Source organism: Acinetobacter sp. BD54, from assembly GCF_044778325.1.
In the GTDB taxonomy this organism is placed as follows: domain Bacteria; phylum Pseudomonadota; class Gammaproteobacteria; order Pseudomonadales; family Moraxellaceae; genus Acinetobacter; species Acinetobacter baumannii.
In genome coordinates, this window is the sequence record NZ_JANJEP010000005.1 from 57,672 (window position 1) to 288,357 (window position 230,686).

213 protein-coding genes, 3 tRNA genes and 1 pseudogene (2 of these 217 only partly in view) are annotated in these 230,686 nt (G+C 38.7%); 116 read left to right on the forward strand and 101 right to left on the reverse strand.

Translation table 11 applies throughout. The features are described 5' to 3' along the window. Nucleotides 1-10, forward strand: partial view of a multidrug efflux RND transporter permease subunit gene (locus NQ782_RS09570; RefSeq protein WP_057094215.1) — the end only. 3,086 nt of this gene lie to the left of the window's left edge; the window shows 10 of its 3,096 coding nt (coding positions 3,087-3,096); its start codon lies beyond the left edge, outside the window; its stop codon occupies nt 8-10. A gap of 72 nt (nt 11-82) precedes the next feature. Then, entirely contained in the window at nt 83-658 is a 576-nt protein-coding gene (locus tag NQ782_RS09575; RefSeq protein WP_001135450.1) for a DUF4112 domain-containing protein, read from the forward strand. A gap of 50 nt (nt 659-708) precedes the next feature. Here the strand turns inward: NQ782_RS09575 and htpX are convergent, their stop codons facing one another. Both htpX and NQ782_RS09585 read right to left on the reverse strand, forming a co-directional pair. Continuing rightward, the gene (htpX, locus tag NQ782_RS09580; RefSeq protein WP_000984535.1) at nt 709-1,614 is read right to left on the reverse strand and encodes a protease HtpX; all 906 of its coding nucleotides are present in this window, start codon (nt 1,612-1,614) and stop codon (nt 709-711) included. A 257-nt stretch (nt 1,615-1,871) separates the two neighbouring features. Further along, nucleotides 1,872-2,735: a lytic transglycosylase domain-containing protein gene (locus tag NQ782_RS09585; RefSeq protein WP_000798650.1), complete on the reverse strand. Its 864-nt coding sequence runs from the start codon at nt 2,733-2,735 to the stop codon at nt 1,872-1,874. 503 nt (nt 2,736-3,238) lie between these two features. On the opposite strand from NQ782_RS09585, the gene ttcA reads away from it, so the two are divergent. Both ttcA and NQ782_RS09595 read left to right on the forward strand, forming a co-directional pair. Then, a complete protein-coding gene (gene ttcA, locus NQ782_RS09590; protein ID WP_000271251.1) occupies nt 3,239-4,144 on the forward strand; it encodes a tRNA 2-thiocytidine(32) synthetase TtcA in 906 nt (301 codons plus the stop codon). A gap of 206 nt (nt 4,145-4,350) precedes the next feature. Further along, nucleotides 4,351-4,734, forward strand: a complete 384-nt coding sequence (locus NQ782_RS09595) for an SCP2 sterol-binding domain-containing protein (RefSeq protein WP_001110719.1) — start codon at nt 4,351-4,353, stop codon at nt 4,732-4,734. Nucleotides 4,735-4,825: 91 nt separating this feature from the next. Here NQ782_RS09595 and NQ782_RS09600 read toward each other — a convergent pair whose 3' ends face one another. Then, the gene (locus tag NQ782_RS09600; RefSeq protein ID WP_001984613.1) at nt 4,826-5,938 is read right to left on the reverse strand and encodes a transglycosylase SLT domain-containing protein; all 1,113 of its coding nucleotides are present in this window, start codon (nt 5,936-5,938) and stop codon (nt 4,826-4,828) included. Between the two features lie 372 nt (nt 5,939-6,310). Between NQ782_RS09600 and greB the strand changes: the two genes are divergently transcribed. Together greB and NQ782_RS09610 are read left to right on the forward strand one after the other, a co-directional pair. Continuing rightward, on the forward strand, nt 6,311-6,805 hold the full coding sequence (gene greB, locus NQ782_RS09605; protein ID WP_000841361.1) for a transcription elongation factor GreB: 495 nt from the start codon (nt 6,311-6,313) through the stop codon (nt 6,803-6,805). An 89-nt stretch (nt 6,806-6,894) separates the two neighbouring features. After that, nucleotides 6,895-6,984, forward strand: a tRNA-Ser gene (locus NQ782_RS09610). Nucleotides 6,985-7,064: 80 nt separating this feature from the next. On the opposite strand, the gene NQ782_RS09615 is transcribed toward NQ782_RS09610, so the two are convergent. Then, entirely contained in the window at nt 7,065-7,595 is a 531-nt protein-coding gene (locus tag NQ782_RS09615; RefSeq protein WP_057093049.1) for an SgcJ/EcaC family oxidoreductase, read from the reverse strand. Nucleotides 7,596-8,202: 607 nt separating this feature from the next. Here NQ782_RS09615 and posA point away from each other — a divergent pair. Beyond that, complete coding sequence (gene posA / locus NQ782_RS09620; protein ID WP_057092853.1) at nt 8,203-12,201, forward strand: delta-poly-L-ornithine synthetase PosA; 3,999 nt, start codon at nt 8,203-8,205, stop codon at nt 12,199-12,201. A 64-nt stretch (nt 12,202-12,265) separates the two neighbouring features. Here the strand turns inward: posA and NQ782_RS09625 are convergent, their stop codons facing one another. Further along, on the reverse strand, nt 12,266-12,772 hold the full coding sequence (locus NQ782_RS09625; protein WP_001027820.1) for a GNAT family N-acetyltransferase: 507 nt from the start codon (nt 12,770-12,772) through the stop codon (nt 12,266-12,268). Nucleotides 12,773-12,805: 33 nt separating this feature from the next. Further along, nucleotides 12,806-13,063: a YjhX family toxin gene (locus NQ782_RS09630; RefSeq protein ID WP_001054060.1), complete on the reverse strand. Its 258-nt coding sequence runs from the start codon at nt 13,061-13,063 to the stop codon at nt 12,806-12,808. Nucleotides 13,064-13,341: 278 nt separating this feature from the next. On the opposite strand from NQ782_RS09630, the gene NQ782_RS09635 reads away from it, so the two are divergent. Beyond that, nucleotides 13,342-13,761 carry a hypothetical protein gene (locus NQ782_RS09635; RefSeq protein WP_000750918.1) on the forward strand — a complete coding sequence of 140 codons (420 nt, stop codon included), beginning with the start codon at nt 13,342-13,344 and terminating at the stop codon, nt 13,759-13,761. Between the two features lie 136 nt (nt 13,762-13,897). Next, nucleotides 13,898-14,644, forward strand: a complete 747-nt coding sequence (locus NQ782_RS09640) for a hypothetical protein (protein ID WP_086231140.1) — start codon at nt 13,898-13,900, stop codon at nt 14,642-14,644. A 46-nt stretch (nt 14,645-14,690) separates the two neighbouring features. Here the strand turns inward: NQ782_RS09640 and NQ782_RS09645 are convergent, their stop codons facing one another. Further along, nucleotides 14,691-15,326: a Shedu anti-phage system protein SduA domain-containing protein gene (locus NQ782_RS09645; RefSeq protein WP_000230746.1), complete on the reverse strand. Its 636-nt coding sequence runs from the start codon at nt 15,324-15,326 to the stop codon at nt 14,691-14,693. A 794-nt stretch (nt 15,327-16,120) separates the two neighbouring features. Between NQ782_RS09645 and NQ782_RS09650 the strand changes: the two genes are divergently transcribed. Continuing rightward, a complete protein-coding gene (locus tag NQ782_RS09650) occupies nt 16,121-16,699 on the forward strand; it encodes a TetR/AcrR family transcriptional regulator (RefSeq protein ID WP_024439320.1) in 579 nt (192 codons plus the stop codon). Between the two features lie 79 nt (nt 16,700-16,778). Here the strand turns inward: NQ782_RS09650 and NQ782_RS09655 are convergent, their stop codons facing one another. Further along, the gene (locus tag NQ782_RS09655) at nt 16,779-17,642 is read right to left on the reverse strand and encodes a metal-dependent hydrolase (protein WP_057093793.1); all 864 of its coding nucleotides are present in this window, start codon (nt 17,640-17,642) and stop codon (nt 16,779-16,781) included. A gap of 108 nt (nt 17,643-17,750) precedes the next feature. Here NQ782_RS09655 and NQ782_RS09660 point away from each other — a divergent pair, with 108 nt between their 5' ends. Then, entirely contained in the window at nt 17,751-18,368 is a 618-nt protein-coding gene (locus tag NQ782_RS09660) for a TetR/AcrR family transcriptional regulator (RefSeq protein WP_057093986.1), read from the forward strand. Nucleotides 18,369-18,482: 114 nt separating this feature from the next. On the opposite strand, the gene NQ782_RS09665 is transcribed toward NQ782_RS09660, so the two are convergent. Together NQ782_RS09665 and NQ782_RS09670 are read right to left on the reverse strand one after the other, a co-directional pair. Next, complete coding sequence (locus NQ782_RS09665; protein ID WP_001100693.1) at nt 18,483-19,088, reverse strand: nitroreductase family protein; 606 nt, start codon at nt 19,086-19,088, stop codon at nt 18,483-18,485. 37 nt (nt 19,089-19,125) lie between these two features. Beyond that, nucleotides 19,126-19,908 carry an SDR family oxidoreductase gene (locus NQ782_RS09670; RefSeq protein ID WP_057093988.1) on the reverse strand — a complete coding sequence of 261 codons (783 nt, stop codon included), beginning with the start codon at nt 19,906-19,908 and terminating at the stop codon, nt 19,126-19,128. Nucleotides 19,909-20,030: 122 nt separating this feature from the next. On the opposite strand from NQ782_RS09670, the gene NQ782_RS09675 reads away from it, so the two are divergent. Then, a complete protein-coding gene (locus tag NQ782_RS09675) occupies nt 20,031-20,597 on the forward strand; it encodes a TetR/AcrR family transcriptional regulator (protein ID WP_000868731.1) in 567 nt (188 codons plus the stop codon). On the opposite strand, the gene NQ782_RS09680 is transcribed toward NQ782_RS09675, so the two are convergent. Then, complete coding sequence (locus NQ782_RS09680) at nt 20,594-21,751, reverse strand: glycerate kinase (RefSeq protein WP_057093990.1); 1,158 nt, start codon at nt 21,749-21,751, stop codon at nt 20,594-20,596. The two genes, NQ782_RS09675 and NQ782_RS09680, sit on opposite strands and share 4 nt — an antisense overlap. Before the next feature lie 394 nt (nt 21,752-22,145). Between NQ782_RS09680 and NQ782_RS09685 the strand changes: the two genes are divergently transcribed. The 5 genes from NQ782_RS09685 to epmA all read left to right on the forward strand — a co-directional run bounded on the left by NQ782_RS09685 (nt 22,146) and on the right by epmA (nt 28,079). Beyond that, on the forward strand, nt 22,146-24,554 hold the full coding sequence (locus NQ782_RS09685) for an FdhF/YdeP family oxidoreductase (protein ID WP_057093993.1): 2,409 nt from the start codon (nt 22,146-22,148) through the stop codon (nt 24,552-24,554). Between the two features lie 78 nt (nt 24,555-24,632). Then, entirely contained in the window at nt 24,633-25,424 is a 792-nt protein-coding gene (gene fdhD / locus NQ782_RS09690; protein ID WP_057093995.1) for a formate dehydrogenase accessory sulfurtransferase FdhD, read from the forward strand. Nucleotides 25,425-25,543: 119 nt separating this feature from the next. Continuing rightward, nucleotides 25,544-25,936: a YkvA family protein gene (locus NQ782_RS09695; protein ID WP_000119198.1), complete on the forward strand. Its 393-nt coding sequence runs from the start codon at nt 25,544-25,546 to the stop codon at nt 25,934-25,936. 104 nt (nt 25,937-26,040) lie between these two features. Further along, on the forward strand, nt 26,041-27,108 hold the full coding sequence (locus NQ782_RS09700) for a 4-phosphoerythronate dehydrogenase (protein WP_057093997.1): 1,068 nt from the start codon (nt 26,041-26,043) through the stop codon (nt 27,106-27,108). Continuing rightward, nucleotides 27,105-28,079, forward strand: a complete 975-nt coding sequence (epmA, locus tag NQ782_RS09705) for an EF-P lysine aminoacylase EpmA (RefSeq protein WP_000059543.1) — start codon at nt 27,105-27,107, stop codon at nt 28,077-28,079. Before NQ782_RS09700 ends, epmA begins: the two co-directional genes overlap by 4 nt. Nucleotides 28,080-28,137: 58 nt before the next feature. Here epmA and NQ782_RS09710 read toward each other — a convergent pair whose 3' ends face one another. Continuing rightward, on the reverse strand, nt 28,138-29,115 hold the full coding sequence (locus NQ782_RS09710) for a Tim44 domain-containing protein (RefSeq protein ID WP_000451848.1): 978 nt from the start codon (nt 29,113-29,115) through the stop codon (nt 28,138-28,140). 82 nt (nt 29,116-29,197) lie between these two features. Next, complete coding sequence (gene radA / locus NQ782_RS09715) at nt 29,198-30,586, reverse strand: DNA repair protein RadA (RefSeq protein WP_000048860.1); 1,389 nt, start codon at nt 30,584-30,586, stop codon at nt 29,198-29,200. A gap of 489 nt (nt 30,587-31,075) precedes the next feature. Between radA and NQ782_RS09720 the strand changes: the two genes are divergently transcribed. From NQ782_RS09720 to NQ782_RS09740, 5 genes are all read left to right on the forward strand, one after another. Further along, complete coding sequence (locus tag NQ782_RS09720; RefSeq protein WP_000070815.1) at nt 31,076-32,482, forward strand: amino acid permease; 1,407 nt, start codon at nt 31,076-31,078, stop codon at nt 32,480-32,482. 140 nt (nt 32,483-32,622) lie between these two features. Further along, entirely contained in the window at nt 32,623-32,847 is a 225-nt protein-coding gene (locus NQ782_RS09725) for a lipoprotein (protein WP_057066230.1), read from the forward strand. 22 nt (nt 32,848-32,869) lie between these two features. Beyond that, nucleotides 32,870-34,120: a diaminopimelate decarboxylase gene (lysA, locus tag NQ782_RS09730; protein ID WP_000011148.1), complete on the forward strand. Its 1,251-nt coding sequence runs from the start codon at nt 32,870-32,872 to the stop codon at nt 34,118-34,120. Between the two features lie 5 nt (nt 34,121-34,125). Next, the gene (dapF, locus tag NQ782_RS09735; protein WP_000923484.1) at nt 34,126-34,971 is read left to right on the forward strand and encodes a diaminopimelate epimerase; all 846 of its coding nucleotides are present in this window, start codon (nt 34,126-34,128) and stop codon (nt 34,969-34,971) included. 102 nt (nt 34,972-35,073) lie between these two features. Continuing rightward, nucleotides 35,074-35,679 carry an alpha/beta fold hydrolase gene (locus NQ782_RS09740; RefSeq protein WP_168110881.1) on the forward strand — a complete coding sequence of 202 codons (606 nt, stop codon included), beginning with the start codon at nt 35,074-35,076 and terminating at the stop codon, nt 35,677-35,679. Between the two features lie 50 nt (nt 35,680-35,729). Here the strand turns inward: NQ782_RS09740 and NQ782_RS09745 are convergent, their stop codons facing one another. Then, nucleotides 35,730-36,353, reverse strand: a complete 624-nt coding sequence (locus tag NQ782_RS09745; protein ID WP_049081405.1) for a LysE family translocator — start codon at nt 36,351-36,353, stop codon at nt 35,730-35,732. Nucleotides 36,354-36,515: 162 nt separating this feature from the next. Here NQ782_RS09745 and xerA point away from each other — a divergent pair, with 162 nt between their 5' ends. The 4 genes from xerA to gyrA all read left to right on the forward strand — a co-directional run bounded on the left by xerA (nt 36,516) and on the right by gyrA (nt 42,620). Further along, a complete protein-coding gene (xerA, locus tag NQ782_RS09750; protein ID WP_161325552.1) occupies nt 36,516-37,403 on the forward strand; it encodes a site-specific tyrosine recombinase/integron integrase in 888 nt (295 codons plus the stop codon). Nucleotides 37,404-37,839: 436 nt separating this feature from the next. Beyond that, nucleotides 37,840-38,589, forward strand: coding sequence for an electron transfer flavoprotein subunit beta/FixA family protein (locus NQ782_RS09755; RefSeq protein WP_000646179.1), 750 nt, complete (start codon nt 37,840-37,842; stop codon nt 38,587-38,589). A 17-nt stretch (nt 38,590-38,606) separates the two neighbouring features. Next, nucleotides 38,607-39,539: an electron transfer flavoprotein subunit alpha/FixB family protein gene (locus NQ782_RS09760; protein WP_000025985.1), complete on the forward strand. Its 933-nt coding sequence runs from the start codon at nt 38,607-38,609 to the stop codon at nt 39,537-39,539. Between the two features lie 366 nt (nt 39,540-39,905). Beyond that, entirely contained in the window at nt 39,906-42,620 is a 2,715-nt protein-coding gene (gyrA, locus tag NQ782_RS09765; RefSeq protein WP_031978107.1) for a DNA gyrase subunit A, read from the forward strand. 51 nt (nt 42,621-42,671) lie between these two features. Here gyrA and NQ782_RS09770 read toward each other — a convergent pair whose 3' ends face one another. From NQ782_RS09770 to NQ782_RS09805, 8 genes are all read right to left on the reverse strand, one after another. Next, on the reverse strand, nt 42,672-44,318 hold the full coding sequence (locus tag NQ782_RS09770) for a glycosyltransferase family 39 protein (RefSeq protein WP_057093287.1): 1,647 nt from the start codon (nt 44,316-44,318) through the stop codon (nt 42,672-42,674). A 9-nt stretch (nt 44,319-44,327) separates the two neighbouring features. Then, on the reverse strand, nt 44,328-44,708 hold the full coding sequence (locus NQ782_RS09775) for a GtrA family protein (protein WP_057093285.1): 381 nt from the start codon (nt 44,706-44,708) through the stop codon (nt 44,328-44,330). After that, nucleotides 44,708-45,688, reverse strand: a complete 981-nt coding sequence (locus tag NQ782_RS09780; RefSeq protein WP_001022407.1) for a glycosyltransferase family 2 protein — start codon at nt 45,686-45,688, stop codon at nt 44,708-44,710. The genes NQ782_RS09775 and NQ782_RS09780 overlap by 1 nt, the downstream gene beginning before the upstream one ends. Continuing rightward, entirely contained in the window at nt 45,685-46,479 is a 795-nt protein-coding gene (locus NQ782_RS09785) for a ChbG/HpnK family deacetylase (RefSeq protein WP_057093284.1), read from the reverse strand. Before NQ782_RS09785 ends, NQ782_RS09780 begins: the two co-directional genes overlap by 4 nt. 264 nt (nt 46,480-46,743) lie before the next feature. Next, entirely contained in the window at nt 46,744-47,835 is a 1,092-nt protein-coding gene (locus NQ782_RS09790) for an ABC transporter permease (RefSeq protein ID WP_057093789.1), read from the reverse strand. Next, on the reverse strand, nt 47,832-48,962 hold the full coding sequence (locus tag NQ782_RS09795; protein ID WP_002015192.1) for an ABC transporter permease: 1,131 nt from the start codon (nt 48,960-48,962) through the stop codon (nt 47,832-47,834). Before NQ782_RS09795 ends, NQ782_RS09790 begins: the two co-directional genes overlap by 4 nt. 3 nt (nt 48,963-48,965) lie before the next feature. Further along, nucleotides 48,966-50,087 (reverse strand): HlyD family secretion protein, encoded by a 1,122-nt coding sequence (locus NQ782_RS09800; RefSeq protein ID WP_001070874.1) that lies wholly within the window; start codon nt 50,085-50,087, stop codon nt 48,966-48,968. A gap of 12 nt (nt 50,088-50,099) precedes the next feature. After that, a complete protein-coding gene (locus tag NQ782_RS09805; RefSeq protein WP_057093787.1) occupies nt 50,100-51,587 on the reverse strand; it encodes a TolC family protein in 1,488 nt (495 codons plus the stop codon). Between the two features lie 379 nt (nt 51,588-51,966). On the opposite strand from NQ782_RS09805, the gene serC reads away from it, so the two are divergent. Beyond that, nucleotides 51,967-53,046, forward strand: coding sequence for a 3-phosphoserine/phosphohydroxythreonine transaminase (gene serC / locus NQ782_RS09810; protein WP_057093785.1), 1,080 nt, complete (start codon nt 51,967-51,969; stop codon nt 53,044-53,046). 57 nt (nt 53,047-53,103) lie between these two features. Here the strand turns inward: serC and NQ782_RS09815 are convergent, their stop codons facing one another. Both NQ782_RS09815 and NQ782_RS09820 read right to left on the reverse strand, forming a co-directional pair. Continuing rightward, entirely contained in the window at nt 53,104-53,250 is a 147-nt protein-coding gene (locus NQ782_RS09815) for a hypothetical protein (RefSeq protein WP_000691794.1), read from the reverse strand. Between the two features lie 33 nt (nt 53,251-53,283). Next, the gene (locus tag NQ782_RS09820; protein WP_000795874.1) at nt 53,284-54,225 is read right to left on the reverse strand and encodes a hypothetical protein; all 942 of its coding nucleotides are present in this window, start codon (nt 54,223-54,225) and stop codon (nt 53,284-53,286) included. Nucleotides 54,226-54,481: 256 nt separating this feature from the next. On the opposite strand from NQ782_RS09820, the gene NQ782_RS09825 reads away from it, so the two are divergent. Then, complete coding sequence (locus tag NQ782_RS09825) at nt 54,482-54,967, forward strand: YaiI/YqxD family protein (protein ID WP_001985538.1); 486 nt, start codon at nt 54,482-54,484, stop codon at nt 54,965-54,967. A gap of 10 nt (nt 54,968-54,977) precedes the next feature. Further along, nucleotides 54,978-55,886 carry a DMT family transporter gene (locus tag NQ782_RS09830; RefSeq protein ID WP_001140078.1) on the forward strand — a complete coding sequence of 303 codons (909 nt, stop codon included), beginning with the start codon at nt 54,978-54,980 and terminating at the stop codon, nt 55,884-55,886. A 29-nt stretch (nt 55,887-55,915) separates the two neighbouring features. On the opposite strand, the pseudogene NQ782_RS09835 reads toward NQ782_RS09830, so the two are convergent. Next, nucleotides 55,916-55,996 (reverse strand): annotated as a pseudogene (locus NQ782_RS09835) (PilZ domain-containing protein); the annotation flags it as partial. A 137-nt stretch (nt 55,997-56,133) separates the two neighbouring features. Between NQ782_RS09835 and NQ782_RS09840 the strand changes: the two are divergent. From NQ782_RS09840 to NQ782_RS09850, 3 genes are all read left to right on the forward strand, one after another. Next, nucleotides 56,134-57,369, forward strand: coding sequence for a lipoprotein-releasing ABC transporter permease subunit (locus tag NQ782_RS09840; RefSeq protein WP_001984636.1), 1,236 nt, complete (start codon nt 56,134-56,136; stop codon nt 57,367-57,369). Continuing rightward, nucleotides 57,362-58,048, forward strand: a complete 687-nt coding sequence (lolD, locus tag NQ782_RS09845) for a lipoprotein-releasing ABC transporter ATP-binding protein LolD (protein WP_000049406.1) — start codon at nt 57,362-57,364, stop codon at nt 58,046-58,048. The genes NQ782_RS09840 and lolD overlap by 8 nt, the downstream gene beginning before the upstream one ends. Before the next feature lie 84 nt (nt 58,049-58,132). Beyond that, nucleotides 58,133-60,565: a DNA internalization-related competence protein ComEC/Rec2 gene (locus tag NQ782_RS09850; protein ID WP_086230947.1), complete on the forward strand. Its 2,433-nt coding sequence runs from the start codon at nt 58,133-58,135 to the stop codon at nt 60,563-60,565. Here the strand turns inward: NQ782_RS09850 and NQ782_RS09855 are convergent. Further along, nucleotides 60,518-61,501: a lysophospholipid acyltransferase family protein gene (locus NQ782_RS09855; protein WP_001984639.1), complete on the reverse strand. Its 984-nt coding sequence runs from the start codon at nt 61,499-61,501 to the stop codon at nt 60,518-60,520. The genes NQ782_RS09850 and NQ782_RS09855 overlap by 48 nt on opposite strands. 136 nt (nt 61,502-61,637) lie before the next feature. On the opposite strand from NQ782_RS09855, the gene sppA reads away from it, so the two are divergent. Both sppA and NQ782_RS09865 read left to right on the forward strand, forming a co-directional pair. Beyond that, nucleotides 61,638-62,654 carry a signal peptide peptidase SppA gene (gene sppA, locus NQ782_RS09860; RefSeq protein ID WP_001286615.1) on the forward strand — a complete coding sequence of 339 codons (1,017 nt, stop codon included), beginning with the start codon at nt 61,638-61,640 and terminating at the stop codon, nt 62,652-62,654. Between the two features lie 18 nt (nt 62,655-62,672). Next, nucleotides 62,673-63,482: an alpha/beta fold hydrolase gene (locus NQ782_RS09865; RefSeq protein WP_000114071.1), complete on the forward strand. Its 810-nt coding sequence runs from the start codon at nt 62,673-62,675 to the stop codon at nt 63,480-63,482. Nucleotides 63,483-63,546: 64 nt separating this feature from the next. Here NQ782_RS09865 and purN read toward each other — a convergent pair whose 3' ends face one another. Beyond that, the gene (gene purN / locus NQ782_RS09870) at nt 63,547-64,176 is read right to left on the reverse strand and encodes a phosphoribosylglycinamide formyltransferase (RefSeq protein WP_000975534.1); all 630 of its coding nucleotides are present in this window, start codon (nt 64,174-64,176) and stop codon (nt 63,547-63,549) included. Then, nucleotides 64,173-65,243 carry a phosphoribosylformylglycinamidine cyclo-ligase gene (purM, locus tag NQ782_RS09875; RefSeq protein ID WP_000071984.1) on the reverse strand — a complete coding sequence of 357 codons (1,071 nt, stop codon included), beginning with the start codon at nt 65,241-65,243 and terminating at the stop codon, nt 64,173-64,175. Before purM ends, purN begins: the two co-directional genes overlap by 4 nt. Nucleotides 65,244-65,378: 135 nt before the next feature. Between purM and cxpE the strand changes: the two genes are divergently transcribed. The 4 genes from cxpE (at nt 65,379) to NQ782_RS09895 (ending at nt 71,918) form a co-directional block, all read left to right on the forward strand. Further along, a complete protein-coding gene (gene cxpE, locus NQ782_RS09880) occupies nt 65,379-66,572 on the forward strand; it encodes a chloramphenicol efflux transporter CxpE (protein ID WP_001153980.1) in 1,194 nt (397 codons plus the stop codon). Nucleotides 66,573-66,592: 20 nt separating this feature from the next. Beyond that, nucleotides 66,593-67,291 carry a DnaA regulatory inactivator Hda gene (hda, locus tag NQ782_RS09885; RefSeq protein ID WP_001249536.1) on the forward strand — a complete coding sequence of 233 codons (699 nt, stop codon included), beginning with the start codon at nt 66,593-66,595 and terminating at the stop codon, nt 67,289-67,291. A 316-nt stretch (nt 67,292-67,607) separates the two neighbouring features. Beyond that, entirely contained in the window at nt 67,608-69,461 is a 1,854-nt protein-coding gene (gene rbtA, locus NQ782_RS09890; RefSeq protein ID WP_057094517.1) for a rhombotarget A, read from the forward strand. Nucleotides 69,462-69,476: 15 nt separating this feature from the next. Beyond that, a complete protein-coding gene (locus NQ782_RS09895; protein ID WP_057094515.1) occupies nt 69,477-71,918 on the forward strand; it encodes a CSLREA domain-containing protein in 2,442 nt (813 codons plus the stop codon). Between the two features lie 86 nt (nt 71,919-72,004). On the opposite strand, the gene NQ782_RS09900 is transcribed toward NQ782_RS09895, so the two are convergent. From NQ782_RS09900 to NQ782_RS09920, 5 genes are all read right to left on the reverse strand, one after another. Further along, nucleotides 72,005-72,394, reverse strand: coding sequence for a DUF3106 domain-containing protein (locus NQ782_RS09900; RefSeq protein ID WP_000225917.1), 390 nt, complete (start codon nt 72,392-72,394; stop codon nt 72,005-72,007). Further along, the gene (locus tag NQ782_RS09905; RefSeq protein WP_001015075.1) at nt 72,384-72,704 is read right to left on the reverse strand and encodes a hypothetical protein; all 321 of its coding nucleotides are present in this window, start codon (nt 72,702-72,704) and stop codon (nt 72,384-72,386) included. Before NQ782_RS09905 ends, NQ782_RS09900 begins: the two co-directional genes overlap by 11 nt. Continuing rightward, entirely contained in the window at nt 72,694-73,308 is a 615-nt protein-coding gene (locus tag NQ782_RS09910) for an RNA polymerase sigma factor (protein WP_000362312.1), read from the reverse strand. Before NQ782_RS09910 ends, NQ782_RS09905 begins: the two co-directional genes overlap by 11 nt. A gap of 159 nt (nt 73,309-73,467) precedes the next feature. Beyond that, nucleotides 73,468-74,244: an RNA methyltransferase gene (locus NQ782_RS09915; RefSeq protein WP_000268346.1), complete on the reverse strand. Its 777-nt coding sequence runs from the start codon at nt 74,242-74,244 to the stop codon at nt 73,468-73,470. Between the two features lie 56 nt (nt 74,245-74,300). Continuing rightward, on the reverse strand, nt 74,301-75,272 hold the full coding sequence (locus tag NQ782_RS09920) for a class 1 fructose-bisphosphatase (RefSeq protein ID WP_000067971.1): 972 nt from the start codon (nt 75,270-75,272) through the stop codon (nt 74,301-74,303). Between the two features lie 182 nt (nt 75,273-75,454). Here NQ782_RS09920 and NQ782_RS09925 point away from each other — a divergent pair, with 182 nt between their 5' ends. Continuing rightward, entirely contained in the window at nt 75,455-75,643 is a 189-nt protein-coding gene (locus NQ782_RS09925) for an NF038105 family protein (protein ID WP_000208542.1), read from the forward strand. A gap of 54 nt (nt 75,644-75,697) precedes the next feature. Here the strand turns inward: NQ782_RS09925 and pal are convergent, their stop codons facing one another. The 10 genes from pal to NQ782_RS09975 all read right to left on the reverse strand — a co-directional run bounded on the left by pal (nt 75,698) and on the right by NQ782_RS09975 (nt 85,389). Beyond that, entirely contained in the window at nt 75,698-76,261 is a 564-nt protein-coding gene (gene pal, locus NQ782_RS09930) for a peptidoglycan-associated lipoprotein Pal (RefSeq protein ID WP_000836015.1), read from the reverse strand. 27 nt (nt 76,262-76,288) lie between these two features. Next, nucleotides 76,289-77,569: a Tol-Pal system beta propeller repeat protein TolB gene (gene tolB / locus NQ782_RS09935; protein WP_000858386.1), complete on the reverse strand. Its 1,281-nt coding sequence runs from the start codon at nt 77,567-77,569 to the stop codon at nt 76,289-76,291. A 94-nt stretch (nt 77,570-77,663) separates the two neighbouring features. Beyond that, complete coding sequence (gene tolA / locus NQ782_RS09940) at nt 77,664-79,010, reverse strand: cell envelope integrity protein TolA (RefSeq protein ID WP_001039145.1); 1,347 nt, start codon at nt 79,008-79,010, stop codon at nt 77,664-77,666. Between the two features lie 3 nt (nt 79,011-79,013). After that, entirely contained in the window at nt 79,014-79,466 is a 453-nt protein-coding gene (gene tolR / locus NQ782_RS09945) for a protein TolR (protein WP_001007562.1), read from the reverse strand. Next, entirely contained in the window at nt 79,466-80,164 is a 699-nt protein-coding gene (tolQ, locus tag NQ782_RS09950) for a protein TolQ (RefSeq protein WP_000224630.1), read from the reverse strand. The genes tolR and tolQ overlap by 1 nt, the downstream gene beginning before the upstream one ends. A gap of 23 nt (nt 80,165-80,187) precedes the next feature. After that, a complete protein-coding gene (ybgC, locus tag NQ782_RS09955; protein WP_001273591.1) occupies nt 80,188-80,595 on the reverse strand; it encodes a tol-pal system-associated acyl-CoA thioesterase in 408 nt (135 codons plus the stop codon). A gap of 210 nt (nt 80,596-80,805) precedes the next feature. Continuing rightward, nucleotides 80,806-82,140: a M20 family metallopeptidase gene (locus NQ782_RS09960; protein ID WP_057094513.1), complete on the reverse strand. Its 1,335-nt coding sequence runs from the start codon at nt 82,138-82,140 to the stop codon at nt 80,806-80,808. 204 nt (nt 82,141-82,344) lie between these two features. Then, complete coding sequence (gene ruvB, locus NQ782_RS09965) at nt 82,345-83,349, reverse strand: Holliday junction branch migration DNA helicase RuvB (protein ID WP_001154002.1); 1,005 nt, start codon at nt 83,347-83,349, stop codon at nt 82,345-82,347. A gap of 8 nt (nt 83,350-83,357) precedes the next feature. Next, nucleotides 83,358-83,957 (reverse strand): Holliday junction branch migration protein RuvA, encoded by a 600-nt coding sequence (gene ruvA, locus NQ782_RS09970; protein WP_000578663.1) that lies wholly within the window; start codon nt 83,955-83,957, stop codon nt 83,358-83,360. A gap of 91 nt (nt 83,958-84,048) precedes the next feature. Next, the gene (locus NQ782_RS09975; RefSeq protein ID WP_000437078.1) at nt 84,049-85,389 is read right to left on the reverse strand and encodes a deoxyguanosinetriphosphate triphosphohydrolase; all 1,341 of its coding nucleotides are present in this window, start codon (nt 85,387-85,389) and stop codon (nt 84,049-84,051) included. Nucleotides 85,390-85,698: 309 nt separating this feature from the next. Here NQ782_RS09975 and purL point away from each other — a divergent pair, with 309 nt between their 5' ends. The 4 genes from purL to NQ782_RS09995 all read left to right on the forward strand — a co-directional run bounded on the left by purL (nt 85,699) and on the right by NQ782_RS09995 (nt 91,531). Then, nucleotides 85,699-89,532, forward strand: a complete 3,834-nt coding sequence (gene purL / locus NQ782_RS09980; RefSeq protein WP_057094114.1) for a phosphoribosylformylglycinamidine synthase — start codon at nt 85,699-85,701, stop codon at nt 89,530-89,532. A gap of 82 nt (nt 89,533-89,614) precedes the next feature. Further along, complete coding sequence (locus NQ782_RS09985; protein ID WP_000836948.1) at nt 89,615-90,820, forward strand: multidrug effflux MFS transporter; 1,206 nt, start codon at nt 89,615-89,617, stop codon at nt 90,818-90,820. A 200-nt stretch (nt 90,821-91,020) separates the two neighbouring features. Then, complete coding sequence (locus tag NQ782_RS09990) at nt 91,021-91,146, forward strand: KGW motif small protein (RefSeq protein ID WP_000977276.1); 126 nt, start codon at nt 91,021-91,023, stop codon at nt 91,144-91,146. A 67-nt stretch (nt 91,147-91,213) separates the two neighbouring features. After that, a complete protein-coding gene (locus NQ782_RS09995; RefSeq protein WP_000916029.1) occupies nt 91,214-91,531 on the forward strand; it encodes an NIF3 1 in 318 nt (105 codons plus the stop codon). Here the strand turns inward: NQ782_RS09995 and NQ782_RS10000 are convergent. Further along, nucleotides 91,528-92,328 (reverse strand): enoyl-CoA hydratase-related protein, encoded by an 801-nt coding sequence (locus NQ782_RS10000; protein WP_000175549.1) that lies wholly within the window; start codon nt 92,326-92,328, stop codon nt 91,528-91,530. The genes NQ782_RS09995 and NQ782_RS10000 overlap by 4 nt on opposite strands. A 109-nt stretch (nt 92,329-92,437) precedes the next feature. Here NQ782_RS10000 and NQ782_RS10005 point away from each other — a divergent pair, with 109 nt between their 5' ends. Next, nucleotides 92,438-93,028, forward strand: coding sequence for a nicotinate-nicotinamide nucleotide adenylyltransferase (locus tag NQ782_RS10005; protein ID WP_171251930.1), 591 nt, complete (start codon nt 92,438-92,440; stop codon nt 93,026-93,028). 68 nt (nt 93,029-93,096) lie between these two features. Here NQ782_RS10005 and NQ782_RS10010 read toward each other — a convergent pair whose 3' ends face one another. From NQ782_RS10010 to dapD, 7 genes are all read right to left on the reverse strand, one after another. After that, on the reverse strand, nt 93,097-93,666 hold the full coding sequence (locus NQ782_RS10010) for a CAP domain-containing protein (protein WP_001050705.1): 570 nt from the start codon (nt 93,664-93,666) through the stop codon (nt 93,097-93,099). A 121-nt stretch (nt 93,667-93,787) separates the two neighbouring features. Next, on the reverse strand, nt 93,788-94,249 hold the full coding sequence (locus tag NQ782_RS10015; RefSeq protein WP_001293529.1) for a peroxiredoxin: 462 nt from the start codon (nt 94,247-94,249) through the stop codon (nt 93,788-93,790). Between the two features lie 17 nt (nt 94,250-94,266). Beyond that, nucleotides 94,267-94,953 carry a diphthine--ammonia ligase gene (locus NQ782_RS10020; protein WP_001153968.1) on the reverse strand — a complete coding sequence of 229 codons (687 nt, stop codon included), beginning with the start codon at nt 94,951-94,953 and terminating at the stop codon, nt 94,267-94,269. Between the two features lie 90 nt (nt 94,954-95,043). Further along, the gene (locus NQ782_RS10025; protein ID WP_000771345.1) at nt 95,044-95,460 is read right to left on the reverse strand and encodes a hypothetical protein; all 417 of its coding nucleotides are present in this window, start codon (nt 95,458-95,460) and stop codon (nt 95,044-95,046) included. 13 nt (nt 95,461-95,473) lie between these two features. Further along, the gene (gene queC / locus NQ782_RS10030; protein WP_001247780.1) at nt 95,474-96,145 is read right to left on the reverse strand and encodes a 7-cyano-7-deazaguanine synthase QueC; all 672 of its coding nucleotides are present in this window, start codon (nt 96,143-96,145) and stop codon (nt 95,474-95,476) included. Between the two features lie 40 nt (nt 96,146-96,185). After that, nucleotides 96,186-96,896, reverse strand: coding sequence for a 7-carboxy-7-deazaguanine synthase QueE (queE, locus tag NQ782_RS10035; protein ID WP_057094111.1), 711 nt, complete (start codon nt 96,894-96,896; stop codon nt 96,186-96,188). Between the two features lie 78 nt (nt 96,897-96,974). Continuing rightward, entirely contained in the window at nt 96,975-97,796 is an 822-nt protein-coding gene (gene dapD, locus NQ782_RS10040) for a 2,3,4,5-tetrahydropyridine-2,6-dicarboxylate N-succinyltransferase (protein ID WP_000080867.1), read from the reverse strand. A 294-nt stretch (nt 97,797-98,090) separates the two neighbouring features. Between dapD and carO the strand changes: the two genes are divergently transcribed. Continuing rightward, on the forward strand, nt 98,091-98,840 hold the full coding sequence (gene carO, locus NQ782_RS10045; RefSeq protein ID WP_000866529.1) for an ornithine uptake porin CarO type 1: 750 nt from the start codon (nt 98,091-98,093) through the stop codon (nt 98,838-98,840). 90 nt (nt 98,841-98,930) lie between these two features. Here the strand turns inward: carO and NQ782_RS10050 are convergent, their stop codons facing one another. From NQ782_RS10050 to NQ782_RS10075, 6 genes are all read right to left on the reverse strand, one after another. Beyond that, the gene (locus NQ782_RS10050) at nt 98,931-99,854 is read right to left on the reverse strand and encodes a CysB family HTH-type transcriptional regulator (protein ID WP_001011052.1); all 924 of its coding nucleotides are present in this window, start codon (nt 99,852-99,854) and stop codon (nt 98,931-98,933) included. A 71-nt stretch (nt 99,855-99,925) separates the two neighbouring features. Then, nucleotides 99,926-100,987, reverse strand: coding sequence for a sulfate/molybdate ABC transporter ATP-binding protein (locus NQ782_RS10055; RefSeq protein WP_000027499.1), 1,062 nt, complete (start codon nt 100,985-100,987; stop codon nt 99,926-99,928). 11 nt (nt 100,988-100,998) lie between these two features. Continuing rightward, complete coding sequence (gene cysW, locus NQ782_RS10060) at nt 100,999-101,883, reverse strand: sulfate ABC transporter permease subunit CysW (RefSeq protein WP_001048807.1); 885 nt, start codon at nt 101,881-101,883, stop codon at nt 100,999-101,001. Next, entirely contained in the window at nt 101,880-102,713 is an 834-nt protein-coding gene (gene cysT / locus NQ782_RS10065) for a sulfate ABC transporter permease subunit CysT (protein ID WP_000083115.1), read from the reverse strand. The genes cysW and cysT overlap by 4 nt, the downstream gene beginning before the upstream one ends. Nucleotides 102,714-102,793: 80 nt before the next feature. Beyond that, nucleotides 102,794-103,402 carry an alpha/beta hydrolase gene (locus NQ782_RS10070; protein ID WP_057093706.1) on the reverse strand — a complete coding sequence of 203 codons (609 nt, stop codon included), beginning with the start codon at nt 103,400-103,402 and terminating at the stop codon, nt 102,794-102,796. Nucleotides 103,403-103,432: 30 nt separating this feature from the next. Beyond that, nucleotides 103,433-104,440: a sulfate ABC transporter substrate-binding protein gene (locus tag NQ782_RS10075; protein ID WP_001212600.1), complete on the reverse strand. Its 1,008-nt coding sequence runs from the start codon at nt 104,438-104,440 to the stop codon at nt 103,433-103,435. A 262-nt stretch (nt 104,441-104,702) separates the two neighbouring features. Between NQ782_RS10075 and pabC the strand changes: the two genes are divergently transcribed. The 4 genes from pabC (at nt 104,703) to NQ782_RS10095 (ending at nt 107,750) form a co-directional block, all read left to right on the forward strand. Continuing rightward, entirely contained in the window at nt 104,703-105,515 is an 813-nt protein-coding gene (gene pabC, locus NQ782_RS10080; protein ID WP_000263427.1) for an aminodeoxychorismate lyase, read from the forward strand. Between the two features lies 1 nt (nt 105,516). Next, nucleotides 105,517-106,587 carry an endolytic transglycosylase MltG gene (gene mltG / locus NQ782_RS10085; RefSeq protein WP_057093708.1) on the forward strand — a complete coding sequence of 357 codons (1,071 nt, stop codon included), beginning with the start codon at nt 105,517-105,519 and terminating at the stop codon, nt 106,585-106,587. A 9-nt stretch (nt 106,588-106,596) separates the two neighbouring features. Then, nucleotides 106,597-107,196 carry a dTMP kinase gene (tmk, locus tag NQ782_RS10090; RefSeq protein ID WP_000470763.1) on the forward strand — a complete coding sequence of 200 codons (600 nt, stop codon included), beginning with the start codon at nt 106,597-106,599 and terminating at the stop codon, nt 107,194-107,196. 137 nt (nt 107,197-107,333) lie between these two features. Next, nucleotides 107,334-107,750, forward strand: a complete 417-nt coding sequence (locus tag NQ782_RS10095) for a PaaI family thioesterase (RefSeq protein WP_000842540.1) — start codon at nt 107,334-107,336, stop codon at nt 107,748-107,750. 55 nt (nt 107,751-107,805) lie between these two features. On the opposite strand, the gene nadB is transcribed toward NQ782_RS10095, so the two are convergent. Continuing rightward, nucleotides 107,806-109,449, reverse strand: coding sequence for an L-aspartate oxidase (nadB, locus tag NQ782_RS10100; protein WP_000367531.1), 1,644 nt, complete (start codon nt 109,447-109,449; stop codon nt 107,806-107,808). 230 nt (nt 109,450-109,679) lie between these two features. Between nadB and NQ782_RS10105 the strand changes: the two genes are divergently transcribed. From NQ782_RS10105 to NQ782_RS10160, 12 genes are all read left to right on the forward strand, one after another. After that, on the forward strand, nt 109,680-111,056 hold the full coding sequence (locus NQ782_RS10105; protein WP_004840389.1) for a Do family serine endopeptidase: 1,377 nt from the start codon (nt 109,680-109,682) through the stop codon (nt 111,054-111,056). A 120-nt stretch (nt 111,057-111,176) separates the two neighbouring features. Beyond that, on the forward strand, nt 111,177-111,626 hold the full coding sequence (locus NQ782_RS10110) for a thioesterase family protein (RefSeq protein ID WP_000094833.1): 450 nt from the start codon (nt 111,177-111,179) through the stop codon (nt 111,624-111,626). A 177-nt stretch (nt 111,627-111,803) separates the two neighbouring features. After that, complete coding sequence (lepA, locus tag NQ782_RS10115; protein ID WP_000035781.1) at nt 111,804-113,621, forward strand: translation elongation factor 4; 1,818 nt, start codon at nt 111,804-111,806, stop codon at nt 113,619-113,621. A gap of 70 nt (nt 113,622-113,691) precedes the next feature. Next, a complete protein-coding gene (lepB, locus tag NQ782_RS10120) occupies nt 113,692-114,519 on the forward strand; it encodes a signal peptidase I (RefSeq protein WP_000344903.1) in 828 nt (275 codons plus the stop codon). Between the two features lie 23 nt (nt 114,520-114,542). Then, nucleotides 114,543-114,917: a DUF4845 domain-containing protein gene (locus NQ782_RS10125; protein ID WP_001224039.1), complete on the forward strand. Its 375-nt coding sequence runs from the start codon at nt 114,543-114,545 to the stop codon at nt 114,915-114,917. Then, nucleotides 114,889-115,581, forward strand: coding sequence for a ribonuclease III (rnc, locus tag NQ782_RS10130; protein WP_000160699.1), 693 nt, complete (start codon nt 114,889-114,891; stop codon nt 115,579-115,581). The genes NQ782_RS10125 and rnc overlap by 29 nt, the downstream gene beginning before the upstream one ends. 11 nt (nt 115,582-115,592) lie before the next feature. Continuing rightward, nucleotides 115,593-116,615: a GTPase Era gene (era, locus tag NQ782_RS10135; RefSeq protein ID WP_086223930.1), complete on the forward strand. Its 1,023-nt coding sequence runs from the start codon at nt 115,593-115,595 to the stop codon at nt 116,613-116,615. 18 nt (nt 116,616-116,633) lie between these two features. After that, entirely contained in the window at nt 116,634-116,834 is a 201-nt protein-coding gene (locus NQ782_RS10140) for an NF038104 family lipoprotein (protein ID WP_000644486.1), read from the forward strand. Nucleotides 116,835-116,843: 9 nt separating this feature from the next. Beyond that, nucleotides 116,844-117,557, forward strand: a complete 714-nt coding sequence (gene recO / locus NQ782_RS10145; protein ID WP_000985103.1) for a DNA repair protein RecO — start codon at nt 116,844-116,846, stop codon at nt 117,555-117,557. Nucleotides 117,558-117,570: 13 nt separating this feature from the next. Further along, complete coding sequence (gene pdxJ, locus NQ782_RS10150; RefSeq protein WP_000729409.1) at nt 117,571-118,296, forward strand: pyridoxine 5'-phosphate synthase; 726 nt, start codon at nt 117,571-117,573, stop codon at nt 118,294-118,296. A gap of 6 nt (nt 118,297-118,302) precedes the next feature. After that, nucleotides 118,303-118,947, forward strand: coding sequence for a tRNA-(ms[2]io[6]A)-hydroxylase (locus NQ782_RS10155; RefSeq protein ID WP_000095056.1), 645 nt, complete (start codon nt 118,303-118,305; stop codon nt 118,945-118,947). A 292-nt stretch (nt 118,948-119,239) separates the two neighbouring features. Further along, nucleotides 119,240-119,998 carry an SDR family oxidoreductase gene (locus tag NQ782_RS10160; protein WP_000880596.1) on the forward strand — a complete coding sequence of 253 codons (759 nt, stop codon included), beginning with the start codon at nt 119,240-119,242 and terminating at the stop codon, nt 119,996-119,998. Between the two features lie 183 nt (nt 119,999-120,181). On the opposite strand, the gene NQ782_RS10165 is transcribed toward NQ782_RS10160, so the two are convergent. After that, nucleotides 120,182-120,257 (reverse strand) — tRNA-Asn (locus tag NQ782_RS10165). 58 nt (nt 120,258-120,315) lie between these two features. Between NQ782_RS10165 and NQ782_RS10170 the strand changes: the two genes are divergently transcribed. Continuing rightward, on the forward strand, nt 120,316-120,450 hold the full coding sequence (locus NQ782_RS10170; RefSeq protein ID WP_085941198.1) for a hypothetical protein: 135 nt from the start codon (nt 120,316-120,318) through the stop codon (nt 120,448-120,450). Between the two features lie 41 nt (nt 120,451-120,491). Next, nucleotides 120,492-120,920, forward strand: coding sequence for a hypothetical protein (locus NQ782_RS10175; RefSeq protein WP_000855168.1), 429 nt, complete (start codon nt 120,492-120,494; stop codon nt 120,918-120,920). 14 nt (nt 120,921-120,934) lie between these two features. On the opposite strand, the gene NQ782_RS10180 is transcribed toward NQ782_RS10175, so the two are convergent. After that, nucleotides 120,935-121,372, reverse strand: a complete 438-nt coding sequence (locus NQ782_RS10180; RefSeq protein WP_000795395.1) for a PaaI family thioesterase — start codon at nt 121,370-121,372, stop codon at nt 120,935-120,937. A 185-nt stretch (nt 121,373-121,557) separates the two neighbouring features. Here NQ782_RS10180 and NQ782_RS10185 point away from each other — a divergent pair, with 185 nt between their 5' ends. Continuing rightward, nucleotides 121,558-121,968, forward strand: coding sequence for a GFA family protein (locus NQ782_RS10185; RefSeq protein ID WP_001014258.1), 411 nt, complete (start codon nt 121,558-121,560; stop codon nt 121,966-121,968). Between the two features lie 50 nt (nt 121,969-122,018). On the opposite strand, the gene NQ782_RS10190 is transcribed toward NQ782_RS10185, so the two are convergent. After that, nucleotides 122,019-123,254, reverse strand: coding sequence for a pyridoxal phosphate-dependent aminotransferase (locus tag NQ782_RS10190; RefSeq protein WP_002069248.1), 1,236 nt, complete (start codon nt 123,252-123,254; stop codon nt 122,019-122,021). Nucleotides 123,255-123,461: 207 nt separating this feature from the next. Between NQ782_RS10190 and NQ782_RS10195 the strand changes: the two genes are divergently transcribed. Then, nucleotides 123,462-123,641, forward strand: coding sequence for a hypothetical protein (locus NQ782_RS10195; RefSeq protein ID WP_000139632.1), 180 nt, complete (start codon nt 123,462-123,464; stop codon nt 123,639-123,641). A gap of 34 nt (nt 123,642-123,675) precedes the next feature. On the opposite strand, the gene NQ782_RS10200 is transcribed toward NQ782_RS10195, so the two are convergent. Together NQ782_RS10200 and NQ782_RS10205 are read right to left on the reverse strand one after the other, a co-directional pair. Continuing rightward, on the reverse strand, nt 123,676-125,112 hold the full coding sequence (locus tag NQ782_RS10200) for a diguanylate cyclase domain-containing protein (protein WP_000448849.1): 1,437 nt from the start codon (nt 125,110-125,112) through the stop codon (nt 123,676-123,678). A 174-nt stretch (nt 125,113-125,286) separates the two neighbouring features. Beyond that, a complete protein-coding gene (locus NQ782_RS10205; RefSeq protein WP_000222200.1) occupies nt 125,287-126,078 on the reverse strand; it encodes a hypothetical protein in 792 nt (263 codons plus the stop codon). Between the two features lie 179 nt (nt 126,079-126,257). On the opposite strand from NQ782_RS10205, the gene uvrB reads away from it, so the two are divergent. The 8 genes from uvrB (at nt 126,258) to proB (ending at nt 135,794) form a co-directional block, all read left to right on the forward strand. After that, nucleotides 126,258-128,279 carry an excinuclease ABC subunit UvrB gene (uvrB, locus tag NQ782_RS10210; protein ID WP_001004983.1) on the forward strand — a complete coding sequence of 674 codons (2,022 nt, stop codon included), beginning with the start codon at nt 126,258-126,260 and terminating at the stop codon, nt 128,277-128,279. Between the two features lie 93 nt (nt 128,280-128,372). Continuing rightward, entirely contained in the window at nt 128,373-128,960 is a 588-nt protein-coding gene (locus NQ782_RS10215; protein WP_000885644.1) for a lipocalin family protein, read from the forward strand. Between the two features lie 108 nt (nt 128,961-129,068). Continuing rightward, the gene (rarD, locus tag NQ782_RS10220; protein ID WP_171251939.1) at nt 129,069-130,016 is read left to right on the forward strand and encodes an EamA family transporter RarD; all 948 of its coding nucleotides are present in this window, start codon (nt 129,069-129,071) and stop codon (nt 130,014-130,016) included. A 216-nt stretch (nt 130,017-130,232) separates the two neighbouring features. After that, nucleotides 130,233-131,690 carry a glyceraldehyde-3-phosphate dehydrogenase gene (locus tag NQ782_RS10225; RefSeq protein ID WP_000031228.1) on the forward strand — a complete coding sequence of 486 codons (1,458 nt, stop codon included), beginning with the start codon at nt 130,233-130,235 and terminating at the stop codon, nt 131,688-131,690. A gap of 149 nt (nt 131,691-131,839) precedes the next feature. Continuing rightward, on the forward strand, nt 131,840-132,574 hold the full coding sequence (locus NQ782_RS10230) for a hypothetical protein (RefSeq protein ID WP_001183838.1): 735 nt from the start codon (nt 131,840-131,842) through the stop codon (nt 132,572-132,574). A gap of 11 nt (nt 132,575-132,585) precedes the next feature. Continuing rightward, nucleotides 132,586-133,260, forward strand: a complete 675-nt coding sequence (locus NQ782_RS10235) for a hypothetical protein (RefSeq protein ID WP_000468065.1) — start codon at nt 132,586-132,588, stop codon at nt 133,258-133,260. A 164-nt stretch (nt 133,261-133,424) separates the two neighbouring features. After that, nucleotides 133,425-134,645, forward strand: a complete 1,221-nt coding sequence (gene cgtA, locus NQ782_RS10240) for an Obg family GTPase CgtA (protein ID WP_001212949.1) — start codon at nt 133,425-133,427, stop codon at nt 134,643-134,645. A 15-nt stretch (nt 134,646-134,660) separates the two neighbouring features. Next, nucleotides 134,661-135,794: a glutamate 5-kinase gene (proB, locus tag NQ782_RS10245; RefSeq protein ID WP_000573844.1), complete on the forward strand. Its 1,134-nt coding sequence runs from the start codon at nt 134,661-134,663 to the stop codon at nt 135,792-135,794. A 26-nt stretch (nt 135,795-135,820) separates the two neighbouring features. Here proB and NQ782_RS10250 read toward each other — a convergent pair whose 3' ends face one another. Next, on the reverse strand, nt 135,821-136,477 hold the full coding sequence (locus tag NQ782_RS10250; protein ID WP_057094432.1) for an HAD-IB family hydrolase: 657 nt from the start codon (nt 136,475-136,477) through the stop codon (nt 135,821-135,823). After that, entirely contained in the window at nt 136,444-137,652 is a 1,209-nt protein-coding gene (locus NQ782_RS10255; RefSeq protein WP_001039857.1) for a DUF1615 domain-containing protein, read from the reverse strand. The genes NQ782_RS10250 and NQ782_RS10255 overlap by 34 nt, the downstream gene beginning before the upstream one ends. An 83-nt stretch (nt 137,653-137,735) precedes the next feature. Between NQ782_RS10255 and dusB the strand changes: the two genes are divergently transcribed. Further along, nucleotides 137,736-138,761 carry a tRNA dihydrouridine synthase DusB gene (gene dusB / locus NQ782_RS10260; protein ID WP_057094434.1) on the forward strand — a complete coding sequence of 342 codons (1,026 nt, stop codon included), beginning with the start codon at nt 137,736-137,738 and terminating at the stop codon, nt 138,759-138,761. A gap of 43 nt (nt 138,762-138,804) precedes the next feature. Here the strand turns inward: dusB and NQ782_RS10265 are convergent, their stop codons facing one another. Then, nucleotides 138,805-139,851: a nitronate monooxygenase family protein gene (locus NQ782_RS10265; RefSeq protein ID WP_000055192.1), complete on the reverse strand. Its 1,047-nt coding sequence runs from the start codon at nt 139,849-139,851 to the stop codon at nt 138,805-138,807. A gap of 110 nt (nt 139,852-139,961) precedes the next feature. Next, nucleotides 139,962-140,663 carry a VIT family protein gene (locus NQ782_RS10270; RefSeq protein WP_000885360.1) on the reverse strand — a complete coding sequence of 234 codons (702 nt, stop codon included), beginning with the start codon at nt 140,661-140,663 and terminating at the stop codon, nt 139,962-139,964. A 252-nt stretch (nt 140,664-140,915) separates the two neighbouring features. On the opposite strand from NQ782_RS10270, the gene NQ782_RS10275 reads away from it, so the two are divergent. Then, nucleotides 140,916-142,136 carry a M48 family metallopeptidase gene (locus tag NQ782_RS10275; protein ID WP_031946807.1) on the forward strand — a complete coding sequence of 407 codons (1,221 nt, stop codon included), beginning with the start codon at nt 140,916-140,918 and terminating at the stop codon, nt 142,134-142,136. 2 nt (nt 142,137-142,138) lie between these two features. Continuing rightward, complete coding sequence (gene wecB, locus NQ782_RS10280; RefSeq protein WP_000718046.1) at nt 142,139-143,275, forward strand: non-hydrolyzing UDP-N-acetylglucosamine 2-epimerase; 1,137 nt, start codon at nt 142,139-142,141, stop codon at nt 143,273-143,275. Between the two features lie 7 nt (nt 143,276-143,282). Here the strand turns inward: wecB and NQ782_RS10285 are convergent, their stop codons facing one another. The 9 genes from NQ782_RS10285 to NQ782_RS10325 all read right to left on the reverse strand — a co-directional run bounded on the left by NQ782_RS10285 (nt 143,283) and on the right by NQ782_RS10325 (nt 153,948). Further along, on the reverse strand, nt 143,283-144,188 hold the full coding sequence (locus NQ782_RS10285) for a hypothetical protein (RefSeq protein ID WP_000744231.1): 906 nt from the start codon (nt 144,186-144,188) through the stop codon (nt 143,283-143,285). Beyond that, nucleotides 144,166-146,010 (reverse strand): hypothetical protein, encoded by a 1,845-nt coding sequence (locus NQ782_RS10290; protein ID WP_057093871.1) that lies wholly within the window; start codon nt 146,008-146,010, stop codon nt 144,166-144,168. Before NQ782_RS10290 ends, NQ782_RS10285 begins: the two co-directional genes overlap by 23 nt. After that, on the reverse strand, nt 146,011-147,261 hold the full coding sequence (locus NQ782_RS10295; RefSeq protein ID WP_000035257.1) for a glycosyltransferase: 1,251 nt from the start codon (nt 147,259-147,261) through the stop codon (nt 146,011-146,013). Further along, nucleotides 147,248-148,144 carry a hypothetical protein gene (locus NQ782_RS10300; protein WP_057093870.1) on the reverse strand — a complete coding sequence of 299 codons (897 nt, stop codon included), beginning with the start codon at nt 148,142-148,144 and terminating at the stop codon, nt 147,248-147,250. Before NQ782_RS10300 ends, NQ782_RS10295 begins: the two co-directional genes overlap by 14 nt. Then, nucleotides 148,144-148,884, reverse strand: a complete 741-nt coding sequence (locus NQ782_RS10305) for a hypothetical protein (protein WP_001186261.1) — start codon at nt 148,882-148,884, stop codon at nt 148,144-148,146. The genes NQ782_RS10300 and NQ782_RS10305 overlap by 1 nt, the downstream gene beginning before the upstream one ends. Nucleotides 148,885-149,078: 194 nt before the next feature. Continuing rightward, entirely contained in the window at nt 149,079-150,521 is a 1,443-nt protein-coding gene (locus NQ782_RS10310) for a deoxyribodipyrimidine photo-lyase (protein WP_057093867.1), read from the reverse strand. A 103-nt stretch (nt 150,522-150,624) separates the two neighbouring features. After that, nucleotides 150,625-151,107, reverse strand: a complete 483-nt coding sequence (locus NQ782_RS10315) for a peptidylprolyl isomerase (protein ID WP_000123995.1) — start codon at nt 151,105-151,107, stop codon at nt 150,625-150,627. A 135-nt stretch (nt 151,108-151,242) separates the two neighbouring features. Continuing rightward, on the reverse strand, nt 151,243-152,529 hold the full coding sequence (locus tag NQ782_RS10320; protein WP_057093865.1) for an NAD(P)/FAD-dependent oxidoreductase: 1,287 nt from the start codon (nt 152,527-152,529) through the stop codon (nt 151,243-151,245). A 99-nt stretch (nt 152,530-152,628) separates the two neighbouring features. Further along, complete coding sequence (locus NQ782_RS10325; protein ID WP_057093863.1) at nt 152,629-153,948, reverse strand: D-alanyl-D-alanine carboxypeptidase PBP6B; 1,320 nt, start codon at nt 153,946-153,948, stop codon at nt 152,629-152,631. 172 nt (nt 153,949-154,120) lie between these two features. Between NQ782_RS10325 and NQ782_RS10330 the strand changes: the two genes are divergently transcribed. Both NQ782_RS10330 and NQ782_RS10335 read left to right on the forward strand, forming a co-directional pair. Beyond that, nucleotides 154,121-155,824: a M61 family metallopeptidase gene (locus tag NQ782_RS10330; protein ID WP_000903512.1), complete on the forward strand. Its 1,704-nt coding sequence runs from the start codon at nt 154,121-154,123 to the stop codon at nt 155,822-155,824. Nucleotides 155,825-156,224: 400 nt separating this feature from the next. Then, nucleotides 156,225-158,462, forward strand: a complete 2,238-nt coding sequence (locus tag NQ782_RS10335) for an NADP-dependent isocitrate dehydrogenase (protein WP_000896678.1) — start codon at nt 156,225-156,227, stop codon at nt 158,460-158,462. Nucleotides 158,463-158,579: 117 nt separating this feature from the next. On the opposite strand, the gene NQ782_RS10340 is transcribed toward NQ782_RS10335, so the two are convergent. Beyond that, complete coding sequence (locus tag NQ782_RS10340; protein ID WP_000706554.1) at nt 158,580-159,368, reverse strand: rRNA large subunit pseudouridine synthase E; 789 nt, start codon at nt 159,366-159,368, stop codon at nt 158,580-158,582. A gap of 200 nt (nt 159,369-159,568) precedes the next feature. Between NQ782_RS10340 and icd the strand changes: the two genes are divergently transcribed. Further along, nucleotides 159,569-160,825 carry an NADP-dependent isocitrate dehydrogenase gene (gene icd / locus NQ782_RS10345; protein ID WP_057093482.1) on the forward strand — a complete coding sequence of 419 codons (1,257 nt, stop codon included), beginning with the start codon at nt 159,569-159,571 and terminating at the stop codon, nt 160,823-160,825. A 100-nt stretch (nt 160,826-160,925) separates the two neighbouring features. On the opposite strand, the gene NQ782_RS10350 is transcribed toward icd, so the two are convergent. From NQ782_RS10350 to NQ782_RS10365, 4 genes are all read right to left on the reverse strand, one after another. Next, nucleotides 160,926-161,417 (reverse strand): hypothetical protein, encoded by a 492-nt coding sequence (locus NQ782_RS10350; RefSeq protein ID WP_001218091.1) that lies wholly within the window; start codon nt 161,415-161,417, stop codon nt 160,926-160,928. Further along, entirely contained in the window at nt 161,418-161,828 is a 411-nt protein-coding gene (locus NQ782_RS10355; protein ID WP_004746442.1) for a hypothetical protein, read from the reverse strand. A 225-nt stretch (nt 161,829-162,053) separates the two neighbouring features. Next, nucleotides 162,054-162,179: a hypothetical protein gene (locus tag NQ782_RS10360; RefSeq protein WP_002041688.1), complete on the reverse strand. Its 126-nt coding sequence runs from the start codon at nt 162,177-162,179 to the stop codon at nt 162,054-162,056. After that, nucleotides 162,176-163,354 carry a YbfB/YjiJ family MFS transporter gene (locus NQ782_RS10365; protein WP_057093578.1) on the reverse strand — a complete coding sequence of 393 codons (1,179 nt, stop codon included), beginning with the start codon at nt 163,352-163,354 and terminating at the stop codon, nt 162,176-162,178. The genes NQ782_RS10360 and NQ782_RS10365 overlap by 4 nt, the downstream gene beginning before the upstream one ends. Nucleotides 163,355-163,450: 96 nt before the next feature. Here NQ782_RS10365 and NQ782_RS10370 point away from each other — a divergent pair, with 96 nt between their 5' ends. From NQ782_RS10370 to NQ782_RS10385, 4 genes are all read left to right on the forward strand, one after another. Further along, nucleotides 163,451-164,332, forward strand: a complete 882-nt coding sequence (locus NQ782_RS10370) for a LysR family transcriptional regulator (RefSeq protein ID WP_000925116.1) — start codon at nt 163,451-163,453, stop codon at nt 164,330-164,332. A gap of 197 nt (nt 164,333-164,529) precedes the next feature. Then, nucleotides 164,530-165,924, forward strand: a complete 1,395-nt coding sequence (locus tag NQ782_RS10375; RefSeq protein WP_001025081.1) for an L-cystine transporter — start codon at nt 164,530-164,532, stop codon at nt 165,922-165,924. 148 nt (nt 165,925-166,072) lie between these two features. Next, on the forward strand, nt 166,073-166,888 hold the full coding sequence (locus NQ782_RS10380) for a PhzF family phenazine biosynthesis protein (protein ID WP_057093580.1): 816 nt from the start codon (nt 166,073-166,075) through the stop codon (nt 166,886-166,888). A gap of 122 nt (nt 166,889-167,010) precedes the next feature. Beyond that, complete coding sequence (locus NQ782_RS10385; protein ID WP_000480983.1) at nt 167,011-169,773, forward strand: pitrilysin family protein; 2,763 nt, start codon at nt 167,011-167,013, stop codon at nt 169,771-169,773. A gap of 57 nt (nt 169,774-169,830) precedes the next feature. On the opposite strand, the gene NQ782_RS10390 is transcribed toward NQ782_RS10385, so the two are convergent. Further along, nucleotides 169,831-170,214: a DUF3144 domain-containing protein gene (locus NQ782_RS10390; protein ID WP_000078676.1), complete on the reverse strand. Its 384-nt coding sequence runs from the start codon at nt 170,212-170,214 to the stop codon at nt 169,831-169,833. A 103-nt stretch (nt 170,215-170,317) separates the two neighbouring features. Between NQ782_RS10390 and NQ782_RS10395 the strand changes: the two genes are divergently transcribed. After that, on the forward strand, nt 170,318-170,950 hold the full coding sequence (locus NQ782_RS10395; protein WP_001150007.1) for a hypothetical protein: 633 nt from the start codon (nt 170,318-170,320) through the stop codon (nt 170,948-170,950). A gap of 35 nt (nt 170,951-170,985) precedes the next feature. On the opposite strand, the gene NQ782_RS10400 is transcribed toward NQ782_RS10395, so the two are convergent. Further along, nucleotides 170,986-172,449, reverse strand: a complete 1,464-nt coding sequence (locus NQ782_RS10400; RefSeq protein ID WP_057093582.1) for a CYTH and CHAD domain-containing protein — start codon at nt 172,447-172,449, stop codon at nt 170,986-170,988. A gap of 165 nt (nt 172,450-172,614) precedes the next feature. On the opposite strand from NQ782_RS10400, the gene NQ782_RS10405 reads away from it, so the two are divergent. The 6 genes from NQ782_RS10405 to rapA all read left to right on the forward strand — a co-directional run bounded on the left by NQ782_RS10405 (nt 172,615) and on the right by rapA (nt 179,586). Continuing rightward, nucleotides 172,615-172,998, forward strand: a complete 384-nt coding sequence (locus tag NQ782_RS10405) for a DUF962 domain-containing protein (protein ID WP_086230949.1) — start codon at nt 172,615-172,617, stop codon at nt 172,996-172,998. A gap of 116 nt (nt 172,999-173,114) precedes the next feature. Then, on the forward strand, nt 173,115-173,726 hold the full coding sequence (gene thiE / locus NQ782_RS10410) for a thiamine phosphate synthase (RefSeq protein WP_001214807.1): 612 nt from the start codon (nt 173,115-173,117) through the stop codon (nt 173,724-173,726). 42 nt (nt 173,727-173,768) lie between these two features. Continuing rightward, nucleotides 173,769-175,067, forward strand: a complete 1,299-nt coding sequence (gene hemL / locus NQ782_RS10415) for a glutamate-1-semialdehyde 2,1-aminomutase (RefSeq protein ID WP_000059232.1) — start codon at nt 173,769-173,771, stop codon at nt 175,065-175,067. 61 nt (nt 175,068-175,128) lie between these two features. Then, entirely contained in the window at nt 175,129-175,833 is a 705-nt protein-coding gene (locus NQ782_RS10420; protein WP_004840446.1) for a hypothetical protein, read from the forward strand. A gap of 132 nt (nt 175,834-175,965) precedes the next feature. After that, the gene (locus tag NQ782_RS10425; protein WP_001279315.1) at nt 175,966-176,604 is read left to right on the forward strand and encodes an RluA family pseudouridine synthase; all 639 of its coding nucleotides are present in this window, start codon (nt 175,966-175,968) and stop codon (nt 176,602-176,604) included. 144 nt (nt 176,605-176,748) lie between these two features. Continuing rightward, nucleotides 176,749-179,586, forward strand: a complete 2,838-nt coding sequence (rapA, locus tag NQ782_RS10430; RefSeq protein ID WP_000413591.1) for an RNA polymerase-associated protein RapA — start codon at nt 176,749-176,751, stop codon at nt 179,584-179,586. A 56-nt stretch (nt 179,587-179,642) separates the two neighbouring features. On the opposite strand, the gene NQ782_RS10435 is transcribed toward rapA, so the two are convergent. Together NQ782_RS10435 and fabR are read right to left on the reverse strand one after the other, a co-directional pair. Then, nucleotides 179,643-180,659 (reverse strand): AI-2E family transporter, encoded by a 1,017-nt coding sequence (locus NQ782_RS10435; RefSeq protein WP_001191208.1) that lies wholly within the window; start codon nt 180,657-180,659, stop codon nt 179,643-179,645. Between the two features lie 166 nt (nt 180,660-180,825). Then, complete coding sequence (fabR, locus tag NQ782_RS10440) at nt 180,826-181,521, reverse strand: HTH-type transcriptional repressor FabR (RefSeq protein ID WP_000195202.1); 696 nt, start codon at nt 181,519-181,521, stop codon at nt 180,826-180,828. A gap of 140 nt (nt 181,522-181,661) precedes the next feature. Between fabR and NQ782_RS10445 the strand changes: the two genes are divergently transcribed. Beyond that, nucleotides 181,662-182,732, forward strand: a complete 1,071-nt coding sequence (locus tag NQ782_RS10445; RefSeq protein ID WP_001147894.1) for a ferredoxin reductase — start codon at nt 181,662-181,664, stop codon at nt 182,730-182,732. Nucleotides 182,733-182,744: 12 nt separating this feature from the next. After that, nucleotides 182,745-183,839 carry an acyl-CoA desaturase gene (locus NQ782_RS10450; RefSeq protein WP_001057073.1) on the forward strand — a complete coding sequence of 365 codons (1,095 nt, stop codon included), beginning with the start codon at nt 182,745-182,747 and terminating at the stop codon, nt 183,837-183,839. A gap of 32 nt (nt 183,840-183,871) precedes the next feature. Here NQ782_RS10450 and NQ782_RS10455 read toward each other — a convergent pair whose 3' ends face one another. Continuing rightward, nucleotides 183,872-184,336 (reverse strand): hotdog fold domain-containing protein, encoded by a 465-nt coding sequence (locus tag NQ782_RS10455; protein ID WP_000246244.1) that lies wholly within the window; start codon nt 184,334-184,336, stop codon nt 183,872-183,874. Between the two features lie 120 nt (nt 184,337-184,456). Between NQ782_RS10455 and NQ782_RS10460 the strand changes: the two genes are divergently transcribed. Next, nucleotides 184,457-185,089 (forward strand): TetR/AcrR family transcriptional regulator, encoded by a 633-nt coding sequence (locus NQ782_RS10460; RefSeq protein WP_267581191.1) that lies wholly within the window; start codon nt 184,457-184,459, stop codon nt 185,087-185,089. Nucleotides 185,090-185,144: 55 nt separating this feature from the next. Here NQ782_RS10460 and NQ782_RS10465 read toward each other — a convergent pair whose 3' ends face one another. Further along, nucleotides 185,145-185,846, reverse strand: a complete 702-nt coding sequence (locus tag NQ782_RS10465; protein ID WP_001259428.1) for an SIMPL domain-containing protein — start codon at nt 185,844-185,846, stop codon at nt 185,145-185,147. 467 nt (nt 185,847-186,313) lie between these two features. Between NQ782_RS10465 and NQ782_RS10470 the strand changes: the two genes are divergently transcribed. From NQ782_RS10470 to NQ782_RS10480, 3 genes are all read left to right on the forward strand, one after another. Next, nucleotides 186,314-187,687 carry a diaminobutyrate--2-oxoglutarate transaminase gene (locus NQ782_RS10470; protein WP_000117540.1) on the forward strand — a complete coding sequence of 458 codons (1,374 nt, stop codon included), beginning with the start codon at nt 186,314-186,316 and terminating at the stop codon, nt 187,685-187,687. Between the two features lie 2 nt (nt 187,688-187,689). After that, nucleotides 187,690-189,222, forward strand: a complete 1,533-nt coding sequence (locus NQ782_RS10475; RefSeq protein ID WP_000227392.1) for an aspartate aminotransferase family protein — start codon at nt 187,690-187,692, stop codon at nt 189,220-189,222. Nucleotides 189,223-189,498: 276 nt separating this feature from the next. Then, on the forward strand, nt 189,499-190,929 hold the full coding sequence (locus tag NQ782_RS10480) for an aldehyde dehydrogenase family protein (RefSeq protein WP_057093822.1): 1,431 nt from the start codon (nt 189,499-189,501) through the stop codon (nt 190,927-190,929). A gap of 72 nt (nt 190,930-191,001) precedes the next feature. On the opposite strand, the gene NQ782_RS10485 is transcribed toward NQ782_RS10480, so the two are convergent. Then, entirely contained in the window at nt 191,002-191,487 is a 486-nt protein-coding gene (locus tag NQ782_RS10485; RefSeq protein ID WP_000357090.1) for an Lrp/AsnC family transcriptional regulator, read from the reverse strand. Between the two features lie 134 nt (nt 191,488-191,621). Between NQ782_RS10485 and NQ782_RS10490 the strand changes: the two genes are divergently transcribed. From NQ782_RS10490 to blp2, 8 genes are all read left to right on the forward strand, one after another. Then, on the forward strand, nt 191,622-193,343 hold the full coding sequence (locus NQ782_RS10490; protein ID WP_000469459.1) for an alpha-keto acid decarboxylase family protein: 1,722 nt from the start codon (nt 191,622-191,624) through the stop codon (nt 193,341-193,343). 140 nt (nt 193,344-193,483) lie between these two features. Next, on the forward strand, nt 193,484-194,863 hold the full coding sequence (locus NQ782_RS10495) for an amino acid permease (protein WP_000383014.1): 1,380 nt from the start codon (nt 193,484-193,486) through the stop codon (nt 194,861-194,863). A 455-nt stretch (nt 194,864-195,318) separates the two neighbouring features. Continuing rightward, nucleotides 195,319-196,350, forward strand: a complete 1,032-nt coding sequence (locus tag NQ782_RS10500; protein ID WP_001238906.1) for a substrate-binding domain-containing protein — start codon at nt 195,319-195,321, stop codon at nt 196,348-196,350. A gap of 100 nt (nt 196,351-196,450) precedes the next feature. Further along, nucleotides 196,451-197,830, forward strand: coding sequence for a phosphate ABC transporter permease subunit PstC (gene pstC, locus NQ782_RS10505; protein ID WP_001050723.1), 1,380 nt, complete (start codon nt 196,451-196,453; stop codon nt 197,828-197,830). Continuing rightward, complete coding sequence (pstA, locus tag NQ782_RS10510; protein WP_000107954.1) at nt 197,827-199,224, forward strand: phosphate ABC transporter permease PstA; 1,398 nt, start codon at nt 197,827-197,829, stop codon at nt 199,222-199,224. Before pstC ends, pstA begins: the two co-directional genes overlap by 4 nt. Before the next feature lie 13 nt (nt 199,225-199,237). Next, on the forward strand, nt 199,238-200,140 hold the full coding sequence (pstB, locus tag NQ782_RS10515) for a phosphate ABC transporter ATP-binding protein PstB (protein WP_001091975.1): 903 nt from the start codon (nt 199,238-199,240) through the stop codon (nt 200,138-200,140). Between the two features lie 146 nt (nt 200,141-200,286). Then, nucleotides 200,287-201,249: a protease SohB gene (gene sohB, locus NQ782_RS10520; RefSeq protein WP_000897185.1), complete on the forward strand. Its 963-nt coding sequence runs from the start codon at nt 200,287-200,289 to the stop codon at nt 201,247-201,249. A gap of 275 nt (nt 201,250-201,524) precedes the next feature. Further along, nucleotides 201,525-203,711, forward strand: coding sequence for an Ig-like repeat protein Blp2 (gene blp2 / locus NQ782_RS10525; RefSeq protein ID WP_057094201.1), 2,187 nt, complete (start codon nt 201,525-201,527; stop codon nt 203,709-203,711). A gap of 43 nt (nt 203,712-203,754) precedes the next feature. Here the strand turns inward: blp2 and NQ782_RS10530 are convergent, their stop codons facing one another. The 9 genes from NQ782_RS10530 to NQ782_RS10570 all read right to left on the reverse strand — a co-directional run bounded on the left by NQ782_RS10530 (nt 203,755) and on the right by NQ782_RS10570 (nt 211,277). Beyond that, on the reverse strand, nt 203,755-204,396 hold the full coding sequence (locus tag NQ782_RS10530; RefSeq protein WP_000570324.1) for a DUF2238 domain-containing protein: 642 nt from the start codon (nt 204,394-204,396) through the stop codon (nt 203,755-203,757). Nucleotides 204,397-204,478: 82 nt separating this feature from the next. After that, the gene (purB, locus tag NQ782_RS10535) at nt 204,479-205,867 is read right to left on the reverse strand and encodes an adenylosuccinate lyase (RefSeq protein ID WP_000993080.1); all 1,389 of its coding nucleotides are present in this window, start codon (nt 205,865-205,867) and stop codon (nt 204,479-204,481) included. 54 nt (nt 205,868-205,921) lie between these two features. After that, on the reverse strand, nt 205,922-206,656 hold the full coding sequence (gene hflD, locus NQ782_RS10540; protein WP_000229971.1) for a high frequency lysogenization protein HflD: 735 nt from the start codon (nt 206,654-206,656) through the stop codon (nt 205,922-205,924). A gap of 13 nt (nt 206,657-206,669) precedes the next feature. Next, a complete protein-coding gene (mnmA, locus tag NQ782_RS10545) occupies nt 206,670-207,803 on the reverse strand; it encodes a tRNA 2-thiouridine(34) synthase MnmA (RefSeq protein WP_001187604.1) in 1,134 nt (377 codons plus the stop codon). A gap of 4 nt (nt 207,804-207,807) precedes the next feature. Beyond that, entirely contained in the window at nt 207,808-208,296 is a 489-nt protein-coding gene (locus tag NQ782_RS10550; protein ID WP_057094203.1) for an NUDIX hydrolase, read from the reverse strand. Between the two features lie 119 nt (nt 208,297-208,415). Next, complete coding sequence (locus NQ782_RS10555; RefSeq protein WP_001107199.1) at nt 208,416-208,961, reverse strand: gamma carbonic anhydrase family protein; 546 nt, start codon at nt 208,959-208,961, stop codon at nt 208,416-208,418. A 99-nt stretch (nt 208,962-209,060) separates the two neighbouring features. Continuing rightward, nucleotides 209,061-210,209 carry a D-alanyl-D-alanine carboxypeptidase PBP5/6 gene (gene dacC, locus NQ782_RS10560; RefSeq protein WP_057094205.1) on the reverse strand — a complete coding sequence of 383 codons (1,149 nt, stop codon included), beginning with the start codon at nt 210,207-210,209 and terminating at the stop codon, nt 209,061-209,063. Between the two features lie 126 nt (nt 210,210-210,335). Continuing rightward, the gene (locus NQ782_RS10565; RefSeq protein WP_000480885.1) at nt 210,336-210,758 is read right to left on the reverse strand and encodes an MCR_0457 family protein; all 423 of its coding nucleotides are present in this window, start codon (nt 210,756-210,758) and stop codon (nt 210,336-210,338) included. Nucleotides 210,759-210,905: 147 nt separating this feature from the next. Further along, nucleotides 210,906-211,277 (reverse strand): MCR_0457 family protein, encoded by a 372-nt coding sequence (locus tag NQ782_RS10570; protein WP_004739539.1) that lies wholly within the window; start codon nt 211,275-211,277, stop codon nt 210,906-210,908. Between the two features lie 102 nt (nt 211,278-211,379). Here NQ782_RS10570 and surE point away from each other — a divergent pair, with 102 nt between their 5' ends. The 3 genes from surE to NQ782_RS10585 all read left to right on the forward strand — a co-directional run bounded on the left by surE (nt 211,380) and on the right by NQ782_RS10585 (nt 214,123). Then, complete coding sequence (gene surE, locus NQ782_RS10575; RefSeq protein WP_001023216.1) at nt 211,380-212,147, forward strand: 5'/3'-nucleotidase SurE; 768 nt, start codon at nt 211,380-211,382, stop codon at nt 212,145-212,147. Between the two features lie 114 nt (nt 212,148-212,261). After that, complete coding sequence (locus NQ782_RS10580; protein ID WP_000550750.1) at nt 212,262-213,092, forward strand: peptidoglycan DD-metalloendopeptidase family protein; 831 nt, start codon at nt 212,262-212,264, stop codon at nt 213,090-213,092. 101 nt (nt 213,093-213,193) lie between these two features. Continuing rightward, nucleotides 213,194-214,123: a LysR family transcriptional regulator gene (locus NQ782_RS10585; RefSeq protein ID WP_000886770.1), complete on the forward strand. Its 930-nt coding sequence runs from the start codon at nt 213,194-213,196 to the stop codon at nt 214,121-214,123. Between the two features lie 57 nt (nt 214,124-214,180). On the opposite strand, the gene NQ782_RS10590 is transcribed toward NQ782_RS10585, so the two are convergent. Further along, complete coding sequence (locus NQ782_RS10590; protein WP_000192279.1) at nt 214,181-216,799, reverse strand: Lon protease family protein; 2,619 nt, start codon at nt 216,797-216,799, stop codon at nt 214,181-214,183. A gap of 166 nt (nt 216,800-216,965) precedes the next feature. On the opposite strand from NQ782_RS10590, the gene NQ782_RS10595 reads away from it, so the two are divergent. The 4 genes from NQ782_RS10595 (at nt 216,966) to rpmE (ending at nt 221,082) form a co-directional block, all read left to right on the forward strand. Further along, complete coding sequence (locus NQ782_RS10595; RefSeq protein ID WP_057094207.1) at nt 216,966-219,155, forward strand: AmpG family muropeptide MFS transporter; 2,190 nt, start codon at nt 216,966-216,968, stop codon at nt 219,153-219,155. Nucleotides 219,156-219,157: 2 nt separating this feature from the next. After that, entirely contained in the window at nt 219,158-219,559 is a 402-nt protein-coding gene (gene gloA, locus NQ782_RS10600; RefSeq protein WP_001242511.1) for a lactoylglutathione lyase, read from the forward strand. A 133-nt stretch (nt 219,560-219,692) separates the two neighbouring features. Next, nucleotides 219,693-220,664, forward strand: a complete 972-nt coding sequence (locus NQ782_RS10605; RefSeq protein ID WP_169518026.1) for a bile acid:sodium symporter family protein — start codon at nt 219,693-219,695, stop codon at nt 220,662-220,664. 193 nt (nt 220,665-220,857) lie between these two features. After that, a complete protein-coding gene (rpmE, locus tag NQ782_RS10610; protein ID WP_001200845.1) occupies nt 220,858-221,082 on the forward strand; it encodes a 50S ribosomal protein L31 in 225 nt (74 codons plus the stop codon). 62 nt (nt 221,083-221,144) lie between these two features. On the opposite strand, the gene NQ782_RS10615 is transcribed toward rpmE, so the two are convergent. Genes NQ782_RS10615 through epmB form a run of 3 tightly spaced genes read right to left on the reverse strand, consistent with a single transcriptional unit; the run spans nt 221,145 to nt 226,027 of the window. Next, complete coding sequence (locus tag NQ782_RS10615; RefSeq protein WP_086230953.1) at nt 221,145-223,253, reverse strand: EAL domain-containing protein; 2,109 nt, start codon at nt 223,251-223,253, stop codon at nt 221,145-221,147. Then, on the reverse strand, nt 223,250-224,995 hold the full coding sequence (locus NQ782_RS10620; RefSeq protein WP_000981543.1) for a hypothetical protein: 1,746 nt from the start codon (nt 224,993-224,995) through the stop codon (nt 223,250-223,252). Before NQ782_RS10620 ends, NQ782_RS10615 begins: the two co-directional genes overlap by 4 nt. Before the next feature lie 15 nt (nt 224,996-225,010). Continuing rightward, nucleotides 225,011-226,027, reverse strand: a complete 1,017-nt coding sequence (gene epmB, locus NQ782_RS10625; protein WP_031985659.1) for an EF-P beta-lysylation protein EpmB — start codon at nt 226,025-226,027, stop codon at nt 225,011-225,013. A gap of 73 nt (nt 226,028-226,100) precedes the next feature. On the opposite strand from epmB, the gene efp reads away from it, so the two are divergent. The 5 genes from efp to NQ782_RS10650 form a co-directional block, all read left to right on the forward strand. Next, entirely contained in the window at nt 226,101-226,670 is a 570-nt protein-coding gene (gene efp, locus NQ782_RS10630; protein WP_000035083.1) for an elongation factor P, read from the forward strand. Nucleotides 226,671-226,836: 166 nt separating this feature from the next. After that, nucleotides 226,837-228,933 (forward strand): carbon starvation CstA family protein, encoded by a 2,097-nt coding sequence (locus tag NQ782_RS10635; protein WP_000380470.1) that lies wholly within the window; start codon nt 226,837-226,839, stop codon nt 228,931-228,933. Between the two features lie 2 nt (nt 228,934-228,935). Then, entirely contained in the window at nt 228,936-229,238 is a 303-nt protein-coding gene (locus tag NQ782_RS10640) for a YbdD/YjiX family protein (protein WP_001009533.1), read from the forward strand. A gap of 168 nt (nt 229,239-229,406) precedes the next feature. Next, nucleotides 229,407-229,483, forward strand: a tRNA-Val gene (locus NQ782_RS10645). A gap of 262 nt (nt 229,484-229,745) precedes the next feature. Next, nucleotides 229,746-230,686 carry the 5' end (the start) of a M10 family metallopeptidase C-terminal domain-containing protein gene (locus NQ782_RS10650; protein ID WP_086230951.1) on the forward strand. The gene runs 2,356 nt beyond the window's last position, so the window shows 941 of its 3,297 coding nt (coding positions 1-941); the start codon lies at nt 229,746-229,748; its stop codon lies off the right edge, out of view.

A 230,686-nucleotide genomic window follows, 5' to 3' on the forward strand; every position in this document is an offset into this window, starting at 1 on the left:
TTCAACCTAAAAGTAAACAATTTAAAAACGGGCATCAAATCAAGTATATTAAGATTAACTTTTCTTCTTATATTTGATTTTGATGCCTCAAGAAAAAAAATTAACACAGCAGCAGGTTATCGCCCTAGAACGGGATCTTGCCAAGTTTGCAACCATGATGGACAGTGCAGTTCGCATTCCTTTTACAAAGCAAGGTATTGGTGCTGATGCTGCCTTAAGTACTATTCCAATTGCAGGTGATGTCGCTGGTTTCGCATTGACCTGTTATGCCATTTATAAGGCTAAACAAATAGGAGTGCCTCAGCATAAGCTCAATCCAGTGATTAAACTTGCTGTAGTCGATGCCGTAGTCGGTTTTGTTCCAGTTGCAGGGACTATTTTCGATATTTTTATACGTCCCAGTCGAAAAGCATTAGATGTGGTGCATACGCATATACGTGAAGAATACGCGATCCAAAGTGATATTCATGTCGTTCATCCGTATTTACATGAAAAGCTCGAAAAGAAGCAACAACAGTCGGCATTCTGGCGTAATCCTGTTGTGAGTTGGTTATGGTTGCACATACCCGATTTATTAGGTGCGTTTGTACTGCTTTTAATTGGCTTAGCTGTGTGGTGGGGTGCAAGTTACCTTTGGGGACTTTATCAAACCGTGTAATCAAAAAAATAAAGCCTCCATTTGGAGGCTTTATTTTTACATTAAACGTTTTATGGGCAATCTAATTGGTGTAGAGCTGCCACACGTTGTTCAATTGTAGGGTGAGTTTGGAACAATGCAGCTAAACTAAAGCCTTGTTCTTTACCTTCCGCAATTGCGAACGCTTTCATTTCTTTTGGCATTTGGTCAGGTAACTCTGTTTCAGCTTGCAAACGTAATAAAGCAGAAATCATCGCTTGTTTACCAGCTAAACGCGCACCGGCTTCATCTGCACGGTATTCACGGTAACGAGAGAACCACATCACAATGGCAGAGGCAAGAATACCGAACACGATATCTAGAACCATTGTAATGATGAAATAACCCATACCTGGGGCTTCATTGTCTTGACGACCAAAGACATTACGGTCAATAAAGTCACCTACTACACGAGCAAAGAACATAACGAAGGCGTTTACAACACCTTGGATGAGCGCCAATGTGACCATGTCACCATTTGCAACGTGGCCGATCTCGTGCGCGAGCACAGCACGTAGCTCATCTTTGTTCATACGCTCAAGTAGACCGCTTGAAACGGCAACTAAGGCATCATTTTTATTCCAGCCTGTTGCAAAGGCATTAGACTGATATGAAGGGAAGATACCAACTTCTGGCATATTAATACCAGCACGTTGAGAAAGTTCAGCGACTGTTTGCAATAACCAGCTTTCAGCTTGGTTACGAGGAGCATTTGGGTCAATCAGTTCTGTACCAGTAGTTTTCTTAGCCATCCATTTGGACATGAATAGAGAGACTAAAGAGCCCACCATACCGAACACAAAACAGATGACTAAAAGGTTGCCTAGATTTAAGCCACCCGCGCCATGGTAACTACCGACACCGAAGAGTGACAAAATAATGCCAGCTACAACCAGTACCGCGAGGTTGGTAAGCAAAAACAAACCAATCCGCATCATTGAGAAAATCCTCTTATAAATAAAATATTATCTGATTTATAAATTATAAATCACTCAGCTAATATGCGGCGCTTAGGGGAAAAATTCAAGAAAAAAATAAGGAATCAATACATTCTTTGCGATCGAAGAATGTATTTAAATTAAACAAGTTATTAGAAGGCCCCTCTGAACACGACAGTGCGGGTAATAGATCATTACAATTTTTTGACAATAGAACCCGCTAAATAAGTAACCGTAAGGTATGAGGCTTTTTAAGCTTACTCAATCCGGATATGTGCAATAGCAGTTGCATTATTGGTGACATAAGTTCCCGTAGGTGCATCTGTATATGTACCATCTGGCAATGTCACGATTTGGCGCGAGGAAGAATACTTAATAGGCTGAGCAGAGACTTGCGTAGAGGTACTGTGCGGTATGGCTGGCTGGTTTATCGCTTGGGCAGAAATACTTGAATTGCTAAAAGAAGAAAGGCCTACACCAGAAGAATATAAGTTTTGGTAGCGGCTTGTGACTCGGCGAACATAATCTTGGGTTTCACGGAATGGGGGAATACCGCCATATTTATCGACGTTTCCTTCTCCTGCATTATAAGCGGCAAGCGCCATTTGCGTATTACCGTTAAAACGTTTGAGCAACCAACTTAAATATTTAGCACCAGCGAAGATATTTTGCTGAGGATCATAAGCGTTAGATACGTTAAAACGACGAGCAGTAGCCGGCATAAGCTGCATTAAACCTTGGGCGCCAACCGGAGAACGGGCATTTACGTTAAAGCCAGACTCGGTATGCATGACGGCTTTGATTAATCCTTCCGAAACGCCGTGCTGTTGTGCCGCCTGCTTAATAATATGGTCAAAAGCATTTTTGTTTTTGCTATAGCTTGGTAGAACCGAAGCCTCTGAAGTCCCCCAGTTGCTATAACTATGAATATTACTATCCGGGTAGTAGGTGACTTTTACTTTTTTGAGTGAATGGTCATAACTTTTACGGTTAGTCAGTAAAGTACTGCCGTTTTTGTCTTGGTAAATGTACATCTGACCTGCTGAAGTCGGCGTTATACCTACCGAAAAAGTGGTCATCCCCAGTAAACAAGAAAAAAGATATTGAACCGAATTTTTCATTTTATGTTATTCACAATTTTAGGGTCTCAAAACTTGTCAAAGAGTTTATCAAAAAATATTACTTAAAGAAGTTTTGTGTAATTTTTTTTATTTTGACTCTTTGAAAAAATCAAGCAGTTTTGCTCGAATGATCATCAAAAAAAATTAAAAAAATTTTTTAAAATGATTCTATTGACTTGAATAACTATTTGAAAAATAAGGGTAAAAATCATTGGTTAAAAAATGATCAATTTAAATAAAACCCTTAACAGAAGGTCAAAACAGTTTGTCAAGTATTAAGAAATCCACAATTTTATCCACAGGTTTTGTGGAAAACTGTGGAAAAGTCCAAAAAGTAAGCATTTTGCGCAAAAAATGAACTCATCGGTCAAAATAGCGCACTGCTTTTGCATCATGCCTGAGCATTATGACGACTTCAAGAATTGAAACTATTCTTTTGATGCGATTCTCATCCGAATCATATAAAATTGCGCGGTATTTTTATTTATGGGTATATCTCGTCTATGTACGCGCCAGTTGAGTCCAACGAAGGATTTAATTTTAAGCCTGAACTTCCAACAAGCTCGGCCTATTATCGTTTGCTTAAGAAGCTTCGCCGTCAAGTTGGACATGCCATCCGTGACTTCAATATGATTGAAGATGGTGACAAGGTCATGGTGTGTGTGTCTGGTGGTAAAGACAGTTATACCTTGCTCGACATTTTGTTGCAGTTCAAACGTATTGCACCAATCAACTTTGATATTGTTGCGGTTAACCTTGACCAAAAGCAGCCAGGTTTCCCTGAGGATGTCTTACCACGTTATATGGAAGAGAATAACATTCCGTATTACATTTTGGAAAAAGACACTTACAGCATTACCAAACGTTTAACTCCTGAAGGTAAAACGTACTGTGCTGTGTGCTCACGGTTACGCCGTGGTTCGCTTTATGGCTTTGCTCAAGAAATTGGTGCAACCAAAGTTGCGCTAGGGCATCACCGTGATGACATTATTGCTACTTTCTTCTTGAACTTATTCCATGGCGGTAGCTTAAAGGCAATGCCACCTAAGCTTTTATCATCGGATAAGAAAAATATTTTGATTCGTCCTTTGGCTTATGTTGAAGAAAAGGACATTATCAAATATGCAGAGTTACGTAAGTTCCCGATTATTCCGTGTAACCTTTGTGGTTCACAAGAGAACTTACAACGTGCCATGATCAATGAAATGCTTCGTGAATGGGACAGACAGTATCCAAAACGTTTACACAGCATTTTTGGTGCGTTACAGAACGTTTCACCTTCACAACTTGCTGACCGTGATTTGTTCGACTTCGAAGTTCTTGACTCGCAGCGCGAATTAGACTTTAAAGATCCAGAAGAACTGAAAAAACGTTTAGATGTAGTGAACTTAAGCTTTGCTGCTGAATAAAACGAATTAATAAGTCAATTGAAGGCACTTTATAAACAAGTGCCTTTAATGTATCAAAATACTAAAAAATGAATGTTCCGTACAAAAAGTCATAGCTCAACCTTAAAATTACATGCTATAACAACGCTCAAGCAGAAGTGCTTCACACGATGTTGTCTGGATAGGCAACACTAGAGAAATTGAACAAATAAATTTGAGGAAGAATCATGCCTGCATTTTTAACTGATGATTGGTTTGCGACTGTCGAAAAATTAACTGCTGAAGCAGGTGATCTTAATTTGCCACCAGCTCTTGCGAATTTGGCAATTAATTTAGTAGTTACAGATGCTTCTGGAAATACCGAATTAGCGTTAGATGGGGGTAAAATCCAAAAAGGTTTGTCTTCAAATGCCAAAACTACATTAAACATGGATGCTGAAACTTTACGTAAAGTATTCCTTGAGTTTGATATGGCAGCTGCTATGCAGGCATTCATGACTGGTAAAATAAAAGTTCAAGGCGATATGTCTCAGTTAATGGCTTTACAAACAGCTAAACCAAGCCAAGAACAAAAAGATTTGTTCAAAAAAGTATTAGAGCAAACCGCTTAAACTGAAAAAGTATTCATATAAAAAGCTTACCCGAGAGGTAAGCTTTTTATTTATACAAACAATGAATTTATCAACTTTTAGATGATAAAAACTAGATATTAATTCGCGTTTGTGCCGTTTTAATGTGCTCAAGATAAGCACGTATACGAGTCACATACTGAACCGCTTGTTTGTATCGACCATTGCGAGTTTTGTTACTCTGCAAATAATTATAGAGATTAACCCATTGGTTAGGGTCTTTCCCTTGGGCTTGCAAGCGCTTTTGAATCTGGTTCACCGCACCCGGTCCCATATTGTAAGCTACAAGTGCATACCAGTTGCGATCTGGGAAAGGAATATCATCATACTCACTTAACATGAGATCATAATATTTCGCACCGCCCTGAATACTCTGTGCTGGATCATTACGGTTACTCACACCCATTGCCCGAGCTGTACTATTGGTTAACATCATTAACCCACGTACACCTGTTGGTGAAACAGACTCTGGCTTTAGGTACGATTCTTGATAACCAATCGCTGCAAGCAAATGCCAGTCTAAATCGTACTGAGCAGCACTTTGTTTAAAGCTTGCTTTGTAAATCGGTATACGTGCACTTAAGTCACGTTGAATCGTAGACCAAGCTTCTGGTTTTACAACATTACGGTTATAAAAAGAAGCAAGTTGCTGAGTTAGGCCATTTTGTTTGCTTTGACAAACAAAACCGCTTGCTGTTTGTGTAAGCGGGTCATCTGCTTGTTTAAACACCCAGCTTAGATTCGGATTTAATCCATTTTTTTGCAAATTTACGATATCACCACAACTTGCAGAAAAAGACATTAAACCTTTGTTCTCGATTGAACTTAAGCTTGCGGTTGTCATGGCAAGATTTGCTTTACCTTGCTGAACCCACTTAAGCGCCGTGGCATTGTCTGTCACGATTTTGAAGTCCAACTTTACATTTAAGCTTTGTGCATAGTTACGCGCTAAGTCATAACCGAAGCCGTGTAAAAACTGGTCTTCTTTAAAAACAGTCGTTGGGCTTTCTACAGCAACCACTGTTAATGTGTTTGTGTTAACTACAGTATTGTACTGTAGGGTTTTTCCTGCATTGATACTATGAAAGGGAAAAAACATAGTGCTGAGCGCAAGAACTTTCAATGGGAGAGAAGAAAATAAAGAGCTAAGGCCAAGCCTCGACCCAGAACTTGAATTACTGTGCATGTTGTCTCCGCTACAGGTAATTTATGCCCTAAAAGTCAGACAAAAAGCTGCCATAACTTCTAAAAGTTGATAAATTCAATAAGGGGTGGGCAGTCATGACGTCATTCAAAATGACATGAAATGAAAAAAGCAAACTGTGTAGAAAATCTACATAGTTTTTGAGTGGGTTAAAAAATACTCAACATTTAAGATGCGCGCATCATAATATTGAAAAAAAGTATTGTCAAATTTTGTACAATTAAATATCCGATATATCATCATAACAACATGAATTTATTAAGGAAGAAAATTTATACACTTCTGATGTGAGAAAATAGGGTATAAAATGCTACATCTTGTAACCCTTATGTTGTTAATCAGTGGTTTTTAATCATGAAATCTAACTTAATCACTCGGTCAGGCCATGACAAATTAGTTGCTGAATTAAAACAACTTTGGCATGAAGAAAGACCAGAAATTACGAAAAAAGTAAATTGGGCTGCAAGCCTCGGTGACCGTAGTGAGAATGCAGATTATCAATATAACAAGCAGCTCCTTAGAAAAATTGATCGACGAGTACGCTACTTAGGAAAGCGTTTAGAAGAGTTAAAAATTGTTGATTACTCACCTGAGCAAGAAGGCAAAGTTTACTTTGGTGCGTGGGTCGACATTGAAAATGAAGAAGGGGAGCAAAAAACTTTACGAATTGTCGGGGTAGATGAAATTTATGATCACCATCCTCAGCATATTTCAATTGAGTCACCTATGGCACGTGCACTCTTGAGTAAAGAAGTCGATGATGAAGTAGAAGTACACACGCCTTTGGGCAAAAAGCTGTGGTATATCAATGCAATTCGCTATGAAAAACCTAAAAATGATGAAATTTAGATAGATTTGTTTTTATTTTGAGCGGTTGAATTAAAAATTAAATAAAAGATTTGCCAACTTGCATTTTTGTTTATATTATAGCGCTCGTTGGAAGCGTGGCAGAGCGGTTTAATGCACCGGTCTTGAAAACCGACGAGGGTGTGAGTCCTCCGTGAGTTCGAATCTCACCGCTTCCGCCAAAATTCTTAAAAAGCCCTTGTTAATGACAAGGGCTTTTTTTTTATGCATATAAATTACTAAAAAATGATCGTGTTCCCTTCTATATATTTCTAAGTATGGTCTCTCCCGTACGAGGGTTCGTCAAAGTGACATTTTCTAGCGCCTGAATGTACCAAGAATGATTCTTCTTGGTGAGCACAGTAAGAATGAGAGTATCAATCTGATGAGGCCCTTGAGGATGAGCTAGGCCTGCAGTGAGGCGGCTCCAAAAATGTGAAATACATATATCCTCACTCATAGGTATGAGGTCTATCAGCTCATTCTCTAGTGTTGAATCACGATAAATAGTTTCATGAATAGGTTGATGCATTGTAATAATTTCATCAACTCCTTTAACGTAGTGACCGAAACGGTTAACGAAAGTCGCCTCTTTATCAAAAAGAGCAGCAAAGGCCTGCATATCATGCTTATTCCAAGCGGTTTGAAATGCTAAAGGTATTTCTTTTGGGTTTATTATGTGTTGACTCATACCAGCACCACTGTTTAATTCTTTAAGTCCATTTTCAAATATTATAAATAAAGATACTTCGTCATGCTTAAATGAAACAGGTGATCTTAGCTCGCCTTCCAAGAGTATCTTCGTTTTAACCCATACAACTCACCACACCAAATAGGGTAGGTTGAGTTATGAGGAAAGTAGATAAACATCTGCTCGCTCAATCCGCTTAATGGAGTTAAGTTTTTATAAAATCCAGATAAAGATATAAGTTAAAAAGAATTGATGCATACAATTTTAATATAATGTTAATAATCAACCATCATGCATAAATTTAAATATACTCTTTTATTTTTTAAGAACTCTTTTAATAATTCAGAGCTAAACAATTAAGTTTAAAATATGGAGAATTTGTATACAGGATAGCTTTTATTAGTTTAATTAAAATGAGAACTATATAAATCTTGTGAACTCTAGCTTTTTACTTCATTAGTTTTGTACGTTTTTATCTTAAAGATAATCATAAAATTAGAATAATAATATTAACTATTTGATTTTTATTTATAAATTAAAATTATTGACTAAGGTTCTTACTGTGTTGAATAAACATCAAAACTAAAAAATTTAATCTTGCTTTAAGTTCTCTTAATTAATTTATGGCGTATCTAGATTTCGTTAATGGGTCAGAAAAATAAATTATGACTTCATTTAAGCCAAATCAGAAAATTAAGAGAGTATAAAAATGAACCAGTTTGTAACGAACACGAAAAATGTAATTCGTGGAAAGTATCATCCGGAATTTTTGCAGAATGAAGTCTTATCCGATATTTTTGCTCATACTGCACAAACTCTTCCTGATAAAACGGCTTTAATTGAAGCAGACAAAACGCTGAGTTATGGTGAGCTGTATCAGCAAGCCTTAATTATGGCTCAACATCTGGCTTTAAAAGGGGTAAAGCCAGGTCATATTGTAGGGCTATGGCTGCCGCGTGGTATTGAGCTTTTAAAAGCTCAACTGGCCATTTGTTTAAGCGGTGCAGCTTGGCTTCCTTTTGATATGGATACGCCCGCGGACCGTATTGCGGTATGTCTTGAAGATGCTGAAGCGGTAGGAATGATTACTACAGATGAATGGTATGAACATTTAGCTGAAGTGCCGCAAACAAAATGGACCAACACCGAGCTGCAAAAACCACTAAGCGAAAGTGTAAGTTTAGCAAAAACCACTCCAGATCAACCCGCCTATATTATTTATACCTCGGGTTCGACAGGTAAACCCAAAGGAATTGTGATTACTCAAAAAAATATTTGTCACTTTTTACGTAGTGAAAATAGTATTTTGGGTATTCAAGAGCAAGACAAAGTCTATCAAGGCTTTTCAGTCGCTTTTGATATGTCGTTTGAAGAGATTTGGCTTTCTTATTTGGTAGGTGCAACGTTGTGGATTGCACCGAAGTCACTTGTCAGTGACCCTGAGCGGTTATGCCAAACCTTAAAGCATGAACAAATTACAGTACTGCATGCTGTTCCAACGTTACTTGCCTTATTTCCTGAAGACGTACCTAATTTAAGAATTATTAATTTAGGTGGGGAAATGTGTCCAGACTCACTGGTTGACCGCTGGGCATTACCTCATCATCAAATGTTTAACACCTATGGACCAACCGAGACCACGGTTTCTGCAAGTCTTGAGTTATTAGAACGCGGCAAACCTGTCACCATTGGCAAGCCCTTACCAAACTACGGTATGTTGGTTATTAACTCTGAAAGAGAGTTGCTCGAGCAAGGTGAAACAGGGGAGTTATGTATTTTTGGACCAAGTGTGGCACAAGGCTATTTAGGACGTCCTGATTTAACCGCAGATAAGTTTATTGAAAACCCTTGGGCAATGAGTGTAGAGGAAGAATTACTCTACCGTACTGGGGATTTGGCTAAAATTGATGAGTTTGGTCAAGTACACTGTTTAGGTCGTGCCGATGACCAAGTTAAAATCCGTGGTTTCCGTGTAGAGCTTGGCGAGATCGAAGCTGCGCTTTGCGATATTGACGGAATTGGTACGGCAGCCGTTATTCTTCGTCCTGAAGACGGCATTGATCAACTTATTGCGTTTATTGCGCCAGAAATTGATGCAAAGCAAGCTATAGAAATTAAAGAACTACGGCATAACTTGAGTCAGCGATTACCGCCTTATATGGTGCCAAATCGTTTTGAGATTATTGAAGAAGTTCCACGTCTATTATCTGGGAAAATTGACCGTAAAGCTTTAAAAGCAAGACCGCTCACAAGTGTGGTAGATCGCAGTGAATCTGACCAGCCACAGAACCCAGCCGAAGAAATCTTGTTTGAAATTTTGAATCGCTTGTTCCCGAACATGCCGATTAAACTCGATTCCGATTTCTTTGATGATTTAGGCGGGCATTCACTACTCGCCGCTGTTTTAATTTCAAATCTGCGTGAGCATGCGGAATATAGCCATCTGACCATTCAAAACTTATATCAAGCGAGAAGAGTAGGCGCGATTGCTGCACTCATGTTAGAGCAGCCTGAACCTACTTTATTTGATAGCCAAATTGGACAAGATAACCCTCGTAATCAGACCTATAAATGGTTATGTGGTATTGCACAGCTCGTAACTATTCCGGTTTTAATCTCGATTAATATTTTGCAGTGGTTAGCGCCATTCTTTACCTATCACTACTTTACCGGTGGAACTCGCGACAGTATTCCGTATGCGATTGCGTTGTCTTTATTGGTGTATGTCAGTGTCATTATGAGCAGTTTTGTACTGTCGATTACGATAAAACGACTATTAATGTTAGGAATTGGCGCAGGGCGTTATCCATTATGGGGATTAACCTATTTCCGTTGGTGGCTAGCAGACCGTATTAGTAATATTTCACCTGTTTATCTTTTATCTGGTTCGACTTTACTTAACTTATATTTGAAAGCACTTGGCGCAAAAATCGGCCACGACGTTACCATTAGTTCCGTACATATTCGTATGCCATCTTTACTGACTATTGAAGATGGCGTGAGTATCGGTTCTCAGGTGAATTTAGAAAATGCCAAAGTTGAACATGGCCATTTGGTATTAGGTTCAATTCACCTTAAACAAGACAGTTATGTAGGTTCGTATGCTGTATTAGAAGAAAATACAGTGTTAGAAAAACAGGCCCATGTAAATGCCTTAACTTCAATTGAATATGACACGGTTGTACCTGAGGGCGAAATTTGGGACGGAACACCTGCTCAGAAAATAGGGCATATAGATGAGCAAGCTAAATTGCCAGGGCGTCCTAAACTATCGTTTATACGTAAAATTGCTGAATATGGATACTATGGCGTTAGCGCATTAATTATTGCCTGTCTTTTCTTTATTCCAATTTTTCCAAGCTTCCTTTTGGTCGACTGGTTAGATGTAAATGTATTTAATATTAACCCGAACAACCATTTGCAAATCGCGCTTTACTATTTCATTTTAGCGATTCCGGCTAGTGCAATGATGATGATGATTACTGCGGTGATTTCTTCAGGTCTGCGTAAAATTGCATTGCCGCGTCTTGAAACCGGAACCTATGCGGTTCATGGCAGCACGTATTATCGTAAATGGTTTGCGGCCCAAATTTTAGAAACCAGCTTACAAACCTTACATGGCTTGTTTGCCACCATTTATGCGCCTACATGGTTCCGTATGCTGGGAGCAAAAGTGGGTAAAAATACCGAAATTTCTACCGCAACCGGCGTCATTCCAGAAATGCTGACTTTGGGTGAAGAAAGCTTTATTGCCGATGCGGTAATGCTGGGTGATGAAGAGATTAAAGGCGGTTGGATGTCTTTAAAAGCAACCAAAATCGGTAACCGTAGTTTTGTGGGAAATAGTGCTTATATTGCTGATGGGACAGTGTTACCAGACAATGTTTTAATTGGCGTGCAGTCAAAAACACCAGATAACCGTGAAATGTATGACGGACAAACTTGGTTTGGTTCTCCGGCATTGCTGTTACCTGCACGTGAAGCTGCTGAAAAATATCCTGACCATTTAACCTTTAAACCAAGTATTAAGCGCCGTTTAATGCGCGGTTTTATTGAAGGGCTTCGTATTGTATTGCCGGCCGCACTTGCGATTGGGGTGGGTTATATGATCGTACTAGACGTTATTGATGTGATTAATAACTACAATATTGAGACAGGACTGGTTGCATTAACGCTCGCAGGGCTGCTTTATGGTGTTGGCTGTTTCCTTATTGTTGCGCTATTAAAGTGGATTTTGATTGGTCGCTATCAACCGCGTTCGGCACCTATGTGGACCATGTTCGTATGGTTAAGTGAAGGGATTACCAGCTTATATGAATCAGTTGCGATTCCTAACTTCTTAAACTACTTAAGAGGAACGCCAATGTTGCCATTCTTCTTGCGTATTTTAGGGGTTCGTATTGGTAAAGATGTTTATATGGATACGGCTGATATTACCGAGTTTGACTGTGTCAGCATTGGTGACCGTGCCGAGTTTAATAGCTTTTCAGGCCCGCAAACTCACTTGTTTGAAGACCGTATTATGAAAATCGGGCAAGTAAATGTTGGCAATGATGTAGTGGTCAATGCGCGCAGTATTATTTTATATAACGCCAACGTGAGTAACCATGCTGTGTTAGGGCCATTAACACTGGTCATGAAAGGTGAAAATATTCCGGCTAAATCTGCGTGGATTGGTTCACCAGCCGTGCCTTGGGTTCATAAATAATTAAGTGATGAAAAAAAGCCTCTATAAATAGAGGCTTTTTACTATGTGTGGTAAGCGAACTTATTTATTCAGTTGCCGTAAAAGCATCATGGTAAGTAACTTCACCTGAGGGAATATGGTTAATGAAGCTTAGAGCTTGAAAGTATTCATTAGGTACATCAGGTAAATTTAAATCAGGGTAAGATTTAAAACCAAATCGACTGTAATAATTTGGATCACCTAATAGAACGCAACCTTTTCCGCCTAATTCTTTTAACTTTTGAAGAGCTGCATTCATTAAAAGAGAACCAACGCCAATTCCTTGTTTCTTTGGACATACCGAAATAGGGCCTAGACCATACCAACCAGTGTCACCTGACGTGATTGTAACTGGTGAAATAGCCACATGACCTATAATTAAGTCATCTTCTGTAGCAACCAAAGAAATCGTAAGTTGCTTATGTTTACGAAGGCTATTCACAATAAATTGTTCAGTGTGGCTAGAATGCTCTTCATTTAAGAATGCGGCTTTCGTCAACGCTTCGATATTTTTAATATCTTCGGGTTGTTCATCTCGAATTGTAATATTCATATTTTTCTTTCTCTTAATAAATAGCAACTTATATCAACGATTGTCTAGTTGAGGGCGAACAGTCTGAAGCCCTAACAATGTAATTTGATAAGGTTGGCTATTTTTAGACTTGATTAAACGTTTTGCTTTTAGCTTTTTAAATACATCTAAAGAACAATCAGATAGCACGAAACCTTCTCGTGTGTAGCATTCAACGAAATAGACTGTGCCTGATGCGTCACGTTGGTATTTAATATGTCCGCCTTTAGCAAGGACATGGAGAGTTCGTTGTTCGAACTTTGAAAGATTCATGTTGGAGCCTTGATAATAATCAAACGTGCAAATAGAGGTGATCAGAAATATGACCACAGAAAAATTGCGACATTGATAATCAACTCAATAATAGAAATTGAGAGTGATTATCAGATGATTACTATCTCCAACATATAAACCTCTTTGAGAAGGGGGATACTTTTATTCAAAGGATATATTAACTGTATATATCACTTAATAACAAATGTTTTTTATATTCATAGACCTTTCATTTATATAAAATCAGGCAACAAAAAATTATGTATGAGTTTTAGTAAATGAAAAAAACAATTTTTAGCCTAATTTTCGCTACCTGTGCAGCTTTTTCAAATAGTATTCAAGCAGAAGAAGTTTATTATCAACAAGAAGATATCGCTTATGCTTTTGAACTAGATTCAATCGAATTTTATTTACCAAGTAAAAGTAAATTTAAAATTACTGCTACCAGAAAACTAGTTGGCGTACCTGAAACAAAATTTTATACAGGTGATTTTGATAAAGATAATATCGCACAATTCCATATGGCTTTTGACTGTTCACATAAGACGATACAGATTTTAGACTTTATGATTGGTGATAAAAATAATGGTGAACTTAAGTACAAGAGCGATAAAAAGAGTGAAGTAATGAAAGCCACGGGTGATAATGATTTAGCTATGCTTAATTTAGTGTGTGAAAATGCTAAGGCTATAAAATAGTGTCTGTGCATCATAAGGCTTGTTTTTAATACTCTTATATACAATTTTCTTGGCGACCCACCTTTGAAAAAATGAAATTAAAGATTTAACAATTATGATACCTGTACAGACATTCTCGGTTTTTGCAATTTTTTTGTTGTTTATTGCTCCATTGATTGGTGTTGTACTAACGCTAGGTTTATTAGTGAAAGCACTATTCTTTTGGCGAAATAAGGCTCAAAAGCCTGTGAGGTTTTTCTCTCAAAAAACATTATTCATTACGCTAGTGGCATTAATATGTGACCTGTGGGCAGGTTATTTATTTTATATGGCTGCATCGGTAGAGTATGAGTTCGCACTTAAACAGCATTACAAGGAACGTCGCAGTCATTTCGTTTTATCTCAAGATGCACAATATGGCGAACTGTTGATTCCCAAAGGGAGTTTAATTAGTCGTTACGATGCTTTTGACAACGGTGAGCCACAAGTACCTTTTAGTTTACGGGGATTACAGGCGGTACGTTTCCCTCATCCTATACAGGTTGCAGGAATGTGGGTAACTGCGATGGAGCCTCCTCGAATGGAATTGGCATGGGATCAGCATGTAGGTCCAGTTATGCGCTTTGATCCTAAGGAAGAAAATGGCTATGGTAAATGGGTTTACGATACGAAACGTCCTACCATCGCTTGTTCTCGTGGAGACATCGTGCTACTTGAAATTCCACTCATTGATTATGATATTCAAAAAGAATTTGGTAAACCTGAGCCTGATGGAGCTAATGCACGTTTTCGCCCGAGTGAGTGGGGCGTTCAACAATGCGAAAAAGGTCAGGGACCAATTAAGGTTAGTCCTGCATATACTGGGACTGCACCAAAGAAACCTTGGTTTCAACTATTAGACTGACAATATCCCATGTTAAAAAAAGCTTTATTTAGCTTAATAATGTCAGCTATAGCATTGTTTTCCATCTCATTATATACGGATATTTTTCCCAATAGTTTTGAAGTTCTGTAGAGTTTAATACACACGAATTTTCTTCAAAACTCCAGTAATGATTGGGATTTTTTTCATAATTTTCGATAGCTCTATCAAAAATGTCCATAGATCGAATTTCGATACTTTTCTGATTTTCAAAAGTTCTCCATAAGCTAGCCTCTTTCTGTTCCCAATCATTTTTTTCACCAATTACTAAGATATATCTAAATTTGCTCACCGCTCCAAAGATCCTGCTTTTCTCAGCAGGGTAAAAATTAAAATATCTTTGCCAACTTTTTACTTGTTCAATTCCATGATTTAACTCAGCACTAGGTTCATTTTTTTTGTTAAAGAGTCTTACATTAGGTTTTTCAATTTCGACTAAAACCCACTCAGGACCATCTGAATTATCATTTAACCAACAAAAATCACATCTAAAATTATTACCAAAACTAACTTCTGAAAAAATTGGTTGTATTCCCCAATGTCTTGAAAATAACTCAGAGAAAAGAAAACTATTTTCTTTTAGTAATTGTAGAAGTTCTCTTTCAGAAGATTTAACTCTTGCATTTTTTAGCTGCTCTTTTACTTTTACTAAATCAAAAACCATTATTCATCCGATTAATTATGAAGATCTAAAATATGTTACACCTACTAGCTTATTTAACCCGAATTTTGTTTAAGTGTTCAATTATGCATGTAAAACTCATTCATTATTTTAATAATTAAAAAACTGATTTTAAGTTTTCCTAAAAATTAACATACTACATCTTGTATGCAATCTTCCAAGCCAATTATCTTCCCCTTTATAAACCCCCATTTAACAATAACTCACCCATTATTTATCCTTACTTTTTAATGATCTAAATTAAAACAAATGTCATTTTGTGTGCTTGACTGCAATAAATCTGAAGCTTATCCTTTGCCTGCTGGCCACATTGCCAGCCGGTTTTAGCAGACCGTGTATTATCTCCCGCATCAGAGCTTTTCCTTCTGAGGAATAGTCTTGTGTGGTGAACTACTCGTCCCTTTCCCGTAGCGGTAGGACGGGAGAGGGACACCTTCGGGTGTGCTAGTTTGAGATAATACTAGTCTGCTAACCCTTTCTCGTTCTGCCACCATAATTCTATAAATGTCTGGCAGAACTCCCAATAAAAAGGAGTTGGCTTTGCACATCCATTATTTCTTGGCTCTCAATGCCAAAAGCTATAACGACACCACATAAACTTTAAAGCAGTTTGAGGGCCATTAGCGCTTTCAGGCTTTAAATCGTCACAACCAAAAACTTAGCAACAATAAAACTTGAGATGTGCCAAGCACAGTCTTTATAGGCTTTGCTGTGCCTTTTTTTCTCCCAAAAAAGTATCTCATTTACAAACAACAAGAATTTATAACGGTAAAACTATGCCAAATTTAGTTCTCCCAACACGTGCCTTATATGTTGTAAATAAAGCGATTGATCTGTTTCACCACCGTGGATTTCACCTTATTGGCGTCGACAGAATAGTGAGAGAATCAGAGATTACAAAAGCGACTTTTTATAATTATTTTCACTCTAAAGAACGACTCATTGAAATCTGCCTGATGGTGCAAAAAGAAAAGCTCCAAGAACAAGTAGTCGCAATGATCGAATATGACTTAGGCACTCCTGCCATCGATAAACTCAAAAAGCTTTACTTTCTACATACCGATATAGAAGGGCCGTATTACTTATTATTTAAAGCCGTTTTTGAGATTAAAAATAGCTATCCCAACGCTTATCAAACCGCAGTGCGCTATAGAACATGGCTAAAAAATGAAATTTATAGCCAGCTTAGAACACTAAAACCTGATGCCTCTTTTACCGATGCCAAACTATTTTTATATATGGTGGAAGGCACAATCATTCAGCTTTTAAGCTCAGGTGGGGTAGATGAAAGGGAGAGATTGCTAAATTATTTTCTTGGTCTAAGTGATTTAAGCCGATTCAAAATAGAAAGCTAAGGTCAATCAAAATGCATAAAAATTAAAAGAGTTATTTCTATAAAAGCCCGCTGATGAGGGCTTTTATATATTGGTTTTTCTAGCTGAGGTAGTCTCTAAGAAAGCCTGCTTGGCCAAATAGTTTTTCTCGGAATTCGGCTTCTAATTGTTCTGTTTGCATGTTTAACGGGTCAAAATTTTCTGCTCTAACATCTAACATATCTACAAATGCTTTAGACAAAATTCCGACCCGATTGATTCCACCAAAACCTAAATAAATACCATCCTTCAACTGTTTCAAAGTGAAGTTAATATCTTTTCTTTTTAAGATTTTTATCCAATATTTAAAAATAATAGGCGTGATGAGCTTTGCAACTCTAGCTAAAGCTGCTTTTCTGTTTTTGCTAGAATTTCCTCCTATCGCATTTAATACATCAAATGCGACCGATTTATGCTCAAGCTCTTCGAGGGCATGCCACTCCCACAGATTTCTGCTCTCTTGCGTGGTTTTTGCTTTAATTAACGAGTCTGTGAGTAATAGACGGGCAAGTGTGGCGGTATAGTGTTCCATCACGACTGTAGCAGCGACTTGTTCGACTGCTGAAAGTTGACGTAATTTATCCAAGCGTGCTTTGGTTTTGGCCTCAATTTCGACAACTTCAGGATAGTTCGAATGGATGAGGTGATTGTTCAGCGTTTTATGTTCACGGCTATGGAAAGCTTCTTGAGCAATAAAGGCTTTTATATCTTCTAAAAGGTTTTCATCCTTAATTTGATTTCGAACATTTCTGATGCTTTCTATAAAAAACATTTCACCAGCGGGAAACATCGCTGAAAGTACAACGAACAAGGAAGTAACAACAGGATTTTCCTCATAATAAAAAGAGTAACTTTTATGATGATCGTAAGTCAGTTCAACATTACGACGAAAAATTTTTTGATCCGATTTTAGAGCTGTATTCATTTTTTTAAACTCATCTTTATAAAATAATTGATCAAATTTTGATTTATACTAGAATTTATCAATGAATTTATACAGAAAAAAGACGGATTATTAGAAGGATAAAAAATTATGGTAACTATAAGAAAACCAAAACAAAATAGAGCAATAAATACCTTTGATTCTATAGTTAGTGCCGGATTTATATCTGTTATGAAAAATGGCTTGGACCATACAACAGTACTTAAAGTGTGTGAGATAGCAGGCGTAGGATCGGGGAGTTTTTATGAGTACTTTAAAAATAAAGAAGCCCTTTTTGTTGAGATGCAGCAGCACTTTATTGCGGAAATCTCAAAAGTTATTTATGGCGTGATTCCTGAAATTTTAGATTTAGAGATTCCTGAAGCAATCAGAACAATTTTTTTAAAAATTGGTGAGTTTTTGGCAAAAGATAATAATAAATATTTTTATTGGCTCAGTGTTTCTTCTAAATATAGTACTGAGGCAAGTCATGTAAAAGCCGTAAAAGCGATTAATGTCTTGGCCATTGAATATGCCATGAAGCATCCTGAAGTATTAAAAATCAAAAATTTAAAAATGATGGTTTATATTTTAATTCATTCAAGTATTGCTTTAACAATGAACTATTTTACTTCTGAAAATATGGGTTTTACTTTTGAAGAGTTAGTGGACTGCTTAATTAATATTACGATGTCATACATAGAAGATGATAGAAATAAGGTCGCTTAATTTCCATTCGCCAATTTATGATTTTTAGCGTCTAAATACATGCCAAATTAAAGGCTTCCATCTATTTATCATAAAACTAAAAATAGAATGAAAGCCTAAAATTTGAATTACAACTTAGAATGTATTTTTGATAATGACATCGTCGTAAGGCAGTTTGCCTACGCGCGGGTAAGGTTCAGAAGCTGATTTACCAACTGCAATCATTAAACACACCACGTGATCTTCAGGTAAGTTAATGAGCTTTGCCATTGCATCAAAGTCAAAACCATCCATTGGACAGCTATCTAAACCATGCTCTTGAGCAAGTAACATAAGGGTTTGAGCAAAGATACCCGCACTACGCATCACTTCGTCACGTTGGGTTTGTGGGCGGTCACGGTAATACTGGTCGATTGCACCAACCATAATATCTTGAACTTCTGGAGAAGCTCCATCCCATACACGTTTAGCATCAACTTCCCATGTATTTACTTTGGCACATAACACAATCAGTAATGATGACTCTGTTACTTGTGGTTGGTCCCAAGCAATCGCGCGAATTTTTTGTCTTAACTCTGCATCTTCAACAATGACTGGACGCCAATGCTGCAAGTTAAAAGCGCTTGGTGCATTTGCTAAAACTTCTTGTAATAACTGCTTCTTGTCATCTTCAGAGAGTTGAAAAGCAGGGTCGAAGCGTTTAACTGCACGGCGTTTGCGGAGAGCATCAATAACATTCATAAGATTTTCCTACTTGAGAGTTGGGTAGCCGTAGTCGTTAGTTTTTATAACGTTGGGCTACTTCAGCCGAAGAGAAGTTTGGTAATAATGTCATACGCGATTTTTCAAAATTATTCCATTGATTTTCATCTTTCAGCACAGGAATTGTAATTGTTTCTTTACGATCAAAACCAATCAGGGCTGCATCGACCAAATCATTGACATCCATTAATGGCGGAACTTGGCTTACATCTATACCTGAACGTTCCCAAATTTCGGTTTTAGTGGCAGAAGGCAATACCGCTTGAACGTGTACCCCATGATCTTTTAGCTCTAAATGTAAACCTTGGCTAAAAAATTGAATAAAGGATTTACTTGCGCCATAAATGGTAGAACCAAATTCAGGCGCTAAGCCAAGTACAGAGCCTAAATTAATAATGGCGCCTTTACCTTTACGTATAAGGGATTGCGACATTGCATGAGACAATCGCACCACCGCAGTCATATTTAAAGTCAGAAGTTTTTCAATCTCATTACGATCTTGAGTTAAAAAGTTTCCGTTCAGTGCAATCCCAGCATTATTTACCAAAATTTCAATATCAGCATCGTTTTTAAGTACATCTTCAATTTTGCGTATATCTTGATCGTTTGATAAATCGGCTTGAATGAACTCCACCTGTACGCTGTATTTTTCTTGAAGGTCTTTTGAAATTTTATCTAAACGGTTGGTGTCTCGTGCCACCAAGATTAAGTGATAGCCACGTTGAGCAAATCGATCTGCATAAACAGAACCAATTCCTGACGAAGCCCCTGTAATAAGTACTTTTGATTGAACTGACATGTGATGTCTCCACGCTTTAATTTTTAGATGATGATCATAATCTAAAATATGCAGGTTTTGATGTCAATCATAATCAATGTATAATAATGACGAACAGGGTGAATAAAAGCGAGCGCACCAACATGAAAGTCAGTAAAACTCAGGTAAAAGAAAACCGAGATAAAATTGTTGAAAAGGCGACTCAACTGTTCCGTAGTAAAGGCTACGACGGGGTGGGCATTGCCGAATTAATGTCTAGCGCAGGCTTTACTCATGGTGGGTTTTATAAACATTTCAGCTCGAAAACAGACCTTGTTACTATTACTGCCAAATATGGTCTTGAGCAGGTTTTAAAAAGAATAGAAGGTTTAAACTTAACCCAATTTATTCAAATGTATGTGTCTCGTACACATCGGGACAACCGTGATCAGGGCTGTACCTTAACAGCGCTATCTTGTGATGCCGCAAGACAGCCCGACGAAGTAAAAGTCGAGTTTGAAGAGGGCATTGAGCAGCTTATTGAGTTCATTATGAATGAACGCGCAAAACAAGTTTCTTTAGAAACAGAAGAGCTGAGAAAACAAGCTATTAATATTCTTGCTCAGTCAGTAGGGGCAATTGCATTGTCTCGTGCATGTCCAGACCAATCAAACCTTAGCGATGAAATCTTGGAGAGCTGTAGAGAGAGTCTTTTAAAATTAGCCGATTAGGCTTTTTTATCATTTAAGCTGGTTTGGCTAAACTGAATTAATCTCGCTATATCGACTGTTCGCTCATAAATGAGTTCTGCTGCATGTTCGCAGGCGTGTTCTAGGGTGATGGGACCATTGGCTAGTGAGAAAGCAGTGCTTACACCGTGCTCATAAAGTGCTTGGTAGCCTTCACCTAAAGTCCCAGCAATCACAATGACCGGAACATTGTGGGCTTTGGCAATTTGGCTTACCCCAAAAACAGTTTTACCACTTAAGGTTTGTTGGTCAAATTTACCTTCACCCGTAATCACCCAATCTGCATTAGAAATTTTATGCTCAAGCTGATTCAGTTCAGCCACAACTTTAACTCCAGCTTTAAAGTCTGCATTTAAATAACTTTTGGCGGCAAAGCCCAAACCACCAGCAGCCCCAGAACCCGCTTCATCTCGTTTATCGAAATCTAAAAGTTGTGCCGTGACATCGGCAAAATGGGCAAGGGCTGCATCGAGTAACTGGACTTGAGCAACGGAAGCGCCTTTTTGTGGGCCAAAAATATGTGATGCGCCGTTTGGGCCACAAAGTGGATTGGTCACATCGGCAGCCAGTAAAAACCGTGTGTGCTGAATACGTGAGTCGAAATGTGTTAAATCAATTTTGGATAGGTGGCTAAGGGCAAGGCCGCCCGCGGGTAAAACCTTTTGGTTAGCATCGAGTAAAACTGCACCTAAAGCACTAAGTAAGCCTGTGCCGCCATCATTGGTCGCACTACCGCCTACAGTTAAAATAATGACTTTTGCGCCTGCGTCTAAAGCCTCCAAAATGAGCTGACCTGTGCCAAACGTTGTGCTGTGGCAGGCATCACGCTCAGACGGTGGAACTAACTGTATGCCGCTCGCTTGAGCCATTTCAATCATGGCAATTTTTTGTTTTTCTAACCAACCCCATTTGGCCTGAACAGGCTGACCTAATGGTCCAACCACTGTTTTTACACGCCATTGTCCATCGCAGACTTCTAAAACTGCTTCAATGGTTCCTTCACCACCATCTGCCATTGGGCACAAAATCGTTTCTGCATGAGGAAATACTGCTTGCCATCCTTGGGCAATGGCTTGAGCTACCTTTAAAGCCGATAAGCTATCTTTAAATGAATCAGGGGCGATCACAACCTTCATAAATGCTCTAATGCAGATAAGTTTTTAATTGTTTTATACTGCTTAATGCGAAAAAAACATAGATAAAGTCGTGTAAGTATCAATTTTAAAAAGCTTTCAGTCGGTTAAAAATGAAACCCAATAATGTTTTTATCTGTAAAAGATAGAATTAATATCTATTTAAATCATTGTTTTGTATGTTTTTATGTAAATAACGTGGTTGGCTTGAATTATTGTAATTGTAAAGAATATGGCACATATTATAAGAACGGTTGAGCCGGCTTTTAGCATAGTGGCAATAATATAAAAAGTGGACTCTACTCATCGGTAAACAGCGGGTAGCTTTGATAAAACCATAATTAAATTGTGATTTCACTGAGCCTGTTGAGTGTAAAAAAGATAAGAGGATGAAAAAGTGGATAATTCAGAAGAACAAAAGCACATACAGGAAAATAACGGTTTTGCGCGAATTGAGCCATATACTCATCCTGCTGGCGGGTGGGGCGCACTGCTCAGTGTTGCTCGAAACTTAAAGCGACAAGATATTTTAGGTAAAGGTTCAATTACCTTACTCAACATTAACCAGCCTACAGGTTTTGACTGTCCCGGCTGTGCATGGCCAGAAAAGAAAGATGCTCATGCCTTTAACTTCTGTGAAAATGGTGCAAAAGCGGTTGCTTTTGAAGCAACCAGTAAAACCGTCACTCCTGAATATTTTGCAGGTCATACCGTCAGTTGGTTATCAGAACAAAGTGACTTTTTCCTAGAAGACTTAGGCCGCTTAACAGACCCAGTTCGTTATGATGCTGCAACCGATAAATATGTGCCTATTTCATGGGACGATGCCTTTAAACTCATCGCTCAACATTTACATGCGCTAGATCATCCAGACCAAGCTGCATTTTATACCTCGGGCCGTGCCAGTAACGAAGCAGCATTTTTATATCAATTGTTTGTGCGAAGCTTTGGTACAAATAACTTCCCAGATTGTTCGAACATGTGCCATGAAACCACAAGTGTTGGTTTGCTCGACTCGATTGGTTTAGGAAAGGGCACAGTCACTCTAGAAGATTTTGATTTAGCCGACGCCATTTTTAGTTTTGGGCACAACCCGGGAACCAACCATCCACGTATGTTAGGTACTTTGCGTGAAGTGTCTAAACGCGGCGGCAACATTATTGCGATTAACCCAATTAAAGAGCGAGGCCTCGAACGTTTCCAAGACCCGCAAGCACCGCTTGAAATGATGACCAATGGCAGTACGCCAATTAGTCGCTATTATTTCCAGCCTAAAATTGGCGGCGACTATGCACTGATGTTGGGTATTTTAAAGCACTTACATGAGTGGGATAAAAAGGCGCTTGCCTCAGGTAAACCAAGCGTTTTTGACCGAAACTTTATTGCAGTCAATACCGTTGGTTTCGACGAAATGATTGCTGAGTTAGAAAGAACGGAGTGGGCAGATCTTTATAAGCACTCAGGTCTGTCATCTGAACATTTAGAAAAACTGGCTAAACTCTTTTTAGAGTCAGAGCGTTCAATTTTCTGTTGGGGTATGGGGATTACCCAGCATCGTCACGGAACTGCTAACGTACATATGCTGGCAAATTTATTGTTGGCACGTGGTCAAATTGGCAGACCGGGTGCAGGGCTTTGTCCGGTTCGTGGGCACAGTAACGTGCAAGGCGACCGCACTATGGGCATTAATGAACTCCCAAGCCCGAAACTTCTCGATAATATTGACCGTGTGTTCGGTATTAAATCACCAAGAAAAAATGGATATGGTGTGGTTGAAACCATTAAAGCCATGGCCGAAGGTGATATCAAAGTCTTTATTGGTTTGGGCGGAAACTTTGCCGTTGCAACACCTGACACCGCTTATACACAAGAAGCGCTTAGAAAATGTAATTTAACCGTACATGTGGCAACCAAGTTAAATCGTAGCCATTTGGTGTGTGGTAAAGATGCGCTTATTTTGCCATGTTTAGGCCGCACCGAAATTGATGAGCAGCTTCATGGCCCACAAGCTATTACAGTTGAAGACTCAATGAGTAATGTCCACTTGTCGGCAGGGCGTAATACGCCAATTTCTAAAAATATTTTGTCTGAACCCGATATTGTGGCAAGAATGGCTGAGGCCGTGCTGCCAGAGAGTCAGATTAAATGGAAATGGTACATTGAAAGCTATGACCGCATTCGTGACTCAATTGCCGATGTGTTTGATGAATTCCATGACTTTAATTTGCGCGTTTATAAACCAGGCGGTTTCCACCTCGAACATCCAGCTAATCAGCACATCTGGAATACAAAGAGTGGTAAAGCGCAATTTCTGATTACGCCACTTGAAGAAGTCTATGCGGATAAAGAAAATCAGTACGCTGCCGCATATACCGAAAGTAAGGTTTATACCTTAATGACCACCCGATCTCACGACCAATACAACACCACTTTATATGGTCTGGATGACCGTTACCGTGGGGTGTTTGGTCAGCGCCGTGTGTTGTTTATGAATCAAGCGGATATTGATGAAGCAGGCTTTGAAGCAAATCAGTGGGTTGATATTGAAAGTGTTTTCTCGGATGGTGTGAAGCGTATTGTGCATAGTTTCCGTATTGTGCCGTACAACATTCCACGCGGCAGCTTAGCGGCTTACTATCCGGAAACCAATCCTTTGGTGGCCTTAAGCAGTCATGATAAATATGCCAAGATTCCGGCTTCTAAAAGTGTTCCGGTGATTTTACATCCCGGAAATGCACCAGAGCATTTTAACTTGGCAACAGCTGTTGACCCTGAAGATGCCAATAAGAAAGTCAGCAGTCTTTAAGTGGATCTGATTTTTTTAAATGAAACTTAAGCAAATGGCGCTCTAAACAAGCGCCATTTTGAAATAAAGGAAATAATTTTGACACCACATGCTTATGGGGTTGAAACATTGCCAGTACAGCGGTTTAACAAAACCGAATCTGAAAATGTCTTAGATCATATTGTGCAAGAGTACCCAATTGCCTTGGTATATAACGGTATTTCGCATGCGGTGATGATGGCGACACCGACCGATGTCGATTTATTTGCTAAAGGTTTTAGTCTCTCGGAAGGAATTTTAACCAGCTTAAAAGAGCTATATACCCTTGATGTGCATCAAAATGAACTAGGCATTACGGTGGAAATGACCATTTCATCGAGAGCATTTGCCGCCCTAAAGGAACATCGCCGTATGATGGTAGGCCGTACAGGCTGCGGTTTATGTGGAATTGAAAGCTTAGAGCAGTTTCAGTTAGACGTGCCAAAAATTACAACGCATGCATCAAAAATATGGCTTGAGCAAATTCCGAGTGCTATTTCCCATTTAAAAACTCAACAAGAAATTACTGCTTTAACGGGTGGGGCGCATGCCGCAGCATGGGTAGTTGACGGTCAAATCGTGGCTTTATTTGAAGATGTGGGCCGCCATAATGCCTTAGACAAATTGCTCGGTTATTTAGCGCAAGAAAATTACGACACCAATTTAGGTTTTGTGGTGATGACCAGTCGGGCAAGTTATGAACTGATACGAAAATGTGCCCAGCTCAATATTAGCTTGCTTGCTTCAATTTCAGCGCCTACCAGTATGGCCATTCAGTTAGCCAAGCAATCTGGCCTGACTTTGGCAAGCTTTTGTAGGGGCGATGGATTTGTTTTATATACGGAAATATAAAATATATCTTTTAATGTGAAGGAATTAGGGCTGGGTTCATTCGATATTCCTTTCACTTTTAAGCTAAGGTTAGTTTTTATAGATTATTATAAAATTCTAAAGGTTCAGAGTCTGTCCAAATGTCTTGGGTACAATCAATAAAAGAATGGGCAAAACGTCTAAAAAAACAAATTATTATGCTTTGGTTTGCCTCAAGGCATCCTCAAATGCCGTGGTTACCCAAAATTATTGCTGTGGTAGCAGTGGCTTATGCGTTTAGTCCAATCGACTTAATTCCAGACTTTATTCCTATTTTAGGCTTCATTGATGACGCGGTTATTTTACCCATACTCATTTGGTTAGCAGTTCGTTTTACGCCTCAGCAAGTCATTTTTGATGCTGAACAACAAGCTAAAGAATGGCTAGATGAACATGAAAAGCGGCCAAAAAACTATTTGGTTGCCGTACTTATTATTTTAATTTGGCTCACACTTGCCGTGATGGCTTACTTTTATTTTGGCGGTGGTTTGTAAGTGAACTGAGTCTTGAAACCCTGTACTAATTTAATACCCTTAACATTGTACTTTGCCACAACTCAAAGGATAATAACGTTTTTATAAGCTATGGGTTGCAGACCATGAAAATCGTCGCAGATGAAAATTTGGCGTTTACCGATTACTTTTTTTCAGAGTTTGGCGATATTCAACATAAAGCAGGGCGCACCTTAACGCATACAGACGTACAAGATGCTGAAGCTTTATTGGTCCGTTCAGTCACCGCAGTAAATGAAAGTTTAATTCAAAATACCGCCCTAAAATATGTGGGTAGTGCCACAATCGGGACCGATCATTTAGATATTCAAGCTTTAGAAAAGCATGGCATTACATGGGCCAATGCCGCAGGTTGTAATGCACAGGCGGTTGCTGAATATGTCATTACAGCTTTACTGCATTTGGATGCTAGCCTTTTAGAACAACAAGAAAAATTTACGCTAGGTATTGTGGGTCTTGGCAATGTTGGTAAGCGCTTGGCCTATATGGCTCAGTTGCTTGGTTGGAAAGTGATTGGCTTTGACCCCTTTGTACAGTTAGATTCAATTGAAAATGTAAGCTTTCAAGCCTTGTTGCAACAAGCTAATGCAGTTTCAATTCATGTGCCACTCACCAAAAAAGGCGAACATGCGACGTATCATCTGTTTGACGAAAAAGCTTTTGCAGCGTTTCAACCGAACACGATTTTAATTAATAGTGCACGCGGTCCGGTCGTAAAAGAAGCCGCTTTAATCGAAGACATTCAACGTACCCAGCGTAAAGTTGTACTTGATGTATTTGAGCATGAGCCAGTGATATCTGAAGAGCTTTTAAATATGTTGGCTTTGGCGACACCGCATATTGCAGGTTATAGCTTGGAAGGAAAAGCGCGTGGTACGCAAATGATTTATGAAGCGTTTTGTCAAAAATTTGGATATGACATTAATAAGCGTTTCGAAACCCAGTTACCTGCATGTGAAGACTATTTTTCAGGACATGATTTAAAAGCAGTGTTAAAGCAAAAAATATCTCAAATTTATGATATTGCTCAAGATGATGCCAACATCCGTGCCTGTGTTAAAGAGGGCAAGGTAGAGCAAAAAGCATTTGATTTATTACGTAAGAATTATCCGCTGCGCCGTGAATGGGCAGCTCACGGGGGACCACAGGCATGAGTTTAAGTTATCAACCTACTTGTTCAATTGATGCTTTAAAGGCTCGTGCCAAGCTCTATACCCAAATCCGTCAGTTTTTTGCAGAACGTGGGGTCATGGAAGTTGAAACACCCGTGGTTTCACAAGCAGGTGTGACTGACGTACATTTAGCCTCGGTTCAGGCTTTACGTCATATCAATGGCAAATTGCAGACTCAGTATTTACAGACTTCGCCTGAATTTGCCATGAAACGTTTACTGGCAAGTGGCAGCGGACCGATTTATCAAATCTGTAAGGTTTTCCGAGACGATGAGCACGGGCGCAAACACAATAGTGAATTTACCATGCTTGAATGGTACCGTCCGGGTCTGGACTTAAAAGCGTTAATGCACGAAACAGCCGATTTATTACAAACCTGTTTGCAGCATCGTTTTGGCGAAGTTCGTCCATTTATTTTAAGTTATAAGCATGCTTTTCAGGACCGTTTAGATATTAACCCGTTGCAAGCGACTTTGAAGCAACTTAAAGACACAGCAAATCGTGTTGGGTTAAATCTCGACTTGGGCGATGACCGTTTAGCTTATATGGATTTGTTGTTTTCTCATTTTGTTGAACCAAGTTTAGGGTTTGATGCACCTGTCTTTTTAACTGACTTTCCACCAGAAATGGCATCTTTAGCGAAAGTGAAATTAGATGAAGATGGGGAAGAGGTTGCAGCGCGTTTTGAGGTTTATATCGAAGGCTTAGAGCTAGCCAATGCTTACGATGAATTGCTCGATTCAGACGTGTTGCGTGCTCGCTTTGAAGCAGATAATGCAGAGCGAGCTAAACAAGGACTTCATATCATGCCATTAGATGAGCACTTGTTAGCAGCATTGCCTCATATGCCTGAATGTTCAGGGATCGCTTTGGGAATTGACCGATTACTCATGGTTGCAACCGATCAACTTAAAATTGAAAAAGTCATTGCTTTTCCAGCCGAAATTGCCTGAAAACAACGAAATAAAAAAGCCACAATAATGTGGCTTTTTTATTTAGAACTTATTTAAGTTAGGCTTGTTGAATACCTGCAACAACCCAATCTTGCTGTGAACCAACAGGTTTTACAAAGTGCCAGATTTCAGTAAATGGCTGTGGCAAGCTGTTTAAATCTTCACTTACTGTACCTGTGAAACGTACGCTCACAATGTATTGACCATTTTCAGTCGCACTGTCTACAACCATTGCATTTAAGTTACTAAACTCAGCAACGTCCTGATCTTGGTTCTCCATGATGTCGTTATACATAGAGTTATAAAGTTCAGGGGTTAAGTAACGACGAATTTCTTCAATGTTACTTGCACTATTGATTGACTGAATGTGGTTAAAACGCTGACGGGCAACGCGTAAGAAAGAAGCAGGCTCACTACCATCTGGTAATTGGTTACCGCTATTCGTCGTTGCGCTACCAAAAGGAGCTTGTGTTGCTGCACCGCCACCTACAGATTGACCAAAGATATTGGTATTGTCACCTGTATTGGTTGGAGCTGCCGAGCGGCCAAATGGGTTTTGACCGCCATTATTTGGTGCATAAGGGTTATTAGCTGCTAATTTTTTTTTTGATCCCAATTTACGGAATACAAAGAAAGCTACAGCGGCTGCAAGTAAGACCCAAAGCCAGCCAGGAATACCACCTTTTTTCTCTTCTTGGGCTTGAACAGCTTGTTCATTACCAGGTTGAGTTACTTGGTGTTCAGCTGATGTTGATTTGTCATCTGCTAAAGCATTTGCTGCAACAGCACCTACGGCAGCACCAGCCACACCAGCGGCAACCATTGAACCAACACCCGGACCAGATCTCTGAGGTGCTGTAGCAGGTTGTTGAACTGGAGTCACTTGACGAGGTTGTTGATAAGACTGGCTTGAAGTAGTAGAACGTGCCATACCGTGGCTTTTACCACCACCTGCACGTTTAGCTTCAGCAAGCGGAGAAATTGCTAAAGCAGCCATTAAAATACCGGTAATCAAGCCACGCTGGTGTACTTCCATAGGAAATTCCTGTTTAAAGTTAATTTGTAATAGTATTTATGCAGGTATTTACTCTAAATTTCAACCTTAAAAGTATGTTTTTTTATGTCAATTCATCACTGAGTTGCATCGCCTCAGTCAAGGCTTCATGCAGGCGGGCAACAGCAATCACTTGTACGCCCGGAATTGCTTTTTGCGGGGCATTACCTCTTGGTAAGATGACGTATTTAAAGCCATGTTTTGCTGCTTCTTTTAAACGTTCCTGACCATTAGGTACAGGGCGGATTTCACCTGAAAGCCCAACTTCACCAAAAACTGCAAGCTGCTGAGGTAAGGCTTTTGTTCGCAAACTCGAAGCACATGCAAGTAAAACAGCCAAGTCCGAACCTGTTTCGGTAATTTTTAAACCACCTACAATATTGACATACACATCTTGTCCGGTGGTTTGTACACCCCCATGACGATGCATAACAGCAAGCAACATGTTTAAACGGTTTTGTTCAAGACCAAGTGCAACACGTCTTGGTTGTCCTTGAGCATCATCGACTAAAGCTTGAACTTCAACTAAAAGCGGGCGGGTTCCTTCACGGCTAATCATGACAATTGAACCGGGAATGGCTTCGTCATAACGACTTAAAAATATAGCAGAAGGGTTAGCCACTTCACGTAAGCCTTTATCGGTCATGCCAAATACACCAAGCTCATTGACTGCACCAAAACGGTTTTTCACTGCACGAATCATTCGATAACGTGAGTCTGATTGGCCTTCAAAGTAAAGTACGCAGTCCACCATGTGTTCTAAAACACGAGGACCTGCCAATGCACCTTCTTTGGTCACGTGACCAACAATAAATAGCGCCGTGCCACTATTTTTTGCATAACGGGTTAATAACGCAGCAGATTCACGAATTTGTGAAACCCCACCCGGCGCAGATTGAAGCGTTTCTGTGTAAAGCGTTTGGATAGAGTCCAAAATTGCGACAACAGGACGTTCTTGTTCTAAAACTTCACAAATGCGTTCGACACAAGTTTCAGCCATGACTTTTAACTGGTCTGTTGGTAGGTCAAGGCGTTGGGCACGTAAGGCAACCTGTGACAGCGATTCCTCACCCGTAATATAAAGCGCAGAACTTTTTGCACTTGCCATGTGAGTTGCTGTTTGTAAAAGAATGGTCGATTTACCAATACCTGGGTCACCACCAATGAGTACTACAGAACCTGTTACCAAACCACCGCCAAGCACTCGGTCAAATTCACTAATGCCTGTTGGTAAACGGGTTTCATGAGAAACAGAGACTTTATTAAGCGTTGTAATATTGGCGACTTGACCCGCATAACCCCCAACTTTAGGACGTGCACGATGAGCAGTGGTGGGTTCTAGTTTGACTTCATTAAGACAATTCCATTCACCACACTCTGAACATTGACCTGCCCATTTTAGATGATCGGCACCACATTGCTCGCAACGGTAAACGGTTTTGACTTTGCTCATATTCGACTTCAGTGAGATAACTTCATAATCATTAAAAGCAGAGTATAGCAAAAAGCCCAATAGAGAACTTAATCGATATGGAATACATTTTGCTTAAGCTTCGGTGAGCAAAATTAAAGAGTAAATGTCATGTTTTAAAAATAGAGAGATAACGTAGTAGTCAGTCAAATTTCGAGAAAGTATTAGAAGCTCGAGAGGGAATTGGTAGTTAAAAAGTTGATCAATTGATATGGCTTTTTAATTTAAAAATCAAAGTAGTTCAAGTCTTAATTTTAGACTGAAAAGTGCGTTGTATTGCTAGGTTCTTGTGCGTATTATCGGATTTAATTGTATGTATCTTGAAATTATCAGCAATACAGACAAAAATTGGTTAGCTGAAAAGTTGTCAAAAAATATACATTTAAAAGATACCTGCAAATGGTGCGATATCGTCTTTTTGATTTGATTTTAGCTAACGGACTAAAAAAATTACTGGAGTGTATTCATAAAATGTCGAATCAAAATCTGAGCGACCCTCATGAACAAGGTGAGCTCCATCGTAGTCTCTCTAATCGGCATTTACAGCTGATCGCGATTGGTGGTGCCATCGGTACCGGATTATTTATGGGTTCAGGTAAAACAATTAGTCTTGCCGGACCTTCTATCTTATTTATTTATATGATTATTGGTTTGATGGTGTTTTTTGTCATGCGTGCGCTTGGCGAACTTCTTCTGTCAAATTTAACCTATAAATCATTTATTGATTTTTCTACCGATTTAATTGGCCCATGGGCTGGTTACTTCGTGGGTTGGACCTACTGGTTGTGTTGGATCACGATTGGTATCGCCGATCTGTCTGCAATTATTTATTACTTACAGTTCTTCAATAATGGCTTACCTTTCTCGCCTGTTGAAGGCGCAATGATTAGTGTTGCCGCGATTGTGTTCATTATGGGATTGAACTTATTAACAGTTCGATTGTTTGGTGAATTAGAGTTCTGGTTTGCACTTATTAAAATCCTTGCGATTATTATTTTAATTGCAGTGGGTCTGTGGATGATCTTTACAGGCTTTACGTCTACTACAGGTGAAGTCGCTTCATTTACTCATCTTTGGGCAAATGGCGGTTTCTTCCCAACAGGTGTGCATGGCTTCTTGGCTGGTTTCCAGATTGCAATTTTTGCTTTCGTGGGTGTTGAACTTGTGGGAACAACAGCCGCGGAAACTAAAGACCCTGAGCGTAATTTGCCTAAAGCGATTAACTCAATTCCAATCCGTATCATTATTTTCTATGTATTGGCGCTACTCATTGTAATGTCAGTAACACCATGGAACAGAATTGATCCAGCGATCAGTCCATTTGTAAACCTGTTTAGTCAAGCAGGGGTAGCGGCAGCCGCGATTTTGATGAACTTGGTGGTATTGTCATCAGTCATGTCATCCATGAACAGTGGTGTATTCTCAACAAGTCGTATGTTGTTTGGTTTATCTCGTGAAGATCAGGGGCCAAAAGCTTTTGGTAAGCTTAACAGACGTGCAGTACCGGCAAATGCATTGTATTTCTCTGCTGCGTGTTTATTGTTAGGTGCAGCATTACAGTATTTTGTACCAAATACAGTTGAAGCATTTACGCTTGCAACAACACTTTCAACGATTCTCTTCATCTGCGTATGGTTGCTTATTATCTGGAGTTACATCCGTTATTACACCACGCGTCCTGAACTGCATGCCAAATCAACATTTAAATTGCCAGGTGGCTTATTTACATGTTGGATCACGATTATTTTCTTTATTGGTATGATTTACGTATTGTCTTTAGAGCCAGACACCTTTAAAGCGCTTAAAGTCAGCCCAATTTGGTTTGTTATTTTGATCATTGGTTATTTCTTCTTCTATAAACCACGTCATAAAAAATAATTAAATTTATTTGGTTATGATCAAACGCTGGCTGAAAAGCTGGCGTTTTTTATGCATATTGTTTTTCTATTCAAGTTTACTCTTTAGCCGCTTGCCTGATCACGGTATACTGCATCGAATTGTTTAAATCAGGTGCTCAGATGCGTCGTGTCATTTGCCTCATCAGTTTATTGAGCAGCAGTATTTTGCTTAGCGCTTGCGGTCAGTCAGGAGCATTGCAGCTACCTTCTGATCCAAATTATGACAAACGTGCAAAATACTTGCTCTATCGTAATAAAGAACAGAAACAAGTTGCGCAACAAGATGAACAGGCTGAACAGTCAGTCGAATCATCAGCCGCTCAACCACAAACTACATCACCTTAAGCTTTGAAATAAGGACACCTTCATGAGTTTCACCCGCATTAATGGAGTATTACATGCAGAGCAATGTTCTCTAGAGCAGCTTGCGCAGCAATTTGGCACACCGTTATATGTTTATTCAAAAGCAGCTTTTGAAAAACATTATTTAGATATGGATCGTGCCTTTGACTTTATTGATCATCAAATCTGTTTTGCGGTGAAGTCGAACTCAAATATAGCTGTTCTTAATGTCTTGGCAAAACTTGGTGCGGGTTTTGACATTGTGTCTGGTGGTGAGCTAGCACGTGTTTTAAAAGCAGGTGGCGATGCTTCTAAAATTGTTTTTTCAGGTTTAGGTAAAACTGAAGCTGATATTGAAACGTCATTAAATGTAGGTATTGCCTGTTTTAATGTCGAGTCTTATGCAGAGTTGGACCGTATTCAAAAAGTAGCAGCTCGCCTAGGCAAAAAAGCGCCTATTTCTTTACGTGTAAATCCTGATGTCGATGCAAAAACGCATCCTTATATTTCAACAGGATTAAAAGAAAATAAATTTGGTATTCCAAGTGATGCAGTTTATGAAACTTATCAATATGCTGCATCTTTACCTAACCTTGAAATCGTAGGTATTGATTGCCACATTGGTTCACAGCTCACTGAAACTAAACCATTTGTTGATGCTTTAGACCGTGTCATTGTGATGATTGATGAGTTGAAAAAACTAGGCATTAATCTGAAACATATCGATATCGGTGGTGGTTTAGGGGTTTGTTATAAAGATGAAACACCACCAAGTGTTGAAGAATATGCAAACTCTATGAAGCCGGCTTTAGAAAAATTAGGCTTGAAAGTTTATATGGAGCCGGGTCGTAGCATCAGTGCAAATGCAGGTGTACTTTTAACCAAAGTTGATTTGCTTAAACCAACGACGCATCGTAACTTCGCGATTATTGATGCAGCAATGAATGATTTAATTCGTCCTGCTTTATATGAAGCTTGGATGGATATTCAACCTGTTGTATCACGTACAGATACCGAAGAAAAAACTTGGGATTTGGTTGGTGCAATTTGTGAGACAGGTGATTTCATTGGTAAAGACCGCTCACTTGCATTACAAGAAAATGACTTGTTGACTGTACTTGGTGCCGGGGCTTATGGTTTTGTCATGAGCTCAAATTACAACACGCGTGGCCGTGCAGCAGAAGTCATGGTATCAGGTGAAAAAAGCTATTTAATTCGTGAACGTGAAACGGTTGAGTCGCTTTGGGAAAAAGAACGTTTATTGCCTGAGGAGTAAATGAGATGTTATTAGAATTTACCAAAATGCATGGTTTAGGCAATGATTTCATGGTGGTTGATCTAATTAGCCAAAGAGCTTATTTAGATACTGCAACAATTCAACGTTTGGCAGACCGACACTTTGGTGTGGGGTTTGATCAGCTTTTAATTGTTGAACCACCAGATGTACCCGAAGCTGATTTTAAATACCGTATTTTCAATGCAGATGGTTCTGAGGTTGAGCAATGTGGTAATGGTGTGCGTTGTTTTGCCCGTTTTGTCCACGAACGTCATTTAACTAATAAAACCAACATTACCGTACAAACCAAAGCGGGTATTGTAAAGCCAGAGCTTGGGCAAAATGGTTGGGTGCGCGTAAATATGGGCTACCCAAAGTTTCTGCCAAATGAAATTCCATTTGTTGCCGAAGAGCCAGAAGCTTTATATACCCTTGAGTTGGCAAATGACCAAAACATTAGTATTGATGTTGTGAACATGGGTAACCCACACGCGGTCACTATTGTTCCAGATGTGCTTACTGCTGATGTAGCAGGTATTGGCCCGCAAGTTGAATCACATAAACGTTTCCCTGAACGCGTTAATGCTGGTTTCATGCAAGTGATTGATGACAAACATGTTCGCTTACGTGTATTTGAACGTGGTGTGGGTGAAACACTTGCGTGTGGTACAGGAGCATGTGCTGCTGCGGTAAGTGGCATGCGCCGTGGTCTACTTGCGAACTCTGTAGAAGTTGAACTTGCTGGCGGTAAGCTACAAATTGAATGGCAAGAAGGCGATGTGGTCTGGATGACTGGTCCAACAACTCATGTATATGATGGACGTTTGGATTTACGTTATTTCCAAGGTTAATCGCATGGCCTAAATAGAAGCCTCTTTTCATCAGTTAAAGTGATAAAAGAGGCTTTCTTTTATATGTACAATAATTTTTTAATTTCATTATTTTATAAAAATATGAATAATTTAATTTTCTTACCTGGTGCATCAGGAAGTATTAGTTTTTGGTATCCCTTAATTAAAAAATTACCTCAGCACTACCGGACAAAAATTATTGGTTACCCCGGTTTCGGCGATACAGCAGAATCTCTTGATGTGAAGAGCTTTAAAGACTTAACAAACTATGTTCTTAATCAAATTAATGAAGAATCTATAATTGTCGCGCAATCTATGGGGGGAATTTTTGCAGTTACCGCAGCGTTGCAAAAACCTCAATTAGTAAAAGGGCTGGTCTTGATTGCAACTTCTGGTGGAATCAACCTGGAACCATTTAATGTGCAAGACTGGCGTGAAGCATACCGCCAAGCATTTTTAAAATATCCAGATTGGTTTGTTACCACCAATGCCAATTATGAAGAATTTTTGTCAGATATAAATATTGAGACTTTATTAATCTGGGGTGATAACGATCCAGTGAGTCCAGTTCAGGTAGGTCAATATTTAAATCAAAAGTTTGAAAATTCGAGTTTATATGTTGTGAAAGGTGGTGACCATCAATTAGCAGAAAAATATGCCGATGAAGTTGCAGTTCAAATAGAAAATTACTTAAAAGGCCTAATGTAAGTTTTTTAATCGTTATTTAGCGTGCTATGTGTTAGCACGCTTTTAAAAACTTACCTTTTACTCAACGCCAATTTCAAAGCGAATAGAACAAAAATACTGCCCGTAATTCGGTCCATATATTTTACAAACTTGGGTTGCTTTAGATAGCGCGAAAGTGGCTGCATAGCCAGAATTAATAGACTTGACCATAACACGCCAATCACCACATGAATCATTACTAGTCCCATTACCCAAGTAACAGCCAATGCTTGCGCTGGAATGAACTGGGGAAGAAATGAAATATAAAAAATACCAACTTTTGGATTGAGTAAGTTGCCAAAGAAACCTTTAATAAACCAATTCTCTGAAGTAGAGCGATTTGAATTACTTTCTTGTATATCTGCGAGCTGACTACGAGGTTTTAAAATCATATTTAAACCCAGCCATGCTAAATAAGCGGCGCCTATCCATTTCAATATATTAAATGCTAAGTCGGATGCCATCAGTAGGGCACCTAGACCGCATGCCACGACAATTCCCCAAGCAATGCAGCCAAGGCTAATTCCTAGAGCTGCTTGAAACGCTTTAGATTTTCCTTCAAGTGTTGCAGTACGAATAATTAAAGTTGTATCTAAACCAGGGGTAAGGGTAAGTAAAGTAATGGCAATTAAATAAGGAATGAGTATGGCGGTCATGGTGTAAGGTCCAACGGATACTTAGTATAAATTGTAATATATAAGTTAGATTCATTATGCTGTGCGATATCAAATTTTCCTGATTAAATAGTTTTTGGTACACTCAAAAAAATGGGCAAATAAATGGAGAGCAATTTGGATTTTGCATTACAACTGCTCTCAATGTGGTTAAAAGAAAGAAAAATTCAAAACCAGTCTGAGCATACAATTACCGCTTATGAGCGAGATGTTAAAAGCTTCCTTGAGTTTTGTGAGCTTAAAAAAGTTGATTTAAGAAATGTTGAAGCTTCAGATTTACGTGAATATTTGGCTCAACGTGTTGAGCAAGATCAGTTAAGTTCAAGTAGCATGCAACGTCATCTTACTTCTATTCGTCAGTTTATGAAGTGGGCTGAACAGGGCAAATACCTAGAAATTAATCCTACTGACGATTTTAAATTGAAACGTCAGCCTAGACCTTTACCGGGCATGATTGACATAGAAACGGTTAATCAAATTTTAGATCAACCCATGCCTGAAAAACCAATTGATCAGCAGCTTTGGTTAAGAGATAAAGCCATGTTAGAACTACTGTACTCAAGTGGTTTACGGCTCGCTGAACTGCAAGGCTTAACGATTAAAGATATTGATTTTAATCGTCAACTCGTTCGTATTACAGGTAAAGGAAATAAAACCCGTATTGTACCGTTTGGGAAAAAGGCAAAAGAAAGCTTATTGAATTGGCTAAAAATTTATAATATCTGGAAAGGCCATTTTGACCAAAATGCTTCCGTTTTCATTTCACAGCGAGGCGGTGCATTAACCCCTAGGCAAATTGAAAAGCGTGTAAAACTTCAGGCACAAAGAGCGGGTGTAAATGTCGACTTACACCCACATTTACTTCGACATTGTTTTGCTAGTCATATGTTATCAAGTAGTGGTGATTTACGCTCAGTTCAAGAAATGTTAGGTCATAGCAATTTATCGACTACTCAAATTTATACACATATTGATTTTGATCATTTGGCCCAAGTGTACGATCAGGCCCATCCACGAGCCACTAAGCATTAAGCCGCTTTAGCTGGGTTAAGAAAGCAGAATGTAGAGATCATTTGTATTTTTTTACAAATTTGTTTAAAGGAAATCGATGAAATTACCCAATTGACCATTTTGTTCTTTGCACATTTTGTCGGCATATATAGTCTAAAAACTATAAATTTTGATTCATTTTTGAGAGTCTTATCCTTCTGACTAATAAGGTAAATAAGATAAAAAGATAATAAAAATCAATGTATAAAATAGACTTTAAAAAGAATAAAATAGGAGTTAGATATGTATAAAAATTTTTTTATGAACTGATGATTTCATTTTTTTTGCCCCGTTCCAGAAAATTGTGACTTGACCGAAATGCCAAACACATTGCAAGATAGGGTACCTAAAAAATTTTAATCGAAGAGTTAATATACTTTTCTCAACATTTACTTTTGCTAGAACAGCCGAGGATTACATGAAGGCTCTTGTTGCTGTAAAACGTGTGGTTGATGCCAACGTTAAAGTTCGTGTTAAGCCGGACAATAGTGGGGTTGACCTTACCAACGTTAAAATGTCAATTAACCCATTTTGTGAAATCGCAGTGGAAGAAGCGGTTCGCTTAAAAGAAAAAGGAACAGTATCAGAAATCGTTGTTGTTTCTATTGGTCCTAAAGAAGCTCAAGAACAAATCCGTTCTGCAATGGCTTTGGGTGCAGACCGCGGTATTTTAGTTGAAACTACTGACGAAATTGGCGCTCTAGAAGTTGCTAAAATCTTAAAAGGTGTTGTTGACGCTGAAAAACCAGAACTTATCCTTCTTGGCAAACAAGCAATTGATGATGACTCTAACCAAGTAGGTCAAATGCTTGGTGCATTATTAGGCGCTGGTCAAGGTACGTTTGCTTCTGAAGTGAAAGTGGATGGCGGTAAAGTACAAGTGACTCGTGAAATCGACGGTGGTTTACAAACTGTTGAACTTGCACTTCCTGCAATCATTACAACTGACTTGCGTTTAAACGAGCCACGTTATGCTGCATTGCCTAACATCATGAAAGCTCGTAAAAAACCGCTTGATACTAAATCTCCTGCTGATTACGGTGTTACAGCTGGTACTAAGCTTAAAACGATTAAAGTTGAAGCGCCTGCAGAACGTAAAGCTGGTGTACAAGTGAAATCTGTAGATGAGCTTGTTGAAAAATTGAAAAATGAAGCGAAAGTGATCTAATACGGAAGGATAAAATCATGAGTATTTTAGTTATCGCTGATCACAACAACCAGACACTTAACGGTGCTACTTTAAACGTTGTTGCTGCAGCTCAAAAAATCGGTGGTGATATTACTGTATTAGTTGCTGGTTCAGGCGCTCAAGCAGTTGCTGACGCTGCTGCTAAAGTTGCTGGTGTGAGCAAAGTATTACTTGCTGACAACGCTGCTTATGCAAACCAATTAGCTGAAAACGTAGCTGGCTTAGTTGCTGACTTGGCTAAAGGTTACAAATACGTTTTAGCTGCTTCTACTACAACTGGTAAGAACATTCTTCCACGTGTTGCTGCGCTTCTTGATGTAAGCATGATTACAGACATTATTTCTGTTGAATCGGCTAACACATTCAAGCGTCCAATTTACGCTGGTAACGCAATTGCAACTGTTCAATCTGACGAAGCAATCATTGTTGGTACTGTTCGTGGTACAGCATTTGATCCAGTTGCTGCGGAAGGTGGTTCAGCTGCTGTTGAAACAGTTGGCGAAGTAAAAGATGCTGGTGTTTCTAAGTTTGTATCTGAAGAAATCGTTAAACTTGATCGTCCAGAATTAACAGCTGCTCGTATTGTTGTATCTGGTGGTCGTGGTGTAGGTTCTGGTGAGAACTACCACAAAGTACTTGACCCATTAGCTGACAAGCTTGGTGCAGCACAAGGTGCTTCACGTGCAGCAGTTGATGCAGGCTTTGTACCTAACGACTTCCAAGTTGGTCAAACTGGTAAAATCGTTGCACCTGAGCTTTACATTGCTGTAGGTATTTCTGGTGCGATCCAGCACTTGGCTGGTATGAAAGATTCTAAAGTTATTGTTGCTATCAACAAAGACGAAGAAGCGCCAATCAACAGCGTTGCTGACTACTGGTTAGTTGGTGATTTGAACGCTGTAGTACCAGAGTTGGTATCTAAGCTTTAATCTTTATTGATTAAAGTTAAAAACCCCTAGTTTTGAACTAGGGGTTTTTTGTTTTACAGTCTGAAGTTAGAAGTAAAAATTAGAAAATTTATGCTTTGGATGTTTGATTTTTATAAAATAAAATTCACATAGTTTTGATTAGGCATGAAGATAATGATTGCAGCTAAAAGAGTAGAATAATATGCAATTAAATTATACAAATATCACCAGATTGGCAGTGTAGATTCCGCACATTACAAAGCGCTTTTATGCTATAGTATACAGCTATATTTTTTTTCGATTTTAGTTCACTTTCCGGAACTAAATTTTTTGCAAGATCAAGACATATAAACGGATAGAAATATCTATCTGTAAGAAGGAGTATGCATGAGCGTATCGGAAATCCGACCGATTGCCATTGAGGACGAACTCAAGCATTCATATTTAGATTACGCGATGAGTGTAATTGTATCTCGTGCATTGCCGGATGTGAGAGACGGTCTTAAACCTGTTCACCGTCGTGTGCTTTATGCCATGCACGAATTGGGCAATGACTATAACAAAGCCTACAAGAAATCTGCTCGTGTCGTTGGGGACGTAATCGGTAAATATCACCCGCATGGTGACTCAGCTGTTTATGAAACCATTGTTCGTATGGCTCAAGACTTTAGCTTACGTTATTTATTGGTTGATGGTCAGGGTAACTTCGGTTCGATCGATGGTGATAGCGCTGCGGCAATGCGTTATACCGAAGTCCGTATGACTAAGCTGGCACATGAGCTTCTTGCAGATTTAGAAAAAGACACAGTTGACTGGGAAGATAACTACGACGGTTCGGAACGTATCCCTGAAGTACTTCCGACACGTGTTCCAAACTTGTTAATTAACGGTGCTGCTGGTATTGCTGTAGGTATGGCAACTAACATGGCACCACACAACATGACAGAAGTTGTGAATGCATGTTTGGCTTATGCTGACAATCCGAATATCTCGATTGAAGGATTGATGGAATACATTACTGGTCCTGACTTCCCTACAGGCGGTATTATTTACGGTAAATCAGGTATTGTTGATGCCTACCGTACCGGTAAAGGTCGTTTACACATTCGTGGTAAATACCATTTCGAAGAAGATGAAAAGACAGGTCGTACAACCATCGTCTTTACTGAAATTCCATATCAAGTAAACAAAGCAAGAGTTATTGAACGTATTGCCGAGTTAGTAAAAGAGAAAAAGCTTGAAGGTATTTCAGAACTTCGTGATGAGTCTGATAAAGAAGGTATGCGTATTGCAATTGACTTGAAACGCGGTGAAAACGCAGAAGTCGTTGTAAATAACTTATTCTTAAATACCCAGCTTGAAAACTCATTCAGCATCAACATGGTTTGTCTAGACAATGGACAACCAAAATTGATGAATCTAAAAGATATTATTGCGGCATTCATTCGTCACCGCCAAGAAGTTGTGACACGCCGTACCATGTTCGAATTACGTAAAGCACGTGAACGTGGGCATATCTTGGAAGGCTTGACAGTTGCCTTAGCCAATATTGATGAAATTATTGAAACCATCAAAACTTCTGCAAACCCTGCTGAAGCGCGTGAGCGTTTACTTGCGGGTGAGTGGGCAGGTGGTGGCGTTGTTGCACTACTTGAAAAAGCTGGTGCAATTTCTGTTCGCCCAGATGAAATTGAAGGTGAAGATCCAAATCGTCCATTTGGTTTAAGTGATTCAATTTACCGTCTGTCACCAACACAAGTAGGCGCAATTTTAGAATTACGTTTACACCGTTTAACTGGTCTTGAACAAGACAAGTTACATGCGGAATATACTGAAATTTTAGGTCAAATTGCTGAACTTACTGCGATTTTAAATGACTTCAACTTGTTAATGGGTGTTATTCGCGAAGAGTTGGCACAAGTTTTACAACAATATGGCGATGCACGTCGTACCGAAATTGTTGAATCTCGTGTGGATTTCTGCCGTGAAGATTTGATTCCTGAAGAGCAAGTGGTATTAACTGTTTCACAAACAGGTTATGCAAAAACTCAACCACTTTCAGACTATCAGGCACAGCGCCGTGGTGGACGTGGTAAGTCTGCAACCTCAATGAAAGATGATGACTTTATTCAACATCTGATTGTGGCATCGAATCATGCGACCGTACTTTGCTTTACCAATGTGGGTAAAGTGTACCGTCTGAAAGTATTTGAAGTTCCTCAAGCATCACGTGGGGCAAAAGGTCGTCCAATCGTGAACTTGTTACCTCTAGATGCAACAGAAACCGTAACCGCAATCTTGCCGTTAACCGAGTTCCCGGAAAACCACTATGTGTTTATGGCGACAGCTTCTGGTACGGTTAAGCGTGTTGAGTTAGAACAATTTGCAAACATTCGTTCAAATGGTCTACGTGCTATTGAACTTAATGAAGAAGATACCTTAATTGGTGTTGCGATTACTGATGGTAATCAGCAAATCATGTTGTTCTCTAACGAAGGTAAAGCAATTCGTTTTGCTGAAACTGACGTACGTGCAATGGGTCGTACAGCGAAAGGTGTACGCGGTATGCGTGTAAGCTTTGCAAGCAGCACCTTAAGTGAAGAAGATGCAGATGTTGAAAATGATGATTCAGATGATAATGATGATTCAGCAGATTCAAGTCTAGTAAGTCGCATCGTATCGCTTGTTGTTGTGCCTGAGACAGGTGAAGTACTGTGTGCGAGTGCGAACGGTTATGGTAAACGTACTCCAGTAAATGACTTCCCGACCAAGAAACGTGGTGGTAAGGGTGTTATTGCGATCAAGACAAGTGAACGTAACGGTGAGCTAGTTGGTGCAGTTTCTATTGATGAAACCAAAGAGTTATTATTAATTTCTGATGGTGGTACGCTTGTTCGTACGCGTGCTGCAGAAGTTGCAATGACAGGCCGTAATGCTCAAGGTGTTCGTCTGATCCGTTTAAGCGAAGAAGAAACGCTTGTTGGCGTAGTTTCAATTGAAGCTGTAGAAGACGAAGAAGAACTTCTTGAAGGTGAAGTAGATACGACTGAAACTGAGAGCGAAGAAGCTGTATCTAATAATGAAGATACTTCTGAAGAGTAAAACGTTTTAAAATAAAAAAAGGAAGCTTCGGCTTCCTTTTTTATTTCTGGTTTATTTCGAGGGATGGAAAATAAATACATCATAGTTTCTGTAATGCAAAGTTTTTACTGACGGGTCTTTAGTTGCAAAATTATGAGGTTGACTTACCACGATCAGATCTTGTTTTTGCATTAGAGCATCTTGAAGCTGCTGTTCGCTCCACAAGTACTTTTTGAGTTGCGGTTCAAATAACAAACCATCTTTAATTTCTAAAGAGGCACTATCTGAATGCACAGTATCCCATTGATTTACCATATAAATGGGCTGCTTAAGTTTTAAAAGGAATGGAACATCATAGAAATAATAATTGTAGAAAACGATTTTTGTAGATGGGGCAATGTACTCAGCAAAATCTGTTTGGCCTACATTGTTTTTGGTATCTAAAATACGAACAGCAAATGGGACTGCACTACATAGAACAATTAAACTTATAAAAATATAGGTCAAATAGTTCAATTTCTGTTTTTTATATAGCCCCACTAACACAAGTGGAAGCACAATTAATAAGGCACCAATGAGATAAATAAATATGGCTTGGTTTTGAAAAAAGGGCTGATGTGCACGAATAAAATATGGTGTTGCACTAACGCCAATTCCAACAAGTACAGTAAATACAGGAATACCCCAAGTCTGCAATCTGGTTTTATTACTGCTTTCAAGAACCCTATTCATCACAAGCGCGAAGAAAATGGCAAGAGGTGGAACAGCAGGTAAAATATAGCCTGCTAGCTTAGAAGGCGGAATAGTGAAGAAAACCGTAACAGAGACAAACCACCATACAAGCAGGGCAAGTAAAGAGCATGATTTGTAATCTTTAAAAATGGTTTTTATAGACGTAAATCTACTCGCAAAAAGCCATGGTAAAAAACTGACAAATAAAATCATCAGATAAAAGCACCATGGCTGTTTGTTATTAAACTCTTTTGAACTAAAACGATTAAATTGTTGATCAATAAAAAAATAGTGTAAAAATTGAGGATATTTACTTTGTACTAAGTAGAGCCACGGACTAACGATGAGTAAAAATAACAAGATAGCCAATGGATTAAGAAGAGAAGGTATTTTCTTCCATTGCTTGGTGTAAATTAACCACGGTAAAAGAATCATCCCGGGAATTAAAATCCCAATTAAACCTTTGCTTAAGAAGGCTGCTGCACCAGCGATATAACCTAAAAATAAAATAGATTTCCGTGCAGAAATGGTGAAGTCAACAAAACATAAAACACTAATGGTGATCCAAGAGGCGAGCAGTAAATCATGGTTAATATATTGGCTACTACCAAAAAAAAGCAGGTTAGTGGCTAAAATAATAACGGTAAGTTGTGCAACGTTTTCTGAAATATGTTTTTTTACAAATAAAAATAGTCCCACTAACATGAGGGTACCAGCCAAAACAGGTACTAAACGTAACACCCATACATGCACACCAAAAAGCTCCATAAACATAGAACTTAACCAATGTAGTAAAGGAGGCTTATGCATGAAAGGTAAGCCATCGATTCGTGGAGTTAACCAGTCTCCAGATTCGAACATAGTACGGCTAATATCTCCATAGCGACCTTCGTCTGGTACAGATAAGGGCCTAATCCAAGATAAAACAAATAGCCAAATCGGTAAGAATATTAATAAAAATTTGGAACTACGAAGCCATTGCTGCATACATAATCCTTAATGTTGGAATGCAAAAAAACGGTTAAGTAAAAAAGTCACCATAGAAGTCAGAACAATTGCAGTACACACTAAGGTTGAAACAGGTACGTTAAAATAGAGGTTTGAAAGTAAAAGAAAACTTTCATTAAATAAAAACCCTAAGCCGGCAACCAATGTGAATTTTGGGAGAGTCTGCCGATGCGTAAGATGTTGTGCTTTAAACGTAAAAACGCGGTGCCCAAAATAGCTCACCCAATAGGCGAGTAGAAAAGCGCATAAATTGGCATATTGCAGTGCAACATGTTTCTTAAATAGAAGCATGGCTACACTATAATGAGTAAGTGCTGCTGCGGTCCCTGTAGTAGTAAACCGCGCAAACTGAAGAATATGAGCAAACATTAGAAACTAGAGAACGTATTTTCTTGGTGGGCGATTGAATGTTCCTGCTTAGTACGAGAATGTTCGGTAGAAATAATATATTTTGGGCGGTTTTTAACTTCAGCATAAATGCGGCCAATGTATTCACCTAAAATTCCTATGAATAACAATTGTATGCCACCTAATAGCGTCATACCTGCCGCAAGTGTTGCCCAGCCTGGAATAGAAATTCCCTCAATCAAAGTTTTAATGATAATCCACACTCCGTAGCTCATCGCACCTAAGGCCAGAATTGCACCTAAGTAAATACATACGCGTAAAGGTAAATCAGAAAAACCCGTTAAACCTGACATGGCCAAGTTAAAAAGAGATTTTAAGTTGAAGCTAGAACGGCCATGTTGACGTTCTTGCTCAGAAAAATTAATGCCTATACTTTTAAAGCCAACCCAAGCATATAGACCTTTCATATAACGATTTTTTTCTGGTAACTGTTTGATGGCTTCAACAACTTTTGCATCAAGAAGTCGGAAATCTCCAGCACTTTCTGGAATATCAATAGGTGAACTTAAGTTTAAAATACGGTAATAAGCTTGGGTTAGAACACGTTTAAGCCATGATTCGGTTGTACGATTACGAATACCATAGACCATGTCATAACCATTTTTCCAAAGATTAATCATGGTTGGAATTGCTTCAAATGGATGTTGAAAATCAGCATCAATCAGTAGAGCGACTTCACCAGTCACATGGTCTAAACCGGCACTTAAAGCTGCTTCTTTGCCAAAGTTCCGTGAAAGCTCCAGCACAACTAAAGGATAATCCTCAATCATTGTCTGTAAAATTGGAATGGTATCGTCTTTACTTCCATCATCTACCACAATAATTTCATAGCTAAGATTTTGCTGTTTTAGACTATTTGCCAAAGCAGGAATAAATGTTTTTAAATTTTCTGCTTCGTTGTAGGCTGGAACAACGCAGGATAAAAAGGGTTTTATATTCATTGCATTGCCCCTAGTCTGGTGAGCTGGATACCGTATTGTTGACAATCAAGTTGGAACTGATCCGAACTGAAGTATTGATATTCTTGAATTCGGGCGTGTTGAATTGGATCTTGATCCTTTGATTGTGCAAGTGCTGGATGGCACATAATCAGTAAATGGTCTTTTGCATTCGCAAGCCAATATTGATTGAGTTCGCCATAATTGGTCAGTTTGAAATCATAGATGCCAGCAAATTGGCCATTTTGATTAAAGTGATATGTCTGGCAAGCTTTTGCCAAAGAGTTAGAACCTAATGCTGAGAGCATACGAGTTTTAAAACGGTAATGAGGGGTATTGATCGGTTGTTGTAAATTTCGAATCCAACCCGTAAATTTTTTCTCTTTTAGTAATTGCAGCAAAATATCACGTATAAATGGAAATTGATGAATATGTTGATGACCATCTATAAAGTCAGGTTGTTTTCCTAATACTGAAACAAATAAGTTCCATTGCTCCTCAATACATTGAGTGATTAATTCGCGATTAAGACTTGCAGACCATGCTCGGACTATAAGCATAGGTAAGGGAAGAACCAGATTACCCGAAGCGAAAGCATGGGTAAGATTTAAATGTAAACCGATATCAACTCGATCACTAAACGGTTTTAATTTGGTAGCAGCAGTTTCCCATAAATCAGATTGGGTCATACATGAGGTGGCTTGAAGCGCACCTTGTTCAATAAGTTGAATAATTGCGTCAGATATTTCTGCATTCATTGCAAAGTCATCTGCGCAATAGCACACCTTTGCCATATCTAAATTCCACCATAGGGCAGGGTTACAGAATTATTCTGCTTAGCTGCTGAAAAACTATACGTTTTTAATATGGAGAAATTTCCTTAATTCCAACTTAAAGTTTTCTTAAGGTTTTATGACAATTGATGTAAATTAATTTATTGAATTTATTTGATTTTTTATAAAATTTAAGTCAATTTTTTTAAGAAATAAGCTTTAACTATAAGATTTTATAGTAAATAAAAATATAATCTGTACACTTTGATTAGCCTATAAATAAGTTTATTTAGATACTTTTAAACGTGAATAGGCAGTAATTAAAAATATAGCCCCAATAGTCGCAAGAAAAATTAATTTCGGGACCGCGACATTTAAAGGAACGCCCATTTGATTAAGTTGTACAAACATCTGTACGCCGTGTGTAGAGGGTAAACACCAAGCAAACCATTGCAACCATTCAGGCATGGCTTGATGAGGCCAGGCGGCGCCAGTTAATAAGAAAAGAGGAACTGAGCTAAATACAATAATATGTCCGGCACGTTCCGGCATATCTAAAAGTGAGCCAATCAGCATACCTAATCCAATTACACAGCTAATGAAAATAGGAACAGCGACTAGCAAACCGACAAAGTTTCCACCGTGTGGATAGTCATTGAACCACAAGGTAAAACCAAAAAGATAAAAACTTCCTAAACAACCAATTGTAAAGATACTGGCAAAAATTCCTGCAAAACGAATAGGGGTAATTTTTTCATGTTGTTCGCGGTAACTTGCAACCAGCATAGCCAAACCTAACACAATTGTTTGGTGAATAATAAGTGATGCAACTGCAGGGAAAATATAACTACCGTAGCCTGAAAGCGTATTAAATAAAGGCATTTGGTGAATAGAAAGAGCAGGCTGGAAGTGTGTACGTTGTCCAAACCTTTCAATATATTCCTTTAAAGTTGCTTCAATAGAGGTGGCAAGACCTAACCCAATTTCTTTAGTTTTTAAAAAGTTGGTTGTGCTTAAGTATAAGCCGATTCCGCCAGTTTCTCCGCGGCGTAAACTCTGCGTTAAATTGCTTGGTAAAAGTAAAATACCATCGGCTTTTTGTTCGCGAACCATTTGTTCAGCTTCAAGAAAATTAGCAGTGACATCAACAATTTTAACGTGAGGGCTATTGGCTGTTTGACCAATGACTTGAGAAGTTAAAAGACTTTGTTCTTCATCAACAATGACAATTGGAATTGATTCTGCGCGCTCAGCTTTATAGGCTGTCGGATAAAAAAAGCTATAAAGAATGACGGATAAAATAAGTGTTGTGAAAACTGAACTGTTACTAACAATATCTTTAAGTGTTTGAACGTAAGCCTTTAAAAATTCCTTCATGATGTTGCTCCTTGAACCAGTTTTTTAAGCAGCAAACAACTTAAAAAGAAATAAATAAGGCAGTAGCCAATAAGTATTAAGAAGGGAGACATCGAAATGAAAAGTGGACTTCCAATCACCCATTGTTCGGTCTGGAGCTTTGCATAAGGGGTGTACGGAATAATTAGTGACCAAAATTTAGTGAAAATCGGTGCATTATTTAAAGGTAGAGTAACGCCTGCAAAACTTAAAGAAGATCCGCCATATACTGCAATAAAACCAAAAGTTTTACTTAAATTTTTGGTCGCGAGAATGACGGTGCTACTAATTAAAGCATAAGAAAAATAAAGTAAGAACTGAGCAGCTAATAAGAAACTTAGTGAACCTGCTACAAACCAGCCTCGAATTTCAACCAGCCAAAACATCCATAACCAAGTCCAGAAACAGAAAATAAAGCTATACAGCAAATTTTTAGCCAATAAGCCTTGAATAAAACTCTCTCGGTTCACCCACTGTGTTAGTGTGCCGCGTTTAATTTCTTGTCCAATGGCAAATGCCACACAGCAACATAGTAATAAATGTAATACGGCTGGAACCATGAAGGGTTCTAAATAGAACTCATAGCTCATGCTTGGGTTATAAAGCGTTGAAATTTTGACGTGTGCTGTAGGTACATCTAAATAGGGAATATTATTTGCAAGATAATTCTGGCCAGCATAGTCTGCTAAAGCATTGAGAGTGCTGACTAACATCGCCGAGGAAATCGTGTTCCCGACACTAAAAAAAGATTGGTTAAAAGCAATACTGATTTGCGCATCTTGAGCTTTCACAAAACGTTTTTCGGCACCATCCGGAATAAAAATATAACCCCATATTTTGGTTTCATTGAGTAATCTCTCGGCTTCACTTGAGCTTGTAGTAATTGTTTTTACATCGACTGTATGATTTAGCGAAAGATACTTTCCAATATTACGGCTTAGTTCACTCTGGTCTTGATCAATAATGGCAATGGGTAAATGTTCAGCTTTACCTGCATAAAACATGCTGCTAAACAAAAAAATGATAAAAGCAGGGATGAGTGTCACCATACACAAATCCCATTTATTGCTTCTTAAATAGTTTAGTTCACGTAATATGCTGGCAAACATGTTTTATTTTTCTTCTTTAATTTTAAATAGAACACTCATGCCAACTTTTAAGTCTTTGACAGGACGCTCAGGCACCAAATGTAATTTAAAACTACGAATGTCATAACCACCGGTCTGACGTGTGGTTTTAATGGTGGCAAATTCGCCTTCGGCATCAATATTTTTCACTTTAAACATCACACTTTGATTCAGCGCAGGAATGAAACCTTCCAGCGTTTTGTTTTTATAAACAGAAGCGTATTGGTTTTCACCGACATTTAAACTAACCCACAAATCATCATCTTCTAAAATGCTGACAACAGGTACACCCATAGCAACGAGTTCAGAAGGTTTGCCATAAGTTTTTGAAACTGTACCTGAAATAGGAGCGAGTAAACGAGTTTCTGCCTCAAGTGCTTGAGCTTCACTTACCGCGGCTTTTGCAATCTCAACTTGTGCATCCGCTGTAGATTTCTGCTGACTGGTACTTCCGCGCTTTGCTCGAGCATATTGTTGATAAGCTGCTTCACTTAACTCTTGAGCAGAAGTCTGTGCGGCTAACATCTCATCTCGTCTTTGACGAGAAATAACACCTTGTCTATATAAATTTTCTCCACGTTGATAAGTGGTTTTAGCAAGGTTTGCCTGTGCTTTCATACTCTGCCAATTGGCATAAAGAGTATCAATATTTTCCTGTTGAGAGCCGCGGTCTACCGTAGATTGAAATGCCAAAGCTGATTGTAGGGTGGCTAAAGCTTGTTGTTTTTTAGCTTCTATTTCAGGGCTGACTAAACGAACAAGGGGCTGACCTTTGGAAATTTTCTGGCCCTCTTGCACATAAATTTCTTCAATACGGCTCGGAACCTTAGTGCTGACATGAACTGTTTCAGCCTCAACCCGGCCTTGTAATTCAATAGGCTTAGGTTGATAGCTTTTCCACAAACCGAAAATGATTAATCCTAAGAGAGCAATAACCACGACCGCAATAATTAGTTTAATTTTCGAATTTTTAGGAGGTTGAGAATCACTTTTACTCGTTTTTACTTCTTGAGTATTGTCGGTTTGAGTATTTTGCTGATTTTGGTTAGTTTCTGCCGTATCCGCAACAGGAGAATTTTGTTCTGAATGAGCTGAGTCTTGATTCATGTTATGCCCCCATTAGCGAATATAGTCAGTGTGTGGTTGAGTCACATAAGCTTTAAACTGGTCCATAGAACCATGGCTTTGCAACAGAGTTGCGAGCGACATGACATATTTATAAGCATTTAAAGCCATTTCTGTTTTTAAAGCACTTAATGCATTTTGTGCATCGATCACTTGAGTCGCTGTACCCATGCCTTCTCGGAAAGAAAGTTCCTGAATACGTAGGTTTTCTTGAGCTGCGCTGATATTCCTTTGTAATAGCGTATGACTTTGCTGTGCTGAATTGAGCTCGTTATAAGACTTATTCAATAATGCTTCAATCTCTTGTTTAGTTCGTTCAGTCATGAGTTCTGAAGCATAACGTTTTAACTCGGCAGCATGAATATTCTTATTTTTATCTACGCCAGAAAACAGATTGTATTTTGCCATAACACCTACAATCCAGTTTTCATTTTCATCGAGTGAATACTCACCAAAAGCGAAAAGGCTCGGTTTTTTTGCTGCTTGTTGAGCTTGAATATTTGCATTTGCCAATTGAGTGTCTAACTGCATTTTTTGCACAAGGCTAGATTTTTGAGAGTAACTGCTTAAAAGAGATTCTAACGATTGGCTACGAACAGTATTTACAAAAAGAGGAGTACTTAAATCAGCATTATTTTGCTGGTGCAAAAGATTGTTTAAATTAAATTGGCTAGCATTCAGATTTGCCTGCGCATTTTGTAGAGTTCGTTCGGCATTGTTACGAGCAACTTCAAACTGCATACGTTGCCCTTTACTAATAAAACCTTGCTGTTCGAGCTTTAACGCATTGCTATAATGTTTTTGCATTGCATTAAAGTTAAATAGACTACTTGCGACCAGTTGTTGTTGTAATTGCACATTAAAATAACTTTGTACGACTTCGAAGCGCTGGATATCTTGTTGTTGTTGGCTTGAAAGCTCGGAGCGTTGAGCCTGAATGTTAGCTATTTTTTTTGCACTAGTTGTTAACCCACCTGTGTAGAGCGGCATCACCACTGAAATAGATGGTCGGACTACTTGGTCTTCTACAGTCAAATTAGCGTAGTCAGGAAAACGATTTATACCGTCATGTATGATTTGGTTTGAGCCTTCCTGAACTTGACCTAAAACATCTGATGGAATGACATTGTTCCACTGGGATAATTTATCATTGAGTCCTTGGCTTAAATCATTTTCAAGTTTTTGTTTAAAAGAGCTTAAGGGGACATCTGTTTCACTATGAAAAGCATATGCTCTCACGTTTAAATCAACTCTGGGGAGTCCTAAACCTTTTACCGCTTCGGCTTCTAACCGAGAGGCTTGTTGTAATGCTTGGTTGGCTTGAGTGCTGTATGAGCTTTTTAAAGCCTGTTGTTCTGCTTCAGCATAACTTAAACTTTGCGCATAAATAGGCGTTGCAATTAATACTCCCAATACCAACGCAAGGTAATTGGGTTTAAACAAAAAAGGACGTTTAGACTGTCGATATTGATGTGTTGGCATTTTATATAACAATTTTTGATCATCCGTTATAGTTTAAATTTCTTGTTATTAAATTCAATTATCATATTGTTTATTATACAATTGTATAAAAGCACAAAATGATTTTGAGTTTATTTTTGCTTGATGGAAAATCATACAGCAAGTTTTTATATGTTCATCACAGTATGGGAAACTATATTCACAAGTCAAGTTGAACTTTATTTAATAAAACTTATAAAAAAATAAGTGAAAGCAAGGAAATAAATAAAATAGTTATTGAAAAAATAGGCCTAAATACGCCCTAGCATTGAAATATTTACTAGAGAAGCTGCTGCAACCTTAAGCAATCTGTGGTTAAATGCCTTTTTTTATTGTGTTTCACTTTTACAAGGGAAAAATCATGCGCGCGTACAATTTCTGTGCTGGTCCTGCTGCATTACCTACTGCCGTTTTAGAAAAAGCTCAACAAGAATTGTTGGATTGGCAAGGTAAGGGTCTATCCATCATGGAAATGAGTCACCGTAGTGCTGACTATGTTGCTGTTGCGGAAAAAGCTGAAGCAGATTTGCGTAAGCTCATGAATATTCCTGAAAACTATAAAGTGCTATTTTTACAAGGTGGCGCGTCATTACAATTTTCAGCAATTCCTTTAAATCTGCTTGGAAAAAATAACAAAGCAGATTATATCCATACTGGAATTTGGTCTGAAAAAGCTTTAAAAGAAGCAAAACGTTATGGCGATATTAATGTTGTAGAAGCTGGTATTAAAGTAGACGGTAAGTTCGCAATTTCTGAGCAAATCGAATGGAACTTGTCTGACGATGCAGCTTATGTCCATTATGCTGATAACGAAACAATTGGCGGTTTACAGTTTGCTGGCGTTCCTGATGTTAAAGCACCACTGGTATGTGACTTCTCATCAAGCATTTTATCTGCTCCACTTGATGTTTCGAAATTTGGTCTCATCTATGCAGGTGCGCAAAAAAATATTGGTCCTGCTGGTTTAACAATTGTTATTATCCGTGATGACTTACTGGATCAAGCTAAAGCAGAAATTCCAAGCATTTTAAAATATGCTGATCAAGCCAAGAATGGCTCTATGGTAAATACACCATCGACTTATGCTTGGTACTTGTCTGGTTTAGTATTTGAATGGTTACTAGAGCAGGGTGGGGTAGATGCTATCCATAAAGTTAACCTTGAAAAAGCTCAGTTACTCTATAGCTATATCGATTCAAGCGACTTTTATAATAACCCGATTGCCATTCCAAATCGTTCAATTATGAATGTACCATTTACTTTGGCAGATGAAGCTTTAGAAAAGCAATTCTTGAAAGAAGCTGAAGCAAATCACTTATTGAACTTAGCAGGTCACCGCTCAGTAGGTGGTATGCGTGCAAGTATTTATAACGCTGTACCATTAGAAGGCGTTCAGGCACTTATCCGCTTTATGGATGATTTTGCTAAACGTAATGGTTAAGTCATAAAATGAATAAAGCCCTCAAAAAGAGGGCTTTATTTTTATATAAATAATCAATTAAAAAGGCATAAAACCAAATTGATGTATCATAATTGCGGCTAAGAACATACCTAAAACGAAAAAGCAAAACGCACCAGTATCGACCCTTATACGTGGGTTACTAGTTTGAATGAGGCTGGTGGTTTGTTCAGGTATAATCTTCATTCAATAGCCTAATTTTTAAAATATTAGTGAAATTCAATTAGTTTCACTATTTTTAGCATAAATATTCGCCTGAATCCAGATATTGCCACGAATATATTCGCCAATATTAAAGTTTTTGTACAAATCATTTTTTGTAGCAATGCGCACTAATATGGCAGGAAGGTTGTCTTCTAAAACTAAAGTGACATCATAAAGGGTATATTCTGCACCCATAAATGACATTGAAGTTTTACCGACAATATTACCTTGGAACCAAGCTTCATCTTCTTGACCAAGATTTTCTCCATATAAATATGCAACCATTTTAGAAAAATCAACCGTTACAGGTTCTTGATCTTCTTTAGTTTTTGGTTGCCATTCATTAATCAGTTCTTGTAGGTTTTCGGGTGCAATTCCATTATGTTCAGTTAAAATCGCATTTAATGCACGGTGATGTTTAATTGACGCTGGATCATCTACGACAATTGTTTCTCCCGCAGGCACTGATTCTAATTCATAGGCCCATGCATTAAATTGGACTTGATAAGTTTGGGTTTTGTCATATTGGCAACGATTAACGCTAAATAAATTATCAAATGCATAAATCGTTGTACTTTTATTTAATTTTAAACTTAATACTGCTTGAGTAGCAGAGTCACAAGTAATGATGCGCTCAATTTGGGCATTATATTGATAAGGACTATCAAAACTCGGGAAGGCAGTTTTTAAAGCACGAGGTTTTTGATTTTCAACTGCAATAATTTGATTAATGGTGACCTTCTGACCTTGTGGACCTTGAATGAGCCAAAAAGATTGATCCATTTCGTCTTCATTTTGGCATAAACCCATTGGCATTACAGGAGCATCAAGCGCTAGTCCAAGCCATTTTGGTACATCTGTTTCTGGATGGGAAGTCAGTAGATTCCAATGCTCTCCATGACTACCAAAATTTTGGTCGTTTACCGTAATAACTTCTGGACTGTTTTGATTTTTCATAGGTACGATTGATGTTGGGTTTATCTCACTTGATATATTAAATCGAGGGTAATTGCTATTTTTCAAGTCAACATATGTAAATTCTCTTGTAAAAGCACGTATTTAGTTATTAAAAAGTTCTCTACCTAGTAAAACATGTGCTGTTAAGAGTGCATATAAATCATCATTAACGTATTGTTCAAATTAAATTTAGAAAACAAGTTTTATTTTTAGCGCTATTCTCTAATGAAATGCATCTGTTAGACTTATATTTTTAGTGGAAATAGAGAATAACGTGCTGCCATTCAAGTTGTGGGTAGACGCAGATGCATTACCTAAAATTTTGCGTGAAGTTATTTTAAGAGCTTCGGATCGTTATCAATTAGAAGTGATTTTTGTAGCCAATCAAAATGTCGGTATTACTCCTTCAGTACGTATTAAATCTCTGCAAGTTTTAAGTGGGGCCGATCAAGCCGATCAGGAAATTGTGAATCGTATGTCTGAAAATGACATTGTCATTACGCAAGATATTCCACTCGCAGCTCAAGTTATTGAGAAAGGTGGTATTGCGATTCACCCACGTGGTGAGGTGTATACCACAGCGAACGTAAAAGCACGTTTGCACTTACGTGATTTTATGGATACGCTGCGCGGCGCAGGAGTACAGACGGGTGGTCCACCACCTATTTCAGAACGTGATAAGCGCGAATTTTCTAGTGCACTCGACCAAACGATTTTAAAGCAAAAACGTAAAACTGCTTAGTGAGCCTCTTATGCCATCCCAAACCAACTTGGCTTCAACTTATGTCTTGCTTGTATTTATCTGGGCAACGACACCTTTAGCCATTGTATGGAGCGTATCTGACTTACATGTCATGTGGGCTTTACTGTTACGGTTTTATATAGCTTTGCCTCTGTCGGTTATTGTTTTACTTGTTCTAAAAACTTCTTTTCCAACTCATAAGCAAGCTTTACATAGTTATTTTGCAGGGTCTTTTAGTTTAATCGGCTCGCAAATTTTTACCTATGCTGCGACCCAATATTTAAGTTCTGGCATGATTGCCTTGATGTTTGGTCTAGCACCCATTATGGCTGGGTTGATTGGTCGTTTTGCTTTTGGTCAGCATCTTTTTAAATTGCAGTGGCTAGGTATGGCTGTTGCTGTTTGTGGACTAGCGATCATTTGTTTAAATGGTTCAAATCAACATGTGCATCCATTTGGCATTGTCTTAATGTTGGTCAGCGTTTTTGTTTATTCATTTTCTATATTTTGGGTAAAGAAAGTGAATGCCAAAATTCAGCCAATGGCTCAGGCGACTGGTTCGATCTTGGTTTCTTCAATTTTGGCAAGCTGCCTTATTCCATTTATTTGGCAATATGCACCGACTCATTTACCACAAGCTAAATCTTTATTTGCATTAATTTATACGGTTCTGATGGCTTCACTTGTGGCTATGTTCTGTTATTTCAAACTTGTTCAGAATATAAAACCGACCACTTTATCGTTAACGACAGTCATTACACCAATGCTAGCAATGATCATTGGAGCTGTTTTAAACCATGAACAATTGTCGATTATGGTTTTTGTGGGAGCTTTCATTATCTTATTTGGTCTATTTCTATATTTTTATAAAGACATTCAAGCAAATCGTAATTTTGCTCAACATATTAAGTCTAAGTAGGAGAAGATAAGGGTAATTTGTTGAGCTTATTCATTAAATTGTTCTAATTCGTAGCTAAATGCATGATCAAATTGATCTCATATCTTAAGTAGTAGAAAATAGCGCAGCAATATAATATTAGGATTGTTAAGGATAGATCAGAACTTACTGATTTTTAAGCCTTAATACAGCATCTAACGATATGGCTAAATAAGAAGTGTGAATGAACACTTCTCTTTTTCCATCAATGACCTTGGATTTAGAAGGTATGTTTAAACCAATCTCACTGTATATAGGGTTGAGATATACTCGCGCTCGACGCAGTAATCATTTTATTTCTTTTATTGCATTGGTTTCGATGGTCGGTTTGACACTTGGTGTCGCTGTACTAATTACGGTACTTTCTGTAATGAACGGTTTCGACCGCGAATTAAAAAATCGTGTTTTGGGAATGGTACCGCAAGCGACAGTTTCATCGACGCAAATCCTTACGGATTGGCCTGAACTGGTTAAACGAGTTGAAAATCATCCCCACGTGACAGGAGTTGCACCTTTTACCCAATTGCAAGGTATGTTAACTGCTCAAGGGCAAGTGGCAGGTATTATGGTGACGGGTATTGATCCTAAATATGAAAAGAATGTCTCTATCATTCAAAACCATATTGTTGCCGGTAGTCTCGACTCACTTAAAAAAGGTGAATTCGGTATCGTACTTGGTAAAGACATGGCCGATTCGCTTGGCTTACGTTTAAACGATAGCGTGACATTGGTTTTACCTGAAGCGACTCCATCTCCAGCTGGTGTTGTACCTCGTTTTAAACGCTTTAAAGTGGTGGGTATTTTCAGTGTAGGTGCTGAAGTTGACTCGATGGTTGGATACATTGCTTTATATGATGCTTCAACCCTATTGCGTTTACCTGATGGCGCTCAAGGCGTTCGTCTAAAATTAGATGACATTTTTGCCGCTCCTCAAGTTGCCGATGACATTGTGAAAAATTTGCCAAGCAATTTCTACGCAACCAACTGGACTTATACACATGGCAACTTATTTAATGCCATCCAAATGGAAAAAACATTAGTTGGTTTATTGCTTGTACTAATTATTGTAGTTGCTGCATTTAACATTGTTTCGTCTTTGGTTATGGTCGTGACTGACAAAAAATCAGACATTGCAATTTTACGTACTTTAGGTGCATCGCCATCTATGATTACTAAAATCTTTATGGTGCAAGGTACGGTTATTGGTGTGATTGGTACGGTTGCGGGTACGGTTTTAGGGGTAATTCTGGCACTTACGATCAGCGATATTATTTCTTGGTTTAATAATGTTCTCGGACTTAATCTGTTCGATGCCTATTTTGTACATTACTTACCTTCTTACTTAAGATGGCAAGACGTGACAATTATTGTGATTGTTTCTTTACTCTTAAGTTTCTTGGCAACTATTTATCCGGCGCTTCGTGCAGCCAAAGTTCAACCTGCCGAGGCATTGCGTTATGAGTAAAGTCGTTTTAGAAGCAAAAGATATTTATAAACATTTTGATGACGGTAAATCTAAGGTTGAAGTCATTAAAGGTCTCTCTTTACAAGTGGAAGCAGGGCAGTTTGTATCTATTGTCGGGGCAAGTGGTTCAGGTAAAAGTACTTTGTTGCATGTACTTGGTGGTTTAGATCAGCCGACTAAAGGACAGGTATTTTTGAATGGTCAGCGCTTTGATAATTTAGGTGAAGCGGAACGTGGCTTTCAACGTAACCAATACTTAGGTTTTGTTTACCAGTTCCACCATTTATTACCTGAATTTACTGCTCTTGAAAATGTAGCGATGCCTTTAATGCTTCGAGCAGACAGTCAATATAAGTCGGTAAAGGCACAGGCTGAATATTTGCTAGATCGAGTTGGGCTATCTCATCGTATGGACCATAAACCAGGTGAACTTTCAGGTGGTGAGCGTCAACGTGTTGCACTTGCTCGTGCATTAGTGACTAAGCCTGCGGTAGTACTAGCTGATGAGCCTACGGGTAACCTAGATCGTAAAACAGCAGTAGGTATTTTCGAGTTGCTCACCGATCTTAAGAAAGAACTAAACATGGCAATGTTAATTGTGACCCATGATGAGCAATTAGCTCAGGCAGCAGATTCAATCTTGCATATGGAAGATGGGCTGTGGGTAAACGGTTCTTAAAAAATTGTCATTAAATCACATTGTTAAAGCCCACTGAGTTGGGCTTTAATTTTGCCCCTAATATGATAATGACTAGATTTTTAAATGTTTAAGATTATTCTATTGGGGTGGATTGGCGGTATTGCATTGATGGGAATAGATTTCCCTTTAATCATGCAATATGAAAAAGTGGGCGAGGCTCTACTGTTACTTGCCTTTATTTTTTATCTTTATAAACGCCCTATGTTCGTTGATCGACCATTTTTAAAGGCAGTGTTTTGCTTATTATGTACAATAAGTCTTTTTATGGTTGGTTACTACTATGCTGAAAAAGCACTGATTGAACGATTAGAACAAAGAGAAACGGATACCCGAAATCTCGACATTATTGTCTATATAAACCGTTTAAGTGAAGAAAAAGATAATAAGGTTCAACAAACTGCACAAGTTCTAAATCTTTCTAAAGAACCGGTGAATTGGTTGCTATATTTAAAAAGTAATAATCAAAATTTATTAAAGAATAATCAGAATCTTGAATTAGGTCACTATTATCGAATATCTGGAAAAACAAGACCTGCGCATAGTTATGCCACCTCAGGAGCTTTTGATCAGGAAAAGTGGTTTATTCAGCGAAATATTATGTCTGGTTTTAACGTGAGATATATTGAGCCTTTAAGCCTTGATGAAATCTATCGATTAGGCTATCAGCAACATTTAAAAGAACAACAGTCTTTTTCCAATAGTTTTCGTTTAAATATAGAAAAACTTCGCTTAACTTTTAGGCAAATATTAAACAGCTCATCTCTACAGCAAAAGGGTTTAATTTTAGCTTTGCTGACAGGTGATGAAAGCCTTTTATCAGATGAAACTCAACTACAGTTCAAACAATTAGGAATTAGTCATTTATTGGCGATCTCAGGCCCACATGTGCTCATTTTTGCCATTATGTTATCTTGGGCATGTCATCAATTTATCAGTCGTTATTATCCTCAAATTTACTTATGGAAACCGAAACAGGTTTTGATGGCTGTACCATGCTGCCTTGGTGTTTTAATTTATACTGCATTTGTAGGTTTCGAAATTCCTGCACTACGAACATTATTATCAACCCTTATATTTATTGGATTTCTATTATTAAAACAACCTATTAAACCTTTTACATTACTCGTATATAGCGCAAGTCTACTGTTGCTAATTGACCCGTTTAGTGTGCTTTCTGCAGGTTTTTGGCTGTCTTATGGGGCATGCTTTATTTTATTAAGAATTTACCAAACTATAGCGCAGCTACCTGAGCAACATTTTTTAAGTCTGAGCTCAAAAATGATTTTTATGAGTAAGGTGTTAATTGAGTCTCAAGGCAAAATATTTATTGCATTGAGTCCCTTAACCTTACTTTTCTTTCAACAAATTTCTTGGGTTGCTCCATTAACCAATATTATTGCCGTGCCTATTGTTGGTGGTGTTATTGTCCCTTTAAACATCATAGCTGCTTGCGCATGGTTTATAGTAAAACCATTTGGAAATATGCTTTTTCATTTCAATGATATGTTGCTCAGCATATTGCTGAGTTGTTTGGGCTTATTAGAAAAACTTTCTTTACCATTACAAGGTATAAGCTTGACGCCACTGTCTTTATTGGCGATTAGCTGTGCCATTATTATTTTATTTTTACCTAAAGGAATTCTGCCCAAAACTTGGGGGATATTATGTTGTTTACCCTTAGTTATTATGAACAAAATGAGTCAGCAAATTCAGCTTAATATTTTAGATGTTGGGCAGGGGCAGGCCATTTTTTTACAACATTCCGAACAAAAATGGTTAATTGACACAGGCGGTTCTTACGATGAAAAAATATTTAGTATTGGACAAAATGTTGTAGTGCCTTTTCTACGTCAGCAAGGCGTAAGACAATTAGATCATGTTGTGCTATCCCATCTTGATCAAGACCATAGTGGCGCGTTTCCTCTTATTCAACAAGAGATTCCTGTAAAGCAGCTTATTTCGAATGAACAATTACCAAATGATTTAAAGCAACCATTCCAATATTGCCATCAAGGGCAACAATGGCATTATCCTGAGTTAGATATTCAAATTTTATGGCCTAAAGAAAAAGATCTGGCTTTTGTTGCTTCTAACCAGAATCAATATTCTTGTGTTGTATATCTTCAATTTAAAAAAGTTGCTGGTTACCAAAATTTTCTTATTATGGGCGATGCAGGATGGGAAGCTGAATACGAGTTATTAAAAGATTATCCTAACTTGAAGATAGATGTGTTAGTGCTAGGGCATCATGGAAGTAAGCACAGTTCGGCTTATGATTTCTTGGCGACCTTAAAACCTAAACTGGCCATTGCATCGGCAGGGTTTGATAACCGTTATGACCATCCTAGCCAACAAGTTATAGCACGTTTAAAAGCTCTACATATTCCGCTAAAAAGCACTGTGGAACAAGGGACCTTAAGTTTTGTGTTGGAAAACCACAAAATAGTTTTACATGACCGACGTTTGGATAGGCTCTGGTTGAGTAGAGGTTTTTAAAGCTTCTGCTTTGAGCCTATCTACAATTTTAAGTGCTTCTGTCGGATCGATATTATAGATATTGTCTAAAGCAGGGTTCGCTTTAAAACGTTTATAGCTCCAGTGATAGTGTTCTGGATATTGATAAATGAGTTGCTCAATCGCTTGATGGATGACATACGTTCCATCGTCCGCAGTACCCTCATAGATTTTCTCATCCATTGGCTCGATATGCATGGTAAAGCCATCGTTTTCGTTACGGATCGCATAAAGAAACAGAGCTTTTGCTTTAGTTTTCTGGATGAGTTTTGCGCTTAAATTACTTGAAGCAAGTGGAACACCAAAATAGTTCACCATATCTCCACCCACATTAGGGGTATGATCCGGCAAAATTACTGTCGTTTCACCTTGTTTTAATGCTTTAAAAATTTGTCTTACACCGCTTTCATCGGTAGGGACGAGATTCGCTTGTTCACGGCTACGGGCTTCTCGCACAAAACGGTCTGCATCAGCATTTTTAACGGGTTTATATAAAATGGTCATTGATGTGAATTGAGCACACCATGCATTCATGACTTCCCACGTACCAAAATGTGGAACAATAAGAACTACACCTTTTTTTGCAGCCAATGCTTCATGAAAAAAATGTTCACCTTCAATACGGTGAATGCGTGAGATATTTTTACTATTTGATGAGCCCCAAATACTTAAAAACTCAAAATATGAAGTTAATTCGTTTCTTACAGCTTTTTCTGTAATCGCTATACGCTGCTGAGGTGTTAAATACGGAAGCGCAATTCTTAAGTTAAGCTCAATACTTTTTGATGTTCTAGTAATTTTTAGAGTATTTACAAGTCCTGCTAACAGACGAGCAAGAAAACGCCCAAATTGAATGGGTTGGCGGCTAAATGTTTTGAGTAATTGATAGTTCATGCTTTTTGAATCTGGTCTAGTCATCTATAGCAGTAAGTAAGGAAGAAACAACAAGTAAAAAAAGACAAAAATATTATAAATGAAATCATATTATTTAGACAGTTTTTATCAAATCAACGTATATAATGACATCATTTCGATTGATTTGGATTGGAATTTTATGTCCGATTGGCCACCAAAACCACAAAATGAACCTATAACCCCTAAACAGAACGGACCGGAATGGCAAATCCTTGAGAAAGCTGTACTGGCTTCTGTAGAAGAACAACGCCGTAGTCGTCGCTGGGGTATATTCTTTAAAACACTTACTTTTATTTATCTATTGTTCATTATCGTCTTAATGGGCAAAGGCTGTTCGACCACTAAAGATGGCTCTACAGCAAGTAGTAGCAGTGCTCACCTTGCAGTGGTTGATATTATTGGAACTATTGATGCTTCAAGCAATCAGGCTGTGAATAGTGAAGATACAAACAAAGCGCTTAAACGTGCTTTTGAGGCATCGAATAGTAAAGCAATTGCCCTTAATATTAATTCTCCTGGTGGTTCACCTGTTCAGTCAGATGAAATCTGGCAGGAAATTCGCTATTTGAAAAAAGAGCATCCTGACAAGAAAGTCTATGCGGTAATTGGCGATATGGGTGCTTCGGGTGCTTATTATATTGCTTCTGCTGCCGATGAAATTATTGTGAATCCATCAAGTTTGGTAGGTTCAATTGGTGTCATTATGCCAAACTATGGCATTACTGGTTTAGCTCAAAAACTAGGAATTGAAGACCGAACTCTTACAGCGGGGACGAATAAAGACATTTTAAGTATGACAAAACCGATTAATCCTGTACAAAGACAACATATCCAATCTGTACTCGATAATGTTCATACTCACTTTATTAACGCAGTTAAAGAAGGACGTGGGAAACGCTTAAAAACTAATGATCCTGCTATTTTCTCTGGTCTTTTCTGGACTGGCGAGCAAGCAATTCAGTTAGGCGTAGCTGACCGTTCAGGTAACATTACAAGCTTGATGCGTGAACTGAAGCTTGATAATAAAGTTGACTACACGATTGAACGTAACCCATTACAATCCATTCTAGGGCGAATGGGATCAGAAATGGGGAAAGGTTTAAGTGAGTCGGTTGCTGAACGCTTACAAACAAGTCAGGACGCAAAACTACAATAATTTAAGCAGGATAACGGTATGTCAGTAAAACCGGTTATACACTTTGCGCATGCCAACGGCGTGCCATCTATGGTGTATCAAAAATTGTTTGATCAATTAAAAGATGAGTATGACGTAATTTATGTTCCACTCATTGGACCTGACAAACGTTATCCGATTACCAATCATTGGCCTTTTTTGGTTGATCAGGTAATTGATAGTATTGTACGTCAAGCGAAGGGGCGAAAAGTGATTGGACTGGGCCATTCGCTCGGTTCAGTTTTAACTTTAATGGCTTCTTTTAGACGGCCTGAGCTGTTCTCACAAGTGATCATGTTAGATCCGCCTCTTATTTTGGGTAGATATTCTTTTGCTTTTCATATGGCAAAATTATTTAAACCCAAAATAGTTGATGATATGACACCAGCGGGTTTATCTGCACGTCGTCGCGAGCATTGGGAATCACGTGAGCAAGCAGCTGCATTGTTACGTCCAAAAGGTTTTTATAAAGACTTTGATGAAGATTGCTTTCAAGCCTACATTGACTATGCTTTGAAAGAAGACTCGGTACGTGGTGGTGTAACGTTAACTATTTCCCGTGAAGATGAAGTTGCGATTTTCCGTAAAAACCCTTCTTGGTGGTGGTTACCCATGCCAAAACCGAAAATGCCAGTACATTTAGTTGTAGGAAAAGAGAGTGCCTTCTTAAAAAGAGGTTTTCCTCAAATGGCAAAACGTAAAATGGGGATTCCATTTAGTGTAGTTGAAGGAGGGCATATGTTCCCTCTAGAGCATCCGATTGATACAGTGAATTATATTAAGGAACTTATTCACCGTAATTCACGCTAATAAAGCTTTCGCAAAAAAAAGGACATGCATGCATGTCCTTTTTTAATTGACGTTAAGCAAACTTTTACCAAGATGCAAAACGGATAGGGTGTTCAAGAATTTGATTGCGGAAATAGGCTTGTCCATTTTTCCATGTGAGCTGGCCATTACATAACCACTCTGCAACTTGAGGATAAATAAAATGCTCAAGTTTATGTACACGTTCGGCCAAGGATGCAACATTGTCATGTTCTTTTACTTCAATGGCAGATTGAGCAATTGCTTGACCAGCATCAAGTTCAGAAGTCACAAAGTGAACGGTACAGCCATGTAATCGATCCCCCGTATTTAATACACGTTGATGTGTATTAACGCCTTTATAGGCAGGTAATAATGAAGGATGGATATTAAGCATTTTACCTTGCCATTTGTCGACAAAGTTAGCAGTTAAAATACGCATAAAGCCAGCTAAAATAACCACATCAGCTTGCCATGCGATAAGTTGCTGATGCATAGCTTCATCAAAATCTTCACGACTAGGAAAGTCTTTGTGAGAAATTACGGCTGTCGCGATATTGGCATTTTGAGCACGCTCTAGGGCATAAGCATCGGCTTTATTAGACAGTACACCTACAATTTGCCCTGATAGATTTGCATCTATCAAGGCTTGTAAGTTGCTGCCGTTCCCAGAGACTAGAACAGCAATTTTCATCATTCAAAGATCACACGAATTTTTTCGTCTGCACCTTCCACTGATTCAGCATTTTCTTGGATATGTCCGATTTTCCAAGCTTTTTCACCTTGAGCATTAAGCACTTCAATTGCTTTTTCTGCATCATTTGCATCAACAGCAATGACCATACCTACACCACAGTTAAAGGTACGGTACATTTCAAAACGTTCTACATTGCCTTCGCGTTGTAAAAGTTTGAATAATTCTGGCCATTCCCAAGAAGCTTCATTAATTACAGCTTGGGCACCATTTGGTAATACACGTGGTAAGTTGCCTGGTAAGCCGCCACCAGTGATGTGTGCCATCGCGTGTACATCAACTTGTTTGCAAAGCTCTAGAACTGGTTTTACATAAATACGTGTTGGCTCCATTGCTACATCTGCAAGAGGGCGACCATCAATTACTTGAGTTAAGTCTACATTCTTAACATCTAAGATTTTACGTAGTAATGAATAACCATTTGAGTGAGCACCGCTTGATGCAACACCAATAAGTACATCACCAGATTTTACTTTAGAGCCATCAATAATTTTGCTTTGCTCAACTACACCTACGGCAAAACCAGCAAGATCGTAATCTTCGCCTTCATACATGCCAGGCATTTCAGCTGTTTCACCACCTACAAGTGCGCAACCTGCAAGTTCACAACCTTTACCGATACCAGTAACTACGTTTGCAGCTACATCGACATTTAAGTGACCAGTAGCATAATAGTCGAGGAAGAATAGTGGTTCTGCACCACAAACCAAAAGATCATTTACACACATAGCGACAAGATCTTGGCCGATTGTGTCATGACGATTAAGGTTAAGTGCTAAACGTAATTTAGTACCTACACCGTCAGTTCCAGAAACCAAAACAGGTTCTTCGTAACCTTTAGGAATTTTGCATAGTGCACCAAAGCCACCAAGTCCGCCCATTACTTCTGGACGAGTTGTACGTTTAGCGACTGACTTGATACGATCGACCAGTGCGTCGCCCGCTTCAATGTCAACACCCGCATCTTTGTAGCTTAAACCGGTATTTGGGGTAGAAGTTGAGTTGCTCATAAATGAAGTCTCCGCATTGGCGGCAGATTATAACCTGAATATACGAAACTCTTATGTTATTTATGCTCGAAAATGCTATCTTTAATAAAAATATTTTTCCATTTATAACGATTAAATCAAAAAAGGCTAGATTTTATGCAAGATCGTATACTGCGCCGTATTTTCTTACTCGCAGGTATTGTATTGCTGGTATGGGTATTATACTTGCTCAAGCCTGTGGTCATCCCATTTATTGGTGCTTTTTTCCTGGCTTATTTATTTAGTCCACTAGTCGAAGTTCTAGTAAAAATTAAGATACCTCGCTGGCTGGCAATTAGTATTGTTTTTATTGGTATAGGTGTAACTTTAACCGTTGCATTATGGTACCTGGTTCCACTGATCTGGAAACAACTTGTTTACGCTCGAGACAGTATTCCAGCGGGGATCCATTGGATTAATGCAGAGCTATTACCGTGGATTTCTTCGACATTCCATGTCCAGCAAATGGAAATTGATACCGATCAAATGTCCAAAGCTGTGATGGATTATGTTCAGACCAATTACAGTGCCGATAGTATTCAAGCAGTTTTATTAAAGCTTGCACAATCAGGACTTAATTTTATTCAAATTGGTGGAACAGTTGTTTTAATCCCAATTATTGCTTTTTACTTCTTATTAGACTGGGACCGTATGTTACAAAACTTACGTCGTCTCATTCCACGGCCATATGAGGCTACGACCTTACAAATCGTCCGTGAATGCCATAGCGTGTTAGGAGCATTTGTTAAAGGTCAGTTCCTTGTTATGCTTTTGCTCGGTGTAGTTTATGCAGTAGGCTTACAATTAATTGGACTAGAGGTCGGCCTAATTATTGGTATGGTGGCAGGTCTTGCCAGTATTATTCCTTATCTAGGATTTGCAGTCGGGATTATTGCAGCGGTTATTGCAAGTTTGTTCCAATTTGGAATGGACTGGACACACTTATTACTTGTTGGCGTAGTCTTTATGATTGGGCAGGCAGTAGAGGGCTATATTCTGCAGCCATTCCTACTCGGTGATAAAATTGGTCTTTCACCTGTTGCAGTTGTATTTGCTGTTTTAGCAGGGGCTCAATTGGCTGGATTTTTAGGAATGTTAATTGCATTACCTGTAGCGGCTGTCATTGTAGTGCTTTTAAAACACCTCAGAGAAAATTACGAACGGAGTTCATTCTATGCTCCATCTTCTACATTATTAATCCAAGAGGGTAATATTGAGCAACTTCATGTAGAAACTGAAAATACTAAACTTGATCTTGAAGTTAAAAAACAGCAAGATACAGATACCCCGAATCTTTCAGATCAGAAATAATTTCAAGGCCAATTCATTATATGCGTCAACTCCAACTGGATATAGAACCTCAACTTGATGCCCGAATCAGTGATTTTTCGGGACCAGGTTGGGGGCATGTAGTGGATGCAGTGCGACAACTACATGCGGGTCTAGTAAATAGATTTTATATCTATGGTGGCGCAGGAACAGGCAAGAGCCATTTGCTTTCAGCGATTTGTGATTCTTATTTAGAGGTCGGTAAATCTGCAATTAAAGTTTCTTTGCTTGAACTTCTCGATGCTCCAATTGAGGCAATTACTTGCTTAGAGCACTATGATCTGGTGGCTTTAGATGATATTGAGTCAATTAGTGGGGTGCCTCACTGGCAAAAAGCTGTTTTTCATTTAATGAATAACCATGAAGGACAACTTGTATTTTCTTCACGTGTTGCACCGATTGAATTAAAGTTGGAGTTACCAGATTTACAATCGCGACTTACACAAGCAGTGAGTGTAAAAGTGCCGAGCGGAAGTTTATATGCTGACCGCTATGCTTTAGTCACTTCTGTAATGGCTAGACGTGGGATCCATTTTGATCAGCAGATTGTAGACTATTTACTTTTACATGGGCCTCATCAAGCTTCTGTTCTATTGCAAACCGTAGCACAATTAGAAAAACTCCTTAAAGGTGAGAAGACTAAACTTTCAAATGCAACGTTAAGACAAATCTATGCTTTAATTGATGAATATCAACAATAATAATTTTCTAGCTTCTGGACTTTTAATTTATTAGCCTAAGTAGACTTTCCCTACTATAAAAATCATGAGCTACTTATTCTTTTAACCTTGAAAAATACTTTTAAATTTTTATAAGTAAAATTTTCATATATCAATAGATCTTTAATTGTACAAATATTTAGAAAGTTCCCTATCGAAAATGACGCTATAGACCGATCAAAACATCTTGAGAAATTCTGATTCCTGTGACAAAGTACGCACAAAGGATGCGGTTGCAAAAGTGGAAACTTTGCAATATTGACAAAGAAAAATGAAAAAAATAGGTAAGGAGAAGGGTATGCTCAAACGGAGCATTGCTTTTGCATTATTGGCTGCTGCTGGGCACGCTTATTCTGCTGATATTGAAGTCACAACTACAATTGATGAAGATGTTGATAATACAGTATGCTCATTACGTGAGGCTGTAGAACTAATAAATAAGCGTAATTCAAGTGATTCTACCGTGGTTGCCTCAGTAAAAGATGGGTATCATGGCTGTGGAAATAAAGATAGTTCATCAAATATTATTTTACAGCGCGATAAAGAATATACGTTAAATAGCAGAATAACGATTACAGCACCCCTTACAATTAGTACAGCAAAAAACGATTCTACATTAGTTGATACTGATCAGCCCGGTTCTCATAATGCAACCATTAAAATGGCAGGTATAGATCAGCTATTTAAAATTGATGATGAGAGTGTTGAAAAAGCATCATTTTCGGTTTTGTTGAGTGATCTTAACTTACAAGGGGCAGGTGCAAATTCTAAAGAGTTAACAGGTGGTTTAATTTTAAACCATGAAAAATTGACTATTCAAAACTCTCGTTTAACAGGTGGATATGCGAATCAAGGTGGAGTGATTTACAATCAAGGGTTTGCCTCAAAAAGTGATAGAACCTTTGGTTTTGTTTATATTGTAAATAGCCTTATCCAGAATAATAAAGCAACCCAAGGTGGGGTAATCTATAGTGAGCAACCATTATTTCTAATTACTCAATCGGTAATTCGTGATAATGAAGTTAGTAATACAAGTGGTTCACTCTTCTTCAGTCAAGATTCATTTGATGATGAAAGTACTGGAGAATATGTAGTTCAACGTGCTATAGGATTAAGCAATAGTACGGTCTTTCATAATAAAGGTGGTTTTATTACGAATGTTCGAGATGGGATGTTTGTTAATAATATTACGATGATTAAAAATGACAAAGGATTATTCCTTGAAGCTCCACAAGGCAATGCTTCAATTTCAAATAGTATATTAGTTGGAAATACAATTAATTGTCAGGCTAATTCAACTGATAAAGCAATTATCCAAAGTAATTTAGTGACTACAGAATGTAATCGTAACGCTTCAGTAAAAGTTCCAAATATTCTTTATCCTGCCAATCAGAAATTAATTGCTGGTAGTACAGATGAGGGAGTTTGTGATGTAGCTTCAAAGGATGGGTTGTTATGTCCTTTTAATACGCCAAAGGATAGTTTCTTGGGCTTTTTTAAGCCACGGTTACTTGAAAGTTATAATACTTTAGCTGATTCACTTATTATTAATAAAGGCCGTTTGTACAGTGATGGTACTTCTGTAGGCTTGGCAAGTTGTGAAACTTTAGATCAGCGTGGAAAAAGACGTACTGGTTATGATGAGTTATGTGATTTAGGCGCAATTGAATATATCCTAAATAGTGATATCTCTTCAGTTGGTCAGGATATTAGATATGGGCAGGTTGCAAAGTTTAGTATTTTAGGCTCATTAAGTGAAGCAGACTTGGTTACACCTGCCACGTGTAAGCGTTTATTCGGTGAACGTCCTGATGGTAAAGAATGGCAACCTGGCTGTTTGAAAATAAAACAAAGTACTGATACACCTGTTTCGAAAGGTACTGTAACTATAGATCAGAATGGAAATGTAATTTATACACCAAATGGTAATTGGCATGGTGCAGATATTTTTAGTATTCAGGTAGTTACAAGTATTTCAAGATTTAATGAAGGAGTCGAGTTCCAATACATTACTATTCCTACAAGAATTGTACAGGAACCTTTGTCTGGAATTGAAGATAAATCTGTCAGCTCTGGTGGGGGGGGAAGTATAGGGGCTGGTTTTATTTTAAGTTTACTGGGGTTGGTTGCGTTACGTCGCTTTAAGTCATAATCAAGGATGAAGACTATGAAAAATTATAAAAAAGCATTATTGGCGTTATCTATACTTGCGACCATGCCATTGTTTGCTGATAGCACAAATAAACGGATTGAGGTTACAACTTTTGCTGACGAAGATGGTGAAAATCCAAATGCGTGTTCATTACGTGAAGCAATTAAAGTTGCAGCTACACGTAAATCAGACTATGGATGTACTATTTTTAGCTTAGATGATAATCAAGCTATTCAGTTAAAAGCAGGGACTTATACTTTAAATAAAGAATTAGTACCAAATGCAAATATTTCTATCTATGGTTATGGAGAGCGCGGAGAGGATAAAAATTGGACAGAAAAAAACCCTCTAACAAATGATTATCCTGCTCTACCAGAACTTAAAACACGTATTAATGCTGCGGGTAAGTCACGCATATTTAATACTGCAGAGAATAAAAAGGCTTTAACTTTACAAAATATTATTTTAGAAAATGGTATAGCTTCAACCCAAGGCGGGGCTATTTATGCAGGTGGTAATGTCACCTTGTTAGATTCCCAAATTTTAAATTCTCAAGCTCCAAAAGGTGGTGCCATTTTTCTGGGCGGGAGTGGGGTAAACTTATCAATAAGCCATTCATTACTACAGGGTAATCAAGCTGTTACCGGTAGTGTTTTAGCGATGAGTTGTAAAGAAGAACCAGCTTATGCTAAACGTGATATCACTATAACGTCTTCAAGTATTTTCAAAAATGGTTCGCTTAACTCTAAGAGTACATTTGAATTTTGTGGTGAACCAAACGCCATATTGACAATTAATACGATTGCAAAAAATATCGCTGATAAGATAAATGGTAGTATTCTAAAATTTACTGGAGATGCCGTTCCTGGAAGTACAACTAATCCCTCAACTATACTGAGCGGAAGTAGTAGTTTAAATTTACAGAATAATACGATTGTTGAGAACACTGCACATACTACCTTCTTATATGATAGTTTGGGTATAAAAGAATTAAGGTTTAATTTAATAGGGTACAATCTAGGTAGTTACGCTTGTCGTTATTTAGTGGGGCCTGCTGCGGACCTAAAAAATTCTGGTTTTACACTATCATTTAATGCATTAAATTTAACGAATAACGTTGAAAAATGTGATTTACCAACAGAAGCACTTACCTCATCTAATAAAACTATTGATATTGCGAATATTCCTTTTAGTTCGTTATTAGAACCGCAAAGTTCTGCTTCGCCAGAAACAGGCTTTTTACCTGTTTATTACCCATTAAATAACACCTCATCTCCACAAAATGATTTGATAGATGTAGATCCTGATGGTAAAGATACTTGTATAACTCTAGACCAACGGGGGCTTATTAGATCTGTAACTAATAAGTTATATTATCAGTCAGGTATCAAGAATAGTTGTGATATTGGTTCGATTGAGCTAATGAAACTGACTGCTGGAGATATAAAAGATTTAGGCAATGATTCTTTTACTGATCGAATTTCTACATATCAAACTCGATATGATAATGTACAAGAAAATCTTAAGAACCAAGCTTTTTCATATTTATGGCCAGTATTAAAAATAAGATCGGTAGAATATAAAAATCTTCTTGATCAAACTAAAGCAAATGCAAAGTATCGTGCTATTTATATAGATTTGAAAGCTAAAGGATTGCCTTTACCTAATGAGGGTGCTAATCACACATTAAAATTCTTTAATACAACTGATTATAATATTAATGTTGAAACTATTGGAACAGGTTTAATAGACGATAAAGTTTATAATATTAAGGATAAAGAAGAGAATATACTTAAATGTGAATGGAACTCTGCTTTACAGCAAATTATATTTTATCGTTTAGATGACAGAATTACCCAAGCAGGTGATTACAACTATTGTAAATATACAGTAAGTACTAAAGATGGTTCTATTCAATCGACAGGTTTATTAGAGGCTCGTTTTGATAACATTGCTCCTGTAGCTACTGATGAAACAGTTTCATTTAAATATTTGGCTAATGAAATTATCCCTATAAATTTACTTAAATATGCAAATGATGATGGGGACGGACCAGCGAATACTCTTCAAACAAAACCTAATAAGCCTCAATTTTGGGTCAATGATAAAGGTGTTGAGCTACCAATTTATCTTCCAAGTAAAAGTTCAAAAGATGGTATTTTTAAAGTAGTAAAAGCGGATCGAGAAGGTCCATGTCCTAATAATGATAAAGATAATACTTGTTATGGTGGTAATATCTATATTCAAGCTAGTAATGTATTTAATACCTTCAACGATACCTTAACTTATTATGTATATGATGCTGATGGTAAAATCTCAAATGAGGGTACTATTAAGTTGGTAAGTACAGCAACCACAACTGATGATTCACGTGGTGGTGGGGGTGGTGGAAGTATTGGAATTCTTTCTATCGTATCACTACTAAGTTTAATTGCTTATAGACGTTATCGTAAGTGATGAAAAAAATAAAAAGCCTCTACTAGGAGGCTTTTTATTTGTTAGTAACTTTTTATTTTTAAAAAAGATAAATGTTAAATACGGGTTTAGTGTTCTAAATATTTATTTATATATTCTTCACGTATAGCAGTTCTTTCATCAGCACTTGCTTTGAGCATGCGTTGACGTAAATCATTACGTTCTTGTGTACTCATTTTTTGCCAGGCTTCACGCATTTTTTGCTTTTCTGCATCTGGAAGCTGGTTAAACCAATCCATACGTTGTTGCAAGTTAGCACTTTGGTTGGATGGTAATTCCTTTAAGCTTTGATAACGTTTAATTACAGCTCGTTGCTCTTCTTCAGATAGAGCATTCCAAGTATCATCTACTTGCGTATTGGCATCTTTCGAAAAAATCCAGAAACGTTCGAAACCTGCAAAACTTGTTTGCAAGAAACTTAATGAACAAAGGATAAGTGCTAACTTTTTAGCTACCATGTTGAACTTTATCCTCACCCAACACCATGAGCATTTCTAAATCTTCTACCATTTGTGGCGATAATTTAGGATTTACAACGACTTGATTTTGTGGCTTATCAAGCATATCTACTGAATTTGGTAAAATAACAAAACCAGTAATCGCTGCTGCAAGTGCAAAACCAGTCATTTTCCAGACACTATAATAAGAGGCTGGTTTTTGTTGGATATGGTCAAGCACATGATTCATCACCACTGTTTTATTTTTATGGTGATGGGCCAAACTATCGAGTTTGGATGTCACCTTTTTAGTGAAATCATCATGATTCATTGGAACCTCCCATGGGATTTAAATGCGCTAAATACTCTCTAAGTCCCTGAATTGCTCGATGATAATGGGTTTTTACACTACCTTCGGTACAGTTCATAATTTGCGCTGTAGTATGGGTATCAAAACCTTCCCACGCACGTAACATAAAAGCTTGTTGTTGACGAACAGGTAGTTTTGCAATCGCTTCCTGGATCTCTTCTATGGTCACTGCTTGATCTAGAAAATCTGCTGGATTGATTGCTTTTTCATCGACAATATCAATGATTTCTTCATCATCATTGTCTAGACTAACTTTTTTGAAGAATGAAAATGGGTTTGCCCGACGTGCTTCTTTGCGGCGCCAATCCTGAAGTTTATTATTTAGAATAGTATAAAATAGGGGATACCATTCTTCAGTACTTCGATCGGCGTAAGACTTGTGTAAAGCAATAAATGCTTCTTGAACCAAGTCCATAGCAATGCCTTGTTGTCCTTGGGTAGCACTTTCCATCATCACTAAAGCACGACCAGTAACATCTTGCATGAAAACCTTTAGGCGTTGCTCAGCCGTGCTGGCATGAGCACTAGATGCTTCCGATCGAGACTTTTTCGGTGCTAAATCCATGGAGATGGAAAATCCTGTCATTGGACGTACCCACCTTATCTTCAATATATCTCTTATATAACGTTGAAAAGAGGTGGGAGGTTGACAACAATCGGCTATTTTTTAGTAGTGTAAATGATTTTTTTCACAAATATGAGCGATGTAAAATAAATTAACGTTTTATTGGCGTTGGCGAACCATTTCAAAAAAACAAATTGATCCTGCAATGGCTACATTTAATGACTCTTGACCACCGGGCTGCGGTATAGTCACTGATTGTGCATGTTCTAAAGCATAATCACTTGCACCTTGTCCTTCATTGCCTAAAATCCAAACACATGGTTTTGAAAGGTCTTTTGAATAAAGACTAGTCGAGCGATGAGAGCTTGTAACGAAAACAGGAATATCAAATTTAGGAAGAATATCGGTCAATTGAAAGTTTTCAAAACAAGACAGGCTAAAATGTGCCCCCATACCTGCTCTTAAAACTCGTGGAGACCAAAGTGAGGCAGAGCCTTGTGTGCAAATAATCTGTTTTATATTTGCTGCTGCCGCTGAACGTAACAATGTACCTACGTTACCCGGATCTTGTACATTTTCTAGAATTAACGTATCTACGCTATAGTCAATGGTTGACGCAGTTTTCGGTAAATCGATAATAGCCAAGCAAGGAAGAGTATTACCTAAAGTACTTAAATCTTTATATAAAACTTCGCTAATAATAAAGACATGACCTTGGTGAAGTTCAATGATTTTCTTTAAATCGGGATGTTCTAAGGCTTGTTCAGTCGTAAACAACGAAAAGAGTTTTTTCTGTTGTTGTAACCAAGCTAGACAAAGATGGGTACCTTCAAGAACTGTTTGTTGATGCTTTTTTCGGGCGCTATTGAGTTCAATTAAACCACGCAAATGTTTAATTTTTGCATTGTCTTTTGATTCTAAAAAAATAACCGCCATAAGGAAATATCCAAAAGGGCGTCATCATACTATGACGCCCTGTGTAATTTAAATTATTAATGATAGCTTGTTACGCGTTCAACTTCATTCTTAGAACCGATAATCACAGGAACACGTTGATGAAGTTCTGTAGGTTCAATCTCTAGAATGCGTACACGGCCAGTAGTTGATGCGCCGCCTGCTTGTTCAATGAGCATACTCATTGGGTTAGCTTCATACATTAAACGTAAACGACCAGCTTTTTTCGGGTCTTTCAAGTCATATGGATAAAGGAAAATACCGCCACGGCATAAAATACGGTGAACATCACCCACCATACATGCGACCCAACGCATATTGAAGTCTTTTTCACGTACAGATGTTTTACCTGCAAGTAACTCTTCAATATATTGTTTTACTGGTTGTTCCCAATGGCGTTGGTTAGATGCATTAATAGCAAATTCTTGAGTATCTGCTGATACTTGAACATTCTCTGTGGTAAGTAAGAATGTTTGAGTTTCTGGATCTAACGTAAAGAAAGCTACACCGTTTCCAACTGTTAAAGCCATCATAGTTGATGGGCCATATAACACATAGCCAGCAGCAACTTGTTGAGTGCCTGCCTGCATGAAATCTTGTGCTTGTGTAACCGCATTTTTAGCAGGAAGAATCGAGAAGATTGTTCCGACACACATGTTGATATCAATGTTGCTTGAACCATCTAATGGATCAAATAGAACCAAGTATTCGCCGTTTTCTTGTGCTGGTGTAAAATCATCAAGTTCTTCAGATGCAAGACCACCGACGTGAGGATGGACTTTTAAAGCATCGATTAAATAGTCATTAGAAATCACATCAAGTTTTTTCTGTGTTTCACCTTGAACATTTTCGTTACCTGCGCTACCCAAAATTCCAGCCAAGGCACCTTTTTGTAAGGCTTGATCAATGGTTTTACAAGTCGCAGCAATTGTGTCGATGACTTGAGCCAACTCAGGTGTAAGATTCCCTTTTTCTTGTTGTAAAAATTGGGACAATGTGAGGTTGGACATAAAAAAACGCTCCTGTGCGCAAGCATCAAAATGAGTCAGATAAATACGTGGCATATTCTAGATGAGAATGCCGAAAAATAAAAATTATCTTACTTTATTTGTGTTGCATTTATGCTTACAAGCCCTATTTTACGTGGTATGTTGTTTGCATAACAAAGGAATGTAGATTTAGGAGAATCGAAATGACAACTAAGAAGTTTGATGCGACCCCAACAGCAGGTGAACCAATCAATTTAGAAGAAATTTCGAAAGAAAGTGTTCAGGAAGCTTGGAAAGATTATGAGGCAAAACCTGAATATAAAGCTTTTAATAAGCATGATTTGATTGAGTCAATGCAACATTCAGAAGAAGAGCAAAACAAATCTTCTTAAAGTAAGAATGTAAAAATAAACGCCCATATGTGGGCGTTTATTTTTTGGGATGTTTTATTTTAATAGAGGAGGAACCGCTTCATAGTTAATTTCAACGCGGCGGTTTTCTTTCCAAGCTGATTCATCATGGCCAGGATTAACAGGCGCTTCTTTACCATAACTTACAGCTTCAAGTTGTTGAGGGTTTACACCACTGGTAATGAGGTAATTCTGAACTGCTTTTGCACGGCGCTCACCCAAGGCCATGTTGTATTCGCGTGTACCGCGCTCGTCTGTATGACCAGTTAATGCAACTTTTGAGTTTGCATTTGCCATGAGGAACTGAGCATGAGCCTGAAGTGTTTGGTAATCTTCAGTAGATAAATCACTACTGTCATAATCGAAGTGAACGACGCGTTTCGCTAGGGCAGCCTTGTTTGCCTCAGTTACACCTTTTGAAGAAGCACCTGCTAGATTTTGAGCATTTAATGCAGCATCTTCACTTAAGCCTGTCGTATTTACTGTGCTTGGGTTAGTTGTACCTGTAGTTGCCGTTGTTGCTGGCTTACGACTTGCACAACCTGTCATGACAAGTGCTGCACTAAGTAGAGGAAAGGCCAAATATTTAATTGATTTCATCATCATCTCCATCAATGGAATAAAAAGTTATTTAGGTGCCCAGGCTGGTTCACGTACTTCACCTTGCTCACTCGGTAAATTCATACGGAAACGACCATCAGTGGACATGATAGACAGTAAACCACGGTTCCCTTCACGAGTTGCATAAACTACCATTTGCCCATTTGGTGAGAAACTTGGTGATTCATCTAAACTGGTTGGGGTAAGAATATTGACAATGCCTGTATTAATATCTTGGATCGCAACTTTATAGTTACTACCACTTGGTCGATGCACGAGTGCAATTTTTTTACCATCTGCACTTAAAGTGCCACGGGCATTAAATGACCCTTTAAATGTTAAGCGTTTTACTGAGCCATTTCCAAAATCATAGCGATAAATTTGAGGAGAGCCACCACGGTCAGATGTAAAAATAAAAGCTTTTCCATCTGGTGTGTAACGCGCTTCAGTATCAATTCCCGAGTCATTTGTCATGCGTTTGACTTGGCGAGTTGATAAATCCATTTGATAAATTTCAGGGTTACCATTCATCGATGCTGTAAATAGCATTGATTTGCCATCTGGTGAAAAGCTTGGTGCACCATTTAAGCCTTTAAAACTCGTAAGTACTTCACGTGTTCCAGTAGAGAGATCTTGTAAATAAATGGCTGGACGTTTAGTTTCAAAAGAAACATAAGCAATTTTTTTAGCGTCAGGAGTCCATGCCGGAGACAAAATCGGGTCACGTGAAGAGAGAACAGTTTTCGGTTGTTCACCATCTGTATCGGCGATTTGTAAGGTATAACGTTCAGCAGGAGTGGCAGGATTACGTAATACATAAGCGATACGGCCACTAAAATCGCCTGGAATTCCGGTTAAGGCCTGATAAATAGCGTCACTTACCATATGTCCTGCTTGACGTATGCGTGAAGCAGGAACATTTAACAACTCATTCAGAAGATATTGCTGTTTTTGTACATCATAAAGTTGGTAATGGACTTCAAACCCGTCAGCTGTTTGCTTAATTTGTCCAGTAACAACATAAGGAATACCCGCAGCTTGCCAATCAGATGCTTGAATCTGGTTAATAGCGGCATTCGCAGGTAAATTTTTTGATGAACTTGTGAAACGTCCTGAGCGGTTCAAGTCAGTTTCAACAATAGGATAAAGTCCATTGTCGTTATTAAAAGGCACAATAGCGATTTTAGGTGCCTGATCAGGTGCTTTTGCAATCTCTAAATGTAATTGAGCAAAGGCAGCTGTTGGTGCAAGAGGACTTAATGCTGTAAGTAGCGTTAAGGCTAGAAGGTGTTTGCGGCTCGTTTTCATAGGTTTAAAGTCATTGAAGGTATTTTTTGTGACTGGTGATTTTGTAGCATAGTTACATGCTTCAAACTATTTAAAGCATGTAACTCTTACAAAATTATTGTGCTCTGAAAGTAGAGGTAACGCTTCGCGCTTCTCGTCTTGCATCAGGATCCGATGGCATTGGGTAGGGAGCAGACGCCTGAATTGCAGCTTTGATACTTGCATCCAATGCATCATCTCCACTTGACCGTGTAATAACAATCGAGCTAACACTACCTGAGTCAGACAGGGTAAATCTAACGCTAACAGTTTTACCACTGCTTCCTGTAGGAACATCCCAAGCACGACGAATTTTCTGCTCAAAATCACGTTTAGCCGAAGATGCAATTTTTTTAGCTTCACCTTTTTTCTGGGCAGCTTCTTCTTGAGCTTTTTTAGCAGATGCAGCTTTTTCTTCGGCCTCAATTTCGGCTTTACGTCTAGCATCTTCTGCTGCTTTTTGTTGTTTGGCTTTTGCATCAGCCTCAGCTTTGCGTTTCGCGTCTTCTGCTGCTTTTTGCTGTTTAGCTTTCGCATCGGCCTCAGCTTTGCGTTTAGCATCTTCAGCTGCTTTTTGCTGTTTAGCTTTCGCATCGGCCTCAGCTTTGCGCTTAGCATCTTCAGCTGCTTTTTGCTGTTTAGCTTTCGCATCGGCCTCGGCTTTACGTTTCGCGTTATCAGCTGCTTGTTGCTTAGCCTTAGCATCTGATTCAGCTTTACGTTTGGCGTCTTCGGCAGCTTTTTGCTGTTTGGCTTTCGCATCTGCTTCGGCTTTTCGTTTAGCTTCTTGTTGTGCTTGAAGTTTAGCGTTTTCAGCCTTTTGAGCTTCACGTTTTAGTCTTGCTTCAGTCTCCGCTTTACGTTTAGCTTCCTCAGTTGCTTTTTGTCTAGCTTTCGCATCGGCCTCAGCTTTTGCATTTTGTTCGGCTTTTCGTTTTTGTTCAGCTTCAGCTCTCGCTTTAGCCTCCGCTTGACGCTTAGCTTCGGCCTGTTGCTTCTGTGCTTCCTCTAAACGTTGTTGCTCTGCAGCTTGCTTTGCTTTAGCAGCTTCTTCAGCTTTACGCTTTTCCTCAGCTAATTTTGCTTGTTGTGCCTGCTCAGCTTTTTGCTTTTGAGCAGCAAGTTGTTGTGCTGTTGGAGGAGGAGGGGCAGCTGGAAGATTTTGAGGAAGAGTTTCATCCACAATCGGGCTTAGAACTTCTTCAGCCTGATTTTCTGCTACGGTTGGTTGCTCAACTTCTTTTGCTAAAGGTGGTGGTAAATCTTCTGGTTTAACTAAAACAGTGGTCAGCTTTTTTGGTTGTTCAGGTGGTTTACTCAAGCCTAAAAAAAGCAAGCCAACAATGGCAATTGCATGAACTCCAAGGGTGAAGCTCAATGCTATTGCATTTTGTTTAAAAGGAGGCTTTTGATTTTTATTCATAGCTTATTTTAAAGGCTCTGTCAGAAGGCCAACTTGAGTTAAACCTGCTTCTTGTAAACTTGCCATCAATGATACGACTTCTCCATAAGGGCGAGTCTTATCACCATTCACTAAAACTGTAAGTTGTTTGTTTTCCTGCTCAGCTTGTTTTTGTGCTTCACTTAAAACAGACTCAAGTTTTTCAAGAGAAAGTGGCTCATTATCTTTGTAATCTTCATATTGAAGATAAATATTGCCATCTTTACCAATCGTGACCATGGCTGGCATATCTTTTGATTCAATTGGATGATTATTTGCCTGAGGTAAATCGACTTTAATACCACTGGTAATCATGGGAGCAGTCACCATGAAAATCACTAAAAGTACCAGCATTACATCGATATAAGGCACGACGTTCATGTCACTTTTTAATGGTTTTTTTATGCGCTCAAAGCGCCCTGAACGTTGAATGGCCATTATGCATCTTCCTGTGACGAACCCACAGATTGACGTTGCAATAAAGCAATCATCTCTTCGGCAAATAATGCACGATCAGAGTAGACACTTTCGCTTTTAGCCGTAAAGTGGTTAAAAGCCAATACCGCAGGAATTGCAGCAAATAGACCAATTGCAGTTGCAATAAGGGCCTCGGCAATACCTGGCGCAACTGTTGCTAACGTCACTTGGTCAACAGCAGCCAAACCAATAAAAGCATTCATGATTCCCCAAACAGTACCGAATAAACCGATATATGGGGCAACCGAACCGATACTTGCTAAAGTACCTAAACCATATTCCAGACTACCCTGATCACGACTTAAACCGACACGTAAAATACGTTCCGTTCCTTCGATCATTTGTGAGGTAGGAGCTTGGCGTTTTTTGAGTTTAAAAAACTCACTTAATCCTTGATAAAAGATATCTTCAAGGCCTGAACGTTTTGAATTGAGTTGTGCGTTGTTGTAAAGCGTATTGAGTTCAGCACCAGACCAGAACATTTTTTGGAAATGTTCATCATCTTGGCGTGCTTTTTTATAACTCATATGTAACTTGGCAATCAGGTACCAACTAAAAATTGATGCTAACAATAAAATCAGCATGACCAACTGGACGACTGGACTTGCTTGTAAAATAAGGTCAGAAATATGCAGGGTTGATTCAATGTTTGTTGCCATAGTTACATATGCCGGTTGTTTTTTTAGTCTTGTTCCAATTCTTTACGAATAAGATCACGTATTTCTTCCGGAAGACGACGTGGCATTAGATCTTTACTTAAACATGCCAACTCAACCTCACCAGAAGCAAGCAAGATTTCACCACGATAAATATTTTGTTGCAACACAAATGACGCAGCTTTACATGAAACTACACGTGCTGTAACAGTAATTAAGTCATCCATTAAAATAGGACGCATATATTTTACGTCAATTTTATATACTACAAAGTTGTAGTCTTTTTGATGCCAGTAATGGTCAACGCCAGCAGCGCGGAGCCATTCTGTACGGGTACGTTCCATATAGCGAATGTGGTTGGCATGGTAAACAATACCACCTGCGTCCGTATCTTCAATATAAACACGAATGTTGAATTCAAAATGATTCGCCATGAGAGTATTCCGTTTTAGTTCACTATAGAGCTTTATATTTAAAATATGACTGTTGAATAAAATATCAGTTCTATCCAAAGCCATACATCTGCTTTTAAATACGGGGCAGTTTAGCAGATTGCATACTAAGTCCTATGGCACAACCTTTCAATCGCGACTGCTGTCTTTCTTCTTTAAAACGGAACACTCTATGGTGAGCATATTGTTAAGTTAAGACTGTTTCCATGCAGCCTGAACTTGTTTAGCGATATTCGGATAGTCTAAAACGAATCTTATATGTAGCTCGGTTCCTGTCTTTAAGGCCTTATCATCTACTATAAAAGAAGGGTTGTGATTTGGTGCAGCTTGGCTTAAGTCCTGATTTTCAGGTGTTGCTCCTAAGAAAACGAAGAAAGAGGGTATTAATTTCCCATAATAGGCAAAATCTTCACTTGCACTTGCATTATGGTCCAAAACATGAAGATTCGAATCTCCAACAGTTTTGGCTAATGTTGGCTGGATAAGTTGAGTAAGAGCTTTATTATTCATGGTTACTGGAGCATAAGGCGCAATTTCAACTTTTGCTGTTACATCATTAGCTTGAGCGTTATTTTCCACCAGAGTTGGTAAGCTCTTTAGGATATTTTCTCGGATCTGTTCGTTATTGGATCGAATAGTACCGATCATATTGACCTGTTCAGGAATCACATTTCCAGCTGTACCGCCTTGAATATTGCCAATACTAATAACGCCCATACCTTGGGTTAAGTCGGTTCTTCGGCTAATAAGACTTTGTAAATTATTAATCATTTGAGCTGATGCATAAATTGGATCTCTGCCTAACCAAGGGGTAGAGCCATGAACCTGTTTGCCGTTAACTTGAATACGTAAGTGATCGGCACTGTTTAAAATAGCACCATCTTTATAATATAGATGTCCGCTTTTCATGCCGGACATGACATGCATGCCAAAAATAGCTTCTGGTTTGTAGTCTTTAAATGCACCATCCGCAATCATTTTTCTTGAGCCGATTTGATCACCATGCGTGAAGTTATCTATATCTGCTCCACCTTCTTCAGCTGGCTGAAATACAAAAACTACAGTGCCTGATATTTTATCTTTATTGGCCGCCAATATCTTTGCTGCACCTAATAACATTGCAGTGTGCGCATCGTGTCCACAAGAATGTATCACATAAGTTTCTTTACCTTGATAAATTGCCTTTTGTTTACTAGCAAATGGCACACCACTTTTTTCTTCCATAGGTAGCGCATCCATATCTGCTCTAAGCGCAATAATAGGGCCGGGGTTATTCCCTTTTAAAATGCCGATTACCCCTGTTTTTGCATAACCTGTTTTGACTTGAATGCCATAAGACTTTAATTCTTTTTGAACCAATGCAGATGTTTTAAATTCCATATTGCCTAGTTCAGGGTACTCATGGATGTGTTGTCTTAATTGAATGACCTGATTTTCATTTTGTTGTGTAGCATCTTTTACCCAATCCGCTAGGCTCAATTGACTTATTAGGGCAAGTGGAAAAATTAAAGCGGCTTTTTTGTACATATCCTTATCCTAAAAATATTATTGTTCAGAAGATTTAATATCTAGATTTCTTATAATTCAGTTTTTAAAAATATTAAAAAATCAATAAGGTATAACGAAAGACTTAAAAGGTATAGAGTGGCTAATTTATTGATAAGACAATTTTTATTTGAGTTAAAAAGAATAGTTAAATAAAAAAAGGAAGAGAAAATTCTCTTCCTTTGATTAGTTTTTAGGCTCAGGTGGCGTCATGCCAAACTGCAAATAAGATTGGTTGGTTGCAATGCGACCTCGTGCAGTACGCATAACATAACCTTGCTGAATTAAATAAGGTTCAATAACATCTTCAAGTGTTCCGCTATCTTCAGCCATAGCAGCTGCAAGGGCTTCAACACCAGCAGGTCCACCATCAAAACGTTCTAACAACATACTTAAATAACGTCGGTCTAAGGTATCTAAACCAGCTTTATCGACATTAAGCATATCAAGCGCACGTTGTGCCATTTCATGGTTAACTTCGCCCGTACCTTTTACTTGTGCATAGTCACGTACACGGCGTAATAAACGATTGGCAATACGCGGTGTTCCGCGTGAACGGCGTGCAACTTCTTCTGCACCCTCAACTGTAATGGGTACATCCATGAGGTTTGCAGATCGTGACACGATGTGAGTTAAGTCTTCTACAGAATAGAATTCAAGACGTTGCACAATACCGAAACGGTCACGTAGAGGCGAGGTGAGTAAGCCGGCACGTGTGGTCGCAGCAACGAGCGTAAAAGGTGGTAAATCGAGTTTAATTGAACGAGCAGCAGGGCCTTCACCAATCATGATATCGAGTTGGTAATCTTCCATTGCCGGATACAGAATTTCTTCAATCACTGGTGAAAGACGGTGAATTTCATCAATAAATAAAACATCGCCTTCTTCAAGGTTAGTCAGCATTGCAGCCAAATCACCCGCACGCTCTAAAACAGGCCCTGAAGTGGATTTGAGATTGCCACCCATTTCACGCGCAATAATATTGGCAAGCGTGGTTTTTCCTAAGCCCGGTGGACCGAAAATCAGTGTGTGATCGAGTGCCTCACCACGACCACGAGCCGCACCGATGAAAATTTCCATTTGCTCGCGTACGACTGGTTGCCCGATATAATCGGCAAGTGAAGTCGGTCGAATAGCCCGATCAAAATGATCTTCAGGTTTTTCTGTTCCACTGATTAGACGGTCTTGCATAGGTGTGTTTACTTCATCATTGATTTAAGTGCAGCACGAATAATATCGGCTGATTCAGTGTAATCGGCTTTAACCGCCGCAACAGCTTTTTGTGCCTCAAGAGGTTTATAACCTAGTGACTGTAAGGCTGCTTCTGCTTCTGCAACAGGTGAGTTCGAAACAAATTGAATCTGAGGCAGGGCCGCAGCGCTAGAAGTTCCTTGTGCCAAAGTTTTAAAACGGTCACGAAGTTCAATCATTAAACGTTCAGCTGTTTTTTTGCCTACACCCGGAACTTTAACCAAAGTATTCACATCGTCATGTTCAATTGTGTGTACCAGCAATTCAACACTTAACGTAGAAAGAATACCTAATGCCATTTTCGGGCCCACACCATTTACTTTTAGTAAGGTGCGGAAAATAGTTTTCTCTTGAGCATCACTAAAACCATAAAGCTGCTGAGCATCTTCACGGACGACCAAATGCGTCCATAGCGTAACTTTCTGGCCTTTTTGTAATTGGCAAAATGTTGAAAGTGGTGTATCAATTTCATAGCCCACACCATTTACATTCAGTAAGACAGTTGGGGCTTCTAGGGCAAACACTTCGCCAATTAAACATCCGATCATAGCGTAATTTCACTTATTCATAACTGTAAATCTGGTCGTTCTAAATGTATTAAAACGACACTAGCTGTATTTCTTTCTATATTAAGGCAGCTTAAAACAAGCCGATTTTATTACCTTGTAGCTCTTGAGCCAAGCTATAAGCCTGATGATCTGAAAACTTACTGATAATATCGAGTACCTGCATGATATTGCTGTAGTGGTTATTACTAAAGCGAGCACCGTACAAATTAAGAATAGACATCAAGCGCTGTTCTTTAAAGCTTAAAGATTTATGCGGCATCGTTAAGGGAACAAATGCATCAAGAATAGTTTGCAAACTTTGGTGAGCAATAATTTCTAAACCAGACTTTTGTGGGTGTTCAAAGATTTTTTCACGTGCCAGATTTTTGGCTGTTTCAATACCTGCCGCAATATCAGGCGAACAGTACTGTAAAAGACTACCTTTGAGCTGACCAGTAATAATTTCATAATGATGTTTGGCAAAAGCTGTAGTGACTTCATCAACCAGACGCTTCATAACACGACCACGCAATGCCGAAATTTTTTGTTGCCATGTACTGCTTGGAAGTGATAGCTCTTCAGGTTGACCATAATCTGCAATCAAGTTGAGAAAAATCGGTTCAACCTCTTGGTAATTCAGCATATTTAGAATAATGCCATCTTCTAAATCGATGAGAGCATAGCAAATATCATCGGCAGCTTCTAACAAATAGGTAAGTGGATGACGGCAGTAGTGATATTCACCTAATTGAATAAGTCCGAGCTGCTCAGCAATTTGTTTTAAAATTTCTTTTTCAGACTGATAACAACCAAATTTCGCTCGTTGGTGGGATGGACGATCACCTTGAGACGCGATTGTTTTTGAAAGCCAAGGATATTTTAAATAAGCGCCTAAGGTTGCGTAAGTTAAACGCATGCCTCCATCATCAGGATGATAGTCAATACGGGTTAATAAGCGTAATCCTTGGGCGTTGCCTTCAAACTGACGGACATCGGCTTCTTCTTCGGGAGTTAATTTTTTTAAAAAATCATTATGTGAGGCATCGTCAAACCATTCACGAATTGCATATTCACCTGCATGCCCGAAGGGTGGGTTGCCAATGTCATGAGCAAGGCAGGCCGCTTGAATAATTGCGCCGACATCGGCAGGAGAAATCCAGACAGGCAATTCATCTTTAATTTTTTCGGCTGCCAGCATGCCCATGGAACGGCCAATACAGGAAACTTCAAGCGAGTGAGTTAAACGGGTATGAATGCCATCATGCTGTGCTAAAGGATGAACTTGAGTCTTGCGGTTTAACTGACGAAAACTTTGTGAAAATATAATGCGGTCATAATCTTTATGAAATGGGCTTCGAGCCAGCTCTGTGCTGCTTTTTTTACTACCTAAACGAACTGCAGACAGCAGTTCTAACCAACGCATTTGTTCCATTTATCATTATTCAAAACTATAAAGCCTGATCATGCCAAAAAAATGCTAAAAGCACTAGCTTGGTGCGACATAGTTTGTCTTAGTTCAGGTTTTATTATGTTATTGAATAAACATGAAACAATTTATTTTGAGCGAGAATGATTAAAAAAATGATTTTGAACAAAAAACACATCACTTCTTGCAGAATTAGGTTACAGAATACTGATTCTACATCTAGCTGATTTTAGCAAGACACAGTAGAATATGCGCTCTCTCTAAAGTCACATTGCGGTAAGGTTCACAAGACCTGCCCGTGGAGCCAAAATCAACATGTTTATCGTGGCCGGTGCAGCAGCACATTCTTCTTTTAAGAAAGCTCAACTATTAACACGTTTATCGTCAATTAGTTCTGTTCAATCTTTTGACAGCCAATGGGTCTATTTGTTTGATCAAGCGCTCAACGAGCAGCAACATCAATCTGCTTTGCAATTATTAAATGACGGTGAGTCTTTTGAACTTCGTCAACCTGCAAGTGATGAGATTCAGATTTTAGTAACACCACGCGTGGGTACGATTTCACCTTGGTCATCTAAAGCGACTGACATTTTCAAAAACTGTAATACTCCAGTTCACCGTTTAGAACGTGGTCTTTTATTCACTTTAAAAGGTGTTTCTGAAATTTCTAATGAAGTAAAACAAGTACTTCATGACCGTATGACTGAAACTGTTTTTGCACAAATTGAAGATGCAAAAGCACTATTTTCAGAAACAGCACCAAAACCTTTAAATTCAATTGATATTTTAGGTCAAGGTAAAGAAGCATTAGTAAAAGCCAACAACGAATTTGGTTTTGCGTTATCTGAACAAGAAATTGATTATTTAACTGAAGCATTTACTCGACTTGGTCGTAACCCAAATGACATCGAGTTGATGATGTTTGCACAAGCAAACTCTGAACACTGTCGTCATAAAATCTTCGGTTCTGAATGGACAATTGATGGTGAAAAACAACCATTATCATTGTTCCAAATGATTAAAAACACTTATAAAGAATCTCCAACTGACGTGTTATCAGCATATAAAGATAACGCATCTGTAATTGTTGGTTATGACACGATGCGTTTTTATCCGAAAGCAGATGAAAACGGTCATTTTGTTTACAAATATAAGAGCCAAGCTGCTCACATTTTAATGAAGGTTGAAACTCACAACCACCCAACAGCAATTTCTCCATTTGCTGGCGCAGCAACAGGTTCAGGCGGTGAAATCCGTGATGAAGGTGCAACTGGTCGTGGTGGTAAACCGAAAGCAGGTTTAACAGGCTTTACAGTTTCTAACTTAAATATTCCTGGTTTTGAACAACCTTGGGAAGAAAACTACGGTAAACCTTCACGTATGGCATCGCCATTACAAATTATGATTGAAGGTCCATTAGGTGGCGCGGCATTTAACAATGAATTTGGTCGCCCTGCATTAAATGGTTATTTCCGTACTTTCGAACAAAACGTAAATGGTGAAGTGAAGGGCTTCCATAAGCCAATCATGATCGCGGGTGGTTACGGTAACATTCGTCCTGACCATGTAGAAAAAGATGCGATTCAACCGGGTGACTTGCTCATTGTATTGGGTGGCCCTGCGATGTTAATCGGTCTTGGTGGTGGCGCAGCCTCTTCTGTAGACAGCGGCACAATGGGTGAAAGCCTTGATTTCGCATCTGTACAACGTGAAAACCCAGAAATGGAACGCCGTTGTCAGGAAGTGATTGATACTTGCTGGCGTTTAGAAGACTTCAACCCAATCGTGTCTATTCATGACGTAGGTGCTGGTGGTTTATCAAATGCAATGCCTGAGCTTGTAAACGATCATGAGTTAGGTGCAGTTCTTAACCTTCGTAAGATTCCTTCATTAGAGCCGGGCATGAGCCCAATGGAAATCTGGTCAAATGAAGCACAAGAGCGTTATGTTCTTGCAATTCGTCCAGAGTCTTTAGAACAGTTCGAATCAATCTGTGCTCGTGAACGTTGTCCATTTGCCGTGTTAGGTGAAGCAACTGAAGCTCGTCACTTAACTGTTGAAGATCCATTGTTCCAAAACAATGCAGTTGATATCCCAATGCAAGTGATGCTTGGTGGTACACCGCGTATGCAACGTTCTTATGAAACAATTGAACGTAAAGGCAACGAATTTGACGCTTCAAAAGTTGATTTGAAAGATGCGATTTTCCGTGTATTGAAAAATCCTACAGTTGCGTCTAAATCATTCTTGATCACCATTGGTGACCGTTCAATTACAGGTATGGTTGCACGTGACCAAATGGTTGGTCGTTGGCAGATTCCTGTTGCAGATGCAGCAGTAACGACTACAAGCCTACAAGGCTTCACTGGTGAAGCAATGGCAATGGGTGAACGTCCACCAGTTGCATTGTTAAATCCAGCAGCGTCTGCTCGCTTGGCAGTTGCTGAAGCAATTACCAATATTGCATGTGCAAACATTGAACAAATTAGCGATATCAAACTTTCTGCAAACTGGATGGCTGCTGCTGGTCAAAAAGGTGAAGACCAAGCATTGTTTGAAGGTGTAAAAGCGATTGGTATGGAAATGTGTCCTGCTTTAGGAATTGCGATTCCTGTAGGTAAAGACTCACTTTCAATGCGTACGACTTGGAATGATAACGGTGAAGATAAAGCTGTAACATCTCCAATGACTGGTGTAATTACTGCATTTGCTCCAGTAGCTGATGTTCGTAAGACTTTAACACCTGAACTTAAGAATTTAGAAGACTCAGTACTTGTCCGTATTGATTTATCTAAAGGACAATTCCGTTTAGGTGGTTCGATTCTTGCGCAAGTATATAAAGCAATTGGTTCAGTCACTCCAGATGTTGATAGTTTTGATGATTTCAAAGCGTTCTTTGCTTTAATTCAAGACTGGAATAACCGTGGCTTGATTCAGGCTTACCATGACATCGGTGATGGTGGTTTACTCGCAACTGTAGCTGAAATGATGTTCGCTTCGCGTTTAGGTGTAGCATTAGAAGATCAGACTACTGCTGGTTTATTTGCAGAAGAAATTGGTGCAGTAGTTCAAATCAAAGCAGCTGATTGGGAAGCTTTACAAGCAGAAGTAGCTGCTTCTAGCTTAAAAGATGCAATTGCTGTAGTTGGTCGCGTAAATAATACTGATCAATTATCTGTAAATGGCTTAACTTTAGAGCGTGCAGAGTTACAACAAGCTTGGTCTGAAGTATCTCATCAGATCCAACGTTTACGTGATAACGTTGAAACTGCTGACCAAGAATTTGCTTTAATTACTGATAAATCACATCAAGGTTTGATTGCTAAACCTACATTTGATTTAAATGAACCTATCGAAGCACCGTTTATTAATAGCCGTCGTCCGAATATGGCAATCTTGCGTGAGCAGGGTGTAAATGGTCATATTGAAATGGCAGCAGCTTTCGATAAAGTTGGCTTTAACACAATTGACGTACACATGAGCGACTTACTTGCTGGTCGTGTGAGTCTAAGTGATTTCGAAGGTTTAGTGACTTGTGGCGGTTTCTCTTACGGTGACGTAATGGGTGCAGGCGGTGGCTGGGCAAAATCAGTTCTGTTCAATGCAAAACTACGTGATCAGTTTGAGCAATTCTTCCATCGTGAAGGTACATTTAGCTTAGGTATCTGTAATGGTTGCCAAATGTTGTCACAATTAGCGCCACTTATTCCGGGTGCTGAACACTGGCCACGTTTCCACCGCAATATGTCAGAAGTTTTTGAAGCACGTAGCGTAAACGTTCGTGTTGAAAAAACAGTTTCTGTATTACTTGATGGTATGGAAGGTTCAATTTTACCGATTGCTGTAGCACATGGTGAAGGCCGTGCGGTTGCTAGCGAAGCTGATATTGCAAGCTTAAATGCAGCGAATCAAGTTGCATTGCGCTATGTTGATAGCCACGGTAACCCGACTCAACATTATCCATTGAACCCAAATGGTTCACCGGAAGCGATTACGGGCGTAACGTCTAAAGATGGTCGTGCAACGATCATGATGCCGCACCCTGAGCGTACTTTCCGTGCAATTCAACACTCTTGGAGTCCAGAAGAGTGGACTGAAGACGGTGCTTGGTTACGTATGTTCCGTAACGCACGTAAGTTTATTGGTTAATATAAAAATTGAAATAAGCCACCGTAAGGTGGCTTATTTGTATGTAGTACAATGTAAGTAGAATAAATAGTAGAGAAGAAAAATGAAGTCAAAAATCCATTTCCGTGAGTTTGCACTGTTGATGGCATTACTCATGTCTATCGTGTCTTTTTCGATAGATGCAGTGTTGCCTGCTTTAGGTGAGGTTGGACGAGTTTTTGAATTAAAGAATAATAATCAGACCCAGTGGGTCATTATTGGTATTTTCTCCGGCATGACAATAGGGCAGTTGATTGCAGGTCCACTTTCCGATGCGATTGGACGAAAACGTATTTTATTTACCGGTATTATCATCTACTTTTTGGGAAGTTTATTGTGCTTTACCACACAAAGTTTTGAATGGTTTTTAGTAGGTCGCTTTATTCAAGGTATTGGGGTTTCAGGTCCTTATGTCGCCTCAATTTCCATTGTGCGAGATAAATACAGCGGCGCTCAGATGGCCCGTATTATGTCCTTAATCATGATGGTATTTATGGTCGCTCCCGCGATTGCACCAAGTCTGGGACAACTCATTATTCACTTCTTTGGTTGGCGTGATATTTTTGTCTTATACATGATCTATGCCACAGTCGTTGGAGCGTGGGTCGCTTTACGTTTAGAAGAAACGTTACTTCCTGAAAATCGTTTACCTATGCGTTTACAAGCATTTCAAGAGGGTTTCAAAGAAGTTGTAAGTAATAAAACCACCATGAGCTATTTGTTATGTGCAGGCTTTTGCTTTGGGGGATTTATTGGTTACTTAGGTACTTCTCAGCAAATTTTTATGCAGCAGTTTGGTAAAACTGGGCAAGAGTTTAGTGCTTATTTTGCTGTGCTTGCTGGTGTAATGGGCATTGCTTCATTTACCAATTCTAAAATTGTCATGAAGTTTGGTATGCGTCCAATCTGTATTTATGGCTTTCTCAGTCTGTGCTTAATTTCATTAATTTTCTTAGGGATTCAACTTATAGGTGTGACTGTAGCATTTTGGATGTTTATGCTTTATGCCTGTATTTTATTTTTATTATTTGGAACTTTATTTGGTAATTTAAACGCGATTGCAATGGAACCTATGGGACATGTAGCTGGTATGGCATCAGCTATTATTGGTGCAGCTTCGTCCGTATTGTCACTTATTCTTGCCTCTATTATTGGGCAATTATATAACGGCACACTAATTCCAATGACTTGCGGTTTTGTTATTTTATGTGGTTTAGCATTTATGATGACAGTATATGAGAACAGATATTTAAAGAAATCGAATGTTTAAAATGATCCAGAATAATGATAGCTCACTGAATTAGAAAAATTTTCTTTAAACTTAAAGTAAAGGTAAGAAAATACGTTTTTTAAGGACTTTAAGAAAATTTATAAGAGTATAGACATAAGTATATTTAACCCCTTATGCTTGGATTGCTGTTGGTTCAATTTTTGCTTTCTCTGTAACAACGATAAAAATCGGAGATCAAAATGATGAAAAACAAAAATCACATAAGAACGATGTACACAAGAGATAAAGGTTGGCGCTTATTTGGCTTGGCACTTGCCATACAAATACTTTTTATTGGAGCAAATTATTTAGCAATGATGAGCTGACTTTGATTCGGAGTCTTCTTAAAGGGTATGATTTAAAGCAAATTACTAGTTTTGAGTCATTCTATTCATGTTAAAGCTGATTTATTACGTACCAGAGTCACATCTTGAGTCGACTAAACAGTCTATATTTGCGGCCGGAGCAGGTGGGATAGGGAACTATGAACAATGTGCTTGGCAAGTTAAAGGAATAGGGCAATTCAAGCCAGTTAAAGGAGCTGACCCTTATATAGGAGAGCTAGGTGAACTTGAGCAAGTTGACGAATGGCGTGTTGAAACGATTGTGCTTGAAGAAAAGGCAAGTGCAGTGGCAAAAGCATTAAAGGCAAGCCATCCTTACGAAGAGCCTGCCTTTGAGTTTATTCAAATCATAGAAGTTGATTTTTAATTAAACTGTGAAAAGTCCGGTTTACGTTTTTGCATAAATGCCTGCACAGCTTCTAGCATTTCTGGTGATTGAACGCGTTGCATAAAGATTTCTGCTTCATGGTCAATACATTCAATAATCTGATCTAAATCATGTTTCATTAATGCTTTGGTTTGTTTTAATGAAGCAAGCGGTAAAGCTGTTAAGTGTTGGGCAGTTGCCTGAGCAGTGGCATAAGCATCTTCAACGATTTCATTAACTAAACCAGCTTGTACAGCAGTTTCTGCATTGAACTTTTTGGCAGTAAACAGAAGTTCAGCTGCTTTGTGATAACCAGCTTGTTTAACCAATAATTGACTTGCACCACCTTCAGGAGAAAGCCCAAGGCTAACAAAAGGAATTTGAAAGAGGGCCGTATTGTCGGCAAAAACGAGGTCTGCCTGTAATAAAATCGTAACACCAATACCAATTGCCACGCCTTTTACTGCAATAATAAGCGGCTTCGATAATCTGGCAGCAGATTTAAGGAGTACAAATGGAGGAACTTGACCTGCTGGACCAGCATTCGGATTTTGTACAAAACCCATAAAATCTTTCATGTCATTACCAGCGGTAAAGTCATGTTCGGCACCACGTAGAACGACTACTCGTACATCTTTATTTTGGTCGGCTTCATCAAGTGCTTTGGCAATCCATAAGTAAAGTTCGCCATATAATGCATTTTTTGCTTCTGGGCGATTTATGGCTAAGGTGAGTACGCCACCTTCTAAATTTGCTTGTAAATGTTGATGAGGTTGTTGAATACAGCTAAGTGTCATCGTACTATCCTTGCTTTAAACCACGTTGTTGATTTTTAGGTTCTCATTATGGCGCATATTTTTTGTAATGAGCGTAACTGGTGAGTTCATAAAAAGTGAAAAACTAATTATGTATACATTTGACTATCTCGTTTTTATAGGTCGTTTTCAGCCATTTCATTTGGCACATATGCAAACGATTGAAATTGCACTGCAACAAAGTCGCTATGTGATTTTGGCTTTAGGTTCTGCCCAAATGGAACGTAATATAAAAAATCCGTTTCTTGCAATTGAACGAGAACAAATGATTTTATCTAATTTTTCATTAGATGAGCAAAAGCGCATTCGTTTTGTACATGTGGTTGATGTTTATAATGATGAGAAGTGGGTAAAACTGGTTAAATCATTAGTAAATGGTGTAATAGAACCGAACTCAAAAGTTGGTTTGATTGGCCACTTCAAAGATGAGTCATCTTATTATTTACGACTATTTCCAGAATGGGTGATGGTCGAACTTGATAGCTTAAAAGATTCGATTTCTGCCACTCCAATGCGTGAAGCCTACTATCAGGGCAAAATTAAAACGGATGCATTTCCCAAAGGCACCATTCAATTTTTGGAAGAATTCCAAAATACACCGTTATATTTACAGCTACAGCAAAAGTTTTTACAGGCAGACCATTCAAATATTGAGGAAACCGTGTCATCTCATAAAGAATGAGTCGATCTAACTAAAGAATCTCTGTTTTTTAAAGTAGATTGAATTGTTTGATGCTTTTTGAGTCTACTTTAAAAACCTGCAAATTGTTGTGTCCAATAGCTTCTTTGTTTAGCAGACTGGTCAGAAGCACATGCAATGGCATATTCGGTATATCTAGGGTTCATGATATTACTGCAATGCAGAGGACTGGCGATCCATTTAGCCATGACCTCATTTAAAGTTTTTTGTCCACTCGCGACATTCTCACCATTGGCTTTACTCAGCATATGATATTTTTTTAATCTCGCTCTTAAATCTAAACCTGTTGAGCCAACATGTCCAAGAAAGTTGTTATTTGCCATATCTTTAGAGTGAGCACTTGCACCTTGATATAAATTATTATTCCAGCTTAAAGGTTTAGCTGCAGAAAAATACTGCTGACCACATTGACGAGAATATTGTCGAATTTCATTAATTGCATTAAGCACAGCTTGTCGGTAAGCAGGATTTTGTAAATCTTGGCAGCTTATTTCTATCGATGATTTTTGAACTTGTGGTGTAGAAGAGCTCAGTGTAGGAGGAGTGCTTGATGAATTAACGGAGCAGGCAGCAATAACAAGGCTACAAGGCAATAAAGTACAAACTTTTAGTAGATTCATAGCAATGCCTGAGTTCGAGTTATTTTAATATTTTTATCATACGCCAAATTAAAATAGCTGAGCAATTTATGTGCGTGTAAAAAAGCGAGTATTCAACTCGCTTTTTTGTTACTCAAGCTTATTAAGCTGTTTGTAATGCTTTTAAATCTTCTAAAACCTGTTCAGCATGGCCGGCCGCTTTTACCTTACGGTAACTTTTAACTAAGGTTTTATTATGGAAAATAAAAGTAGAGCGTTCGATCCCCATTACTTTTTTCCCATACATATTCTTTTCTTTAATCACATCAAAGTGTTTGCAAAGTACTTCTTCTTTGTCACTAATTAAATCGATTGTCAGTGCCTGCTTTTCTGTAAAGTTTTGGTGGGCTTTTACCGAGTCGCGTGATACTCCAAAAATGCGAGCACCTAAAGCATCAAATTGATCTTTTAAACAAGAAAAGCCGACAGCTTGTGTTGTACAGCCTGGCGTTGAGTCTTTAGGGTAGAAGTAAATAATCAGCCATTCATTATCGACTTCAGCCAAATTAACTTCGCCGTGTGTGGTTGGGAAAACCTGATTTGGCAGTTGAATATTCTCAGACATTTCTTATCCTTTAAAAGTTAAATTTGATCTAATTCAAGTGGTAAAAAAGCATATTCTTCATGATAAACAATATCGAGCTTTCTTACAGGAATAGCTTTGTTAAAAATTGGACCATCAATCACAGTGGTATGAAATTCACCACCTTCTCCACATGGATCAATTCCACGGTTTTCAAGTTCCTGTATATATTCTAACGATAACACTTGACCTAAATCTTCCACCTTCATTCCGAGTTTAAGGTTTACAGTCACAACTACACTCTGAAATCCAAGTTGAATAAATTCTTCAACAACTTCACGATGGGGCCGTAGCCAGAGCGGCATTCCTAATTTAAGGCCCACTGTTTGAGTAACACGATCATGCCAACAACCATGTTCCGGCATATCTAAATCACCTGTAACCAGTACCTCAGCACCTTTTTGTTTGGCTTCATTTAGTAAGTTGATGAATTTATTTTCATAGTCATTCCAGCTAGATGATGCCATAAATACAGGTAAGCCAATTGCTTGTGCTTGCGCCCGAATAATATCAAGTGGCATTGCATGTGAACGGGAGCGTTGTCCTTGCTCTTCTAGCATAACGATTAAACCAATTACGTTACCGGTTTGCATGGCATGATAAAGTGCAAGAGAGCTGTCTTTACCTCCACTAAAGGAGACAATTGACGGTCTGTTATGTGCGTTAGTTTTCCATTGGTCTTGCATGACTTATTTCGAATGAAGAGATCGGTGTCATTTTAACAGAGCTATAAAAAAGCCTGCATAAATGCAGGCTTAATTTGGAGCAACAAAAGCTTATTTTTTAGGAGCTTGTTGTTGAGCTGCTTTCATTGCTTCTTCAGTTAATTTCTCAAGCTTAGTTGTTAACTGAGGACCGAAACATGCTTTAAGGTCACGGTTTTGCTGTTGTACAAAAGCTAAAGAGCTTGGGCTTTTCTTCGCATTGATTGCGCTTTGAATTTCCCATTTTTGTGCTTCAGTCACTTTACCTTGCGCTTCAACTTGACAGCTACAGAATTTGCTAACTTCAGCTGAACTTAATTTACCGCCTTTTGCAGTTTGGTCTTTACAAACGTTGATTAATGCACCTTTAACGTTAGTGCTTTTATATGCTGCTTGAACTGGGTTTTCAGCTGCTTGAGCCGAACCAGCCATAAGTGCAGCTGCTGAGAATAAAGATGAAAGAATAAGATTTGATTTTAACAACTTCATAAATTTTACCTACTTATTGCGGTATATAGCGTGTTGGATCGGTAACACCAGCATCGATAAAGCCTTCTTTACGCAAACGGCAACTGTCACATTTACCACACGCACGTCCTTGAGCATCTGCTTGGTAGCAAGATACCGTTTGACTATAGTCTACGCCATGTTCAATCCCTAAACGTATAATATTCGCTTTGGATAAATGTAACAGGGGTGTTTCAAATTTAAGAGGTTTTCCTTCCACGCCAGCTTTAGTTGCTAAACGAGCCATATTGGCAAAAGCATCAATAAATTCTGGGCGACAGTCAGGATATCCTGAATAATCAACAGCATTGATGCCAATAACAATCGCTTCAGCATTGAAAACTTCTGCAGCTGCTAAGGCATAAGAGAGGAAAATTGTGTTACGTGCTGGTACATAAGTTACAGGAATACCTTCTTGTAATTGTTCTGGTACAGCAATGTTATGATCTGTAAGTGCAGACCCGCCTAAATTGGCTAAATCGATATTAATTACACGATGTTCAACACCTGCACGCTGAGCTAATGCTTTTGCAGCATCCAGTTCAGTGGTTGAGCGTTGACCATACATAAAACTAATAGCAATACATTCATAGCGCGCTTGTGCCCAAGCTAGGCAAGTGGTTGAGTCTAAGCCGCCTGAAAGTAAAACAATGGCACGAGGGCGCATATTTTTCTCCATATTCGGAATGATTTATTTTATTGAACGATTAGCGACCTGTTTCATCGTTCCAGAGCAGTTTATGTAACTGAAGCTGGAAACGTACAGGCAGTTTGTCGTCCAGTATCCACTGTGCCAGATCACGTGCTAAACGTGGCAGGCCAACAGCACCTTTTTCAACTGCAAAAGCAGGGGAGAACCAGATAGTACTGACTTTGGTTTGCAGTTGATATTGTTCAACTTGTTGTTTTGACCATTCATAGTCTTCACGATTACAAATCACAAATTTGATTTGGTCACGCGGTGTTAAATGGTCAAGATTACTGATGAGATTACGGTGTTCTTCACCAGAAGTTGGGGTCTTTAAGTCGAGGACTTTTGAAACACGCGGATCCACTCTTGATACATCAAGAGCGCCACTGGTTTCTAGGGAAACGTCAAAACCGGCGTCACATAAACGTTGTAATAAAATTAAGCAATTGGGTTGTGCTAGGGGTTCACCGCCTGTTACACAAATATAAGGCGTTTGATATTTTTCAGCCGTTTCAATAATGTGCTCAAGTGATAGGCGTTCGCCACCTTCAAAAGAATAGGTGGTGTCGCAATAACTACAACGTAAAGGGCAACCTGTGAGACGAATAAATACAGTCGGTAGGCCAGAGGCATTTGCTTCACCCTGCAAGGAGTAAAAAATCTCGGTAATGCGTAGACCGGACGCAGGGTCAGAGACAGGAATTGCAGAGGAACGTAAGGAAGCCATTCTAGAAATACCACACTATATAAAAAATAAAATCTCTACGATCAGTGTTGATCGTAGAGATGTTTGATCAAACTGAAATTAGTCAGCGCGTAACAAATCGTTCAAACTTGTTTTTGCACGTGTTTGTGCATCAACTTTTTTCACGATAATTGCAGCATATAAGCTGTATTTACCATCAGCTGACGGTAAGTTACCTGGTACAACAACTGAGCCAGCAGGAACACGGCCATAATGGATTTCACCAGTCTCACGATCATAAATACGTGTAGATTGACCGATATAAACACCCATAGAAATAACAGAGCCTTCTTCGACAATAACACCTTCAACGATTTCAGAACGTGCGCCGATAAAACAGTTGTCTTCAATAATGGTTGGGTTAGCTTGTAATGGTTCTAAAACACCACCGATACCAACACCACCTGATAAGTGAACGTTTTTACCGATTTGAGCACATGAACCTACAGTTGCCCATGTATCAACCATTGTGCCTTCATCTACGTAAGCACCAATGTTGACATAAGATGGCATTAACACCACATTTTTAGCTTGGAAACTACCACGACGAGCAACAGCAGGAGGAACAACACGAACACCCGCAGCTTTAAATTGCTCTTCAGTCCAACCAGAGAATTTAGTTTCAACTTTGTCGTAGAAACGAAGATCACATGACTCGATTGGTTTATTGTCATTAAGTTTAAATGATAATAAAACAGCTTTTTTTAACCATTGATGAACAACCCATTCACCATTGATTTTTTCTGCAACTCGAAGTGTACCGTTATCTAAACCAGCAATTGCTTCTTCAACAGCTTGGCGAATTTCGCTTGGGCAATCTGCTGCAGTGAAATTTGCGCGGTCTTCAAATGCTTGCTCAATGATCGTAGAAAGCTGAGACATGATCTTCCTTCCATAAAAAATTTTAAAGATTTTACACTAATTTGTGACAAGAATCTTTGAAAAAACGTGTTACGTTTAATTGAGGTATAAATGAGTTAAACCAAAATAAGCTTATTAGATAATCAAGTGTTTTTTACACAAAAATGATTTGAAAATAAAAATTTAACTCAATTTGTATCAAAAAATAACAGAAATCTAGCAGTTTTTGTATAAAAAAGAATCTATGCTCTTGAATATAATTTTTGTCACAAGCTGAATAAATTAAAAACAGAGCCTTTTCTTAAGGAGAAAACGATGAAAGTATTACGTGTTTTAGTGACAACTACAGCTTTACTTGCTGCTGGTGCTGCAATGGCGGATGAAGCTGTTGTTCATGACAGCTATGCATTCGATAAAAACCAATTAATTCCAGTAGGCGCTCGTGCTGAAGTAGGTACTACAGGTTACGGTGGTGCTTTGTTATGGCAAGCAAACCCATATGTAGGTTTAGCATTGGGTTATAACGGCGGTGACATTTCTTGGACAGATGATGTTTCAGTAAATGGCACTAAGTATGATTTAGACATGGATAATAACAATGTCTATCTAAATGCTGAAATTCGTCCTTGGGGTGCCAGCACAAATCCATGGGCTCAAGGCCTATATATAGCTGCAGGTGCGGCTTACTTAGATAATGATTATGACCTTGCTAAACGTATTGGTAATGGTGATACCTTATCAATTGATGGTAAAAACTATCAACAAGCAGTTCCTGGTCAAGAGGGCGGTGTAAGAGGTAAAATGTCTTACAAAAATGACATCGCTCCATATTTAGGTTTTGGTTTTGCTCCAAAGATTAGCAAAAACTGGGGTGTATTTGGTGAAGTAGGTGCTTACTATACTGGTAATCCAAAAGTTGAGTTAACTCAGTATAATCTTGCTCCTGTAACTGGTAACCCAACATCTGCTCAGGATGCGGTTGATAAAGAAGCAAATGAAATTCGTAACGATAATAAATACGAATGGATGCCAGTTGGTAAAGTTGGTGTAAACTTCTACTGGTAATAAATAGTAAAAAAACGAGCTTCGGCTCGTTTTTTTATATCTAAAAATAAAAGAGCTACATAAGTAGCTCTTTTATTTTGTTCTTAAACTTTATTCATCTGGATAGGCAATTTTTTTCAATGCTTTAATGTCAGCATCAGGTGAGCATAAAGAAATAAACTCATAACCATAACCACGTAATAAATGGCCTTTGCGAACAGCAATCCATGTGGTGTTGACACCAAAGATATCAGTTTTAATTTGTTTTAAACGATAGTCACGTTCTGCATCGTAAGCGACATCATTGACAATTCCAACGCCCATGCCGAGTTCAACGTAAGTTTTGATAACATCGGCATCAAGAGCAGACATTACAATATCGGCATCAATTTGTGCATCTTCAAATGCTTTATCGATCTTTGAACGACCTGTAAAACCGCCGTGATAAGTAATTAGTGGGTATTCAGATAAAGCATCAAGATCAATTTTATCGAGCTGTGTAAGTGGGTGATCTTGAGGAGTAATAATGCTGTGCTGCCATTGATAGTATGGAATGCTTGCTAAATTTTCTTCAGTTGTTAAAGACTCTGTCGCGATGCCAATATCAGCTTCACCTTGTAAAAGCATTTCTGCAATTTCGACAGGGCTTGCTTGTTGCAAAATCAAATGAACTTTTGGAAATAGTTTCTTAAATTGATTGACGATTGGTGGTAATACATAACGTGCTTGAGTATGAGTTGTTGCAATCGTTAAAGTACCTTCGTCCACTTTATTAAAATCATCGGCAAGACGTTTAATATTTTCAGCATCTACAAGCATGCGTTCTACAATGCTAAGGAGTGATTGACCGGGTTCAGTTAAACCAAGCAGACGTTTACCTTTACGGACGAAAAGTTGTACGCCTAATTCATCTTCTAAATCTTTAATATGTTTACTTACACCTGATTGAGAGGTGTATAACGCGGCAGATGCTTCCGTTAAATTAAAGTTTTGGCGTACTGTTTCTCGGATAATTCTTAATTGTTGAAAGTTCATTTACACTTTTCCTCAAAAGAGGTGAGGAACGGCTTTAAATACCGCGAGATGGCTCCTCACCAAATAATTCCTTAAGCAACTTGATCTGCAAATAGGTGAAGTTGAGATGCACTTACCCAAACAGTTTGATTTGGTTTAAATGCATGTTGTTTTGCAGCTTCACTGCTCAGAGCAATCTCAATTAAACGTCCATTACGATCTTGTAATTCCGCCACTACTTTTCCAGCAATCCAGACTTCACGTACAAAAGTTGCTTCAATTGTATTTGCCTGTGGTTGCGCATGAATATGTAACTCATCCGGACGGGCAAAAGCAATTACTTTTCCTTGCGGTGCCTGAACTGTGGTCGGTAATTCGATACGATCATTGCCAATACGGATAATACCGCTTGCATGTTCACCTTCAAAACGATTTGCTTGACCCAAGAAATCAAATACAAATGGCGTTGCAGGTTTTTCGTAAACTTCACGCGGAGAACCAATTTGTTCGACGTTACCTTTATTCATCACAATAATTTGGTCGGCTACTTCAAGTGCCTCTTCTTGGTCATGGGTTACGAAAATTGAAGTGATATGCAGCTCATCATGCAAGTTACGTAACCAGCGGCGTAATTCTTTACGAACCTTAGCATCTAGTGCACCAAATGGTTCATCAAGCAATAACACACGAGGTTCTACGGCAAGTGCACGAGCTAAGGCAATACGTTGGCGTTGACCACCAGAAAGCTGGGCTGGGTAACGGTCTGCTAAAAAGCCCAATTGAACCAAATCGAGTAGACGAGTCACACGTTTTTTAATTTCGGCTTCCGATGGGCGTGTGGCACGAGGACGGACACGTAAACCAAAGGCAATATTGTCAAATACGGTCATGTGACGGAATAAAGCATAATGCTGAAAAACAAAACCGACCTGACGTTCACGGACATGGACATTGGTTGCATCTTCGCCTTCTAGTAAGACTTGACCTCCATCTGCTGACTCTAAACCCGCAATAATACGAAGTAGCGTCGTTTTACCGCAGCCAGATGGGCCGAGTAAGGCAACCAGTTCACCTTCTGGGAAATCGAGTGAAATATTTTTAAGCGCATGGAATGCACCAAAGTGTTTTTCAATATTTTTAACTTGAATACTCATGATTTCATTCCTTACGAATCAGTTGAATGTGGTTCTGGTTTGTCTTGATGTAGTTCTAACCAGGTTTTTAAAATCAGTGTTAATAGTGCCAAGAAAGCAAGTAGTGAGGACACCGCAAAAGCTGCGCTAAAAGTGTACTCGTTATATAAAATTTCGACATGAAGAGGTAGGGTATTGGTCTCACCACGGATGTGGCCGGAAACTACTGATACTGCTCCAAACTCACCCATTGCACGGGCATTACACAAAATCACGCCGTAAATCAGACCCCATTTAATGTTAGGGAGTGTGACTTTCCAAAAGGTTTGCCAACCTGATGCACCGAGTACAATCGCTGCTTCCTCTTCTTCAGTTCCTTGCGCTTCCATAAGTGGAATTAACTCACGCGCCACAAATGGAACTGTAATAAAGATGGTCGCTAAAACAATGGCAGGTACGGCATATAGAATCTTGATGTCATGTTCCATGAGCCAACCGCCTAACCAGCCTTGAGCACCGAAAATCAGTACAATCATTAAACCTGCAATAACAGGTGAAACCGAAAAAGGCATATCAATAATGGTGGTTAAAATTGCTTTACCTTTAAACTGAAATTTGGAAACAGCCCATGCAGCGGCAACACCAAATATCACATTAATCGGAACGGCAATTGCTGCGGTCAATAGTGTTAATTTCACTGCTGATAACGTATCTGGATCAATTAAAGCTTGAACATAGACTTCAAGGCCTTGTTTAAATGCTTCAACAAAAACCAGAATAAGTGGCAACATGAGGCAGCTAAGGAAAAAAATCAGTGCAATTGTAATGAGCGTATAACGTACCCAAGTTGGTTCACGTGTCGCGTCACGAGATTGCAATTTCAAGGCAAGTGCATTGCTGTCGGTATGTAGGTTCATGTGACATTTCTCCCTGTACGACGGTTTGCCCATGCTTGAAGTAAGTTAATGACAAATAAAATAATGAAAGAGAGAACCAACATCACTGCTGCAATAGTCGTTGCACCTGCATAGTCATATTCTTCGAGGCGAGAAATGATCATAAGCGGAGCAATTTCAGTTTTAAACGGCTGGTTACCTGCAATGAAAATTACAGAACCATATTCACCTACACCGCGAGCAAATGCTAAAGCAAAGCCTGTAAATAGGGCAGGGAGTAATATTGGTAAAATAATTTTGGTAATGGTCTGCCAACGATTTGCACCGAGTGCGGAAGCCGCCTCTTCAAGTTCAGTTTCAATATCGCTTAATACCGGTTGAACAGTTCGAACAATAAAAGGAATGCCGATAAACACCAAAGCTAGCGTAATCCCGATGGGGGTATATGCAACCTGAATACCAAGGGGTTCTAAATATTGACCGATCCAGCCTGTAGGCGCATAGAGTGAGGTCAACGCAATGCCTGCAACCGCTGTTGGAAGTGCAAAAGGTAAGTCCACTAAGGCATCAACCAGACGCTTTCCGGGAAAGTTATAACGGACAAGGCACCAAGCTAAAAGTAGCCCAAAAACAACATTAATAAACGCCGCAATTAAGGCTGAACTAAAGCTGAGTTGAAGCGATTTTAAAATACGCTCAGAGGTTAAAATTTCCCATAGTCCGTCCCATCCGATTCCAAATGATTTGATAAAGACTGCGGCTAATGGAATAAGCACAATAAAAGAAACGTAAGCGAGGGTGAAGCCCAATGATAGACCAAACCCAGGCAGCACTCGGGATCGCTGCGACATGATATTTCCTCAAAGAGAAAAGCCTGCTGAAACCAGTAAGCGAATAAATAAAGATAAACGGCGCGGTATAAAGCTAGGTATTAAGCAAATTTCAAAGAGAAATGTGTCTTTACCGGTTCAATAGATGAGTGGCTACACATCGAGTCTTCAGGAAGTATATGATTCAGTAAGTCAGGAAACGGACCGAAGCCTGAAGCAACATTAATATGACCGACTTGTCCAAGGTTAATCGGGGTTAATTGCCAAGATTTCGCAAGCTGTAAAGCATCAAAAAAGTCTAACCATGGATCATTTTCACTAATGAGTAGCGTTGCAGGCACATTAATTTTTAGCTGATGAAAATAATCTTTGTAGTCAGTCAAACTATGACGGGCAAATCCCGCTTCACCAAAACGTGCCGGATTTGCAGGAGCAACCAAAATCAGTTTTTTAACTTGAAGTTGTAACTCTGGATGCTCTGCTAAGGCAGCAACACTAGTTAGGCAGCCGAAACTATGCGCAACAATTTGGACTGGTGTTTGTACTGCTTGAACTGTGTTAACGAATTGCTCAATCCATTCGCTTAATACGGGTCTATCCCAGTTTTTTTGCTCAACGCGAGAACTAGACACGAGTTGACGCTGCAACCAAGATTGCCAATGTTGATGTTCACTTCCACCTACACCCGGAACAATTACAGTGTGTGTCATGTCTGTTCTCCTTATCGTTAGAACAAAGAATTACTTCTCTGCACTATTGATTTTCACGATTTGATCGAAAACGCCACCATTATCAAAGTGTTGCTTTTGTACTTTTGTCCAACCGCCAAACTCTTTATCAATGGTGACAAGTTTCAATGGCTTAAATACATTGCTATATTTTTTGAGTACAGCTGCATTGCGAGGACGGTAGAAATTACGTGCTGCAATTTCTTGACCAGCAGGTGAGTACAAATAGTTGAGGTAACCTTTTGCAATAGTTAAGTTGCCTTTTTTCGCTGCATTTTTTTCAACAATTGCAACTGGTGGCTCAGCCAAAATAGATAAAGATGGCGTCACAATCTCAAACTTGCCTGGTTGTTCACGGATAGCTAAATGTGCTTCATTTTCCCAAGCCAGTAATACGTCACCAATTCCGCGTTCAGCAAATGTAGTGGTTGCACCACGGGCGCCTGAATCTAAAACTTTGGTGTGTTTATAAATTTGGCGAACAAATTCTTGTGCTTTTGCATCGTTACCACCTGCTTGATGTTTTGCCCAAGCCCAAGCTGCAAGATAGTTCCAACGTGCACCACCAGAAGTTTTCGGGTTTGGCGTAATAATTTCCACGCCTGGCTTGATTAAGTCACCCCAATCTTTAATTTGTTTAGGGTTACCCTTACGAACTAAAAACACGATAGTTGATGTGTACGGAGTAGAGTTTTGTGGCAACTTCTTCTGCCAATCAGTTGGAAGCAATTTTGCTTTTTCAGCAATTTCATCAATATCAGCAGCAAGTGCTAATGTCACAACATCTGCATTTAAGCCGTCGATTACAGCGCGGGCCTGTTTACCAGAACCACCGTGTGATTGTTTAAACTCAATATCTTGACCGGTACGCTGTTTCCAGTAAGTACCAAACTGTTTATTGAAATCTGTATATAACTCGCGAGTTGGATCGTAAGAAACGTTTAAGAATTCTTGAGCTGCAAACGATGAAACAGAAAGTAATGCAGCAATAACCCCGACTTTTAACTGAGAAAAACGCATGAGATAACCCCTCAAAAAATACGAAATGTTCAAAACATGAACGCAGAATAGCGCTAGTCTTTATTCTAAAAAAATAATAAAAAACGAATTTAATATGAAAAATATAGAAATAATAAAAATGGATAAGTTATTCTTAAATCTTGATATATAACAAGTTTCAAAAGTTTCTCTTAAATCGGTATAATTTTTTAAAATCAGTCATTTATTAATTAAATGAAAGGTGTTGTATTGTTGGTGGTTTTAAATAAAGGACGGATTAAGCATGTGGTGTTTTAAAAATGGACAACCTGTAGAGACCATTCCTTTATTGGACCGGGCATTTCATTATGGGGATGGCTGCTTTACCACAATTCGTGTTTTTCAAAATAAGATTGAGCTGAAAGCACGGCACTGGGAACGTCTAAAACTTGCTTGCCAAAAATTATCTTTGGTTGCAGATTTTGAGTTAATCGAACAAAGTTTGCAGCATCTACAAAATCAGAATCTCGTGCTCAACGGGACTTTAAAAATTGTGATTAGCCGTGGTGAAGGTGATCGTGGCTATAGTTTGCCAAAGCATGCGGCAGATATTTATATCTGGTTTTATCCAAAAGCATTGGAGCAGTTCCAGCCAGATTTTATACAGTGTGGTGTTTTAAATCAGGCTTTAGGTTTAACCATGCCGAGTTTAGTTGGGCTTAAATCTTTAAACCGTCTTGAGCAGGTATTGCTAAAAAAAGAAGCAGATCAACAAGGCTGGGTTGAAGCTTTAGTAACTGATGTACAAGGTTATATTGTTGAAGGGGTAAGCAGTAATTGTTTTATTCGTTTAAATGATAGATGGATTACTCCGGAACTTCGCTATAATGGCGTCCACGGTGTGATGCGTGCAGAAATTTTGGCGCGTATGCAGCACTACGGAATTGCCTGTGAAGTCAGAATAATTGAGCTAGATGAAGTACCACAAATACAGAGTCTATTCTTTTGTAATGCTTTACATCCAATGCGAGTAGTTACTCAAATCAGTGAACAAATTCTAGAGTCACAGGCGTGCCTAAATTTATTTCATACTCTTAACTTGAATCAGATTCATTAATATGCCGAAGCCACCTGTGAATGCGAAAGCAAAAAATGCTAAAAAAAAGGGCAAGAAAACAGCATCTAATTTTCCAAAAAAGTTAGTGCTGATTGGCTGTTTTATCGTTTTAATTTCTATTTTTGCTATTTTATGGTCAAGTTTATTTAAAGCTTATCCTATTGAAGGGAAAAAGCAGATGCTATCGATCACATCAGGTGAGACCTATTCTGGTTTTATTGATCGCTTAGCCAAAGAAAATAAAATCCATTTCCCAATTGTACTTAAGCTTTATCAAAAGTTTATGATTCATGACAGTATGAAAGCTGGTGTATATGAGATAGAGCAGGGTATGAGTGTAAGACAAGTATTAGAGATGTTATCTGATGCTGATAATGCCCAGATGAACCGTGTTCTAGTGATTGAAGGAACAACTTTTAAGCAGCTGATTACAGCACTAAAAAACGATAAAAATGTAAAAAATACGATATTGGATTTACCAGATGACCAGCTTATGAAGGCTTTAGGTATTCCTTATCATCATCCTGAAGGTCTGTTTGCACCCAACACTTATTTCTTTGCTAAAGGTGAGACCGATAAGAAAATCCTGACTGATTTATACCATCGTCAAATGAAAGCCTTAGATGCGGCTTGGGCAAAGCGAGCACCGAATTTACCTTATAAAGATAAGTATGAAGCTTTAATCATGGCTTCTATTGTTGAAAAAGAAACGAGCCTCGATAGCGAACTTACACAAGTTTCAGGGGTTTTCGTGCGCCGTTTAAAACTCGGTATGCGTTTACAGACTGATCCAACCGTAATTTATGGTATGGGTGCAAACTATAAGGGTAACATTACTCGCGAAGACTTACGTACACCAACATCATATAATACCTATACAATTAATGGGTTACCGCCAACTCCAATTGCGCTGCCAAGCCAAAAAGCCATTGAGGCTGCGTTACATCCAGATGATTCAAATAACATCTATTTTGTAGCGACTGGTAATGGTGGACATAAATTTACGGCAGACTTGCAAGCACATAACCAAGCAGTGCAAGAGTATTTATCCGTGTTGAGATCGAAGAAATAAGGAAAAGAGATGTTTATTAGCTTTGAAGGCACGGAAGGGGTAGGAAAAACTACACTCATTCGAAAAATTCATCAGCATTTTGAAGAACAAGGCAAACAAGTTGTTTTAACTCGAGAGCCGGGTGGAACACCGCTCGCAGAACAAATCCGTTCGATGCTTTTGGCAGTGAATCATGATGAAAATATGAGTCATGATACCGAACTGCTCTTAATTTATGCGGCACGAGCTCAACACTTACAACAAGTTATTTTACCGGCATTAGAGTCTAATAAAATTGTATTAAGTGATCGTTTTACCGATGCGAGTTTTGCTTATCAATGTTCCGGTCGTGGTTTAAGCCAAGACAAATTACAGCTTTTAAACCAGAACTTCGTTTCACGCATGCCAGAAGTGACTTTCTGGTTAGATGCACCAATTGAACTTGGTATGAACCGTGCACGTGAACGCGGAGCTTTAGACCGTTTTGAACAGGAAAAGTTAAGCTTCTTTACTAAGGTTCGTGAAGGATATGAAACTTTATGGAAAGCTGAGCCTGAGCGTATTAAACGTTTAGATGCTACACAAAGCCCTGATCAGGTGTTCGAGCAAGCTCTACAATATTTAGCATAAGCCATGGGATTACCCACTCTCATATTTTTTTGGGAGTGGTGAAAAATGACAAGAAATCTGGTTTTAAACGTCATAGAAAATATTGGGCAGTATCGTATGCTATTTTAATTACCGTTTAAAATTGAAGAATAACAAGGATGAAAAGCTCAAAAGAAGAAATTGTGGCATTTCTTGAAAAGGAATTCCCACAAAGTTTGGAACATTGCACGATTGAATCAGTCACTTCTAAAGCTGCGGTTGTTTATTATCATGTTGACCAAAGACATCAACGTCCGGGTGGTACTATATCTGGCCCGACTATGATGACTTTGGCTGACTTTGCTTTATATATTGCAATACTCGGTGAAATTGGAATTATTGGTTTAGCTGTAACCACCAATTTTAATATTAATTTCCTGAGAAAACCCGCAGGTGATCAAGACTTACGCAGTGAATGTAAGCTCATGAAAGTAGGAAAGAGTTTAGTCGTAGGCGAGGTCTGGATTTATTCAGTAGGGCAAGAGGAACCCGTGGCACATGTGACCGCGACTTACTCAATTCCACCTAGACCATAAATCTTAAGTAATAAAAAAGCACGGCATGAACCGTGCTTTTTTATAAAGAAACTATTTATACACTGGTATTCACCAAAGGTTGCTCTACTGCAAAGTTTGGAGGCGTCAGAACCGTTTTACGAATCTCGCTCGAAGTTTCCGGATAATCAAGTGTGTAATGTAAGCCACGTGATTCTTTACGGTGCATAGCACAACGAACAATCATTTCGGAAACAAGTACAAGATTACGCAGTTCAATCAGGTTCTTGCTTACACGATAATCTTGATAATATTCAGTAATTTCGCGTTTTAACATTTCAATACGGTGTAACGCACGTTCTAAACGTTTTGTGGTTCTTACAATACCAACGTAGTTCCACATGGTCGAACGTAACTCATCCCAGTTTTGTAAAATCACGACATCTTCATCTGGATTGGTTACTTGAGAATCGTCCCAAGTGGGTACTTCCGGTAATTTGAAGTTTTTATCAAACTTACTTTCGATATCTTTTGCTGCACTCATGCCATAAACGAAGCATTCAAGTAATGAGTTACTCGCCATACGGTTTGCACCATGTAAACCCGTATAAGAGGTTTCACCAATTGCATATAGACCTTCAATATCAGTCTGGCTATTTGAGTCAACCACAACACCACCACAGGTATAGTGTGCAGCCGGCACCACCGGAATCATATCTTTAGTGATGTCGATACCTAGCTCAAGCAATCGTGCATAAAGTGTAGGGAAGTGCTCTTTAATAAAATCCGGTGATTTGTGTGTAATGTCTAACCACACATGGCGAATACCGAGACGCTTGATTTCATGGTCAATGGTACGTGCCACAATATCGCGAGGAGCCAACTCTGCACGATCGTCAAAACGTAGCATAAAACGTTCGCCATCTGGTAAACGTAAGTAAGCACCTTCACCACGCATGGCTTCAGTAATTAAGAAAGAACGTGCTTGCGGATGGTAAAGGCAGGTTGGATGGAACTGGTTAAATTCCATATTGGCAACACGGCAACCTGCACGGTATGCCATCGCAATGCCGTCACCCGTAGCAATATCCGGATTAGATGTATAAAGGTAAGCTTTCATTGCACCGCCACAAGCAAGTGCGGTAAATGGGGCAAGGAAGGTATGAACTTTTTCAGTACTTTCATCTAGTGCATACAAACCAATAGCGCGATTCGCTTGATCTGTATGACCCAATTTATGCGACGTGATTAAATCAATCGCAATGTAGTTTTCAAAAATAGTAATATTCTTGCGTTCTTTGGCGCGTTCAACCAAAGTGGTTGAAATAGCTTTGCCAGTTGCATCAGCAGAATGAATAATACGGCGCTGCGAATGGCCACCTTCACGAGTCAAATGAAGCTGTTCATCTTCATCTAAGGTAAACTGAACGCCTTGCTTTAAAAGGAAATCAACAGAAGGACGGCCTCCTTCTACAGTATGCTGGACTGCATCCATTTCACATAAATGAGCACCTGCAATCATAGTGTCATTAATGTGTTGTTGAATAGAGTCAGTTTCATCAAGCACCGCAGCAACACCACCTTGTGCATAGAAGGTACTTGCTTCAGTTAAAGCAGCTTTAGCTAAAACTGCAATATTAAAATGACTTGGTAACGATAAAGCCAGACTTAAACCAGCACCGCCACTGCCCACAATAATCACGTCAAAGTGGTGAATTGTCTGTTGATTAGGCATGTCCATTCGCATCAATTTAAAACGTCCGCTAATGACACCCCTTTTTACCTAAAAAGGCAAGAGCTTAAGCGCTCTAAGTCACAGAAAAATTGCAATTAGCTTAAAAAATTGCAATGTGTAAAATAAACGTGATGAGGATGCCTTACAAATAAACATATTGTTACGCACAATTCCAAAGCATTGTGATACAAAAGTTTTATTCTTATTCTCGTAGACCAATTGTGGGTGAGCACCGAATGAAATCTCGCTATTTACAACAAGGAATGTATGCAGCGGTATTTACAGTTGCTGCTGTTCAAGCAAATGCTGCTGTTGATTTTTCAAACCTCGTTGAACAAGTTAGTCCGGCTGTGGTGAGTGTAAACGTTGTAAAAAAAATGACTCAGGATGAACTGTTACAACAGCAAGTTCCTGAAATTTTAAAACGTTTCTTTGGTAATCAGGTCATCATTCCACAGCAACAAGGTCCTCAAGAGAAAACCGCATATGGTAGCGCGTTCTTTATTAGTAAAGACGGTTATTTACTTACGAACCACCATGTAATTGAAAATGCTTCCCGCATCAGTATTACTTTAAATGACCGTCGTGAAATTGATGCAACAGTGGTCGGTAGTGATGAGCGGACAGACGTTGCATTATTAAAGGTAAACGGAACTAACTATCCTGCTTTACGCGTAGGAAATGTTGACCGTTTACGTGTAGGAGAGCCGGTTTTAGCAATTGGTTCACCATTTGGTTTTGATTATTCAGCGTCAGCAGGTATTGTCAGCGCTAAATCACGTAACATGAGCGGTGAAACCTCTGTACCATTTATTCAAACTGATGTGGCGTTGAACCCTGGTAACTCAGGCGGGCCATTGTTTAACCAAAATGGTGAAGTTGTCGGGGTGAACTCACGTATCTTTAGTGGTACGGGGGGGTATATGGGCTTATCTTTCTCTATTCCAATTGATGTTGCGATGGATGTAGCTGAACAGCTTAAAACGAAAGGGAAAGTGACTCGTTCATACTTGGGTGTCATGATGCAAGATATTGACCGTAACCTTGCCGATGCCTATAAATTGCCTAAACCGGAAGGTGCTCTGATTACTCAGGTTTCTCCAAATTCACCTGCTCAAAAAGCAGGGCTTAGAGCTGGCGATGTCATTCTAAAATTAAATGGTGCTTCTGTACTGCGTACCAGTGATTTGCTTTATGCATTAAATAAAGTACAACCAAACCAAACTGTTCAGTTTGAGGTTTTACGCGATGATAAAACCCGAAATATCTCGGCAACACTAGCAACTGCACCTGATGAAACACCGGCTACCGGTAATCAAGCCTCTGCTTCTAAAGGGCCAGTATTGGGAATGAGTATTCGTGATCTCGCTATTCCAGAAAAAAATGCTTTGGGTATAAAAGGTGGTATTTATGTACAAGATGTCCGCCGTGGTGGGTTAGCATCATTGTCAAATATCATTCCTGGCGATGTGATTATTCAGGTTAACAATACTCAGATTTTGAACAGTCAGGATTTTGCAAAAGTTGTTTCGAATTTGCCAAAAAATACAGTTGCGCGAGTTGGGATTATTCGTCAAGGACAACGAGCAATGCTTGGTTTACGTATTCAGTAAAATATTATAAAAATGAACCACCCTGAAAATGGGTGGTTTTTTATTATTTGTATTCGGCATAATGTTCGATCTAGCTAATTAAATTTTAGCTTTGAATTTAATGATTAAAGTGGGTGTTTTGTGAGCAGTATTTTCGATTTACATATTCAGGTTCAGCCACAGCATATTGATGCTTTAGGGCATGTTAACAATGTAATGTATGTACAGTGGATGCAAGACGTTGCTGCTGCTCATGTGGAAACATTAGGGGTAGGGGTAACCAAATATCTAGAGCTAAAACATGCAATGGTTGCGGTTGAACACCATGTGCAATACCGTAAAGCTGCGTTTGAAGGTGAAGAAATTGTACTGCGGACATGGCTAGATGATATTAATGCTCTATATTCATTTCGCCAGTATGCCTTTTTCCGTCCTTCTGATCAGGCAATTTTGTTCGTCGGAAATACCAAATGGGCATGTATTGAAATTGCTTCAGGTCGACCTAAGCGTATGTCGCCGACTTTTACACAGGCTTATAAACCTCTTGATTCAAGTATAAATCCTTTAGATTTTACTGTTTCATATGCCTGATAATCAGAAGCATTACTTGTACTTTGAATTATCATTTTTTAAAACATAAGTACAAAGCTCATGAATTTTGGATACTTTAAAATATCCATCTGCTATAATCTCTCGCAATTTGTTAAACCGCTTTGGCTATGTATTAAAACAAGCTACATAGCACTTTATATTTTCTCAAGGTAGCCCATGGCGCAAGCTAAAAAATCCGTTGATATCAAAAATATCCGAAATTTCTCGATTATCGCTCATATTGATCATGGTAAGTCTACTTTGGCTGACCGTTTTATTCAGATGTGTGGTGGCCTGCAAGATCGTGAGATGCAAGCTCAGGTCTTGGACTCAATGGAGCTCGAGCGTGAACGTGGGATTACCATTAAAGCTGCTTCGGTGACGTTGTACTATACTCATCCAAACGGGCAGGAATATCAGCTTAACTTTATTGATACTCCGGGGCACGTTGACTTCTCTTATGAAGTATCTCGTTCATTAGCTGCTTGTGAAGGTGCGTTATTGGTTGTGGATGCTGCACAAGGTGTAGAAGCACAATCAGTTGCAAACTGTTATACCGCTATTGAGCAAGGTCTCGAAGTTCTTCCAATTTTAAATAAAATTGATTTACCGCAAGCAGAGCCTGAGCGCGTTATTCACGAAATTGAAGAAATTATCGGTATTGAAGCAACCAATGCACCTACATGTTCTGCAAAAACAGGCTTAGGCGTTGAAGGTGTTTTAGAAACATTAGTTGATGTTATTCCTGCTCCAACAGGTGACCGTGAGGCTCCTTTACAGGCATTAATCATTGACTCATGGTTTGATAACTATTTAGGTGTTGTCTCTTTAGTTCGTATTAAAGATGGTCGTATCCGCAAGGGCGACAAAATGTTGGTTAAATCTACTGGTCAGACTCACATTGTTACATCGGTAGGTGTATTCAACCCTAAACATACTGAAACTGGCGTGCTTGAAGCTGGTGAAGTAGGCTTTGTTATCGCGGGTATTAAAGATATTTTTGGTGCGCCGGTAGGTGATACCATCACGCTTTCAACAACCCCTGAAGTAGCTTCACTTCCTGGTTTTAAAAAGGTTAAACCTCAGGTTTACGCAGGTCTTTTCCCAATTGATGCAAGCGATTTTGAACCATTCCGCGAAGCCCTACAAAAACTACAGATCAATGACTCGGCTTTATTCTTTGAACCTGAAAGTTCAGATGCGCTTGGTTTTGGTTTCCGTTGTGGTTTCTTGGGCATGTTGCACATGGAAATCGTACAAGAGCGTTTAGAGCGCGAGTATGACCTTGATTTGATCAGCTCAGCGCCAACGGTAGTGTATGAAGCTGTTACTAAAAAAGGCGATACGATCTATATTGATAGTCCATCTAAAATGCCGGATGGTTCTGTTGTTGAAGATTTGCGTGAGCCAATTGCAGAGTGTCATATTCTTGTACCGCAAGAGTACTTAGGTAACGTCATGACCCTATGTATTGAGCGCCGTGGTGTACAAAAAGACATGAAATTCTTAGGTAATCAAGTTTCAATTACTTTTGAAATTCCTATGGCTGAAGTGGTTATGGACTTCTTTGATAAGCTTAAATCATGTTCACGTGGTTTTGCTTCACTTGACTATAACTTTATTCGTTTTGAGAGTTCATCTTTAGTTAAGGTTGACGTGTTAATTAATGGTGAGAAGGTCGATGCGCTTGCAATGATTTGTCACCGTAATGATGCTCGTCATCGTGGTATTGCTTTAGTTGAGAAAATGAAAGATTTGATTCCACGTCAAATGTTTGATGTCGCAATTCAGGCTGCTATTGGTGCACAAATTATTGCTCGTTCGACCGTGAAGGCGATGCGTAAAAACGTTTTAGCAAAATGTTATGGCGGTGACGTGTCTCGTAAGAAGAAACTACTTGCGAAACAAAAAGAAGGTAAGAAACGTATGAAACAAGTGGGTAGTGTAGAAATCCCACAAGAAGCGTTCTTAGCTGTTTTGAAAGTAGAAAGATAAGAGAAAAGGCTGGGATGAACTTATATTCTCCCAGCCGCAAGGCAAGCAGCTAAGCTGCGAGTGAGGTCCTGTGGATTTTGATTTTAATTTAATTCTTGTTCCTGTTACGCTGATTTTATTTGCAGTGTGGTTGCTAGATAAGCTTGTTTTTAAACAGCGTGCAAATAAAGGGCGAGAGAACGAAAATTTTGTTATTACATGGGCCTATGACTTTTGGCCGGTTTTAGCTGTTGTGCTTGTACTTCGCTCATTTCTTTATGAACCATTTAATATTCCATCAGACTCTATGGTTCCGACCTTAGAGACTGGCGATTTTATTTTAGTTAATAAATTTGACTATGGTGTCCGTTTACCTATCGTCAATAAAAAAGTGATTGATGTCGGTGAACCGAAACGTGGTGATGTCATTGTATTCCGTTATCCACCACAACCTACTATTAGTTATATTAAACGTGTAATTGGCTTACCTGGTGACCATATTGTTTATGATCATGGACAATTGATTATTAATGGTCAAAAAATTCCTAAAGTACCAACACAGTTTAGTCGCGAAAAAGATGCTTTAGATACACCAACTTCTATTTATCATAAAGAAACAATTGGTGATCATACTTTTACGATGCGTGAGCTTGAAGGCGTAAATGTTGCGCGTCAGGCGCCATTTATCAACTATGTTGATAATGGTAAATATGCAAACCAAGACGGTTTATATTGGGAAGTAACAGTTCCGAAAGGACATTACTTTGCAATGGGGGATAACCGTGATCAAAGTGCTGACAGTCGTTTCTGGGGCTTCGTACCTGAAGAAAATTTAACAGGCCGAGCTTTCTATGTCTGGATGCATAAAGAACCTGGTTTCCACCTGCCAAGCTTTAACCGAAATGGGAAAATAGATTAAAAACAACCATTAGGAAAACAAAAATGCGTAAGGCACAACAGGGTACTTCGTATTTAGCAATTTTATTTGGGGTGGTCATATTTGCAATTGCGGTGAAAGCCGTACTTGCAGTTTGGCCAGCATATTGGGATGATCGTGTGATTAATAATCAGATTACAGAGCTTATGCAACAAAGCTCGGCTGATATCACACCCCAAAAGTTTATGACACAGATGGACCAACGACTGGAAATGAACAACATTCGTGATCTGCATTTTAAAGAGATTGCTGAAGTGTTTAACCAGCCAAGTCTAACAGTCAAAAAGAAATATGAGGTAAGAAAGCCTTTCTTACTGAATATTGATTTAGTTTTAACATTTGAGAAGAGTTTTGACAAAACATCAGTTCAAGCTAAGTGATCCTCGCTTACTCAGTCGAATCGGTTATCAATTTAAGCAGCCTGAATTGCTACAGTTGGCTTTGACTCATCGTTCGGTGAGTCATAAGTATAACTACGAACGTCTGGAATTTTTGGGCGATTCACTGTTGGGGATGATTATCGCCAATTATTTATACCATGCGTACCCTCATGAAAATGAGGGGCGACTAACGCGTATGCGCGCGACTTTAGTACGTCAGGAAGCATTAGGTAAAATTGCAACCGATTTGCAACTTAGTCGATGTTTAATATTAAGCACAGGCGAGTTGAAATCTGGTGGTCATCATCGTGAGTCAATATTGGCTGACACAGTGGAGGCCATTATTGGTGCAATTTATCTTGATAGTAGTGATCTGAACCTACTTAAAGATATTGTGTTAAAATGGTATACGCCTTATTTAGATCATATTGAGCCAACAGATCAACTCAAGGATCCAAAATCACGTTTACAAGAGTATCTACAAGCACGTAAAAAACCTCTCCCTGTTTACGAGGTTGTAGATATTCAGGGTGATGCGCCTCATCAGCACTTTAAAGTCGAATGTTTGGTAGATGGTTTATCAAAAATTCATGGTGAGGGGTCAAGTCGTCGTTTTGCCGAGCAGGCAGCAGCGGCGGAAATTTTAAAGTTATTGGAGCAATAACCTGCATGTCGATGCATTCTGATCAAATCAATCCAGATTCAAACGAAAACCAAGATCCAAACAATCTGATTGATCAATTTTTTAGTTCCAAAGGCGTTACAATTCCTTCGGATTTTAAGAGCGGATTTGTGGCGATTGTAGGACGTCCAAATGTGGGTAAATCTACCCTCATGAACCATTTATTGGGCCAAAAACTCTCTATTACTTCACGTAAACCTCAAACGACACGCCATAAAATTATCGGTATTGATTCGCGTGAAAAAATGCAAGCGGTTTATGTCGATACTCCAGGTATGCATAAGAAAGAAGTACGTGCAATCAATAAAATGATGAACCGTGCTGCGCATTCTGCGTTACGTGACGTGAATTTAGTCTTATTTGTTATTGATGCCCAGAAGTGGACTCAAAATGACGATTTAGTTCTTGAGAAACTCAAGAATGCTGAGATGCCAGTTATTTTGGTGATTAATAAAGCTGATACTTTTGGAGATAAGAGAGAGATTCTCCCTTTAATTCAAGAACGTGCCAAACTTATGAATTTTGCTGAGATTGTTCCTGTTTCTGCACTCCGTGGAGCAAACTTAGAGCACTTAAGTGAAACGATTGAAAAATATCTTCCTTATCAGCCACCTTTATATTCATTCGATCAAATTACGGACCGTTCAGAGCGCTTCTTGGCAAGTGAAATCATCCGTGAAAAAATCATGCGTCAGTTGGGTGAAGAGCTACCTTATGATTTAACAGTACAAATTGAATCTTTCAAAACGGAAGAGGCAACTGTTAATGAAAAAACTGGTCGTTTAAAACCAGCATGTACCTATATTGATGCAACTATTTTTGTGGATCGTCCTGGTCAAAAAGCAATTGTGATTGGTGAAAAAGGTGCCAAGCTTAAAACAATTGGCATGGATGCACGTAAAGACATGGAAAAAATGTTCGAACAAAAGATCATGCTTACCTTATGGGTTAAGGTCAAAGGTGGTTGGTCTGATGATGAACGTGCTTTAAAAAGTTTAGGATATAGTGATATCTAAAAAGTAGGGAATACTGGTATGAAAGCAATTACATCAATATTGATTATCGTTGGATGTACATTGATGTTGCAAGGTTGTGTATATAAGCTTGTAACCGTACCAGTAGGTATTGCTTATAAAACGACTAAAGGTGTAGTGAAGGGTACAGCTGCTGTTGTAGGGGCTGTAATTCCTGATGGTGATGATGACGATAAAAAAGAAAAAGAATCTGAGGAATAGTTTCTTTTTATGATGCGCAATGAAGTCCTACATGGATATATGATTCACCATCGTAAATACCGTGAAAAAAGCCATATTGTGCATCTCTTCACTCAAGAATATGGGCGGGTTGATGGTATTTTAAGACAGACTCCGCCTCCTCAATATCAGCCAATCCGTTTGCAAGCCACAGGCAAAAGTGAGCTCAAAAATTTTACAAAGCTGGAAATACTAAATCAGCCGGTTTTCTTTTTTGGCGATGCTTTTTTTGCAGGGTTCTATTTAAACGAAATTGTTCTTAGACTTTGCCCACTAGAAGAGGCAATGCCACAAACTTTTGAACAATACCAGTTAACGCTGCTTCAACTCCAGCAGCTATCTTCTCATGAAAATCCGGATTTATTTCTTAGACAGATCTTGAGGCAATTTGAGCATATCTTGCTTGCAGAGCTAGGCTATGCGATTGATTTTTCAATTGATAGCTCACAAAAAGAAATTTTGCCTCAACAGTTTTATCAGTTTCAAGTGACTGAAGGATTTGCCCCCGTTGTTCAGGCAAGTCGCTCATCGTTGTCAGGAAAAGCAATTTTATCCATGCTGGATTATGAGCAGGGACAGGATTTTTCTCACGAACAATTGCAATTATTAGGTAAACTATACCGTCAAATGATTACATCGCTTTTAGGTGACCGTCCCCTAAAAAGTCGACAATTGTGGATTCAAAATACTCAAACTCAATCGTAATTAGGATTTTTTTATGGCTGCATTGCTTGGTGTAAACATAGACCATGTTGCTACTTTAAGACAGGCGCGCGGTACTGCTTACCCAGACCCTGTAGAAGCTGCTCTTATTTGTGAACAAGCGGGTGCAGAGGGGATTACTTTGCATTTGCGTGAAGATCGCAGACATATTCAAGATGATGACGTGCGCCGTATGCGTCCATTATTGAAAACACGTATGAATCTTGAAATGGCCGTAACTGATGAAATGGTTGAGTTTGCGAAAGAAATTCAACCGCAACATGTGTGTTTTGTACCAGAACGACGCCAAGAAGTTACAACAGAAGGCGGTTTAGATGTAATAGGTAACTTTGAAAAAGTTAAAGCTGCAACTCAAGCTTTAGCTGCCATTGGTTGTGATGTTTCACTCTTTATTGATGCTGATTTTGCTCAAATTGATGCAGCAATTGCTTGTGGAGCGCCTACTATTGAATTACATACTGGGGCTTATGCAGATGCAAAAACAGAGCAAGAGCAACAAGAAGAACTTGCTCGCATCGTAAAAGGTGTGGAATACGCAGCTTCAAAAGGTTTGGTTGTAAATGCTGGTCACGGTTTGAATCTGAAAAATATTGCTCCAATTGCGGCAATTTCACAAATTCATGAGTTAAATATTGGTCACTCAATTATTGCGGAAAGTGTTTTTGTTGGACTAGTACAAGCGGTGAAAGACATGAAAACAGCGATTCAGGCAGCAGGATAAGTAGTAATGTCGAGTATCAATTACGATGAATTAATGCAGCCTGTATTAGCATTTTTAGGGTGCCAAACCCCAAAAGAATGGTTGGATGAGGCCGTTAATAATTTAGACATCTTGATGCAAGATCATGCTAACTGTGAGAAAAAGGCAGCGGGTACAGCCATGAACTTGATGTTCCGCTATAGTTTTTTTACGGACCTACAAGTTAAGCTTGCCCAGCTTGTACGTGAAGAAATGCTTCACTATGAACAAGTTCTAGAATTTATGACAAAACGTGGGCAAGAGTGGAAAGGTTTGAGTGCTGGACGCTATGCAGGTGGCTTACGAAAAGAAATCCGCACATATGAACCAGAAGCTCTAATTGATGTACTCGTGATTGGGGCTTTTGTAGAAGCACGTTCATGTGAACGCTTTTATGCGCTTGCTCCGCGTGTTGATGATGAGTTAGGACGCTATTACCGTTACTTGCTTAAGTCAGAATCTCGTCATTTTGAAGACTATTTAGCACTAGCGCTTGATGTCGCAAAAACTGCCAAAATGAAAGATCCTGAAGAAGATATTCAACAGCGTATTGAACATATCCGTGAAGTTGAAAAGAATCTGATTTTGACTCCAGATGATACTTTCCGTTTTCATAGTGGTATCCCTGCATAAGCTTGGATACCTCAAGTTAAAAAGTTTACCTTTCACGGTAAACTTTTTATTAAGTAGCTCTAACTTCTAAATAGTTTGAGCCGATATTTAAGGTTAAGTAAGGACCATTTTTTAGTTTTTTAATGCATATCATTATTTAATAAATATATTTTTTACAGATTTAAATTTCTCTTAAAATTTTTAAAAAAACTTTTATTTTTTTAGGCTAATAATAAATATTGTGTAAATATAAAGGCTGATATGTTCATCATGAGTTCAACTGAAACAGTTGATTATTTCTAAGGATATAAGAATGTTAGCATTAGTTACAGGCGCATCAGCAGGTTTTGGTTATAGTATTTCAAAAAAACTGATTGAGTCAGACTATAAAGTTATTGGATGTGGAAGACGCGCAGAAAAATTAGAAGAACTACAAAAACAGCTTGGCGAAAATTTCTACCCACTCGTATTTGATATGACTGATACAGCAGAAAATATAAATAAGTTATTTAAAGAATTACCAAATGAATTTCAAATCGATCAAATTGACTTACTAGTGAATAATGCAGGCTTGGCATTGGGTCTAGAGCCAGCAGATAAAGCGGATTTAGATGATTGGTACACCATGATTGATACTAATGTTAAAGGACTTGTTACGGTTACCCGATTAATTTTACCAAGTATGGTAAAGAAGAAATCAGGCTTAATCATTAATATGGGTTCAATTGCAGGTACATACCCATATCCAGGTGGTAATGTGTATGGGGCAACAAAAGCTTTTGTAGAGCAGTTTAGTTTAAATCTACGTGCAGATTTGGCTGGTACTGGCGTGCGAGTAACGAATATTGAGCCAGGGTTGTGTGGTGGTACCGAATTTTCTCTTGTACGTTTTAAGGGAGATCAGGAGAAAGCTAACAGTCTATACGATAAGAAAAATCCAATTTTGCCGGAAGATATTGCAAATACAGTAGCATGGATCGCATCACAACCACCGCATATTAATATTAACCGTATAGAAATGATGCCAACGACTCAGACTTTTAACCCTTTAAAAGTTGTAGAAGTGGAATAATGTAATTTTAAAAAGATCTAAGCGTAGAAGGTCTACCTAAGTTTAGAACTGATGATTCGATCTGGTAAATATTCGAATTATGAAAAGCAAATCCTCTACAGGCAGTAGGGGATTTTTTTATAGGTATACTTTAATAGAGAGCAATAAAAAAGCCCGCTTTAATGCTGCGGGCTTTTTAGTATTTGGCTCTCCCACCTGGGCTCGAACCAGGGACCTGCGGATTAACAGTCCGTCGCTCTACCGACTGAGCTATGGGAGAATCTGCATGCGATTATAAGGAGATTTTGACAAGGGTCAAGTAAAAATCGTCATGTTTCATTCATTTTTGTGTTGTATGCTTTTTATTTGACCAGTTGAAAGGTGAGATCATAAATTACTTGCACTTTGAAAATTCAATTGCTAGATTCAGAAAAGAACAAGCGTTTGGAGTAATCCAAACAGTGTGGATTTAAACCAACTTGCCAGCACTAAAATGGCTAAATCGGAGATAAGTATGAAAACACTTACTGTTGCTTCTATTTTTTCTAATTTTGATTTTTATCAACGCAATTATCTCAATATTTTAAATCAACCAGAATCTTATTACACACCTGTAGAAGATGCATGGATCGATGCTTTTCCATTTAAAAAACAAGATTTGTACTTAGGTGACTTACTACAACTCTGGTTTAGTTCAAAATGGGATGTGCATACTTCATTGAAAGTTTTAAAGTGTTCCAAGGTATTAGATCAATCTAAACCTCTCTATATTTTCCAGCTCGAAGGAGAATTATTCCTAGGTAAAAATAAAGTTTTAGCTTGGTCTACTCAGCATCATGAAGTGATAGAGCTTCAACTTAAGAATATTTGGGCACCTTATGTGGTTGCGAAAACTTGTGACCGCCCAGATATTCCTTACTTAATGAAAAAGGCAGCCGTTTAAAGCTGCCTTGGTTTTTATGGTCGAATAATCATGCAGGTTGCTGTTGCATAAGCATAAAGTTTGCCTTCTTCATCAGTAATTTTTCCTTCGGAAATACCTAAATTTTTACTTAAATTGATCACTTTACCTGTAGCAATTAAAACCTGATTTTGTGGAAGAGGACGGCACATTTTCACATTAAGATCTATGGTTCCATAACCCACACCAGCAGGTAGCATTGTATGTACAGCGCAGCCAGTCACTGAATCTAGAACAGTTGCAGCAAAACCACCATGTACACCACCTAAAGGATTTAGGTGATTATGATCTGCTTGTGCTTTGAAAGTTACAGATCCTTCTGAAATCTCAGTAGGTTGCATCGGAATAGTTTTGCTAATACTGGCAGGTGGAATATGACCTTCAATCATGGCTTGTAAAAATTCGAGGCCTGTCATTTCCATAGGATTTTTCATTTTTTGAGTCCTTCAGTTATTAAAGTTCTAAAATGGAACTTGATGTTAAATTAGGCGTTAAATTAACTATTGTCAAGTTGAAGTGAATAGAAAGATAGGTCTCTTATAGTTTATAAACTTGTAAAATTTGGTTAAGCAGAATATTTTATAACATTAAAAATATAAACTTTTTGTGGAAAATAATAATGAACGGACAGTGTTTATGTGGTGAAACAACTTTCGAAGTTGAGTTAAAAAATCATGATGTACATGTTTGCCATTGCTCGATGTGTCGTAGACAAACCAGTGGTGTCATTATGACAGTTGATGTAGTTAAAGGTAGTTTAAAGTTTATTCAGCAAAAGCATCTTAGTGTATTTAACTCTTCTGAATGGGGTGAAAGAGGCTTTTGTAACGCTTGTGGAACAACAATTTTTTGGAGAACAAAAGATCAAAGTTACTGCAATATCAATGTGTTTTCTTTAAATGAACCAGTAAAAGACTTGAAATTAGATATGGAAATTTTTATTGATTCAAAACCTGATTTTTATAATTTTCAGAATGATACAAAAAAACTGACTGAGGCTGAGGTGGCAGCTTTATTTAATTTGGAATAATTTAATTATAAAAAGGCCTCAATTTTGAGGCCTTTTTTTATATTTTCAAATTATTTAGCAGCTTTTTCAGCTTCGATAGATGCAATTGCAGCATCAACGCCTTCGATTGATTCAGCAGCTTTTTTGATACGTGCTAACGCATCAACAAGTACTTCGTCAGCTGTTGCATATGAAATACGCATGAAACCACCTAAACCAAATGCATCACCAGGAACGACCGCTACGCCAGTTTCTTCAAGTAACCATTCAGAGAATTCTGTGCAAGATTTTAAGCCTTTTGCACGAATAAGAGGGCGAATGTTTGCATACGCGTAGAACGCACCATCAGCAGGTAAGCAAGAGATCCCTTTGATGTCGTTTAAGCCATTAACCACTAAGTCATGACGACGTTTAAACGCTTCAATCATTGGTTTTAAAACATCTTGTGGACCATTCAACGCAGCTTCAGCAGCAACTTGTGAAATTGAAGTCGGGTTAGAAGTTGATTGAGACTGGATTTTTTTCATTGCACCAATGATTTTTGCTGGGCCGGCTGCATAGCCAATACGCCAACCTGTCATTGCATATGCTTTAGAAACACCATTTAAAACAATCGTGCGGTCATATAAATCAGGTGCAACAGTTGCAATATTGTAGAACTCATCTTCCCAACGAATTGGTTCATACATGTCGTCAGATGCAACAAATACTTGCGGATGACGACGTAAAACTTCAGCTAAAGCTTCTAATTCAGCTTTGCTATAAATCATACCTGTTGGGTTAGATGGGCTGTTTAATACCACTAAACGAGTGTTAGGAGTAATTGCTGCTTCTAATTGGTCAGGTGTAATTTTGAAACGTTGCTCTTCGCCACATTTCACGATAACAGGCGTACCTTCAGCAATAATGACCATATCTGGATAGCTTACCCAGAATGGCGCAGGGATGATCACTTCATCACCCTTGTTTAATAATGCTAGTGCCAAGTTAAAGAAGCTTTGCTTACCGCCACAAGAAACCAAAATCTGGTTAGGTTGGTAATCAAGATTATTATCACGCTTTAATTTAGCAATAATTGCTTTTTTTAACCCAGGAGTACCATCTACAGCCGTATATTTGGTGAAACCATTATTAATCGCTTCAATTGCAGCATCTTTGATGTGTTGAGGGGTATCAAAATCTGGCTCGCCAGCACCCAAACCAATCACGTTCTTGCCAGCAGCTTTAAGCTCAGCAGCTTTATTAGTTACAGCAAGTGTAGGGGACGGTTTGATAGCATTGACACGATCAGAAAGACGTACGTCCACGGCAATATTCCTCTTATGGGATTAAAAATAAAAAGCACACTATCTTATCGCAAAAATTAAGCAATTTGCGGATGTGGGGATTTTTAGATGTAAAAAAGTTTAATTTAGGAAAGATCTTGTTGCGGTTTTATTCAATTGAAGCTTTTTTCGAAAGAAACAAGAAAAATCCTTTATAATAAGCCGCAATCGAAATATCGAGAATGAATCATGACTGAGCAACAGCCAAAACAGAAAAAGGCTTTGGTGAAATTGCCATTTCCAATGCCGAATGAAAGTAACCAAGCAGGCGATGCTGTACACAACCAAGTACGTCCGAAACCTGAACAATATGCAGATAGAACTTGGATGCCACCGCGTGGTACTCGTCGTTCTATGGGTAAGCGCTAATTTAAATAAAAAAACAGGCAATATGCCTGTTTTTTTATGGTAAAAGAATTTCTTGATAATAACTTTTTTTCTTTTGATACATATGATGATCTGCGCGTTTTAGCATATCTTCAACTTGTTCATTTTCTTTTGTTGTGGCGTGCCCAATCGCAATACTAATAGGATGACTTGAATAATATTGATTATCTATATTAAAAAGCTCCTGAATGGTTTGCAGCATCATCAAAACATTCGCTTCATCTGCACCAGGCATTAAAATTACAAATTCGTCGCCACCGATTCGAGAAGCTGTATAAGCAGTATTCATAATTGCCTGATTTAAAATATTACCTACTCGACGTAATAAACCATCACCAATATCATGGCCGAGTTGATCATTGGTTTCCTTTAGGCCGTTCATGTCTAAAAAAATTGAAGAAACAGGGCGGATAATACTGCGATTTAAACGATTAAGCTCTTCTGTAAAAAAAGCTCGGTTATAAAGTTTAGTCAGTACATCATGCTGGCCTAAATATTCTAGATAATTTTCGGCTTTCTTTCGTGCAGTAATATCTGTAAGCGCAACCTGTACCAATCCCCAAGTCTCTTCATAACCGGGGAATACGGTAAATTGCAGTAAGACATTTCTGATTTGGCCATCTAATGCATAGTTAACGGCTTCACGCTTGTGGTGAATATTTCCTTGCCAGAGTTCAATCAGCTGTTCTCTAAAAGTTTCCACCATCTCTTCGGCAAAAATTTTATGGGTATTTTTTAACAGAGTGGTTTTATCTGGTGCTTTAAATAAATCGAGAGTCGACTGATTGACGTCTAAAATTAAAATGTCTTCTATGCATTGGCGAACAAATTCAGGATGTACATCTAAAAAAGTCCTAAAGTCTTCAATTCCTAATAGCCTAAGCTGATCAATTCTATTTTTAATACGGCTAAAATCTTCAACCCAAAGCGAAGTCGGGGAGTAGATAAACATTGACTCTGCTAGGCGTCGATTTTTCTCTTCCTGACGAAGTGCATTTTGATACGGAGTAATGTCTTCGGTGGTAATTAAAATACGGTCAAACGTAGTTTCAGAACCCGGTAAAATTGCTCCACGTAGTTGTACATCAATACGTTTACCAGAGAGCGTGTAATTTATAGTGGTACTCGAGAAATGAGTTTTGCCATTCCATAACGCTTCGAGTTCATGAATATGGGCTTCAAACATTTCTTTTTTAAAAATAAGATTTAAGTTGGCACATAACTCTTCTTGGTTTTTTGCTTCAAAAAGGTCTAATACTTTTTGGTTGACCTTAATAATTTTAATTTTATGAGCACATTCAACCACTAGATTTTCATTTTGACTTAGAAATTCATATAAGTTTTCAACCCCTTGATTTCTCCATAAGTCAAATAACTGCTTAACTTCACTAAAGTCTTCAATCCACATTGGAATTGGGGTGAGGTCAAAAATTGAAGAATCTAAAGTTTCCATGCGTTTCTTTTAAGTATTCAGTTTGTCTTAAAGTATAATGAGAAAAACTAAGATTTGGGAAAATAATCGATTTAAATCTATTAGAATAATTAAAATAAAAATATTAAATATAAGTAAAATAAAATAATGAGAAAGCAGAATTTATCTGCTTCACTCATAAAATATCAAAGTAAATTAACGGTTAATAGGGTGGTCGATATTTTTCTCACCGCGCCATAATTTTATAAAATCTTGCTCATCAAAATCATAAAGTTCCATAAGCGCAACAATTACACTTACGAAAATCATTGCACCTTCTGAGTTACCATGAATATTAAAAATCTTACCATTGAGTTTACCTAAAATATCCCTCAATTCGTGGTCACGGCCTCTGCCATAGCGGTCACGAGGATACAATTCCTCATTAAGCACAATAAGCGCTATCGCTTTTTCAGCACGTGATAAATCCGTTTTATCTAAAGCATCTTCAAAAGATTCACTGGCGTGATTAAAGTAAAAAATAACTTCATCATTAATGAAACTTTGAACCATTTTTTGAGTGAGTGTTGGGAACTGTGAAACAGCATCTTCTTCAACATACGGTTTAAACGATTCAGGAAAAATCACATTGTGATGTATGCCTTTAAAAAGAGGAGCGATTTCGGAAACCTTATAACCTGCAATCCCACATCCTAAAGCTGTCACAAAGTATTTCATTTTAGGATGATTTTTTGCATAAACTTTAAAGTCTTCAACATAATGCTCGATTTGGGAGAGTGGCATTTGTTGGATATGTTCATTTAATGTTGGAATTGCAAAGCTCTGACCAGCCCAGCCACGTCCTACACCCTCTACAGCCCCAAAATGCTGACTGGCAACACGTGCAGCTCCACTACCATGTTGTCCAGCCATATTACTACCGAAGACAAACACGGTATCTTCAGGGAGTTCGGTTACAATACTTTCATCATGATATTGATAGGTCATGGTTATGCTTTTTATCTAATGGATAAGTCCATGTTGCAACCGTTTACAGCATTGGTCAAGTATCAAGATGCTTAATATTTTCGATATAGATTAATCTCACTATAGACTTTAAATTAGGGAAAAAATCCCCATTAATTTGCTAGACGATAAATTCAAATTTTTTATAAAGAGAGAGAACTGTGAACGAAAATCAACCTTTCGATTTGGTCACTCATTACCAGCCAGCGGGTGATCAGCCACAGGCAATTGAAAAGCTGGTGAATGGTATCGAAAAGGGTTTTCGTAATCAGTTACTGCTAGGTGTGACCGGTTCAGGTAAGACCTATACCATGGCAAATGTGATTGCCCAAACTCAGCGTCCGACGATTGTGATGGCGCATAATAAGACCTTGGCAGCCCAGCTCTATGGTGAGTTTAAAGCTTTCTTCCCAAACAATGCAGTTGAGTATTTCGTAAGTTATTACGACTACTATCAACCCGAGGCTTATGTTCCGTCGTCAGATACATTTATTGAAAAAGACGCGGCAATTAATGACCATATTGACCAGATGCGATTATCGGCAACGCGTGCTTTGTTAGAACGTCGTGATGCGATTATTGTTGCTTCTGTTTCGGCCATTTATGGTTTGGGTGACCCAAATGCTTATATGCAAATGTTATTGCATGTGGTCCAAGGTGACCGAGTAAGTCGAGACGAAATTATTCGCCGTTTGGTTGAAATGCAATATACGCGTAATGAGCTTGAATTCTTACGTGGTACGTATCGTATCCGTGGTGAAATTATTGATATTTTCCCGGCAGAATCAGACCAACATGCGATTCGTATTGAACTCTTTGATGACGAAGTAGACTCAATTCGATGGTTTGATCCGCTGACCGGTAAAATGGTCCGCAAAGTACCACGTGTCACGATTTACCCGAAAAGCCATTATGTGACGCCAAAAGACAACCTAACACGTGCTATCGATACCATTAAGGATGAATTGCAAGACCAGCTTAAGTTCTTCCGTGAACATGACAAGTTACTCGAAGCGCAGCGTATCGAGCAACGTACGCGTTATGATTTGGAAATGATGCAGCAGTTAGGGTACACCAATGGTATCGAAAACTACTCACGTCATTTATCGGGACGACCGGCAGGTGAAGCACCACCGACTTTATTTGACTATGTACCTGAAGATGCCTTACTTATTATTGATGAGTCGCATGTAACGGTTCCTCAAATTGGCGCAATGTATAAAGGTGACCGTTCGCGTAAAGAAAACTTGGTGAATTACGGTTTCCGTTTACCAAGTGCGCTTGATAACCGCCCAATGAAATTTGAAGAGTGGGAGCGTATTGTTCCGACCACTATTTTTGTGAGTGCCACACCAGCTAGATATGAACTGGAAAAATCAGAACAAGTGGTTGAGCAGGTTGTTCGACCAACAGGCTTGATTGATCCTGAAATTGAAGTTCGTCCGGTGCTTACCCAAGTCGATGATGTTTTGTCTGAGATTAATATTCGTAAGAACTTAAATGAGCGTGTATTGGTAACGACTTTAACCAAGCGTATGGCGGAAGATTTAACTTCTTATTTAAAAGAATATGGCGTTAAGGTTGCTTATCTGCACTCGGATATTGATACGGTTGAACGTGTCAAAATTATTCATGAATTACGTACAGGCGTATTTGATGTACTAGTGGGTATTAACTTGCTGCGAGAAGGCTTAGATATGCCGGAAGTTTCTTTAGTTGCTATTTTAGATGCAGATAAAGAAGGTTTCTTACGTTCTGAGCGTTCGCTTATTCAGACGATTGGTCGTGCTGCGCGAAATGTGAAAGGTAAAGCAATTTTATATGCTGATACAATCACTGATTCTATGCGAAAGGCAATTGATGAGACAGAGCGCCGACGTGCAAAACAAATCGAGTTTAATGAGCAGCATGGTATTACGCCACGTAGTGCAGTTCGTCAGGCTGTGAAAGAAATTGATACGGGTGAAGTACTTTCTGATGATCAGATTGATGAGAAAGTACTAGAGCAGGCACAAGCACTTAGCGCAGATGAACGACATATTCTTTCTGACCCTAAATTGTTTAGTAAGCACATTACTAAGCTAGAGAAAGAAATGTTAAAGGCGTCGAAGGATTTACAATTCGAGCAAGCGGCGCGTATTCGTGATGAAATTGTTCGTTTAAAAGCGCAAATGTTGCAATAAATGGATACATAACACTACATGATTTGTTTAAAAAACAAGCTACTGTGGATATTTAAGTTATTTTGTATTCACAACAAAGAGTTGAGGGCAACAATGGCATTTCGAAATAATGTTCCGCAAGCCAGTTGGCGCTTGGCAAAAATTGCATTGGGCGGTATTGTTCTGACTGGCTTAGCTGTCGGAACATATGCCTATGCCCAGCAGAAGCCTCTACCTACAGTCGATAAGGTTGAATTAGACCGTTATTTAGGTGTGTGGTATGAAGTCGCGCGTAAACCTGCTTTTTTCCAAAAAAAATGTGCTTACAATGTATCTGCAACCTATACCTTAAATGAAAATGGAAACATAGTTGTAGATAACCGCTGCTACGATAATCAAAAGCAATTACAGCAATCTATCGGTGAGGCTTTTGTAGTTAATCCGCCGTATAACACGAAATTAAAGGTAAGCTTTTTACCCGAGGCTGTAAGATGGATTCCGATAATTCGTGGAGACTACTGGATTTTAAAGCTCGATGAAGATTACCAAACAGTTTTGGTAGGCGAACCTTCCCGAAAATATCTTTGGGTTTTATCTAGAACGCCACATCCACACAAAGAAGTGGTTGATGAATATCTAAATTATGCAAAAACATTAGGATTTGATATTCGAGATATTATTCATACCGAGCATAAAGAATAAATATATGCTGCTTAAGAAAAAACCATGTTTTCGCATGGTTTTTTCTTTTTTATAGTGGATAAATCAAGTATTGTATCGCTTTATTTTTCTTAAAGTATAAAGAGGTTAGTGATGTTAAAGGGCGTGATTTTGTCTGTCATGGCATCATTAACTTTTGGTGTTCTTTATTTTTATACCCAATTACTCGGCCAGCTTGATAGTGAACAGACTTTCGGCTGGCGTATTATTGCGACTTTGCCATTTTTAACTTTATTTATGTGGTGGAGTGGTGATTTAAGCCATATTAAAAATATATATCAACGTATTTTGGCAAAACCTTCTTTATTTCTATTACTCATTACAACATCCGTTTTAACCTCAGTGCAGTTATGGCTGTTTTTATGGGGACCTATGCATGGACGTGGTTTGCAAGTTTCTTTAGGATATTTCCTGTTACCGCTTGTTTTGGTTTTAGCGGGTAGTGTCTTATATGGAGAGAAAATATCGAAATTTCAGTGGGTCGCTATTGTCCTTGCAATTATTGGCGTAGGGCATGAGATTTTTCGACTAGGAAGTATTGCTTGGGAAACTGCTTTAGTGGCTATAGGTTATTCCGCTTATTTCTTGTTACGTAAGAAAATTAAAACGGATAATTTAGGGGGCTTTTGGTGGGACCTTCTGATTATTATGCCAGTTGCAATCTATCTGACACATACAGGGTTATTGCCATATAGTAAGTTCCTCGATCAGCCGACACTCGGGTTGGTTATTGCGGGTTTAGGTGTGCTTAGTGCTATAGGCTTGGGATGTTATATATTGGCAAGCCGTTATTTACCTTTGGTTGTGTTTGGTCTGCTTGGATATCTTGAACCGGTGTTACTTGCTTTAGCATCTTTAGTGCTAGGGGAAAGCATTGGTAAAGAAGAATGGTTTACTTATCTTCCAATTTGGTGTGCCGTTTTCGTATTGATTTTAGAAGGGGCTTTTCATCTTTACCAACAGCAGCAAAAAGCCAAAAATTTGCAATTAAATATCGAAAAATATCAAAAAAGATTAAAAAATGATGCTCACGATTAGAGCATCAAAATCTAAAAAGTAAGAAAAAGCAAAAATTTAGCGGCTTTAAACAATAAGATAATAAAAAATAATTATAGGTATTTTATGAATTTATGATGAATTTTGGGAAAATCTAGCCACTAACGTCAGCTTTTGATTCATTCTTGCCAATAATTCCATTACAATTACGGGGTTTTAAAAATCACGCCTAGATATAATTAATTAGAGGACGTATCTGTGAGCAAAGACACTATCATCGCCCTGCACGCTGAACACCAAGGCCGTTGGAAAAACCGTGAAGAAATCGCGGAACGTATGATTGCATTAATCGGTCAATTATACCGTGAAAAAAATATTGTCGTATCTGTTTACGGTCGCTCTTTAATTAACCGTTCTGTTATCCAAATTTTGAAAACTCACCGTCGTACACGTGTTGTAGATGTTGAGCTTTCTGTAGTAAATACTTTCCCTATTTTAGAAGCTTTAGCAAAAGTTGAAAATATCGGTTCTGCAGAAGTTGATATCGGTAAACTTGCAGTTGAATATAAAGAAAAAGGCGGTGATGTTGACGCTTTTGTTGCTCAAGCTGTTGAGTCAATTAAAGGTAGCGCAACTTCTGAACAACCTAAAGATGTAGTTCTTTACGGTTTTGGTCGTATTGGCCGTATCTTGGCTCGTTTAATCATTAGCCAATCAGGTTTAGGTCGTGGTTTAAGCCTTAAAGCGATTGTTGTTCGTAAGTCTTCTGACGGTGACTTGGCAAAACGTGCTTCTTTACTTCGTCGTGACTCTATTCACGGTACTTTTGCAGGTACAATCTCTGTTGATGAAGAAAACGAAGCAATTATCGCTAACGGTAACTTCATCAAAGTGATCTATGCGTCTAGCCCAAGCGAAGTAGACTATACTCAATACGGTATTGAAAACGCGCTTTTAATCGACAACACTGGTAAATGGCGTGATGCTGAAGGCCTAAGCCAACACTTGAAATGTCCAGGTGTTGCACGTGTTGTATTAACTGCACCAAGTAAAGGCGAAATGAAAAACGTTGTATTTGGTGTAAACAACTCTGACATTTTAGATGAAGACAAAATCATCTCTGCTGCAAGTTGTACAACAAATGCGATCACTCCAATTCTTAAAGTATTGGATGACAAATATAAAGTTCTTAATGGTCACGTTGAGACAGTTCACTCATTTACAAATGACCAGAACTTGATCGATAACTACCACAAAGCTGATCGTCGTGGTCGTGCTGCTACATTGAACATGGTTATTACTGAAACTGGTGCTGCTAAAGCTGTTGCTAAAGCATTGCCTGCATTAAAAGGTAAATTAACTGGTAACTCTGTACGTGTTCCTACACCAAACGTATCTCTTGCGATTTTAAACTTAACGCTTGATAAAGAAGTTGATCGTGAAGAAGTGAACGAATACATTCGTCAAATTTCAATCAACTCTAACCTTCAAGGCCAAATCGGTTATACCAACTCTACAGAAGTGGTATCAAGCGACTTTATCGGTTCTCGTACTGCTGGTGTATATGATGCTCAAGCAACGATTACTTCTGGTAACCGCTTAACTGCATATGTTTGGTACGATAACGAAGTAGGTTATAGCTGCCAAGTATTACGTATTGCTGAGCAAATGTGTGGCGTAAGCTATAAAAAAATTCCTGCAGAAACTAACGCTTAATCTGCTTTAACGTTAGATAAAAGAATGTGACAAAAAGACCCAGTTTAGACTGGGTTTTTTTACAACCGTACAAAATATATGCTGATTATTTTTTAGAAATCAATGAGAATACGGTTTAAGGAACAAAAAGAAATAGTAAGGGATTGGAATTGCAGCAGTTTAAAAGATTATTGATCGTCTTCTTTTTTATTATCATCGCGAATATATGTGGTGTACTTATCGCCATTTGGGTGTTTAAACATTTTAATATTTATATTCCGTTGAAAAACCAGGCAGTAGCGATCGATTTACAAGAGCCATTACAGGTACAAGTTAAAGTAAAAGATGCTTTAAATGTCGATGTTAAAGGTCGAGTGAATGCTAATATTCCTATTAATGAGAAGTTAAATATTCCTTTGACGCAGACTTTAACACCACGTGTCTATTTCGATAATATGGTGCCGATTAGTACGGTTATTCCAGTTAAAGAAACTTTAAAAGTTGATCAAAGTTTGCCAATTGACACGAAAGTTCAGGTGAGAGTGCTTGGTAAAGATATTACTTTGCCATTAAAAGGTAATATTCCTTTACAGTTAGATGTACCTATTGATATTCAAGTTCCACTCGATCAAAAAGTTCATTTGAAGTTTGATGCGCCAGTAAAAACGGTCTTAAAAGAAAATCTTCATATTCCATTAAATGCTCAATTAAAAACAAATATTCCAATTCAGGGAAGTTTGAATGTCCCTGTGAAAACAGCTTTAAATGCGTCGGTAGATGTAAAAAATACCTTGCCAGTTAAAATCGAGCATGGTGAGTTAAAAATACCACTATCGAGCATGAGCCTGAATCGCGTTAAATCTGGCGAAGATAACTCTTCACCTGTTCAGAACCAGACAAAATAGGTGAATGGCTTATGTTTGGCTCATTAAAAAGTATATTAATCAGTTTCTTTCTGATTATGATACTCACGGCAATCTTATTTTGGTTTTATTTAAACATACAGGCTTCAGTTGTGGTTTCAGCACATGAGTCAGATATTCGATTACCAGAATCATTAGAAACTAAAATACATGTTGGCAATAATTTGCAAGTCCAATCGATAGGTAAATTAGACACATCTATTGATATTGACCGTCAGATTTCAGTTCCATTAAAAGGAAGATACTTGGCTGATTTAGAGTTTGAAGTCGAGACTCCAATTACGGTAAGTGTTGATTATGCGACAACATTAAAAGTCGATCAGGTGATGCCTTTAGAAACAACCACTGATTTAATTTACAAAAATAAGTTATTACCAAGGTTTCCATTAAAATTAAATATCCCGATTAAACTTGATATTCCATTTCAGTTAAAACGTAGTTATACCATTCCGGTTAAAATTGCTTTTAATGGTCCGGTTTATTTTGAGTTTGATGAATCTATAAATTTGCCAATTAAACATCAGTTTAACCCAAGTTTGAACGTTAACGATGCAATGGAAATGGGGAATATCTCAAGCTTTAATGCCATTATGTATAACTCTGTTCAGCACACTAAAGCTAATTTGGACATGAAGATGGATTTACCTTTACGTAATGTTCATCCTTAGGTAATTAATCAATAAAAATAGACCATGGCTTGCTGTAGGTTTATATCCTGATAAAAAGAAATAAAATAAGCAGCAGGAAAGTAGAATTCTCTCGATTTTCTATTCGAGAATTTTCTGAAAATATGGCAGAATAGGCGGTTTTAGAGTTTTTAGAGGATTGGCAAATGCGCTTTGTTGATGAAGCAGTCATTACCGTAGAGGCTGGCGACGGTGGCAATGGCGTAGCCAGTTTTCGCCGTGAAAAATTTGTACCATTTGGTGGCCCAGATGGTGGTGATGGCGGACGTGGTGGAAGTATCTATATTCAAGCAGATGATGATACAAGTACCCTAGTCGATTACCGTTACACCCGTAAATTCCGCGCTGAGCGTGGTAAAAACGGTGCAGGTGCTAACTGTACCGGACGTGGTGGTGAAGATGTGGTTTTAAAAGTACCCGTTGGTACAACAATTGTTGATACAGATTCAGGCGATATTATTGGCGATCTGGTAGAAGACGGCCAAAGAGTAATGGTTGCAAGCGGTGGTGAAGGTGGTTTAGGAAATACTCACTTTAAATCATCAACCAACCGTGCTCCACGTAAATGTACGACAGGTACAAAAGGTGAGTTCCGTGAAATTCGCCTTGAGTTGAAAGTATTGGCAGATGTTGGCTTATTAGGTATGCCAAATGCTGGTAAATCAACATTTATTCGTGCAGTAAGTGCCGCGAAACCAAAAGTAGCAGATTATCCATTTACCACTATGGTTCCTAACCTAGGTGTAGTAGATGCTGACCGTCACCGCTCGTTTGTGATGGCAGATATTCCGGGACTTATTGAGGGTGCAGCAGAAGGTGCGGGTTTAGGTATTCGTTTCCTTAAGCATTTAGCACGTACACGTATTCTTTTGCACATTATTGATGTACAACCAATTGATGGTTCAGATCCGGCCCATAATGCTAAAGCAATTATGAATGAACTTGCCAAGTTTTCTCCTACTTTGGCGAAGTTACCAATTGTATTAGTACTCAATAAACTTGATCAGATTGCTGAAGAAAGCCGTGAAGAATGGTGTCAGCATATTCTAGATGAGTTGCAATGGACAGGTCCTGTCTTTAAGACCTCGGGTTTACTCGAAGAAGGAACCAAAGAAGTTGTTTATTACCTCATGGATCAGATTGAACAACAACGTGAACGTGAAGTTGAAGATCCTGAGTACGCAGCAGAAGTAAGAGCATTCCGTGAACAGCTTGAAGCTGAAACACGTGAACAGACCATTGCAGCGAAGGAAGCATACCGTGCTATGCGTAAGGCACAACGCCTTGAAAGCATGATGGACGATGATGATGACTTCGATGACGATGAAGACGATGGTGATGTAGAAAGCATCTACGTTCGTGATTAAAAAACCGAGGAAAACATGATAGAAGTGGTCGATGGGCAACGTAAGCTCAGTGAGTGTAAACGAATCGTTGTTAAAATCGGATCATCTTTACTCACGGCAAATGGGCAGGGTCTAGATCTGGACGCTATTTCGCATTGGGCGAAACAGATTGCAGATTTACACAATGCTGGACACGAAATTATTTTAGTGTCTTCAGGAGCTGTGGCAGAAGGTATGGTTCGTATGAAGCTTGCGAGTCGACCCACCGATCTACCCAGTCTTCAAGCATGCGCCGCAATTGGGCAGATGGGCCTAATTCATACTTGGTCTAGTGTGCTTGAAAATCATAGTATCCGAACTGCTCAGGTATTGTTAACACATGATGATTTGGCAGACCGCCGTCGTTACTTAAATTCATGTGATGCATTGCAGAACTTGATTGATTGGCGTGTTATTCCGGTCATTAATGAAAACGATACTGTATCTACCGATGAGATTCGTTTTGGTGATAACGATACACTCGCAGCTATGGTTGCTGGTCAAGTACATGCTGATTTATTAATTATTTTAACAGATCAGCAAGGTATGTTTGATTCAGACCCACGTCATAATCCTGATGCAAAGTTATTATCAACTGTGCGTGCCATGGATGATGTTTTATTTGAAATGGCTGGTGGTGGCGGTGTGCTTGGACGAGGTGGCATGGTCACTAAAGTTCGTGCTGCACGTTTAGCTGCCAAGTCAGGTTGCCCGACATTGATTGCTAGTGGTGAAAGCGACAATGTGTTGTCACGAGTGATGGCTGGTGAGATGCTGGGTACATTGTTTACGACTGATAAAGACCGTATGACAGCGCATCAGCAATGGCTTGCTGCACATTTACAAACAGCGGGTCGTCTTGTAATTGATGATGGCGCAGTTGAAGCGATTAAATTGAAACATCGCAGTTTATTGCCTGTTGGGGTAAAAACTGTTGAAGGACATTTTGATCGTGGTGATGTGGTTGAATGTGTCGATAAACAAGGTAAACGTGTTGCGGTTGGGCGAGTAAATTTTAGCTCTCGTTCTGCTGAAATTATTAAAGGTCTTTCTTCAGACAAAGTTTACCAAGTACTTGGTGAAGCCCGTTCATTAGAAATGATTCATCGCGATCATATGGCAATTTACTAAGTTGTTCTAAATTAAAAAAGCTCGCATCATGCGAGCTTTTTTTGTGGGGTTAATGAGGGCAAGATTCGATCTTCACCGACCATAAAAGGATGTGTAGCAAGACTAAGCATGTCTAAATCTTCTGAGCTATTTCCATACGCATAGATTCGCTGATAGTGCTTTAGAGAATATTGCTCACGTATTCTTAACTTCTTTTGCTCACTACTACAATCCGGAGTTGAGTAGTAACCTGTCATCATGCCATTTTTAATTTGAGTCTCTGTACAAATTAATTCGATACCTAATAATTTGCAAAGTGGAGCAAGATAGATATCAATAGAGGCAGAAACTAATACCACCTGATCACCTAATAGCTGGTGTTGCTGTAATTGTGCAAAAATTTCAGGTGAAAGTGCAGAGACGAGTTCTTGTGCGTATTCTTCGCCTAGTCTTTGCAATTCAATTGCAGGAGTATTTCTGAACATGCTACGAAATAGCTTAGCACGCATCGCATGGGCTGGATAAAAGTTAAGATAATAGGCTTGAATCCATGGCAGGATTTTCAAGCCTTGCTTCACAATATGGCGTTTAGACAACGCATAAAAGATGAACCCTGTAAAACTGTCTTTACTGCACAAGGTTCCATCAAAATCGAACAGGGCGAGATTTTTTATAGTCTTATTCGTTTCGCTCGTTGCATACATGTTTCATATCGTCCGTTTACGCGGGTTGCATACCAATTAGTATTATAGTCACGACTTAGTTTAGGCCCAGAAATCACCACTTGCGGCATAATTGCATAGAGCGGCTCTTTGCCAGTTTTTGATTTATAAAGTTTAGTCAGTGCAATATAAGTTTGAGTACTCTCAAACTTTTTCTCTTTTTCTAATTTTAGATCATCACGAATCTGTCTTGGTGTAACTAAAACATTATTACTAGCAAATACGGTAATTAGTTCTTTTTCTGACTCGCTTTGAGTTGCGCGTGGATCACCATCTTTTGTGTAAAGGAGTAGATCGCCATCAAGACTTATATCCTTGTCGGTGAGTTCTTTTAGCATTTTTTGAAAAGCTGCATTACGACTAGAGTACATACCAGAGTTGTAATCTGCAAAACGATAAATGGCTTTATCATAATCTGCCGGATAAACCATTAAACGGTGAATTCCATAATAAAGGCCGCCATACTCGGTATATAAGTCATCACGTAGTGCAGCAGTATTCATACTCGAGCGTTTGTTTGCTTTAGCATAGTTAATATGAACTTGCATTGAACCCAGTGTAGTGATCGGATTCATTTTTTCGCCAATATCTTGTCCAACTAATTTAGCTGCGCCAGTTAAAGCACTCACGTGATAGTGTTTGGCCATAAAATCGAAAATTTCTCGGTAAAGTAAATCAAGGTCTTTCTCGGTTTTAACTTTACGCATCTGACTCATATAGTTATTGTCAGGAGAGGGTTGGGTTCTTAGTACTTCTTCAAAGTAACCTGCAATTGTTCCACCAATGGTTTTGCCAAGCTTATCTTCAAATTTTTCATTTAAACGTGTACTGACTTCCTCAACCGCTTTTTGTCCTAATCCTGGCACTTGAGGATTGGCGACAAAATTGGATTCCTGATCAACGACCGCCACAATACTACAGACATTTTGTTTGGTTTTAGGAATATCTAAGTCTTTCATAATGTCATCAATATCTTTAGCCCATGACTCACGGTCATGCACACGAGATGGGATGAGACGTTTGATTTGCTGGCTTTCTAATTCAGGCTCATCATTATTTGACCACCAGGCTTTATCTCCACAAGCAGCTAAACTCATGCATACGGCAACCATACCGAATGATTTAAATAAAAAACGGGAAGACAACGGTTTGTTCATGGAGAGGAGGGCACCTGCATAAAAAGATGAGCTGATCAAGCGGATGAAGTATACTATGCCGATCATCAATTGTATGAATATATATGTATATTGGTCCCTATCAACTGTCAAATAATTTAATTGTTGCCCCTATGGCCGGTGTAACTGACCGTCCATTTAGAACGCTGTGCAAGTATTTTGGTGCGGGTCATGCAGTCAGTGAAATGATGACTGCTGACAAGACTTTACGTATGACTAAAAAAAGTCTTTATCGTGCTAATTTTGATGGAGAGTTAGCTCCAATTTCTGCACAGATTGCAGGTTCTGATCCAGTACAGTTGGCTGAAGCGGCTCGTTACCAAGTCGCAAATGGCGCGCAAATTGTTGATATCAATATGGGATGTCCTGCAAAGAAAGTATGTAATAAATTAGCGGGTTCAGCATTATTACAAGATGAAGATTTGGTAGCTCGAATATTAGATGCAGTCGTTGCAGCAGTTGATGTTCCGGTAACTTTAAAAACCCGTTTGGGATTTTTAAATGGCCAAGAGAATATTCTACGGGTGGCTAAGCGTGCCGAAGAGGCTGGCATCGCTGCATTAGCACTACACGGCCGTACGCGTGAAGATATGTATTTAAATACCGCCCGTTATGAATTGATTAAGCATGTTAAAGAATTAATCCATATTCCTGTGATTGCTAATGGTGATATTGATAGTCCTGAGAAAGCAAAATATGTACTGGACTATACTGGGGCAGATGCAATTATGATTGGGCGGGCTGCACAAGGTCGACCGTGGATTTTTCGTGAAATTGCCCATTACTTAAAAACTGGTGAACACCTTGCTGCTCCGAATATTGAAGAAGTTAAAGAAGTGCTTTTAGGGCATTTGACTGAGTTATATCAGTTTTATGGTGAATACTCTGGTTGTCGTATTGCCCGTAAGCATATTGCTTGGTACACCAAAGGTTTACGCTCAAGTAATGAGTTTCGACAAAATATGTATAAAGTTGAAACGACTGCTGAACAAGCTTTAGTTGTTGAGAGTTATTTTAATCAATTGCTCGCTGAAGGTAATTTGATGAGTGATGTTCAGGTTGAACAGGTTAATTTATTAGATACTCACTAAAATAAAGCAACCAGTATAGAGACTGGTTGCTTGGAATTTTTATCTATTCATTGTCTAGCATTTCAACGACCAGTTGATTAACCAGATCAGGTGCTTCAAGTTCACGTATTTGTGCAACGTTACTTCCTGCCCAAAAAGCACCAAAACCGTAATCTTGGTGTTTGCTTGCAAGAGCATTTAGTTGCTTTGCTAAATCATAGGTATAAGGATATTCGGGTTGTACAGGGCGAGTAGGTGAATCAATTTTTGTATGCCAATGGTTGAGTATCCCCCGAGCAGGGCGTCCAGAAAGACTAGCACTAATCTGTGTTACAGGTTTACTAAATAGGGCTTTGCGATATTCGGCAGAAGCATTTGAAGTTTGGCATTGAACAAATGCTGTCCCTAATTGGACTGCGGCTGCGCCTAAGCCCAACATATGTTTGGCTTGTAAGCCAGTCATTATGCCACCTGCGGCTACAACCGGAAGTGTGCAGTGCTGCACAATCAGTTGAACCAAGTCACTAGTTTTAATTGCCCCATCAAAAGTCTGGTTGAAAATCCCTCTATGTCCGCCTGCCTCAATCCCTTGGGCAATAATAATATCGATGCCCGCTGCCTCAATAGCTTGAGCTTCGATCAAATTAGTTGCCGAAACCATAGTCAAAATACCAGCCTCTTTTAAAGCTTTAATTTGATGCGGATGCGGAATACCAAAGTGAAAACTTACTGCTTTTGGCTTAGTTTCTAAAACAATATTTAAAAAATCATCATTGTCTAAAAAACTTGGATAGATACAGTGCAGTTCTTGGGGCGGTTGAGCACCGAATTTTTCAAAATGAGGACGTAGGTACTCAAGCCATTGTTTTGCTTTTTCTACATTAAGCTCAGTCGATTGATGACAGAAAAAATTAACTTGAAATGGGTTTTCCGTGAGCGCTTGAGTTTTTAAAATTTGTTCACGTGCACTTTGCGGTGTGTTTGCTCCTAAGCCTAATGATCCAAGGCCTCCTTGATTTGAAACCTCGGCTGCTAATTCAGGAGTAGAGACGCCCGCCATTGGAGCCAGAAAAATTGGATGTTTGATTGCAAGTTGTTGTAATAGGCTCATTTTATTCACCTCAATTCTTTCTCTTCACCATAACGTGAAAATAGAATGAAGAGCAAATAATATTGGCTATTTAATTTTTAAATATTAAGAGTCTTATTTAAAAAACTCTCTTATAAAGGAGTGACATTAAATAAGGAACCAATCCAGCTTGAAAAAGCCATCGCTAAAATACCCCATAAGGTAATACGTAAACTACCTTTGATTTTAGACGTGCCTGCAAAATAACTCGAAAGGGCACCTAAAATTGCTAATGCCGCGATACCTGTAATAAGGACACTTGGCATAATTAAATGCTCTGGGCTAAACAAAATGGCAAGCATGGGGAAAAATGCCCCAAATGAAAATGAAGCTGCTGAGGAGAGTGCTGCTTGAATTGGGTTTGCCGCCGTATTTTCATGAATACCGATTTCATCTCGGGCATGTGCACCCAAAGCATCATGAGTTGTAAGCTGAATAGCTACCTCCTTTGCTAGTTCTTTTGAAAGTCCCCTAGAAATATAGATTTGAGTTAATTCATCCAATTCTTTTTGAGGGTATTTTTTTAATTCTTTTGCCTCAATAGCTAAATCTGATTTTTCAATATCTTCTTGAGATTTAACCGAAATATATTCTCCGGCAGCCATTGAGGTTGCGCCTGAAATGAGTCCAGCAACACAAGTGATAAATAGAGTATGTGAGCTTGCCCCACTTGCAGCCATTCCCATAATTAAGCTAGTCACTGAAATAATGCCATCATTAGCGCCTAATACTGAGGCTCTTAGCCAACCTGAGCGTTGAATGGCATGATGCTCTGTATGATGTGGAAAAGCCATGTGTTTTTCCTTATAAATGTTTTATAAATGCTATGAAATTTTACAATTTATTGGTCAAAAAATATGTCATTATTATAGGAAATTTAGGGATAAGACAGAATAGATCAATAATAAAAATGGAGATTAAACAATTATTTTAAAACATCCTTAACCTAACTTAACGATGTAACTTATTATTTTTAATTATAATATTTATTGATCATTCCAAAGACTTGCCCTCCCTAATAAGTCTAATTTACTGTAGAGGTGAAAATGAAAAATATCAAAACAATAAACTCTATAACACATTCAATATTACTGATGGGAGCAGTGATCTCTTCTTTGGGAATGATCGGTATAAGCTCAGTTTATGCACAAGAGCAAGTCGACCCTGCATATAAGCCCGGTAACCCTATTTATGATAAATGGGATAGATTTTATAAAATTGAACAGTCTCAACCGCAAGAAGCAGAAAAAATATTAGTTGAGCTTAGTAAACTGACACCAACCGATATTAAAGTCTGGAAAAGTCTTACTTATTTACAGATTCGGCTTGAAAAAAGGGAAGAAGCTTTACAAAGCTTAAGACAAGCAAGAAATTTAGCTCCTCAAGATGACACCTTAAAATTACAAGAAGCTTATTTGCTGAATCAGCAGAAAAAAGATCGTGAAGCATTGGTTTTATTTAAAGAGTTAAGTTCCTCTTCAGACCCTGAAATTGCTGCTAAAGCAACTCAGGCAGTTAAAAATTTAAGTGGGGGAGAAGTTAAACCATATTTTAGAGATATTTATTTTGCACCGTCTTATGAGTCACGTTATGACGATGTTATTTTTCCTTTAAAAATGAGGTATGGCAAAAACATCGATAATGGGCGAGCCCAAGTATATGGCTTTCTTAATTTAAACCGCGATACTCAATCGCAAGGTGGAGTCCGACCTGAAATTATTGATGAAAATGCAGCCACTTTAGGGGTGGGGGCAAATTATCAACCGTGGACTTCCATTCCTGTACGAGCCTATGTCGAAGTTGGTGGAAGTTATGACTTGATTGATAGAAATAGAAAGCGGTTTCGTGAGAGTGTTGTGGGCGGTGTAACGGGTTATCAAGAATGGTATTCACAAACAAACTGTGATCATTCACTTTGTTTAGATAATTATTTTACTGACTTATACGGCAATGTCGCGACTTATTCGAGAGAGGACTATAACGTTATTGGGGATTTACGCTTACGCACAGGTTTAAATCTCTATAAGGGTGAGAGTGGGACTGTACAGGCTTATGTGAAATTGCATGGCTTAGCGGATAGCGAAGATGAATATTACAATAATTTATTTGAATATGGCCCAGGCATTTCATGGCAGCCTTTTAATTATCAACCGATAAAACTACGGGTTGAACGTCTATATGGCAATTATTTTAAAGACGTACCGGTTAATACAAAAGATCATTACAACAATACTCGTGTAGAACTTGTTTTTTATAAGGATTTCTAATAATGAAGAAAATTTTTATTTCAATTGTATTTGGTACTCGTCCAGAGCTCATAAAGTTGGCTCCGGTAATTTTATTAGCAAAACAAGATGCACGATTTCAGGTAGAAGTTATTTTTACAGGACAACATGATGAATTAGTTCGAGATGCGATAGATTTCTTTGAGGTTGAAATTGATCATCGCCTTAAAATTATGAAGGCTGGACAAAGCCTAAATCAGCTTCTAATTCATGGCTTAACGCAACTTGAAAATATCTATACAGATGGTCAAAAAAGAGATGCAATTGTTATTCAAGGTGATACTACAACCGTGTTAGCTGCTGGGCTAGTTGCATTTTCAATGAAGATTCCTGTTGCCCATGTCGAAGCGGGTTTACGTTCTTATGATTTAGATCATCCATTTCCTGAAGAAGGTAACCGCCAGTTAGTTTCTCGTATTACCAAATGGCATTTTGCCCCTACAGAACAATCAAAGCGTAACTTGTTAAATGAGCAGATTCCACCTTCATTGATTACAGTGACAGGAAATACGGTAGTCGATGCTGTGCATTTAGGAAGGAAACTCATAGCTGAAAAGACGGGTTTGAAAAATCAACTTGAGCCTTACGGAATTGAATTAAAACAAAACGATAAAGTTGTACTTATAACTGCTCACCGCCGTGAGAATTTTGGCGAAGGAATTCAGAATATTTGTAATGCTGTTGAGTATTTAGCAAAACAGCATCCTGATTTACATTTTATTTGGCCTGTACATTTAAATCCTGCTGTACATAATGTAGTGCACGATAAATTTAAAAATCATGCTCAAATTCATCTTGTGAAGCCACTCGATTATCCGAGTTTATTGGCCGTTATCGACCGCTCCACCTTTATTTTAACGGACTCTGGTGGTTTACAAGAAGAAAGCCCATCATTTAATAAGCCTGTCTTAATTTTAAGAGATACGACTGAACGCCCGGAAGTGGTAGAGGTGGGAGCAGGAGTATTGGTTGGAACAAATCAGCAGAGAATTATTGAAGAGGCTGAGAAACTTTTAACGGATTCGCAGCATTACCAAAAAATGGCTCATGTTGAAAATCCGTTTGGTGATGGACGTGCTGCCCAGCGAATATTAGATGAAATTGCCAGAACTTATAACTAGAGATCATTTATTTTGAGTTTTTGGGTTCGTTTATGGTGGCGGGTGTGCTGCCATAAACGAGTCGATACCATAGGCCTACAATATAAACGGACCATCGGCCCATATAGTGGGGGCCATCAAAAATATAAATTTTTTTCCCTTCATACGCCTTAATTTGAGAGATAATTTCCCAAGGATAGGCTGCACGAAATTGCCCATTTTTCTTAGTTCGAAATGCTTCTAAAACAATAACCGTTTTATCTTTTCCAAGTGTCTGTTCAAGTTGATCTAAAATACGTCTAGCTTGTTCGGGAGTTCTTACTCCGACACCTACACCATCTTGGAAAAAAACGCCTGCTTGTTGAGGAAGCCAGCTTTTAACCCATAAATCGTAGTTTTCGGGTTCACTTTCACCACTATAAACACTAACCCAAATAGGTGAGGGTAATTTTTCCAAAACATGTCCTAAGGTACTTACTCTTAGCCATGTTGGGTCGGCTTCTACTGGAAAATAATAGCCTTTTAAAGATGCATCATTTTGTTCTTGAATAATTTGTGCAGATTTTTCTCCCAAAGCAACGACATTAGCACGCGCTTCGTGTTCATTATATTCACCTGCTAACCCCAATATAAGATTTTTAGCCCAAGGTTGCTGTTTAATTTTTTGTAAATCAATGGCTTTTTCCCATTGAGGGAGGGTGGAGTTTTTCCACCAAGATTTAGATTCAACGACTGACCATTGGGGAACAAAAGTATTTATTCCTAAGTAATGCCAGTTTCCTTTAGGAGGAGTAGTATCATTGTCAGGTTGCCAGAAGATACCCTCAATAATGGGAGGTTGCCCATGATTTTTGAACAACCCCGCATAACCCACCACACTACATATAATTAAAATAATAAAAGCAGTTATTTTAATTGGTATCTGTTTTTTCATTATTACGTCGTAACCAATACCACAAGAAGATCACTATTATCATAATTGCAGAGATAATCACAACTAATAAAAAGAATGATGATTGCTGAACTAATGGCGCTTTTTGATTACCCACAATTAATTTTTGAAGAACATAAATATTGCCGTTTTCAGAAACCAGCATTTTAGTCACATTATTTGGGATTTTATGCTGTATTTTTCCCCATAAATGCATAAAGGTTTGTGCACCGTTTTCAGAGTCTGTAATTACATCGAAGCGGTTATTGTTATAACTTACGATAAAGCCATTCGCTGCTGCGGGTGCATAAATAATATTTTGATGCATTAAGACTTGTTGCTGATAAATTTCTTTGTTCACTCTCACATTCACTGCTTGTGGAGAGGTTGGAGAAAAGCGTACTAGGTTCACTGGCATTGGTGCTTGTGTCAGCAGCATGTTTTTAGCGACTTGTCCTAAAATAATGGCAATATTTAATGCCCCAGATTGGTCATCAATTGCGATCGTTGGCTTGGTGGCTAAGGTCATTGAAAGAGCGGCAACACCATTTTTAAGTTTATGGGGAAGTTTGACCGTTGATTTGGCGGTATCAACCCAGAGTGAGCCGTGAGCATTGGGTAAACATTGAGAATTGGCAATAACCGAGTTTTCAAGTTTCAAGCTAAAGTTGGTTGTATTTGAAATTTCCTTGGCAAAGATGTTGAACTGTCGGTTTACAGGGTCGGATGCGAGATCCGCCGTTTTCATACTTCCTGCAAGTCCTCCATCAATCCATGCTGTAATATTTGAACCTTGTAATAGTCCACTTTGAATACGAAGTGCGATTTGCCCTTGCAGAATATCAGTAGGTTGCCATACTGCCGGAAAATCAAGAAATAAATTCTTTTCGGCATGATTTAGTCGAAAATCCTGAATACCTAGATCTGCAAGCGTATCAATTTTTTTAAATTGCGCCCAAGCTGGTGCTGAGATTGTAGTTGGAAAAATAGCGCTACCCGTATCAAGCTGTTGCACATAAGTTGGATTAATTAGCCCGTTAATGACAGCGGTAAGCTCTTGTGGAGTGTGATAAGTAATAGATAGCGTCGGTACACCTTCAGCCGGTTTAGCAATTTGTACTAAGGCTCCTCCTTTGAGTGGGCTTGCCGAACGAATCACTTCAATAATAAAGTTCGTTTCAGGATTTAGATTGGTTTGGCCTGAATCAACCCATTCAATTGGCGTTACGGAGCTCCACGAACTTACTAATCGGCCCAACATAGAGGCTTCGGTAATTTCTTTACGGTTATATTTTAAGATCCCGACAAAAGGTGTAGGTCGTCTAGCCTGAGGGTTAAATAAAGCGTCCGGTAGATCTTTTAAACGGTACTCATTTCGAATAGGCGTAAAGTCGAGTTGGGAATTACTCAAATAAGTTAAGTGATCAATATCTTCTGTACAGAATGTTTCTTTTGTTTGGTTAAGCGTCGTTGGTTTTGCATATTGTTGAATAATAAAATCTAAACGGTGAAAACCACTCTGACTAGCAGGAATATTAAATTTGAATTGGCCATCACCATTAAGCGTAGTGTTATAAATGAGCTTATCGTCATATTTGACGAGTACTGTTGTGTCATTTTCAGTTGAGTAGTCACTCGAAAACTGAATGTTTTGCCATTCAGCACCTTTTCCAATATAGAAAAAGTGAGGCTCGACTGTATATTTAGTCGAGGTACTAATATCGTCGAGTTTCCATGTATAAGCATGAGTAGACATGGCAAGCAAAAAACTGGTGCTGGCAAGGAGCACTTGAGCTGTTTGGTAAAGATCAAAAGTCTTTTTCATTTATTTTTTCTCCTTGCTACGTTCCGTTTTGTACCATTGAAGGGAGTTGCCCTGTATTTTATTTTTTAGCATGTCGAATGCGGCTTTAAACACAATAAATAAGAAGATTTGTGAGTAACTTACGTAAGATAAGACAGAATAAAAATAGAGTTCTGGTTTAACTTTTTCTAAAGAAAGCGTAAACCACATTTGTGCTACATAGAGACAAAATGAGAGTCCCCACAGTAGTGTAAATGGACCAGGAACTGAAATACCTGCAATATCAAGTAAGCCAAGCGTTAAGGTAATATGACTCCAGAATAAAGCCGGTACAAAAAGGATATAGCACATAATGTTATTTAGAATTTCAATTCCGATTGGGAATGGGGTTCTCAGTGCTACGGGTAAATATTTGCGTGTCACATAAAAATTACCTTGAGTCCAGCGTGAGCGCTGTTTAACGAATACGCTTAACGAAGGAGGGTCCTGTTGCCAACCAATTGCATAGGGAACCCATTTAATTCGTTTTTGTCCGATAAAAATTCGGAAACTCATTTCTGTATCATCGACTAGTGATTTTTCATCAAAACCGCCCAAAGTCTCTAGAGCATCGCGCCAGATGACATAATTTGTTCCCATTAATGTTGATAGTTCAAAACGTTGCCAGCGTCCACCTTGAAAGATCCATTGGAAAAAGATGAATTCAATCGCAATAAAACGAGTCAAAATACTATCCTGCCAGTTACGGGTTCTGACTTTGCCATTTACCGCGACTAGCTTTTTATCGGCTAACAAGGTTTGGGCAAGTAATCGGACGCAATCGGGTTCAGGGGTACTATCGGCGTCGTAAACAACAATTAACTCACCTTTGGCATGGGGAAGGCCATTATTAAGCGTTCTTGATTTACCTTTACCACCCATACCTTTGGGTACATTGACAATTTTTATGCAAGGATAAATTTTTGCGAGGTTTTCTGCGATTTCGAGGGTGTTGTCTTTGGAGCCATCATTGATCAGTAAGACTTCATAAGACTCTGCCGGATAGTCCTGTTGAGCAATGGCATGCAAAGTGTCCTCAATCACAACGCCTTCATTATAAGCAGGGATCAAAACACTTAAGACTGGCCATCTTTCTGGTATTGGTAAGTTTTGCAGCTCTTTTTCAGCCGTTTTGGAATACTTCCACGCTTGATAGCTTAACCATGCCCAAAATGCTTGAGGAATCCAAATACCTAAAAAGCCAAATAAAAACAGGATATCAATTGGAGCCATTTTTACGGACCCTCCTAATAATAGAAGAGATGAGCAGCAATAATAAAATTGCCCCGACCACTAAGGAGATCCATGAAATATAGCTACCAAATGTACCGAGTAGATCCGGATACGTCGTTGTTAAAATCAGGTCAAGTGGAACAACAACAATACTTAAAATAATAAATATATAACCTATAAGATTCGTACTTACATGTTCAGGAGTACTCTCATAATCAATATTATTAAAGTTCCAAGAAATGCCGAGTTGAGGATATCGAATATTAGATAGAGGTAAATCGGCAGGGGGATTAATGATAATTTCATAACCTGAAACATGACCGTTAAAACCCTTGGCCGAGTAAAATAAATGTGGGCCTTGTCTGACTTCTCTTGAGGGTAATGGTAAATTTGCTGAATTTAGCTGGATAATATAACTACCTGCTGGTTGAGAAATTAAATTTTCATCCCATCCCGTACTCACAAAAGCAGCCATTGGGCGTAAACCAATAGCGGTCGAAAAAGTTGCTTTTGCGGCAAAATATTGAGGTTGTTCAGTTTTAAAAAGCACAATAGGAATAGCACCTTGGCTTACTGCTTCTTTTAACAAGAAATAGTGAGGAAAACCGAATACTTCGTCTGGCAAGATAATGCCGGGTCTAATTCCGTTATGGATAAACTTTTGGAAACTTTCAGAGCTAATCTGATCAATCGTAAAGACAGGCCACCATGTATCTTGGTAAGGGAAAAACATGGAAAGATCACTAGGACTTTGAACCTCGGCTTTTATTTGCTCAGCTTTAATTTCGCAATGATAATATTGTCGATAGAATTGTTGTAATGTGGCATCTGGATATTGGCTAGAGGCGATTACAATTCCACAAATATTAAGAAGATTAGACATTAGCTCATCTCCTCAGGTGGAAGAGGAACAATTTTGTATTCCACCTCAAGACGCAAGGTCGTAATTTCTTTTAATTTTTTTAAGAATACAGGGTCTTCTTCTGTTTTCTGCTGGCGAATCATAATACTGTAAATATTTTCCAGATCATCATCTGCAAACTGGAAAACAATCTCGTTGGGTTCATGCTGGCTTAAAATTTTAATCATTTCATTTTGAGTTGTTTTCCAGACATCATCGCCTAACATTTCTTTAATTAGACTGCGATTAAGAATTCGAATTTCGAATACTTCATAATCTTGTACATTGTGGTGATCAAGTAATTTAAAAAAACTACGCTGAAAGTATTTTAAAGCACTGAGCGGGAAAATATCGCGGCGATAATTTCGGTCATAGCTTTGAATATCACGGTATTTCTGTACATTAATTTCAATATTGTGGCGTACAGCACTTAGAAAGAGCGGAATTAGGGGAATAATGAATAGTAAAAGTAACTGACGTTCAATATGTGTTTGTGCGCCTAAGTCGAGTAAAAAGTATACGGCAACCCCAATAAAAGCGACTAAACCTACAATTAAAGACAAACCGACTTCTAAAAAAGCACCTGAAATTAAAAGAAGAAGAATAAAAATCCAACTTCCTCTAAAACTCACAGGCAGCCACTCATATGCAACCATTCCCATAAATAGATGAGCTGCGATAATCCATAAGATGAGTGTTCTACCGGGGTGTTTTTGTTGCATGTGGCCTATGCTACCTTTTTTGTAATGTTAATTTTTTTATACTTTTATAATGAAAGGTGTTGATTTGCGAAGTAGTTGTTGTTTCTGTCCTTTTTAGGTATCTATTATGTTTATTTGTAGATTAAAGCCACTGTATAGTCAAACCTTGTTATTAATTTTTCATCAAAAATAAACAGAGCAGACTCAATTGTTATCTAAATATTCTTGAAAGTTTCAATTGCTTTAAGGCGTGTTTCTTTTAAATCTACTATGGGTTTTGGATAATTTAAACCAAGATCGGTTTTGCTTGAGTAGGGTTCATGAATCGTTTTATTGTCCAAATGAGCCAATTCTTTCACCCATTGGCGAATATATTCACCCTCCGGATCAAACTTCTTTGATTGAGCAATTGGGTTGAAAATCCGAAAATAAGGTACGGCATCTGTTCCTGTTGAGGCACACCATTGCCAACCGCCATTATTTGCGGCGAGGTCACCATCAATTAAATGTTGCATAAACCATTGTTCACCAATGCGCCAATCAATCAAAAGATTTTTACATAAAAACATGGCCGTAATCATACGTACTCGATTATGCATCCAGCCTGTTTGTAAAAGTTGTCGCATCCCAGCATCAACAATAGGAATACCGGTTTGACCCGTTTGCCATGCGGTTAAATGTTCTGGATTATGGTTCCATTTAATCTTCTGAGTATCTTTTTTAAATGGGATGTGTTTAGAAACATGCGGAAAATCAAATAAAATATGTTGGTAGAACTCTCTCCAAAGAAGTTCGTCTAACCATGTTTGTTGGCCCTCATTGACTAAGTGAAAGTTGCCATGTTGATTACGAAAGAGTGCTTGTAAACACTGTCGAATAGATAAAATACCAATATTTAAATAAGGCGAAAGCTTACTTGTAGCTTGTATATGAGGAAAATCGCGCTCGACTTTATAGTGACAAACCGATTCTTCAATAAATTGATCTAATTGTTCTAATGCGTATTGCTCGCCAACAGGCCATAAATCTTGCTGTTCTTTTGAGAGAAATGAGCAAAATAGCTTTTCAATTTCGTCTAAATCAATATTTTTCCCCTGTAAAAAATCTAGTGGTACTTCATTTTGTTTATTAGGGACTGGATAACATTGAGGTAAACCGCTTGTGTCGAGCTTTGTATAACAAGCTTTTTTGAATGCACTAAATACTTGATATGGTTGTTGTGATTGCTTACGGATTGAACGTAAAGGAAAAATAGTACGGTCATGGAATAAAAATAGTTCTTTGCCATGCCGATTTAAATAGTCTTGTACATTTTTATCTCTTTTTAATTCATTTACGCCTATTTCGATATTGGCATACACGTTTTCAATATTATATTTCTTGCTGAAATCAGAAATAAAGTTTGCGATCTCTTTCCAATAGGGAATGACTTGAATAACTAGTGGAATATGCAGTGCTGCTAACTCTTTCTGAAGCGTTCTGAGTTGTCGTAAATAAAAACTTATTTTTATTGGAGCATCGGCGTGTTGTTTCCATTGCTCTGGCGATAAGATGACTAAACCCAGTGAAGGTCCTTGCTGGCTGGCGTGCCACAAAGCTGCATGATCATGTATACGCAAATCTTGACGAAACCAAATGAGCTGATAAGCATTTGACATGCAAGTCCCTAAAAATAAATTAACTCTATGAATATTATATAAATTAAAGACATAAAAAAAGCAAAGCCGAAGCTTTGCTTTTTATTATCTTCTAAAAGAAGACTTAGTGGTGATGACCACCTGCACCGTGTACGTGACCGTGATCTAATTCTTCTTGAGAAGCTTCACGGATTTCTACGATTTCAACTTCAAAAGTTAAATCTTGACCAGCAAGTGGGAAGTTTGCATCAACGATAACGTTGTCGCCTTCAACAGCTTTAACAGTAACGATTTGAACGCCGTCATCTGTTTGAGCTTGGAATTGCATACCTGGTTGAATGTTATCAACGCCTTGGAACATTTGAGCAGGAACTTCTTGTACTAGGTCTGGGTTATATTCGCCATAACCTTCAGCAGCTGGTACGTTAACAGTGAATTTATCACCAACAGTCTTACCAGTTAATGCATTTTCTAAACCAGGAATGATGTTGCCTGCGCCATGCAAATAGGCAAGTGGTTCACCTTGAGATTGATCAAGTGTTTCACCCTCAGCGTTTGTTAATTTATAGTGGAATGAAACCACGTGGTTATTTGCAATTGCAGTCATGTTTTTGATCCATTCAATCAATTAAAGCGTACATCATAAAGTGAAAAATAAATTTTGTAGACTACAAAATCTCAATCTTTAACACTTTTTCTAATGCGTTTTTATCTAAATAGGGATGAACTTAAAAAATTCAACTCAATACAGCTTAATTTTTGGTCGTACTCGTCTTGTAAGTAAATCTTTCATTGTGAGTAGTCCAGCTTGAGTGTATCCGTGAATTGTTGCTTGATGTAAACGGTATAAAGATACATACATCGTTTTAGCAATATATCCTTGGACACTGACATCCCCCAGTAATTCTCCAACCGCTTTATTACGACTTAAAGACACAAGTGAACCTTTGTCATTAAAAGTAAACATCGGTTGTGATCGGCCATTTAGCCTAGCAGCCATAGCATCGACTAAAAAGCTTGCTTGTTGACTAGCAACTTGAGCGCGTGGTCCGAGAGGCGGGTGTCTTGCATCAAGTTGGCAATGGGCACAATCACCAAATGCAAATACATTAGAATCGGAATAGGTCTGCAGCGTTGCATAGACCATTAAGCGGTTAATATTGTCACGTTCGAAATCACTAAGACTTTCAAGTACTTTTGGTGCTTTTACCCCAGCTGCCCATACCGTAATATCACTGTTGAGCTGGTTACCATTACTAAAATAGATATGGTGTTCATCAATTTTTTCAACACGGTGTTTAGTTAAAATTTCAACACCCATTTTTTGAAGCTGTTTTGCGCTATGTTCAGCTGTTTTTTCACTTAGGGCAGGGAGAATGCGTTCTGATGCCTCAATGAGTGTAATTTTGACTTGATTCGGATGGATCTTTTTCAAACCATAGCGATAAAAGTTTTTGGTCGTTTCAATCAGTTCAGCCGCAAGTTCGACACCTGTTGCCCCCGCACCAATAATTCCAATATTTAATGTACGTTGATCGGGTTGATTTTGCGCTTCGATATATAAATGTAAAAGATCTTGCTGGAAAATATCCGCCTGTTTACGGCTATCGAGGAAATGGCAGTTTTCACGAACACCGGGTGTATTGAAATCATTTGATACTGAACCAAGCGCTAAAACCAGCGTATCGTAACTGAGTTGTTGAATATGGGTGTTTTGTTCTTTAGAGACTTGAGGGGGAATTAAATCAATTATTTTCTTATCTTTATTTACTGCTGTTAATGTTCCCAACACAAATTCATAGTGGTGTTTCTCTGCATGGGCAAAATAATTGGTTTGCTCTTCGTGAGGATTTAAAGAACCCGCCGCAATTTCATGAAGTAATGGTTTCCAGATATGAGTTAAATTTTGGTCAACCAATGTAATTTTGGCTTTACCATTTTTCCCAAAAGTTTCACCAAGTTGCGTGGCGAGTTCTAAACCACCAGCGCCACCACCGACAATAACAATATGATGTAAGTTTTGGGTCATTTTTATCACCTAATTATTTTTCTATAAAAAAAAGATGGCTGAATTATGCCATCTTTTTTTTATAAAATTTATTGTGCATCTGTGCACAATTTGATGTTTTTAGTGCGAATCTATAGGGTAGAGTTTTGCTGCACTGTGCTCACTTGATGAAAAGATTGAGAATAGGCTTGAGAACCACATCATAATTCTTTGGAAAATATTCGCTTCTTCAATGTGTACATCATTTTCAATTTGAAGACTGCGAATGAGCTGGTTGTTTTGATAAATTGAAACTGTTGCCAAATTCATCGCTTTCATTAACGGTGCTGTTAACTTTTGTTCATTTAACTGAATATTTACACGTGTTTGAGTTGTTTCAAGTGGAGCAATAATTTTAGGTTGTTGATTGCTATCAAGAACTTGAATACGCTGTGTAGCATAATCAAACGTATTTAAATCAATTGGTGTTGGCTCAGCATATAAAGAAGTCGTAACAATGGTTGGCTGCTTAGTTTCTACTTTAAACATTTTTAAAGTTGATTTAATAACAGGCAATTCAGCAATTAATTTTTGCTCAGGAATAACCACTTCATCACGTGTATAAGCATAAGCAAGATTCATTAATTTATCTGCAATTTCAGCACGTTTCACAGCACTTGGGGTACCTAAGACAATTACCAGTAAACGTCTTTGCGGTAAGTTCGGTGAAAATGAAGGGCGTGAAGCTGTTAGAGCCAAGTTATAACCTGCTGCTTTGGTATAGCCAGTTTTTAAGCCATCTACAGATGGATCATATTTGAGCGCAAGGTTCGTCGCATGGTGAAAACGTTGATTGTAGCTAAAGCTCGGCATTTTCGAATAATGTAAATATTCAGGGGTTTGGTGAATCACTGCCTGACTTAATAAGCTCAAATCATGAGCTGTCGTGTAATGATCCGGCATTGTAATACCAGCAGGGTTACTAAAGTGCGTGTCTTTCATACCCAGTGCTTGTGCTTCTTGATTCATACGTTGTACGAAATGAGGCACATCACCAGAAATTTTTTCAGCCAAAGTCACAGCTGCATCATTTGCAGACATAACAATTAAACCAGCCAAGAGCTGATCAACTGAAATTTGCTCGCCCGCTTTGAGGTACATTTGTGATTCATCCCACTGCACCACGCTTACGACTGGTGTTGCAGTAATGACTTCGTTCAGTTTTAACTTTCCAGCCTTAATCTCTTTTAATGCAATATAGGCCACCATCATTTTGGTTAAAGATGCTGGCGCACGTTGTACATGACTATTATGCTCAGCAATAATTTGACCAGATTGGGTATCTACAATTGTCCATGCAGCGGCTTCAACACTTTCAGGAGCAATATTAAGTAGAGCAGCATTGGTAAGAGTAGTACAGAAAATACTAAACAGCGTAAAAACAGATAGGAAGAATTTCACTAGGTGACCTTGACGTTTACTGGCAAATACGGAACACAGATGCCCAGCATGCTATGCCTTTTTTTTGTAGAAGGCTAGTGTGAATTGTTGCCAAAAAATACATCTACGCAAGTCGATACAAAAAAGTGATAATCTAATGTGAAACCGTTCTTATTTTTAAATTGAAGAATTTATGTTGCATTATCAAATTGAGTTCGATGATTACAAACAACACCTTGTTCACGTGACAATTCGCTTTTTAGCGAATCCAAATCAGGAACTATGGTTACCAACGTGGATTCCGGGCAGTTATCTCATTCGAGAGTTTTCTAAGCACATCGAGGCAGTAAAGGCCTATGATGAAGCTGGACGCATGCTCAATATTAAAAAGACTGAAAAAAATCGCTGGCGTTTATTTAACACCGATCATGAGTTAATTACTGTTGAATATGATGTTTATGCATATGATTTATCAGTACGTGGTGCTTATGTAGATCAAACGCGTTTATATATTAACCCTGCCTGTGTGTGTTTAGGCTTAGAAGGCCAAGAACAATCTGCATGTGAATTAGAAATCTTTTTGCCGGATGAATTAAAACACTTTCAATTAGCAACAGGATTAGCTTCAAAAAGTTTAGTAAAAGGACGTTTTACTTTAAAAGCTGATCATTATGATCAACTCATTGATAGTCCATTTGAATTAGCTGATCAAACGCGTTTTAGCTTCGAAACGCATGGAATTGAACATGAGTTTGTGATTTCAGGTACTCACGCTACGAATGTTGATCGTTTAAAAACGGATATTGAAAAAATTTGTGCAGCCGAAATTGATCTGTTTGGTTCGGCACCGTTTAAAAACTATACCTTCATGACCATGGCAACAGGGAATAGTTATGGTGGGCTAGAGCATTGCAATAGCACAAGTCTGATTACTCCACGAGATGATTTACCGAAATCGAATGAACCCACTGAACCTTCGAAAGATTATCAACGTTTCTTAGGTCTATGCAGTCATGAATATTTTCATTCTTGGTTAGTAAAGTTTATCCGTCCAGAAAATTTTGCGAACTACAATCTGCATCAAGAAGGCTATACCTCGCTACTGTGGATTTTTGAAGGGTTTACTTCGTATTACGATGATTTAATTTTATTACGTAGTGGCGTGATTTCCCAAAAGTCTTATTTAGATTTGTTGAAGTCACAGATTGATCGCTATTTGCAAAACCCGGGACGTTTTGTTCAAACAGTAGCAGAATCAAGTTTTGATGCTTGGATTAAATTTTATCGTCAAGATGAAAATTCGAATAATGCAGGCACGAGCTATTATAACAAAGGTGCATTAGTTGCCTTATGTCTGGACTTAGGCTTACGTTTACGTGGTTCTAGCCTTGATGCCTTAATGCGTCGATTGTATGAAAACACGCAAAACGGTGTTCAGGTTAATGAGCGTACAATTTTTGATTTATGTGAAGAGCTAACAGGCGATAGTTGGTTAGAGCAAATCAATCATTTGATTAATACTACTGAAGAGTTACCACTCGATCAGTTATTCCCTGAGTTTGGTTTAAGTTATACGCTTAAAAATGATAAGACTTTAGCTTATGGTTTAAAGCTAGCTGATAAGCCTGAAGGTGTGTTAGTACAAAATGCTCACCGTGAGGGAGCTGGTGCTAAAGCGGGTATTTCTGCTAATGATGTCATTATTGCAATTGATGGACTAAAAGCGACCACAAAACTTATTGAGAAATATGCTAAACAAAAGGGTAATTACTCAGTCTTGGCTTTCCGCCGTGATGAGTTATTGTCGTTTGAAGTTACAAGTGACAGCATAAACTTAACTGAAGTTGAACTTATTATTGAAGATCAAAGCAAAGCTGACAAATGGTTAAAAGCCTAAATAACCGTTAATTAATTTATAAAAAACCGATGTTTCGTGCATCGGTTTTTGTTTTTTCCTAACTTCAAAACATAGAAAGAGTCTTTATCTTTGAGTTTGTTTTGAATGAAAAGTATAATAATTGTCAGAACTCTGAAAGATATCTCATGTAATTTAAGACTGTTCTATACCTAAAAAGTTGGTAAAAGCACATTTATTACCATAAGTTAGGTATAAGATTATTATCGATAGATTTAAATTATGTATTATTTCGCTGCGAAATGTCGTTATCACTGGATATTTCGTTGACTGAAAGCCAATGAGAGCCGATACTCTCAGGGTTTTATTTAAGCATATCGGTTCGTAGGCACTGGGCCAAAAGCTCGGTCCTCAAAACTCAATTCAACGGAAGGGGCTATATATGGCTGGTGAAAAGTCAACCATCATTTACACACTGACTGACGAGGCGCCATTATTGGCGACTTATTCGCTACTGCCGATCATTGAGACCTTTACTAAGCCAGCTGGTATCGAGATTGTTAAAAGTGACATCTCTGTAGCTGCACGTGTGCTCGCAGAATTCGCTGACTACCTAAGTGAAGAGCAAAAGGTATCCGACAACCTTGCTGAGCTAGGTCGTCTTACACAAGATCCAGATACTAACATTATCAAACTCCCAAATATTAGTGCCTCTGTTGCGCAATTGACAGCATGTATTAAAGAACTTCAATCTAAAGGTTATGCAATTCCTGACTATCCGGAAAACCCAGCGACTGAAGAAGAAAAAACAATCAAAGCTCGTTATGGCAAATGCCTAGGTTCAGCAGTAAACCCTGTTCTTCGTGAAGGTAACTCTGACCGTCGTGCTCCTGCTGCCGTTAAAAATTACGCTAAGAAACACCCTCACTCAATGAGCGAGTGGAAACAATGGTCGCAAACTCACGTTTCACACATGGAAGAAGGTGACTTCTACCACGGTGAAAAGTCAATGACACTTGACCGTCCACGCAATGTAAAAATGGAACTTATCACAAACAGTGGTAAGAGCATTGTTCTTAAGCCAAAAGTTGCGCTTCAAGAAGGCGAAATCATTGACTCAATGTTTATGAGCAAAAAAGCGCTTTGCGACTTCTACGAGAAACAACTTGATGACTGCCGCGAAGCAGGAATTTTATTCTCATTACACGTAAAAGCGACAATGATGAAAGTTTCACACCCGATCGTTTTCGGTCACTGTGTGAAAATCTACTATAAAGAAGCTTTCGAAAAACACGGTAAGTTGTTTGACGAATTAGGTATTAACGTAAATAACGGTATGGCTGGGTTATACGAGAAAATCGAAACTCTACCAACCTCATTACGTGAAGAAATCATTGAAGATTTACATGCTTGCCAAGAACACCGTCCTGCACTTGCGATGGTTGACTCAGCAAAAGGTATCACTAACTTCCATTCACCTAATGACATCATCGTAGATGCTTCTATGCCTGCAATGATCCGTGCTGGTGGTAAAATGTGGGGTGCTGATGGTAAGCAATACGATGCTAAAGCAGTAATGCCAGAATCAACATTTGCCCGTATTTACCAAGAAATGATCAATTTCTGTAAATGGCATGGTAACTTTGATCCAAAAACAATGGGTACAGTACCAAACGTTGGTTTGATGGCTCAAAAAGCTGAAGAATACGGTTCTCACGACAAGACTTTTGAAATTCCTGAAGCAGGTATTGCAAACATTACTGATCTTGACACTGGTGAAGTGTTATTGACTCAAAATGTTGAAGAAGGCGATATCTGGCGTATGTGTCAGGTGAAAGACGCTCCGATTCGTGACTGGGTAAAACTTGCAGTAACTCGTGCACGTAACTCAGGCATGCCTGCGATCTTCTGGCTTGACCCATATCGTCCACACGAAAATGAATTGATCAAGAAAGTACAGAAGTACTTAAAAGATCACGATACGACTGGTCTCGATATCCAGATCATGTCTCAAGTACGAGCAATGCGTTACACACTTGAGCGTGTAGTTCGTGGCCTCGATACAATTTCTGTAACCGGTAACATCTTACGCGACTACTTAACTGACTTGTTCCCAATTATGGAACTTGGTACTTCTGCGAAAATGTTGTCTATCGTTCCGCTTATGGCGGGTGGTGGCATGTACGAAACTGGTGCGGGTGGTTCAGCACCTAAACATGTACAACAACTTGTTGAAGAAAATCACTTACGTTGGGATTCGCTTGGTGAGTTCCTTGCGCTTGCAGTTTCTCTAGAAGAAATGGGTATTAAAGAAAATAATGCTCGTGCGAAGTTACTTGCGAAGACACTTGATGAAGCGACTGGTAAATTGCTTGACAATGACAAGTCTCCATCACGTCGTACAGGCGAACTTGACAACCGTGGCAGTCACTTCTACTTGTCACTTTACTGGGCAGAAGCACTTGCTGCACAGGACGAAGATGCTGAGTTGAAAGCTAAATTTGCTCCACTTGCAAAAGCATTAGCTGAAAACGAACAGAAGATCGTTGCTGAGCTTGCTCAAGTACAAGGTAAACCAGCTGATATCGGTGGTTACTATGCAGTTGACCCAGCGAAAGTAAGCGCTGTAATGCGTCCAAGTGCTACATTCAATGCAGCGCTTTCAACTGTTCAGGCTTAATTACTAATTCATTAGTACATAGCTAAAAGCCGGTGCATAAGCGCCGGCTTTTTATTTTTATAAAATAAAAGTCATTAAAAAAAGCCCACTAACGTGAGCTTTAAAACTTAAATATTTTTATCGGCTATTGCGGCTACGACCACGTGGTGCTTTGGTATTTGGACGCGTTGTACCGTTAGTCTTACGACGCGGTTTTTCACTTTCATCCATTTGCCAAATACGCTTTGTACCAGATTTTTTCGCAGAACCATCTTTGTTCTTGCGAACCATTGGCTTACCGCCAGTGCCACCCGGTTTTTTCACATATGAACGTGAACGATAAGGTTGTTCAGCCGGAACATCTTTAAAGTCTGGGTAGAGTAGAGGCTCAATTTCTTTGGTTTCGCCCGGTTGTAATCCCAATTGAACTAAGTCAATCGTACCAATTTTTGTACGAATGAGACGTAAAGTCGGAAAACCTACCGCAGAGGTCATGCGACGAACTTGGCGGTTACGACCTTCACAAATAGAGATTTCAATCCAAGATGTTGGAATGCTGGCACGGTAACGTACAGGAGGATCGCGGTCCCATAACCATTCAGGCTCACTTACCTTAATTGCTTTAGCTGGTAAAGTCATACCATCATTAAGCTCTACACCCTTACGAAGCTGCTCGAGTGCTTCTTCGGTTACATCGCCATCAACTTGAACTAAATACGTTTTGTATTTTTTATTCGCAGGGTTGGTAATGAACTGATTCAAACCACCATGATCAGTTAAGAAAACTAAACCCTCAGAGTCCATATCAAGACGGCCTGCTATGCGCAAAGTCGGGTCATCTACAAAGTCAGAGACCGTCATGTGTGCTTCGTCTTTACGAAACTGGGAGAGAACGTCATATGGTTTGTTGAGAATGACGATTTTCATAAAAAATGACTTCTTCTTTCAAATAAGCGGTAAAAACATTGAGCTATATTTAAGTGCGAAATTTGCTTATTTCCCACATAAATCTCAAAAAGGGTTAAATTCGATTAAGCTATTATGCGTTAATAAAAGTTGAAAGTATTGTTTATCGATAATTATTTTTGTTTGGTTAGTTAAATATTATAAAAGGGAGAATCTACATAATGGGTTATCAGAAGATCGTGGTTCCTGCCGACGGTGATAAAATTACAGTAAAAGCAGACCTGTCACTGAATGTACCAAATCATCCAATTATTCCTTTCATTGAGGGTGACGGTATTGGTGTAGATATTACACCGGCAATGAAAAAAGTTGTTGATGCGGCAATTTTAAAAGCCTATGGCGGCAAACGCTCTATTGAATGGATGGAAGTGTATTGCGGTGAAAAGGCCAATAAAATTTACGGTACTTATATGCCGGAAGAAACCTTTGAAGCGCTGCGTGAATTTGTAGTTTCAATTAAAGGCCCTTTAACTACACCAGTCGGTGGTGGCATTCGTTCACTTAATGTTGCACTACGTCAAGAACTGGATTTGTATGTATGTGTACGTCCTGTGCGTTGGTTCCAAGGCGTCCCTTCACCCGTTCAGCATCCTGAGTTAACTGACATGGTGATTTTCCGTGAAAACTCGGAAGATATTTATGCAGGTATTGAATGGAAAGCAGATTCTGAAGAAGCTAAAAAAGTCATTAAATTCCTTCAAGAAGAAATGGGGGTCACAAAAATTCGTTTCCCTGAAGGATGTGGTATTGGTATTAAACCTGTTTCTAAAGAAGGAACACAGCGTTTAGTTCGTAAGGCTATTCAGTTTGCAATAGATAATGACAAACCTTCGGTGACTCTTGTTCATAAAGGCAACATTATGAAATATACCGAAGGTGCCTTTAAAGAATGGGGGTATGATTTAGCGTTAGATCGTTTCGGTGGTGAATTAATCGATGGTGGCCCATGGGTTAAAATTAAGAACCCTAAAAATGGTAAAGACATCATTATTAAAGACGTGATCGCAGATGCTTTCTTGCAACAAATCTTGATGCGTCCTGCTGACTACTCTGTAATTGCAACCCTTAATTTAAATGGTGACTATATTTCCGACGCATTAGCAGCAGAAGTAGGGGGAATCGGGATTGCGCCAGGTGCGAATATTGGTGGAGCTATTGCAGTGTATGAAGCAACGCATGGCACTGCACCTAAATATGCTGGGCAAGATAAAGTCAACCCGGGTTCAATTATTCTCTCTGCTGAAATGATGCTCCGTGATATGGGGTGGACAGAAGCAGCGGACCTGATTATTAAAGGTATTTCAGGAGCGATTGCAGCTAAAACCGTAACTTACGATTTTGAGCGTTTAATGCCGGGAGCGACCTTGTTACGTTGCTCAGAATTTGGCGATGCCATAATTCAGCACATGGAAGATTAAACTTTCATAGAAAAGCCCTCAATTGAGGGCTTTTAAAGTCTTTAGATTTATAATTTTGAAAAATAATAAAAAATAAGAATATTAAACGTTAAAATTTTAGCTAGGAATTAGCCGTATAGGCCCACAATATACATGCTAATATCGTTAAACTCAGCAATATTAAGCCTTGCCCATGATGTGTTGCATACAGTGGTACATTTCCAATGGTATGCGTCATTTTGTAGTTTAGAATAGGCCGAATACAAAAGAAAAAAAGCGGTAATGATAAAATCACTGTATTACTAATTTTAATTGTATGGCGAAAATAGTAACTAAATAGTCCTATTAGGGCGGCATACAATAATGTTTTAAATAGCACCTCTCCACTGGTGTATATATCTATACCGAGATAAAAATTAAACTTCCATATCAGAAGACTAACTGTAGCAATTATTGCGATAATACCTACAACAACGGCATTTGCTGGGTTTGATACATTGAACATTTTTAGAGTTTTTAATTGATATAAATTAATTTGCTTAAAATATATATTATAAAAACATAGAGTACAGTGACGATTTTTAACTTTATAAAACTCCCTAAAAATCCTCATTTAGACATTTTGAGACTCAAGCGAGTTTGAGCTTGTTTCTTTAAATACCCATAAGGCAAAACAAAATATGATCACGATGAGTAGCCCTAAACTTTGACCATGACCTGAGAGATAAAACGGAACATCTGGGATAGTTTGAATGGCCTTGTAGTCAAGAATTGGCTCTAGCCAAAAGTATGCAAATGGAACAGCAATTAAAAATTGTGTTGTAAACTCAATATGATTGCGTGTTAAAAAAACCAAAATAGCTGCTGTGACAATATAGATAACAATCCTTACAGAGACTTCGTATGATGTTGTCATATCCAGTGCAAAGATGGTCTGACATTTAAATGCCAGTAATAAAACACCGATAAAAGCGAACATCGCCAAGAGCTTTAAAAGCTCATCAATATAATTGTTATTGCTCATGTTTTGCTCAATTTTAAGTATTAAAAATTATAAATTTTGACTGAATATAGATCAGAAAATAGCTCTCTACATTGACATAATATGACATTTTTTGTCAGTTAAGCGTTTTTAATAAGCGTACTAAAATAGCTGTTATGCGGTTTGTTCTACTGATCTATTCATTAATTTTATTTTGACAATATACGACTACTCAATGGAAAAGCCCCTTATGTATAGGGGCTTTTTTTATTGCATAAATTCCGGATGTTTTTGGGACTTAGAGATACCAATTTTCTTTTGATAGCTTTGGTCTAAAGCCTGAATAAGGAGTACGAAAACAATCAAAAAGAGAGGAAAGAATAAAGTTTTCACGATTCGGTTTCTCCGAGAGTGTTCGGCATGGAAGAACGGATAGGAATTAAAAGGCTCAATGCAAATAACAAAACAATGCCGCCCATTAAAAACAGATGGGCATAAGACCAATGCAAGTGATGTAAAGTACTAATAACAACGCCACCTAATAACTGAGTGCTGGCAAACCCAATGGTGGCAAGGCTCCAGATTTTTTGATAACGCTGTTCATAAATCTGTAGCAGGCTATAAGAGCTAATAAATACGGTGGCAGGTGTGAGTAAACCTGTAAGAAAGGACGATAAAGTGAGCAAAGCAGTAGCATGTGAAAAAAATGGTAGGGCAACTGCCAAGCAATAGACACCGTATAGACATTTAATTGCCTGCAAATATCCAATAAGGCGGCTTAAACAATACGCCACAAAGGCGCCAATACAACTTCCAACCCCATAAAGAACCCAAAATAAGTTTCGTTGTTGCAATGGAAAATTTAGGGTTCCCGATAAATAGTCCATCCAAAACAAAGAGTGTGGGATATATGCAAAAGCACTGCACATATAAGCAATAATAATGACCAGTCCTAAACATGAATGTTTGAAGTTTTGAGGAGCTTGACTGACCATTTGAACGGACTCGGTAGGTGGGTGCCTTAATAACTGAAAAAGCACCAAACTGCCAATAATGGAAATGGCGGCAAAAATTTCCCAGACATATTGAACAGGCATATTTTTAAGTGCAGGAATAATGAGAGTGGCAGATAATACGCCTGCGCCAATACCACTAAACCCTAAAAAATTGACTTTGAGCCTTTGGCTAATTGCAATATTTTTCATGGCAAAGCTGGGCGCTAAAATCATGAGTAGGCCACCTGCGATACCTGAAATGGTGCGCCAGAGAACAAACCAAGCCAAAGACATGTGTATAAAAGAACAGCAGAGTAGGCTTAAGCTACCTAAAACCGCCGAAGTTATAATCAAAGCGGGTATAGATTTTTCTTTAATGCTAAACAGTGCCAATAATGCGCCAACCAGATAGCCCAATAAATTTGCACTTCCTAAATAGCTTGCAAAATCATGAGTCCATCCATATTGCACAATCATAATAGGCATGAGTGCGGTATAGGAAAATCTAAAAATACCAATTCCTAGGCAAGTCGCTAAAAAGACAAGCAGGCTCATTCGATAGAATGTAGACATGAGAAATCTCTCAATTTTTTTATTATTAAAAGCGAGTTTATTTATCATTAGAAATGATTTAATATGATATTAATTATCTTGTTTTGAGATAGTGGCATGTTGCTTAAGTCTTTAGAGTTTTTTTTAGCGGTTGCAGAGAGTGGAAGTTTTTCATTGGCTGCACAAAAAATGTGTACGGTTCAATCCAATATCACGAGCCACGTGAAAAAGCTTGAAGAAGAGTTAGGTGTGATTTTATTAAATCGTCATAACCCCGTTACATTAACCAATGCAGGACACCAGCTACATAGTTATGCTGTGCAAATGATCGCACTGCATAATAAAGCGAAGACAATCTTCCGAGAAGGTGATATTGACCCGAATGAAACTATTCGTTTGGGCAGTATGGAAACGACAGCAGCAATACGACTTCCGCAATTGCTTAATGAATGTATGCAGCAACATCCGAATTTGCCGCTTGAACTTCAAACTCACCCGACAGGATATTTGTTAAATGCTGTGCAACAAGGAGAAGTCGATTGTGCTTTTGTCGCTTCTAAATATGTGATTCCAGAGCTATATAGTTTTCCGGTGTGGCAAGAACAACTGGTTTTGGTTTGCCCAAAACAACAAATTGATTTTCCCGACATTGCCACCCTCGCAAAGACTCGATTTATTGCATTTCGACAAGGATGTTCCTATCGGCATGCAATTGAGTTGTTTTTAAATGATCACAGTGTGCCACCTTCGCAAATTATGGAAATGGGCAGTCTGGATGGCATTGTAAGCTGTGTGGAATTAGGTGTCGGTTTTGCTTTATTGCCAAAGTCATATCTGAATAAAGTAGCCGATAAAGTCTCATTAAGTTGTTTTGAAATTAACACTGAATCTGCACATTTCACTACTTATTTGGTCGCTCAGCCTCCTGAAACATGGGGTAGTAATTTAAAGCAGTTTATTTGTTTTATTGAGCAACAATTTATACAGAAATGCGCTTAATTTTTATACATAAATATCTAACGTAACTTATGTTTTAAAAGTGATATATATGTATTTAAAAGTCATTTTATATTCTCATTCAGATCGGTAATGATCTGCATGCTAGAAAATTGTTGAAAAGGGTAGTTTATATAGGCCGGCTATGGTCAAATATGCCCCCTTAAAAGATGACACAAGCAATAATTTGGAGTTTGGGAATGAATATACCCTTAATCATCAATATTGTGGTTTTTGTCGGGTTAATATTTTTACTCGCCCAAACACGTAAAACGGACTGGAGCTTATCTAAAAAAGTTCTAGCTGGCTTAATTTTAGGTGTAGTGTTTGGTTTAGGACTACATTTGATTTATGGCGGTGGCCATCCGATTCTTGCTGAATCTATTAGCTGGTTTAATATTGTTGGTAACGGCTATGTAAAACTTTTACAAATGGTCGTGATGCCTTTGGTCTTTGTTTCGATTTTAGGTGCGGTAGCGAAGCTACACCAAGCTTCTTCTTTAGGAAAAATCAGCTTCTACACCATCGGGACTTTGTTATTTACCACACTCATCGCTGCGCTGGTTGGGGTATTTGTGACGAACTTGTTTGGTTTAACTGCCAAAGGTTTGGTACAAGGAGCGGCTGAAACAGCTCGACTTACTGCAATTCAGACCGACTATGTGGGTAAAGTAACAGACTTAAGCGTACCGCAATTTATTCTTTCTTTTATTCCGAGTAACCCTTTTGCTGAGTTAACGGGTGCAAATCCGACTTCAATTATTAGCGTGGTTATCTTTGCTGTCTTTTTAGGAATAGCAGCACTCAACCTAATGAAAGATGACGCAGAAAAAGGTCAACGTATTCTGACAGCTATTCAGACATTACAGTCTTGGGTAATGAAGCTTGTTCGTTTAGTGATGACGCTTACACCATATGGTGTTTTTGCCCTCATGACGAAAGTTGTGGCAAGTTCAAATGTCGCAGATATCTTAAACCTAGGTGGTTTCTTGGTGGCGTCTTATTTAGGTTTGGCGATTATGTTCGTCGTACATGCCATTATTTTGACTGTGACCGGTGTTTCTCCACTTAAGTTCTTCAAGAAAGTTGCTCCGGTTCTAACATTCGCGTTTACGAGTCGTTCAAGTGCTGCAAGTATTCCACTGAGCATTGAAGCGCAAACTCGTCGTTTGGGTGTGCCTGAGTCTATTGCAAGTTTCTCTGCTTCTTTTGGTGCCACTATTGGACAAAATGGTTGTGCGGGTTTATATCCAGCCATGCTCGCAGTCATGGTTGCGCCAACTATGGGTATTAACACCCTAGACCCAATGTGGATTGCTTCGTTAGTGGGTATTGTGACTTTAAGTTCAATTGGCGTAGCAGGTGTTGGTGGTGGTGCAACTTTCGCAGCATTGATCGTACTTCCTGCTATGGGCTTACCTGTAACATTGGTTGCTCTTCTTATTTCAATTGAACCACTCATTGATATGGGACGTACTGCGTTAAACGTAAATGGTTCGATGACTGCTGGTGTAGTTACAAGCCAATTTATGGGGCAGACCGACAAAGCTATAATGAATAGCGAAGATGAAATTGAATTAACTCAACATCATTAAGAGTTAATATTAAACGGCTCTCCACTCTGGATGAGCCGTTTTTTTATATGTGTAACTTGCAACTGTGATGTTAATTTTTAAAAAACTGTATCTATTTTTCTTTTAAATAATTTTCGAAAATGAGCCTATTAAGAAAGAGAGCACTAACATGAAAATGTATCAAGTCGATGCTTTTACCAAAGAGCTATTTCGTGGAAATCCGGCTGCTGTGATTGTTGGAAAAGAGTGGCCAGATGCAGATTTAATGCAAAAGATAGCACTTGAAAATAACTTATCTGAGACTGCTTTTGTAAAAATTATAGACTCTGAAAATTATGAAATACGTTGGTTTACTCCAACGGTTGAGGTGGATTTTTGCGGGCATGCGACTCTTGCGAGTGCTTTCGTATTATTTAAAGATTTTACTGAGAAAAAGACTCTTAATTTTCATGTACGAAACTTAGGTTTGTTTGTAGTTCATCAAGATGAAGACGGCAAAATCAGAATGGATTTTCCAATTCGTAAAGCTCAGCAAGTTGAAGATTATCCGGCTATTTTACGTCAAGCATTAACAAAACCTTTTAAAGCGGTTTATCAAAATATTCAAGCCTACATTGTTGAATATGAGTCAGTGCAAGATGTGTTAGATGAGCAACCTGACATGAACTTAATTAAAGCCTTAGGTAAGCGGACTGCAATTACAACTACAGCAATGGATGTTGCAATCACCTCAAAAGCTGACGATCAATATGACTGTGTTTCTCGTTATTTTGCACCTGTCGCAGGCATTGATGAAGACCCGGTTACTGGTTCAATTCATACCGCAATAGCGCCACTATGGGCAGAGAAACTCGCTAAAAATAATATTGTGGCCTATCAGGCTTCTAGCCGTGGAGGCGTATTGTATTGTAATGTCTTAAATCAGGAACGTATTGAAATTTCGGGATATGGCAAACTTTATATGCAAGCCGAAATTTTTCCTTAAAATATAAGGCCGTTTAAATAAACGGCTTTTTTTTCAAATCTTTACTATGAAAGTCAGCTCAAATTTCCTACTATAGTCACACAACTATTGATTTTTTATTATTCAAATTAATTGGTATTTATATGTTTATGCAGTTTAAACAACTGACTCTCTCCCTATGTATTTTTGGTTTAAGTGCTGCCTCTTTTGCACAAACAACATTAGTAAAAAGTAAGCAAAATGTTGAGGAATATAAATTAGATAATGGTTTTCGGGTAGTGCTTGCGCCGAATGACAAAGAAAATAAAATCTTTATTAATACCATTTATTTAACGGGTTCTTTAAATGATCCACAGGGTAAAAGTGGTTTAGCACATTTACTCGAACATTTAGCATTTAAAGGCACGCAAAATGTAAAAGGTGAAGAATTCCAACGCCGTTTAGATCAATATACGTTAATGACGAATGCGAGCACGGATTACTATTCAACCAAATACACCAATATTGTCCGTCCAGAAAAAACAGCACTCGATCAAGTGCTGTACCTTGAATCTGAGCGCATGGACAAATTAGTTCTACAAGAAAAATTTGTGCCTTCTGAAATTGAAATCGTAAAGCGTGAACGTGAAGTCCGTATGGATCAGCCTTTTGCTGTCTTGATGGATCAAATGTGGAAGTCGGCTTATGGTAATCAATATCTAGGTCGATTACCGATTGGTGATTTACCTGAGCTTAAGTCAATTAAAATGCCTGAGTTGAACCAGTTCTATCGCAGTTGGTATGCGCCTAATAATGCGGTCATGGTGATTTCAGGCAAGTTTGATAAAACTGATGTTTTGAAAACGATAGACCAATATTTTAGCCCAATTCCTGCGCGAGCTGTGCCTAAGCCTGTTCAAGTGCCTGTGTTAGATTCTACAAAACTCAAAAACCGTGAGTTTGTGGTGAAAAAGGGCAGTGATTTGGCCAAATTCCATATCTATATGGATGGTAAAAACACAAAAATTCAACCGGAACTGGCTTTCGCACCTATGTTGTATACCATGCAGCCAAGTGGTCATTTGTACCAAAATATGGTTGAAACAGGTGTTAGTACAGACGTTCAGGCATCAACATGGCTAGATCAAGATTTTAATGTGGTATTTTTAGGTGCTATTTATTCACCAAAAAATGACCCTAAAAAAGTTGAAAGCGCTTTGCTCTCTGGAATTGAAAAGGGTAAACCTTTTACAGAGACTGAGCTAAATCGTGTAAAAAGCTTAATGAAAACGCAAGGTGAGTTAGTCAATAAAGATGCCGTTGCTTTGGGTTCCCGTTTAAGTGATTACACTGTAGCGGATGGGCAATGGGACCAATATTTCAAAGATTTAGATTCAATTGATAAAGTGAAGCTCAACGAGGTAAATCAAACCTTAAAACAGTTCCTTGTTGCAGGTCATCGTATTGATGGCGATATTTTGCCAACACCAGAAGACCAAAAGAAAGCATTACAACTCGACGCAAAAGATAAGCCTAAAACATTAGATCAAACAGATGTTAAAGCAGAGCCTTTAAAAGATCCGAAAGTTTATCAACAAGAAGTTGCCGAGTTTTTAAAAACGTCTAAGCAATATGCCGAAAGTAATGAGAAAAAGATCATTCGCGGAAAGCTTAAAAATGGAATGAAGTATGCTTTATTCCCTGTAGAAACCCGTGATGATCGTACCTATGCCACCATTACTATGGATTTTGGTACTGAAAAATCTTTATTCGATAAAGGTACGGTTGTTGATTTAACTTCATATTTATTGCTTCGCGGTTCTGATAAATATAGCTTGCAAGATATTGCCGATAAATCGATTGATGCAGGTGGCGCAGCTTATGCAAGTGCCGATGGCAATGGTATGACCATTAATATTCAATCTAAAACTGAAAAGTTCGATGAGTTTTTCAAGTTTGTTCTAGAGGTCATGAAAAATCCTAAATTTGAACAATCTCAATTTGATTTAATTAAATCTCAAAGCTTATCTAGTCTTGATCGTCCTTATACGGAACCGGATGTGGTAGCAGGTCTAACATTATCTCGCTTGGTAGAAGAATACCAGCCGGGTGATTTGCGTTATCACTTTGAACCGGAGCTGGCTAAAAAACAATTAAAGAATGTGACTCAAGAGCAAGTCAAAGAGCTTTATCAGCATTTCTTTGCCATGAATCATGCGCAAATTGCGATTACAGGTGCATTTGATGCCCAAAAAATGAAAAAGCTATTGAATCAAGAGTTCGGAAGCTGGAATAGCAAACAACCGTATGAAAAAATCTTGATTCAACATGTTGATTTTCCTGCCCAGCAAGTACATGTCTTATCTGAGCAGCGTGAGTTTGGTAGTTATCAAAGTGTACTTGCATTACCGGTTGGGAAAAATCATCCTGACGCTTCTGCATTAATTTTAATGAATTACATTTTGGGTGAATCTCAAATTTCATCACGTTTGGCTCAAGAGCTTCGTGAAAAAAATGCATTGGTATATGGTTTTGGTACTGGTTTGCAATTAGATCGAGACACGAATGTAGGTGCGTTAAGCATTAGTGCAAATTATACGGCTGGTCGCTCAGCACAAGTTTCTGCTTCAGTTCATAAGGTTCTAAATGACTTAATTACTCATGGTATTACAGAGCAGGAGCTTGCAGCAGCGAAGGCGGATATCATGAAGAAACGTGTTACTGCCTTAGAAGATGAACGTAATATCCACGGTATGTTAAATCTAGAGCTTGAGTCAGGTAAAACATTACTTGACCGTGTTAAACATGACCAAGAGTTAACAAAGTTAACGGTTGCTGATGTGAACGCAGTTATTAAAAAATATATTAAACCTTCAAATCTTGTTGAAGTTATGGCTGACCAGTATGGTCAAGCACAAAAGCAGTAAATAATTGCCAAATAAAAAGCCACTTCATGTGGCTTTTTATTTGAGTTGTAAAATATTTTAATGGTCGTGTTTGTGAGTATGAAAATCTTCATTCTTACGGAAACGTAAGTAGTTATCGAACTGTTCACAATACTCATCAAAGTTATCTTCAAGCATCATTTGGAACTGTTGAAGAAGATAAGACATCACCTGATCTTTTGCATCACGCATTTCATTACCATCTTTAAAATTATTGGCAGCCACCCATGTATTAAAACGAGCAGTTGCAAATAACATGGCTGCGCTCACTTGACCACGAAGCTCGGCCGGGTCTGGCTTTTGGCCTTTTGGCGGGCGACAAAAATCATTTGCTTGTTTAATGAATTCATCCGCACGCTCAAAGAAAACAGCATTTAACGCTTCTTCTTCAGTAATATCTGTTGCATTAATCTTTTGAGACATGACTTATTCCCGCAAAAATAGAGCTGCTTATTATAGGCAAAGCCTTGCGGAAACAAAACCTTTGCCTTAGTCTGTAAATAGCCTAAGTATTGGGAGTTATAATATGCAAGATGCAATTGCCGTTCAAAGTCTAAAAACAGACATTGCTTTATTACGCCAGCATATTTTTCCACCCCAATATTTGGAGCATGTAGAAGGGCTGCCAATTTATTATGGTTTGCAAGAAGAGGTTGTGGCCTATTATCAGCAATGGAAAGATTTAATAGAAAGGGCACAAGAGCTTTTTCAACCTTTTATGGAAGATGAATTACCAGATGCAATTCATTTACCAAGCCATCTAAACTTACCCTTATTCTTTTTCCATGTAGACCGAATTCGGATTAATAAAACACGCGCAAAAGAATCAAAAACTTTCCGTGGTGTTGCAAGTCTTATTGAAAAGTGTGGGCAGTTTGAAACAGATCAGATATTTACCATGCAAGAATGGTTGCAAAGTGATGATACAGCAGCGCTAGTTGCACACCGTGAATTTATTGATTTACGGACGTATGTATTCCAGCATGGTCAAAGTGAATATACGCGTTCACGGTTTTATACCAATGGTATTGTGTTAGGGGTAGAGCCACACTTTAAACTCGTCGATGCTCGCGATAAGCCAAGAAAACAGCGTAGTGATAGCTATAGCGATCCATTAGCAGATAACGGTGTATGGAAAGTATTTGGTAAATATAGATAAAAAGTCGCGGCATATTTGCCGCGACTTCAAGATTCTTACCAAAATATTTTTGCCTGTTTAAATTTTTGCAAAGCTTCGGCAGACTGATTTTGTAAATAAGGTTGTTTGGCTTTAACCCATCCTAATGCAAACCAAAAATGTGGGTCGTGTTCAATCGTTTTATTAAATAGATCTTCGGCAATAAATAAGTCGTTATAAAGTCCTAAAGTATTTTGCACAGGCTGTAATTGTTTTGAAAACTGCTGAACATTTTTACGAGGATATAAGCTCGATATAAACTCAATGCAGTAACGAAGCTGTTTGGCTTTCTTGCGCGTTCTGTGTTGTTCGGTGACTTCAAGTTCAGTGAAATGATCGGCATTACTCACCACTTGATGATGTAACTTATCTAAGCTTTTTCCTATATATTTTTTCAATTTTCCTTTGGCGTTTTGATCTTCTTCTTCTGAATAGGCAAATGCTAATAAGGCAAGTATAAGCTTAATGGTGTCTGCTGATTTAAACAGTGTGGCAAGATCTTTTAATGGCTGTTCAGAGAGCGGAAGTAAAAGCTCAGGTGAACCATGCTGCACAATCATAGGTAAAATTTCGGTACGAATGGCATCTTCATCTCGCGTGTCCCCAAGCTGACGGAACAGTTCGGCAATTTGTTCTTCCCACACAGGGTTTAACTCGTCTGACCATGCTGAAAAATGTTTTAGTGCACTACGTAAACGGCGTAAGCTTACACGTGCCTGATGAATGTGCTCAGCCTCGGCAACTCCATCGGCAATTGCGGCCATGTTAGGCAAGAATTGTCCCAAACAGTTTTCTACAATCTTTTTGAGCGCCTGTTCTGCTGAAATGTCTTTATCTAAGTTCAGATTTTTTGCGTGAACAGCCGGTGAAGCAGCTTGCCCTAATGCGAGTAAATTACCGCGCTCGGCTTTACTTCTCACATCGAGCCAAAGTTCATAACGATTAATCCATTGCTGAGCAAATTGAATCAGTGTTTTGACTGCACCTTGTTTAAGTTCGAACTCAACTTCGCAAATTTTGCTTTGTGCGGTTGCTGTTTTTACGGCGCCGTCATCAAGACAGACTTCAATTGCCGTGTCATCTGCTTCAAAAACATGATAGGTACGTTGTACATCAGTCTCAAACTGTAAGCTTAGCTTTTCGACTTCAGAGCCTAAAGCTTGAGTAATCAAATCTGTGACGGCTTTATTGTCTTTATATAACTCAAGGTTTAAGTCAGGTTCTTGATCGCATTTTCCTAAAAAAACTTCTTCTTCGACACGATGTAAATGACTTTGGCCGGCAGCCTTAAAGGTTTGTACCCACAGATCATTTTCTTTACGTAAGCGTAAGGCCATACCATTTTTTGCAAGTAGGCGGTCTGGCGTATCGTAATACTTGGCCTGTAGATGAATATGCTGTGCTTTATGTTTTTTTAAATATTGCTGGACGGTTTTTTTCTTCGATTCAGGTAACTGAAACTTAAGCTCAACTTCAACCATAACAGATCTCCCTGAATCAGGTATTTAAACTATCTTGAATAAGTATAATAGCTTAGCGCTAAAAATAATGTTTTTGATAGAGAAAGTTACAATCAAACATATGACGCTACACTTTTATTTAGGTGTACAATCAGGTGATGTTTTGATCAAATAAAAATCAGGAAGATGATCGTGAATGCACCCGTAAATTTTAATCATCAAACTCAGCCAGAGTTTGAGTTACCTATTAAAAACTATCAGGAATTTTATCGTTTTTATTTAACTGAACACCGTAACATTATGAGTAGGCGCTTACATGCGGTGGGCAGTAGCATTGGTCTATACTTTTTTTCAAAAGCTATTCGTAAGAAACAGGCCAAATACGCACTCTATGGTTTAGTTTCTGGCTATGCATGTGCATGGGTTGGACATTTTATGTTTGAGAAAAATAAACCTGCCAGTTTTAAACAACCGCTTTATAGCTTTATTTCTGATTGGCGAATGCTCTCTGATGTTGCGACTGGTCGGTTAAGTTTAATTGATCGCAAGCACGATAAAATTCCAAGTTAATTTTTATTTCTATTTTTAATATACCGATTGGTACTGATAAGCCTATATCAATCGGTACTTATGATGACTTATAAATCCGTTATACTAGCGAAGTTTTTAAAAAGCGAGAGTAGAGTATGCGCGGTTTATACCTCATTACCAATGATGACCCAATCCAATTATTATTAGAAAAATTAGACGCCGCACTCGCAACCCGTCAAATCGCAATTTTACAGTACCGCCGTAAAAAAGTAGACAAAGCCGACCAGCCTGCTGAAGTTGAACAGATCAAACAATTATGTGAAAAATATCAGGTTCCTTTTGTCATTAATGATGACCTAAAACTGGCTGCTCAGTTTGGTTTAGGTGTGCATTTAGGTCAGAGCGATGGTGAAATCACCGATGCAAAATCACAGTTACCAGAAGGTGTCATTATTGGTCGTACTTGCTTAAACTCATTAGAACTTGCTCAAAAAGCAATTGCCGATGGCGCAACTTATGTTGCCTTTGGTGCTGTATATGCAACTGCCACTAAACCGGAAGCTGGCAATGTAGGTATAGAAGTGATTAAGCAAGCAGCAGCTCAATATGATTTACCTATTTGTGCAATTGGTGGTTTGACTGTTGAAAATTCAAAACCTGTGATTGAGGCTGGAGCTGACCTCTGTGCAGTCATTAGTGATATATTAGGTCGATCAACTGCTGAAATTCCTGCCCGTGTACAAGCGTGGGCACAATTATTTTCTTAAGCTTTCAAAATTATTTTTTAGATATTTAAGACGAGCATTTCCATGAGTTTATCTCCAAAGCAAGAACAGTTATTTAAACAAGCCAGCAAACACATTCCAGGTGGTGTTAACTCTCCGGTACGTGCCTTTAATGGCGTTGGAGGCACACCGGTTTTCATTGAGAAAGCCAAAGGTGCATATTTGTGGGATGTAGATGGTAAGCGCTATGTAGATTATGTTGGCTCTTGGGGACCAATGATTTTGGGCCATGCTCATCCGGATATTATTAAGGCTGTGCAAACAGCAGCAGAAGATGGCTTAAGTTTTGGCGCACCAACCGTACATGAAACAACATTGGCAGATATCATTTGTGAAATCATGCCATCAATTGAATTGGTACGTATGACCAATTCTGGTACAGAAGCGACTATGACTGCTATTCGTTTAGCGCGTGGTTATACTGGCCGTGACAAGATCGTGAAGTTTGAAGGTTGTTACCACGGGCACTCTGACTCATTGTTAGTAAAAGCAGGTTCTGGTTTATTAACTAAAGGTGAGGGCGAACCAACATCAAAAGGTGTACCAGCTGACTTTGCTAAACACACTTTAACGCTGCCATATAATGATATTCCAGCATTAAAAGAATGCTTTGCTAAGTTTGGTCATGAAATTGCGGGCGTCATTATTGAGCCTGTCGCAGGTAACATGAATATGGTGAAACCAATTGATGGTTTCTTACAAGCGATTCGTGATGTGTGTGATGAATACAAATCTGTATTTATTATTGACGAAGTAATGACAGGTTTCCGTGTTGCATTGGGCGGTGCTCAGTCAGTTTATAACGTTAAACCTGACTTAACGACTTTAGGTAAAATTATTGGTGCTGGTTTACCTGTAGGTGCCTTTGGCGGTAAGCGTGAAATCATGGAGTGCATCGCACCTTTAGGGGGTGTATACCAAGCGGGGACTTTATCTGGTAACCCACTTGCTATGCGCGCTGGTATCGAAATGTTTAAACATTTACGTCAACCGGACTTTTACAGCAAATTATCTGCTCAACTTGAAAAGTTACTTGCAGGCTTACAAGCAGCAGCAGATGAAGCGGGTATTCCATTTAAAACTCAGCAAGCTGGCGCAATGTTTGGGCTTTACTTTACCGATCAAGAAGACATTACAAGCTTTGACTCTATGTTGGCATGTGATATTGAAGCTTTCAAAAAGTTCTTCCATGGCATGTTAAAACGTGGCGTAAACTTGGCGCCGTCTGCATTTGAAGCAGGCTTTATTTCATCTGCTCATTCTGATGAAGATATCGAGTTTACCATTCAGGCTGCAAAAGAAACCTTCGCCGAAATGAAGTAAGCAAAAAAGCCCGTTTTAAACGGGCTTTTTAATTTGAGCTATTTTTTATTTGTAGAGAACAATGTTTTATCCCTTACCTCGAAAAATTCAGTTAGCCGCAAGTACTTCAAATTGGCCTATTGAATCTACGCAAAGCATATTGCTCCTAGTCGGGCTAGATGATCTTGAAAAAATATCTGATTGGGCGCATCAGCCATTAGCTGATCATTTAGAAATGCTAAGTAAAAGAGCACAAGCACTCGAAATTCCGGTCATGATGATTCAGTCATCTCAACTTCAACAGGCCATGTTACAGCTTGGGCAGCACTTGTCATCAAACACTCAGGCACAGGTAATTATGGCGGGGAATTTATCACCGCTATTTAAGCAAGTCATGCAGCTTGTTTTATCCATTACCGATTATGTAGCTGTTGTAAATGATGCAATCTTGGCGAGTAGTTTAGAGCAGCATATACAATGGATTGAAAAAATAAGTTTTGACCATATTCAACATATAAACACGCAGACTTTAATGCGCTTATGGTCTTTAAGTGCACCGTCATTACAGGTGTTGTCCGATAAAGGAATTTTATTGGCAGTTGCTGAACAGGTAGGGCGACATCCAATGGAAATTCATCCCGAAATAGATTTAAGAAACTATGGTCTAGACGCTTCGGGAGTCAATTATTTGGTGGAATTATGGCGTGCTAATGGTGCGAGCCTAACTGTTGATGAGTTGATGCAAACTCCTACATTGCAACATATTATGCAGTTATTGAAGCGCTAATCGGCTTTAGCCGTAACGTGATTCATAATATTTGCAAATTCTGTCGTTAATTTACCCGAACGGCATTGTAATTCGGACGTAAGCTTTTTATTATTGCCCGCTTGTTTTTCATCTTGCCTTGGGAATACAACTTTGAGTGATTTTCTAAGTGAACATCTGATCTATCGTGATGATGATTTTATGGTGATTCATAAACCTTCGGACATCTTGAGTGTGCCAGGGAAAGGTGATTTACATGACAGCGTTTTGACAAGACTGGTGGCAATTGAACCACGAACTTTGCTCATTCACCGCCTTGACCGTGATACTTCGGGTATTTTGGTTTTTGGGTTATCTAAGCGTGGACAGAGTGCGATTGCACGCCAATTTCAAGACCGTCAAACTTCGAAAATATATGAAGCGCTAGTTGCTGGTCATTTAGAGGGTGAAGGGACAGTGGATATCCCTGTCGTCTATGATCCGAGTCGACCACCTTTACATATTGTCGATGCTTCTCATAACAAACCTGCTTTAACACATTGGCAGGCGATTGAACATTTCCAGATTCAGGGACAACCGGTTACGCGTGTCAAATTAACACCGATTACCGGACGTTCTCATCAACTCCGTGTACACATGCAATATCTGGGACATCCGATTGTAGGTGATACATTGTATGCAACACCGGAACAATTACTTGTTCCTCGTCTGTGCTTGCATGCTAAACAGTTAAGCTTTAATCATCCTGTCACAGGGGAATCATTAACTTTTAACTGTCCTGTACCGTTTTAATGTAAAAACTTTCGATGAGTAATTTTTGTAGCAAAACAATTTAATTAGTTTTTGCTGCAAAATTTTGCTTTAAAGACTACATAAAAAGATGCAAAAATAAGCTACTTTGCATCGTACAATATGTAGTGCGAACTTGAGAAAAAGGTGGAAAAATTGCAGCAGTATGCTATTGGTCAACGTTGGCTATCAGATACAGAGACTGAGCTCGGTTTAGGCGTTCTTATTGATGTAGATGAAAGATCTGTCAGCATTTTATTCCCCAAAAGTGATGAAACGCGTGTTTATGCACGCAATAATGCACCGCTTTCTCGTATCATCTTTAATGTAAATGATGAAGTTCAAGACCAAGAAGGCAATAAGTGGAATGTCGAGTCTATTGAAGACCGTCATGGTGTATTGCGTTACAACGTTGTTCGTACTTTAGAAAATGGCGAGCAAGAACGTAAAGCGCTAAACGAAACACGTATTGGTGCACAAATTCAATTATCAAAACCTTTAGATCGTTTGCTGGCAAGCCAGATTGATTATAAAGAGTGGTATGACCTACGCATTGAAGCAATGTTGATGCAGGCACAAATGCAAACCAGTCCATTACGCGGCTTGGTTGGGGCGCGTGTAGGTTTAATTCCGCATCAACTCTATATTGCACATGAAGTCGGTAAACGTTTCGCACCGCGTGTTTTACTTGCTGATGAAGTAGGTTTAGGTAAAACAATTGAAGCTGGTTTAATTATCCACCAACAGCTTAAAACCGGCCGTTCTGAACGTATCCTGATTTTAGTCCCTGATTCTCTTCAGTATCAGTGGATGATTGAAATGCGACGCCGTTTCAATTTGCAATTTTCTCTGTTTGATTTAACCCGTACCGCATCTATTAAAGAACATGATCCAGAACTTAACCCGTTCTTAACTGAGCAATGCATTATTGCCAGCGTCGACTTGATGGTGGACCATGACGATTTGCGTGAGCAAGCATTAGAAGCTGGTTTCGATTTACTTGTGGTCGATGAAGCGCATCACTTGATGTGGAGCGAAGAAGAGGGTGGTAACGATCGTTACGACTTGGTTGAAGAGCTTGCTGAAAATACGGCAGGTGTATTGTTGCTTACTGCAACGCCTGAACAGCTGGGTGTAGAAAGCCACTTTGCGCGTTTACGTTTGTTAGACCCACAGCGCTTTAGCAGTTTAGAGCGTTTCTTGGATGAAGAAGCTCAATATCAGCAAACTGCGCAAGTTGCAGAAGTGCTTATGTCGGATGAACCTTTAACTCAAGAGCATTTAACTGCTTTAGAAGGTTTGTTGGGGCATTCAATTGAAGACCAACCTGAGCAACGTTTCAGAGCGATTCATGAGTTGTTAGACCGTCACGGTACAGGTCGTATTTTATTCCGTAATACGCGTGAAGCGATTCAAGGCTTCCCTGGCCGCGATTGCCAACCTGCGCCTTTACCTGCGCCAGCAGATTGGTCAAAAGACGGTAAATTACGCGAGCAAATGTGGCCAGAAGAAGCACAAATTGATGGCTCATGGATGCAAAATGATCCGCGTGTACCGTGGTTAATGGAAATTCTACGTAAAGAACTTAAGCATAAAAAAGTTCTTTTAATTGCCCGTAGTGGTCCTGTTGTCGAGTCTTTAGAAAGTGCGCTTCGTTTGCATGCAGGGATTCGTACAGCCATGTTCCATGAAGGTATGAGTTTGCTTGAGCGTGACCAAGCGGCTGCTTACTTTGCAGAAGAAAGCTACGGTGCTCAAATCTTACTTTGTTCAGAAATTGGTTCAGAAGGCCGTAACTTCCAGTTTGCGAGTGATTTAATTTTATTTGATTTGCCTGCAAACCCTGACGTTTTAGAACAACGTATTGGTCGTTTAGACCGTATTGGTCAAGAAAACCGTATCCAGATTCATGTACCGTATTTAATGGGCACCGCTCAAGAGCGTATGTTCCGTTGGTATAATGAAGCATTAAATATTTTCAGCAATATTTCTCCAACAGCTCAAACGCTACAAGAAAACTTTATTGTTGAATTAAAAGATTGCTTGCTGGCCGACCAAGGTCAAACATTTGAAGATTTACTCGAAGAAGTTAATGTTCAACGCCAAGCTTTAGAAGCAGAGTTACAAGCTGGTCGAGATCGTCTGCTTGAGTACAACTCATGTCGTCCTATCGTTGCACAAGAAATTGTTCAAGCGTTAGAAGACTATGATGACAACACAACGCTGCCTATGTTTGTGAAGCGTTTCATGTCTTCAACTAATATTGACTTTGATGAGCAAAGTAACGGTACAGTCATTATTCGTCCAACCGACCAGATGCAAGTGCAAGGTTTGGCATTAGATGAAGAAGGTATGACTGCGACTTTCTATCGTGACCAAGCGCAAATGCGTGAAGACGCTCAGTATCTAACTTTAGAACATCCATTTATTGAAAGTGTCATGGAAATGATCCGTACACAATCATTTGGCAGTACCAATGTTGCTGTGCTTAAGTCCAATGCATTAAAGCAAGGTTCGGTTTTACTTGAAGTCTGGTTTAAAGTTGATGTGGTGGCACCAAAATCCTTGAACTTGCCATCAAGCTTACCAAAACAACTTATTCGCGTATTGTTAAGTGAAAATGGTCAGGACTTATCTGAAAAGATTGATCCAACCATTTTAAAACCGTATTTGCATCACTTAGATGGCAATAGCTGCCGCCAAGTGGTTAAAGCCCGCCGTGAAGTGATTGAAGAGCGTTATAAACAAGCACTTGATATTGCTAAAGAAGGTTTACCTCAGCTTCAACAGCAAGCAAAAGAGCATTATGGTAATAAATGGCAATATGAGATTGATCGTTTAACTTACTTAAAACAGTTCAACCCGAGCATTCGCCAAGACGAAATTGAGCGCTTACAGAAGTTGCAAAAAGAAGGTTTAAGCTTGCTTGATGGCTTAACCGTAACACCTGAAGCGATTCAAGTGCTTGTAGTAGTCAAACCATAAGCAATGAGTAATAAAAAAAGCGCCACACAGGCGCTTTTTTATTGAGTAAATTTAAGTTAAATCAATCTGGCATCTTTTAATTCTAGTTTTAAATAAGCATAGAAAATCGGTGCTGCAATTAAGCCACTTAAGCCAAAGATGGACTCGAAAATTAACATAGCCAATAAAATTTCCCATGCATTGGCATTAATTTTATGACCAATAATTTTGGCATTAATAAAGTATTCTAACTTGTGAACTAATACGAGGTAGAGTAGCGCAACACCTGCTAGACCGAGTGAAATTGTAAGAGCCGCAATAAAAGTTAAAGTATTTGAAATTAAATTCCCTAAAATTGGAATTAAGCCAAACATAAAGGTAAGAATGGTTAAGGTTTTGGCGAAAGGTAGGTGAACACCCCAGATCGGCAATAGTACAAAAGCAAATAATATAAAGAGCAGCGTATTAATCGCTGAAATTTTAATTTGTGCAAAAACTACATTTCTAAAAGAAATTGATAATTTTTGAATACGTTGGATCAGTAAGGATTTGAAAACAGGTTGGGGTGTACGTCGGTGAAAGCCGTGAATAGCAACCAATATACCGATAATAAGACCCATCACCATAGTCACTAGATTATGCAAAATATCGGAACTGGCATTTTTTAATGTAGTCACGTTATCTTTCATAAACGCGAATATTTCATCTTTCAGTTCTGTAACGCTATCTGGAATATAGCCCGGTAAATATTTCCCAATCTCCGCTTGTAAGTGCAGTAGTGTTTGGTCGACTTTACCGTTAATACTATGTAAACCGACTCCTTTTAAATCATAAACTACAAAGCTAATTAAACTTGTAATGAAAAAGGCAAGAAGAGAAATAGTAATAATACTTAATAAAATACTAATAAAAATGCGGGCTCTTTGACCATCAATATAACGTTCAACAATAGAGCTTAAACTAATAATAATTTCATAAATGAGAAAGCCTGCAAAAAAACTTGCTAAGAGATGCAAGGGGATAACCGAAAGCAAAAAAATGCCCATCAGAATATAGCTTGCAATCAGGCTTTGACGATTACTCAAACTTTGCATGTGAATCCCTGAATAACGTGGGGAAGTATTGATATGTATTGCTAGAATTATTTACTTATACTCTTGCATCTAAGCTGCTTCAATCTATGGTTTATATTTTTATTAATCAGCAGGCACAGGTGTATAAAAAATGGCTTGTAAAATCACAAACCATTTTATGTGGAATCTATCTTATTTTTGCTTCGTCTAGATGACGGGCACCTTCTAAAATCATCCGGATCATGATCATTGTTTGTTCTGCGACTTCCGCACGCTGATCAATAGGAAGGTCAATCACTTTGGCACCCATGTGAAAAACAAGTTGTGTAATTGCTTTTGCAACAAGTTCAGGGTGATATAGATGATTGTTATTGAGGCGTTCTAAGCGAATTAAATCTTCTTGTAGCTCTTGCTGAAAGAAGTTGAGCTGTCGATCTACAGCAGCTTTATAAGAGGCGGAACCTGTAAAACCTTCTCGCAACAATAAACTTAAATTGCCTTCATCAGCATCCAGCTGTTGCAGAAAAATTTCTACAGAACTGCGAATAATGCTGTCTTGCAAAGATGCACGAAGGCGTGCTTGACGAATAATTTTACGTAAAACGATACCAGCACGGTCAATGAGTGAAATAGCTAACTCATCAATGTCTTTAAAGTGACGATAAAAACTGTTTGGGGCAATACCAGCTTCTCTTGCAACTTCACGTAAACTGAGTGAGGCAATACTTTTTTGTGGACCAATCAGGTTAAGAGCTGCCTGAAAAAGTTCTTCTTTCGTAATCGTCGCTTTTCTTCCAACAGAACGCGTTACTGTTTTTATTTCAATGACATCTTGTGATGAGGTTGTGTCATTTGGGCTCTGAGAAAGTGAGGTTTGGGTCATGTTTTTCAATATATTCTTAAACTGTCTGGATTATAGCGTTAGACAGGGAACTTGTGAAATTGTAATTAAAAGTACGAGTGTATATACAAATATATATACATGTGTATAATAATTAAAAAAGAGCGACAGAGCCCTCAGTTATGCAAGCAATCGAAAAGAGAAATTCTCTATTCAATTCATTAACACAAGCTGTATTTGACAAAAATATGGCGAACTTCTGGCTACAAAAAATAAATCCTTTATGGTCTGTGCAGCATGGACTAGTTCAAATTGTAAAAAAAGAATTCGTAGCTCATGACACCGTGAGCCTGACATTAAAATGCAACCGCTTGGTGAAAATGGGCGCGGCAGGTCAACATCATCCAGTGATTGTTGAAATCGCGGGCCGTCGCTATGAACGTACTTATAGCTTGACGCAAATTGATGCAGAACACTTACGTTTAACAGTTAAAAAAGTTGCTGATGGTATTGTCAGTAACTGGTTTATTGCAGAAAGCAAAATTGGTGATGTTTTTGAGCTTGGGCAGCCTTATGGCGACATGCAACAAAACATCCAGACACCGAAATTAATTATGTTAGCTGCTGGTAGTGGTATTACACCAATGTTGAGCTTAATCACAGCAATTAAGCAAAGCCAACAGTTAGAAAAAACGCAGGTTCAGCTTTTATATTGGGTCAAACAGCGTTCTGATGCTGCTTTTACAGAGTACTTTGAACAAGTGGCTGAACAAAACCCAAACTTTAGCTATCAGGTGTTTTACACACAAGAAACACCAAATGATGAACGTTTAAATGCCGAACATCTTGCACTGGTTGATGGTATTGAAAACAGCACAGTTTATGCATGTGGTCCATCGGGTTTTGTTTCAACTGTTGAACAGCTTTTTGAAAAAGCACCAACTGTACTTACTGAAGCATTTAGTTTAACTAATGAAAGTTCTGCGGATGACATTGGTTATGTGAATGTCACATTAACCCAGTCTAATAAAGTGATTGCAATTCCTAAAGGCCAATCCATTTTGGTCAGCCTTGAGCATGAAGGCCTTAAGCCGACACATGGCTGTCGTATGGGAATTTGTAATAAATGTGTTTGTAGTAAAACGCAAGGTTCTACACGTAATTTACTAAACGGTAGCCAAAATACGGAACCAAGCCAATTACTTAAAATTTGTGTGAACTCAGCACAATCCGATCTAGTTATTGATCTTTAAGAGAGAACTCTTATGAATATGCCAGTGAAAGTCGAATATTTTAAAAATCCTAAAAATCGAGATTTGACTCCAGCAGAACTTGAAGCATTTGCAAAAGAGCTTGATCAGATCAAACAAGAAGTATTGGATGATTTGGGTGAAAAAGACGCTAAATATATCCGCCGTGTCTATGCTGCTATTCGTTATAGTAGCTTTTTAGGCCGAGCTTGTTTATTTGCAGGTTGGTTCCCGCCAGCGTGGATTTTAGGTACGGGTTTATTAGGTTTCTCTAAAATTATGGAGAATATGGAGCTCGGCCATAATGTTATGCACGGTCAATATGACTGGATGAATGACCCGAAATTTAATGGTCAAACTTATGAATGGGATACTGTAGGTACCTCTGACAACTGGCGTCAAACCCACAACTATAAACATCATACTTATACCAATATTAAAGGTATTGATGATGATATTGGTTATGGCTTACTTCGCTTATTCCCTGAGCAACGTTGGAAGCCAGGGTTCTTGTTGCAACCGATTTATAGTATTCCATTTTGCTTATTGTTCCAGTGGGGCGTAGCAATTCAGAATCTTGAAATTGGGCGTGTACTTTACAAGCGTAAAACTAAGGCACAATTTTTAGAAGAGTTAAAACCGGTTAATAAAAAGATTGGCAAGCAACTCTTTAAAGATTATGTTTTCTTCCCACTTATTGCAGGGCCGGCAGCACTACCAGTATTTACAGGTAACTTGGTCGCAAATGGTCTTCGTAATATCTGGACCTTTAGTATTATTTTCTGTGGTCATTTCACGAAAGATGCAGAAGTGTTTCCAAAATCTGTTTTACAAGAAGAAAGCCGTGGACACTGGTATATGCGCCAAATCCGTGGTTCTTCTAACTTAACAGGTTCAGAAGCATTTCATATTTTGTCTGGTCACTTAAGTCATCAAATTGAACATCACTTATTCCCAGATATTCCTGCTCGTCGTTATCGCCAAATGGCTCCAAAAGTTGAGGCGGTTTGTAAGAAATATGGCTTGAACTATAACAATGCCAGCTTTGTTAAGCAGTTTGGACAAGTGGTTGGACGTATTGTGAAATATGCGTTCCCATTTAAAAAATAAGATAAAAGAGCCCTGAGAATTCAGGGCTTTTTTTATTTCTTTTTAGAAATCCACATGGTAATTGTGGCATGAAATACTTTATCTTTGTGAGTGTCGTAAATATCTACGTTGACTAAATATTCTCCAGCTTTTTCCCAGTTATAATCAGCTTCCACTGGTGTAGCAATTGCAATTAAGTCTGTTTCAGCTTTTTTTAAATATTCAACAGTCATTCCTTTTGGAATCCAGCGATGGGTAGATGGGACGGTAACTTCTGTCATTGTTCCACCCGCCAGTTCAGCCATATTACACATCGCAATCGCATGGACTGTTCCAATGTGGTTAAGCACAGAACGCTTCTTCTTAATAGAAATTTCGCAATAATTCGGTTTTAACTCAATAAAAAGAGGGGAAATACTGCCGAAATAAGGTGCTTTTAAGCACAGCATACGAGAGAAAGTCCACTTGCCTTTAGGAAAAGCAGTTACTTTATTCCAGAGCTCTAATGTGGTTGCCATAATTTGACTTCCTTTAATTTTAAAAATACAGAATGTTATTCTGTTTAAGAATATAGTTCTGTTTACAAATATGCGTCAAGTCATTCAAAATATCTCCGATGACTGGTCAGAGAATACAAAATGGTATCTGCTCAAAATTTATTAGAACGCTTATATCCTGGAAGAAGAGCTGCTTTAAAACGACAAATATTATTAGATGCTTTAGATTGTTTTTTAGAGCAGGGCATTGAAACGACTAGTATTGAAATGATTCGTGCCAAATCAGAAAGTAGCGTTGGGGCGATTTATCATCATTTTAAAAATAAAGAGGGTATAGTTGCGGCCTTATTTTTTTCAGCTTTAGATGATCAAACAGCTCTGAGAGATGAATATTTAAAACAGTCCAAAACATTAAAAGATATTGTAGAAGCTCTAATTTATAGTTATGTGGACTGGGTAAGTGAGCAACCGGAATTTGCAAAATTCTTAATTACTGCACGTTTTAACATTATAGAGGGGGAAGAACAGCAGCAACTTGCACAAAAAAATAAGAGTAGAAACCAAAAGATATTTAGCTTGATTTCAAACTTTGAAGAATTTAAAGCATTTAGTTTAATTCCACATGAACTTTTGCTTTCATTAGTGATTGGTTCTACAGAGAGCTATTGCCGTGCGTGGTTATCACAACGTGTAAAAGCTGACCCCAAAGACTATAGAGAAATTCTGGCAAAAGCGGCTTGGAATTCATTACAGGATTTGCGTTTAGAACATTAATAGCGAGCAATAAAAAAACCGCATGAAGAATGCGGTTTTTAGATTGAAAAATGAATTATTTAAACTGGATTGAACCGTTTGCATTTACAGTAATTTTAGATTCACCAGCAGCCATGTCTTGAGCTGGTGCCGCTTCAGCAGCAGCGAACTTAGCTAGGCTGGCACGCATTACAGGTTGAGGAAAATAATTATTCGTGTTCAGGTTTAGAGTGACCAAAGAATATTGGCTTTTATTCCATGCTTGAGTCAACATTTGAGCACGCTGTTGAAAGTTTTTAGACGCTTCTACCATCAATTCATTTTCAACTTTTTTACGTTGCTCATCTGAAACGCTAAAATTAATGGATTGAGTTTGAAAGCTTTGTTGTAACTCATTAATTAATTGGCTAGCAGCTTTGAAATCTTTACTTTCTAGACGAACTTCCGCGCGGCCACGCCATTCTTTTAATTTATTACTGTCATTGTCATAAATTGGATAAGTGCTTTGGGCACCAGTTTCCACTTTCACTTGTGGGTATTTACGCGAAGTTGCGAGTGCTTGGTTCATTAACTGGTTAATTTGGTTTGAAAGTTCTGCAGGCTGCTTATTGCTTTTTTCAATATATAAAGTTGCATGCATTTCATCGTTTGAAACTTGGCGAGAAGCTTCTGCTTGAACATTTACAATATTGTAGTGAAGGGCATTATCATCTTGGGCAAAAACCATAGGGCTGAGTACCGTACCAAGGAGAAGAGTAGATATTGCTAAAGTACGCATAAATTTATCCTTTAAAAATTAATATAAATTTAATTTTTTTCATTAAGAAATGTTAAACATAAGTTATGCATAACTTTTGCAGATTTTGTGGGGTATTTGTAATATTTAAATCAAGTTTTTTAATTTTTGGTAAGAATAAAATTCTTTAAAAATAAAAAACTTAGAATTAAAGTGTTTCAATGTAACTTAAAAAATCACACGAATATAAAAAAAGAATATTTTCTTTAGGTTGTCACATAGTATGATGATAATTCATCATAACTATTGGGATAATACAATTTTTCAATAAGATTAGATGAGTAAAGTACACAAAAGACGTTTTTTTTCTTGCAAAATTAGGTATCATCGCGCTCCTAGTTACAAGATATAAAATATGTGTCTTCGCTAGTTCTATAAAGCACCGAGTCAAAGGACCAAAAGTCACCAGACTTATTTCTTTCTACCCTTATCAGAGATGGTAATCCGATATGAGCGTTACTTCTGTCAACCCTGCCACTAATGCTACCAACGAATATTATTTGACTCGCCAAAGTCAAATGGAATCGAATGTTCGTAGCTATCCACGTAAATTACCGTTAGCGATAGCGAAAGCACAAGGTTGCTGGGTTACTGATGTTGAAGGTACACAGTACCTTGATTGTTTAGCTGGGGCAGGTACATTGGCTTTAGGTCATAATCATCCTGCGGTGATTCAAAGTATTCAAGACACATTGGCAAGTGGTTTGCCATTGCATACTTTAGACTTAACCACACCTTTAAAAGATGCGTTTACTGAAGCGTTGTTAGCATATTTACCAGGTGGTAAAGAAGAATATTGCTTACAGTTCTGTGGTCCTTCTGGTGCAGATGCGACTGAGGCAGCAATTAAACTTGCTAAAACTTACACTGGCCGTAGCTCAGTGATCAGTTTCTCTGGTGGTTACCATGGTATGACTCATGGTTCACTTGCAATGACTGGTAACTTAAGTGCAAAAAATGCAGTGAATGGCTTAATGCCAGGTGTACAATTCATGCCATATCCGCATGAATATCGCTGCCCACTTGGTTTAGGTGGTGAAGCTGGTGTTGACGCTTTAACTTACTATTTCGAAAACTTTATTGAAGATGTTGAAAGCGGTGTAACTAAGCCTGCTGCTGTTATTCTTGAAGCAATTCAAGGTGAAGGCGGTGTTGTTACAGCTCCAGTAAAATGGTTGCAAAAAATCCGTGAAGTGACTGAAAAGCACAACATCGTTTTAATTTTAGACGAAGTTCAAGCAGGCTTTGCTCGTTCAGGTAAAATGTTTGCATTTGAACATGCCGGTATTGAACCTGATGTCGTTGTAATGTCTAAAGCAGTAGGTGGTGGTTTACCACTTGCAGTATTAGGTATTAAGCGTAAATTTGATGCTTGGCAGCCTGCTGGTCACACTGGTACTTTCCGTGGTAACCAACTTGCTATGGGTACAGGTCTTGTTGTATTAGAAACGATCAAGGAACAAAACCTTGCTCAAAATGCACAAGAGCGTGGTGAATTCTTACAAGCTGAATTGAAAAAATTAGCTACTGAATTCCCATGTATCGGTAACGTACGTGGCCGCGGTTTAATGATTGGTGTTGAAATCGTTGACGAGCGTAAACCTGCTGACCGTATCGGTTCTCACCCTGCTGACTCTCAGTTAGCGGCTGCGATCCAGACTGCTTGCTTTAACAACAAGTTATTGCTTGAAAAAGGTGGTCGTAACGGTACAGTAATTCGTTTACTTTGCCCACTCATCATTACTCAAGAAGAGTGTGTAGAAGTAATTGCTCGCTTTAAGAAAGCAGTTGCAGAAGCATTGGTTGCAGTGCGAGGCGCGTAAGTATGGTGGATTTTGCAGAACATCGTAAAGCGTTACTCTGCAATGATGCACAATCCATTGCTGACTATGAGTCAGCAATGGGCGAAGCGGTAAAAGCCGTTTCAGCATGGTTGCAAAATGAAAAAATGTACACAGGCGGTAGCATTAAAGAGTTGCGTTCAGCAATTTCTTTCCAACCTTCAAAAGAAGGTATGGGTGTACAACAATCTCTTCAACGTATGATTGAGCTTTTCTTGAATAAAAGCTTGAAAGTACACCATCCACATTCATTAGCACATTTACACTGCCCAACCATGGTGATGAGCCAGATCGCGGAAGTGTTAATCAATGCAACTAACCAGTCTATGGACTCATGGGATCAAAGCCCGGCAGGTTCATTAATGGAAGTGCAGCTTATTGATTGGTTGCGTCAAAAAGTAGGTTACGGTTCTGGTCAGGCAGGTGTTTTCACTTCTGGCGGTACTCAATCTAACTTGATGGGTGTATTACTTGCTCGTGACTGGTGCATTGCGAAAAACTGGAAAGACGAAAATGGTAACCCATGGTCTGTACAGCGTGATGGTATTCCAGCTGAAGCAATGAAAAACGTCAAAGTCATTTGTTCTGAAAATGCTCACTTCTCTGTGCAAAAGAACATGGCAATGATGGGCATGGGCTTCCAGTCAGTTGTGACTGTTCCTGTGAATGAAAATGCACAGATGGATGTTGATGCTCTTGAAAAAACAATGGCGCATCTTCAGTCTGAAGGTAAAGTTGTTGCTTGTGTCGTTGCGACAGCGGGTACAACTGATGCTGGTGCAATTGATCCATTGAAAAAAATCCGTGAAATTACTAATAAGTATGGTTCATGGATGCATATCGATGCTGCATGGGGCGGTGCACTGATCTTGTCAAATGACTATCGTGCAATGCTTGATGGTATTGAGTTGTCTGACTCGATTACCCTCGACTTCCATAAGCATTATTTCCAAAGCATTAGCTGTGGCGCGTTCTTGTTGAAAGATGAAGCGAACTATCGTTTCATGCACTACGAAGCTGAGTACTTGAACTCTGCTTATGATGAAGAGCATGGCGTACCTAACCTTGTGTCTAAATCATTACAAACGACTCGTCGTTTTGATGCTTTAAAATTGTGGATGACCATTGAATCACTCGGCGAAGAGCTATATGGTTCAATGATTGACCATGGTGTAAAACTGACTCGTGAAGTTGCAGATTACATCAAGGCAACTGATGGTTTAGAGCTTTTAGTTGAACCACAATTTGCTTCGGTATTGTTCCGTGTTGTTCCAGAAGGTTACCCAGTTGAGTTTATCGATAGCTTGAACCAAAACGTAGCAGATGAATTGTTTGCACGTGGTGAAGCAAATATCGGTGTAACAAAAGTTGGTAATGTACAGTCATTGAAGATGACAACATTAAGCCCAGTAGTAACTGTCGACAACGTTAAGAACCTTTTAGCTCAAGTATTGGCTGAAGCTGAACGCATTAAAGATGCGATTGCTTCTGGTAACTACGTACCACCAATCGACTAATTGAGTTGATACCCCAAAAAGCTCGGTTTATTGCCGGGCTTTTTTATTACATATTATTTTTATTAAAAGTGTGTATCAGAAGAAGGGGATATGCACAAAACATGCATATTTTCAAAAAACAAAAATAATTATGCATGATTTATGGTGAGCAAATTTCTTATTGTATTGGTATGTTCCCGATTTTTTGGTCGCATTGATATATCAATACGGCACTTGCTTTAAACCATACTACATAAAGTAAGAAGTCGTAATTACAATTAAGACAAGGAAGAAGAAATGCAACAAGCGAATATGCTTAATGAATTTAAACTTATTATTGGCGGTCAACTTTGTTCAGGTGAACAAGGTGAACTGGAAATTATTAATCCTGCTACAGGCTTAACTGCGGCACATTGTGCAAAAGCATCAGTTGCACAAGTGAATCAAGCTGTTAGTGCAGCTAAACAGGCTTCTAAAGCTTGGCAGCTTGTCTCGCATGATGAGCGTAAAACAATTTTAAACAAGATTGCAGACGGTATTGAAAAGCACGCTGAAATGCTTGCAGAGCTGGTGGTGCTTGAACAAGGTAAACCACTCGCACTGGCACAAATGGAAGTGCAGGGTGCAATTGGCTGGACGCGTTATGCGGCTTCTATGGATTTACCGGTAGAAGTAATTGAAGACAGTGAAACTAAGCGTATTGAGCGCCATCGCCAACCACTGGGTGTAGTGGCTTCAATTACGCCATGGAACTGGCCACTCATGATTGCAGTTTGGCATATCATGCCTGCTTTACGTGCAGGTAACGTTGTCATTAGCAAACCTTCGGAATACACACCATTATCGACTTTACGTTTATGTGAAATCATTCAGCAAGAAGTTCCGGCAGGTGTGATCTCAATTGTGGTTGGTGCTGGTGAGATTGGTGAAGCATTATCTTCTCATCCAGATGTGCAAAAAGTCGTGTTTACGGGATCAACTCGAACAGGGCAGCACATTATGGCTGGTGCAGCTCAGCAGCTAAAACACTTAACTTTAGAGCTTGGTGGTAATGATGCTGGTATTGTATTGCCAGATGCAAATATCGATGAAATTGCTGCTAAGATTTTTAATATGGCGTTCTTGAATGCTGGTCAAACATGTGCGGCGTTAAAGCGTTTATATGTGCATGAAAGCCAATATGAAGCTTTATCTCAAAAGTTAGCTGATATTGCCAACGCTCAAGTTGTGGGGGATGGTATGGCATCTTCTACAACATTTGGACCAGTACAAAACCAGATGCAATATAACAAAGTGAAAGATCTTATTGCTGAAGCGATTGCACAAGGTGCAAAAGCACTTTCTGGGCAACAACAAGTCCCAGAGCAGGGCTACTTTATTGCGCCAACTATTTTGACTGAAATTTCTGACTCTTGCCGCGTGGTACAAGAAGAGCAATTTGGTCCAGTGTTGCCTGTTTTAAAATATACCGATATCAACGATGCAATTGCCCGTGCCAATGACAGTGAGTTTGGTTTGGGTGGTTCAATCTGGTCTTCTGATCTTAAAACCGCACAGAACTATGCTACACAGCTTCAATGCGGAACGGTCTGGATTAATACCCATGCAGAAGTACTGCCTCATGCACCTTTCGGAGGCTGGAAAATGTCTGGCTTAGGCGCTGAGTTTGGTTTGGAAGGTTTGCTTGAAAATACGATCGGGCAAACGGTCCATATTAGTAAAGTCTAAAGATTAATTTTAAGGCGGATTTAGTATCCGCCTTTTTTATTTTCACTTTTAAGAGTGAAAAGCTGAGTTGTTTTATTGAGAGTGATGATAGCTCATACTTTTAGGCTTGATTAAAAAATGATTCTGTTCTTTAATTTTTTTCAGAACAATGTAAGACTTTATGTGCCCTATAAAATTATAAGAAAGTAATCTTTCAGTCACAAATTGCGAAAGCTGTTCTAAATTTTCAGCAACGACTTTTAAAATAAAATCAGCATCACCACTAATTGAAAAAGCATCCTGAATGTTATCTTCAGCTTCGATCAGCTCTTGGAAAGCTTGCTGTGATTTCGCCTCGTGTGTCCTTAAGTTTATGTGAATCATCGCTGTAACTTCCAGCCCTAGCGCCTGTTGCTGGATGCGTGCCGTATAACCAAGAATCACGCCTTTTTGTTCAAGCAATTGACGTCGTCTTGAACATTGAGAAGCAGATAAACCGATTAAATCTCCAATTTCCTGATTGGTGAGTCGTCCATTCTTTTGTAGTGCCTGAATGATTTGCCAGTCGAACTTATCCATTGCATAAAATCCTTTTATGATACACAAATCATGTATTTTTATTAAAATGCGTTTTCATTATGCACGAAATCTAAAAGATAGATGAAATATTATTTTTCTATGGAATAAAAATTGGTCTCAAAGGATATAGAGCAATGTTCATAGAAATTGGTGAATTTTTAAATCTTCGTCTAAAACAAATGGGTATCCAACATCTTTTTGGTGTACCTGGTGATTTTAACCTCTCATATCTAGAACAAGTTGAAGCAGACCCACAACTCGAATTTATTGGAAATTGTAATGAATTAAATGCTGCCTATGCAGCAGACGGTTATGCACGAATTAACGGTTTTTCTGCCTTGGCAACCACTTATGGTGTAGGTGACTTAAGTGCCATTAATGGTATTGCCGGTGCTTATGCAGAAAATGTACCTCTTATTCATATCTCAGGTATTCCACCTTTACATGCAGTTCAAAAGGGCACTCTCATACACCATACGTTAGTTGATGGTAACTACGACAATATTATGAACTGTATGAAAGAGTTCACAGTTGCCCAAACTCGTTTAACTCCTGCAAATGCAGCTTCTGAAATTGACCGTGTATTGCGTCAGTGTTTCCTTGAACGCCGTCCTGTACACATCCAACTACCTGGTGATATTACTCACGTTAAAATTGAAGTGTCTGAGCGTCCGCTCGACCTAAGCTACCCAGCTGTTGAACCTGAATTATTGCAAAGTGTGGTAAGTAAACTTTGTGACATTATTGAGAATGCTCAAAGTCCAGCGCTTTTAATTGATAATGAAGCCTCAGTTTTTGGCGTAACTTCACTTTTAAATGATTTGTCTCAGAAATGCTCAATTCCATTTGCAGGTATGAATACTGCAAAAAATATTATGGATGAAGGCTCACCTCGTTATATCGGAACTTATGTGGGTGGAGCAAGCCAACCGCATGTAAAAAATATCATTGAACAATCTGACTGTTTAATTGGTGTTGGCGCGCGCTTTACCGATGTAGGCTCAGCTGTATTTACGCATCAAATTGAGACCAAGAACTATATCGAAATTAAATCTTACGGCTTAAATATTTTTGGTCAGGATTTTCCGGGTATAGAAATTGGGCAATTACTTGTCGAGCTAAATAAAAAAGTTGCACCACGTAAATCGTCAATACCTCTTCTTGAAAAACAACCTCAGAAAGTAATTGAAGCGCCAGCTCAACAGAAGCTTAGCCAAGATGTGCTTTGGAATTATATTTCAGGGTTCTTAAAAGAAGATGATGTAATTATTGGTGAGGTAGGAACATCAAACTCTGCTTTGTCTGGTATCAAACTTCCTGCTACAGCTAAATATATTGCGCAGCCGCTTTGGGGTTCTATTGGTTATACCTTGCCAGCTTTGCTTGGTAGTTTGTTAGCTGCTCCTGAGCGTCGTCAAATTTTGTTTATTGGTGACGGTTCGTTCCAGCTTACGGTACAAGAACTCTCTACGATTATCCGCCATGGTTTAAAACCAATTATTTTCTTGTTGAACAATGGCGGCTACACCATTGAACGTTTAATTATGGGTGAAAACGCTGCCTATAACGACGTGCAAAACTGGAAATACACTGAAATTCCAGCGGTATTTAACGGTAAAAAAGGCCATACCACTTACGTGGTTGAGACTGCTGGCCAACTGAAGAGCGTTTTAGATAATGTTCAGCAAAATGATCAGTTAACTTTCATTGAATTGAAACTACCAGCAATGGATGCGCCAGTGAGTTTGAAAAAATTTGCTTCTGTGATTGCACGTTTTGACTACGGTGATCGCGGCTACGAAATTTTAAAGGAGCGTTCCCAACCCGTTAAATGTAAGGATGCAATCTCTTTTTAAATAGAAGATAGGACACGTCCTCTCAAAAATTAAATGGACTCATACTAAAGCAACTTATGTCCGAAGGTCGGTTTCTGGCCTTCGGATATGGTGCTGAATAAAGGTGTACAGGAAGTGACACCAACATTGGAGATAATGTTATGGATGTAAACAATAAGCACGAGTTAAAACAAGGCTTATCCAATCGGCATATTCAACTCATCGCACTCGGAGGGGCGATCGGAACAGGGTTATTCTTAGGTCTATCACAAACAATTAAACTGGCAGGTCCTTCAATTTTATTGGGATATGCAATTGCAGGAATTATTGCCTTTTTGATTATGCGTCATTTAGGTGAAATGGTTGTTGAAGAACCGGTAAGTGGTTCTTTTAGTTATTTTGCGAACAAATACTGGGGCAAAATGGCTGGTTTTATGTCTGGCTGGAACTACTGGGTTTTGTATGTACTGGTAAGTATGGCCGAACTGAGTGCGATTGGTACTTTTATTCAGTTTTGGTGGCCAGAAATTCCGACATGGCTGACCGCTCTATTTTTCTTTATTTTAATTAACGGCATTAACTTGGTAAATGTCCGCTTTTTTGGGGAATCGGAGTTCTTATTTTCCTGCATTAAAATTGTTGCGATTTTAAGTATGATTGGCTTCGGTGCTTATCTTTTACTTTCAGGCTCAGCAGGTCCGCAAGCGGGTGTTGCAAATTTATGGCAACACGGTGGTTTCTTCCCGCATGGTATTCATGGCTTTATTATGGCCTTGGCTGTCATTATGTTTGCATTCGGTGGTCTAGAGCTTATCGGTATTGCAGCAGCTGAAACGAAAAAACCTGAAACAACAATTCCAAAGGCAGTAAACCAGATTGTTTATCGCATCCTGATTTTTTACATTGGTGCAATCGGTATTCTTTTATGTCTTTATCCATGGAATATGGTGGCAGAAGGCGGTAGTCCGTTTGTCTTAATTTTCCAGTCCCTCAATAGTAATGGCGTTGCGAATGTTCTGAACTTTGTGGTCTTGATTGCTGCTATTTCGGTTTATAACAGTTGTATTTACTGTAATAGTCGTATGTTGCATGGTTTAGCAGAGCAGGGCAATGCGCCAGCAATTTTGAAAAAAGTGAACAGCCGCGGTATTCCGGTCCCTGCTGCAATTGTGTCTGCTTCAATTACAGCAGTCTGTGTAGTGGTCAACTATTTAATTCCAGGTCAAGCTTTTCAGCTCTTTATGATGTTGGTTGTGGCTGCGCTTGTTATTAACTGGCTTATGATCTCAGTCACGCATTTGAAATTTACCAAAGCAATGAAATTGCAAAAGCGTCAAACCAAATTCCAAAGCATTATGAGCCCATGGAGTAATTATTTAACTATTAGCTTTGTATGTTTCATTCTCATTATTATGGCGATGACACCAGATATGAGACTCGCTGTTATTTTGGGGCCAATCTGGCTTGCTGTTTTAGCGATTATGTATTTCTTTAAGTATCGTAAAAAAATGGTCGCAATGCCGGAAGTACAATCAAACTAATAAGCTAAATTTACAGTGATATTGCGGTTATCTGACATAAGGCAGGTAACCGTTTTTGTTTTGTCATAATATTTTCATGTTCGGGCGAAATAATTTTTTAAAAATAAAGGTGACACGTAAAAAATTGAGAATTGTGTCAATAAAATAATTTTGTAGCATCAATTCATTAAATTACTTAAGTTTTTATAATTTAAGCATAATTACAATTTTATTATTTTAAACGTTTGTCATATTTCCCATTAAATCTAAATATCAAAGGACTTATAAAATCATCTTAAATAATTGATATAAAATAGATTTAAAAATGTGACAATGAACATTACAAAAATCATGAAAGCGTCATAATACTGTAACTTATTTGTCATATTTTCTATTCACAATGCAGCTATCGAAGAGCGTACAAGCACTCAACAAAAAGTGACGTACAACCTATTGCATTAATGAGAGAGAACAGAATGCGCTTAAATCCACGTCAAATCGCAATTGCATTAGCAGTAACTGGGGCCGCTGTAACAACGACTGCAAATGCAGCTCGTGATACGATTCAAATTGCTGGTTCTTCAACTGTATTACCATTTGCCAGCGTTGTAGCTGAAGAGTTCGGTAATACATTCCCTCAATTTAAAACTCCTGTTGTAGGTTCTGGTGGTTCTTCTGCTGGTTTAAAACAGTTCTGTCAAGGTGTTGGTGACAACACAATCGATGTTGCAAACGCTTCTCGTAAAATTAAAAGTACTGAAATCGAAGCTTGTAACAAAGCTGGTGTAAAACAAATTCAAGAAATCAAAATTGGTTATGACGGTATTGTGTTTGCCTCTAGCTCAAACAAAGCAGCTTATAAATTAAAACCTTATCATGTGTTTGCTGCTTTAGCTGCACAGTTACCTTCAAAAGGTAAATTGGTTCCAAACCCTTATACAAACTGGAACCAAATTGACAAATCACTTCCTAATGAGCCTATTACGCTTGTTATTCCTGCGTCTAACCACGGTACACGTGAAGTTTTCCAAGAGAAAATGGTTGAAGCTGGTTGCGAAGCGTATGAATACTTCAAGAGCCTAGACAAAGACGCTCAAAAGAAAGCATGTTCTACTTTCCGTAAAGACGGTCGTGTAATTGAAATTGCTGGTGACTATACAGAAACTCTAGCTCGCTTAAAAACTTCTCCAAGTGCAGTAGGCGTATTTGGTTTAAGTTTCTATGACATGAACCGTGACAAGTTACGTGTAGCGACAGTAAACAACGTAGTTCCTTCTGAGAAAACTGTGTTAAATGGTACATACCCTGTATCTCGTCCACTATACTTCTATGTAAAAGGCGAGCACTTAAAATCAGTTAAAGGTTTACCTCAATACGTAGAATACTTCCTAAGCAAAAAAGCGACTGGTAAAGGTTCTAAAGCTGAGCGTGATGGTTTAATCGCGATGTCTGATGCAGAACGCGCTAAAGTTTTAGCTGACTTTAAAGCAGGTAAAACTGTTAAATAAGTTGGTTTGAATAGGGGCTGGTGATCTCAAGCGATCATCAGCCTTTTTGTCTAACACGTTTTTCCCAAATTATGACAATTGAGAAAACAGTGGAGAATACATGAATCTGCTACTTATCGGTGTGTTGTTAGCCCTTGTGGCAATTGCATATCAACTTGGGCTGAGAAAGAGCCGCCACCTAGCAGGTAAGGGAAGCAACTCGGCGACATTACATTCTCGTCCTGGTTATTATGGCGCACTGGTTGGGCTTTGGTGCGGTATCCCTGCTTTTTTAATTTTGATCATTTGGAACTTGGTTGAGCCAAGTATTTTAAATCATATTATCTTTAACAACGTACCTGCTTCTGTGACAGCTTCTCTAGATGAAGCAGCAAGAAGTGTACTTGTTGATCGAGTTCAAGCGATCGCTTCTGGTTTTGGGGTAAGTGATCATCCCGCGGCTTATGAGTTGGCTGCTGCTCAGCAATATGCAAAATTTCAAACCATTGGCTCTTTTGCCAAATTTGCTGTTGTTGTCTGTGCCGCTTTGTTGGGCTTAGTGTGGGCAAAGAAAAAAATCAGCCAAGAATATCGCGCACGTAACCAAGTTGAGCGTGCAATTAATGTTGGTTTGATTTTATGTTCTGGCGTTGCAATTTTAACCACGATCGGCATTGTAATGTCGATGTTTGGTGAGGCAATGCATTTCTTCCATTTTGTAAGTCCAATCGACTTTTTCTTTGGTACAGAATGGAACCCTGGCTTTAGTACTTCAGGTAATGCAGAAGGTAGTTATGGTTTATTACCATTACTATGGGGCACGCTCATGGTCAGTGGTATTGCCTTATTAGTTGCTGTACCTGTTGGCTTAATGATTGCTATTTATTTAGCTGAGTATGCTTCGCCGTGGTTACGCTCATGGGCAAAACCTACCATTGAAGTTTTAGCGGGTATTCCAACAATTGTTTATGGTGTTTTTGCCATGATGATTATTGGGCCATTCTTTAAAGCTGCTGGTGCGTATGTCGGTATTGAAATTAATGCAACCAGTGCTTTGACTGCCGGTTTTGTAATGGGAATTATGATTATCCCATTCGTTTCATCTTTGTCTGATGACATTATTACTCAAGTTCCTCGTGCACTTCGTGATGGTTCGTTAGGACTGGGCGCAACCAAATCAGAAACGATTCGCCAAGTGGTTTTACCGGCAGCTTTACCGGGTATTACAGGGGCATTTTTATTGGCTGTTTCGCGTGCCGTAGGGGAAACCATGATTGTGGTTTTGGCAGCAGGGAACAGCCCACTTCTACATGCAAATCCGTTTGAAGCTGTTTCGACAGTTACCGTAACCATTGTAAAACAGTTAACGGGTGATACTGATTTTGCGAGCCCACAGGCCTTGGTGGCATTTGCACTGGGTTTAACACTCTTTGTGATCACTTTAGGATTAAACATTGTTGCACTGTACATTGTGCGTAAATACCGTGAGCAATACGAATGAGTACATCAAATACATCGTCTCCTATGGATCAGAACGTATTTGATCCACAAGCTGCTGCTCAGGCACGTGATCGCCGTAAAAAAGTGATTGAAAAATCACTGGCTAAACGTCACCGCAAAGAAAAAGCTTTCCGCTTTGCAGGTTTGTCAGCAGTTGTTATTGGTCTTGCATTCGTTGCGCTACTGTTTGGCAGTATTTTGGCAAAAGGGTTACCAGCATTCTGGCAAACCAGTATGAATGTACCAGTCTACTTCGATCCTAAAGTAATTGATGCAGGTCCAGTGCCGGTACGTACACAAGGTGAAACACCTGCACATTATCAAGAGCGTTATGTCGATTGGCAAACGAAAATGGGTATGGTCGATTGGGATAGCCTGATCGTAAATGGCATGATTGCTAAAGATCCTTCACTTGCATCACAACGCGATTATTTAAGTAGCCTTTATGCAAGTTCTGAAGCTTATCGCTTACGTGATATGGTGTTTGCTGACCCATCACTCATTGGGAAAAAAGAGAACCTAACTTTCTTGGGTGATGCCAATGTAGATGTATGGCTGAAGGGTAATATTGACCGCTCATTACCAGACGATCAACAACAACTTGATCCGGAAATCCGCAAGTTGGCAGATGACCTTAAAGCAAAAGGTGTACTTGAAAATACCTTTAATACGACTTTATTTAAGAATCCTGACTCTCGTAGTTCACCAGCGATTAGTGGTCTTGCAGGCGCATTCATGGGTTCATTATTCATGATGCTGATTGTGATCATTATCTCGATTCCAATCGGTGTTGCCAGCGCAATCTATCTTGAAGAGTTTGCTCCAAAGAATGTCATTACAGACATTATTGAAGTCAACATTAATAACCTTGCTGCTGTACCTTCAATCGTGTTTGGTTTGTTGGGTGCTGCAATCTTTATTGGTTGGATGCATTTACCGTTGTCAGCTCCTTTCGTCGGTGGTTTGGTATTAAGTTTAATGACACTACCAACAGTCATTATTACAACACGTGCTTCTTTAAAAGCTGTGCCACCTTCAATTCGACAAGCTGCCCTAGGTTTAGGTGCGTCTAAAGTACAAACCGTTTTCCATCATGTTTTACCGCTAGCGTTGCCCGGCATCATGACGGGTGCAATTATTGGTGTTGCACACGCACTCGGTGAAACTGCACCTTTACTTTTAATCGGGATGAGTGCATTCGTTGCAAGTGTTCCAACCACCCCATTTGATCAAGCAACTGCTTTACCTGTCCAAGTTTATCTATGGCAGGGTAATGAGTTGCGTAACTTCTTCGAAGGCCGTACTGCTGCTGCGATTATCGTACTTCTTGCATTAATGATTGGTTTAAACAGCCTTGCAATTTGGTTACGTAAAAAGTTCGAAGTGCGTTGGTAATAGAGGATAAATCATGAATACTATTGATATTACGAATTCCTTAGAAAAGGATAAGTTAGTGAATACTGAACAATCTCAACTTACAGATACACAACTGCATCATGGCACTTCGTACGTTTCGCATTTTGAACCACATACTTCAAAAAAGCCAAACTCAACCGAAATCAAGATCAGTGCACAAGATGCCCATGTTTATTATGGTGACTTTGAAGCGATTAAAGGCATCGATTTAGATATTTATCAAAATGAAGTAATTGCATTTATTGGGCCATCAGGCTGCGGTAAATCGACTTTCCTGCGTACTTTAAACCGTATGAACGACACGATTGATGGCTGTCGTGTGACAGGTAAGATCACTTTAGATAACAAAAATATCTATGATCCAAATCTGGATGTTGTATTACTGCGTGCACAGGTTGGTATGGTGTTCCAAAAGCCAAATCCATTTCCTAAATCTATTTTTGATAACGTGGCATATGGTCCGAAGCTACACGGTTTAGCACGTGACAAATATGACCTAGAAGAAATTGTTGAAAATAGCTTGCGTAAAGCAGGTCTATGGGAAGAAGTGAAGGATCGTTTAAACCAACCGGGTACTGGCTTATCTGGTGGTCAGCAACAACGTTTATGTATTGCACGTACAATTGCAGTAAGTCCAGAAGTGATCTTGATGGATGAACCTTGTTCTGCGCTTGACCCAATCGCAACGGCGAAAGTGGAAGAGCTGATTTCTGAGCTTTCTGATCAATACACAATCGTTATTGTAACGCACTCGATGCAACAAGCAGCTCGTGTTTCAGACCGTACAGCTTACTTCCATTTAGGTGATTTGATTGAAGTAAACTCTACAGAGAAAGTATTTACTCAGCCTGACCACCAATTGACAGAAGCGTACATTACTGGCCGTTTCGGTTAATTGATCGTTGTAATAGAAAAAGAGCCTAGTGCTCTTTTTTTATTTAATAAATGAAAATGGCTCTATTTTGCAAAATCGCTATTGAATTTTAATTAAAAGAACCACATCTTAAGGCTATAAAGACAAACTTATGAGCATAGAATTTTATGTTATTCCATTTGCCTAAACTCCCTGCGGAAATACGTGTCAGTCATTTAAATGCACGTGTAAATGAACAGAGAAAAAAAATTGCACAAACCACAGCAAGCCGTTTAGAGCTTTTACAATTGGCTCAACAACTTGCAAAAGAAGCTAAAATTCGCCGTAAGAACAACCAGAAAATTTTTGTTTTAGATTTTAAAGGTGACATTCAGGCATCTGCGGTTGAAAACCTTCGTGAAGAAATCACCCTTATTTTAGCAACGGCTAAAGCTGGACGTGACCGTGTTGTGGTACGTCTTGAAAGTCCGGGTGGTATGGTTCATGGATATGGATTGGCGGCAGCTCAATTGGTTCGTTTGCGTGATGCAGGTTTTCATTTAACGATTTGTGTCGATAAGGTCGCGGCAAGTGGCGGCTACATGATGGCTTGTATTGCAAATGAAATTATTTCTGCACCGTTTGCTGTCGTGGGTTCGATTGGTGTCGTGGCTCAGGTACCAAATTTTAATCGTCTTTTAAAAGAACATAACGTGGACTTCGAACTTTACACAGCAGGGCAATATAAACGTACTGTCACCATGTTTGGTGAGAATACTCCTGAAGGTAAGGCGAAGTTTGAAGAAGAGCTACAACAAACGCATGTGTTGTTTAAGCACTTTGTAGAGAAATATCGTCCACAGCTTAATGTAGACAAGGTTGCTACAGGTGAACATTGGTATGGTCAAGATGCACTTGATTTAAACCTTGTAGATAAACTACAAACTTCCGATGAGTATCTATTAGCGTTGTTACCTCAGCATGACGTATATGTAATTAATACCCGTAAAAAAGCAACTTTGGGTGAAAAATTAGGTTTGCAAGCAGCTCAAATGGCAGATAGCCTGATTCCGGCTGTAATGAATAAAGTGGCTGATACTTTAGCAAAAGCGAATTCAACTTTAGTTCAAATGCGCGATACTAAATTTTAATTAAGATATATTTTCAAATTAAAGAGTGCCTTTTAGGGGGGCTCTTTTTTATGCAAAAGGTTAAAAGAATTTGATTTGAATTGCCGGAACGACAATTCATTTTTATAAAAAATAGATATTGAATAAAGATTCAAAAAAAATTGTTGATAAATATACTTATTGAATTGTGATAAATAAGTGATTTTGATATTTTAGGCAACAATAAAATAGCTTTTAGATGATCCATTTAAAAGATAAACATTTAAAAATATAACTGAAATTTAGGACAGGAAATAATGACAAGAATAATTGTAGCATCCAAAGAGGGTTTGGACGTTCTGCAAGATGGTCAGCTCAATAAGGTGGTTTTAAACCAACCTACTATTATTCAAATTGGTGTAAGTCAAAAAGATATCGCATCGATGGAAAAGCAGGGTGGAAGTCTAGTCATCCATTTAAAAAATGGAGAAACAATTGTCTTAGAAAATTTCTTTAATGAAGCAACGAATACAACAGAGCATTCACTCGTTTTTCCAACTGAACAAGGAAAATTTGTTGAAGCACAATTTGATGCTCAAGGTAAGGTTATAGATTATAGAGGCTTAAATCATGTTACGGATTTGGCCTATACCAGTACGAGTCCTTCAGCCGCAACAATGGCAGTTGATAATGATCCAAGCTTTTCAATGGGTAATGTACTAAAAGCAGGCTTAGCAGTTTTAGCCGCTGAAGGTTTATATCTTTGGGCATTTGATAAAGATGATAAAGATGATTCACCCAGTACTCCCGATTTAATAGCACCTGCTGCTCCTACAGCTACACTTTCTGATGATACTGTGACAGTGACTGGCAAAACTGAAGCAAATGCGAAAATCTACATTAAAGATGCAGCAGGCAATACAGTGGCCTCAGGTGTTGCTGATGCGAGTGGAAATTACACGATTAAATTAGATAAGCCGTTAGTGAATGGGGATAAATTAAATGTTATTGCCCAAGATGCGGCTGGAAATAATTCTAAAGTTACTGTGGTAACAGGAACAAAAGATACAATTGCCCCAGATGTTCCACAAGCTCAATTGAGTGATGATGGTTCCTTAGTGACAGGTAAAGCAGAAGCAAATGCAAAAATCACTGTTTATGATGCCACTGGCAAAGTATTAGGAACTGTTTTTGCGAATAAAGATGGTATTTATTCTTTAAAACTTACTCCACCATTAACCAGTGAAGCGGGCGGTAAAGTGATTGCCGAAGATGCTGCGGGTAATAAATCTGAGGAAGTTAAAATTATTGCAGGTAAAGATACCATACCACCAGCATCTCCTTTTGTTGAAGTAAATAAAGAAGGATCGGTAATCCATGGTAAAACTGAAGCAAATGCAAAAGTTCAAATAAAAGATGCCGATGGTAAAGTGATTGGAAGTGGGACCGCCGATGCTCAAGGTGAATTTCAAATTACACTTTCACCTGCTTTAAAAGAGGCGCAAAAGGGCACAGTGGTTGCGGAAGATGCTGCTGGTAATGTATCTAAACCAGTTGAAATTACGCCAGGCTTTGACTCGATTGCACCAGATAAACCGACTGTTCAAATTAATACAGATGGTACTTCTGTAACCGGTACGGCTGAGGCCAATGCCAAAATTGAAATTAAAGATACAACAGGGAAGATAATTGGTAGTGGAACAGCGGATGCGAATGGAAAATTTACAATTTCTATTTCACCAGCTTTAACGGATAATAAACATGCTTCGGTATCAGCTATAGATAATGCTGGAAATAAGTCTGAAGTTGTTGATATTGTAGGTACAAAAGATACAACACCACCAGCAAAACCTATATTAAATAGCGTAGATGATGATGTAGGCGCTGTTAAAGGAGCTATAACGGCTGGTTCTGAAACTGACGATGCTAGACCAAAACTTACAGGCTCAGGTGAAGCAAATGCAACTCTTACGATTTATGATAATGGTGTTGCAATTGGAGTTGTGACGGTAACAAGTGGTAGATCTTGGTCATTTACATTTGATAAAGACTTAGCTCTTGGTAAGCATTCTATTACTTTGACTCAAACTGATGCGGCAGGCCTTACCAGTGAGGCAAGTTCTCCATTTACCTTTTATGTAGTTGCACCGAAAGCTGCGAGCCTGTCTGAAACTTCAGTAGATACTTTAAGTACAGAAGGGCCATCTTTGGCAGATAGTGTCGGACTGCATACTTTAAAGGCAGCGCAAAGTACAACAACTGAGACGAATAACCCGCAGAAATCGGTTCCTTTAGATGATTTATTAAAAAGTTCTACGGCTAGTGAATCAGACCCAATCGCAAAGCTTCTCTCATCAACAGCGTTAAAAACGACTCAGGCATCTGAGCCAAACGAAGTAAATGCATCAGTTGGTCAGACAACATCAAATCCTGATCATCCTTTACCTGATACAACTTCTTCGGTTTTACAAAACCTTTTAGATCAAACTTATCCAGTTGTTTAGGGTATTTGAGACAACATGTAAAAAGCGCTCAATGAGCGCTTTTTTAATTTATTGTTTGATTTTTTGGTGTTGTGAGAAGAGCGATTAGCCCATAGAGGATTGCGCCAATTGTAGCGAGTAACATGTCTTTATGTGCATCCCACATATCACCTTGTTGCCCATTATAATTTTCAGCTTGTTCAGGTGATAGCCCGATTGCAATTACCCATTCGATCAGTTCATAAAAGACACTAGACGCCATCACAAACTGGACTACAAGTAAGAATAAAGAAAAAGGACGTGCAGTGGGTAACCATACTTGGAATACACGATAAATAAGAGGATAGAGCAAAACACCATAGGCAAGATGAACTAAACGATCATACATATTGCGGGACCAGCCCATATATTGATCTAGGTTGAAATGGAACACCTGTTGTATCCAGTCATTGTATGGAACGTAGGAGTAGAGATAGTGAGCACCAATAATATGGATTAATAAAAACAATAGATAAAAAGTAAAACTTAAGAAATCGAGACCAATTTTTTTGAAAATAATAAAAAGCAGAATCACCATAAAAACAGTGCCAGCTTGATGAAGCAAATAAGCCTCAAACTCAAGTGGTTGAATACCTGAAATGATAATGGCAATAAAAAGCAGGCCAAGCGCAATATAGTGTTTAACTTTGAATTCTTTTTCGATCATTTTATAAATAAGTCTTTATTCTGATTTGTATGAGTGTAATAAAAAAGCGAAGCCTAAGCTTCGCTTTTTATAACTTTTTTAATTAGATTTTGCTAATTAATTCGTTAATTTGTTTAGCTTGTTCAGCAGCATTACCTGTGTAAGTTGCAGGTGTAAGCTCAGCTAAGCGAGCACGCTCTTCACTTGGTACTTGAGCAAGTTCGTTACCATTTACGAAGTCAACCATCATGTCACGCGTCATTGCTTGACCACGAGTTAATGCTTTTAACTTCTCATATGGTTTTTCAACGTTATAACGACGCATAACTGTTTGAATTGGCTCTGCAAGAACTTCTTGAGCTTGGTCAAGATCTTCATTTAAGCGGTTTGCATTGAGTTCAAGTTTACCAATACCTTTTAAGCAAGCATCAAAAGCAATTAAGCTTTGAGCAAAACCAACACCCATGTTACGAAGTACAGTTGAGTCAGTTAAGTCACGCTGCCAGCGAGAAATTGGTAATTTTTCGCCTAAGTGAGCCAACACTGCATTTGCAATACCTAAGTTACCTTCAGAGTTTTCAAAGTCGATTGGGTTAACTTTGTGCGGCATAGTTGATGAGCCAACTTCACCTTCTTTAAGTTTTTGCTTGAAGTAACCTAAAGAGATATAACCCCATACGTCACGGTTAAAGTCGATCAAAATTGTATTGAAACGACGTAACGCGTCAAATAATTCAGCCATGTAGTCGTGTGGCTCAATTTGAGTTGTATATGGATTAAATGTTAAACCTAAAGATTCAACAAAAGCTTGTGAATGCGCTGGCCAATCCACATTTGGATAAGCAGAAAGGTGAGCATTGTAGTTACCTACTGCACCATTGATTTTGCCTAATAATTCAACATTTTCAAATTGTTTGATTTGGCGAGCTAAACGATATGCAACGTTCGCCATTTCTTTACCCAAAGTTGTTGGGCTAGCAGTTTGACCATGTGTACGAGACAACATCGGTTGTTCAGCATGAGTTGTAGCTAAAGCAGAGATTGCATTTAAAATTTGCTTCATGCTTGATACTAAAACTTCACGACCGTTTTTAAGCATAAGTGCATGAGACAAGTTATTGATGTCTTCTGATGTACAAGCAAAGTGAATGAACTCACCTGCATTTTGTAATTCAGCAATACCTGCAATTTTCTCTTTCAAGAAGTATTCAACTGCTTTTACGTCATGGTTAGTTGTGCGTTCAATTTCTTTAATGCGGTTCGCATCTTCTTCAGAGAAGTTGCTTACGATTGCATCTAGAGCTGCATTTGTTTCAGCTGAGAAAGGAGCAACTTCAACAATTTCCGGACGGTTAGAAAGCGCTTGTAACCAACGCACTTCCACAGTGACACGAGCATGAATTAAACCAAACTCAGAAAGAAAAGGGCGTAGCGCATCACATTTGCTGGCATAACGTCCATCTAATGGTGATAGTGCGGTTAAAGCGTTCATAACGATTCCTTAATGCTGGAATAAACATAAAACAAAAATAATCTCGTTACAGCCTTAGATAACTTGGTACTGTAAACGAGCAAGTGCTTGAATATCCTGTAGCAATTTACGTTTGCTAAAAATCATGTTCCATGAACTACCGCCGAGTTGTCGCCATAAATGGGCCATTTGTAGCCCCGTAAACAGACAAGCACGAATACGGTTGGTATGGTTGGTATCTTTAAATGCCTCAGCATTACCACGAACAAGAATACGTGGATTAATCTGTCCGGCAGTATCAACATAGGTTTGCGCCAAATTGGCTAAAATACTTGGATGTAAATAGTTATTATCAAAAAAAGAAAGCTGTTTTAAAATTTTCTGCTGCGCTTTTTCAATAATCGCCACATATTCAGGATTGCTATAGACCTTTTTCTCTAACTGCAAAAGTGACATCGCATAAGACATTGGAAGTTTTGCACTACGCATTTTAGGCAAACGAGATTTAGGCGCATTGGTAAAAGGCTGAGTGATACAATTTTCAAGAGTTTTAAGACCCAACGAAATATCAGCCAATTGATTAAAAAAATCCAACGTCTGAACAGCATTATTATTTGTTGTAGGGCGAATATTTAAACTCGCCTTTATTAATAACTCAAAATAAAAGTTACCACTTTCACCAATACTTTGCTGACCTGTCATGGCGGTCATATGCGTAAGCTGGGTCGCTTGAAATACCCCAGCCAAGGCAAGGGCACGGTTTTGGCGAACATTCAAGGCTTGTGATTGTTGAAAGGGTAACTCCACCATGCCATTCATTCCCTTAAATAAAATTTGGTGTAGGGGCGTTTGTATGGTGAATAACACCCCCGCCTAGGCAAACTTCATCCGAATAAAATACAACACTTTGGCCTGGTGTAACTGCACGTTGAGGTTCATCAAACTCAACACGAACACCATGCTCACTATTTTCATCAATAAACACTGTACAAGCTTGATCAGGCTGGCGATAGCGTGTTTTAGCGGTGCAACGTAATCCTTCAGCCGGAATATTTTGCTCGCCTGCTACCCAGTCAATGGCCTCACTCCAAAGCTGTGTACTTTGCATAAGTGGGTGATCATGTCCTTGGCCGACCACTAAACGGTTATTGGCAACATCTTTATGAAGTACAAACCATGCACCTTCTGATGCACCTTTCATACCGCCTAGACCAATACCGCCACGTTGACCGAGCGTATAGTACATCAGACCGTGATGTTCACCAACTTCTTTGCCGTTATCAAGTACAATTTTACCTGGTTGAGCGGGTAAATATTGTTTAAGGAAGTCATTAAAGCGACGTTCACCGATAAAACATATGCCAGTTGAATCTTTTTTCTTCGCAGTTGCTAAGTCTAGTTCTTCGGCAATTCTACGAACTTCCGGTTTTTCAATTTCACCTACCGGAAAGAGGGTTTTATTAATTTCACGGCCATGTACTGCATGTAAGAAATAAGTTTGGTCTTTATTGTTATCTAAACCACGTAATAAAGGTGCATATGCTTCACCTTTAGAGTTATAAGCAGTTTCAGCACGACGAGCATAATGACCTGTTGCAATAAAATCTGCACCTAAGGTCATGGCATGATCTAAAAATGCGCGAAACTTAATTTCTTTATTACATAAGATATCTGGGTTTGGAGTGCGACCGGCTGCATATTCAGCCAAGAAGTGTTCGAATACGCGGTCCCAATATTCCATAGCAAAGTTTGCAGTATGAAGTTTAATACCGATTTTATCTGCGACTGCTTGAGCATCGGCTAAATCTTCCATTGCCGTACAGTATTCCGTGCCGTCATCTTCCTCCCAGTTTTTCATGAAAAGGCCTTCAACTTGATAACCCTGTTGAAGTAAGAGCGCCGCAGAAACAGAGGAATCTACGCCACCAGACATACCGACGATGACACGTTGTTGCATAGGACTAGGCATCCAAATGAGAAGTTAATGAGGAAGAGAAAGGGTGCTCATAAATAAGAGCTAAAGGATAATGTTGTCCTTTCATGGCGTCTTCAATGGCTTTAATGACAAGAGGACTACGTGCACGGGCAGATTCTTTAAGTTCATCTAGAGTCATCCAGACAGCAGAAACAATACCTGTATCAAGTTTTGGGTCGCTTTCGACGTGGGTCACATGCGCTAAAAAGCAGAAGCGATAATAAGTACGGTCCGGAAACATAGGGGGGGTATAAGTATAAATACCAAGTAGGGCATCTATATCTATATGATGTCCTGTTTCTTCAAGCGTTTCACGGATCGCTGCTTCTGTTAGTGTTTCACCACATTCCACATGACCAGCAGGTTGATTAAACACTGTGTGTACAAAACCTTCGCTATGTTCTTCGACAAAAAGATAGCGTCCATCTTTTTCTACGACTGTAGCGACAGTGACATGAGGAGTCCATGCGGCCATAAAAAAGCACCATGAATTTAAAAGTCGTATAATACGAAATTTAGGGGTTTTTGGCTACGGTCATCTTACAAACGATAGAGCATGCGAAGAACTCTATCGTTTGAAAAACTCGATTTGTTTTAATTTATTTGATTATCTTTATGGTTATTTTGCACTTTTACATAATGTCTTGCTGAGTAAGGTAAAAATGCCAATTCTTTTTCGGTTAGAGGACGTACTTGTTGTACGGGGCTTCCAACATAAAGATAACCACTTTTTAAGACTTTACGAGGCGGAACTAAGCTTCCCGCACCAATCATCACATCATCTTCAATAACAACATCATCTAAAATAACCGTATTGATCCCAACCAAAACTCGGTTGCCAATTGTACAACCATGTAAAGTCACATGATGGCCTACTGTCACATCTTCACCAATAATAAGAGGTGAACCATTAGGTTTGGCATCATTTTTATGGCTGACATGTAGCATACAGTGGTCTTGTACATTACTGTTTTTGCCAATTTGAATACTGTTTACATCTCCGCGAATGACTGCAAAAGGCCACACCGAAACATTTTCGGCCAATTTAACATCACCTACAACCACGGACATTTCATCAATGTAACAGCTTGGATCAATTTGTGGGTGATGGTCTAAATAAGGACGGATGTTTTTTGCCATGAGAAGTATCAATAGAAAATTTAGTAAAAGTATAAAATAAAAAAGCACTCACGCTAATAGCATGAGTGCTTAATTCAACTATTCTAAAATTATTTAAATTTAGAATAAGTTGCTGAAGAATTGTTTGATATGGTCAATTAAACGTGCGAAGAAACCAGCTTCTTCAACAGGTTTTAAAGCAACCAATGGTTTTTCAGCAATAACTTTACCATCTAAACTTGCAACAAGCTTACCAACGACTTGACCTTTTTGAAGTGGTGCATTTAGGTTCGGTTGAACAACCAATTGAGTTTTAATGCCGTCCGCTTTGCCTTTAGGCATAGTTACATTGAAGTTTTTAGCTAAACCAACCTGAACTTCATTTTCTTTACCAAACCAAACTTTAGCTTTTGCAAGAACTTGGTTTGCAGGTTGTACATTTGCAGTTTCAAAGTTTGCAAAACCCCATGCCAATAGTGCACGAGTTTGGTCAGCACGTTCAGACATGCTTGGTGTACCAAAAATAACTGAGATTAAACGCATTGGACCGCGTTTACTTGAAGTCGTTAAGCAGTAACCAGCTTCATCAGTATGGCCTGTTTTTAAGCCATCAACACTTGGGTCAGTGTAAAGTAAAGCATTACGGTTACCTTGTTTGATACCGTTAAATGTGAATTCTTTTTCAGAATAAATCGGGTAGTATTTTGAGCTGTCTTTAATAATATGTTGTGCTAAAACAGCCATATCTTTTGCAGTTGAGTAATGACCTTCAGCTGGCATACCTGTTGAGTTAATAAACTGGGTATTGGTCATTCCGATACGTTTTGCTTCTTGGTTCATCATGTGAGCAAAAGTACCTTCATTCCCAGCAATATGTTCAGCCATTGCTTTTGATGCATCATTACCTGACTGAATAATAATACCGCGAAGCATTTCTAAAACAGTTGCTGTGCCATTTAATGGAACATACATACATGATTCAGAACTACTGCCTTTACACCAAGCAGATTCGTTCATACGAACCTGTTCATTTTCGGTAAGCTCACCTTTTAATAATTTTTGTTCAATGATGTAGCTTGTCATCATTTTAGTCATAGAAGCAGGAGCAAGCTTTTCATTTTCATTTTTAGAAGCGAGAATTTGTCCTGTCTCGTAATCCATTAATACATAAGACTTATTATTTAATTCTGGCGGAGCTGATAAGACAGTTGCTGCATAAGAAAAACTTGGTAAGAGGAGGAGTGCAGCAATAGCGCTTTTTCGAGTCATTCTAGGTAATTCCAATATCTTGTATGAAGCAGAAGAGCCTAGCATTTTAGGATAAAGCAAAGCCGACTTCTATGGGGGAAGTCGGCTTTTTCAAACAGTATTGTAACTAGAGAGTTTTTAACTAATTTAGTTTTGCGATTGATAAGCTTTCACGTCTTGGCAAACTAACGTATTTTGTTCGTTACCAGCAGCTTTTGCATCATTACGTGCTTCTTTTAAGACTTTCTTGAAGCTCTTGTCTTTACTACGTTTTTCTAAAGCGGCAACTGGATCGGCTTCATTTGGCAAATAGTCTTTTACAAGACGCTCATAACCTTGAGCAAATTCGGCATCTTTTTTACCAATTAAACTTGGGCAAATTTCAGAAAGTACTTGAATTGCTGCTAATTCTTCCGGTGTAGTACCTTTGGACGGTGTAACTTCAACAACATTTTCATTTTCAGTTTTCTTTTCAGCTGTTTTTTTCTTGTCAGCAGCATAACCCACTGTTGCCATTGTCATGAGTAAAACAACAGAAAGTGATTGAACTAAGCTTTTTTTCATAAACATGGATAACCTGAAACCAAAATTTGAAATATGTCGATAGCTTAAACAATTTAAACGCTAAAAAAATGGAAAAAATGTATTGTTATGTAGGTTTTCTGCTTTATCTCAACAGAAAACCCCAAATATAAGCGTACTGATTGAGCTAAGCTCTTAATCTTTGTAATTTACCACTTCCTCACAAAGTTCATGTTGTTCGTGGTGATCCATTTCTTTGGCAGCCTGACGTGCTTCACTTAACAGGGTTTTATATTCTGAATCATTTTGCAGCGCAGAGAAGGTAAGTGATTTATTGGAATAACCACTCAGGTACATTGCAATAATCTTTTGAGTATTGGTTTCAAGTTTTTTATTTGCACCAACAAAAGTAGGGCAAATTTCCTGTAAGACTTGAGTCGAGGCAATGTCATCTTTAATTAAGCTGTCAGCTTCTTGTGTTGAGATACCCTCATCAGCAAAAACCGCTTGAGTACACAATGTGATACTGATCCCCAATACTTGAAAAAAAGGAGCGAAAGTTTTCATTTTTTCACAATTTTATAATGCTATGGAGGCATAAATATATATAATTCAACAAATAATTCAATTGAGAAAACCTCTGGGTTTATTTGTCGAGAAAGATTTTTTGTGAATATTTTAATTGCCAATGATGACGGTGTATTTGCACCAGGTATACAAGCTTTAGCTGACGCGTTAAAACCACTAGGCCGTGTTGTGGTGGTTGCTCCAGAAAGTGAAAGAAGCGGGTTTTCGAGTGCTTTAACTTTAGATCGTCCTTTACGTCCTATTCAAATTGCTGAAGATGTATGGGCTGTTAATGGAACACCAGCCGATTGTGTTTATTTATCCATGAATGGATTATTTGATTTCGAATTTGATTTGGTTGTTAGTGGAATCAATAGTGGCGCAAATTTAGGCGATGATGTTTTATATTCGGGAACTGTTGGTGCAGCCTTTGAAGGTCGTTTAATGAAACAACCTGCAATTGCGGTTTCTTTGGCTGGGCCTGATGTACGTTCATACGACCATAAAGATGATTATGCGCAAGCAGCTAAATGGGTACATGACTTTATCGCAAAAGGACTACCTGCACTGCCACCGCGACATATTTTTAATATTAATATTCCAGATGTACCTCAGCTTAAAGGTACACAAATTACTTACCAAGGCCGCCGTGCCCAATCTAAACCTATCACCAGCCATGTAGACCCTAGAGGAAGACAGGTGTACTGGATTGGTCTTGCGGGTGAGGCGGTAACTGATCCACAGCGTATTGCTAGCCAAATTCAATCTGATTTTTTTGCGGTCGCGAATGGTTTTGTGAGCGTGACGCCAATTCAGATGGATGCAACAAACTATGCGGTTTTAGAAGATTTGCAGGCCAGTTTGGGGTAATAAACTGAGCCGAATGTTATAACTTTGTGAATAAAGAAAAAGAGGAACATGTTTCCTCTTACTTTTTTGGTACTCTTAGCCGAAATGATTTGTAGCATTTAGTGAGGGAGATCGATGCATTTAACTGGGCAACAAAGCAGATTGCATATTCAAAGAGACAAAATAATGAAAATTATGATGTTGTCTGTAGCTGTAGGTTTTACTGTTGCAATGGCAGGATGTGCTTCTAAACCACAAATTAATAATAGTTCTCGCTATGCAATGGCTCCTAACTATTACACGGTCCGTTCAGGTGATACTTTAAGTGGTATTGCAATGCGTTATGGTCTGGACTATCTCAGTATTGCAGAGATGAATGGTATTGCACCGCCATATCGTATTTATGTTAATCAATCATTACGATTGAAGAAATCTTCTTCACCAAGAACTGTGTCGACACAAGTCATGGCGCAACCGGAACCAATTAAGCGTCAAACAATTGCTTTACCGACAACTACTGCACCAACCACAACCACTCCACCGCCAGCAACTGTTGCGCCATCAACCAATACAACAGTGGGAGCATCTATTCCAAGCTCAAGCTTACGTTGGGTGAAACCAAATAACGGTCCGGTTATTCAAGGCTTTAATTTGGCGAATAATGTCAAAGGAATCCGTTACGGTGGTAACCAAGGTGACCCGATTTATGCGGCGGCTGATGGTCAAGTTGTATACGCAGCCGATGGTCTGAAAGAATATGGTAACTTAGTTTTAATTAAACATATTGATGGTTACATCAGTGCGTATGCCCACAATAGCAAGATGATGGTGAAGAGTGGTGACAATGTAACCGCAGGCCAAAAGATTGCTGAAATGGGGTCTTCAGGGGCATCTCGCGTTATGCTTGAGTTCCAAATTCGCCTTGACGGTAAACCGATCAACCCTGCAAATCTTTTACCAAATTAGCTAATGCATTAAATATAGGTTTCCTCGTATAATACAATTGGTTGCTTTCATTACAACAATAAGCATTTTTTATAAATTTAGAATTAGATTTGAGGAAACCTATGTTAGATCAGCTTCGTGCGATGGGTGTTTTTGCTTGTGTGGTTGAAAAAAGTTCATTTAGTGGTGCGGCACGTGAATTAGGCATTACAACAAGTGCTGTAAGTCAGCAAATCCGTTCTCTTGAAAATGAAATGGATGTAATTTTATTACATCGTTCTACGCGAAAACTTAGTTTGACTGAAGCAGGGCAGGCTTTTTTCTCAAGTTGCCAAGAAATGTTGGCAGCAGCAGAAAGAGGCAAAATCAGAATCAATGAATTGCGAGATGATTTGATTGGTGACTTGCGTATTGCAACTACCCCTGATTTAGCGGTTCAGCACATTATTCCTGCTTTATCTCACTGGATGTCTGCCCATCGTGGTCTATCTGTTCATTTTGAAGTGGGGCATCGATATATCGATTTAATCGAAGAGCGAATTGATATTGCAGTGCGCATGAGCTCTACCGCGGTAGAAGAGAGTGACTCTGTTATTCCTATGGCTTTTGTCGATCAGATTTTGGTAGCCTCTCCCAGCTATCTCAATCAAACAAGCCCGATCTTGCATCCAAATGATTTAAACAACCATGAGTTGCTTTCTATCAATGCAATGAATGACTCACGTAGTTTTAATTTTCAGCACGCTAAAACTGGTGAAAAATTAAATATCGAGATGGCAAGCCGTTTGCAAAGTAATAATTTACAAGTGGCTAAAGCGCTATGCCAGCAAGGGCATGGAATTGCCAGAATTTTATATTTAGATGCTCAAAAAGAATTAAAGAATGGTTCTTTAATTGAAATCCTTCCAGATTGGAAACTCCCAGCTTTCACTTTATATGCAGAGATTGCGAAACACGATCAACAACCAATGAAAATTCAACGTTGTGTCGAAGCGCTTAAGCAATACTTTAGTCAGTTGGCTGGCGGAAGAGCAATGCAGATTGTTCGTTAATTTTTACCTTATTCATAAAAAAGGGCTTGTTATTACAAGCCCTTTTTTATGTCAGTTTTATTTTTGCTTCAGCGTAGCAACTTCCTCTTGAGTTTCTTGAGGAAGATCATCGGCTGTGAGCTCTTCATGCTTTTTAATTTTTTTCTTATTTTTCTTTTTCTTCTTCGGCTCTTCTTCAACTTCTGCGCCATCTTCGATCGCTTGCCAGTACTCAAGTTGTTCCATTACAGCGGCATAAATAGAATGCTTACTGTATTTGCCTTTTTTGTCGAGGGTACCAACAGGGCGAGCCATTAAAATCTCAAGTGCTTGATCAATTGTATCAATTGCATGGATATGGAATTGACCCATTCGCACCGCATCAATCACATCTTGACGTAGCATCAAGTGTTGCATGTTTTGGCGTGGAATAATGACACCCTGTTTGCCAGTTAAACCTTGTAGCTTACATGCATCATAGAAGCCTTCAATTTTTGCATTTACGCCACCAATTGGTTGAACTTGACCTAACTGGTTCATAGAACCGGTAATTGCCCATGACTGATCAATTGGTAACTGACTAATTGCAGATATTAATGCAGAAAGCTCGGCAACGGTTGCACTGTCGCCGTCCACTTGGCCGTAACTTTGTTCAAAAGCCAGAGCAGCAGAAAAATGTAAAATCTGTTCACGGCCAAAGTGAGCTTTTAAGAAGCTAGACATGAGTAACACGCCTTTGGCATGCAATGAACCGCCTAGTTCTACACTACGTTCAATATCAAGAATATCGCCACCGCCTTGATAAACCGAGGCAGTTAAACGTGAAGGTAAACCAAACTCAACATCTGCATAGTGAATGACAGAGAGGGCATTAATTTGACCTAAACGATGGCCAGAAGTTTCGATTAACTGGGTTCCACGCGATAAATCTTGCCAGTAAAGTTCTCTTAAATAGCCTAAGCGATATTGTCGGTGTTGTAGGGCAAGGTTAATGTGCTGGTCGGTTACCATCTTATCATTGGCTTTAAATGCATGATGATGCGCTTCACGAATAAGATCACCCAACGTTGAAGCATGTAACGACAATGAGCTTTGGTCTTCGGCCTGACGGCTTGAGTCTGTCAGTAATGCCGCTAGAGCACTGCGGTCAAATGGAAGCAGTTTATCGGCTTGTACATAGTCAGCAATCAGCTGCATATAAGCTTGTTCATTTTCGTCATTACGTTGTAATGTATCGGTAAAATCTGCGCGAATTTTAAATACGCTACCAAGCTCTGGTTCTACTTCTAAAATTTCATAATAAATCTCAGGCTCTGCCATCAGTACCACTTTAATATCAAGTGGAATAGCAGCAGGCTCTATCGAGATACTGCCGGTTAAAGTCAACATATGTTCAAGAGAAGAGAGCTTGAGTTGGCCCGATTTTAAGGCACGCTTTAAACCTTGCCATGCATAAGGCTGTTCGAGTAGTTGTTCAGCCTCCAGCATTAAAAAACCACCATTGGCTTGATGTAGGGCACCGGGACGAATAAGAGTGAAATCTGTAGTAATTGTACCGTTGTGGGTGAGTTGTTCTACATGACCCAGCAAGTTGTAGTGCGTTGGGAAATCTTCAAAAATAACTGGCGCACCACTGTTTGGTTTATTTGAGACAATCACATTTGCTTGATAACGCGCCGGTACGCGATTGAACATAGCAGGAGCAAAGTCATCTTCTTCTTGTTCTAAAATTAACTCAACATTGTCAATGATATCTTGAGCATACTGTTTTAAATAATCTTCAAGGCCTTTCACTTGACCATATTTATTTAAAATTAAGTCCATGCGTGGCATAACCACTTGAGTGGCGATGTCTCGATTTAAAACAGAAACTTTGTCGCGTGCGTCATCTTCTAAGTCGCCCAAATGCAGACCAAGACGCTCAAGCTTTTTATCCATATAGCGAATATTGGCTGCAATCTCAGCACGCTGTTTACTATTTAAAGCGTCAATTTCTGTTTGAGTCAGTTCTTGAACCTGATTATCTTTTAACTGTACAGGTACAAAGCCATGTTTCTCATTTCGAGAAATCAATTTTAGATCAAGTTCTTCGCCTTCTTTTGTTAATTCGACAAGTGCCTGTTGCTGTTCATCACCAGTTTCCTGACGGATTCGCTCGATACGGTTATGATAAGTCTCTGCGCTAAAACGGCGTTCAAGCTGCTTTAAAATAATTTGCCAAGTTTGATGAAGAGTTTGTTGAAACTTGATTCCTTGTCCAGCAGGGAAGCGTAGCGCAATGGGCTGACGAGCCTGTTTAAAGTTATAAACATATACCCAATCATCTGGAGTAGGCATTGTTTTGGCATGTTGTTGTAGTAAACGCTTAATCATGGTGCGTTTACCTAAGCCTGCTGTTCCTACCGCAAAAATGTTATAACCAGAGTAGGGTAAGGAAATGCCAGCTTCTACCGAAGCTTTGGCGCGGTCTTGCCCTAAAAAGTTGTTGAGCGGCTTGATGCGTTTTGTTGAGGCTGGAATATTTTCAAAATTTGGAATATGCGTAAGTTGTTCGGGTTTTAACGCTGTTTTATCTAAAGTCATTTTAATATCAGGTTGCTCAAAAGCTGAAGGAAATGCATTTATTGTGACGTTTGTGGTGTTTGTTTTAGCGAGTGATAAAGTTGAAGATGTCACTTGATCAAGTTTTTGTGTCACTGTTGATATCCAGCAAAAGAAAACGAAGGTTGAAGATTAAAGGTATACAGGTTTAGCATAAAATATCAAGCAAACTTGCCGTTTTTATCATCAAAACAAAACTTGATTGCATAAAGAATCTTGAAAGCAATTGTAAGAAGCGATTGAATAGGCGCATTTATAATTTATGGAAAATAAAAAACGAATGACCACACAAACCTCTGGTTGGGTCTCGGCGTTTAAAGCATTTTTAGACCGTCGTGCATTAATTATGCTATTTCTGGGTTTTTCTGCCGGAATACCCATTTTATTGATTTTCTCTAGTCTCTCTTTATGGTTAGGTGAGGCAGGGATTGATAAAAGTGCAGTTACTTTTTTCAGTTGGGCGGCTTTAGGATATTCCTTTAAATTTGTTTGGGCTCCTTTAATTGATGAGTTACCTGTACCAGTTTTGACTAAAGCTTTAGGCCGAAGACGTGCATGGTTGCTTATTGCGCAGTGTTTAATCGTACTTGCGATATGTACAATGGCTTTTGCCGACCCTGCTTTAGGTCACAGTTACCTTGTTCAAATGGCAGCAGGCGCAGTTTTACTTGGCTTCTCGGCTGCAACGCAAGATATTGTGATTGATGCTTATCGTATTGAGCTGGCTGAAACTGAAATGCAGACAGTGTTGGCATCAACTTATAATGCGGGTTACCGGATCGGTATGATTGTAGCTGGTGCTGGTGCATTATTCTTAGCGGCGCATTTGGGGACCGCAAAAGGAAATTATATTTACGAGGCTTGGAAGACGACCTATTTAACGATGGCAGCAGTCATGTTGGTCGGTATTATTACAACTTTACTCGTTCGTGAACCTAAAGTTGATCGTATATATAAAAACTATAAATCAAGTGATTATTACCGTCTGGTTTTAGTATTTTTTATTGCAGTTATTTCATTTGTATTAACCTATATTTACTCAGGCCAAGTTACCGAAGCAATTTCAAAAGCTGGCAATATTCAAGATAGTGCTGCTTTATTTGGTTTAGAAGCTTTAAGGTTCTTAACGGCGACAGGCGTTGCCATTCTAGCTGGTTATCTATTAGTAAAAATAGGTGTGGTGAACCAGCAAATGGCTAAGGAAACTTGGATTGCCCCAATTCTGGATTTCTTTAAACGTTATGGTGTCAAACTTGCCTTAGTACTTCTATTCTTGATTGGGTTCTTCCGTATTTCAGACATTATTGCTGGTGTGATTTCTAATGTCTTTTATCAAGATCTGAACTTTAGCAAAGAACAAATTGCTGAAGCCGTAAAAGTTTATGGTGTTATTTTCAGTTTGGTGGGTGGTTTCTTAGGTGGCTTATTAGCTCAACGTATGAACATCATGAAACTGATGTTCGTTGGTGCTGTATTGGCAAGCTCTACTAATCTCATTTTCATTGGCTTAGTAAAATCTGGAAAACCGCTTGATATGGTGGATGTCCAAATTGGGAATCACCCTTATAAAGTGAAGCCAGATGAAGTGGGGTATTGGAAGCTAAAAGTGCCAAGCTCAAGTTTTAATGGCACCCAACAAATTGATGTAAAAGCTGGTTATGCTTTGCAAGATCAACAAGCCGAGACTATCGTTCGGGCTCAACCTCTAGTGACAACTCATTCTGAGAGTGTTCCTTTACAAATTTTACCTTTAATGGGAAGTGATCAGATATCGGCTAACTCTTCCGAAGGCAGTGTCGTGATTCGTGGGCAGTATTTTGGTAAAGCCTTATCACCTACTCAAAAGATTGTGGTGAATCTTGATGGACAAAATTTTGATGCAAAAATGACAGATCAAAAGGGCGTGTTTAACGCAGCAATTGATATGCAAAAATTATTGTCATCACCAAGTAAGCAACTTACTGCTTCAATTGTCGATGGAAATCAAAAAATATTATCGATTGCTCACCATTATGAAGTCGCTTCAAATTCTGTACCAAAACCTGAATTAGATGTGAATATCGATCCTTTACCGTACATTGATACTCAATCAGGTCAAGAAGTTGAGATTAGTGGTAAAGTCATTAAACCTTATAGCTCACTATGGCTTTATTTTGCCATTGTTGTTGATAATATGGCTTCAGGCTTAGCCGGTGCGGCATTTATTGCGTTCCTTTCAAGTTTGACCAGTGTGTCATTTACTGCTGTTCAATATGCGATCTTTAGCTCACTTATGACCCTTACCCCAAAACTTTTAGGTGGATATTCGGGTACCATAGTGAGTAATATTGGATACCCAAACTTCTTTTTGATGACCACAATGATCGGGATTCCAATCTTAATTTTAGTTATTTGGGTTGGAAAACTGCTTAAAGATCATCAAACACATGACATAGAAAAGGCAGGTGAATAAACATGCGAATGCTTCATACAATGTTGCGAGTAGGCAATTTAGAACAATCTTTAAAGTTCTATACCGAAGTATTAGGGATGAAGTTACTTCGTAAGCGTGATTATGAAGAAGGTCGCTTTACACTGGCATTTGTTGGTTATGGCGATGAAGAAAATAATACCGTGCTTGAACTTACTCATAACTGGGATACCTCAAGTTATGATTTAGGAAATGGCTATGGTCACATTGCGATTGGTGTTGAAGATGCTTATAAAGCATGTGAAGAAATCAAAGCACGTGGCGGTAAAGTCGTTCGTGAAGCTGGCCCAATGAAGGGTGGTGTAACGGTGATTGCATTTGTTGAAGATCCGGATGGCTACAAAGTCGAGCTTATTCAACAAGACGCAAATGCTAGAAATAATTAAATAAATGACTCAGGCGCTTTAAGATTTAGGTCTTAAAAGTCTAGCTTTATTTTTATAGCCCAGTATGATGAAGGCTTGACCAAATGGTCAATTTATCAACTGGGCTTTTCTTTATCTAAAATAATCATAGGATGTGAACATGCTGAAGTTCTTGGCACTTGATCGATTTACAATTTTGTTGGTTGGCATGGTACTACTAGCAACTTTTTTTCCAGTCAGTGGTCAAGCTGCGCAGTATTTCAATACATTAACTACAGTCGCGATTGCTATTTTATTTTTCTTGCATGGTGCCAAGCTGTCTCGTGAGGCAGTCATTGAAGGTATTTTGCATTGGAAAATGCACTTACTGGTATTTGCAATTACATTCTTTATTTTTCCTGCTATTGGTTTATTGGCTAAACCTATTCTTTTACCTCTATTAGGGCAGCAGCTCTATTGGGGTTTTTTGTTTATGTGTTTCTTGCCATCTACTGTTCAGTCTTCTATTGCATTTACTTCAGTTGCAAAAGGGAATGTAGCGGGGGCAGTATGTAGTGCATCTTTCTCAAACTTGGTGGGTATGTTTATTACGCCGGTTTTAGTCAGTTTCTTTATTTTAGGACAAAGTCAGCACGGATTTGATCCTACATCTTCAATTATACAAATTACTTTGTTGCTATTAGTGCCTTTTGTTTTAGGGCAATTACTTCGTCCCTATGTTTTTCCATATATGGCAAAAGTACCAAGTATTGTAAAAGCATTTGACCAAGGTTCAATTTTGATGGTGGTCTATGGTGCATTTAGTGGGGCAGTGGTTGCGGGGCTTTGGCATCAGGTGAGTTGGAAAACCTTACTGCTTTTGACCATTGCTTGTTCTGTTTTACTCACCATTATTATGCTGCTTGCACTTTATTTACCGCGCGTTTTTGGTTTTAACCGAGCTGATCAAATTACAGTGTTCTTTTGTGGCTCAAAAAAGACCTTGGCCAGTGGTGTACCTATGGCACAAATCTTATTTATTGGCCAACCTTTAGGTATGATCGTTTTACCAATTATGATCTTTCACCAAATCCAGTTAATGGTCTGTGGGGTCATTGCAAATTACTTGGCTAAATCCCAAGATTAATTCGCAAAAAAAATTTATATGACGTATAATACTGCCCACTTGTTGTGCTTAGCTCTAACCCTTGAGGTTTCGGTGGGCCAAAAGAATGGTCTGTTGTGGTGTTGATCTGCTTGTAAAAGCTTTCCTCAATTTAATTGAGAGTGATCAATTGCGATGACAGCTTAAGCCTTTCTTCAATTAGGAGTAATCGACGATGCGCGCCGATATTCACCCAAAATATGAAAAATTAGTTGCAACTTGTTCTTGCGGTAACGTAATCGAAACTCGTTCTGCTTTAGGTAAAGAAACTATTTACCTTGACGTATGTTCAGCTTGCCACCCTTTCTACACTGGTAAACAAAAGAATGTAGACACTGGTGGTCGTATCGACAAATTCAAACAACGTTTTGCTGGTATGTCTCGCTCTATCAAGCGTTAATACTTCAAAACGAAACAAAAAACGGGCATAAGCCCGTTTTTTGTTTTTAATATACAAGACCATTATTGGTCTTGTACGTCTGTTAAGCGGTCAAGTTTTTTCTGAAAATAATCACCTTGTAGAAAACGTGCTTCTACATTCCATGCATTGGCAAACAGGTTCATATCATTCAAGTGAGCTAATAAAATTCCAATCGGTTTTACAGTCAAATAGTTCAATATTTTTTCTTGTAAGTTATTAAGCCCTTGGTCTGAGCTTAATAGATCAGTTTTGCTGGACTGTAATTTTACAAGTTGAATATCAAGCTGCTGTAATATTGAGTCGCTATACATAGAAGAAGCAAAATCTCGAATTGAAATTTCCGCACCATGTTGGCGTAAGCGAGCAATGTGTTGTTGAGCAATTGGAAGATAAGGCTGAAGAGCTTGTTCTGAAAATTGCAAAATCAGTGGGCTTTCAATTTTACTTCCGATAATAGTCAGTAGTTTGGAAATCAGCTCAGGGAATGTTTTATCTTTTAGCAAAATATCAATATTAAGGTTAATAATGAGTTTCGCTTTAGGATACTGAGCAATGAAATTATGAAGCTGTTTACACGCTTCTACCAATATCCAGCGGTCTAACTGAATTGAAAGTTCTGCATCTTCTTTAAGATCACTTAAATCATTTAAGTCATACCATTGTTCACCAGCAATAAAACCACTTGTCACTTCATAGTTATGAGTTTCTTGGTCATGCTTATCGTAAATTTGCTGGTACTTCAGATGTATTTCGCCCTGAGCTAGTTTTTGTCTTAATTGCTGGAGCAAAGAGGACTGAGGCGTATGGTCAAAATGTTCAATTGTTAAATCAAGAGGAACAGCTTCAATGCTCGGTGAAACCGTTTTTTCTACTGTTGGCATTACTTCAAGTTGAGGTGTAACCCGAGGTAAATCCTGTTTTTCAGCCTCGTTCAGCAGTGAGCTAAAAGAGTTCTCAGTTAAGGGTTGGTTGAGAAAAGCATAACCAAGCTTTAACTGTACTGAAAAGTTTTGCTCATTTACTTTTAACAAATGTTCTTTTTGCAAAGTTTGTAAACTCGTTAGCTGTGAGTTTAAAACTGAATTATTCTCAGCTTGTAAAATCCCCACATAACTACCCAAGTCGACTTGGAAAATCGGCATCTGTGCATGGTCTTTTAAAAAACCATGGAGCTGATTGAAATATTGTCCTAAAGTTTGCCAACCCTGTTGAAAAATTCGTTCTGGACACTGGGCAAGTCTAAATAAAACAATTGCGTTTGCTTGGGCAGGGTGGGTCGATAAATGACGATTAATCTGCGGCCAAGCTGCACTCAACCCAACACTTTTTTCGGACGGAGCACTATTTGCTGGAGTAGTTAAATCAACTTGATAGTCGATGGTGAGTTGTACCGCATCTTCTTCTTGGCTTGGAATAAACTCGAGTTTTAGCGCATTATTACCCGAAATAGCCTGATGCTGACTCTGGATTTCAAAGCGTGCTTGATCGAACTGGCCTAAAGAAATTTTCTTAAACCGCTGCTTAAAAACATTTAAATCGTTGGGTTGTAAGACATCTAAAATCGGCAATCCGATAATGTCTTCTTCTTGTTGAAAACCAAAAAGATTCAAATATTCGGTATTTGCCTTAATGTGGATGCCTTCTTGAAAAATAGCAACTGCTTTATGGCTGTTGTCGACCAGCGTTTGCGTATGCGTATGAATGGTATCAAGCTCGGCCAAAAGACGTTGTTCCGTCTGTAAAAGGCGGCTGTATGACAGTGCCCGAACCAGCGTAATATAGAAATAATCTAGCGGTTCTAATGGGACTACATCATAAATTCCTTTTTGAATATAGCTTTGATATTGCTGCGCTTGGTAGTCGTCTGGCTGTAAAAGTAATATTGGAAGCTGCGGCTGTTCTGAGGCTTGAACAAGGGAGAGAGTTTGTTCAATTTTCAAATCATAAGCGCGACCAAAAATAATGACATCCCAAGATGTATTGAGCTGCTTTTCAAAACTTTTTAAATCATCAAGTAATAAGGCATTAACTTGATAATCATTCCCCGATAATAAATTTAAAATTTGGTTATAACGTAACTGGTTATCATCAATAATGAGTAAACGTATTTCAGTACGTTTTAACCTTTTAGATAGTAAAGAGTTTCTCACTTTAATGCTTCCCATAAATCTTGGCTATTCACGGTGTTATTCTTTTTCAGCATGAACTGATCAAGCAGGTACTGTTGCTGCTCATTCAGAAGCTCAAATTGAAATTGAATAAAACTTTGAGTAATGAGTTGTGCTTTGAGTAGATACACTTTGATTTCTTCTGTCCCCAATCGTAAATGAATTGTTTGTTGCTCTCTAAAAATTTGAGACCCCGGTAAAATAAGCGTGTTTTGTATTTCTTCTAGGTTTTGAGTTTGTAGTAATAGTGCAGGGTGATAATTACGCGTATGCCGCTCTGCCTGAATATGTACAGCGCAAGGGAACATGGCTTGTGAAAGAATTTCTAAACCCAGTTCCAGACTTTTTTCTGTAGATTGCTTAATCCAGCGAATAACACCGCCACGCCACTGACCATGTAGCGTTTCCTTCACCAAAATATATTCGCCAGTTCTTAAGTTTTTAGGTGCTTCGCCGGACCATTTAATACGATAGCCATTAACACTAATATCAAGCACGGTAGTTTGATAAATGGTTTTACTCTCACGGCTTAAGCGTTGATAAGACGAGGTTTGTTGTTCTTTTTTCTCTAAATTGGATAAAACTTTCGATTCACTTTGTAAATTATAGTTATTACTCAGTTGTAGTGTTTCTTCAAAGTTTTTGGCTTTAGATAAATAAAAATGTGCGGTACTTAAGCCAAAACAGATTTGTAAAGCTGCATTATATTCGTAACGCTCATGACGGCGCTGTGCTGTGGTGCCTAAAATCGTTTGAACGTGAAACTTTAATGCGGGACTTAAATAAATCTTTTCATTTTTAGACATATATTGAGCATTTTTATGCATGGTGGCAGTGACATGCTCAAGCAAAGCTTGCGTGCTAATAAAAATACTTGGGTTGAAGTTTGAGCTTTGTTTTTTGTTATATACAGGCGGATGATCTTTAGTTGGGTCCACCACATACTTTGTTGAAGCAGTGTCTTTCGGCAAGATCTGAATCATGCGTGCCCAATCAAAACTACATTGAAACAAGGCCTGAATTTCTGACTGGCGAATCTGATTGGTGTTAAAAATATCTAATAAAATAAGCTGCGCATAAGCCTGCGTAATATTGGCTAGCGGATGCTGTACACCTTGAATATGATTAATATTGGTTAAGTGATATTTGTATTGAACCGCTGTTTCGTAAAGCTGGTGAGCAATTAACCATTGACCTTTTACAGGTTCGCTATAGAGCATATGCTGTTGATATAAAAGATTGGTCAACTGCTGCAATGCGTGGAATGTCGCCAGAATTCGTGCGGTTTGTAAATTTTTCTTTTGTTTAAAAGAGAACAAAGAAAACTTCTGCTTTTGTAGCTGTTCGTGGCTTGTTTGCGCAATATTTAAATAAATACTGGCAAAATAACAGCGCAGAAGCATGGCCAGCTCAATAATGTGCTCGTTACGGTCGGTACTAATGACACCTTGGTTAAAGAAGTTTTTTTCTAAACTCGCCAACACATTATTAATGGTTGGGTGAAGTGTCTGAATTAAGTCAAAGCGTAAGGTTTCACTACAATTTAACTCATTCAGCTCCAAAATTGCTGTAAATAGCGCTTTTGAAGTATCACCCAATTGCATAATAGAAAGGGTAGTGACCCACTCATTAAGATCTTTAATGTTGGCTTCACAAAAGCTTAACCGTTCACGAGTAAGTGCGGTTTGATTGTGAAAAATGTCCGAAAGCGCATTATTCATCATCACTTATTATATAACTCAAAAAGTTGTAGCCCCAAAAAGCGGTGTTTTATTCTTTTCGCCCGCAATTTCCCTGACGAGTTTAGGAACCAAATATCCTGGTAGGCTCGCTAACACGTCTTGATATATCGCATCTATTTCAGATGGTATTAAATCAAAATGTTGTGCGCCTTTTACTTTATCTAATACATGTAAGTAATATGGCATAACGCGAGCTTCAAATAGACGATAACTTAAATCAGTTAAAGTTTGAGCAGAATCATTCACCCCTTTAAGCAATACTGCCTGATTTAGAACAGTAATGTGGTGTTCAGATAGCTGCAACAATTTTGAACAAGTAAAGTCATCGAGTTCAGAAGCATGGTTTGAGTGTACCACCAGAATAATACGCAGCCTACTGTTTTTTAATAAAGAAATAAGCTCTTCGTCGATACGGTTTGGAATGACAATTGGAACGCGTGAATGAATTCTCAGAATCTTCACTTGTTTGAGAGATGATAAACGTTCTAACCAAAGCGCTAATTTACGGTTAGAAAGCGTAAGAGGGTCACCTCCGCTTAAAATCACTTCGTTAATATCGGGGTTCGACTCGATATAATTTTTAATGTTTAGCCAATCTTCATTTTTAGGTAAATTTTCCTGATAAGGAAAGTGACGGCGGAAGCAGTAACGGCAATGGACCGCACATGCACCGGTCAAAGTCAGTAAAAAACGAGATTTATATTTATGTAAAACACCCGGTAACTGATTGGCTGCTTCTTCACCTAAAGGGTCTGTGACAAACTCAGGATGTTCCTCAAGTTCTAAATGATGCGGCAACACTTGGAGTAAAATCGGATCAAGAGGATCTTTAGCGTTCATTTTTCCGACGAACGCACGCGGAACACGCAATTTAAACTTTTCAGAAGCCAGAATCGCCCCTGATAATAGCTGATCAGTGGATAACTCGAGCAGGTTCAACAACTCTAAAGGATCGGTAATAAGGTCACTGAGTTGTGATTGCCAGTTTTGCTCTTGGTGTAAATAGTTTATCATGCGACACGATTAAGATAATGCAACAGCGCATTATATCGCATAGTTGACTTGTTAAGTTTGGAGTGTGCCAGTCATGGCCAATTATTCTACAAATGATTTCAAGCCAGGCCTTAAGGTCATGCTTGATAGTAACCCATGTTCAATCATGGAAAACGAATACGTAAAACCGGGTAAAGGCCAAGCGTTCAACCGTGTAAAATTACGTAACCTTAAAACTGGTAAAGTTTTAGAAAAAACTTTTAAATCTGGTGATACTTTAGAAGCTGCTGACATCGTAGAAGTAGAAATGAACTACCTATACAACGATGGCGAGATGTGGCACTTCATGGACCCAGAAAGCTTCGAACAAATTGCAGCTGACAAAACTGCAATGGGTGATGCTGCTAAATGGTTAAAAGACGACTCAAATGAAACATGTACAATCATGTTATTCAACGGCGTTCCTTTAAACGTAAATGCACCTAACTTCGTTGTATTGAAAGTTGTTGAAACTGATCCGGGCGTACGTGGTGATACTTCTGGCGGTGGCGGTAAGCCAGCTAAGCTTGAAACAGGTGCGGTTGTTCGTGTTCCGTTATTTGTTCAGCAAGAAGAAAGCGTTCGTGTAGATACTCGTACTGGTGAGTATTTAGAGCGTGCATAATAGTTAAAAAATAAACTATTATCGAAGGGATGATGTCAATCATCCCTTTTTTTATGCGAAAGTATAAGAGGAAAAAGAACAAAGGAGGAGTAGAGTCACAAGGATTGAGCAGAGAACAGTACATAACAATATAAAACTGCTGTAATTATTTATTGAGAGGTTAAGAATGGACACAATGCAAGCGAAATCTACGCTTCCCTCCAAATTGGTCTGGAGCCTAGTAGCAATTATAGGTGCTATTTCTTTCGGGATGCTGGCGCTAAGTCGTGGTGAACATGTTAATGCAGTATGGTTGGTACTGGCAGCTGCATGTGTGTATAGCATCGCATATCGATTTTATAGTCTATTTATTGCAACTAAAGTATTTGAATTAAACCCGAGACGGTTAACTCCTGCACATCGTTTAGCCGATGGCTTAGACTATGTGCCAACAAATAAGTATGTACTGTTTGGACACCACTTTGCCGCGATTGCCGGCGCAGGGCCATTAGTCGGGCCGATTTTGGCTGCACAAATGGGCTTTTTACCGGGCACCATCTGGTTATTGGTTGGTGTGGTTCTGGCGGGTGCGGTACAAGACTTTCTAGTTTTATTTATATCAACACGCCGTGATGGCCGTTCACTGGGTGAAATGGCAAAGCAGGAGCTTGGTCCTTTTGCCGGTATTGTGGTCATGTTGGGCGCACTTGGGGTAATGATTATTATCCTTGCGGTATTGGCTTTAGTTGTTGTGAAAGCACTTGCACATAGTCCGTGGGGTGTCTTTAGTATCGCAGCTACTATTCCAATTGCATTATTCATGGGCGTTTACATGCGCTTTATTCGTCCGGGACGTATTGCAGAAGTTTCAATTATTGGCTTCGTTTTAATGATGCTGGCAATTGTATATGGTGGACATGTTGCCGCAGATCCATATTGGGGTGAATTCTTCACTTTAACTGGAACACAGCTCACTTGGTGTCTCATCATTTATGGTTTTATCGCATCGGTACTACCAGTTTGGTTGCTATTAGCACCACGTGATTATTTATCTACTTTCCTTAAAATCGGGGTTATTCTTGGTTTGGCAGTCGGTATTGTGATTGCATTGCCTGACCTTAAAATGCCTGCTGTTACCCATTTTATTGACGGTACAGGTCCGGTTTTCTCAGGTAGCTTATTCCCGTTCTTATTTATTACCATTGCCTGTGGTGCCATTTCAGGTTTCCATGCGCTGGTATCGAGTGGCACGACACCAAAACTTGTTGATAATGAAGTTAATATCCGCATGATCGGTTACGGCGGTATGCTTATGGAATCTTTTGTCGGGATCATGGCGATGATCTGTGCGACAGTATTAGATCCAGGTGTGTACTTTGCGATTAATGCGCCAGCAGCAGTGCTCGGTACAACCGTAGAATCTGCAGCGGAAGCTGTACGTAATTTAGGCTTTGTTGTTACGCCTGAAATGTTGACGGTGTTAGCTCAAGAAGTGGGTGAAAGCTCAATTCTTTCACGTACAGGTGGTGCGCCTACCTTTGCTATTGGTATGGCTCATATCATTTCTGAAATCTTTAACAGTCGCGCCATGATGGCATTCTGGTATCACTTTGCGATTTTATTTGAAGCATTGTTCATTTTAACTGCGGTAGATGCAGGAACACGTGCTTGTCGTTTTATGGTGCAAGACACGGTTGGTATTGTTATTCCGGCGGTTAAATCTTCAGGTTCATTCTTTGGTAACTTGTTAGGTACGGCCGTTGCGGTAGGTGGATGGGGCTTCTTCGTCTATCAAGGTGTGATTGACCCACTTGGCGGCGTCAACTCATTATGGCCTCTATTTGGTGTAGGTAACCAAATGCTGGCTTCGATGGCACTTATTTTGGGTACAGTGATTCTGTTCAAAATGAAAAAAGAGAAGTATGTGTGGGTGACGATCATTCCAACCATTTTCTTGTTCATTACTTGTATGACAGCAGGGTGGCAGAAGATTTTCCACGAAAACCCGAAAATCGGTTTCTTGGCTCAAGCACATAAATTCTCCGATGCGATTGCTCGCGGTGAAATTCTTAAGCCTGCAAAAACCATTGCTGAAATGCAAACTATTGTGATGTCGAACCAGATTAATGCTGCACTTTGTGGCTTCTTTATGATTGTATCGATTGTCATGATTATTGCCTCAATTGGTATTGTTCGTCGTGCTTTAGCAAGTCCAACACCGACTGTAAATGAAGCGCCTGCGGTATATACCGATCCTGAAGTGGTTACCACTCGAGGAGAATAAAGATGAATTTTAAATTTGCAAAAAATGGTACTGTCATTATTGCGAAAATCATCAAAATGACCGTGCTTTCGCAAAAAGAGATATTACTCTCTCCAAAGAACTGGTCACGTATCGCAACCTTATGGCAGCGTTTACAGCAAAGCTTCCGACTCATGGTTGGTGTGCCGGACTATCAAACGTATCTGGAGCATATGAAAGCCCATCATCCAGATTTAACACCTATGGATGCACAAACTTTCTATCGACATTGTGTTGATGCAAGATACCCATCTGCAGGTGGTACTTTGAAGAAGTGCCCTTGTTAAGTTGACCTTGATATTTGGCTAAACAAAGACGGTATGTGGTTGAACCATGTACCGTTTTACTTTTTGGGAAATGAAAAAGAGTTTGCTCAAAGTCTGCTCATTTGTATTTTTTTCACTGGTAAATCACTTGTTTTGCTTTTGAAAAATGAATATGATGCTTTCCATCTTAGGCGTATAGCTCAGTTGGTTAGAGCGCTACGTTGACATCGTAGAGGTCTCCAGTTCGAGTCTGGATATGCCTACCAAGATTTAAAGTCATATAAACTCGAATAGCTTTATATGACTGAAAAAGCCCTAAACTATATGGTTTAGGGCTTTTTTATTGCTTTAGATAATCGAGGGATTTGATTTAAGTATTAAGAAGAAGTGTTTAAATCTTTTTTGATTGTTAAGAGCTTAAAACAAAATATGTCGCTAAATGGTAATTTTTGTCGTCCAAAGAAGTTCTTCTATTAAGAAGAATTAAATAATATTTCCTTTTCCAATAACAAAAAAAAGGAAACTTCAATGGTAACTTATGGCAATGATCAAAACGGTTTATGGCTAAAGTTCGATAATTTTACTTCAAATGATATTAGGCAAATTGAATATATAAATAATGTCTTATATGTCACTAATTATTCAGGAACTTACTATTCACTTAATTTTAATTCTCTTGCTAAAGCTCGCATGATTTTCAGTGATGGGGTCGAAAAACAGGTTTTATTTACAAGTGGGGGTAATGGTCTAAACATTTCTACTGCAAACAGTGAGTGGATTGTAGGCACAAATTCAGTCGATCAAATAAGTAGTGGTGCGGGAAATGATCGTCTATTTGGTGGAGTAGGAGACGATATTTATCAATTCAGCAAAGGGGACGGAATAGATAAAGTCACTGACTATAGTGGAAATAACACGATTCAGTTTATGGCGAGTAATTTGGCAGACCTATCTATACAAGGCAATGGAAGTAATTTAGAAGTCAAATACTCTGATACTGATGCAGTATTAATTGAAGGGAATGTAAGTAACTTTAAATTTTTAGATGGTACAACCGCCACACTCGATCAATTACTTACAAATAAAACAATTACACTCACTGGTACCAAAGGCAATGAAACGATTAATGGCTTTGCATCCAATGACATTATCAATGGTCTTGAAGGTAATGACACTTTAAACGGAAACGCGGGGAACGATACGTTAAATGGTGGTGCTGGCGATGATAGGTTATATGGTGGAACAGGTAATGACTTAACTGTAGGTGGAACTGGAAACGATTGGTTAGCATCAGGAAGTGGTGATGATACTTATCAATTTAGCAAAGGAGATGGTAACGATACCATTAACGATTATTCGGGTAAAAATACTATCCAAATTACCGATGTTTCTGCAAAAGATATTACATTCACAACTAACGCTAATAATGAGTTAGTCATTAATTATTCAGCAACGGATAGCATCACGTT

Coding starts and splice junctions, on each gene's coding strand:
- ttcA (WP_000271251.1), top strand. CDS start 3,239: ATGTACGCGCCAGTTGAGTCCAACGAAGGATTTAATTTTAAGCCTGAA.
- NQ782_RS10550 (WP_057094203.1), bottom strand. CDS start 208,296: ATGGCCGCATGGACTCCTCATGTCACTGTCGCTACAGTCGTAGAAAAA.
- NQ782_RS09865 (WP_000114071.1), top strand. CDS start 62,673: ATGTCAGTAAAACCGGTTATACACTTTGCGCATGCCAACGGCGTGCCA.
- NQ782_RS10565 (WP_000480885.1), bottom strand. CDS start 210,758: ATGTTTATGAAAAAAAGCTTAGTTCAATCACTTTCTGTTGTTTTACTC.
- queE (WP_057094111.1), bottom strand. CDS start 96,896: ATGGCTTCCTTACGTTCCTCTGCAATTCCTGTCTCTGACCCTGCGTCC.
- NQ782_RS09805 (WP_057093787.1), bottom strand. CDS start 51,587: ATGCCAACACATCAATATCGACAGTCTAAACGTCCTTTTTTGTTTAAA.
- NQ782_RS09830 (WP_001140078.1), top strand. CDS start 54,978: ATGCCATCCCAAACCAACTTGGCTTCAACTTATGTCTTGCTTGTATTT.
- NQ782_RS10335 (WP_000896678.1), top strand. CDS start 156,225: ATGGCTGGTGAAAAGTCAACCATCATTTACACACTGACTGACGAGGCG.
- NQ782_RS09795 (WP_002015192.1), bottom strand. CDS start 48,962: ATGTTTGCCAGCATATTACGTGAACTAAACTATTTAAGAAGCAATAAA.
- NQ782_RS09710 (WP_000451848.1), bottom strand. CDS start 29,115: ATGGAAGTACACCAGCGTGGCTTGATTACCGGTATTTTAATGGCTGCT.
- queC (WP_001247780.1), bottom strand. CDS start 96,145: ATGCGCCCTCGTGCCATTGTTTTACTTTCAGGCGGCTTAGACTCAACC.
- NQ782_RS09595 (WP_001110719.1), top strand. CDS start 4,351: ATGCCTGCATTTTTAACTGATGATTGGTTTGCGACTGTCGAAAAATTA.
- NQ782_RS09600 (WP_001984613.1), bottom strand. CDS start 5,938: ATGCACAGTAATTCAAGTTCTGGGTCGAGGCTTGGCCTTAGCTCTTTA.
- NQ782_RS10235 (WP_000468065.1), top strand. CDS start 132,586: ATGTTTGGCTCATTAAAAAGTATATTAATCAGTTTCTTTCTGATTATG.
- NQ782_RS10365 (WP_057093578.1), bottom strand. CDS start 163,354: ATGTCTACATTCTATCGAATGAGCCTGCTTGTCTTTTTAGCGACTTGC.
- NQ782_RS09800 (WP_001070874.1), bottom strand. CDS start 50,087: ATGAATCAAGACTCAGCTCATTCAGAACAAAATTCTCCTGTTGCGGAT.
- NQ782_RS09700 (WP_057093997.1), top strand. CDS start 26,041: ATGAAAATCGTCGCAGATGAAAATTTGGCGTTTACCGATTACTTTTTT.
- NQ782_RS09895 (WP_057094515.1), top strand. CDS start 69,477: ATGAAAAATTATAAAAAAGCATTATTGGCGTTATCTATACTTGCGACC.
- mnmA (WP_001187604.1), bottom strand. CDS start 207,803: ATGCAACAACGTGTCATCGTCGGTATGTCTGGTGGCGTAGATTCCTCT.
- recO (WP_000985103.1), top strand. CDS start 116,844: ATGATGCGCAATGAAGTCCTACATGGATATATGATTCACCATCGTAAA.
- fabR (WP_000195202.1), bottom strand. CDS start 181,521: ATGACCCAAACCTCACTTTCTCAGAGCCCAAATGACACAACCTCATCA.
- NQ782_RS09905 (WP_001015075.1), bottom strand. CDS start 72,704: ATGAATCATGATGATTTCACTAAAAAGGTGACATCCAAACTCGATAGT.
- NQ782_RS10070 (WP_057093706.1), bottom strand. CDS start 103,402: ATGACACACACTGTAATTGTTCCGGGTGTAGGTGGAAGTGAACATCAA.
- NQ782_RS09975 (WP_000437078.1), bottom strand. CDS start 85,389: ATGGAACAAATGCGTTGGTTAGAACTGCTGTCTGCAGTTCGTTTAGGT.
- cgtA (WP_001212949.1), top strand. CDS start 133,425: ATGCGCTTTGTTGATGAAGCAGTCATTACCGTAGAGGCTGGCGACGGT.
- NQ782_RS09650 (WP_024439320.1), top strand. CDS start 16,121: ATGCCAAATTTAGTTCTCCCAACACGTGCCTTATATGTTGTAAATAAA.
- posA (WP_057092853.1), top strand. CDS start 8,203: ATGAACCAGTTTGTAACGAACACGAAAAATGTAATTCGTGGAAAGTAT.
- radA (WP_000048860.1), bottom strand. CDS start 30,586: ATGAGCAAAGTCAAAACCGTTTACCGTTGCGAGCAATGTGGTGCCGAT.
- NQ782_RS09625 (WP_001027820.1), bottom strand. CDS start 12,772: ATGAATATTACAATTCGAGATGAACAACCCGAAGATATTAAAAATATC.
- NQ782_RS10290 (WP_057093871.1), bottom strand. CDS start 146,010: ATGAAAAAGACTTTTGATCTTTACCAAACAGCTCAAGTGCTCCTTGCC.
- NQ782_RS09755 (WP_000646179.1), top strand. CDS start 37,840: ATGAAGGCTCTTGTTGCTGTAAAACGTGTGGTTGATGCCAACGTTAAA.
- sppA (WP_001286615.1), top strand. CDS start 61,638: ATGTCCGATTGGCCACCAAAACCACAAAATGAACCTATAACCCCTAAA.
- NQ782_RS10455 (WP_000246244.1), bottom strand. CDS start 184,336: ATGGCAACCACATTAGAGCTCTGGAATAAAGTAACTGCTTTTCCTAAA.
- dacC (WP_057094205.1), bottom strand. CDS start 210,209: ATGACTCGAAAAAGCGCTATTGCTGCACTCCTCCTCTTACCAAGTTTT.
- efp (WP_000035083.1), top strand. CDS start 226,101: ATGGCCAATTATTCTACAAATGATTTCAAGCCAGGCCTTAAGGTCATG.
- lolD (WP_000049406.1), top strand. CDS start 57,362: ATGAGTAAAGTCGTTTTAGAAGCAAAAGATATTTATAAACATTTTGAT.
- NQ782_RS10125 (WP_001224039.1), top strand. CDS start 114,543: ATGCGTAAGGCACAACAGGGTACTTCGTATTTAGCAATTTTATTTGGG.
- NQ782_RS10635 (WP_000380470.1), top strand. CDS start 226,837: ATGGACACAATGCAAGCGAAATCTACGCTTCCCTCCAAATTGGTCTGG.
- NQ782_RS10095 (WP_000842540.1), top strand. CDS start 107,334: ATGAAAAGCTCAAAAGAAGAAATTGTGGCATTTCTTGAAAAGGAATTC.
- icd (WP_057093482.1), top strand. CDS start 159,569: ATGGGTTATCAGAAGATCGTGGTTCCTGCCGACGGTGATAAAATTACA.
- NQ782_RS10595 (WP_057094207.1), top strand. CDS start 216,966: ATGGAAAATAAAAAACGAATGACCACACAAACCTCTGGTTGGGTCTCG.
- NQ782_RS09785 (WP_057093284.1), bottom strand. CDS start 46,479: ATGGCAAAGGTGTGCTATTGCGCAGATGACTTTGCAATGAATGCAGAA.
- NQ782_RS09720 (WP_000070815.1), top strand. CDS start 31,076: ATGTCGAATCAAAATCTGAGCGACCCTCATGAACAAGGTGAGCTCCAT.
- tolR (WP_001007562.1), bottom strand. CDS start 79,466: ATGGCCATTCAACGTTCAGGGCGCTTTGAGCGCATAAAAAAACCATTA.
- NQ782_RS10175 (WP_000855168.1), top strand. CDS start 120,492: ATGAAAACACTTACTGTTGCTTCTATTTTTTCTAATTTTGATTTTTAT.
- NQ782_RS10105 (WP_004840389.1), top strand. CDS start 109,680: ATGAAATCTCGCTATTTACAACAAGGAATGTATGCAGCGGTATTTACA.
- NQ782_RS10300 (WP_057093870.1), bottom strand. CDS start 148,144: ATGTCTAATCTTCTTAATATTTGTGGAATTGTAATCGCCTCTAGCCAA.
- NQ782_RS09655 (WP_057093793.1), bottom strand. CDS start 17,642: ATGAATACAGCTCTAAAATCGGATCAAAAAATTTTTCGTCGTAATGTT.
- carO (WP_000866529.1), top strand. CDS start 98,091: ATGAAAGTATTACGTGTTTTAGTGACAACTACAGCTTTACTTGCTGCT.
- greB (WP_000841361.1), top strand. CDS start 6,311: ATGAAATCTAACTTAATCACTCGGTCAGGCCATGACAAATTAGTTGCT.
- gloA (WP_001242511.1), top strand. CDS start 219,158: ATGCGAATGCTTCATACAATGTTGCGAGTAGGCAATTTAGAACAATCT.
- dapD (WP_000080867.1), bottom strand. CDS start 97,796: ATGTCTCAGCTTTCTACGATCATTGAGCAAGCATTTGAAGACCGCGCA.
- serC (WP_057093785.1), top strand. CDS start 51,967: ATGCGCGCGTACAATTTCTGTGCTGGTCCTGCTGCATTACCTACTGCC.
- NQ782_RS09575 (WP_001135450.1), top strand. CDS start 83: ATGCCTCAAGAAAAAAAATTAACACAGCAGCAGGTTATCGCCCTAGAA.
- purB (WP_000993080.1), bottom strand. CDS start 205,867: ATGAACGCTTTAACCGCACTATCACCATTAGATGGACGTTATGCCAGC.
- NQ782_RS10470 (WP_000117540.1), top strand. CDS start 186,314: ATGAGCGTTACTTCTGTCAACCCTGCCACTAATGCTACCAACGAATAT.
- pabC (WP_000263427.1), top strand. CDS start 104,703: ATGTGGTGTTTTAAAAATGGACAACCTGTAGAGACCATTCCTTTATTG.
- NQ782_RS10435 (WP_001191208.1), bottom strand. CDS start 180,659: ATGCAAAGTTTGAGTAATCGTCAAAGCCTGATTGCAAGCTATATTCTG.
- NQ782_RS09635 (WP_000750918.1), top strand. CDS start 13,342: ATGAAAAAAACAATTTTTAGCCTAATTTTCGCTACCTGTGCAGCTTTT.
- NQ782_RS10320 (WP_057093865.1), bottom strand. CDS start 152,529: ATGACCCAAAACTTACATCATATTGTTATTGTCGGTGGTGGCGCTGGT.
- proB (WP_000573844.1), top strand. CDS start 134,661: ATGATAGAAGTGGTCGATGGGCAACGTAAGCTCAGTGAGTGTAAACGA.
- blp2 (WP_057094201.1), top strand. CDS start 201,525: ATGACAAGAATAATTGTAGCATCCAAAGAGGGTTTGGACGTTCTGCAA.
- pal (WP_000836015.1), bottom strand. CDS start 76,261: ATGAAATCAATTAAATATTTGGCCTTTCCTCTACTTAGTGCAGCACTT.
- NQ782_RS10140 (WP_000644486.1), top strand. CDS start 116,634: ATGAAAGCAATTACATCAATATTGATTATCGTTGGATGTACATTGATG.
- NQ782_RS09760 (WP_000025985.1), top strand. CDS start 38,607: ATGAGTATTTTAGTTATCGCTGATCACAACAACCAGACACTTAACGGT.
- NQ782_RS10315 (WP_000123995.1), bottom strand. CDS start 151,107: ATGACTGCAATTGCAAATAACCACGTGGTTTCATTCCACTATAAATTA.
- NQ782_RS10295 (WP_000035257.1), bottom strand. CDS start 147,261: ATGGCTCCAATTGATATCCTGTTTTTATTTGGCTTTTTAGGTATTTGG.
- NQ782_RS09725 (WP_057066230.1), top strand. CDS start 32,623: ATGCGTCGTGTCATTTGCCTCATCAGTTTATTGAGCAGCAGTATTTTG.
- NQ782_RS10180 (WP_000795395.1), bottom strand. CDS start 121,372: ATGAAAAATCCTATGGAAATGACAGGCCTCGAATTTTTACAAGCCATG.
- NQ782_RS10390 (WP_000078676.1), bottom strand. CDS start 170,214: ATGTCTCAAAAGATTAATGCAACAGATATTACTGAAGAAGAAGCGTTA.
- NQ782_RS09645 (WP_000230746.1), bottom strand. CDS start 15,326: ATGGTTTTTGATTTAGTAAAAGTAAAAGAGCAGCTAAAAAATGCAAGA.
- NQ782_RS09855 (WP_001984639.1), bottom strand. CDS start 61,501: ATGACTAGACCAGATTCAAAAAGCATGAACTATCAATTACTCAAAACA.
- NQ782_RS10475 (WP_000227392.1), top strand. CDS start 187,690: ATGGTGGATTTTGCAGAACATCGTAAAGCGTTACTCTGCAATGATGCA.
- NQ782_RS10500 (WP_001238906.1), top strand. CDS start 195,319: ATGCGCTTAAATCCACGTCAAATCGCAATTGCATTAGCAGTAACTGGG.
- NQ782_RS10495 (WP_000383014.1), top strand. CDS start 193,484: ATGGATGTAAACAATAAGCACGAGTTAAAACAAGGCTTATCCAATCGG.
- NQ782_RS10015 (WP_001293529.1), bottom strand. CDS start 94,249: ATGTCTGAGAATATTCAACTGCCAAATCAGGTTTTCCCAACCACACAC.
- NQ782_RS10490 (WP_000469459.1), top strand. CDS start 191,622: ATGTTCATAGAAATTGGTGAATTTTTAAATCTTCGTCTAAAACAAATG.
- tolQ (WP_000224630.1), bottom strand. CDS start 80,164: ATGGCAACAAACATTGAATCAACCCTGCATATTTCTGACCTTATTTTA.
- NQ782_RS09915 (WP_000268346.1), bottom strand. CDS start 74,244: ATGGCGGTTATTTTTTTAGAATCAAAAGACAATGCAAAAATTAAACAT.
- purM (WP_000071984.1), bottom strand. CDS start 65,243: ATGAGCAACTCAACTTCTACCCCAAATACCGGTTTAAGCTACAAAGAT.
- NQ782_RS10620 (WP_000981543.1), bottom strand. CDS start 224,995: ATGATGAATAATGCGCTTTCGGACATTTTTCACAATCAAACCGCACTT.
- NQ782_RS10205 (WP_000222200.1), bottom strand. CDS start 126,078: ATGACCTATCAATATCATGATGAAAGTATTGTAACCGAACTCCCTGAA.
- hda (WP_001249536.1), top strand. CDS start 66,593: ATGCGTCAACTCCAACTGGATATAGAACCTCAACTTGATGCCCGAATC.
- NQ782_RS10270 (WP_000885360.1), bottom strand. CDS start 140,663: ATGGCTTTTCCACATCATACAGAGCATCATGCCATTCAACGCTCAGGT.
- NQ782_RS09900 (WP_000225917.1), bottom strand. CDS start 72,394: ATGGTAGCTAAAAAGTTAGCACTTATCCTTTGTTCATTAAGTTTCTTG.
- mltG (WP_057093708.1), top strand. CDS start 105,517: ATGCCGAAGCCACCTGTGAATGCGAAAGCAAAAAATGCTAAAAAAAAG.
- NQ782_RS10010 (WP_001050705.1), bottom strand. CDS start 93,666: ATGAATCTACTAAAAGTTTGTACTTTATTGCCTTGTAGCCTTGTTATT.
- NQ782_RS10530 (WP_000570324.1), bottom strand. CDS start 204,396: ATGATCGAAAAAGAATTCAAAGTTAAACACTATATTGCGCTTGGCCTG.
- tmk (WP_000470763.1), top strand. CDS start 106,597: ATGTTTATTAGCTTTGAAGGCACGGAAGGGGTAGGAAAAACTACACTC.
- NQ782_RS10350 (WP_001218091.1), bottom strand. CDS start 161,417: ATGAGGATTTTTAGGGAGTTTTATAAAGTTAAAAATCGTCACTGTACT.
- NQ782_RS10005 (WP_171251930.1), top strand. CDS start 92,438: ATGTATACATTTGACTATCTCGTTTTTATAGGTCGTTTTCAGCCATTT.
- NQ782_RS09665 (WP_001100693.1), bottom strand. CDS start 19,088: ATGAATGTTATTGATGCTCTCCGCAAACGCCGTGCAGTTAAACGCTTC.
- gyrA (WP_031978107.1), top strand. CDS start 39,906: ATGAGCGTATCGGAAATCCGACCGATTGCCATTGAGGACGAACTCAAG.
- NQ782_RS09995 (WP_000916029.1), top strand. CDS start 91,214: ATGTTAAAGCTGATTTATTACGTACCAGAGTCACATCTTGAGTCGACT.
- NQ782_RS10265 (WP_000055192.1), bottom strand. CDS start 139,851: ATGAGCCTATTACAACAACTTGCAATCAAACATCCAATTTTTCTGGCT.
- cysW (WP_001048807.1), bottom strand. CDS start 101,883: ATGAACCTACATACCGACAGCAATGCACTTGCCTTGAAATTGCAATCT.
- NQ782_RS10250 (WP_057094432.1), bottom strand. CDS start 136,477: ATGTATGCAACGAGCGAAACGAATAAGACTATAAAAAATCTCGCCCTG.
- NQ782_RS09675 (WP_000868731.1), top strand. CDS start 20,031: ATGAAAGTCAGTAAAACTCAGGTAAAAGAAAACCGAGATAAAATTGTT.
- nadB (WP_000367531.1), bottom strand. CDS start 109,449: ATGGACATGCCTAATCAACAGACAATTCACCACTTTGACGTGATTATT.
- NQ782_RS09985 (WP_000836948.1), top strand. CDS start 89,615: ATGAAGTCAAAAATCCATTTCCGTGAGTTTGCACTGTTGATGGCATTA.
- NQ782_RS09780 (WP_001022407.1), bottom strand. CDS start 45,688: ATGAATATAAAACCCTTTTTATCCTGCGTTGTTCCAGCCTACAACGAA.
- NQ782_RS10025 (WP_000771345.1), bottom strand. CDS start 95,460: ATGAAGTTGTTAAAATCAAATCTTATTCTTTCATCTTTATTCTCAGCA.
- NQ782_RS10420 (WP_004840446.1), top strand. CDS start 175,129: ATGTTTTATCCCTTACCTCGAAAAATTCAGTTAGCCGCAAGTACTTCA.
- dusB (WP_057094434.1), top strand. CDS start 137,736: ATGTATATTGGTCCCTATCAACTGTCAAATAATTTAATTGTTGCCCCT.
- NQ782_RS09670 (WP_057093988.1), bottom strand. CDS start 19,908: ATGTCAGTTCAATCAAAAGTACTTATTACAGGGGCTTCGTCAGGAATT.
- NQ782_RS09630 (WP_001054060.1), bottom strand. CDS start 13,063: ATGAATCTTTCAAAGTTCGAACAACGAACTCTCCATGTCCTTGCTAAA.
- NQ782_RS09770 (WP_057093287.1), bottom strand. CDS start 44,318: ATGCAGCAATGGCTTCGTAGTTCCAAATTTTTATTAATATTCTTACCG.
- hflD (WP_000229971.1), bottom strand. CDS start 206,656: ATGGTGGAGTTACCCTTTCAACAATCACAAGCCTTGAATGTTCGCCAA.
- NQ782_RS10195 (WP_000139632.1), top strand. CDS start 123,462: ATGACTGAGCAACAGCCAAAACAGAAAAAGGCTTTGGTGAAATTGCCA.
- NQ782_RS10460 (WP_267581191.1), top strand. CDS start 184,457: ATGGTATCTGCTCAAAATTTATTAGAACGCTTATATCCTGGAAGAAGA.
- NQ782_RS09815 (WP_000691794.1), bottom strand. CDS start 53,250: ATGAAGATTATACCTGAACAAACCACCAGCCTCATTCAAACTAGTAAC.
- lysA (WP_000011148.1), top strand. CDS start 32,870: ATGAGTTTCACCCGCATTAATGGAGTATTACATGCAGAGCAATGTTCT.
- NQ782_RS09820 (WP_000795874.1), bottom strand. CDS start 54,225: ATGAAAAATCAAAACAGTCCAGAAGTTATTACGGTAAACGACCAAAAT.
- NQ782_RS09740 (WP_168110881.1), top strand. CDS start 35,074: ATGAATAATTTAATTTTCTTACCTGGTGCATCAGGAAGTATTAGTTTT.
- rpmE (WP_001200845.1), top strand. CDS start 220,858: ATGCGCGCCGATATTCACCCAAAATATGAAAAATTAGTTGCAACTTGT.
- NQ782_RS10200 (WP_000448849.1), bottom strand. CDS start 125,112: ATGGAAACTTTAGATTCTTCAATTTTTGACCTCACCCCAATTCCAATG.
- NQ782_RS10465 (WP_001259428.1), bottom strand. CDS start 185,846: ATGCGTACTTTAGCAATATCTACTCTTCTCCTTGGTACGGTACTCAGC.
- ruvB (WP_001154002.1), bottom strand. CDS start 83,349: ATGCAAGACCGTCTAATCAGTGGAACAGAAAAACCTGAAGATCATTTT.
- hemL (WP_000059232.1), top strand. CDS start 173,769: ATGAGTTTATCTCCAAAGCAAGAACAGTTATTTAAACAAGCCAGCAAA.
- NQ782_RS10020 (WP_001153968.1), bottom strand. CDS start 94,953: ATGCAAGACCAATGGAAAACTAACGCACATAACAGACCGTCAATTGTC.
- wecB (WP_000718046.1), top strand. CDS start 142,139: ATGAAGAAAATTTTTATTTCAATTGTATTTGGTACTCGTCCAGAGCTC.
- NQ782_RS10445 (WP_001147894.1), top strand. CDS start 181,662: ATGCAAGCAATCGAAAAGAGAAATTCTCTATTCAATTCATTAACACAA.
- htpX (WP_000984535.1), bottom strand. CDS start 1,614: ATGATGCGGATTGGTTTGTTTTTGCTTACCAACCTCGCGGTACTGGTT.
- NQ782_RS10450 (WP_001057073.1), top strand. CDS start 182,745: ATGAATATGCCAGTGAAAGTCGAATATTTTAAAAATCCTAAAAATCGA.
- NQ782_RS10310 (WP_057093867.1), bottom strand. CDS start 150,521: ATGTCAAATGCTTATCAGCTCATTTGGTTTCGTCAAGATTTGCGTATA.
- era (WP_086223930.1), top strand. CDS start 115,593: ATGCATTCTGATCAAATCAATCCAGATTCAAACGAAAACCAAGATCCA.
- NQ782_RS09585 (WP_000798650.1), bottom strand. CDS start 2,735: ATGAAAAATTCGGTTCAATATCTTTTTTCTTGTTTACTGGGGATGACC.
- NQ782_RS10640 (WP_001009533.1), top strand. CDS start 228,936: ATGAATTTTAAATTTGCAAAAAATGGTACTGTCATTATTGCGAAAATC.
- NQ782_RS10555 (WP_001107199.1), bottom strand. CDS start 208,961: ATGGCAAAAAACATCCGTCCTTATTTAGACCATCACCCACAAATTGAT.
- lepA (WP_000035781.1), top strand. CDS start 111,804: ATGGCGCAAGCTAAAAAATCCGTTGATATCAAAAATATCCGAAATTTC.
- cxpE (WP_001153980.1), top strand. CDS start 65,379: ATGCAAGATCGTATACTGCGCCGTATTTTCTTACTCGCAGGTATTGTA.
- NQ782_RS10385 (WP_000480983.1), top strand. CDS start 167,011: ATGTTTATGCAGTTTAAACAACTGACTCTCTCCCTATGTATTTTTGGT.
- epmA (WP_000059543.1), top strand. CDS start 27,105: ATGAGTTTAAGTTATCAACCTACTTGTTCAATTGATGCTTTAAAGGCT.
- NQ782_RS10375 (WP_001025081.1), top strand. CDS start 164,530: ATGAATATACCCTTAATCATCAATATTGTGGTTTTTGTCGGGTTAATA.
- NQ782_RS10395 (WP_001150007.1), top strand. CDS start 170,318: ATGCAAGATGCAATTGCCGTTCAAAGTCTAAAAACAGACATTGCTTTA.
- pstA (WP_000107954.1), top strand. CDS start 197,827: ATGAGTACATCAAATACATCGTCTCCTATGGATCAGAACGTATTTGAT.
- NQ782_RS10285 (WP_000744231.1), bottom strand. CDS start 144,188: ATGAAAAAACAGATACCAATTAAAATAACTGCTTTTATTATTTTAATT.
- NQ782_RS10480 (WP_057093822.1), top strand. CDS start 189,499: ATGCAACAAGCGAATATGCTTAATGAATTTAAACTTATTATTGGCGGT.
- NQ782_RS09910 (WP_000362312.1), bottom strand. CDS start 73,308: ATGGATTTAGCACCGAAAAAGTCTCGATCGGAAGCATCTAGTGCTCAT.
- dapF (WP_000923484.1), top strand. CDS start 34,126: ATGTTATTAGAATTTACCAAAATGCATGGTTTAGGCAATGATTTCATG.
- NQ782_RS10380 (WP_057093580.1), top strand. CDS start 166,073: ATGAAAATGTATCAAGTCGATGCTTTTACCAAAGAGCTATTTCGTGGA.
- cysT (WP_000083115.1), bottom strand. CDS start 102,713: ATGTCGCAGCGATCCCGAGTGCTGCCTGGGTTTGGTCTATCATTGGGC.
- pstB (WP_001091975.1), top strand. CDS start 199,238: ATGAATACTATTGATATTACGAATTCCTTAGAAAAGGATAAGTTAGTG.
- NQ782_RS09745 (WP_049081405.1), bottom strand. CDS start 36,353: ATGACCGCCATACTCATTCCTTATTTAATTGCCATTACTTTACTTACC.
- NQ782_RS09925 (WP_000208542.1), top strand. CDS start 75,455: ATGACAACTAAGAAGTTTGATGCGACCCCAACAGCAGGTGAACCAATC.
- NQ782_RS09775 (WP_057093285.1), bottom strand. CDS start 44,708: ATGTTTGCTCATATTCTTCAGTTTGCGCGGTTTACTACTACAGGGACC.
- NQ782_RS10570 (WP_004739539.1), bottom strand. CDS start 211,277: ATGAAAACTTTCGCTCCTTTTTTTCAAGTATTGGGGATCAGTATCACA.
- NQ782_RS09920 (WP_000067971.1), bottom strand. CDS start 75,272: ATGTCCAACCTCACATTGTCCCAATTTTTACAACAAGAAAAAGGGAAT.
- NQ782_RS10485 (WP_000357090.1), bottom strand. CDS start 191,487: ATGGATAAGTTCGACTGGCAAATCATTCAGGCACTACAAAAGAATGGA.
- ybgC (WP_001273591.1), bottom strand. CDS start 80,595: ATGGCGAATCATTTTGAATTCAACATTCGTGTTTATATTGAAGATACG.
- NQ782_RS10050 (WP_001011052.1), bottom strand. CDS start 99,854: ATGAACTTTCAACAATTAAGAATTATCCGAGAAACAGTACGCCAAAAC.
- NQ782_RS09850 (WP_086230947.1), top strand. CDS start 58,133: ATGTTTAAGATTATTCTATTGGGGTGGATTGGCGGTATTGCATTGATG.
- NQ782_RS10340 (WP_000706554.1), bottom strand. CDS start 159,368: ATGAAAATCGTCATTCTCAACAAACCATATGACGTTCTCTCCCAGTTT.
- NQ782_RS10305 (WP_001186261.1), bottom strand. CDS start 148,884: ATGCAACAAAAACACCCCGGTAGAACACTCATCTTATGGATTATCGCA.
- sohB (WP_000897185.1), top strand. CDS start 200,287: ATGTTATTCCATTTGCCTAAACTCCCTGCGGAAATACGTGTCAGTCAT.
- NQ782_RS09960 (WP_057094513.1), bottom strand. CDS start 82,140: ATGTACAAAAAAGCCGCTTTAATTTTTCCACTTGCCCTAATAAGTCAA.
- NQ782_RS10405 (WP_086230949.1), top strand. CDS start 172,615: ATGATCGTGAATGCACCCGTAAATTTTAATCATCAAACTCAGCCAGAG.
- NQ782_RS10580 (WP_000550750.1), top strand. CDS start 212,262: ATGCATTTAACTGGGCAACAAAGCAGATTGCATATTCAAAGAGACAAA.
- purN (WP_000975534.1), bottom strand. CDS start 64,176: ATGATGAAAATTGCTGTTCTAGTCTCTGGGAACGGCAGCAACTTACAA.
- pstC (WP_001050723.1), top strand. CDS start 196,451: ATGAATCTGCTACTTATCGGTGTGTTGTTAGCCCTTGTGGCAATTGCA.
- NQ782_RS10000 (WP_000175549.1), bottom strand. CDS start 92,328: ATGACACTTAGCTGTATTCAACAACCTCATCAACATTTACAAGCAAAT.
- NQ782_RS10585 (WP_000886770.1), top strand. CDS start 213,194: ATGTTAGATCAGCTTCGTGCGATGGGTGTTTTTGCTTGTGTGGTTGAA.
- NQ782_RS09680 (WP_057093990.1), bottom strand. CDS start 21,751: ATGAAGGTTGTGATCGCCCCTGATTCATTTAAAGATAGCTTATCGGCT.
- tolA (WP_001039145.1), bottom strand. CDS start 79,010: ATGAATAAAAATCAAAAGCCTCCTTTTAAACAAAATGCAATAGCATTG.
- rbtA (WP_057094517.1), top strand. CDS start 67,608: ATGCTCAAACGGAGCATTGCTTTTGCATTATTGGCTGCTGCTGGGCAC.
- NQ782_RS10155 (WP_000095056.1), top strand. CDS start 118,303: ATGTCGAGTATCAATTACGATGAATTAATGCAGCCTGTATTAGCATTT.
- NQ782_RS09790 (WP_057093789.1), bottom strand. CDS start 47,835: ATGAAGGAATTTTTAAAGGCTTACGTTCAAACACTTAAAGATATTGTT.
- NQ782_RS10160 (WP_000880596.1), top strand. CDS start 119,240: ATGTTAGCATTAGTTACAGGCGCATCAGCAGGTTTTGGTTATAGTATT.
- tolB (WP_000858386.1), bottom strand. CDS start 77,569: ATGAAAACGAGCCGCAAACACCTTCTAGCCTTAACGCTACTTACAGCA.
- NQ782_RS09695 (WP_000119198.1), top strand. CDS start 25,544: ATGTCTTGGGTACAATCAATAAAAGAATGGGCAAAACGTCTAAAAAAA.
- NQ782_RS10215 (WP_000885644.1), top strand. CDS start 128,373: ATGGCATTTCGAAATAATGTTCCGCAAGCCAGTTGGCGCTTGGCAAAA.
- NQ782_RS09990 (WP_000977276.1), top strand. CDS start 91,021: ATGATGAAAAACAAAAATCACATAAGAACGATGTACACAAGAGATAAA.
- NQ782_RS10055 (WP_000027499.1), bottom strand. CDS start 100,987: ATGAGTATTCAAGTTAAAAATATTGAAAAACACTTTGGTGCATTCCAT.
- NQ782_RS10075 (WP_001212600.1), bottom strand. CDS start 104,440: ATGCGTTTTTCTCAGTTAAAAGTCGGGGTTATTGCTGCATTACTTTCT.
- ruvA (WP_000578663.1), bottom strand. CDS start 83,957: ATGATCGGATGTTTAATTGGCGAAGTGTTTGCCCTAGAAGCCCCAACT.
- purL (WP_057094114.1), top strand. CDS start 85,699: ATGTTTATCGTGGCCGGTGCAGCAGCACATTCTTCTTTTAAGAAAGCT.
- NQ782_RS10370 (WP_000925116.1), top strand. CDS start 163,451: ATGTTGCTTAAGTCTTTAGAGTTTTTTTTAGCGGTTGCAGAGAGTGGA.
- NQ782_RS09840 (WP_001984636.1), top strand. CDS start 56,134: ATGTTTAAACCAATCTCACTGTATATAGGGTTGAGATATACTCGCGCT.
- NQ782_RS10275 (WP_031946807.1), top strand. CDS start 140,916: ATGAAAAATATCAAAACAATAAACTCTATAACACATTCAATATTACTG.
- NQ782_RS10330 (WP_000903512.1), top strand. CDS start 154,121: ATGTTGCATTATCAAATTGAGTTCGATGATTACAAACAACACCTTGTT.
- NQ782_RS10400 (WP_057093582.1), bottom strand. CDS start 172,449: ATGGTTGAAGTTGAGCTTAAGTTTCAGTTACCTGAATCGAAGAAAAAA.
- NQ782_RS10355 (WP_004746442.1), bottom strand. CDS start 161,828: ATGAGCAATAACAATTATATTGATGAGCTTTTAAAGCTCTTGGCGATG.
- NQ782_RS10255 (WP_001039857.1), bottom strand. CDS start 137,652: ATGAACAAACCGTTGTCTTCCCGTTTTTTATTTAAATCATTCGGTATG.
- thiE (WP_001214807.1), top strand. CDS start 173,115: ATGCGCGGTTTATACCTCATTACCAATGATGACCCAATCCAATTATTA.
- NQ782_RS10185 (WP_001014258.1), top strand. CDS start 121,558: ATGAACGGACAGTGTTTATGTGGTGAAACAACTTTCGAAGTTGAGTTA.
- pdxJ (WP_000729409.1), top strand. CDS start 117,571: ATGGCTGCATTGCTTGGTGTAAACATAGACCATGTTGCTACTTTAAGA.
- NQ782_RS09660 (WP_057093986.1), top strand. CDS start 17,751: ATGGTAACTATAAGAAAACCAAAACAAAATAGAGCAATAAATACCTTT.
- epmB (WP_031985659.1), bottom strand. CDS start 226,027: ATGATAAACTATTTACACCAAGAGCAAAACTGGCAATCACAACTCAGT.
- xerA (WP_161325552.1), top strand. CDS start 36,516: ATGTGGTTAAAAGAAAGAAAAATTCAAAACCAGTCTGAGCATACAATT.